Here is a 230,686-nt window from a genome sequence, read left to right on the forward strand (position 1 = left end):
TAACACATATGAGCCTCCGGTCTGTCAATGACAAAAGAACACCTATTGCTCATTTTTTTATGAGCAATCTAATTCCTTTCATCAGTTTTGTTTACTTCGTCTGTCATGGTCGATGTTGAGCATATTGCTCACGTCAAACACATATAGAGGCTCTTAATGTTGCACTTTTCAGTTCCTTCTGATGGTCAACGGCACTAGACATTCATCGGTTAACCTTCATCTGTCCTATTCAAAGCTGAGTGGCTTAGTAGAACCAGTTAGTGGCGGGCTCAGCGAAGGTGTAAGCAAAGTCTGATAAAAGTTTATGTTGCGCAACAGTGGCATGTCTAATCAAAGCGAATTGGTTAAGGTCAGTTGGTATAGTTATCGATGCTGCTAGGGCAGATTGATGTGCGATAACAAGATACTCGCCATTTTCCCAGTTATACGATGAAGCTCATGCCACTGCGCGACTTACCCGTTTAAAAACTTATCTTCATTAAATACCTGTTGGTTCTTGAGCATGAAATAAACACAGCGGCCTATTTTATGTGCCAAAGCTGATAGCGCTTTAGCTTTGCTCATGCGTTTCTGAAGCGTTTCAAGGTATCGCTTAGCTTTGTCATTGCCTTTTAAGTACAGAACGGCGGCTTCGCTGAATGCCCATTTCAAATGCGCATTACCTATTTTATTGCCCTGAGTGCCATAGGACTTTCCTGCAGATTCGGCTTTGCATTTTACGAGTCGTGCGTATGACGCAAATTGTTGGACACGAGGAAAGCGCTGTATATCACCCACTTCATATAAGATGGTTAGGGCGAGAATCTTACCAATACCAGGAAAGGATCTTAGAATATGGAAGTCACTTCCCTTGTTGATCTGCGCTTTGAGCTTGACGTAATGCTCGATTTTATAGATTTCGTGCACCATGGTATCGATAATGTTGAGATTTAAGTCCATGCTTTTTTGCACAGCCTCATCAGGAAAGAAGTGGTGCATATGTTGTCTGGCGGGTGAGTTTTGTAGGTTTAATCGTGTTTCAGGCGCAGGTAAATTATATTGGCCAACAGTGCTGGACACATGAGCCTTGAGTTGAGCACTCATACGCATAATATGTGTGCGTCTTCTCAATGCATCCCTGATAGAGCGATGCTCTTTGGGGTAAGCATGGGCAAGCGGGAAATTTCCTCCTCGCATGAGTTTAGCGATCTTCAATGCATCGATTCTATCATTTTTAGTTTTACCTGCATGAATCGCTTTCATGTAGAGCGCATGGCCAAGAATAAAGTCAATGTTGTGCTGTTCGCAAAAATCCGATACCCAGTACCAACAGTGCATACACTCGACGCCGACTACTACACTACCGAGATAAGGTGTCAATAACTGAATAAGTTGCTCTGGCGAATCAGAAATTTTTTCATGGACGAGAACGTTATTTTCATTATCAATAATGCAGACATAAAGTAGGCGGGTGTGTAAATCAATTCCACAATAGTAAGGATGTGTATTAGTATAGAAATTCATTGAGTTTTCTCCGTTGGTTTTGTCGCCTGTTAGGATAAACTCTGTTTATGCTAATTAGGAGGAGACTCAATGAGTATCAAAGCGCTAAACTCGTTCCCTTCGGTCACTGGGACAATAATAATGCGTGCCTTCGGCATTACCGCGCAATATTATTGCCCGTTAGCTTAGTGTTAGTTGCCACAGGAAGACTTATGCCTATATGGACTTATTTTTACTTAGGGTGTCTTGTAGCTGCTAGTATTTATCTAATGGTAACTGTAAGGCCTCTATCCATCTGGCGAGCAGCAGGGGAGTTGTTCTCTGTATTTTCGTATGTAGCGATCTTTACCATTTCCTACGAACGAATTCATTTAGTTTATCCAGTAATGACTGCGACAATTTTGCTTTGTTACACACTTTTATGGGGTGTATTTGGCTATAAAGAACATTATTCATTTTATTGGATGCCTGCCGTCGACTTCGCAAAAACATTAGAGCTAGGTAAAGATGAATCGTTTGAAGATGCGGCTCTATCAATAAAAATAATTAAATCAGTATCAATTGTCTTGATTGTGCTATTGGTTTCACCACTATTTTATGTATATTCTAGGATGTTTTAAGATGGCAACTAACAAAAACATAAACCGGATTTTGGCAAGAGCAGCTAAAACCGGTTATGTAAAGTGTCTATCCATTGAGATTTTCGGCGTAGTCCATTCTTTTGTGTAGTATTCGAACTATCAGAATGGTATTACGATCTATGCGTTTGAAAAAAATTATATGACTGCCGTGTGGAAATTTATAATAGCCTTTCAAAACTTCATCACAGAGTTTACCTAAATGTGACTTATTGGCTAAAAATGCGAACGAACTGTCTATTTGCTGCAAGTATAAGTTTCGCTGCTCTCTTCCCCAACGAGATTCAGTAAATATCGCGATATCTTTTAAGTCTTGCTTAGCTTTTACTGATAAGTTAAATCGCTTCACTTATCAACTTCATCATCTATTTCAGATATAAAGGAATCTAGGCTATATTCAGCGACGCCACTTTGTTCTCCTTCATGTAATAGTTGACGAAGCGAATTTAATTTGGTTTCCTGAGACTCTAGTAGTCTGAGAGCCGTTCGGATGACCTCACTGGCTGAGCCATAACGCCCAGTCTGGACTTGATTTGAAATAAAACCGTCAAAATGGTCACCGAGAGTGATACTTGTGTTTTTAGGCATAATTAATCCTCAATACCGATATATACCTAATTATGGTATTTTAAAGGTGTAAGTCAATAGTATGGATAACAAAACGATGAAGACGATTTTTACAAAGAGCGCGTAAAAACCGCTTATCGAAAGTGTAGGTGCATGAGAGTAATGGTAAGACTTTTTCTTTTTTTGAGTGTTCTCCTATTTTCGATTTCCGGCTTTGGTTCGCATCCTACAAAGGTTTCCACTTATGCAAAATACGTTGATGCAAACCATGTATCCATTAAAGGTAAACTTTTTACAATCAATGAATTGCTAGAGCATTTAGGCAAAGAGTATTCTAACGGTAGGATTGTAGAACTTTCGATATCTGGGAATCCTTCGGAACAGAAGGCAATACTAACACTGGCGGGCATAATTGAGAAAAGTCCAAATTATAAGGCTGATGGTGTGGCCGTTTTCATAGTGTCGTGGTAGTTGTAGCGTCAGTACCTAACAAAATTTAGGCGTTTTTGAGGTCCCCCCGCTTTCGTGGGTGTAATGTGTCACTAGATTATGGGTGACTTTTTAATTATTTGTGAGGGATTGGCGCTGTGGCAGGGTTAGGTTTATCTCCCCAGAGTAAAGAAGGCACGTTGCCGCCTTAGAATGAAAAATGCACTAATAAAAAGCCCACTATCTGATCTCAGAAAGAGGGCTTTTTTGTGTTCAACGCTAGCAACGTTAAATGCCATAGCGCCGAGGTGATTATTTTACAAAAAACGGAAAATTCGCATGAGCGGCGTTGCCATTGCCATCGTAAACGAAAGCAAATAAACGGTAAGCGCCTTTTTCTTTGGGTGCGGTTAGCGTGATATTCTGGGCAGATGTATCGTCGATAACACCTTCCACAACTTCTGGAACGTATTCTAAGTCACCACCCACTTCTGTCGCGGTTGACTCTTTGCGAACCTCCCAATGAAACTTCAAGTTATCTTCGTCTGGGTCGACTGCATTTAGCGCGGCTTGATATTCATCGCCTGCAAACAAATAAACATTGTCAAACGCTACCTTTCCATCTAACCCGATAGGGCTGACACGCGGCGTACGGTTTTCAGGCCATTGCCCAGTCCAAATGTAATTCATTACATCAACCGGTTCTGTACGCTCACCAGAATCGAGAAACATGCCATACCAAGTGCTAGTGCGCTCTTGTTTTTGGCCCCATAGAAACACGTAATTGCCAATGACTTGTTTTGAATGGGGTTGAATAGCTTGTAGATAGCTTTTCGCATAATTACTGGCTTTCTCAGAGCTTGTTGTTTCAACCGGTGCTCCCCATTTCGTTTGAAACACTTCCCAATGCCCAACTGCGCCCCATTCGGTGATCATATAAGGGCCTGTGTAACCAAACGATTCAATGTATTTAGGTAGGTTAACTACGTCGGCATACAATTGAAAGCTTATAAAATCTAGGGCAGGGGCTCGCTCTACAACCGCTTCCATTGCTTTTTTGTCAAAGCCGGCAAGAGTTGTTGTTACTGGATGGTTAGGGTCTATTTTTTTAATCATCAATGCAACATCATTTACCGCGTCGTAAACAGCAGGATTGGTAAAATCAAAATTTAACTCATTACCAATAAACCACGTTAAAAGGGCAGGGTGGTCTTTATGCGCGAGTACGCTTTGTCGCGTGCGCTCAAGTTGCTCGGCTACTGCTTCTGGGTCGTTATAATCAAAGCCGTGTCTTTCCCTCGCAAAATCTAAACCTAAGGAAACAGTCATGCCAAGTTTATGTGCCTTATCAAGCAATTCAGCGGCAGGATAAACCCCACCATCGATAGACCAGGTTCTAAAGGAGTTTGCACCGTAGGAGGCTAGTTCTTCTAAGCTGGCGCCGTCAACACCAGCCCCTCTAATCACATATGGCTCTCCGCCACGCAGAAGTTGGTATCCACCATCTTCTGTTTGTACGATCTCAACTTTAATTGCTTGAGCAAAAGCAGATATTGAGAGTGCACAGCACAATAGTGAGAGTACGAAAAGTTTCATATGTTTCAATAATCGCATCAAGATGCTCCTTAGGCTTTTGCCGAATTAGGGTTTAACAATACTTCTATAGACTCCAGGCTGCGTCCTTTAGTTTCAGGTAACCATCGTATAACAATTACCAGTCCAATAATCGAAAAGGTGCCATAAATAGCAAATGTGAGGGCACTACCAAAGTTGGCTAATTCCCAGGGGAATACGAGCTGAACTAAAAAACTCACAGCTGAATTTACCAGACCCACGCATGAGATAGCAATGGCTCGTAGTCGGTTTGGAAATAACTCTGAAAAAAGCACCCACATTACCGGACCTATAGAAACTGCAAAACATGCAACAAATCCTAAAATGCCAATTAAAACCCAAGTGGCGTTGATATTAATCGCCGCTGCGAGTAATTCAGCTTCTAAGCTAAGAGCTTGCTCAGTGCCTAGGGTTATAGATAATGCTGTCTTAAATGCTATATCTGAGGCAAATACCTGCTCCTGAATACTTTGTAGTTGGCTAAGGACAACACCATCAAAGCCTTGTAAGTCTGTAGCAGATATAATGTATTGTGCATTAGAAAATTGATATGCCAGCATCATCATAAAGAACGCTATTCCACTGAGACCGAACACAAGAAGTGGTTTACGCCCCACTTTGTCGATAAAGGCAATCGCTAGTAAAGTAAATACTAAGTTTGTTAGCCCAACCAAAATGGCCTGAACAAACGAGGCATTTGTACCAATACCAGATTGTTCGAATATCATAGGGGCATAGAAGAAAATAGCGTTTATGCCGGTAATTTGCTGTGTAATGGCTAAAGTTAAGCCTAGAAAAAGAGCTAGCCGTAAAGGTTTCTGAAACAGTTCAAGTACTGGAGTTTTATGTTCAGGGCGTGCAAGATCTGTTTTTATATTGTTTATTTCAATGTGTGCTTTTTGTGTTCCAATGGATGCGTCGAGTACTTCGTTCGCCTCGGTATCTCTGCCTTTTAGCATCAGCCATCGCGGGCTCTCTGGCACGATATACAGCCCAATTAAGTATAAGATAGCTGGAAGTGCTTCGATGCCAAGCATCCAGCGCCATGCGTTTTGTAAGTCAATGCCAAACATCGCAGACTGAGCGAAAAGTAATATCGCGTAGTTAGTAAAAAACGCCGCTGAAATTCCAATTACAATGTTGAGTTGATTGAGTGAAACCCTCCGACCTCTGAGTTCGGGCGGTGATGATTCTGCAATGTACATCGGCGCTATAATTAAAGCTGCCCCCACGCCAAATCCGCCGAGCATGCGCGCTGCGACTAGCCAAAAATAGTTTGGTGCTAGTGCCGATAATATCGCTGATACTGCAAACAAGCATGCCGCTAGTTTGAGAATGGAGATTCGACCAAACCGTTGGCTCAATGGTCCGGCGATAAGCATAGCCAAAGAAGCCGTCAGCGTGAGTGAAGCAACCGCCCAACCAACTTGAAGCTTATCGAGCTGAAACTCTGATTCGATAAATGAAACAACACCCGATATAACGGATGCGTCAAAACCCATCAAAAAGCCACCCAATGCAACCACTAGGGCGTACGTAAATCCTTTATTGTTAGGCGGCTTTTGCATGTGTTTTTATCACCAATATTACAAATAAAAAAGGCACCTCGATTAAGAGGTGCCTTTTATGCTTTGCTTAGTAAGTGTAGCGAACGCGAACACCGAATGTTCTAGGACGCGTAAAGAAGCGTGTGTTATCAAACTGCGTAATGATGGTCGCTGCAGTGCGCACTTCATTAAACAAATTGTTGGCATAGGCTTCAAAACGTAATGCACCGTCACCGTGTGAGTAACCAATACCAGCATCAGCTGTCCAGTATGCATCTACGCTGTCGTCTAGGCGACGACGAGGATTGTCTGGATTCTGATAATCTACGCTGTTGAAAATGGTGAGGAACTGCTCGTCGCGCCAACCTGCAGAGACCACATAATCAATCGTACCTGAATCGATATCAAACACCTGACTCAAGGTCGCATTTAACTGGAAGCGCGGAGTGCGAGGTAAGCGATTTCCATCAATTGACTGGAATACTGCTTCGTCAGGCGCAACATCTGCTTGGAAACGAGAGTCTTGTATGTCTTGACTGTCTTCAATTTCTGCTTCTAACCAAAGCGCTGTCCATTTGAAGTTGATGTCATAGGGTAGTTCAAATTTTCCATCAAACTGCATGCCGTAAATGGCTGAGTCGGCAGCATTGAAGCTAAACGATACAACCAATGCGCCAGGTGTTGCATCTAGCGGATCTGCTGGTGCACCTGAGTTAAATTCTAATGCTTGTTCAACCGAGAGAAGATTGGTAAAAACCTGATCACGGTAGTCATTGTAAAAAGCAGAGAAGTTAAAGGTAGTAGGGATATCACCTAAATCAAACTCGTTTTTAGAGCCAAACTCAAACAACGTGACGCTCTCTTCACGATAGGTAGGTGCTAGCGTGATGCCTGTTGTAGGGTCGCTGAAAGTATCGTTGAAGCCACCGGCTTTATGACCTGTAGCAATCAAGCCATAAACTAATTGATCGTTGTTTATGTCATGTTCTAAACGGATACGCCAATCAACAAACGAATTGTCGATGCGACCGTCTTGTACCGTAATAGAATTATTTGGTGAGATTGGAACGGCAAATGAATGTGTTCCATCAGCATTACAAATCAGACTATCGGTAACGTCTGAATCAGTGCATGCTGGACGCACATCGGCGCCACCTGGGGTGATGCCATTTGCAAAAATGTCATCAAGGGTGTCGCGTTGACCAAACTGGGCAATACCATCAAAGTAGAATGCTAAGAATTCTTCATCTGAAACTGCGCCACTTCCGTCAAGATCGGGATCGTAAATAGTACGGTCAAAGCCCGCGAAGGCAAACCCTTCTGTGCCCACACGAGCACCCATACAACAACCGAAAGTGTTACCTGTGTTTACATCAAACCCGCCTAACGCAAACGCATAGCGAGCGTTTACGCCTTGTCGAGTTTTGGTATCTTTCGTATAGCGTAAGCCTAACGTTAAACGTGTGTCGGCGCTAAACTCGTATGTCGCATCGCCATAAATAGAGAACGAATCGGTATCGGTGTTAGGCTGATTAAACTCAGCACCTTGGAAGAAACCACCGCGGTCTCCCGCTGATGCTAAAAACGTTTGTTGACGCTCATCAAATAAGAAAATACCTGCGCTGTAGGTAAGGCGACTCATGTCGTCGTCAGATAGCAAACGTAACTCGTGAATGATTGATTCAGAATCTGTTAGGAACTGAAAACGAGAGAAGTCATCTAATGCTTGGTCAAGCGGTTGAAGCGCTTCGAATACGCCAGGGAAATCTGGCGATAGAGGCGTAGCTGCCTGATAATCATAAATCAGATCACGATAACTTCCGTTATATTCAAGAATCGCTTCGCCTAAGTCCCAAGATATCTCAACTTTAAAGCCATCATGTATCGTATCTTGAATTGGCGTAAAGCCACGACCAACAACGTCTCTAGGGTCTTCAATATCGTCAGGATCAATGCCTAAGCCTAAAGGAAGTGCATAGTTTGTACCGGTATAGCCGGTGCCTTGCTCGCGCGCAAAGTCATAAGAGAAATAGATACTTAAGTCGTCTGTTGCCTCATACAAAGCTTGAAAACGCAGGCCTAAATTATCGGCAGCCTCAGCAAGCTCTAAATCTAAGGGACCAACATCGTTATAATATGAATCATGGTCTACCTTAGTACCAGCAATACGAAATGCGAGACGCTCGTTAACCGGAATATTTAACGCGCCAGAAAAAGAACGCTGGTCGTAGTTACCAAGCTCTACTTCTGCACTTCCGTTCCATTGATCAATAGCTGGACGCCACGGAATAATATTAACAGAACCAGCAGTTGCGTTACGGCCTCGAAGTGTACCTTGAGGACCGACGTTTACTTCCACTCGTGCAATATCGAAGAACGCGGAACCAATCCCAGACGGGCGAGGGATATATACGCCATCTAAGTGAGTCGCTGCTGCCGGGTCGCCAAGCTCAGTATTGTTTGAACTACCAATACCACGTATCCATACTTCTACATTACCTTGGTTATTACCGATTTCTAGCCCCGGAATAGACTCAGCGATATCAGTGATGTCTTGAATACCTTGAGATTTCAAGTCCTCGCCTGAAAAGGCAAATGCAGTACCTGCTAAGTCTTGAATATCTTGGGAACGGCGTTCTACCGTGACCTGAATACGCTCAACCTCTGCTTCTTTCTTTTCTTGCGTTTCTTCTTCTTGTGCATGCAAGGCTGTGCTCGTGAAAGACGTCAACGCTGCGAGCGCTATCGCTGTGCATACTCTGTTTGTTTTCTTATAGTGTACGTTCATAAGACTTTGTCCCGATACGTTTACTTTGTTGTTGTGATGTTTCATTGGTAATTTCCTTATTCTGCCCGAGACATATCTACGTTGTCGTAGTAAATGCCGCTAGGGTTAAAGGCGGTAGCACTATTGGAAAAGCCAAATTGGAGTATATGGCCATCTAGATTTTCACCTAGCGCTAGTTCGAGCGAAAACCTTGCCCAATCGGTATTGCTGACATCAGTCATATCGAGCCTAACTTCGGCACTAATACCAAAACTGTTGTTAGGGTCGAGCGTGCGAATAAAGGCAAATGCCGTAGTCGGTGCTTCTATTCCACCGGTGGATGGCGCTTTTGCGTCAAAGGCGAAGGTATATGTACCAGCTGCAGATGCCGGGAAGGTACGTTCTTGGAAGGTAAGAGCCTCAATTAGAAAGCCATTGCCATGGTCAACATTCCCATAATCGCTAAACGCGTTTAGATATTGCGTACCTTGGTCAGGACCTTCTTCACCCGATGCAATTTGTGAAATGTTGCCTGTGCCGTTCGGCGATGGGAAAGGGCCGTAACCATAGGCAAAGTCGCCAGCGCTATTAAATACGGCAACAAAGCTATTCCATCCGTCACCAATTTCACCAGCTGAAGCATCGAGGCCTTCAAAGTTACCCGTATAACTAATGCCTCCAGTTGAAACATTGAAACCAACATTATCAAAGACAATACCAGAAGCCGCGAAGCCAGTGGTTCGGTTAGAGAAACCAAATTCTAACAATTGTCCAGCCATCGTCTCGCCGTTAATTGCGAAATCTACCGAGTACGTTTGCCATTCAGTGCTAGTAATCATCGAAAGATCAATTTCTACGCGGCCCGTGGTAGCAAAACCATTGGCAGGGTCAAGTGTCTGTACATAGGCCTTAGCAGTGGTTGGCGATTCAATCGCTCCAGCATCTGGCGCACGTGCGTCAAATCTAAAGGTATACACACCATTATCATTTGCAGTAAGCGTTACTTGCTGGAACGTTGCTGCTTCAATAAACAAGCCATTATTATGGTCTGCATTGTTGTAATCATTGAACAAAACAAGCTGTCTTTCACCTTGAGCATCGCCACCTTGGTCAGTAGTAATGTTCGCAAAAGCTACATCGCTCAATGGTGTCGCAAACGGAGCACCGTAGTTATATACAAAGTCTCCTGCAGCATTAAATACCGTACCAAAGCTTTGCCAGTTACCACCTAACGTTCCACCTTCAGGGTCAACCCCTTCAAAATCAGCAAAGAATTGAAGTGGAGGCGTCTCCATTTCTTCAATATCAGTTGTAGGCTCCCAACGCACATTGTCGATTGAAAATACCGCAGTGGCATTTACATCTGTTGTGGCAAGAACTAAGCCTGCGCTTACCGAAGCGGTGTTCAAACCACTTCCAATAAGCTGAGCCAGAGGGATTTCAATTTCAATCCACTCGCCTTCAGCAGGGCTGCCAAGGTCTTGTGGTCCGCTTGTACAAGGGAAGACACAGTCAATTTGCATTGTAATGGTATTGGTATCACTACCAATGTCTGTCACGAATAAATCGAACACAACCGCACCGTTGTTGTAGCTCGATAAATCAATAGGGTCGGTTGCAATAAACCATACGCCATTTTCGCCATCACCATTAAATGTGATTTCGATGACTTGGTCACGAGCTGCGTCAGCATCGGTAATGATTTCCCACTCGATTTTGTTTACACCGTCTGGGTTGGTGCCATCGGTGTAGGTTGCAAAGCCTGAGCCGCTGTCAACAGCACCAATTCCAAAGTCAAACAAAGGGTCTACGCTATCGATAAAGACGTTTTGAGGCACAGTAGTAACGCTAACGATTCCGCAAGGGCGAGACTGAGGAGCCCCACATAACCAGCGGATGTTATCAAACTGCATGCGAGCAGCACCGCCAACAGGCTCTAGTATGATTAGGTTGACTACTTCTTCAATATTAAGCGGGTTTCCACCGAATGCACCACGATTACCCTGGATAACGTCGCTTAACGCCAACGAAACTGTCGTCCACTGGTCTAATGCGATATCGGTTAACGGAACCTGGACGAATCCAACGTCAGGGAAGCCACTATCTACGCCAACCTGAAGGGCTGTAGCGGTTGTATTTGCGCTATCTACGAATACTTCAAACTTCAATTCACCACCGAAGAATTCATTGTCATTTGCGTTACCCACGCCAAATAGCTCAAATGTTCCGCCAGCTAAATCGTTAATTTGAATATTGCCGCCGCCGGTTGTTTCTATTTCAATAACCAACCCGCGATCTGCATCGCTCGATTCAACTTCTTCAACGGTTAATGCACCGCTGTTGTCGAATACACCTATGTTAAGCTGACGCTCACTATTGCTATCAGGGAAAAGTGCACCTGTGCCGTTGTTATAGAGGTTGAACTCGGTAATCACTACATCTTGAGGAGGAGGAGTGCCATCACCACCTTGGGTGATAATGAACGGGTCTACCTGGTCAATGCTGTTTTCACACCCTAGGCCGTCACTTACTGGGGCTAGAGGACATTGATATACTCGCACATAGTCAACTAGCATTTGGCCGGGGAATACGTCAGTATCGTTTGGGTTAGGAGTACCCGTTGGGTTACCCCCAACTGCAAGGTTTAGAATGATGTGCTGGTTTTCGTTAAATGGTGCGTCTTCTGCGCCAGATACAAAACCGTTTAACTGGTTCTCAAAATAATAGTTCCAATATGTTTCACGGCTCACCGTAAAATAATGTTCCCCGTTAACAAACCAACGAATACGCTGAGAGTCCCACTCTACCGCGTATTGATTGAAGCCTTCGCTCGGGTCAATGTCGAAGTTTTTACCTACCCGCTCATTTAACGGGAAGCGCTGGCCAAAATGCACGGTGCCTGCAATAAACGGTGTCGCTTGTCCAAACGACTCCATGATATCTATTTCGCCGCGTGCAGCCCAGACACCAAATGGAGATGGGTCGCTGCCTAAAGTCCAAAACGCTGGCCACATACCCAAACCTGCTGGCGTTTGAATGCTTGCTTCAATGCGTCCGTAGGTAAAGTCAAAAAGACCTTGTGTGCGCAAGCGCCCGGAGGTGAAATCAAAGTCCGGATCAGGAGAGTCGCCAGCGCGGGCTTCAATTACTAAAAGACCGTCCTCTACCGAGATATTATCGGCGGTGTAGTATTGGCGCTCGTTGTTGCCCCAACCGCCAGGTAGGCCAACGGACGAACCATCGCCCAATTGAATTTCCCACTTGGTGAGGTCAACCGCATTGCCATCAAATTCGTCTGCCCATACAAGTTCGTATGCAGCCGACGTTGGGGCAGGCGGGTTTTCGAGTGTGCCGCCGATGGCTTCATCATCGTTTTGACACCCGCTTAGGGTTAGGGTGGCGCCTGTAGCTATTGCTATCAACGCCCATTTGTTGTGTATGGTCATACGGCATTTCTCCCGGTTAACTTGATGTTCTCGTTATTTTTGTTAATTTAACGATAAGCACGTCCTGATGATTCGCCTTATCGATTTCCTAAATCATTCGCGAGCATTGTAAAAATACTTTGCCGCTTTTTGCTCTTGCATCAACCAGTCTTACCTAAGTTCACAATAAGACGAGACTCTTCCATTTGCATCCCGCACAAAGATTGCTTTTCATTCTGCAATCGTATTGCCACTGTTAGCAATATGTAAACAAAATGTAACCGGCTCAGTATTACATGTTGCGATAATAAATTAATGATAATAAAATGTAAACGCTTACATTTAGTATTTAATGTTTACTTGCTTGCGGTTAGAGGTTGCCCGCAACAAGCTAATGCACTGTAATAAATAAGGTTTTAGGTATTTACAGGTGATTATTAACGTTTTGTAAAAATACATGTACAACAATTTGTTAACTTATTTACCAATAAAGTGCAGGATTTAAACTGTTTGTCGGCGATTTTTTACTTTAACAGGGTTAACAGCAAAGCGACGTTCGGGATATTAGTGCAAATTGACGTTGTCCTGACAAAGGATATAAAACTTCAGTGTGTTGCTCCAAACATGTGTAATAATAATTACGCAACTGATGTAATAAGTTATTAAAGTAAAAGAGAGTTAATTGTTTTGAGTACTATCAAACAGGTGTCTGAAATGGCTGGCGTATCATCGGCAACTGTTTCTAGAGTGATAAATAGTCCAGAGTCAGTGAGAGAAGCAACGCGTAGCAAGGTTACTCATGCTATGAAGGCGCTACAATACAGACACAACGGCATCGCAGCATCGTTAGCTTCGAGTAAAAGCAATACCGTTGGGTATGTGGTCCCAGAACTACACGGCTTCTTTTTTGGTAGCATGATGTCTGGGACTGAAGCGGTTTTACGTAAAGCAAATAAGCACATGTATGTCGCGGCGGGCCACAGTAACGTGACTGAAGAGCAAGACGCTATCGATTATTTGCTTGCACGTCGATGCGACGCGCTTATCCTACACGTAGAGGCCGTTAGCGACGAATATCTTATTGCACTAGCAGCGCAAAATATTCCATTTGTTGTGGTAAACCGATTTATCAAAGAGATTGGAGAGCGATGCGTTGCGCTTGATAATGAGTTAGGCGGACTTTTGGCGACCCAAGCCCTTGTTCAAGCGGGCCATGAGCATATTGCTTATATTGCAGGTTCATTATGGAAAGCAGATGGTCAGGCGCGTCTGAATGGGCATAAACGCGCACTCGCTCAAGCTGGGCTTGCTTATGAACCTCTTCTCACTTATGAAGGTACCTTTCAAGCTAAAAGTGGTTTGCAAGGGGCTAAATCCCTCTTAGAAACGGGTTTGCCTTTCACGGCCGTTGCTTGTGGTAACGATGAAATGGCATCGGGGGCAATTGAAGCATTCAGGCAACTCAATTTAGATGTGCCGAACGATATCTCTGTAATTGGTTTTGATAACTTAGAGTTTTGTCATTATTTATCACCTCGCCTAAGTACGGTTAACTACCCAACCCAGAGGATTGGCGAGGTTGCTGCGCAGTGGATATTAAACGAGGTTTATCAGAAACGGCACATATCGTTTGAACATATTATTAGTCCAGAAGTTATTTTACGCGACAGTATTTCTCAACGGGTTTAGCGTTTACTGTCACTTAAACGATATTCACCGGCTCACTTCAACCACTATTTCATCGCTTAAAGCACAAGCAGGGGAACCCTATGTCACACAACACCTATTATGATAAGCATGCTTTGGCAAGGGCTAAGGACTTGTTAGCTGACATGACGCTCAGCGAAAAGCTAGGGCAACTGAATCAGTTCTCCGGCGAGGACGGCCATATAAGTGATCATCTTCGCGCTAACATTCAATCCGGTAACGTCAGTTCGGTAATCAACGAGGTCGATGCGTCGGTAGTCAACGAACTGCAGCGCATTGCGGTGGAGGAATCAAGACTCGGCATTCCGCTTTTGATTGGGCGAGACGTGATTCATGGGTTTACCACGGTCTTTCCGATTCCGTTGGGCCAAGCTGCCACGTGGTGCGAGCAAACCATTGAGCAGGGTGCTCGCATCGCCGCATGTGAGGCCGCGAGTCAAGGCGTAAATTGGACCTTCGCGCCAATGATCGATATCACCCGAGACCCTCGTTGGGGGCGTATCGCCGAAAGTTTGGGTGAAGACCCTTTCTTGTGCGCGCGTTTAGGCAGGGCAATGGTAACAGGTTTCCAGGGCACAGACTTACAAGACGCAACTTCGATAGCTGCTTGTGCAAAACACTTTGCCGGTTATGGATACAGCGAGAGTGGACGCGATTATCACTTTGCAAATATTAGTGAGAATGAACTTAGAAACACCGTATTTCCTCCGTTTAAAATGGCTGCTGATGCGGGAGTCGCGACATTTATGACGTCTTTTAGCGACCTAAATGGTGTGCCAGCGAGCGGTAACAAATGGTTGATGGATGATGTGCTTAGAAAAGAGTGGGGCTTTAAAGGTTTTATTGTCAGTGATTGGGCATCTATCGAAGACCTTAGCGTGCATGGATTGACTGAAAATAATGCCCAGTCGGCGCAATTAGCGGCAAACGCTGGGGTTGATATGGAGATGGTCAGTCGATGCTATGCACAGAATATACCGGCTTTGCTTGAAGCTGGAACAGTTAGGCATTCAGACATTGATGCAATGGTCACGCGCATACTCTATCTTAAATTTGCGTTAGGTTTATTTGAGAACCCGTATACCGATTCGAGTAAATTTCCCGAGCGCGCTAACCTCGAGCATCTAGAAGCTGCCAAACAAGCGGCGATAAAGAGTTGCGTGTTGCTAAAAAACGATGCTCATGTGCTACCCATTAATACCCGCTTAACCAATCACATTGCAGTCATTGGACCTTTGGCAGATGACAAATACGAGCAACTAGGTACATGGATATTTGATGGGGATGAGCGCTACAGCATTACATGTGCCGAAGCGATGAGAGCAAAAGTTGGCAATAATGGCCACATTCATTATGCAAAAGGGCTAGATACTTCTAGAACGTTTTCAAACGAGGGGTTTCAAGAAGCGATTGAAGCGGCGCAACAGTCTGAGGTAGTGATCATGGTGCTCGGTGAGGAATCCATCTTATCTGGTGAAGCGCACTGTCGGTCAAACATTGACCTGCCTGGTGCACAAAGTGATCTCTTGGATGAAATTGTCGCATTAGGCAAACCGGTTGTGTTAGTAGTGATGGCGGGACGGCCCCTCACTATCGGTGCGGAAACTGATAAGGTGGACGCCGTTCTCTATGCTTGGCATCCTGGCACCATGGGCGGGTCGGCCATTGCTGACTTATTATGTGGCGATGCAATGCCGTCTGGAAAATTGCCGGTTACCTTCCCTAGAGCCGTTGGACAAATTCCATTGTATTATTCACAGAAAATGTCGGGGCGTCCGGTAACACAAGAAAGTTTTGTGCATCAAAATGACATACCGATTAGAGCGGCACAGACATCTTTAGGTATGGCTTCTAATCATCTCGATGTGCATTTTAGTCCGCTGTATCCGTTTGGTTTTGGTCTTAGCTATGCGAACTTGCAGTACTCTGAGGTGATGCTTAGTAGCCAACAAATGTCAGCGCATGAACCTCTGAATGTTTCTGTGGATATTAGTAACGAAAGTGACTTTGATACCGATGAGATAGTTCAGTTATATATTCGTGATCTGGTTGCAAGTACCACCCGTCCTATCAAGGAATTGAAGGGGTTCAGACGAGTGCATGTAAAGGCAAAAAGCAAAGTGAATGTAAGCTTTGAAATCACCGAAGACTTACTGGGTTTTTATGGACAACACAATACGCGCATTACTGAGGCGGGTAAGTTTTATGTATGGATCGCAACTGATTCAGCCAGTGGTGAATACAAAGAATTTTCGCTAGTCAAATAAAAAGGACACGCAGGTGCGTGTCCTTATGTAAGCACGAACGTTTAAGCGCTAAACAATATCTTAGGACTCACCGTCACCACAACCTTTGTAATATTGCCACTGCGAGTGAATAGCTCGGTCGCCTGCTCTGCAGACAGTCCCATGTGAGTGTTATTTATCTGGCTACCGTCGCGCATGGTTAATGTCGTCTTTGAATCGCCCTCACGTAACTGATAAACAAAAGGTACTTGACACCAAGTAAATGCCAGCGTACCTCCGGATAAGTCCAAACACTGCCATTCATTTGAGGTGTCTAGGTACCAAAAATCGCGCGACTCAGTAATAAACTCCTGTTTGCGCAACAATGAAGGATTAATCGTTACTTCTCCATCGTGCAGCATAATGCCTAACTCGGTAAAGCGACTAATAAGCTCTTCTTTGACTTGCCCCGTCATGCCCGGTTGCTGTGCACCTGCATGTTTTGGTGTGTGAGAATAAGGGTCGGTTGGGAAGGCACCATATTCTCCCGGAGTCTTGTTAAATCCTATCCCCTCTCTGACTTTGTAATACAGCGTACCAAGGCGATGAACAATGGTAGCGCTTTCATTTTTGGTCAAGGCTTTTACATAATTTTCCGCTAATGCCAGCAATAGCTTAGATACCATGTGCCAATACACGCTTCCCAATCCTTCAAAACCAAACATACCACCAGAACGCCCGGTAAATGATTGATGGTCAAAGGTTTTTTCGTAAAGCGCTAATATTGCGTCTTTTTCACTTTCCAGTTTTGCGTATTGCTGAGTCATAGCCTCTAAACGCTCACGCAGTTCACTCTTATTAACGAGGGCGGCATTAAATCGCACCGCACCATTTATATCAGTCGCAATGAGCTTCTTGTCGCCATTTTCTAGCATGAGCTGTAGTGAAGAAATCGCAGAGATCTCGTGTTTGTCAACAAGGTTCTTGTGCATGAACTTTGTTTGTGGACGATCAGGGTAGAGTAAGAAGGTCTTTTGATCTGGCCGGTAAATGTCGCTGTTATAAAGCGCATCGGTAACCTTCACTACCTGCTGTGCATCAAGTAATCCTGAGCTTAATGCTGCGACTTGCCCCTCTAACATCGGATATAGCGTGTTTACCCTCGCCTTATGACCCTCTATTTCCAGTAGGTTGTATGCCTGATAAAGGCCGTCCTCGCCAATACTATTATTGATGGTGTGGTCGATGACGGTAAGTGAGTCTGCTAATAAGGCATGCACATCGCTAAGGTTGACGCTTGTCAAAGAGCTAAAACCCTCTTGCTCATAAACCTTCAATCGATAATCACTGGCAGCGCGCCCAAGTTTATCAAGCGCATCGTATCGCAGTTCAGGGGTGACGGGTGCACCCGACAGTAAGGGAACAACGCCTGCCAATGTCGCCTTTGTGTCGTGTAACCAGCGAGCGACTTGTGCTGATAAACTCATATCGTCGGTTTGCTGTTGCAATAATTTTTGCATAAACGAAACATAGCGACGCAGATAGTTAAGGGTAACCATCGATAGGCCTTGGCCTACTAACGCGTTATTTGCATCATTCCATTCTGGGCGCTGCGTATTGAGCCATAAGCCACCGTCAATGACCAAGTTTCCTAGTTTTGATAGTAGCGGAACTAAGAGCTTTTCTAGCAAGTTCACTAGATAGACTTGGCCGTTGGCATCAAGCAACAATTTGCCATCGGCACCCATAGTTTGAGTGCGCTTTTCAATTTTATGTGCCAGTGCTTCATCAAACACAACCGTATCTTTGGCGTCTTTGAGCAGTGCATCAAAGTCTTTAATGCGATAGGGGACATTCGCATAACAAAAAATACGTTTACCCAACATGTTTTGCAGACGGTTTGGATGAAAGTGCTGTGACATTTCGAGCATCTTCAACAAATAGATAATTTGATGATCACCCCAGTAGCCTATATAACTCCACGGATCATCTGGCTCCTCTACTTCCCAATCGATTCCTTCTTTGGTAATACGATAGGGATTGTAACCGTCAATGGTACTTGCGTTCACAAACTTGGTAATAATCCCTTCAATGTACTCTGGGTAGCTAAAAGAAAGAGCCTCCCAGTTTTGGAAGATATCACGCCAATTCCCCTCATAACCTAACAGTGGCTCGCCATCAGCGTCTTGAAGCTTGATCAAAAATTGATTCCAAGGACGGCTTGGGTCGCCATGTCTGCGGCCGAAATATATGGGCAGATATTCCATGGTGAGACGCTCTAGTTGCGTATCACCTTGGGTAAGCACTTGTGCGTGTAAATCAGATAACGATATAGAAGCAGGTAAAGATGCGAGGAACGCTTTGTGCTGTTGGTAGACCTCTTTATTGAACACTTCAATATTGCTAATAAAATCTTTGCTGACAATGCGATACTGGTCATTGAATATGCCACCACGCAATACGTTAAACAGCGTGTTTGCATAATGGTGTACACTAACGTTTTCTTCATTAGTCGCTTGAAATCCATCGGCCGCGGCCATGATGGACGATAGTTTTTTACTGCCTTGTGCAACAGACTGAGAAATACTATCAGCAAGTTGTTCAGTGTTCTTGCAGCTATTTTGTAGTTCAGCAATTTGGGTCTGAGCTTGCTCTATATTTGCGACAATCATCCACTCTTGCTTAGCGTTAGCAGGCAAGGTAAGCGTTTTGTTGACAAAATAAGCGCCGCGAATGCCGCGTTTATCCTGTTCTGTGGAAATAGCTTTGCCTTGCTTAAATAAGGCAAGTTGATTTGCGCTTAACAAGATGGTCGGGCTGTCTAAACCCATGGAAAATACCGTGGTGGCTTTGAGCGCTTCACAAGGTTCGGCGCGGTCGGTAATGCCCGAATAGAGGCTGTACAAAGCAATGGTAGAGGAGGGCAGTAGCTCTGACCATTTATATGCATCCACCAAATTACTCGACACGGTTTGGGTAAACTTTGGTGTTCCTGCTGGTAAGATGTTTTGAAGCCCATCGAGGACATCAATCTGCCTCTGGGCAGAACCTGCATTGACTAGCTCGCAACGCCTGACGAAGCCAAACTTATTACTTGTTTCCCAGTAATATCTGAATGTGATATCAAGGTCGTGATTAATTTCTTCAAAACACATTTTGTTGCCAAGTGTGCTCTTATACAAATTTTGTTGAGTCGAAAAAATGCCATCGTGCTCACGGTTAAACGGCTCCCACCTAACAATCTTACCGTTATGAGATACTCTTAAGATAGTCTTGCTACCAGTATTGAGATAATCGTCGTAAATTTTATCCACGCACTCATAAGGAAACAGGGCTGTCTCGGAGGACTCTCTACCTGCAGTCAACGCGCCGTTTGATGAAATAAACATCCAATGATCGTTGTCTGAAATCAGGCTAATAAAAAACGTAGGAATTTGGTCGACGTTTTCAATTAAATAATACCGCTCGTCGTTAACGGTTACAAAGGTGCCGTTCACTTCGCTTAAGTTTTGTGTGTCGCTAAGATTATGATTGTTCATTGCATTCCCATTTTTAAGCCGCTCACACCTCTACAGGGGCAGGCTTAAAGCTCTTGGTTTTTATTATTGTTTTATTTCTAATTGGCGTTTGAGGCATTTTTGGCCTGATAATTTATGTAAATTACCAGCATGCGCCTAGCTTCTCAAACACAGTTATATCTTTCTTCGTTATTTATACCTAAGGCTTAAAATTCACCACGTCGTTCAATTAATTTCTGTTTAATTTCGTGCGCTTTTTCTTCGCTAATATCATATTTCCACATGACCGCGATCGCCAGTGCTGCGGTGCTTGCAGGGATAATAATATCTGCAAGCCTCAACTGTGTCATCGTCTCTGCGGTTTGTGTGGCAACACCCGCATCAAAACCAACAAACTTTAACACTATGCCACTTAAAATAAGGGCTAGTGCTTGTCCTAACTTCACCATTAACCAATAAATTGCAGCAAAGGTGCCCTCTTTTCTTGGCATGCCGTTGTTTAACTCATCGAGGTCACACACATCTGCCGTCATGCTCAGCATGAGGGTAAACAATCCGCCGATCCCAAATGACATTAAAGGAATTGGCATGAATATTAACCATGGGTTTTCAGGGTTAAAGCCGTACCATTTTAATGCATAGCCAACGATTGATATAGCGGTGGAGATAATAAAAGCGTTTCGTTTGCCCCATTTAGTTGCCATCCAGCTCACAATGGGGATGACTAAAAAGGCTGTCATGAAAGCGCTTACAGTAGAAAACCAAGCAGGCCACGATCCGGTAGCACCGTAATCACCGTTAAACATATGAAAAACGATGATAAAATAGCTAAATGACGCGACTAATTGAAAACCGTTAAACACAAGAAACGTCGCTGAGCATAACTTTACAAAAGCGGTGTTGTTAAAGGCTTGTGCAATACTTTTAAATATCGCCAATACGTTGCTGACAATGTTGCTAAAAGAGATTTCTGCACGGTTTTCAATATTTTTACTGTCTATGCCTTTGCAAAAAAGCCCCGGAACAATACCTAAAACAATACATACACCGGCAACATAAATAGCTAGATGGCGAACCCCTTCAGCTTGGGTTTCAAATAAGTCTGGATCGGCAATCATGACCCAGAACCAAGGCACTATCATCCACGCAATTTGACCTAAAAACTGAGACATTGCCATAAGGCGGGTGCGTTCGTTGTAGTCAGAAGTCATCTCATACCCAAGGCCCACAAATGGTGTCGCAAACATGGTATTGCCGACAGTGAAGGCAAGAGAAAACAGTAAGATGTACCAAAACGTATAGTTTTGAGAGTTTTCTGGGTCAAGTTGCCAGAGTAACGCGAAGCAAGTACCACTTAGGATTGCACCAATCACAATATAAGGGCGCCGTCGTCCCCATCTAGATTTCGTATTATCAGTGATAAATCCCATAATCGGGTCGGTGATAGCATCAAACAAACGCGGAAGACCACCAAGCAAACCAGCGAGTACTGGGTCAACGCCAAATGCCGTTATCAAAAAGAATGCGAAGATACCCAAGGCGGCCGGAAGCAGGTTTAATACGAGCGTACCGGTCCCGTATGCGGCCTTTTCGCCAAACGGTATGCGGTCTTTAGCAGCTGTTTGATAATGTGACATGCACTTTTACGTCCATCTTTAAATTTCATACATAATATGACATTTGCTTTTAATGTTGTAGTAAGATTACGACAAATTTGTTAATTTTGACGTATTATTGCGTTAAATCGGACAATATACTGAAATTCTACGACGAAGCGGTTTAATAGTAGTACCGTTTAAAGAATCATAAGATACTTGGTTGCCAAGGGCTGAACGTAATTTCTGCACTCGGTATTACATCCCTCAATCAACTTTTATCCTGGATGAGTCAAAATGAAAGTACTTTTTGCAACGGCGCTATTGTTGGCAACTATTAGCTTTTCAACACAGGCAATTGAAATGACATCACAACCTAAAACACCCTCGCAAACGGATCGCGTTTTCGAACCTATGATCAATGACAAATGGATTGGATTAGGCATTGCCTATGGCTCATATCGTGATGGAGAGAGCCCAGATAAAAAAAGTGTTTCTTCTGAAGCGGATATTTTAGAAGACATGTTATTGCTGACCTCGGGCACAGGCATTTCATGGCACCTTATCCGCATGTATGCAGCAGACAGCGCGAGTGAGGCGGTATTGAAAACCATTCGTAAACATAATTTGCCTGTGCGCGTTATGCAGGGCGCTTGGTTGTCATCAACACAAACTGATGAAGAAAATGAGCGTCAAATTTCAGAAGTTATCAGGTTTGCAAACGAGTATGAGGACATAATCGTTAGCGTTAATCTTGGTAATGAGATATTTGTGGATTGGTCTGCACACAAACTTCAGGTTGATGAGATTCCGAAGTACATCGAATGGGTGAAAAAAGTACAAGCACAAACAAACGTGCCTGTGACCTTGGCAGACGACTATAACTTTTGGAACAAGCCTTGGAGTCAAGAGGTTGCACAAGCGCTCGATTTTATCGTGCTTCATGCATATGCAATGTGGAATTCTCAAACCCTAGAAGATGCAGTGCCGTGGACGGAAAAAACATTTAACGATATTCAAGCCCTGTTTCCGAACAAGCAAATTGTACTAGGCGAATCTGGTTGGGCAACAAGCTCTATTTCTAGTAACGGCGATGAACGGCTCATTATTGGTGAAGCAAGCGAAGATGCGCAAAAAATCTTCTTCGATGACTATACAACATGGTTAGCAGACAATCGCATTGTATCGTTTTATTTCGAAGCGTTTGACGAAAAATGGAAAGGCGGAGAAGACAAACCAGATGGTATTGCAGAAAAAAATTGGGGCGTGTTTCGCTCTGATCGCACGCCTAAGAAGGCAATAGAAGATAAGCTTTCACCCCAGTAACTCTCCTTGTGCATCGAGCATGTAGCAAATGTGTTTTGGTAATTTGCAAACGATACGTGTCATACTTTGAGTCAGATATGATAGCTGCCTTTATTTATCCAATTAAATAGAGGCAGTTCAAGGCGTGACATTTTAATGTTTTGCCAAAAACACGTTGTTTAACCCGTTTATATCCCGCTCACCTCAAAAAATACTCATCTCATCTGTTTTCTCGTTCAAGCCTCGCGCAACTCTGTAGTATGTAAACGTTATGAGGTGTTTATGTTAAATAATCGTTAGGAATAAAAAATGAGAACAAGCGCAAGGTACATGGTCTTTTTACTACTGTCGTTTATCATCTTGGGCTGTGGCAGCAGCGACAGCGATGATAGCGCTGCTGATACGGTACCACCGGTCATTTCATTGCTAGGCAGCACAAATGTTTCCTTGACGGTGGGTGATGCCTATCAAGAACCCGGTAGCACGGTTTCTGATAATGTTGATACCGGATTAACGGCCTCGGTATCGGGAAGTGTAGACACCAGTGTAGCGGGAACTTACACGCTAACTTATACTGCAATCGATTCGTCTGGCAACTCAAGCAGCGTTACCAGAACGGTTATTGTAGAAGATGCACCTGACACTTCGCCACCGTTGATTACCTTAATTGGCGAAGCGGTGATCACACTTAGTGTGGGTCAAACTTATACAGAGCAAGGTGCTAATGTTACCGACAATGTTGATACAGGATTAACTGCCATAATCACCGGTGACGTGGATACTAGCGTCGCTGGCTCTTATACAATTACCTATACCGCTACCGATAGCGCTAATAATGAAGCTAGTATCACTCGTATGGTAAATGTTGATGCTGCCCCACAAGCAGTAGACAATGCATTTATATTTCATTCTGAAAGTAACGATACGTTTTTTATGGAATTTTGGGGAGATACATGGTCTTCAGGTACTCAGTATACAGACCGGCCGGCAGATACTACTTATGCTAAAGCATTAGAAATTACTAAGAGCACCGGTTGGGGAACGGTGATTGCGTGGGGCAATCAGCCTCAAAACGCTGTTGATATTTCAAGTTTTACCCATGCGAGATTTAAAGTCCGCACCGGCACATTTACAGGTGTTGATGTGGTAGTACAAAGCGCTACACAGCAGCAATCTCAAGTTGTATACAACTTTTCATCTGGTACGGATTTGGGAAATGGCTGGATAGAAATGGAAGTGACCCTGCCAGGTTTTAGCGATATGACATGGTTTTCATTAAACTTTTTAGGCGATGCAGGCACCACTATATTGCTTGCTGATGTCTACTTCACAACACTAGAGCCTCAGCCGGTTACCGGTCCTCCTACAAGCGCACCAGCGCCTCCAAGTTTTGCAAATGATGAGGTGGTAGTGCTTTATAGTGACTCACTAGCACAAGATAGCTTTATTGGTGTTTGGAATGCGAACTACTTTAATGCGCCAGTCTATTCAACAGGTGACATAAATGGAAACAACTTTGCCAAGTATACAATTACTGCTGGCGGCACAAACGGTGGAGTTACGGGTCTCGAATTTGGATTTGAGAACGGTGAATTAGATGCATCCGAGCATACTACATGGAACATGGATATTTATATTGAGCCAGGTATAACTCAGGTTGAAGTGCAGCTAGTATCTAGAGATGGTGGAGCCAAGCAGACATTTATCAACCCAACTACTGGGTCTTGGATTAGTTTAGAACTGCCCTTTAATGAACTCGTGGACAACGACGGTGCCGGCTTTGACACGCTTAACAGCAGCATACTTCAGCTAATTGTTATACAACTCTGGGGAGAAGAGGGGAAATCTGTTTATGTCGATAATATTTACTTTTCAGGTGTTTCTGTATCTTATGATATGACCGTAAATGTCGTTAACGAATCGAATGCACCTATTGCAAATGCTGCTGTTAAAGTAGGGGATATAAGCGCTAATACTGACGTAAACGGCAATGCTGTTTTAACCTTGCCTGAAGCGCAGCACAAAGTAATTGTTGAGGCTAATGGCTTTGGGGCAGCGCAAGATAATCAAGTGATTGGCGGAGGTGACGCGAGTTTGACGATGACCTTATTGCCCTTGAACCCGGGGCCCTCGATAGCTGCGCCCATTCCAACAGCGACTAATGATGAAGCCTTTGTACTTTTCAGCAATGCGCTTAATTTAGATAAACCAATATCGTTTTGGAATGATGACTTTTTTAAAGCGCCACGCTTTTCTCTCATTAACATTGCTGGGGACAGCATAGCTAAATTCCAAATTATTCCTGGCGGTGAAAGCGGTGGTATTACTGGCATTCAGTATGGCATACAAGGTGGCCCCGTAGATGTATCAAACTACACAGGCTTGCGGTTTGATTTATATGTCACTTCGGGTATCACACAAACTCAATTCCAAGTGATACCATCTTACGGTAACGCGGGGTTCTCTTCGGTGCAAACATGGCCGACAGATCAATGGGTAACGGTAGAGTTACCCTTCTCTGCGCTCAGCAGCGATGTTGATACATCCAGCTTAATTATGTTTAGTGTGCAGTTGTGGGGCACGGCGAGCGACTCAGTATATCTAGACAATATTTACTTTTATCAGTAATAAGGTCATCGAATGTAAGGCCCTCTTTATGATAAAGAGGGCTTTTTATGTGTTGTAGAATGATGCATCTGATGGCTTGTATGTAAACATCTGTTATCTGTTATCTGTTATCTGTTATCTGTTATCTGTTTCTTATGTTAAGCGTCGAAAAACCCCTGATAACACTTCTCAATTTTTAAAGGTTGTGTAATGCGACTTTGATAAATACCTCAAGACTTTTCATCAAACACCACATTTTTATAAAATATAATCGTCAATTTGATTTTATAGCGTATCCTAACCGTCGCGATGGTATTGTTGAAGGGGAGGGTACATCGCTACATGTATATACGATGCAAACCAACTATTTTGTTGAACACTTGATGAATAAATAAATCATACTAAAAGTGATTTACGAGGTTTATCGAAACCGTTTTGATTTTTAACACTAACACTAACACTAACACTAACACTAACACTAACAATAAGAAGGATGAAAAAATGTCATATCCAAAATTAAAAATTGCACTTGTATTGTCTACTTTATTTCTAACTGCTGCGTGCACTGAGCAACAAGAAGAGTCCGTAGAAGAGGCACAGCAAGAAGCCAGCACCGAAATTGAAAACGCGATGGAAACGTCGTCTGAAGCGCTTGCAGAAGGTGCTGATGCCGCTGAACAAATGCTAGAAGAAGCAAAAGCTTCTGCTGACGAAGCAGTAGACGCTTCTAAAGAAAAAGCGGATGAATTAGCAGCCGAAGCAGAAAAGTTAAAAGCTGAAGCCGCAGATAAAATCAAACAAGCGTGTATTGAAGCGAAGAAAAAAATAGGTGCTGATCCAGCAAACTGTTAACTTCGGTGAGTTATGAGGTCACTTGAGTGCTCGCATATCCTAAACTGCGAAACACCAGAGCCTTTTATCTACTGGTATTATTGAAGCGTAATTATTTCGCAATATAAGCAAAAAAAGGGTTCACAATTAAACGTGAACCCTTTTTTAATTTTCAATCACTAACCCGTGTGAATAAACACGGCTGCATGGCTATTGAGCGGTAATCACCACGTTGTCAAAATAAGCGGTAACTTCACATCCCGCTACTGCGCCACATGCAGGTTGAAGCAATATTGCTACGCCCCACTCAGTATCGGAGCCAGCTGTTACATTAAAGCTGTAATTAGTCCAACCTTCGGTGGGTACGGTAGTAACCAAGTTATCGGTTTTACTCACACCAGATGGCGCCTCAGTAAACAATAATGCATTTACCACACCACCATCTGACGCTGCTCCCCTCATATCAAAAGAAACGGTCAAGGCTTGTCCTGGTGTAATAACGCCCTCACCAATGCGTGATTGTCGAATGAATGGGTTCTGTGCCTCTGGGGCGACAATTTTAACTAAACTAGTCCCCAAATCGTCAGCCTCCACAGCAATGTCAGCACCTTCTGCAAGCCAATTTTCTAAGGTGCCTGTTTCAAATCCTCCGTTAAGCACTAAACCTGTATCTCCAACATCAGCAATACCCGCCGTAGGGCCTGCTGGCTCGCTGCTTGTGCCAAATGAATTCCCATCTCTAAATATCTTGACGTTATCGAGTCTAAACACAATGCCATCCGCAGCAGGACTAAACGCTGGGAAAACCATAATCAAGTCGATACCTGATTGGTCTAAAAAGCCTGTTAGGTTGTCTAGGTCAAAAGTGTATGTCTGCCATACGCCCACTTCTGGTGCTGAGTGTGCTTCATTAGCATTGCTCAACGGTAACTCAATGAACTGAGCGCCATTAGCATTGCTTTCGATTTTCAGTGCCCAGGGTTGCGCTCCTTCAGGACCGTTTTGTACCAGTTTCAAATCAAACTGCAAAACGCCTGTAGCGGTGAAACCTGAAGCGTCAAACGGCGTGCCGTCTACCGCACCATCAGCTGCACGAGTCGTGAAGCCAGCAACGGTGCCACCGCCAGTATCGATTGTAAATTCCATTACATCCGCTTTGGTAACGTCTTCATCTACAACTACCTGACCGGTTGAAGTAGCGTTGCAACATAACCAAGACGCCCAATCGGCACGTTCAGCTGTTTCATACACAGTCAATGCAACATCTGTAGGTGCTGCAACTTCTTCAGGCGGTGGTGGCGCAGTAGCTCCGTCCTCTAAGATTCTTACATTGTCTAGTCTAAACACGATGCCATCTGCAGCAGCCGTAAATAATGGGAAAACCATGACTAAATCGATGCCTGATTGGTCTAAATTTCCAGATAAATCAGATAGATTAAATGTATAGGTTTGCCATACACCCACTTCTGGTGCTGAGTGCCCTTCGTTAGCTGCAGTCAAAGGTAGCTCAATGAATTCACCGCTTTGCGCATTACTTTCGATTTTCAGTGCCCAGGGTTGTGCACCTGCAGGCCCGTTTTGTACTAACTTAAGATCAAACTGTAATACACCCGTTGACGTAAATGCTGAAGCGTCAAATGGCATACCACCTACCGCACCGTCAACTTCACGTGTGGTAAAGCCAGCAACCGTGCCGCCAGTGGTATCAATTGTAAACTCCATGACTTGATCTTTTGTTGCATCATCATCTGTAACCACTTCACCTGTTGAGGTGGCATTGCAGCAAAGCCATGATGCCCAATCGGCACGTTCGATGGTTTCGAAGATACTTAATGCAACCGCTGCGGAGGCTTCTGCAACGACAATAGTAAAGCTTTGCGGTGTTGAGTCAGTGCCATCGCTAACAGACAATTCTACAGGGTAGTCTCCAGCGGCATCAGGCGTACCTGATAATATGCCAGTGCTGGTATCAAAATCTGCCCAGCTAGGTAGGGTTACCGAAGAGAAGCTCAGTGTATCGCCAGCATCTGCGTCTGTAGCGGTGAGCGTATAGCTGTAACTACTTCCAACGGTGCCCATGGTTAGGGCCGTGCTAGTAACCACTGGAGCAGAATTAGGCACAACCGCGGCTTCTACCGTTATAGTAAAACTTTGGTCAACACTTTCAGTACCGTCTGAAACGTTAAGCACAACTGCGTTTTCACCAACGGCTTCACTATCTGGCGTACCACTTAATACACCTGATGATGCCTCAAAAGTTAACCAGCTTGGAACGGTCGTCGCTGTAAATGTTAATGTATCACCTTCTGCGTCAGTAGCTGCAAGCGTATAAGTGTACGCTTCATTTTCGGTAGCGCTTGTTACTGCGGTCGATGTGATACTTGGTGCAGTATTAACAACAGGTGCAGCAGTTACAGTGATTGTAAAAGTTTGCGTCACAGTGTCTGTGCCGTCACTGACTGTTAAGGTTACTTCTGCGGCGCCGACATCAGTGCTTGCAGGTGTACCGCTTAGCACACCCGTTGCAACATCAAAACTTAGCCAGGCTGGTGCGCTTGTTGAAGCGAGTGTTAAGGTGTCGTTATCTGCATCACTTGCAGTAAGTGTATATGTATACTCTTGACCTTCTTCAGCGGTGGTGACTGCATTGCTGTCTACCGTTGGCGCATTGTTCGTCGGGGCCGGTGGTGGCGCAGGTGGCGGTGGCGGAGGTTGCGCTGGTTCATCATCGTCGCCGTCGAACAAGTCACAGGCACTCAGACTGAGAGCGAGACTCGAAATCAACAACACCCGTGTAAATTTATAAACAGTACTTGGTTTGTTCATGCTTTTTCCCTTTTATTTTTAGTCCACAACGCTTTTTAAGTGAAGATGCCATCGCGATTAAATGTCATATCGATATAGACTGAGATGCATGTCACTTTGACGTCGTGCAAACGTGATAAGTAAAATAGGTAGTGGTCAGCGCAAATATTCACTTCTCATACATATCTTATTAACATACTGACAATATAGATTTTACAAATGGCAACAAGGCAAATGCGTTGAAGTGAACTAAAAGAAGGTTGAATAGGTTTTCAGCGCAACGAACGTAGCAATTTAGTGGTTATTCGGTTTATCTAGCAGAGCCGCAACAGATTTGGCAAATAATTAATAAATACACGTTGGAGAATAAGGAAGCATTGATAGGAAAATGTGTAAATTGCGCTGAAAAAATAATCTCAATGTCGTTTGATAGGCATTCGTGACCGCTCTTTTGCGCTACAACTGTTTTTAAATACCCTATCAACAAGTGGTTTTAGACACGCCAACCTCAGAGACAATATGGGCTGACATGTACTTTCGATATTATTTTTGCCGCTAGTGCATATGCGCAGCTTGTTAGGTTTTGATGCCTTTTTGCATGACTAACTTAGGCTGGCGGTTTTCAAAAAATAATCCCCAGTGCTTTTCAGGTTCGTGGGGATCATCTGAACCCTTCCATGGTTCATCAAAGGCTTCAAATACAAAGGTTAAAATCTTTTCGTGTTCGGTCCATTCGAGCAGTTGCTGATAGTAAATGTCTTGCAGTTGCTCGGATGCGTTCCACTGTTCAATCCCGCATCCATTTGCTCGCGTGGTCCAACCGGCTTCCGTGATCACAATGGGCATGTTGGGATGATGCTCCTTTACTAAATAGTAGTTCTGCTTGGTATATTCGATTGCCGTTTCGATGCTTTGATACTCCCAAACGGGATAGGTATGTATTGAAATAAAATCGAGCTTCTCGGCAAGTGGGATAAGCTTATTCGTCCACGGAACATAGTTCTCGCAAAAAGTAATAGGCACATTAACATGCTCGCGGATGCGTTGCGTAAATTCAATTAAGCGCTCCACCGGCACCATGTGATCCGTCCATTCAACACTTGCTTCATTACCTATTGAGACCGAGCATACAAAATCTGGGTATTCTTTCACCAATGCAATTAACTGCCCAATATCACGATCATTCCTTTCCCGATTGCGTGCTAGTTCATCTTCACTGAACTGAGCCCCCCAAGGACAGTTTGGATTGCTCACCTCTGCTGCGATATCTACACCAAGCATTACCGAGAAGTCTAATTTTTCTTGGGAAATAACACGAAGCACGGTGCGAGCATGTTGACTACAATCATAAAGACGCAAAAACGACCAGTCATTTAACAACAACAAATCTTCTTTGATTTCGTCGTAACTAGGATAGATTTCTAGTCTAGGATTTTGTCCTTCACGATAGCCAGAATAACAAATGGCCTTTCCAAAACGGCGGCCAAGAAGGGTTTCGATACTATCTGCTTGCATAGGATTATTTTGCATATTTATGCTTTCCGTCTTTATCGAGTATTCCCCAATAGGCTCCTACATCACCCTCGTCAGCAACTTTCCAATCTTCATCAAACGAAGAGAAATAGAACAGGGGAATAGACTCTTGCTGCGTCCAATGATACGCCTCTATAAAGTATCGGATAGCGTTTTCATATGAGGGGATTGCTGCTCTATCTGGGGTGCCTTGGTCTGGCCAACCTGTCTCACTAATGACGACGGGCTTTCCGTTAGCCACCTTGGCGGCGCGATAATACATATTTTTCATGTATGCGAGGGCGTGTTCAGCCGGGTAACCTTCCCAGAATGGATAGCAGTTTGTGAAAATCACATCGCATGCGTCTGCCACGCTGGGATGGTTTTCAAATAAGAAGTAGGCATCTACATAGCCAACGGGTATGCCAGGCGCACTTTGTTTTGCTCGGCTGATATAATCGACAAGCTGTTGTTCGCTCATTTCTTCGCGAAGCATGACTTCATTGCCCACAGCAAGAAGGTCAACATGTCCTGCTTGCGCAAGGGTAATGGCATTTTGTAGCTCTTCCTCATTGTTGTCTAAGTCGTCGTCTAGCCAAACGCCTACCATGGTTTTAAGTCCATATTGTCGAGCTATTTGCGGGATTCGTTCATTTCCTTGGGTGCATGAAAATGTGCGTATCCATTTAATGTAGGGAGCAATGAGCTGCAAGCGCTCATGAATTTGTTGAGCTGATATTTCGGTACCAGGCCCTTGTCCGGCAACATACGGGCTAAACGATAAACCATGAATTTTGTTATCTAAGAGCCTCTTTGCCTCACGTTGCAGCGCATCAATAGACAAGCTTTCTTGATTTTCTAGACGATGGTAATAGTGTTTTCCAGACATAGTTTTCTCATCTCATGACGCCGCGCATGCGGACTGTGTGTTAACTTTGACGATTAATAACACTCAAATGTAAGCGCATACATTTTAACTGCAATAAATAAAGGCTCCGTTCGGGTGGTACTTAAAAAAAGGATTTCATTTATGCGAGTGCATTGACTGATTGGCTAGCATATTACCCCTCAAAAAAAACATACGCAAGGCTAGCTGTTAGTCTAGCCATCGCGCATTTTTACAATAAAAGAGATATTTATCATACCACAGTCGCCTCAACGTTCAGTGAGTACGACTTGGTTTTTACAACTCTGCTAGCAGTTGGTCGGTGAGTTTTATCGCATCACCAATGTATGACGCAGGGGTCATATCTTTGAGGGATTGCTTTGCACTATCTGGCATGTCGAGCGCATCGATAAACACGGCAATGCCTTCACTATCAACCTTTTTACCGCGCGTTAACTCTTTGAGTTTTTCGTAAGGTTTCTCTATGCCATAGCGGCGCATAACTGTTTGAATTGGCTCTGCCATTAGCTCCCAATTGGCATCTAGTTCCTTAGCTAAACTGGTTTCATTTACTTCCAGTTTGCTTATTCCCTTTAAGGTAGATTGATAAGCGATGACAGCATAACCAATACCCACGCCTAGGTTTCTTAGGACGGTTGAGTCAGTGAGATCTCGTTGCCAGCGGCTTACAGGAAGTTTGGCGCTCAAATGCTGTAAAATCGCATTTGCAATACCCAAGTTACCTTCAGAGTTTTCAAAATCAATGGGGTTAACTTTATGTGGCATGGTCGATGAGCCAATTTCGCCAGCAATGGTTTTTTGTTTAAAGTGGCCTAGTGCAATATAGCCCCAAATATCGCGGTCAAAGTCGATTAATATTGTATTGAAGCGTGTTATGGCATCGTAGAGCTCGGCTATATAATCATGGGGTTCAATCTGTGTGGTATAGGCGTTGTGCTCTAGTCCTAGGCTTTCTACAAATTGCTTTGAAAACTCCTGCCAATCAAGCAACGGGTATGCGCTTAAATGCGCGTTATAGTTGCCTACTGCGCCGTTTAGTTTACCTAAAATAGGCACTGCTTTTATTTGCTTAAGCTGACGAGCTAGCCGCGCCGCCACGTTGGCCATTTCTTTACCTAACGTTGTAGGGGAGGCCGGTTGACCATGGGTTCTTGCCATCATCGGTAAGTGTTTATTGTCTTTAGCCAACACCGCTAATGCATCTATAATTTGTTGAGCGTACGACAATACAACATCATCAAGACCTTGCTTGAGCATTAATCCGTGAGATAAGTTATTAATATCTTCAGAGGTGCAGGCGAAGTGAATGAACTCTGTTACTGCGTTGAGCTCTGGCACAGGCTTTGTTTTTTCTTTTAAGAAATATTCTACGGCCTTTACATCATGGTTGGTGACGCGCTCTATATCTTTAATTCGCTGCGCATCTTCAACACCAAACTCATCAATAATGCTATTTAGCAGGGCATTAGCACTATCACTAAAAGGGGCCACCTCAACAATCTCTGGATGTTGGCTTAGCGCTTGAAGCCATCTTACTTCTACTAGTACACGATTTTTAATAAGGCCAAATTCGGAAAAGCTTTGACGTAAGGCTTTCGTTTTGTCGCCGTAACGTCCGTCGACGGGCGATAGTGCAGTAAGCGCTGATAATTCCATGTTGTTTCCCATAAAGGTAGAGCTAAGTTAGTTAAGTGATCGAAGAGCCTGTTTGGCACTATCAAGAATTTTATTGCGCGAGAGCAGAATATGGCGTCGTTTGCCGCCTAACTGTCGCCAGAGTACAGCAGAGCGTATGCCCGCAAGCAACAAGGTTCTGACCTTTCGCTGATTGCTCTCGATACTCAAATGTTCAGGATTACCTGCGATCTGAATTTTAGGCGCAAGAGGGCTAACAACGTCAGAGTAGATGCTCGCCAATGAGGTAAGGATTTGGCTGTTTTCAAAGCCCACATGAGCACTTTGTCGCTGCACATGTGACACTCTATTGGCAAGCTCATTTAATGCTTGTCGATTGCTGTTAAGTTTGCGTTCAAGGCTTAGAATCGAAGCAATATAACGGGTTAATTCCGCATCTTTCATTTTGCTGCTATTGTCTATTTGTTCAATCAGTGTAGTAAACCCGATTTTTAAATTGTTAGACGAGCCATACACTTGTTGAGTACTGTCGGGATCGGTGACCAGTATGCTAGAGATACTCGCTTCCACGGCGTTTTCGTCTGCTTCTCCTGTTCTTGCGATGCTTTGCACGAGTTTGGCGGCTTGACACACGCCCGCTAAAGCCAGTTGTTGTTCGTATAATGGATTTTGCATTAGGAAGCTTCTGTCATAAGAGAATGTTGTGAATGTGAAACAAAGTAAGCATCGATGATGCCGCCACCTAGGCACACTTCGTCTAGATAAAATACGACCGATTGACCAGGCGTCACCGCTTTTTGCGGCGAATCGAACATGACCTTCACATCGCCGTTGTCGAATGTGTGAAGCGTACAAGGAATATCTGCCTGGCGATAACGCGTTTTTGCGGTAACACGAGTCAAATTGATGGGGGTATCTCTATTGACCCAGTGCAGTTGTTTTGCGATCAAGCCATCGGAGTAAAGTCTAGGATGGTCTGCACCCTGCGCAACAATTAACACGTTTCGGGCAACGTCTTTGTCAACAACATACCATGGCTCTTCGCCATGATTTTTGGTGCCGCCGATATACAGGCCCTTACGCTGGCCCAGGGTATGGTACATCAGCCCTTCATGCTGACCTATTTGCTCACCGTCTACGGTCTCAATGATACCGGGCTTGGCAGGTAAGTATTGGCCAAGGAAGTCTTTAAACTTTCGCTCGCCGATAAAACATATACCAGTGCTATCTTTTTTGTTGTGCGTTAAAAGACCATGATGCTCTGCTATTTTACGAACTTCAGGTTTTTCAATATGGCCGATGGGAAAAAGCGTTTTCGCTACATGCTCATGGCTCAAGGTATATAAAAAGTAACTTTGGTCTTTATTGTTGTCGATGCCGCGTAATAACTGCCACTTGCCGTCAACTTCTCTTCTTTGGCAGTAATGGCCTGTCGCGATGTAGTCGGCGCCTAGGTCCTCTGCGGCAAACTCCAAAAACGCTTTAAATTTGATTTCTTTGTTGCACATGATGTCGGGGTTAGGCGTGCGACCCGCTTTATATTCCTCAAGGAAATATTCAAATACATTGTCCCAGTATTCTGATGCAAAATTAATTTTGTGAAGTTTGATACCCAATTTATCGGCTACGGCTTGTGCGTCGGCTAGGTCTTCTGCCGCCGCGCAGTATTCATCGTCGTCATCTTCTTCCCAGTTTTTCATGAACAGGCCTTCTACCTGATACCCTTGCTGCTGCAGCAATAAAGCTGAGACTGAGGAATCAACTCCGCCCGACATACCTACAATCACTTTGATGTTGGCGTTGTTATGTGGTGTATCCATTGAATTTTCTGTCATATATAAAAAAGATTACGCTTAATGATTAAATTTGCTCGTAACGGTTGTGCCTGAGTGACAGGCCATGCTAAAAATTTCAGCATTGCATAAGTGCAAAATGGATTTGACGAACACGACTACTTTCTAAATAAGCGCAAAGTATAGCAAAAATTTAGTTTGTGGTGCACCTACATCAAAGCAAGAGGGTAAAGTATTTATCTATATCTTAGGCTCAAATCACATTTGTCTGCTCGATGAATGAATATGGAGCAGTAGGGGGGATAATAAATGGCTTAATCAAGCATCAACCATGTTCCGTTTTCAATGCCGTCGATGGTCCAACTGCCCACCCTATAACGCACTAAACGAAGTGTCGGTAGGCCAACATGCGCTGTCATCCTGCGTACTTGTCGGTTTCTTCCTTCACTTATGGTAATGCTTAGCCATTGCGTTGGAATATGCTTGCGCTGGCGAATGGGGGGATTTCTTTCCCACAGCTGTGGCGCGTCAATGATCTTGACTTGCGCCGGTTGTGTCATGCCATCTTTTAGCTCTACCCCATTGGTCAGTGCTTCGATCGCTTTAGGATGCGCTTCGCCTTCTACTTGTACCCAATAGGTTTTGCTGACCTTATGAATTGGATTGGCCAATTCGTGGGCGAGTTTGCCATCGTTGGTTAATACCAATAAGCCTTCACTGTCTTGATCGAGACGACCCGCAGCATAGACATCTGGAATATCAATAAAGTCTTTTAAAGTTCGCCGGCCTTGTGCATCAGTAAACTGTGACAGCACCATATGAGGCTTATTGAACAGGAGTATTTTTCGTTTGGATTTGTGCAAATGACGCTCGATATAAAAAAAGCGTCGAGTTAGATGACGCTACACATAAAAAAGCAGGCGTTAAACCTGCTTTTTTTGATACTTTACTTATCGTACAAACTATCGATTCGGCTCTTCATCCGCTAAATCGATGTTTTCTGCGTGTAGACCTTTGGGACCTTGTTCAATGTCAAACTTGACACTTTGACCAGCTTTCAAAGAGCGATATCCATCCATTTGAATTGTTGAATAATGAGCGAATATATCCTCACCGCCGTCTTCAGGAACAATAAAACCAAAGCCTTTCGCATTATTAAACCACTTCACTTTACCGACTGCCATTGCAAAACTTCCTATCCATAGTGCTTGAAAACTTTTACTACCATCTCCACTATGTATACTACGAAGTAATGCATAAACCAATCCTACCAGTGGCGATCGTTATGAAGTGTTTACGTAAATAATCACCTCATATTTATTAGATTAGGTTTTTTGCGTTGATTTTGTCAAGTTTTTAACCCATCTTTTAGACTTATAGTGTAGAAATCTCACTTGCGCTTTAACAAGGCCCTATTATAGTAAATATGAGTAGAGAAAATATTATGAACGTCGATGGTGAAAAGCTCATTGAGCTGCAAAAGCAGAAAACAGAGCCACCGCCGATGTATAAAGTGATGCTAAACAACGACGATTACACGCCCATGGATTTTGTCATCGAAGTATTGACGAAATTCTTTGGGATGGACTCAGAAAAAGCAAACCAACTAATGCTGACCGTGCATTATCGCGGAAAAGCAGTTTGTGGCATATATACTGCAGAGATAGCAGAAACTAAAGTCATGCAGGTTAACCAGTATTCTCGTAAACATCAGCACCCGTTGATGTGTACCATGGAACCAGCGCAATAAAGGGGCAATTATGCTAAATAAAGATTTAGAACAGACCTTGAATGAGGCCTTTGTGTATGCGCGTCAAAACCGTCACGAGTTTATGACGGTCGAACATCTGTTGTTGATGTTGCTCGATAATCCCGCCGCACAAGAAGCGCTAAAGGCTTGTGGCGCGAAAGTAGAGACGTTGCGAAGCGAACTCACCGAATTTGTCAATGAAACAACGCCGCTGATATCTGAAGAAGATAGCACCGAGCGTGAAACCCAACCAACGCTGGGCTTTCAGCGCGTTTTGCAGCGAGCGGTTTTCCATGTCCAGTCTTCTGGTAAAGGAGAGGTAACCGGTGCAAACGTACTCGTTGCTATCTTTAGCGAGCAAGAGTCGCAAGCGGTTTATATTCTGAAGAAGTCAGATGTTACTCGCCTAGACGTAGTGAATTTCATCTCCCATGGTGTCAGTAAAGCAGACGATGATGAAAGCAGTAGCGCAGAAGAAGTGAACGAAGAAGGCGCTGAGGGTGAAGAAAACCAATCAATGCTCTCTAAGTACGCAAGCAACCTAAATGTTGCCGCAAAAGAGGGCAAAATCGATCCGCTTATTGGCCGTGATAGCGAAGTTGAGCGTTCGATACAAATTTTATGTCGCCGTCGTAAAAACAACCCATTATTAGTAGGTGAAGCCGGTGTAGGTAAAACCGCTATCGCTGAAGGCTTAGCATATCGCATTGTGAATGAAGATGTGCCAGACGTGATTGCCGATAGCACTATATACTCTTTGGATTTGGGGGGCTTATTAGCCGGCACCAAATACCGTGGTGACTTTGAGAAACGTCTAAAAGGTATCTTAAAAGAGCTAACGAAAGACACCAAAGCCATTCTATTTATTGATGAAATCCACACTATTATCGGCGCCGGTGCTGCTTCGGGCGGCGTGATGGACGCATCTAATTTGCTCAAGCCTAAATTAAGCAGTGGTGAGTTGCGCTGCGTTGGCTCAACCACTTATCAAGAGTACCAAGGTATTTTTGAGAAGGACCGTGCACTCGCTCGCCGTTTCCAAAAGATTGACGTGTTGGAGCCCAGTGTAAGCGATACTACTAAAATTTTGATGGGCTTGAAGTCACGTTATGAAGAACATCACAGTGTGCGCTTTACAAACAAAGCACTACAAGCGGCTGCAGAGCTTTCAGCGAAGTATATCAACGAGCGTCATTTGCCCGATAAAGCCATTGACGTAATCGATGAAGCAGGGGCAAGCCAGCGTTTATTGCCAGCATCTAAACGTAAGAAAACGATTAATGTGGCTGATATTGAGCAAATCATTTCAAAGATTGCTCGTATCCCAGAGAAGTCGGTTTCTGCGTCGGATAAAGACGTGCTCAAAAACCTTGGCCGCAACCTTAAAATGGTGGTGTTTGGACAAGATGAGGCGATTGAAAAGCTGTCTGATGCAATTCAACTATCTCGCTCGGGCTTAGGCAATGAAACTAAACCAATTGGTAACTTCTTGTTTGCTGGCCCAACGGGTGTGGGTAAAACTGAGGTGACGCAACAACTGGCTAAAATCATGGGCGTTGAGCTAGTGCGCTTTGATATGTCTGAATATATGGAGCGTCACGCGGTCAGTCGATTGATAGGCGCACCTCCTGGCTATGTCGGTTTTGACCAAGGTGGATTGTTGACCGATGCGGTCATTAAACACCCGTATTCAGTCGTCTTGCTTGATGAAATAGAAAAAGCGCATAGCGATATCTACAATATCTTGTTGCAAGTAATGGATCACGGTACGTTGACCGACAATAACGGTCGCAAAGTAGACTTTAGAAACGTCGTGCTGGTGATGACCACAAACGCCGGAGTTCGCGATACTGTTAAGAAGTCTATTGGCTTTAAGCAACAGGATCACAGCCACGATGCGATGGGAGAAATCAATCGTACGTTTACGCCAGAGTTTAGAAACCGCCTTGATAGCATTGTATGGTTTAACCATCTTAGCCAAGAAGTTATTCTACAAGTGGTTGATAAGTTCATCATTGAACTTCAAGCACAGCTTGATGTGAAGGGTGTGTCATTAGAAGTTAGCGACAAAGCGCGTGAATGGTTGGCTACTCAAGGATATGATAAGAGCATGGGCGCACGCCCAATGTCTCGCTTGATTCAAGACCAGTTAAAACGTGAACTTGCATCAGAACTGCTATTTGGACAGTTAAGTAAAGGTGGAGAAGTGCGCGTTGGGCTTCGAAACGACAAGCTAACGTTCAAGTACAGCAGTATTGAGGCACAAAAAAGCGAAGCGTAGAAGTATTAGCTGAAGTATCAAAAAACCCGCTTAACAGCGGGTTTTTGTTATCTAGTGCCTTCGTTTTCCATTTTAATGAAGGATTAACGGGCTCTATAGATAATACGGCCTTTACTCAGGTCGTATGGAGTCATTTCAACAGTGACTTTGTCACCCGTTAAAATACGAATATAGTTTTTGCGCATCTTGCCAGAGATATGAGCCGTTACAACGTGGCCGTTTTCTAACTCAACTCGAAACATGGTGTTTGGAAGTGTGTCTAACACCGTACCTTCCATTTCAATACAATCTTCTTTTGCCATTTTGCAGAAGCTACCTCAAATAGGGTTGATAAATTTTTGCCGCGCGAACCTTAACTAAAATCATCATGATAGTAAAGGTTTTCCTGACAATTGGCTCAAGTTTTATAGGGTTTAAGGGTATTGTACCCAACGATTGTCAATTAATCGTTGATAAGGTTCAAAAGCAGTTTTGTAATTCATCTTACGGCACTCATCAATTTGGTAGCCAAGATACAAAAACGGTAATCCCATTGCGTCAGCTTGATAAATTTGTTGCATGATCATGAATTTACCCAACGAATGCTTTTCAAAATCAGGCGAATAGTAGGTATAAAGCGCGGACAATCCATCCTTCACTCTATCGGTTACTGCAACCGCAAGCAAGCTGCCATCATCTTGTCGCGCTTCAAGAAAGACGGGTTGTTGCCACTGACAAGCAATAAAATTGCGGTATTGAGTGTAACTTGGCGGATACATAGTGCCATCGGCATGAAAAGCGCTAATGTATCTTTCATAAAGGGGGTAGTGGTCATCCCTCTGATCGCTTGTCATTTTTACTTTTATATGTTTATTTTTCGCTAGGATGCGCTTTTGACTTTTGCTCGGACTGAACTCTCCGGTTAATACGCGCACAGAGTTACAGCGCCTGCAATCAGGGCAATGGGGGCGATATAATTGTTCACCGCTGCGTCTAAAGCCAGAGTGCATGAGCTGTGAATATAATTCATTCAGCTCGTTTGCGGGTGCCATACTCACCAGCAGCTGCTCTTCATATTCTGGCAAATAGTTGCATGTGAAGCGCTGCGTGATCCCAAACTTCATGTTACTCAAAACTAAGCGCCTGTGCTGCCCAGCATCCATCTGCATCTTTACGAGCGCATGCATCATGCCAGAGTGTCAAAAACTTTTCGCGAGGTATGTCGATACATCCAAGCGTTTCTAAGTGAGGGTTAACCATCTGACAATCAATGAATTGCAGTCCAAATTGGCGCATTTGCGTGACTAACGCCCAAAGGGCTGCTTTACTCGCATCGGTTTGTAAATGGAACATCGACTCCCCGCAAAACGCACCGTTTATGCCAATGCCATACAATCCACCAACAAGCGTATTGTCTTCGCCCCAGACTTCTACTGAGTGCGCAAACCCTTGCTCATGAAGCGTCTGGTAGGACAACACCATAGAGTTGGTTATCCAAGTAGTATTCGCGTGCTGGACATTATCAACATTGATGGGGTGGCGGGGGACCTTCGAACAGTGCTCTATTACCGCGTTAAACGCCATATTCATGGTAACGGTGAAGCCCTGTTTGCGAAGGCTTTTGCGAAGGCTTTTGCTTGGTTCAAAGTCGTCTAAAAATATCACACCACGAGGGTCAGGTGACCACCATAAGAGGGGCTCACCCTCGCTGAACCATGGGAAAATGCCCTCTCTATAGCCTTTCATAAGGCGCTCTGGCGACAAATCACCGCCAAAAGCGAGTAGGCCATTGGGCTCTTTTAGTGCAAGTGAAACGCTAGGGAAACTAAGTTCTTGATCGAGTTTGAACAGTTCTATCATGCTTAGTTCTCGCGCTTGTGGAGGTATTGATAAACGTGCTAACTTAAAGCGCGTCTAAATACTTCTCAGCGTCCAATGCAGCCATACAACCCGTGCCTGCTGAGGTGATAGCTTGTCTGTATACATGGTCGCTGACGTCACCAGCAGCAAATACGCCGGGCACGCTTGTTTGCGTTGCATTGCCATGAAGGCCACTGTTAACGACGATGTAACCGTCTTTCATTTCCAGCTCGCCTTCAAAAATGCTGGTGTTAGGACTATGGCCAATCGCAATAAATACGCCCATTGCATTAACATCGCTTAACTCGCCCGACTGGGTGTCTTTAATGCGAATGCCAGTCACGCCCATATCATCACCTAACACTTCTTCTAAGGTTTTGTTGAGATGCAATACAACATTTCCGTTTTTGGCTTTATCCATTAGACGATCCGCAAGAATTTTCTCACTTCTAAAGCTGTCTCTTCTATGAATGACGTGCACTTCGGAGGCAATGTTGGATAGATACAAGGCTTCTTCAACCGCAGTATTACCGCCACCCACAACCGCGACCTTTTGGTTACGATAGAAAAACCCGTCGCATGTTGCGCACGCACTTACGCCCTTGCCCATAAACGCAGTTTCACTTTCAAGGCCTAAGTATTTAGCAGACGCACCAGTGGCAATAATCAAAGCATCGCAGGTGTAAGTGCCTTGATCACCTTTAAGTGTAAACGGACGCTCTCGCAGATTCGTTTCATTAATGTGGTCAAAGATGATCTCTGTATCAAACTTTTCAGCATGTTTCTGCATTCTTACCATTAAGTCTGGGCCGGTTAAATCATCTGGATCACCTGGCCAGTTCTCAACTTCTGTGGTGGTGGTTAACTGGCCACCTTGCTGAATTCCGGTCAATAATACGGGGGTAAGGTTAGCGCGAGCGGCGTATACTGCTGCACTATATCCTGCTGGACCTGAGCCTAAAATTAACAGTGGCACGTGTCTGCTTGTTGCCATTTACTTCTCCAACTAAAATTACTGTGTGTTTGCTATATACGGGCAAGTTGATGGTTTTCAATTGTGTTTATAAAAGAGTTTGAAATATGCGTTTGCTAATAAGTACATCTTAAAGCCAATGCGTATATCATGTAATGAAAAGTTACCAAATGTGCCTAATTAAATTTGTTAGTAAGAGTAGCATCTATGCTATGCTTTGAGTAGTTTCGATGAAAAATTTGCGTGAGCAATATGTTACATCTTATACCTAAATACATTAAAGATGGCCGTGAGTACATGCGTATTTGGCCAATGGAAAAGCAGCTTTACTCGTTGTTTCCAGAGTGCCGCATTATTACTGCGACAAAGTTTGGTATGCAAGTCATGCCACCTATTGCTGTGCTTATGGTTGCACTTCAGCTGCACTATTTAGGTATTGAGCATTTGCCTCAAGCACTCACCATTGGCGTTTTCTTTTTCTCACTGCCTTTACAGGGCTTGTATTGGCTGGGTAATCGTTCAAACCAGCCTTTGCCACCAGCGATGTTAAATTGGTACAAAGATATTTACTTAAAGATGCAGCAACAAGGGTGTGCATTGGAAAGTATTAGCCCCAAACCGCGCTTTAAAGAGCTAGGTAAGCTATTGCGTACGGCTTTTAAAGAGCTAGATAGAGCATTTACCAAAAACTTATTTTAACGACAGCGGAGTCATTTTACGTGACATCCGCACTCGCGACTAATGCCTGCCTACATCTTCGGCAATGATATACCTGTTTTTTGGCGATGATTCGATTGTGTCGAGTTGCGCTTAGCAACATTGAACCGCATGCACAGTAATATTCATAGCTTTTGATGCCAATTGTCGTGACGTCGAGTTGGTGTTTGACTTGGGCCGGCACCGCAAACACATCTTGCATCACGTGTTGCCATTCCCGTCCATGTGGCCTGACTTTACCAAAATGATGAAACACCACTAAATGTGCCAATTCATGAGGGATAACGTCCGAAAGGAAGTAGTCGACGTTTTGTGCAAAGAGTTTAGGCTGCAGTCTGATAATATTGTTTTGTAAAACCGCTGCGCCTGCAATTCGGCCGCGTTGATTAAGATGTATCTCAGGTGTCGGTTGTGAATGATATTGTGTGCCCGCGAGTAAGCGCATTTTTGAGGCTAAGGTATCGTTTGCTAAGTTGAGTAGGTCAGTATTCATAAGGCATATTGTGTCACGAAAATTCAAACAAAAAAAGAGAGCGATAACGCTCTCTTTTTCATTTTAAATACATCTAAACGTGTATTAATGAACCTTACATTCTAGGCACAATACATAACTCGACATAGGGTCATTCATTTCGGTTAGCACTTGCAGTTCCTTTTCCACATCCTGAGCCATTAGCATCAAAGGGTGGGTAGGAATGCTGATGTTAGCACCTGAGAATACCGCTTGAGCATTTTGGAAGAAGTTCTGCCAGAACAGCTCTTTTGGTGATAATTTGCGAGTGACGTAGTTGGTAACGTAATCTTCTAAAGAGGCCAACTCAGCGGCTTTCTCAATCGCTAAATCTAACCCGCCTAGCTCATCAACTAAACCAAGTTCTAAGGCTTGCGTGCCAACCCAAACGCGGCCTTGAGCAATTTCGTCAACGGCTTCTGCGGTCATGCCTCGCTCACTAGCTACTAACGAAATGAAGCGCTCGTATCCACGCTCTATGTTCATTTGAATAAGCTTTTTGTAACCGTCGGCTAATTCACGGTCAATACCAATACCATTGAGTTCGGTAGTAGACACACCGTCGGAATACACACCAAGGTATGCCAATGAGTTTTCGAAGGTAGTAAACATACCAAAAATACCAATCGAACCGGTAATGGTGCTCGGCTCAGCGATAATATGGTCAGCGCTCGCTGAAATCCAATATCCACCAGAGGCTGCAACACTACTCATTGTTGCCACTACTGGCTTACCAGCTTGTTTTAGTAGTACCACTTCGTTACGGATAACTTCAGACGCAAAGGCGCTACCACCACCTGAATCAACCTGCAATACAACCGCTTTAACCTTGTCGTCTTCACGAGCCTGTCTAAGAAGTGCTGCAGTGCTATCGCCGCCAATGCTTCCAGGTTTTTGTACGCCATCCGTTATAGTTCCTTTCGCCACAACAATCGCTACCTGGTCTTTTTGAGACGGTACTTTTGGCAGTGGAGGGTTGACAATATCAAGGTAGTTATTAAATGTAATGTAGTTGTAAGGCTTATCGCCTTCGCCAGGACCAAGAAGCTCGGTCATTTCACTGCGAAAATCATGCTTAGTTCTTAGTCCATCTACCCAGCCATTGTCCAAGGCATATTGTGCGGTATCGCCATTTACGGCTTCAAATTTCGTTAGCAAGGAGTCGAAGGTTTCATCAAAGTTGGCCTCATCAAACGGACGTGCCGTTGCAATATCCTCTTTATACTGTGCCCAAAGTTCGTTAAGCCAAGCGACGTTCGCTTCTTTTGCTTCATCCGACATGTCATTGCGGGTGAAAGGTTCTACCGCAGATTTAAACTTACCCACTTTGAATACGTGCGTGCTGGCCTTGATGTTTTCTAAGCCGTCTTTGAAGTAATTACCGTATGAGGCATACCCTTCTAAAATCACACTACCCATTGGATGCAAGTAAATCGCATCTGCGTTAGCTGCCAAATAGTACTGATTGCGAGAGTATCCATTCCCCATTGCGTAAATCGGTTTACCACTTTCTTTAAATACCTGCATGGCCGCACTGACTTCGGCTAGTTTATCTAAGCCACCGCCGCCAAAGCCATCTAGAGATAGGACTAAAGCTTCAATGCGTTTGTCTTGTGCTGCATTCTCTATCACTTTGACCAAATCACGGACTAAAATTTCAGGATTTTCTTGTTGTCCGCCCAATGCTTCTTGGAAAAACTCTTCAGCAGGGTCTACAAATTGTTTCTCAATAACCAAATTACCTTTTAAATTCAGCACGAGTGCGCTGCTTTCAGATACGGTCATTTTGTCTGAGTCACCACTCATTGCAGCGACTAATATGCCTACAATAATGGCGATAAATATAATGTTAAATACCAGCCTGCGACTGAAATTCAGTGCGCTCCACAACCCGACAAAAATCGCTTTTGTCCAACTTCTCTTTTCAGTCATTCTTAGTGCCTTTCCTTAATGTGCTCTTGCACGTACTGCAATATATCTGCTTCTCGCTCACAGACGGCTTCTGCTACTATAGTACGATAATTTGCAACGTACTCTAAGTCCAAATTGTAATAGTTTGTAACTTAATGTTTTTAGGTTGTATTTACACGTAAGGATCAGCGTCGTGTCGTTTTTCAATAATATTGTGCGTAATGTTAAATGGCATCTTTCAATATGTTTCCATTTGAGGTTTACAAGTGCAACCAATGATATGCGACACGATGCGTGTTTTTACTTGCCTTATTCCAAGATGCAAATTACGCTTTGATCACACGCAATGCTAGTCGATACGCGTTCATTTTTTTAATAGGAAACAACATGCAAGCATTGGATTTATTGCTCACTAGAAGTTCACAACCACGTCTTCAAGCTCCTGCCCCAGAGGGTGAGGCCCTACAAAACATTTTGAAAAGTGCAATGCGTGCACCAGACCACCGCTCGCTATCGCCGTGGCGATTCATTGTGTGCACCGGGGATGGGCTACAAAAGTTGGGCGCTATTTTTGAAGAGGCGGCAATTTGTAATGGCGCTGATGCGTCTGTTGTCGATCGCGCCAGCCAGCTTCCTTTGCGCGCTCCAATGGTAATAGTGGCGATTTGCAATCATATTGAACATGATGGGGTGCCTTGGGTAGAGCAAGTGGCCTCTTCTGCATGCGCGGTTCAGGCAATGCAAATGGCAGCTGTGGCACAGGGCTTTCAAGGTATTTGGCGCACGGGCACCTATGCCCGAGATGAGAGCGTAAAAAAGGCGTTTAATTGTAAATCAGAGGACGAAATTTTGGGTTTCTTGTATCTAGGAACGAGCCCGTTAAAGGCGATGGCAAAACCCGCAAAATCGCTAGACGATTATTTTGAACATTGGCAGTAACAGGGGCTGAAAATCATTTCAACCCCACCGAGCAGATAAAATAGGGCAGGTGTTGTGGGGGCCTGCCTATCTATTGGCTTAAGATTCTAGCTTAAACGTCAAGCCAGCATGTTCTTGCAAACGAGCGATTAAGCGTTCACCAAATGCAGGTGCTGGGGTATAAAACCCGCCGCTTAACTCGTTTGTTTCATTTGCCAAGCATACCGCGCTCTGGGCAATCATTTTAGAAGTAGACCCATATCCGGGGTCTTTATCACCACTGACACTTGCCGCGTAAATATTGCCATTGGCATGCTCACCAATAAAGAGCACATCATAAAAACCGTTTTCACGCTCTTCTTTGCTTGGGCCTTCACCCGGTTTTGGGCCTTTATCCGAGCCTAATGATTTGTCATTAGCGACATGATTGGCCATCGCTTCACCCTTTTCACCGCCGCCGGTCAAGAGCATTTCATCGTATTGAAACGCTTCTGAATAGGCATATCCGCTGAGCATGTTGGAGCGGTGAATATTTTTTGTATTGATAGCGGCCATGATAAAAGGCGCTGCCCAAGACTTTAGTGCTTCGTCATAATACACCTTGTCTCCATTGGGTTGCTCGACCCCTACATTAGTATCAGCAAGTGAAAGCGGGTTTCTTAGCACGTTCATTACCTCAGGATCTGCAAACGCTGCTTTGAGGGTTGCTTTTAAACTCGCTGCCGTGCCACCTGAAAAGGTCCCCTGCATTTTTCTAACTCTTCCTTTAACATAGGTAAGCGCAGAGCCCGTTTCCTTTATTACATGTTGTTGCAAGAATAAAACGCCTAAGTCGAACGGTACCGAGTCAAATCCGCATGAGAATACGATTTTAGCCCCCGTTTTTTCTGCCTCGCTTTGGTACTTGTTGATCATCGCGTGCATCCAAGCCGGTTCGCCGCATAAGTCGACATAACCGGTACCATTTTCGACACAGGCTTTTAGCAAGGTTTCGCCATAGAGCTGATATGGCCCAACGGTAGTTAATACCACTTTACAAGACTGGCACAAATCATTAAGCGCTGCTGTATCGTCGGCATCTGCGCTCAATACGTCGATTTCACTACTAATATTGAGCTGCTGTTTTATATCTTCAAGTTTCTTAGCGTTACGTCCGGCGATTGCCCACTTTACATTGCTGCCTGCTGGGTATTGCTGCGCCATATATTCTGCGACCAATTGCCCGGTAAAGCCGCTAGCGCCATACACGACTACGTCATATTTTTTATTAGATTGTTGCATGTGCCCATCCTGATATCAGTTAAGGTTGTAATGTCCCTCTCGTACTAAGGGATGTATTAGATTTTGGTATGAAGTGTATTAAATATACGAAAATTAGCGTTGCAGTATCATTTATTTACTAAATAGACGCGCATAAAAAAGGCTCACAGTGGGTGAGCCTTAAAACGAGCAACACGGGAGGGTATTAAAATACGGTTACCACCTTGCATGCATTGGTTGCACCAATGGTTTCCATTTGGTCCCCATAGGTTAAGATAAACTGATCGCCAATTTCTAATACGCCATTGTCTTTAAGCGCATTCATCACATCTTTGGTCATTTCACCGGGGGCACTTTTTGTTGAATCAAAAAATATTGGCGTTACACCTCTATATAAAGCCATTGTGTTGAGCGTTTTAACATGGCGCGATAATCCATAAATAGGAAGAGATGATGTAATACGCGACATCAGTTTAGGATTAGTGCCACTTTCGGTTAAGCCAACAATTGCTTTAATACTCGATAGGTGGTTTGCTGCATAAACGGCGGCCATAGCTATTGTTTCGCCTATATCGCCAAAGTCTTCATCAACGCGATGTTTGGATATTTTGACACTTGGGTGCGTTTCTGCGCCTTCGCACACTCTGGCCATTGCCATGACCGTTTCAACGGGATATTCCCCGGCGGCTGTCTCTGCCGATAGCATCACCGCGTCCGTGCCGTCTAACACCGCATTTGCAACGTCCATAACCTCTGCGCGAGTGGGCATGGGACTTTCAATCATCGACTCCATCATTTGGGTTGCGGTAATGACCACTCTGTTTAGTTGACGGGAGCGCGCAATCAACTGCTTTTGTACACCCACAAGTTCCGCGTCACCAATCTCAACACCGAGGTCACCACGGGCGACCATAACCGCGTCTGAGGCAAGAATAATATCGTCAATAGCCTCGTCTGATGCGACGGTCTCGGCACGTTCGACTTTTGCACATATTTTGGCATAACAACCTGCCTCTACAGCAAGTTTTCTTGCGTAATGGAGGTCTTCTCCTGATCTTGGGAAGCTTACGGCCAGGTAATCGACTTCCATAGCCGCGGCAGTGACAATATCCTCTTTATCTTTTGCAGTAAGAGCTTCTGCAGAGAGACCGCCGCCCAAGCGATTAATGCCTTTATTATTGGAAAGCTTACCTGCTACGGTAACCTTCGTATGTACTTTACGTCCAGATACAGAAACGACCTTAAGTTGAATTCTGCCGTCATCGAGTAACAAAATATCATCGGGTCTAACATCATCAGGTAGTGCTTTGTAGTCGATGCCCACCTGAGTCTCATCACCGTCGAATTTTCCTAACTCAGCGTCGAGCACAAAATCTTGATCATGTTTGAGTATTACACTGTCGTTTTTAAATCGTGAAACACGTATCTTAGGACCCTGCAGATCGCCTAAAATGGCAACGTACTTATTCAGCTTTTTGGCTGCAGCACGCACTCGCTGTGCTCTGTCAATATGATCTTGAGCCTGCCCATGGGAAAAATTCATGCGTACAACGTTTGCGCCCGCCTTGATAATGGCTTCAATCATTTCGCTAGTATCAGTAGCTGGACCAAGCGTTGCGAGTATTTTTGTTCTGCGTGACATATAAAATGTACCTTAAGAGTTTTCTGGACGATTAAAACGAGAGCCGCGAAGCGTGTCTTTGACCCGTTTTAGATTTTCACGAAACTTGTTGCCGCGGCGCAGCGTAAAACCGGTCGCAAGTACATCAATTAACGTGAGCTGTGCGATTCGTGATGCCATCGGCATATATAAATCAGTATCTTCTGGTACCGATAGCGTCAAGACGTAGTTACATGCTTTGGATAATGGGCTATCTGGGCTAGTAATGCCTACTACTGTTGCGTCATTTTCGCGAGCAATATTTGCAACCTCCACTAAGCTTTTCGTGCGGCCTGTGTGAGATATGCAAATAACGACATCTCCTTCTGTGCTATTCATACAGCTCATTCTTTGCATCAGAATGTCTTCAAAATGTACTACTGGTACATTGAATCGAAAGAATTTATTCACTGCATCGTGAGCTACCGAAGCAGAGGCGCCTAAGCCGAAAAACGATATTTTGCGTGCTTGAGTTAATAAATCCACTACACGATTGACCATGGCGACATCTACTGACTGTCTGGCAACCTCAAGCGATGCCATCGTCGATTCGAAGATTTTGTTGGTGTATTCAGCCGGGCTATCAAACTCATCCACATGACGATTCACGTAGGGAGTGCCGTTGGCTAAACTTTGCGCTAAATGCAATTTGAAATCGGGGTAGCCTTTTGTATCTAAGCGCCGACAAAACCGATTGACCGTGGGTTCGCTGACATTAGACATCTTGGCCAAAGAGGCTATGCTTGAATGTATTGCAACTTGAGGATTCGCGAGGATAACCTCAGCGACTTTTTTTTCTGACTTGCTAAACTCAAGCATGTCCTGTGATATTTTTTCGAGAATATTCATAGGTATAGGCCACTTTATTATGTAGAACGCTTGGCAACTTGTAACAATATTACTACTAAAACTTTAAAATGTCATATTTGTTGTAACTTTTTGACAAAACTAATGCGATAGATAAATCTAAGCAGACCGTCTATTTGCTACTTTCGTTATTCATAATTATGCCAAGAGCGACTGAATTATATGCATTTTTATCAATTTTGAAGCGTTTTATATCATTGTGGTTTGTAGTGGATAAAAGAGTGCTCAGTTTTGTTTGCCTAAAATTTGCTATTTCGTTTGTAATTTTATTACATTTATTGTTTACTATGCACATTCTATCCATGTAATTTTAAGCGCATTCTGAGGCACACTATGGTATCTGAGTTAAAAAACGAACCGATTGACTTCGTTTTGTTTGGCACGAAAGGCGATTTGGCACGACGCAAATTGCTACCCTCGCTATATCAACTCGAAAAGGCGCAGTTACTTCATGAAGGCACGACGATTGTCGGTGTCGCTCGTCAAGCGCATACGCAACAAGAATACATCGAGGTAGTCAAAGAAAATATCATTGCCTTTTCTGGCGAAGAAGTCTGCGAGCAAACATGGGGTAAGTTTGTTGAGCGTTTAGATTATGTGCAAATTGATATCACCGATACGCAATCATATTCAGAGTTAAGCGAACACACTGATTCCTCGCGCACAATGGTCTGTTACTTCGCGACGGCTCCTTCGTTGTTTGGTGATATTTGTAAGGGCATGGCCAACGCGAAGATGATTGACGAAAGCGTGCGCGTGGTGCTTGAGAAGCCTATTGGACATGATTTAGCGACCTCTAAAGTTATCAACGACCAAGTTGCGCAATACTTCAAAGAGCGCCAAATTTATCGCATTGACCATTACCTGGGCAAAGAAACCGTGTTGAACCTGATCGCGCTGCGCTTTGCCAACAGTATATTTGCCACCAATTGGGACCACAACTGCATTGATCATGTGCAAATCAGTGTCGCTGAGTCGGTGGGAATAGAAGGGCGTTGGGGATATTTTGATACCGCAGGTCAAATGCGTGACATGGTGCAAAACCATCTTCTGCAAATTTTATCGTTGGTTGCCATGGAACCACCTACAACCTTAGACGCCGATAGCATTCGAGATGAAAAGCTCAAAGTCCTCAAAGCGCTTCGACCTATTAATGTCTCAAATATCAACGAAAAAACGGTACGCGGTCAATATGGAGCCGGGTTTGTATCTGGTAAAGAGGTCCCTGGGTATCTTGAAGAAGAAGACGCGAACCAGAAAAGCCGCACCGAAACCTTTGTTGCATTAAAAGTTGAAATTGACAACTGGCGATGGGCGGGTGTTCCTTTTTACCTAAGAACGGGGAAACGCTTACCCGCTAAAGTCAGTGAAATCGTTATATATTTTAAACGCCAACCACATAATCTATTTCAAGATAGCTTTATTCAACTGCCGCCAAATAAGCTAGTAATTAGATTGCAGCCTGAAGAAGGTGTTGAAGTAACGGTGATGAATAAAGTACCGGGGTTAACCAGCACTGGCGCGATGGATTTGCAAAAATCAAAGCTCGATTTGAGCTTTTCAGAAGAATTTGCCGACCAACGCATTGCTGACGCGTATGAAAAGCTATTGCTAGAGGTCATGGTAGGCAACCAAGCGCTTTTTGTCAGACGAGATGAAGTAGAGCAGGCATGGACATGGGTAGACTCAATTATTGAGGCTTGGGGCAAATGCAGTGAAGGACCTGAGCAATATCAAGCGGGTACATGGGGGCCTGTCTCCTCTATTGGCCTTTTAGCGAAAGAGAGCCGCGCTTGGTATGAAAGTAAAATTGTCAAAAAGAAGAAATAGTCATGAGCATTGTTTTAGATGAGTATGCAAACTCAGATGCGTTAGTCAGCGCATTTAGCCATAAACTTGCCAGCATTTTAAAGCAGAGCATCAGTCAAAAAGGCTCAGCAAGCATCGCGGTGAGCGGCGGCTCTACGCCAAAACCTTTGTTTCAGGCGCTTTCACAAATTAGCTTGCCGTGGAATAAGGTGTATATCACATTGGCGGATGACCGGTGGGTAGACGCGACTCACGAAGCGAGTAATGAAAAGTTAGTCAAAGAAAACCTCATGATAAACGAAGCGAGCGCAGCGAATTTCGTGTCACTTGTCACAGACGATGGTGATGCAAAAAATGCCGAGAGCACTATTGCCAAGCGCATACAAAGCATCGACTTTCCCCTTGATATCGTTATTTTGGGTATGGGCGAAGATGGTCACACAGCATCGCTTTTCCCTTGCAGTGAGCAAATTCAAGAGGGATTAAACTTACAAAGAAAGCTTCCAGTGATTGCAACGCAACCGACGAGTGCGCCTCATCAGCGAATGTCGTTGAGTTTAGCTTCAATTGTGGCGAGCCCACATATATTTTTGCATATCACGGGCGACAAAAAGCGTGCTGTATTAGAAACCGCACTTGCTAATCATTCAGCAATTGAAAAGCCAATCAAAGCGGTATGTGACAACAGCACCGTAAATTTAGTTTGGGCACCATAGGTAATAAATAAAATGAATTCAGTTATTCAAGAAGTCACCGAGCGCATTGTTGAGCGCAGTAAAGAAACCCGCGCACACTACTTAAATAAAATAGACAAGGCACGACGCCAAGGGCCGCATAGGGGCGCTTTATCTTGCGGGAACTTAGCACACGGTTTTGCGGCATGTGGTAAAGAAGATAAAGCTGATTTACGCAGTATGACTAAGGCAAACATTGCCATTGTTTCTTCCTATAACGATATGCTAAGTGCGCATCAACCTTATGAAACCTATCCACAAGCTTTGAAAAAGGCCATTAGCGAAGTGGGCAGCGTTGCGCAATTTGCAGGTGGTGTGCCGGCGATGTGTGACGGTGTAACCCAGGGTAATCCGGGTATGGAACTAAGCTTGATGAGCCGCGATAACATTGCGATGGGAGCGGCCATTGGTTTGTCCCATAACATGTTTGATGGCGCTTTAATGCTTGGGATTTGTGACAAAATTGTCCCAGGGTTGTTGTTAGGCAGCTTAAGCTTTGGCCATTTGCCTACCATTTTCGTGCCAGCGGGTCCAATGCCATCTGGCTTACCGAATAAAGAAAAGGCTCGTGTCAGACAAGCGTTCGCAGAGGGCAAAGCTGATCGTGAAGCCTTATTAGAGGCTGAATCACAATCTTATCACTCTGCAGGTACGTGCACCTTTTACGGCACCGCCAACAGTAACCAACTAGTGGTGGAAATGATGGGGCTGCATTTACCAGGTTCATCGTTTGTGAACCCTGGCACAGAATTACGCGATGCCCTGACCGCAGCGGCTGGAAGACAGGTCACGCGTTTAACTGATCTTGGGGATAATTACACGCCAATTGGTCATGTAGTCGATGCTAAGGCCATGGTAAACGGCCTAGTAGGCTTACTTGCCACCGGTGGCTCTACTAATCACACTATGCACCTTGTGGCAGTTGCCCGTGCTGCTGGCTTTATTGTGAACTGGGATGACTTCTCAGATATTTCGAGCGTTACGCCGCTTATCACGCGTATCTATCCCAATGGTTCTGCCGATATCAATCATTTTACTGCCGCTGGCGGCATGTCATTATTGTTTAAGCAATTATTAGACAAAGGCTTAATTCATAACGACGTGACAACGATTTGTGGCAAAGGTCTTGAGGCTTATACAAAAGAACCGAAGCTGAAAGACGGCGAGTTAGTGTGGGAAGATGGTGCAGCTGAGTCATTCGATAAAGCGGTATTTGCGGATATTAATGAGCCATTTAAACCTGATGGCGGCTTGTCGGTACTGCATGGCAATTTAGGGCGAGCGGTCATTAAAACCTCAGCTCTGCGAGAGCCAAAATGCCATATCAAGGCACCTGCAGTGGTATTTGAAGATCAATATGCGCTTGATGAAGCCTTTCAATCAGGTGAGCTCAATAAAGATTGTGTCGTAGTTGTGCGTTTTCAAGGGCCTTCCGCCATTGGTATGCCTGAACTGCATCGTCTTACGCCGCCTCTAGGTGTGTTACAAGACCGTGGTTATAAAGTTGCATTAGTCACCGACGGACGCATGTCAGGTGCCTCGGGCAAAGTACCGGCTGCTATTCATCTTACCCCTGAAGCGTACAAAGGCGGATTGATTGGGAAGGTTCAAACCGGCGACATCGTTGAGATTGACACGGAATCAAACGCAATTACGCTGCATGTGTCAAAAGATGAGCTAGCTTCAAGAGCGCAAGCAAACATTAACTTGAGCGAAAGTCACCATGGTATGGGGCGTGAGCTTTTTGCGGGTATGCGTTCAACGCTTACTGGCGCTGAAGAAGGGGCGTGCTCTTTGTTCGTTGAGCAAGCCTCAGAGATGCCAGCGTGAGTGTAGTGGGCAGTAAATTTGTTGCGGATGTTGGTGGTACTAACATCCGTCTTGCTTTGGTTGAAAACGGTCGTATTTCGTTAATCAAAAAATATCTATGCAACGATTTTGAGCATATTGATGATGCCATTTTGCAGTTTCAAACAGATATTGATCGCCATGATTTTACTGCAGGTTGCATCGGCATTGCCTGTCCGGTAAATGGTGATGCAGTGAAGATGACCAATCATACTTGGGAGTTTTCTACCGCTGAGCTTAAAAAGCATTTAGGCCTTGAGCATCTATATGTGATTAACGACTTTACCGCAGTCGCTCATTCTTTACCGACGTTAAATCATAACCAAGTAATACAAATAGGTGGGGGCAGTGCCCGTGAAAAAGGCAATATTGCCGTATTCGGACCAGGTACCGGGCTTGGTGTAGAGCATCTTACATGGACACCCGATGGCTGGCATACGCTCGATGGGGAGGGTGGTCATGTGGATTTTGCGCCGACTGAAGATGACGATTTGATTATCTGGCGATACCTAATAAAGCGCGACGGCAGAGCATCGGCAGAAGAGGTAATGTCTGGCCGCGGGATTGTGAATATGTACCGTGCCTTTTGTGAAGATAAAGGGATACAGGCAAAGCTGCTCAAGCCATCTGAAGTTACCACCGCAGGCATTAATAACACCGACCCAATTGCCCGTAAAACCATTGACCAATACTGTAAAATTATGGGGAGTTTTGCCAGTAATCTTGCTCTGAATTTGTGCACAACAGGTGGGATTTTTATTGGCGGAGGTGTTACCAGTAAACTCCAAGAGCATTTTTTACAGAGTAAGTTTAGAGAAAAATTCGAGGCCAAAGGGGAATTTTCCCATTATGTTAAACGCATACCCACCTACCTTATTAACGAACCAGATCACGGTTTGGTAGGCGCATTGGCTTATTTGTTACAACAAACACAGAGAATGCAAGATGATGAATAATTGGACACTAACGTCAGCGGACATTTTTAGCCAAGGTCCAGTAGTACCCGTACTTGTGATAGAGAAGGTTGAAGATGCGCTGCCCATTGCAGAGGCACTCATCAAAGGTGGCATCAATGTGCTAGAGGTCACCTTAAGAACTGCCGCAGCCATGGACGTGATTGCCACCATCGCAAAGCATCTTCCAGAAGCTTATATTGGCGCTGGAACAGTGACAAACCGCGAACAGCTGAAGGCTGTTACCGATGCAGGCGCTAAGTTTGCAATCAGCCCAGGTTTAACCGCTGATTTGTTAGATGCGGGAATGAAAGGCAGCATTCCTTTGATACCTGGCATTTCAAATATTTCTGATCTGATGAAGGCGAACGATGCTGGTTACGACCATCTTAAATTCTTTCCAGCTGAAGCTGCAGGAGGCGTGAAAGCACTTAAGTCTATTGGCGGCCCGTTCCCAAATACGGTATTTTGTCCAACGGGCGGTATTAGTCCTAGCAACTATTTAGAGTATTTAGCCTTACCTAATGTGAAATGTGTTGGTGGCTCTTGGCTTGCGCCTAATGACGTGATTGAAGAAAAACGTTGGAGTAGTATTACTGAGCTAGCGAGCAAAGCGGTAGCCCAAGCCGCGTTATAGCATTAGCGAAATCGCTGGGTTAACACTTGCTGTTGTCCAGCCTTCAATTCAATCTGGGGCTCAGTTACTGCCTCAATACACAGCATGTGCATATAATCCTCGTCGTCCATATCTTTTAACGCAGCTGTTTTATCAATCCATGGGTTCCATACAACGGTGCCATTATGTCCATGTTGCTCGATGTGCACCAAGGGCGCTTGGTCAGCCTCAAGTGAGATTATTTGCGGATCATTTGAGGGGTATTCGTGCACTCTATCGGTTTCGCTAGTAATGCAATAGGGCACTGGACTTAGATTATTTTGGCTGTCGTCTATCTTGTTAAAATAACTCGTATCCACGCCTTTAATTTGGACCTTGTGGATATCGCCTATGGCGAAATAAGTATGAATGGCTTGAGATAGATTAGCACTGTGCTCACCTTGATTTGTGGTGGTGAGGCGTAATTCACATGTTTCGCCTATGCTGATTTGTAATACAACATCTAGCGTCTCTGGCGTATTTAATAATCCCAGTTGCTTGGGACGAAAGCGACAAACGGTTTGTTTTACCGTATCGCGACTGACAATCTCATTTGCCTCAATCAGATCCCAAGTCTGCGTGCGCACAAAGCCGTGGGCCGGTAAGCGTTTATCTTGTTTGTTTGGCCCAAACCAAGGCCAACAAATAGGTGCGCCCCCGCGAATTGCCTTATTTTGGTCAAATACTGCCTGAGCACTTACCCATAGTCGTTCACGATTATCATGGCTAGGACAATATGATAGCAGTTGCGCGCCATGCAAAGAGATTAGAGCGCTAGCCGCAGCATTTTGAATAGCAATGCAGGGGCCTTTTTCTGCGCATACGTAGGTTGCACTCGCAGCATTTTCAAGTATGTTTTGGAAAGAAGCGGTTGGGCGGGGCACGTTTGGCTTCAAAATAGCTCACCTAATCAAGCGTCACCCGCCATGCTTTTAGTTTTTGTTGATGTGAGTGACTAAGTCTAAGACTCGGTTAGCATAACCCATTTCATTGTCATACCATGCTACTAATTTCACAAAAGTGTCGGTTAAGGCGATACCGGCGGTAGCGTCAAATACAGATGAGCGAGTATCGCTAACAAAGTCTTGTGACACGACCGCATCTTCTGTGTAACCTAGAATACCCGCCATGTCGCCCAGCGATGCTTGTTTAATGACTTCACATATTTGTGCATAAGTCGCTGGTTTCTCGAGGTTGACGGTTAAGTCGACCACAGAGACATCGGCTGTCGGTACTCGAAGGGCCATACCCGTTAGCTTACCGGCCAACTCAGGTATAACGCGCCCAACGGCTTTTGCTGCACCAGTAGACGATGGAATAATATTTTGCAGTGCTCCGCGGCCACCACGCCAGTCTTTGTGAGAAGGGCCGTCAACGGTTTTTTGCGTTGCCGTTGTCGCGTGCACCGTTGTCATGAGGCCGTCTTTAATACCAAAGTTGTCATTCAGTACTTTGGCAAGAGGAGCGAGGCAGTTCGTGGTGCAAGACGCGTTTGATACAATGGTTTGCCCAGCATACTCATTATGATTAACACCCATCACAAACATAGGTGTATGGTCTTTCGATGGTGCTGATAGTACGACCTTTTTTGCTCCAGCTTGAATGTGTTTTGCAGCGGTTTCTTCGGTTAAGAATAAGCCTGTTGACTCTACCACCACATCAGCCGAAACCGCGTCCCAAGCTAGGTTTTCAGGTGCTCGCTCGCTTGTGACTCTGATGGATTTTCCGTTTACTACCAGTTGTCCGTTAACCACTTCAACGGTTCCGTCAAAGATGCCGTGCGTTGAGTCATACTTAAACATATATGCAATGTAATCAACATCTAGCAAGTCGTTGATGGCGACTACATTTATATCAGAACGCTCTGCTGCCGCTCTTAATACTAAGCGGCCAATGCGCCCAAACCCGTTGATACCAAGATTAATTGCCATGTTTAAGACCTTTTAAATTGTATTAAGTGTAATTTACTTACGTAATTAGCAGTAATATAAACATATTTAGCCAATATAGTCCACTTTATGTTGTTAAATTACAAAATATTCAAAATGTTTAATGTTTACATTATTGAAGTCGCTAGCACTGACGGTAACCGTGCGTTGCGGTCAATTCTTAGCATGGCTTATTGATATGTTAGAAGAGGATTTTTCGTATGACTTTACAGCGTCTTATTAATGTTACGAATGATAGGTAGCGCCCTGTGAGCGATATCTTTTGTGATGTATAAGGTTTCGGGTGTGGTTTTTTGACGTTCATAACTTGTTTATCCTCGATTGGGAAATTGCGCGATGTCGTCTTTGAATTACTTGGGTTAAGTATTAGACTAAGTCTTATTCAAACACCTATGCGGAACAAAACATGAGTGACCCTTACAAAGACAAATTGAGCCGTGAAGAGTATCGCGTGACTCGTATGGCCGGCACCGAGCGACCCTTTACCGGGGAGTATTTAAATAATAAAGCGAGTGGAAATTACTTGTGTAAGTGCTGTGGTGCAAAGCTTTTTGAGTCGGGTGCAAAATACGACTCTGGTTGCGGGTGGCCTTCTTTTTATGAGCAAAGTGACGAAGCGAATGTGGTGTACAGAGAAGACAATAGCCTTGGCATGTCTCGTATTGAGATTCTCTGTAAGGCATGTGATGCTCACCTAGGACATGTATTTGACGATGGCCCTGATATTACGGGCAAGCGCTATTGCGTAAACTCGCTATCGTTATCGTTTGTTGACCGTGAAGGTTAATGCTGCACTATTGTGTTTGGTGCCTCAGACTTGTTAGTGCTGGTTTGAAAAAGAAATGCTCCTGTTTAATGGCATAAACAGTGTTTATGTGAAGTATGCAGTGAAAGTTTGTTTCATAAAGTCGTGTTGATTTTGTGAACATGGAGAAGTCACTGCCTTTTTCGTCGCAAAATCACCTACCAAGATACCTGTTTGATGTTTTTTTACGGATATTTGCACTGAATTATCGACTTACGTTTAAAAATTGAAAGTAATTACCAATTTGGCAATTTGCCTCCCTTTGCATAGAATGCGCGCTTCTAATTCGTCTTTTCCATTTTTTATTCAAGGTCTAGGTAAATGAATCAGCAGTTTGAACAAGAGTTACAAAGCAGTTTTCAGGAGCGCCAGGAATTCGCCGAGCGCATGTTGCCTATTATTGGTAGCCTGTATCGCAACCATTCGGTTGAAATTACCGTTTACGGTCGTACGTTGTTAAATGCAAGCACCATTGATGTGATTAAGGCGCACCGCACTGTTCGCTTGTTTGAAGGGGTAAAACTTCGCCTTCGCGAGAGTTGGCCAATCCTTGAAGCGATAAGCAAAATGCAGTTGCCTCCTTGTGAAATCGATATCGGCAAACTGGCTTTTAATTTTCATTTTGGTAAGGCGAAAGACGAAAGCGATTTAGATGCGTATCTTCAACAAGCGCTTGCTAGCGTGGTTAATCAAAAAGATGATCAGGCGCCTCGCGATGTTGTGTTATATGGTTTTGGTCGCATCGGTCGTTTATTAGCGCGTTTATTGATTGAGCGCCAAGGCAAAAATAACAAACTCCGATTGCGCGCGATTGTTGTGCGTGGCGGCAAAGATGGTGATCTTGAAAAGCGTGCCAGTTTACTCAGAAGGGATTCGGTGCACGGGCGTTTCAATGGCAGTATTACTGTGGACAATGAACGCAAAGCGATCAAAGCAAACGGTAGCTTTATTCAAGTCATTTATGCAAATCATCCAAGCGAAGTGGATTACACCTCTTACGGTATCAACGACGCTATTGTGGTCGATAATACTGGTATGTGGCGAGATGAAGAAGGTCTAGGTCAGCATCTCAAAGCCAAAGGCGCTGCGAAAGTGCTTTTAACCGCTCCAGGTAAAGGCAACATTAAGAATATCGTGCATGGTGTTAATCATGGGGATGTGCTTGATGAAGACACCATCTTGTCGGCAGCCAGCTGTACTACAAATGCTATCACTCCGGTCTTAAAGGCTTTGGATGAAGAGTATGGCATTGAAAATGGCCATGTGGAAACGGTACATTCATTTACCAACGATCAAAACTTAATTGATAACTACCACAAAGCAGACCGTCGTGGACGAGCCGCGTCACTTAACATGGTGATCACCGAAACAGGTGCGGCAAAAGCAGTTGCTAAGGCCTACCCGATACTTGAAGGCAAGCTGACGGGCAACGCAATACGCGTACCAACGCCAAACGTTTCGATGGCCATCCTCAACTTAAACATGAAAAAGAATCTAGACAAGACTTCTTTGAATGAGTTTTTGCAGCGAGCTTCATTGTTTTCTGATTTACAACACCAAATCGATTTTACTTCTTCAAAAGAGATAGTGTCTACCGACTTGGTTGGCGCAAGAGCCGCTGCGGTAGTCGATTCTCAGGCAACGATTGTGGCTGATAACCGCGCAACATTATATTTGTGGTATGACAATGAGTTTGGCTATAGCTGTCAGGTTATGCGAGTAGTTCGGGATATGGCTGGTGTATCTATCCCTAGTTTGCCGAACTAAATGGTAGAATAAATCACAAGTTACTCACAAACTGGGTTTATCAAAAAGAGCTAGCGTTATGCTGGCTTTTTTATTGGCTGTATATTGAGTGTGAGAACATCGAAAGTTGAATAAAAAGGCGCCAGCGAAGTGCTTGGCGCATATGTCAGTGGTTACGATTAATCTTCAGACTGAAAAATGTCTTCAATTTTCAGTTCAAATAACTTCGCAGCTTTAAATGCAAGCGTTAGGCTTGGATCGTATTTGCCTTTCTCAATGGCAATGATGGTCTGTCTTGAAACATTCAGAGCATCAGCTAAATCTGCTTGTGTCCAATCTCTTTCTGCTCGCAGCACTTTAAAACGATTTTTCATCCATACTTCCTTGTACCTAACACCATACCTATCATGTAAGTAATGCCCATCACAAACAAAATACTTGAGGGATTAGGGGTAATTGACACGAGTTTGATACTCTCGAGTAAGCCAAACATCGCGCCAGCAACCATGCTCACGCCAAGCGATAAGGCCATTGCTTCTAAGTGAATGCGTTGTTGTAGTTCATCCAAATCCTGCAAATGCTGTTTATTTGCCATGATCATTTTATAGCCCATCACTAAATTGGTGATCACCGTGCATATAGTAATAACGCTGTGATAGTCCCATAGAAACTTTGGACCAAAGGCAGCGGTCGCTAAACTCAGCATCCATAAGCCTGTCCATAATGCGAGGGATTTGGTGTTTCTGTTTTGTTTGGTTTTTATGCTCTGTTCGTTCGTATCGACTGTATTCATAATGTTACCTGCTGAGGCCATCTACGCTGATGGCGTTGGGAAATCGGCTTGTTAATATCACTTGTCATAAAGTTAAGCTTGCTTTACGTTTTGTTAGATTAGCTCTCACAATATGCAAAGTCAAGTAAGCTTTACATAAAGTTATTAAAACATAACATTTTTACAATTGGAGTATTGCATTGCTTTTTTGATGAGCCCAGCCTTAACAGGCCTAGCAGGCGTTTTGCTGTAATAAAACTGTCACGTAATTGTCATAAAAAGTTTCTCAGCCTGCACTTATATTTGCCGATACTTTTGTTATTAAAGATGAGAATGCACTGTTCTCGCCCAGATATAGTCTCGGAGAAATAATGATTGGATTACTATCTAAAAGTATTCGCCTGCAGGTGTTGGCGATTCTGATAGCCGGTGTGGGTGTCTTGATTACGGTGTTTGTGATTGGCATTCAGGGAAAAAACCAAATTATTGGCAGCTACCAATCGCTTTTAAATGATGAGTTGTCTACGTTAGAGACCATCAGCAATCTGAATATCGATTTTAAAACTCAGGTGCAAGAGTGGAAAAATACGTTGTTGCGCGGGCATGACCCAGAACAACTTGAAAAATACTGGCAGCGCTTTATCGAGCATTCCATAGACATACCGCAACGTGTTGATAATGTGTTGGCAGAGACCACAGACCCGGAGCTTACAGAGCTTCTAACGCGTTTCCAGTCGGTATATCCGGGCATGATTGCGTCGTACAAAGATGGTTATGAGTATTTTATTAGCAGTGGTTATGATCACAAGGCTGCAGATACCTCAGTTCGAGGTATTGATCGTGAGCCAAGTAAGCTTTTGGTTGAGGCTGTAGCGCTCGTCGATGCGAAAACCAAAAGTGCTGGTCAACAGCTATTGGATGAAAGTGTTGTTAAGTCGCTCGTTTCAGCGATCCTCATTGTGCTATCGTCGCTAGCGACCTTGTTGTTTATTACCATCATGTTTGAAAAACGCATCATTAAGCCTATTCATAAAATAAACACGCTATCAAAACACTTAGCGTCGGGTGATTTTACCCATCCCATGTCGATTGATCGTGAAGATCAAATAGGTCAACTGAGCCAAAATGTGGAGTTAATACGCACCGATTTAGGCAAGCTTATTAACGAAATTTTGGTCAATATGGAACAGTTAGGTCGGTTTATTGGTGACACCTTCACGCAACTGCATACGATCAGTTCAGAAGTTGATGAGTCTCACGTTCGCTCATTGGCTTTACAAAAGTTTATTCAGCAGGTTAATGACAGCTCTTCTACGTTGCTTACGTCGGGTAATGAAAATGAAAATTTTATTGAGCAAACCGCAGCAAGTATGCAAGAAGAAATCAAACAGTATATTGAGAGCAAACAGCTGGTATCTGATGTCAGCGAAGCAATGAAGTTAAGCCAAGATAGAATGGATGACCTTAAAACTGAATCTGATTCAATCTCAAATATGCTTAACACTATTTTGAATATCGCAGAACAAACGAATTTACTCGCGTTAAATGCTGCCATTGAAGCGGCGCGAGCCGGTGAGTCGGGTAGGGGGTTTGCAGTAGTCGCTGATGAAGTCAGGCAGTTGGCGCAAAAGACGCAAGCATCTGCCGCTGAAATCACAAAAACCATCAAAAGACTCAATCAGAACACACAAGACACATCTAATAGCATAAGCTCTAGCATTGCTCTGACGTCCCAAACTACCGACAAATACTCTCAAATGATCGAGTTTATGCAGTCGACCAATCAAGTGTTAACGACCTTGGTAAGCAAGCAAACAGGAATAAGTGAGATGATTAACGAGCAGTATCAGTCATCACAGCAGGTCGTTAATGAGGTTGAAGAGGCGGTGCAACTTTCCGAGCAAACCAAGCACTCTAATCAAAAAATCACTGAAACAACGCAAATGGTAGAAAGTGTGATTGATGATATAAAGAGTGTTGCTAGCCGATTTAAGGTAGATGGGAGTCTTCGTGGTGATAGCTCCCAAAAAAATGATGATGTGGTGATGTTTTAAAGACCTTTTTGTTCATCACTCGCATTAGTCTGCTGAACATATTGATGAATATCGTATGCAGATGCGCAGCAAAAGCTTAAATTTGTTTATTCGCTGATTATGCGGCTTCTCGGTTGGCTTATCGTTATGATACACTTTAAGCGCAATCGACCCGAGGCCTAATATAATGATAATAAATAGCCAGTTTGATAGCGGTAACATTCACGTTATTCGTGCAGACCAGCCAAACGATATCCAGCTTTCCATAAATAAAGACAATCAGTCTGACTTTTATCAGTGGTTTCATTTTAAACTTCACGCAACACCATTTGTTGAGCATGTGCTTTATATCAATGATTTAGCTAAATCAGCATATCCAGATGGATGGCGCGGCTATAAAGCCGTTGCTTCCTACGATCGAGAGCAGTGGTTTAGAGTAGATACCGAATTTGATGGGGATACATTAAGAATCGATTTTACGCCTGAGTACGACAGTGTGTACTTCGCGTATTTTGCGCCTTATAGCTACGAAAGGCATCTCAACCTCATTGCCGATGCGCAAATGTCATTTGATTGTAGGCATGAGCTGTTAGGCACTACCCTTGACGGGCGTGAGCTAAACTTATTGATGATTGGTGAAGATGCTGATCATAAAAATAAAATTTGGGTGACCGCACGTCAGCATCCCGGTGAGACAATGGCACAGTGGTTAATTGAGGGCTTTCTTACTCGTTTACTCGATGAGGATGATGGTACCGCTAGAGCCTTGCTAGAGAATAATCAATTTTATGTGGTGCCAAACATGAACCCTGACGGCAGCGCGCGGGGCCATTTGCGCACCAATGCTGCGGGTATGAACTTAAACAGAGAGTGGGCTGAGCCTAGCTTAGAGAAAAGCCCTGAAGTGTTTCATGTACTCAAAAAAATGGAGCAAACCGGTGTTGACTTATTTTTAGATGTGCACGGCGATGAGGCACTACCTTATAATTTTGTTGCCGGAACCGAGGGTAATCCAAACTATGGCGAGCGTATCGCCAACCTTGAAGAAGCGTTTAAACAAAGTCTAATGGCGTGTACGCCAGAGTTTCAGGATACTCATGGATACCCTAAAGATGCGCCTGGCCAAGCAAATCTTACCATTGCTTGTAACGCGGTCGGGCACAAGTTTGATTGTTTATCCTACACATTAGAAATGCCGTTTAAAGATAATGCAGACTTGCCAGATGAGAGTTTTGGTTGGTCGCCTGCGCGTTGTCATCAGCTAGGTGAAGATTTATTAGTTGCTATCCGAGCCGTAAGCGTTAATCTTAGATAAAATAATAACAAAGGAAATACACACGTGGATGCTTTACTCGATTTTTTCAATATGCTCGACGGTTATCTTGGGGGGGCTAAGTGGTTCCCATTTGTGCTGTTAGGTGTAGGTGCTTTTTTTACCATTTACTTAAAATTCCCGCAAATACGTTTTTTCAAACATGCTTGGAAAGTAGTGACAGGCAAGTTTGACAAGGGTGATGAGCCGGGCGATACCACTCACTTTCAAAGTTTAACAACGGCACTTTCCGGCACCGTGGGTACCGGTAATATCAGTGGCGTAGCATTCGCTATCTTTTTAGGTGGTCCTGCAGCACTGTTTTGGATGTGGGCAACCGCATTCCTAGGTATGACAACGAAGTTTGTGGAAGTCACGCTTTCGCATAAATACCGTGTCAAAACCGACGATGGCACCATGGCTGGCGGCCCTATGTATTACATGGACCGTGGTTTAAACATGAAATGGTTGGCGGTTGCGTTTGCAGTAGCTACCGTGATTAGCTCGTTTGGCACGGGTAACTTGCCTCAGAGTAATGGTATTGCGACGAGTATTGAGTCCACCTTTGGCTTTTCACCTGTTTATGTAGGTGGTGCGCTAGCCATTTTGCTAGGCCTAGTTATTATTGGCGGCATTAAGCGAATTGCCGCGGTGACCTCAAAAATAGTGCCGTTTATGGCCTTGGTTTATATGATTGGCGCATTTGCGGTAATCTTTGCAAACTTTTCTAATATTGGTCCTGCTTTTGCGTCTGTGATAAGCGATGCATTTACTGGGTCTGCAGCCGCAGGTGGTTTCTTAGGGGCATCTTTAGCTTATGCCTTTAACCGTGGTGTGAATCGTGGGTTGTTTTCAAACGAAGCGGGTCAGGGATCTGCCCCTATCGCGCACGCCGCAGCAAAAACCAAAGAGCCGGTGTCTGAAGGGATGGTGTCTATTCTAGAGCCGTTTATTGACACTATTATCATCTGTACCGTGACCGGTCTTGTTATCTTATCGTCAGGTGTGTGGAATCAAAAACATGAAAATATCTTCGACCGCTCTGATATGCAATTTTTCGCGGGTGAGTATTCTGAAGCGAAAGAACAAGACGTTCGAGCGCTCTATCAATACCTCAATGATTATGATAACGCGAGTGTAGAGAAGTTTACGGGCGAAATACAAGTGGTAAATGGTGTCGCAATATCTGGTGGCTATACGCTTATCAACGCGCGCTCATTTGCTGAAGATGTAACTTACTCTATTGGCTCAGTGGATGACCCGTTTACCGGCACATTGAAAGTAGAAGATGGCGAGATAAGTCGTGCGAATATTATTGTGTCGGGTAAGTCACTGGTGCATTCAGCTAGTCTTACCGCGATTGCATTTACCAAGGGCTTTTTTGGTGAATGGGGCAAATACATTGTATCGGTCGGACTGCTGTTGTTTGCGTTCTCTACCGCCATTGCTTGGTCATATTATGGGGATCGCGCCATGACATATTTACTAGGGCCAGCGTCAGTTATGCCATACCGCGTGATTTATGTCGCCGGTTTCTTTTGGGCTGCCATTTCCGATACTACCTTGGTTTGGGCGTTATCGGCAGTAGCGATTGTTGTGATGACCTTACCTAACTTGTTTGGGATCATGATGCTGCGTAAAGAAATGAAACAGTCGATGAATGAATACTGGGAAAAAGTGAACAAATAGCACACCATATTCATATAAAATACGGGGTTGCTAAGACAAGCAACTCCGCAAGGTTAACCTAACATGGTTAACCTTTTTTGATTTAGCGTTAACCGTTTTAATGATAGAGAGGATTAGATGGCGATAACAAGTTGTCCTGCATGTTCTAAACCCATTTCAGATAAGGTGAAAACCTGCCCCCACTGTAATTTAGCGTTTGGTGATTCAAGCGCTGAAGATATTCAACGTAAATTAAGCCACCAGCGGTATCAGAAACTTCACCAGCTTCAAAATCAGTCGATGCTAGCGATCTTGATCTTTATAGTGGGTGCTTATTTTGTGTTCATGGGTGATTATGAAAACAATGAGAAAGGTATTTTGATGTATAATATTGCCCTTGGGGTAACCACATTGGGCTTTATTTGGTACGCGATAAATCGCGTGCGCATTACTTTAGCAAAAAGGAAGTAGACACGTGCAAGTTGATCAGTTAGTGGCGGCGATGACCCCGCAAATTTTTGAGAACCTTCGACAAGCGGTAGAAACCGGCAAATGGCCAGACGGTCAGCGTTTAACTGATGAGCAAAAGGAAAGTGCACTGCAAGCTGTGATGTTGTATCAAGCCAAAGTGTCTCAGTCAGAAGAGCATATGACGGTAGGTAAAGACGGAGAGATTGTGCAGAAAAGTCGTGCAGAGCTGCAGCAGGAAATGAAGCAAAAAAGCTCTAATCAAGTTCCTTTAGCGCGGTTTAAAAGCGATGATATTTGACCGTTTATTTAAAAAGCCTTACGAGAGTTCGGACGCCAGTAAAAGACAGGCGTCTGTCGCTGCTTTACAGCCCTCTAAGGACGCTGACAAACGCGCCTTGCACGAACTGGCGTTTAATGACGAAGATGCCGATGTTAGTTTGGCTGCGTTAGCGCGCTTAAACTCGTTTCCACTGTGGTTAAAAGCCTACGATACCCACTATCATCAAAAGGTAAAGGCACAAGCAAAAGAGATGGTAATGACCTTGATTGAGGACGAGCAAGCGGTAAGTGATAGCTTGTTTGTCGATGTCATCACGAAAGGTAAGCATGTCCCCATCGTTAGGGAATTGATTTTTGCTAGTAAGCGCCTTCAGTACAACGCAGTATTGTGCGCAGAAGCGCTTTTAGAATATGGCCAAGAAAACGACATTAGACGGTTTTATCAAGAGCTCGCTACTGATGCACAGAAACGCTTGTTCATCGAACATACTGACGACGAGAAACAGTTAAAGCGTTTTAAAAAATATGACAATAGCGTTGATATACAAAGTGCGCTGACAGAAAAGTTAAACCTTATAGAACAAGCCGCTAGCATGCCCCCTAAAATTATAGCTGCAGGTAAGTTGATAAATGCAAAGCTACTTGCCCTTGTTGAGCGTTTTGACTATGCCTACATCAATCAGCAAAAGCAGAGCTTAGTAGAGGAATTCGAGGCACTTAAAGCACAGTTTCATTATTTATCTGAAGATGATGGGTCACTTATTACTCAAAAGTATCTAGCTGTAAAAGAGAAAGTGGATAAACGCTTAGCGCATCTTGAGCCAGATTATCTTAAGCAAGTGCATCTTGATGGTGTCTCAGACGTTATTGACGACATTGAGAAACGTGCACATAGCATGGCGCAACAGGTTGACCTGCTCGCTGATTCAGGGGACGACGCGCAGTTAAACAGTCAAATTGAATTGCTCGACAACGCCATTGGAGATTTAAACCTAGAAGTCACGGAAATAGATAGTGCTCATATCAGCCGTGCCCATCAAGTTCAAATTACGCACATTCAAAACAAGCTACACGAAAAGGCGGCACAGCTTAAAGCGCTCCCCACATTTATTGCCAACAATGCCCTTGCAGAGCAGATTATTGCTAAGGCTCAAGCGCTACTCATGCCGCAAGACGATAAAAACACTGCAGATGGCCAGCCAATAGATGATTTTTCCTCTCTCAAAAAAGCGTTTTCAACCCTACAAAAACAAGGTATTAGTGCTGGTCGAAGTCAACAGTTCAAAGCCTTAGAGACGCAGTTTACTCAGCAAAAAAAAGCGCTGATTGAGCAAGCGCGGCGACAAGAGAAAAGATGCTTAGCCAAATTGGCCGTGTGTCAAAAAATGATTGAACAAGGCAAATTTAAATCAGCCATTGGTGTGTTTCGAACCGCGCAAGATATGTTTAATGAGATAGATAAACCATCTATAAGTATCAACAAACGCATGTCTGATATCCGTGAAAAGGTCGCAGAACTGCAAGACTGGCAGTCGTATATTGCTGGGCCTCGTAAACCTGAGTTAATAGGTATGGCTGAGGCGTTGATTGCAAATACAAACATCGATATCGGACAGCGCGCTGCATTGGTAAAACAATATCGCCAACAGTATCTGTCATTAGGTAAATTGCACACCGAAGAAGACGATGCATACAATACGCAGTTCGACGAAGCAATTGAGAAAGCGTTTGCGCCGTGTCGTGAGTTTTTTGCTCAGCAAGACAAAGTAAGAGACGAAAACTTGCGAAAAGGCCAGCAAGTGGTGGATGCACTAAAGGCGTTGGATAACCTAGACGACCCCATTGTCCTTAATAAGCAAATTCAATCCTTAAGCACCCAATATCGCTCGCTTAAAGCGTTTGACCGAGATGCAAAAAATAAGCTACATAAAGCCTATCTGTCAGCGCTAAAACCGCTGCAACAAAAGGTGGACGCCTTTTATGAAGACAATGCTCGCCAGAAACAAAATTTGGTCAAACGAGCAACTGCACTCCTAGATAATGAAAATTCGGTAGAGGCAAGTGAGCAAGCAAAAATGTTGCAACAAAGCTGGAAACAAATTGGTTTTGCTGGCAAGAAACAAGATAGCGTATTGTGGCAAGCATTTAGAGAAGCAAATGACAAAGTGTTTGCGCGGTTAAATGCCCAGCGAGACGCACAAAAGCAAGCCTCACACGAGCAAGTTCAACACTTAGAAAGTGCAATTAAAAGCATATTAACTAAGGTCAGTGATGCTCAGAATATGGGTGAAATGGCAGCCCTTGATGGTGACTTCGACACAGTGAAAAACGCTATGCAGGCGGTGGATAAGGCGTCTCAACGAGCGCTAACAAAACGTTTTTCGTCGGCACAAGCCATTTACGACAAAAAGCTTAAACACTTCGAACAAGCAAAAGAGCAGAGTAAATATGAAGACGTGTTTAACGTGCTAGGTGAATACCAGCAAACTATACCTCACGAGTCGGTAGAAGCATTGTCGGCGCCTTTTAAACAAGCGTTTCAACAAGCGTATAGAAGTCATCCGGTGTTGCAGTCTTTTACGAGAGAGCAAACCGCGTTAGCCGCCGACGTTTTATTTGCACAGAATGCTCTATTTGCTGAGTCAGCGCTCAAAAAAGAAGTTCAACTTGCCCTTATGGCCGCTAAACTTGAAGGGCAGAGCATGCCTAGTAAAGATGACATGCTCGCACACTGGATTGCGCAAGGTAGCTTGAGTGATGACGATGTGAAACAACTTGCTATCTTTAAAACGCTGTATATGAAGGGGTAAACGCTTGGCAGAAGCGACAAAGAAAAAGCATATCTATATCGCTTATACAGGCGGCACGATTGGTATGCAGACGTCAGATAAAGGGTTTGTGCCGGTGGCAGGCTATCTGACCAAGACCTTGGAAAACTTACCTGAGTTTCATCGTCCAGAAATGCCGCTGTTCACGGTGCATGAGTACGATACGCTTATTGATTCAAGTGATATGGTGCCGGCAGATTGGCAAACTATTGCTAAAGATATTCAAGATAATTACGCCGCATACGATGGTTTTATTATCCTTCACGGGACCGATACCATGGCATATACGGCATCTGCCCTATCGTTTATGTTCGAAAATTTGGCCAAGCCTGTGATTGTGACAGGCTCCCAAATACCATTGGCACAGCTTCGTTCAGATGGACAAGCAAACTTACTAAATGCGTTGTATATCGCCGCCAACTTTCCCATTCCAGAAGTTAGTTTGTTTTTCAACAATAGCTTATTTAGAGGGAATCGAGCCCGAAAGGTCAATGCCGATGGTTTTCAGGCCTTTGATTCACCAAACTTTCCTCGCTTATTAGACGCGGGAATCAACATTAAATCCCACGTCACCATTAGCAAGCTTCAAGATAATGTTGAGCCCCTTGTTGTGGCCACTATTCAAAGCCAAGCCGTAGGCATGTTGACGCTCTATCCAGGCATGCACACTGGCTTACTTAAAAATGTCTTACAACAACCGGTTAAGGCGCTTATTTTGTTGACCTATGGAGTAGGTAATGCGCCATCTGATCCCGCTCTTTTAGCGCAGCTGAAGTATGCAGCCGAACAACAAATATTGGTGATTAACTGCACTCAGTGCATGCGCGGCAAAGTGAATATGAGCGGGTATGCAAACGGCAAATTAGTGGAGCAAACGCAAACGCTATCTGGGCAAGATATGACGCCCGAAGCAACGCTTGCTAAGTTACATTATGTGCTGAGTCAGCCGAATTTGAGTTTTTCTCAACAACAAGCGCTTATGACGCAAAACCTTCGCGGTGAAATGACTCTCTAATTATCTAAATTGCCTAGATGCTTGCGAACAAGGGTTTTAATCATCAATCGCTTGTCGTACTATCGTTAGCACCTGTAGTACTTGTGCCTTGATGGCGCAATCTTCACGAGACTGACACACCATGGACCCCAAAGCTGTGCTTGAGAGCATTAATATTCTTGCGGTTGATGACATGGATGCTATTTTGGGCGTAATCAAAGGTTGTTTAAAAAACCTTGGCGCCCAAAAGGTCGATTTAGCCAGCAATGGCGAGGCCGCATGGAAGATTTTACAACAAAAAAATATTCACCTAATTGTGTGTGACTGGGATATGCCAAAAATGACTGGCTATGAGTTGCTGCTAAAAGTACGAAACTCCCCTGAGCATGCGCACATTCCGTTTTTATTGCTAACGGCTACCAATGACAAACAAAAGGTTTTACATGCCATCAAAGCAGGCGTAAATGAGTATGTGGCAAAGCCTTTTCAACCAAAAGAACTCGAGTATCGAATTGTCAAATTATTAGGTAGGATAAAGCTCAGTTGATGGACGATGCATAACGTAAACCGTTTACGACGTTCTTTTCGCAATCAATAAAACACATTTGGTAACAGATTCTATAAAACAAAAGGTTCTTTTTTGTTTAAAAGGTTGCTAGGTTAGCCAGATATACCTGAATTGCTAAAAGGGAATCATGCATGCTTAAGATCAGTCAAGTTTCAAAAACCTATGCCAACGGCGTCCATGCGCTCAAAGATGTCGACTTAAATATTTCCAAAGGACTATTCGGTCTTTTAGGGCCAAACGGTGCGGGCAAATCTAGCTTAATGCGCACTATTGCGACGCTCCAGCAACCTGATACCGGAAGCATTATGTTTGACGGCGTAGACGCGGTAAACCAACCCAATGAATTACGTAAGCGACTTGGGTATTTGCCGCAGGATTTTGGCGTGTATCCGAGAATAAGCGCATATGAATTACTAGACCATTTAGCCATTTTAAAAGGTTTGGAAAACAAAGCAGAACGCCGAGAAACGGTGGATGGGCTACTAGCGCATACTAATCTTTTTCAATTTAGAAAGCGCGCGGTGAGCGGTTTTTCAGGGGGCATGAGACAACGTTTTGGTATTGCACAAGCGTTACTAGGTGATCCCGATTTACTCATCGTCGATGAACCTACTGCGGGCCTAGATCCTGAAGAGCGTAACCGGTTTCATAATTTATTGGTTAGCCTTGGGCGAGACAAAGTAATTATCCTATCTACGCACATTGTTGATGATGTATCAGAGTTATGTGAAGACATGGCAGTATTGGGGCAAGGTCAAATTTTGTTGCAAGGCAACCCCATTAGCGTCACAGAAAGTCTTCAGGGAAAAATTTGGCGTAAAACCGTTCAGGCACATGAAGTCGAAGAGATTTCTAGTGATTTAGATGTGTTATCGACACGCCTGTTTGCTGGTCGAACAGTACTGCATGTAATAGCAGATAGTCAGCCTGAAGGTTTTGAAAGTGCTCCTGCGAGTCTGGAAGATGTCTACTTCTCTACCTTAGCAGAAGCTCGTTCTGTTGAACAAAACAACGCTGCTTAGGAGGCCATCATGCTGTTAAATATGATGCGCTTTGAGTGGCGCTATTTTACAAAACAACCCTCGTTCATTGTGACGAGTCTGATTTTTTTCTTGTTACCCTTTTTGTCGGTGACCATTGAAAACGTACAAATTGGCTCCTCGTCTAATGTGGATATCAACAGCCCACATGCGATTGCACAGACACTTCTGATATTTGCTATTTTTGGCATGTTTTTAGTGGTTAATTTCGTGGCCAATACTGCAATGCGCAATGAAATTAGCAGTATGAATGAAATTGTTATTAGCAAACCTCTCTCTACATTTCAGTATCAGCTTGGCCGCTTCTTAGGCGCATATCTAGTATGTTTGACGGTTTTTGCCATGATTCCACTGGCGCTTTTTATTGGCTCGTTAATGCCATGGCTTGACCAAGAGCGCATTGGCCCGCAGGTGCTGAGCAACTATTTTGTGCCTTATTTGATATTTTCTGCAACGACGCTATTTGTGCTTTCCACTATTTTCTATGCGGCAGCGCTGCGCTTTAAAAATATGATGGCGGTGTACCTTATCGCCTTGGGCATATTTATGTTGTACGCCATTACCGGGCAAATATTCACAGACCCAGATCAGCGCGAATTACTTGCCCTGTTAGACCCTTTTGGTCTTAATGTGTATGGCGATGTAGTGCGTTATTGGACGCCGTTAGAGCGCAACACGCAAGTGGTTGGGTTGAGTGATACGGTATTGCTTAATCGCGCATTTTGGATAGGGTTAGGACTGGTGATGCTGTTCGGTTTAGGCCGTTTGTTTTCGCCTTTAAGCTTGGCTAAACCATCATCACAAAAGCGCGCACAAGGCAGTGTAGACCCAGCAATGCTCAATAACAAAATTGACACGCGTTATTCTAATGCCCGCCCATCGATGCAGTTTATGACGCGCGTGAAATTTGAGATGAAGCAGGTGTTTATGTCTCCGGCGTTTGGCATTTTGATGGTGTTCTGCGTCTTTTCATTAGTGTCTCAGCTCATTGAACCGCCTAGCATCTATGGTGCACCAAATTGGCCCTTAACACAGTATATGGTCGAAATGATTCAAGGCGCATTTGGCTTGGCCCTCATTATCATCATCACCTATTACACGGCAGAAGTAGTTTGGCGAGAACGTACGGTGGGCATGGGCGATATCATCGACAGCATGCCGGTAAGTAATTTTACGTTCTGGTTCTCTAAATTTATAGCAGTGAGCCTAGTGGTAATTGCTGTGCAGCTCGCGGGTATGTCGGCCACTGTACTCTATCAGTTAGGCACGGGGTTTTTGCAATTTAATATCCCTCAGTATTTGACGTCGCTCTTGTATTTTCAAGCACTACCTTGGATATTGCTAGTGGTATTGGCGTTTATGATCCAAGCGCTTAGTCCTGGTAAATATATCGGCATGTTAATCTTTGTTGGTTTCTTCTTTGTGTCACTGGCCTTTAATGAAATTGGTCTTGAGCATAATATGTTCAACTACGGTCAAGCACCTCTTATGCAGTATTCAGATATGAATGGCTACGGCTGGTTTTTAGTGACTCAGCATTACTATATGCTTTATTGGGGGGCGTTGGCGGTAGTATTTAGTGCGATCAGTTATGCATGCTGGCAGCGTGGTCCAGAGACCTCACTTAAATCTCGTTTATCTATGCTTAGTTATCATTTGGGTAGAGCAGGAAGAGCGCTTGTGATTGTGGGCACTATTGTGTTTATAGGAACAGGAACGATTATTCACTACAACACGACCGTGACCAATGAGTTTATTACGAGTGAACAGTGGATGGATATTAGCGCAGAATATGAAAAGCAATATGCGCAATACGAAGACAGCCCAGTCCCCATGATCACCGCAATGGATATAGACGTAGCCATTTTCCCTGAGCAGCGCAAGCTTGAGGTAATGGCATCGATGAGTTTACTGAACAATACAGACCAAGTTATTGAGCGTTTCTTAGTTAACCTTCCTCAATACTCGTCCAACATTGTAGTTAATGTCGGTGAGGGGGCACTGCAGGCGCTAGAGGGTGACTTCAATAGCGCATGGTACGTGTTTGACGAACCTTTACAGCCCGGTGAAAGCGTCGATGGCAACATCCAGCTGGTGCGCCAGCACTTTGGGTTTAAAGACCGGGGTGAAGATACCACTTTGGTGCGCAACGGTACGTTCATTAATAATTTTGAGTTGTTACCGTTCTTTGGCGTAAACACGTCGACATACCTAAGCGACAAACACGAGCGCCGTAAACGAGACCTCCCGCCACCAAGGCGTGCATATGATCTCGAAGATAGCAGTCGCTACAATGAAAGTTTCTTTGGTCCAAACGTTGGCTTAATTGACTTCGCGGCGACCCTATCGACCAGCGAAAACCAAATAGCCATTGCACCAGGGTATTTAGAAAGATATTGGACAGAAGGCGATCGCAACCATTTCCGCTATGAAATGGATGCACCGATGATTAACTTCTTCAATATCATGTCGGCTGACCTTGAGGTGAAAACTGAGATGCATGATGGGGTAGAGGTTGCAGTCTATTACCATCGAGATCACGCGTGGAATGTAGATCGCATGATTGAATCCACAAAAGATTCATTAGATTTGTTCAATGAAGCGTTTGGCCCTTATCAGCATAAACAGCTTCGTATTATTGAATTCCCTGGATATCGCACCTTTGCGCAAAGTTTCGCAAATACTGTTCCTTATTCAGAGCGCATTGGTTTTATCAGTGATTTGCGCGACAAAAATGAGATTGACCCGGTCTACTACATCACCGCCCATGAGGTGGCCCACCAGTGGTTTGGTCATCAGCTAAATGCGGCGAACGTGCAAGGCAGTGCAATTATTTCTGAAGCATTGTCGCAATATGCTTCGTTGTTGGTGATGCAAGCGAAGTATGGGGAAGACAAAATTCGTAAGTTCTTGACCTATGAACTTGATAGATATCTGCGTGGACGTACACAAGAGAGCATTGGTGAAATGCCGTTTATGCGTTCAGAAAACCAGCAGTATATTCATTATCGAAAAGGCTCTGTGGTGATGATGGCGATAGCAGACAGGATTGGGATTGATGCACTCAATACAGCGTTAGCGGAGTTAATTGCGCAGTTTAAGTTCTCAACCACCATTCAGGCTACCACGCTAGACTTGTTAGCGGCCATTAAAAAGCATGCTGATGAAAGCCATCACGCTTTTATTGACCAACAGTTTACGCAAATAACGCTCTACGATATCCGTTTAGAGGATGCCCAGATAGCCGCCGCTGAGCAAGGGTTTGAAGTTACCTTAAACATTGAAACAGCGCAATTTTCTGCAAGCGGTGAAGGTGAAGAAACCCCGCAGGAGTTTTCTGACTATGTGGATGTAGTGCTCTTTGCGCAAGACCCAGACGACTTTGCTCAAGACAATGAAATCATCTATCGACAAAAACATTTGTTGGCGCAAGGCAGTAATGAACTGACCATAAGTGTTGCTACTGAGCCTAAGTATGCTGCGGTAGACCCTTTTGTGAGATTCATCGATCGCGAGAGCAGAGATAATATCCGTGCATTGAAAAACTAGCCTAATTGCAATAGCGCAAATTTGAATGGATACCTTGTGATGAGGTATCCATTTTTTATATATGCACATGGCAAAGGCTGGCGCGCTAACATGAAATTTATCTTGCTCGAGTGGTAAAAACGCAAAAACCCGCCTATTGGTTTCATAGCCTGTTGTATCGCAACACTTTAAAAGCGTTTTTATGCAAGACACTAGCACCCAAGCAATGACCGAGCTTGCCCTTGGCTTATCTATGGCGTTTTTTTCGCTATTGATTTTAGCACTGTTGTCTATCGGCTTACCGGGGCATGCGAGCTATGCAACTCAAAAATCCGAAGAGCTGTCGACGCTAACGTCAGAGCAAAGCGATATGCAACTGAATGACACGTTAAGGCTAAGCCAGCAAGTGCCTGACAGTGAAAACACCACTTCATCGAGCGCCACTAAAAGTACCATTATCTTTTATTACTTAGGTGCGTATTTCGACCAAAACTTAGCATCAGTTGATGTTTATTCCATGGCCGATACACAAGACCTGATTATTGCCGTTTCAAAAGATTTGTCATTTTCACAAGTGATGCAGGTTCATCAAGACTTTGCGAGTAAGGAGGTGCAAATTACCGCGATGAATGAGCAATGGGAAAACGCGCTTAGCAGCGCAAATACGAGTGTTCAATGACGACAAGTACGCACAAAATGCACGCATCCAATGGGCAAAGACTCAAAAAGCAGCGAAGCTATATCGCAACATTGGTATTTTTAGGCGCAGCCTTTGCGATTCTCGCTGTTATTACCATTTTCACTCATTCCGAGCAGTCTTTCCTAGCGCAAAAATCCAATACGCAAAAAGAAGCGAACACCTCGCCAATTCCTATGACGGGTGACTACAAAAGCGAAAAGCTAGCATTGCTCAGCGATTTGAAAATGCATAATGCCTTGCGTTTTGTTGGCGCACATCGACACCCGGTAACAGACAGTCACGTTACGCAAGGCGCTGCCAATCTCTCAGAAGCCGACGCTGCAAATAGCAACCTTGATAAAGACGCACAAGCAGATCTTAGGCGTATTGAAAACACTATTAGACGCTGGGAGTCTGCTTTTCTTAATCCACAGACTGCAAACGCATCAAATTAAAGGTGTGAACGGCGTGCTACTTGCATTAAATTAGCGTTATTGGCTTTATCTACACGAGTATCGCGCTAAATTGACGCAAAGTAAGACATATATTGACCTAAATGCACTTGGCCTCGAGCTAAATAGTGTGCTCAGCGATACGCTTGGCCATGCGGTTTACCGTGTTTGTGATACTGTAAATCAGCAAGAGTTTGCGCTTAAAGTCGCGAAAACACCCCTCGCAGAGCTGAGCCTATGTCATGAAATAAGTGTTTTAGAGCACATGCAGGACATTAGATGTTGCATGAGGGTTGTGAAAAGCGATCAAAGCGAAAGCCACGTTTATTATCTTATGCCCTACTTAGGTAACCCTCTATCTCACACTATTGTTGAGAACCCTTATGGTAAACGCATAGGTGACATCGCCACTAACATGGCAAAGCTATCGCGATGCGTGGTTGATATCCATAATGCCAAGTGTATACACGGTGATATTCATCCTGACAATATTTATACGACGGAGCAAAATGACTACGTTTTTGGCGACTTTTCTTACGCGGTATGTGCGCAGTCCCCAGCAATAAAACTGGGAGCAATTGAACGCCAACGAAGTGGACCTGCAGGATTTATTAGCCCGCAACTGTTGCTAGGCAACGAACCCGATGTAAGTGATGATGTATTTAGCTTAACCGCTGTTTTTACCGCAATGCTTAGCGCAACAAGCGATGTTGAAAAAATGCAAAAGTGGCAGCAAGACAACCGAAGCGATGCTTTCTCGGAGATATTCCAGATCCTCGATAAGGGAATGCATACTGACCCTCAAAAACGGTTTGTGAATGCCCAAGCGCTTGCGGATGCATTTGACGCATTGGCACAATCATCATGCGCCTCACTTCAGATCCCATCAACGGATATTGCCGATGATCAAGTACATCCTCCAATTGAGACCGAGCCTGAGCTAGGCAAAATTAAGCTCAATCAAAGTACCCAAGCGCTTTATCAAACCCTAGAAGAGGCCCTTAGACTTGACGGTTACCTCAGCGATGAACAGGCGCAATTATGTCAATCCAAATATTTAAACGATTTAACGACCCAAGACGCCGAAAAAGTATATCGCTCCTTGCTCGAACAAGTGAAAGGTGAGCTCATTTTACAAGGGTTAGCAGCATGGTTTGATTGGACATTGCGAATGCTAACGATACTCAAGCATTGCGATTACCAAGTGAGTGATGCTGAGGCAAAAAGGCTTGTGACAGAAGGTGTGGATAGCGGAGCAGGTGATGCTTTTTCGCTGTCTCAATGGATGACCCGTCAACGCCGCAAGGGAGCTTCGCGCACACGTTCTGCGCGCTGGTTAAGTATACCGGTAGTAATCGTGTTAGCCGTTGTTGTTTATTTATTTCAATCAGAGTCAGACAACACATCTACCCAAGGCGTTACCGATTTATCGCTAGATAAAACGCCTGTGGATACTTCACCGCCCCAGCGCTCGTTTGAAACCCTTGGCATATTGCCTGAGCAAGCAAAGACGTTAGCGCAGCCAAATGTTCAATCGGAGCTAACACAACCCCAAGCTACTATAACAACGTCAGAACCATCATCTGTGCAAACGCGTTATGAAATAGTCGATGATACCAACAATGATATACATCGTTTTGATATGGTCGAAGTAAACGCGGGTGATGCGACATTTTTTGTCATGAGCCAAGAGGTCACCCAAGGGCTTTGGCAAAGCTGTGTCAATGCCTCAAAGTGCCGCAGTGCACGCATTATCACCACCGACCCACACCGCAAACGCCTAAACGATGCGCAACATCCGGTGGTGAACATCAGTTGGTATGATATTACCGAAGATTTTATTCCCTACATAAACGCTAAAACATCAGAAACGTTCAGTTTACCGACAATGGCGCAATGGATAAGCTTTGGTTTTACTGTGGACGGAGAGCCTAACATTCCAAAGATACTGCACTGCGCAGATTGTCAAAGTCCTCTGCAACAAACGTATTCGCGCATTTCAGCTCCCGTTGATAGCTTAATGGCCAATGCCAACGGTCTATATCATGTATATGGTAATGCGCAAGAATGGTTGCAAGACTGCTGGCAAGACGTCAAACTTCAACTACAGCGATGTGACCAGGCACCTGCTGTGGGTGGTTCTTTTTTAGATGATAGAGCACTGATAGAATCGAGGCCTCTAAACAGGCTGCTTAGAACTGCGCGTTCGACGACGACAGGATTTAGACTGATAAAACGTGAAGACATTCAACCTTAGACACTTATGCTTATTGAGCATGCTATTGCTGTGCAGCACAAATATGCCTGCCAAAGAGTGGCAGCTTATGCTCGTGCCACAGCAAACATCGTCACAACAAAATGCACAGCTACAAAGTCAGTACGCTAAAGTGATTGAGCAGGCGCTTGCCTACCAATTAACCCAAAGTTCATCCACGGTGTTACATGCGCAAAGCGTGTTTGGCCAATGCACAGAGGCTCTGTGCGGAGCTGAATCATTAAGCGATGCGATGCAGTTAATTGCTAACAAGGCAGAGCATGTTGAACTGGTGTTGTTGTACGGCATTAGCGATACCACGCCCGCTATGCTCAGTGTCGAAATGATCGACCCAGTCAGTTTAGAGTTTTACGACGCGTTCAACTTGCCCTTATTAAACAGCGATACCCAGCGCATCAGCCTTGCCCAAATTAGAAGTTTGTCGGGGGACTTAGGCACAGTAGTCGCAAATCGTCTGCGAGAAATTGTGAAGAAAAAAAGTTTTAAGCTGGTTTTACAAGGGTTTACCCTTGACGAGGTTGCTCCGTTTTCTATTTATTTTATGTCACAAACAAACCAATCTGAGTTACGCCTGACGAAAAGCGAAAAAGTAGACAGCTGGATGTCAAAATATTTCCCCATCGTTGAAACACATTTTATGGCAAGCACAGCCGCCACCGAAACGCAGTTTAACCAATTGCTCGACCGCTTTTTCAAAGAGTCAGATATTGAAGCATTGATAGAATTTGATTCAGCTACACAGCAGTTTTTAGTATCTCGCATAGGTAACCCATATGCGCCATCTCTGTTCAGTCGCTTTTTGATGTTATTGGCACTTGGTGCCTTGCTTGTATTGATTGTTAAGCGACAGATTTATCACTTTCAACTCGAGCGTTACGCAGATAAAAAGTCGGCAGACCAATGGTTAGATGTTTACGCAAAAGCAAAGTCCCCTTGGTTTGTGTTGCGTTCTAAATGGGGAAACCAGTTCAGTTATTGGCAGCGTTTACAGCGCGAGTCGCAAGAGCTTGAAAAGCAAGCGCAGTTATTTTTTGATGCAGGTGACGTTATCAGTGCAAAACTGTTTGTCAGTAAAGCCTTAAATTTGAATGCTGATGCACAAATGGCCAGCGCGCTGATAACCAAAATTAATCATCAAGAGTCTAGCCAAAAGGCGTTAAGCGACAAAGAGCAATGGGTGCGAAACAAAGTGGCTAAAGCCATGAATAACTATCGTGGAAATCAACCTATTAAGGCGCTTCGACAAGCATATCAGGCGCTCGCTTCAATAAAAGGCGAAAAGCAACTCAAGCGACAATACAAGGCGATTAAGCGTCTCATTCAAAAAGTAAATAATGATTTTTCGGAAACCTATGACCACATTGAGTTAACCGATTTAGATAACGGCGATACCTGTGTGTTAACGACCGCAGCGCAAGTGGATATCGGTAGATTCTCCTCAAAAGATATGCGACTTTCGTTAGCCACTGGAACCTTGCCATTGTATATCAATCATAAGGCGCTTTCGCGAGCAGGTAAGCACTTAACCATTCAAAAACACGCTAACGGTTTTTACATGATGGACCAAGGCAGTACAAATGGTAGCTTTGTAAGTGATGAGACCCTATCGTCACAAGAGCCTCGGTTAGTGGTCAATGGTGATAATATTAAGTTAGGCGCAGATTCAGAGCTCACCGCAGTGAAATTGCTTGCGCAAGTGGACGATGATCACAGTGTGTTGCGCTTGCGCGTAAGCAACCAGCTCACACAGACTTTAGATATTGCCGATTTGGCAAGAGTCTGGCCAGACTATATGCACGCTATGCGCACATCCTTGCTCATGACTGCCTCTGAGGCCGTCCTTGCCCACGAGCGCAGCTCCGGTGAAATACGCTTGATCAGTCGTTCGCAGCTGAAACAAAGTGATGATTATATTGAAGTGCTTAGTTTGACCCTTGGTAAAGGCGCAAAGGTTAAACCCCTTAGTGAAGAGCCGATGGGAGAGACACTGTACCTCAATGATGAACTGTTATTGGGGATGGTGCCTTTAATTTTGCCATGTGAAATAAAGTGGGGTAAGCATCATGTCTATCTTGATGACTATGCGGATTTTAATGGGCTAGAAGAACGCCAGCAAGAAGCACGCTTCTTTTTGCGCGCGAGCGACGCTGACGATACTGTCAGCCCATCATGACAGGCGCAGCCCCATTGCAGTCAGTTAGCGCACAAACAGCCTCAGACAGAGTCTTTGTAGTGCCAGTGAGTGCGCAGTTACAAGCCGATTTTGACTTGTTACGGCAAGCTCAACTGTATGATCAACAAGGTGGACAACGCGATAAATTCACCGCTCATACCATTGATAAACTTGCTCAGCATATTGTGTGTAGGCACTACAGCGGCTTGTGTTACGAACTGGCTCACTTATCTTGGGCGGTAGTAAACACAGGCTCAAAAGATGCGCTACTCGATTATTTTTACATACAAGAAAACGTTTATGCATCTGGCTTTACACAATATTTTCAAAAAATTGGTCCATGCAAATTACCTGAAGCGCAAGTGTGCTTCCATTCGCGCGAATCAGATGCCACTGCGCACAACGCAATCGAGATTACGATTCATCAACATCGGTTTTCGATAACCGCGAGTCGCATCAATATTCTTGCAGCGATGTTGGAGTGGTTACTAAATTTTGTGCCTAATCTGCTAGTGCAAATAGATGAGGCGTTAAACGGTAAGTCTCACAATGCAATTCAATCTTTAGCTTCGCAATTGCAAAAAGAAATATACGAATACCTAAACAAGCACCTTGTACAAGCGAAGGCGCAGGCTAAATTTCACTATATGAGTGCATGGTTGCAGGAGCGTGAGGTAAGTCAATTTACTGATCAATCATTACTCGAACTGTGGATAGATGCAAAAAATCGTGACGGCATGAGTCGTTTTACTACCGTGGTAAAAGATGTGTTTCAGTTTCAAGAAGCGATCACAAAGACGCATACTGAAAAAGCATTGATGCAAGCACAAGATATTAGTGAACAGGACCAGGCCGAGTGGCTATTTGAAACATTAGATACCATCACCGAACCTCAGATTTCCCTCGCACAACTGACAAATACTCCTAAGCTGCTGAGTAAACAACAAGCGGAAAAACTGCAGCTGTTGTCAGATTATTCAGCAATGTGTCAACGTTTCCCTATGACATGGTTACGATACGATGTGTTTGGGCAATATCAGGCGAACTGCATTCAGGCGCAGCGCAATCAGAACATCAGTGCAGAAGCTTTTACCTTGCCCAATGAAAATCTCTATGGGCAATTACTTAAGCACTTTCAAGCGCAGTTAAAGCTTAATGAACACACCTGTTTGGCAGTTATCCATATATTGCTGCAAGATAACTACGAAGGTGTGCAGACACTTTTAAGTCTCGATACATTTAACATGTCAGGTGATGATACTGAGACCCTCAAACGGCGTTGCCAGCAGGCATTTTTGCGCAATAATCGGCAGGGGTTTACCGATAAAACAATCGTTGAAGACAAAGCCATTTATGTGGACAATACCTTAGCGTTGTTATTGCTTTCTAACGCAATTACACAATTATTTTCACGAAATAAGGCACTTTTTAACACCTTGACCAAAGATGACGAAAAATATCGCTCTGATGGTTGCATATTCAAAGATGAATTAATGCAAAGGATGATAAAATGAATCAACGCGATAATGGTATGGATGAACAAGTGTTTGCGGCTCTGCAGGCATATGAGCTACTCAAGGCCGACAGTCTAGCCATCAATAAAGGGCAAACTAACCAAGCGTTATCGTTTACTAATATTATGCATTGTGCGCGTTCGCCACACACTGAAACGGCCATAAGCACCTTGGACATTATTAATCAGGTGCTGGATTATCGACGCAAATACCGCTTTATTTTAAATCATCTGGCTCAGTTACAAAGTCCTAAACAGGCCGCTGCGTCGAATACTGCAGCTCAGTTGATGCGCAAAAGTGAACAATACGAAATTACGATCGATGTTAATCAAGCCAACAAGGTCATCGTAAGTGTGAAGTTTAACCCTGCGCTTGTCAGCGAGGGGCCAAAACGTGTTCATCTGCATTGTGAGTATGATGACACTTTTTATCATCTTGGTTTGTCAGAAGATGCCAAGTATCACTACGCGAATCAAATAGAGCAGGGCGGTACTATGTTTGCCGCCTTGACTCACCCTTCAAGCCATATGTACGTTGTTTATGAATAAATGTTAGATAAAGTCCACGTTTTTATTGCAACCACAGAAGGTTTAGTACCCATTGTTCAGGTTAAGCCTCGAGTGGGTCAAACAGCCGTGTCACTCGCTACTATTGGCGGCACGTCAAAGGTCGCGTCGATTATTAGTGGCTACAGAGATTTTGTCAGTAAAGTGAGCAGCCCCTTGCCAGGTTATTTCCCTGAGCGTGCTTACCATCTCGTGTTAGGAAAAAACATCGACCAAGGAGAGAGTTGGCAGCTGGGCGTGGCAATTGCGCATTTGTTGCAACAGCAATCCCGCTTAGGCAATGGAGAAGTAGCCTATGCTGATCAAGTGATCATTGCCACCGGTGAGATTGATTTTGTATCCACAGAAATAAAAATGATCAGTCATTTAGCGCAAAAGTGCATGAGTGCTAGACGCACCGTAACTGAAATGCAGCAAATGAATTGTCGTGTTGAGTTTATCGTGCCAAGCGACAACTATCGCCAACCTTTGCCAGATATACAATGGCCTTTGAGCCCGGTAGATAGTATGGCTGATCTTGAACGGCTTTTAATTAACAAAGGTGTTATTCCTGCGACGAATGAGATCACTCAGGCTGCGGGGCCAAGTGATCGTCAAATTGCTATCGGGCAAAACATGTCTAGGGCTATCAACTCATTCAACCAAGGCCTCGGAGCCACTTATACGTTGGCCCGAAGTTTGATGGGCAAGCATGCTCGCCAAGTAAGCTTTGGCATGGGCATGGCGCTGCTACTTGCTTTTATGTATTGGGTGTTCCCGCTCCAGCCCGATACAATTACGCTCACATACACGCACAAAAGCCTCGGTCAATGTGCGCTAGCTGAACCGACACAAATAGCGTTTGACGCGACTGCTATTGCCGTTTTGCCCGAATTGGAACTATCGCAACTGTGTAGTATCGATATTACCTTGCCAAATGACGTTAATACCGTGTGGCTAGTCGCAGACTCTTACGCGTTGATACCTTTAACGCCCAACCCAGAAAATGCGTTGACATGGCAAGTGCCAATTCCCAGTTGGCAACAAGCAGACCGAAATTATACGCTTATGACCTTTACAGAATCCCTCGATGAGAGCGACCTACAAAGTTTGTCTGCGTATTTACTTTCCCTACATGAAGAAAATCAACTAGTGAGCTTGGAATCGCTATCGTTATGGGCCAGCAAGCAAGAAATTTCGAGTCAATTTATTCAACAAACACTGCTTTTTGAAGATACTTTTTAACTTTTTATTCTCTATTTGTAAAAAATCTCTCTAATCGTTTCATATCCATAAATAAGCACCTTTTGGGGAATTATTATGTGGAAGCAAATGTATCAATCAATGTTGACTAAGTTACAGCAAAAGCGCCTGATAAACGCACTCGCTGTGGTAAGCAGTATTTTCATATTAAGTGGCTGCGGCGCAACCCTTGCCAATATGCCAGCGCCGGTTGAAAATATCTCACCACAGATTACGCGTATCGATAACGCTTGTTTATCGCAGGTGACCGAGCGTGAAAATGCTATTCGTGATAGTCACAGCCCTGCACAGTTCATTGCATTGGCAAACCAGTCTATGCGCTGTTTACAAGGCGTGCGTTTTTATCCAAACCATCCAGACAATCAACAAGGTATGCAGTTGCATGCGCTTGCTGTGGTCAATTACGTGAAAGGCGGTGATGTAGAAACGGCACAAAAACAGCTTGATGCCTTCAAAGTAAGATTCGTGCAACAAGATTTAGTATTTGATGATTACACCTCGTTTATTGACACCGCGACGGCACTGCTAGACCCCAACTTATCTGCCCGTCAGCTAGCCATGCTGAATATCAATCCAAACCTCAAAAGTGAACTGTCGCGCGTGCGTCAATGGTCATTGTAATGGAGAAGACGATGCAATTAGTAAAAACGTTTAGACCTCATATGCTGGCACTCACCCTAGCGACTTTGAGTGTAGGTGCCTTTGCCAATACGGGTGAATGGGAGCCAGTATCGGCTGAATCGTTAATTGAGTTACCTGCTAATTTGATTGAGAAGCGTATTCAACAAGACTTTAATATGTCTCCCTGGGCCAACGAATTACTGACACTGGAGCAATCTATTGCGCAGCAAAGCAGCAAAATTAAAGCGCTACAGTCTTTACTAGTCGATGCTGCAGACGACGCAATGATTGATGAAAAAGTCAGTCTAGTGCAGCTCAAATCTGGCTTTTTAGACGATATGCAGCAGGGCCATGAGCTTCGCCAACAAGCGCTTAATAAGAAGATAGACGTGTATCAAAGCGTGCTCACTAAAATGTATGAGGCGGCAAACCGCGAAACGCATCAAGCCAAGTTTGTATTGAAACAACAACAGGAAGCTGCTCGCAAGCGCATGGAAAGCGTAATGGCGCAAGTGGACGATACATTGGCTACGCAAGGCTATACCGAAAAAAGTCCATATGCAGATGAGTTTGCTCAAAACCTATCGAAAATTGAACAGCTGAAAACAGCCATCAGCGAACATCAAGCGACAATGGCAGCAAAAATCGATGGGATTGAAGTGACTACCGACGAATACGTTCGCCAATTGTTGATTCAGGCGTCAAGCGAGCAATCACTTTTAGATCAAGAAGGATTAATGCTCAGCTATATGTCTAAGCTCGTCGCGCTCGATGCACAAGCATTAGAATATGCCATTAGCAACAATCAAGACAGTGATGATGTGCTTGCGCAACCCATGACTAGCCCAGCCACATCCATTGATATCTTTTTGTAAGAGGGACGCAAATATGAAATCCATTTTTATTGCAGCAATCACGACCTTAGTATTTAGTTCATCGGTGATGGCGAAAGAGACACCTCTTAGTCTGAGTAATTTAGAAAGAGAGCGTGCGGCCTTAATCAATGACCTATTAAACCCGTCACTGGATTATGAAGACAGGCTTGCGCTTATCGAGCGTAGAGAGCGCCAACTCACTGACATGGAGCGCATGGTCATTAGAGACGAACGCTTATTGAATGCCAATTCCTTTGCAGTAAATAAGGCATTTGAACAGTATGAGCTGACCTTTTTGGTACATGCTGGCGCAGAACAAAAGCACAGTGCAAGCTCACAATGGCTTAAGCAAGTGAAGTTTAGCTCGCAAAGTGTGCTAAGCGCAAAAGCGGGATATAGATAATGCGAGCCTGGCACAAGCTGCCATTTATGCAAATGAGCCTAGAGTTTGGCTATTGGGTAGGCGGCAGTTTGATCATTTTACTTGCGGCGTTTAGCTTTTTTACGCAGATGAGTTTAATGGACATTTTAGGCTATGTTGAGCAGCTATTTGGTCTCACCTTTACGCTACTATTTTCAAGCCTCGTTATGCTCTCAGCCTGGGCAATTTTAAAAATATATCAAGATAAGCAAGTTGAAGTGTGGACGGAAGTAGGCCTGCAAGCAGCAAATGGTATTTCTACGCTGGCCCTAACCTTTACGTTACTAGGGATTAGCTTAGGGATTGGCAGTCTATCGAATCAAACTCTCACACCAGAATCCGTGCAAGGTATTATTAGTCAGTTAACGTCGCAGTTTTCGATGGCATTTATGACAACGGTAATCGGCTTGCCCACAGCGACATTTTTCAGAGCTTGGATAGGTATTTTGAGTGTAAAACGACAAAACAATGAGCAAACATCATGAAAAAACTTTTCTTCTTAGTGAGCGCGCTAGGCGCAATGTATCTGTTTTATCAAGCGATTGGCGCAAATGTATTTTCGTTCGGTCCCCAAGACACGGTTGTTGGAACATCTGAACAGAGTAATGAAATACAAACAGAGCTCGAAGTGTTAACCAATGAGCTAAGTGCTCTTAAAAATCGCAATGTACAGCTCAGTCAAGACTTAGCGCGCAGTGAGCAAGACAATAAAGCGCTGCGCGAAACACTTTTAGCAAAGCGTGAAGATGAAGCAATACAGCCCGTACAAGCTCAAACTAATGAATTGCTTGGGCCTGAGCGAAATGTTGAGCAAATGCTGGCAAAAGCGAGTCAACCTATTGCACCGGTAGCATTACCTGATACGACTACTCCTGGTGCATTTGCAGTGCTCGATGAGCCCGCATCAAACCTGGAGTCTGAACAACAGAAGCGTCTTAGACAACAGGCTCAGCTGCGCGATATAGCCCAGCGCATGCAGTTAGCTGCAATAGATGCGTTGCAGAGCAAATAAGCGGTTTCATCTTGCATAGATATGCGCGATTGCGCCCACAAAAAGACACCATTTTTTGGGCCTTCGCGACCTGCCTGGTCATATTCTTGGTCATGTACTTAAAGGCTCAAATGAATAGCCAGCAGGATGAAGCTATTGTTTCTCCAACCCAACAAAGCGAACCTCAATTGCAAGAGGATGCATTGTCTTTAGTGTCGGTGACGTTGCCACCGCCGCCACAACCTCAATTAACCAACGAGCTGGTTGCGCCGCAAACGCCTAACGGGCAATTCAAAAAAGCACTGAATGAGCCCAAAGAGCAATTGCGTCAAGCATCACAGGTTCACGCGCCCGAAAACGCCACAGACGTTTTTGACACAAGTGAGGCTCTATTAGATGAACTTAATACCGCCAATATGCGCATTTCCATGCCATCGTCTTACCGAGAACAACAGCAACTTTTCAGGTTTTTGTATCAGTGTGTCGGTATTGGCTTAGGTGCCATTGATGAGCGACGAGACAGCGTTACTTTGATGCCACTGCTAGCGCTACCAAACCAGCCAAGTAAGTTACTACGAGGCATATCTGGGCAAATGAGCGAGCAGGAAAGAGCCATGGGTTTAGCATATGCTCCCATGCAAAAATTAGTAAGAGTGTATCCAGCCTCTTTCGATGTGGTGCTTGCTCAGCACATTGGCGCGCATCTCAATGACAAGGGCTTGCAGTCATTTTTGGCACATTATAAGCTACGCCACAATCAACTATTTCTGACGAATATTGTGATTAACGATCGCAATATCGAACAAACATGGATGTTATTTGATGGCTATGAACATCGTTGCCGATTATACTCTTAGGCATGACGTACAATTTCCTCAGCACAATCTAATCGTGAAAACACCTAGCATTACGCGCCTTAGATGGCTTTCTATTTTATTAATGATGTTTTTCTCATCAACCGCTCAGGCGAGTGACTATACCCTTGTGTTTGATAATTTTACGCCCAGACAAGTCAATCAAATCATGGTTTATGCGACTCGCTTCAGTGAATTTGAGCAATATGAAATATTACACCAGCGTTCGTCCGATACTAGCATGCATTATCAAAGTGAAATTGCCAGTCAGCTATTAAGTTATAATTTTGGTCAAACATTTGATGAAGTGCAGTGGGAAGTCATCACCCAACAACAAGGTAACGAATTTCAATTTACCTTTGTCAGAAAAAAGCCACAGGAAATACCGTTTTCTGTCTGGTAGATAGACTCCAATTACGGGTTTACAAAAAAAGACTCACCAAGTACATACCACCAAGAATTAGTGGCTGATGAAGCAAATAAATACTCAAGCTATGCTGGCCTGGCCATATCAATAGCGTTTGACTAGGTAAGCCTTGCAGCTGCTTTAACGGGTCTGCGATAAACCATTTAGAGTGACCTAAGAAAATCCCTAAAAATACGAGACCCAGCCACGGAAAAATCGCCACATAATCGTTTGTATAGGCGGGGAGTTTGCCGGTAAACAAGGCGTCGAAAGGCCATCGTGATTCAACCGCGCCACTGATACCAATGGCTATTATCAATAAGCCAAGGGCAAGACTCAGTTTTGCAAAGCGCACAAAGGGGATACAAATGAGGCTTGCAAGTGCAAGAAAGTGTAGCACGCCAAAAAATATCCAGTTTTCAGGGATGGCGATATAGGTGGCGATAGAAATCGCCAAACCGCCTGCTGCTATTTGACTGAAGCGGATTAAAAATTTTCGTGAACGAAAACTGTGGCGATGAGCAAACGTTAATGAAACACCAAGGCATACAAAAAACAAACTGATGATTAACCAGCGAAAATGACGCCATCCGTCACCGTCAGGTAAGTCCCAGTCTAACCACCCAAAGAAGGTTAGATCATAGATAAAGTGAAATATGACCATAAGCGCTATGGCAATTGTGCGGGTAACATCAAGTGTATAGTTTCGGTTCATTACATGGGTATTATTTGTTAACTGAATCAAAAAAGCCCTAGACATTATCGTCTAGGGCTTTCACAGTTTACTTTGTTTTCTAGCAAAAATGCTAGCGTATAAACATTTATGGAACCATTACTGCAGCGGCAGGAGCTAAAAAGTCATCAGCAAGAATCAACTGAGGAGCGTCGCCTTCAGCGTTTCCGTCTACCGCTAACGCAGTATATATACCGCCAGCAGCTAGGCTTAGCACGCCAGTTTCGATGGCTTCTGTTTTCGTGCCAGTCGGCGTCACAGTGACTACGTAGTCGCCAGCAGCAAGTTGTACATAACCGGTTTCAGCTAGCGTACCTTCGCTGAACTCTACGCCAACAAACGCTGGCTCAACTTCTGCAATTTCACCATCTGCAGTCACATAAATGTCAACGGCTGGTGTTGATGGAGATGCGTGGAAGATACGAACTTGAGCAGCGGTGGCTAAGCGACGGCCGTCGTCTACTACCGCGTCTAAATCAATGTTAGCTAGCGTGTTGTTTGCAATCGCGCTGTAACGTACACCCGCCATAACAGATAGTGGTGCATCATCAATTGGTACAATTGAGTTGTCTGCATCAGCAGCGACGTCGATCACGTAATCACCAGCGGCAACTTCAATGTAATCTGTTACGCCTAAGAACGGTGCGCCATCAAATAATACGATGTCTGCCGCTTCTTCAACAACGGCGATAACGTCCACGGCAGGTGCGTCTGCAACTGCATGAATTGCACGTACTTCAGCAGGCGTGTTGGCATCGATAATAACCGAAGAACCAGCACCATCAGCTACTAATAAAGCGACAGGTGAAGCACCAGGGCCTACATTTTCAGTAGCGGTAATCAATAAATCAGAACCAGATGCTAAGTCTAAAGCACCTGAATCAAATACTACGGTAGTAGAACCAGCCGGTGTAATACGGATTTGATATTCGCCAGCAGGCACTTCAACTTGACCGGTAAATTCGGTGAAGGCAAGCGTTGCTAGTGGCTGTTCAGTTGTGATATCTGTGTCAAACGCAGTCACATATACATCAACCGTTGGTGCTTCTGGCGCTGCATGTACAACTTGAGCGCGGATGTTGCCAACCGTTACCGCTGACTCAGTGTTTACCACTAAAAGAGTGTCTAAATCTGCTACGTCACCGATTGCAATTACATTCACTTGAGCGTTGTCAGTTAATGTTGCTGGGATCGTTAACACGTCAGCCGCGGTTCCGCCCGGTAATTCGGCCGACACGGTGAATGTCGTGGTTGTTGGTTCAAAGCGCGCTAAACGAGATGCTGTTTGATAGTCTAGATTTTGGAAGCTTCTCAGGCCTTGTAACGAATCATCCGTTGCAGTAACGTCAACAATAGGCGCATCTGGAGATGCATGAATGACGCGCACTTCAGCGCTTCCTGGGGGAGTTAGCGGTGTATTATCTACTACTACCGGATCGTTATCGCTATCTCCGCATGCTGCTAGTGCGCTAGCTGCCGCTACGGCAACCGCTATTTTCATTATTTTTTTCATATCTTCCTCGATAATTTTAAAAATTTCCCAAAATGGGTGACAGACATCGTTAACAAAATACTCGCAAGTTCACGACATGGATTAACAAAAGTTGTCAAATTTTTATTAAATAAAGTTAATAACTTTTTTCTGCTACGCGTTTATAGTCGTCGCCTATACGCAGTAGCTTTGTTATGTTCGCTGCCAATGATTTATAAACGCTTACTCAAAGGTACATATGGATAGTAAAACGCCTGGCGCACGTGATTTTTGGTTTTTGCCTCTCGGCGGCACCGGTGAGATTGGTATGAACATGAACTTATATGGTCATAGCCAAAGTTGGTTAATGGTCGACTGTGGTGCAACATTTCAGTCACCGTTAGAGCAGCGCTTAGATAAAGACCCTCATGCAAAGGTCTACGATGTTGTAGCCGCTGATCCCGCTTTTATCGAGGCACGTCGAGACCAACTATGTGCCATTGTGTTAACCCATGCGCATGAAGATCATATTGGCGCGGTGACTGAGATATGGCCGTCACTTGGTTGCCCGATATATGCAACGCCTTTTACCGCAGAGGTGTTGCGGCGTAAGTTCTATCAAAAACAACGCTTTGAAAACTTACCCATTATTGAAGTGCAGACGAATCAAACGTTAGACATTGGGCCATTTACGGTTACTTGGCTAGCCATCACGCACTCTTTGCCAGAACCTCAAGCGCTAAAAATTACCACCGCAGTGGGGAGTGTATTTCATACCGCTGATTGGAAAATTGACAAGCAACCTGTGGTGGGGAAACCATTCGACCCATCTACCTTCATAGCCATGCAAAAGCAAAAAATACTGGCAATGGTATGTGATTCGACAAATGCACTAAAACCAGGGTTTTCAACTTCAGAAAAGGCTTGTGAGAAAGGCCTCGGTTCAATAATAAGTCGGGCTAAGGGAAGGGTGGTCGTCAGTTGTTTTGCGAGCAACTTGGCGCGTTTGATCACGCTCGTGAAAATTGCTAAAGCAAATGGTCGATACGTCGCATTGTTTGGGCGCTCATTAGAGAATATGGTGAGCGTTGCGCGGCGTTGCGGCTACTGGCCTGATGATTTGAGCATCACGCATTCCAGACATATTGGCTACTTACCACCACACGAAGTATTGATTATTGCAACGGGTAGTCAGGGCGAGCCTAGAACGGGCCTTAATAAATTAGCCACCAATATGCATCGCGACTGCGAGCTAGAGAGCGGTGATACCGTGATATTTAGTAGCATTGTGATCCCCGGTAATGAAAAGCCCATTGAAAAACTGGTTAACGCGCTACGCAATAGAGAAATAGAGGTTTATCAATCACACGCTTGTGAAGAAGTGATACATGCTACGGGGCATCCCAATCAGGGCGATCTCGCTACTATGTACGATTACGTTAAACCAAACATTGCCATCCCCACTCATGGTGAGGCACAGCACATGCAAGCGAATGCGAATATCGCTCAGAAACAAGGTGTGCCAAAACAACTTCTTGGTAGTAATGGTGACCTCTTTGTCATGGCGCCGCAGGTGCAAATGAAGCGTAAGTTTGTCGCAACAAGTCGCATAGCAATTTCAAAAGATAAAGACCGGTAAATCAAGATAATTATTAAGGGTTAAAACTCAGACACAAAAAACCTTCGTTATTATCATGAAAATTCGCTGTAAATTCTGACCAAACTTAACGTATGATACGTATGTGAATTTAATGTAAAAATCTTTTGAGAAAATTTTGGAATGCAAATGCCACTAGATAATGTAAATGCAGTCGTTGAAAGTGCTGTGATTTCTCCACTTACAATGCTCTATAAAAGAGAAACCGAAACACCTAATCAAAATTATATGACACAGCCGATAAGTGACACTGAAAGTCGCACTTATACATGGGCTGAGACCATGTCAGAAGCGCGCAAAGTTGCGACACGCTTGAAAAGTTATAATTATGCGAAGGGCACCAAGATTGCCATCCTTGCCAAAAATAGCGCGGAATGGATTATTACCGACATTGGCATTATGTTAGCCGGTTACGTATCGGTGCCAATTTTTGCAACCGCTGGCAAAGATACCATTGCATATGTATTGTCTCATGCTGAATGCCCAATGATGTTTATTGGCAAGCTCGATAGCGTTGATGCGGTAAATGAGGTGCTAGGCGAAACAGACATCGTCAGCGTTGCCTTTGATTACGAAGGGACACCTGGTGCCACGCAATGGAAAGACTTTGTGGACGTTGAGCCTCTCAAAGAGAGTCCTGTTCCCGACCTTAACGATATCATTACTATTATTTATACCTCTGGCAGCACGGGGCAGCCTAAAGGTGTGGTTCATACCTATCAAACTTTGTGCTGGGCAGCTCAAAACTCGCTGACGCAGCTTGAGGTGACAGACGCTGATCGTGGCATGAGTTATCTTCCTTTAGCCCATATCACCGAACGTGTATTGATTGAGTTTGCGAGTTTTTACTCTGGCATGAGAATACATTTTGTGGAGTCACTGGACTCGTTTACCCGCGATGTGAAGAACTTCGCCCCCACTTTGTTTATCTCTGTACCGCGTTTGTGGACAAAGTTTCAAATGGGCGTGCTAGCTAAGATCCCGCAAAAGAAACTTAATTTATTGCTGAGCATTCCATTTGTCGGTAAAAAGATTGCCGCCAAAATTCGCGGTGAGCTTGGCTTGGGCAGTGCACGTCTTTGGGCGTCGGGCTCAGCACCCCTTGCCCCCGCTACGATTGAATGGTTCCATAAAATCGGTGTGAATATATCCGAAGGTTGGGGAATGACTGAAAACTGTGCGTATGGCACCAGTAGCGTACCTTTCAGAACAGACAAAATTGGTTCAATTGGTAAAGCATATGACGGCGTGACTATTCGCATCGCAGAAGATGGCGAAATACAGGTGAAGTCGCCTTGCAACATGATTGGTTACTATAAGGACCAAGAGAAGACCAGCGGCGTATTTACCAACGATGGTTACCTTCGTACCGGAGATAAAGGTGAGATAGACGCCGAGGGCTATGTTCGCATAACAGGTAGATTAAAAGACATTTTTAAAACCGAAAAAGGCAAGTACGTTACACCAGCGCCTATCGAAGCGAAAATTATGGAAAACGCCATTGTTGAGCAGGTGTGTGTAACAGGGACTAACCTTCCTCAGCCCATTGCTCTGTTAGTGCTTTCACAAGACGCACTTAAGCAGCATAGAGATGTGGTAGCGGATGCTTTAACTGAGACTTTAACACACGTCAATAAGAACTTAGAAAGTCATCAAAGGCTTGATCGTATTGTTGTGTTTTCTGAGGAATGGTCCATTGAAAACGATTTGTTGACGCCTACCTTGAAAGTCAAACGCCATGTGATTGAAGAGCGTTTTAAACCGGTTATTCTTGGTGATTATTCCGAAAAAATCGTTTGGCACGAAACAGTTTAACAAGCAAGGCTGCCGTCGGCAGTCGCATTTTTAAATTGTATTGAAAGCCGCAGCGCCCCAAAACGCTGCGGCTTTTTTATGTCATTTAGCCACATGTTTTGGTGCAATACACCGAAGCATTGCACCACTATGGTGTGATTATTTAAAGTTTTTACGTCGTGAAAATTATAACGCTATGATTTTATTAGGTTTTCAAAATTGGCAGTTAAATTGCTTAGGTTAAAGTGTTGTGTGTGCTTTGATATAGCCTTGCAAGGAATGCAGGTGTTGTATTAAAGATGTAGGCTACGCGTCTGTTATGTGTCCAGCAGGCGTGTAGCTTTTTTATTGCGTGAAAGAAAGTCGAAGGTTGTTTATGACAACGCTGTAACATTGTCGTTTAGGGCTGAAAATCGTATGACTTGTTTAGTTTTGTTCATACTGTTATCCACCTCATGTAAAATAATGGGTTTTGAAAGTACCAATTGATTTTGTTCAGTGTGAAAATAGTTTGCGGCCTCTAGGTAGTGCTTATTTTCCGTTAAGCACGCAAATTTGGTCACATCTACATAGTTCAACCAACCAAGAATAAGACCAGCGTGCAATACAGTGCCGATGAAAGAGTCGATATCATCTCTTATTGTGACGGTAGTGCCAAAAACAGGCTTGTCGGCCATAGCCACATCGGTTTCTTCGTCCAACACTAATGTGAGTAACTTGGCGTTTTTATCTGGATATCTCAGCACATTGTTACGTTTCGACGCATTGCTCATTTGATTTCGTGACCCCAAGAGGATGGTATAAAGTTGTTTATGCCATTCAGCTTAGTCTAATATAAGACCAACGGTGTATGAATGTGATGATTCAGATCAAGTGATGGTTTAAAAAGGAGAGAATTTTGAGATTATTTATCGGTACAAAAGCTTTGTTAGCTTCAGCTTTGTTGCTATTGAGTATCGTATCAAGCGTGGCGAGTGAGGGTGAGGCCCACGTTGGATTTGTCGATGTTATTTATCATCCTGGTGAGGATAGCATTCATTTGCGATTAGATAAGTCGCAAATTGGTCAGCACATGATCTTTCAAAGCAGCTTGCCCAGAGGGATTGGTTCAAATGATATCGGTTTAGATCGCGGCCAGCTTTCTGACACCAGACTGGTGAAATTTGAACGCTTTGGTAACAAAATACTGCTACAGCAGTTAAATACCAAATTTCGGGCATCGTCAGACAATGCTGCAGAGCGCAGTAGTATCGATGAAGCCTTTGCCGATTCTGTTATTGCTGGCTTTTTGATAAGCGAAGAGACCGATACTCAAATCAGTTTTAACTACACCGACTTTTTACTTTCTGACATTCACGGCATTAGCGATCGTTTAAATAGAAGTGGTCAAGGTGCATATTCTGTAGACAAAAGTCGCAGTGGCATATACTTAGAACGGACCAAAGCGTTTGCACTAAATACCGAACTTGAGGCGCTAGTGACGTTTGCTGGCTCACCTAAAGGTCAATACATACAGGATGTCACACCTGATGCGAAAAGTGTCACCGTACATTTGCATCATTCTTTTGTGGCGCTACCAGATGACGGCTATACGCCAAGAAAGTTCCATCCATTCTCAGGCTTTTGGAAGGCTAGTCACTACGACTATAGCGCACCTATCGACGAGTCGATGGAGGTCAGCTATATACCTCGTCATCGCCTAGAAAAGAAAAATCCTCAAGCAGAAATAAGCGAGGCGGTCGAGCCCATAGTGTTTTACTTAGACCCAGGTATTCCAGAACCTGTTATGACTGCACTAAGAGAGGGCGCAATGTGGTGGGATCAAGCTTTTGCTGCCGCCGGTTATAAAAATGCCTTTCAAGTGAAAGTATTACCAGACGGTGCTGATCCAATGGATGTCAGATACAACGTCATTCAATGGGTGCATAGAGCGACTCGAGGCTGGTCATATGGCTCGTCGGTAGTTGACCCTCGAACAGGCGAGATTATTAAAGGGCATGTAACGCTAGGTTCGTTGCGCGTCCGTCAAGACTTTCTCATCGCGTCAGGCTTTACCAGTCCGTTTGATGTTGAAAACGCCGATACTTCAGAGCAACTTGAACTGGCTCTAAACCGCATACGTCAACTTTCGGCGCATGAGGTAGGTCATACCATTGGCATTGCACATAATTTTGCCGCTAGCGAAAATCAGCGCGCGTCGGTAATGGATTACCCACATCCTCTAATTACCTTAGAAAACGGCAAAGTGAACCTGAAAGATGCATACGATTTAGGGATTGGCGCATGGGACAATTATGTGATTGCCTATGGATATCAAGACTTTGCAGATGATAAAGATGAGCAAGCTGAACTATTGGCCTTAGTTAACGAAGCGAAAGCGAATGGCTTTTTGTATAAGTCCGATCCTGACGCGCGTATACCCCGTCGAGCTTCATCAGATGGTCATTTATGGGACAATGGCAGTGACCCTATTGCTGAATTTGAACGAGTCAGTGAACTGCGTGCGCATGCGCTTGCAAATTTTGGCGCAAATAGTCAGCCTTTCGATGAGCCGTTTTCAGCCCTAGAAGAACGTTTAGTTCCTATCTATTACTCTCATCGTTTTCAACTTGATGCTTTGGTCAAGCAAATCTCTGGCATAAACTATGAGTATGGTCTGAAAACGCTAGCTCAACCGTCTACCACGGTAACGCCTGTTGCGCCAGAAAGGCAGCGAAGCGCACTTAACCTGATGGTGCAAAGCGCCAGCCCCGCATTTTTGGATTTGTCACCTGAATTAACCAGCATGATCCCGCCTAAGGCTTATGGGAGCGCTCGCACTCGAGAGAGTATGGGAAGTAGAATGGGAATTGCGTTTGACCCCGTAACCGCAGCAGAATCTGCGTCTGCTTATTCGTTAACTATATTGCTTGCGCCAGAGCGATTGAATCGTTTGTCGTATCAACATGCCCAAAACGAAGAAATACCGTCGGTAAACGATGTCATGCAAAGTGTGTTCGGGCAGTTAATCAAGCCCGAAAATGAATCGGCACTGGCCGATAGAATCCGCTACGTTGCTCTTAGCGTGTTTTTTGATACTCTCACGAGCGATACCCTCGCACCTGAGGTACAAATTGAGATGCATAGCGCACTAATGGATTATCAAAACTACCTAGAAAAGCAGCGCCGAAGTGCAAGTGCTAAGGTATTACTCAAGCATATTGCTCATTTCTGGGAGCATGGCGCTTGGCCCCTTAGCTTTAAATTAGTGCCGCTTCCGCCAGGTTCACCAATTTAAGCGACGCAAACATAATAAAGCCCACATTAACGTGGGCTTTGTTTTGGACTAAATGACGCGAGAATAGCGCATTTGATGTAAAGGTTTATCTAGGTACTGATCAAAGCTCATGCATATATTGCGTACGATAAGGCGACCGCGCTCGTGAATAATAATGTCCTCAGCCGTATTGGTAACCAGTTTATCCTCTATAAATGGACTTAAGCTAGCTAAGCTTTTCGCAAAATAGGCGTCAAAATCAATATTGTAGTGTTTGGCAAAGCGTTGCTTATTTACATGGAGATTACACATTAGGGCGTGTATGAGGGCACGTCTGATGTTGTCATCTTCAGTTAACTTAACACCTTTACTCGTGGCATGTCCTTGCTCGTCAATAGCGCTATAATAGTCTTTCAATTTTTTGTGGTTTTGCACATACACATTATCAATACTGCTAATTGATGACACGCCTAAACCGAGCGTGGCATGTGCCCCAGACGTCGTGTAACCTTGGAAATTGCGAAACAAGCGCTGCTCTGTTTTCGCTTTACTTAGTTCATCAGTAGGTTTGGCAAAATGGTCCATGCCAATAAAGACGTAACCTTGGTTGGTTAGTTCACTGATGGCTTGTCGAAATAGTGCAAACTTATTTTGTGCATCTGGTAACCACTGATCTTTTATTTTGCGCTGTGCGGCAAACAATTGGGGCATATGGGCATAACTAAACAAAGAGATGCGATCGGGGTCCATAATGCGCATTTCATCAAGGGTACTTTGAAAACTATCTTGGGTTTGATGGGGCAGACCGTAAATAAGGTCAACGTTGACGGAGTGAAAACCCACTTGGCGCGCACGTGCAATTAAATTGCGAATAAATGATGTGCTTTGCACGCGATTGATGCTTTGCTGCACTTTCTCATCAATATCTTGTACACCAATGCTCAAACGGTTAAACCCAAGTGCTGCGAGTTCATCCACATAGCTTAGTTCGATTTCGCGAGGGTCCACTTCAATGCTCATTTCTAAGTCAGGGTTGAAGGTAAATGCAGCGCGCGTGGCGGTAATCAAACGAGCGATTTGAGACGGGCTCAAAAAGCTCGGTGTGCCGCCCCCTAAATGCAGGCTATCGACCGAGCAGTTGCTTGCGTGTTTTGCTTGGCTCTGTATTTCTTTAATGAGGTAGTCTAAGTAGACGTCCGCCTTGTCTGCATGACGCGTGACAATTTTATTGCAACCACAGTAGTAACAAAGGCTATGGCAAAACGGTATATGCATATACAAAGACAATTTTTTTGCATCGCTTGATTGCGAGAGTGTCGATAGTGCACTGGTTAACAACTGGCCATCGTCGATGGCTTCAAACGCTACTGCTGTGGGATATGATGTATATCTAGGCCCTGCGGTATTGTATTTTTGCATGACCTTTTGGTCAAAGTAATGATTGATATCGTCGCTCACGTACTGTTCTCGTTATTTCACTTATGCAAGGTATGATAAACAACTTAACGCAAAGCGACTTTGATCTCGATTAAGCTTTTAACGCATTTGTGCGATGAATACGTCAATATCAACACAATCAATTACACTTATGCAGATAAAAGACTTACTCTAAAATCAAGTCTTTATACTAGTATGGGTCCTATGGCTGAACTATATTTGGTGCGTCATGCGCAAGCCTCATTTGGTAGCGAAAACTACGATAAGTTAAGCGAGCTCGGTCATCGTCAAAGCCAGCTTCTCGGCGATTATTTTCGCGCCAGCAATATTCATTTCGATAAAGTTGTTACCGGCGATATGGTCCGCCATAAAGAAACCGCAGCAGGCATTGTGGGAGATTTAAGCGACGCTGTGATTGACAATGGATGGGATGAGTTTGATTTTAATGCTGTAGTGCGCGCTTATCTTACGATGCACCCTGAACATGCCCCTGTTAAAGATGCGCCTCGCAGTGATTGGTACAGGGTTCTCAAATCCGCCATGATTGCGTGGTCTCAACAAAAACTTAACCATTTGGACGAAGATTGGCTGAGCTTTGAGTCTCGCGTGCGCACTGCCGCAAAAGCGATTTTTGAGGGTGAGCACAAAAAAGTGTTGGTTGTGAGTTCTGGTGGTGCCATTGCTGTTTGTTTGATGCAGATGCTTGGCTTAAACATACAAAAAGCCATCGACTTTAATCTTCAAATAAGAAATACCAGCGTCCACCATATCTATTTCAACCGTGCGAGTACCCAATTGCACGCCTTTAATGGAGTTCCGCATTTAGATAATGCGCAGCACTCTAGCCTTATTACCTACAGTTAAAATGGGTCAAACATCATGAATTTTGATTACAGTGAAAAAACACAAGATTTACTCGCTAAATTAACCGCGTTTATGGACGAACATGTCTACCCAATTGAAAGTGAATACCACGATTTGGTAATGAACAATCCTCATAAGTGGCGTACACCTGCGCTAATGGAAGAGTTAAAAGCAAAAGCACGAGCGGCAGGTTTGTGGAACTTGTTTTTACCTGCAGAGTATCTGCCACTTGGTGCAGGTCTCACCAATTTAGAATATGCACCGCTTTGCGAAGAAATGGGCAAGGTAATGTTCAGTGGCGAGATTTTCAATTGTAGCGCACCTGACACAGGCAATATGGAAGTATTGTCAAAATATGGAAGTGAAGCGCAAAAACAGCAGTGGCTTATGCCGCTACTTGCCGGTGAAATCCGCTCTGGCTTTGCAATGACCGAGCCTGAAGTGGCCTCATCTGATGCAACGAACATTGAAACATCGATTAAAAGAGATGGCGATGAATATGTCATCAACGGTCGCAAATGGTATACAAGCGGTGCCATGAACGAGAATTGCAAAATTTTGATCGTAATGGGTAAGACCGACCCAAGCGCTGCTCGACATGAGCAACAATCACAAATTTTGGTGCCAATTGATACTAAAGGCGTTACCGTGGTGCGTGCAGTATCTGCAATGGGCTACCTTGATGAACCTATCGGTCATGCAGAAGTGTTGTTTGAGGACGTGCGTGTGCCAGCTGAAAACCTAATTTTAGGTGAAGGCCGCGGTTTTGAGATTGCGCAAGGGCGCTTAGGGCCTGGACGCATACATCACTGCATGCGCCTAATTGGTTGTGCTCAAAGAGCTTTGGATATGGCATGTGAGCGCGTTCAGCAGAGAGTTGCGTTTGGTCAGCCTTTAGCGAAACAGCAGTCAGTTCGTGAGAGCATTGCACAAATGTATTGCAAGATTGAGCAAGCCCGTTTGTTAACGTTAAAGGCCGCTGATCATATGGACAAATATGGGAATAAAGTAGCGAAAAACATCATCGCGTCTATCAAAATCGTGGCACCCAAAATGGCCTGCGAAGTGATCGATGAAGCCATTCAAATGCATGGCGCCGCTGGCACTTCGCAAGACACTATTTTATCGGCAACCCTAGCATATGCTCGCACCATTCGCCTTGCTGATGGTCCTGATCAAGTGCATATGATGCAACTGGGCCGTAATCTAATTCAAGAACGTCAAGCATAAGAGGAATAAAAATGAAGGCTATCGTTTGTCATAATTTTGCCCCTGTTAGTGAATTACGGTACGAGGAAATCGCTGACCCAATTGCCAAAGCTGGTGAAGTGGTCGTGGATGTCGCTGCAGTAGGCGTAAATTTCCCTGACAGTTTGCTTGTTCAAGGCATGTATCAGTTAAAACCCGAACTGCCGTTTATTCCCGGTAGCGAAGTAGCCGGTGTGATAAGTTCTGTAGGTGCTGGCGTAGAGCATCTGAAAGTCGGGATGAAGGTATTGGGTATTTGCCAACTTGGTGGTTACGCTGAGAAGGTTGCGATTAGTGCCAATCAAGTAATGCCTGTTCCCGATGTTATCCCATTAGACGAAGCATCAGCCTTAGTCACCGCGCATGCAACAGCGCATCATGCTTTAAAGCAGCGCGCGCAAATTAGCGAAGGCGAGACATTGTTAGTGACCGGTGCTGCCGGTGGGACCGGTTTGGCCGCGGTGCAAATTGGTAAGGAAATGGGGGCTAAGGTTATTGCTGCGTGTTCTAGCGATGAAAAATGCGAAATCGCTAAGCAAAATGGTGCTGAATTGACCATAAACTACAGCACTGAAAACCTCAAAGATGCCGTTAAGCGCCTGACTAATAACAAGGGAGTAGATGTCGTTTATGAGTGTGTTGGTGGTGAGATATTCGACGCATGCACACGCGCAATGGCTTGGAATGGACGTCTTTTGGTAATAGGCTTTGCTGGTGGGCAAATTCCTAAATTCCCTGTGAATTTAGCCTTGGTAAAAGGTTACTCTGTGGTAGGTGTTTTTTGGGGCTCATTTATTGCTCATCAACCTAAAGACTTTATCGCGAATATGCAGGAGTTGATGACATGGTATGCACAAGGCAAAGTAAAGGTGCATATTGACGAGAGCTTTGCGCTAAGTGACGCGGTTTCGGCCCTTAACAAAGTTACCAGTCGCCAAGTAAAAGGCAAAGTTGTATTAGTGCCATAGCTAACAGTTTACATAAAAAAATGGCCCCGGGGAGGGGCCATTCAAATGGCAAAGTTGCCTTTGCCTACCATGTTGAAAAGGTTATCAACATTTGATAAAGCGTTTAAATTCGGTCAAGTAATTCTACCGCTACTGGGTTGTCGCCAACGCCTTGCTCGTCAATCCATGCTTGTAGGGTCTTGCCGTCCTGTTCCGGCTCCGCTAAAAGCTTTTTTGGCATCTTTTTCACCAACAGCGTTCCAGCTTCTACCGAATTATTCATGATAGCGAGTTTGATCAAACTGGTTCCATTACAAGTGATACCACTATAGTAGTCATGTAGTTGTAAATTAAAGTTTGAACGAACACTCTTCATTTTTTTGCGCAATTCGCCTTTATCATCTGTTTTAACGATGTCACAGATGTTGGCTAATGCAGTTTCAATTTCATTACTGCTCGCGGTTGCAGACATCATTAGTGGTGCGGCAACAAACAACGGCATAAGTATCTTTTTCAACATGATTTTCACTCCGTCTTTAAAGTTCGTAAGTAGTCTAGCTAAATGATGACATTGTTACAGTTACCGCTACGATACTTGGGTATACCCTGATATAACTCTAAGCAGTTATTAAAGCGATGACCCGCGAGAGAAAATCAGTTGGGCTAGGTTCAGGAAGGGAGCATGAAAGGATGCATGGCCAATAGGGCGGCGCTAGACTCTTTTTACCCGCGCCGCCATGGGGTTATTCGATTTTAATGCCATTGCTTACCAAGCCGTTACACCGCCGTCTACTGCTATACTTTGGCCATTCATATAAGTATTGCGAGGTGAAAGCATTAATACCATCACGGTGACTATTTCATCAATTTCACTGATACGCTTTATGGGGCTGCCCATGCCTAACTTTTTCTTATCTTCGGGCGTGCTAAGTCCGTCAATTTTCATAATATCGGTTGGGCTAAAAAACGGGCATATGGCATTCACTCTGACGTTATAACGCCCATATTCCACGGCTGCTGTTCGGGTTAACCCAATAACTGCGTGCTTTGCTGCGCTATATGCACCGCCTTTTGGCGCGCCGCCAAGCCCGGCTAATGAACTTACATTTAAGATGTGACCACTTCCTTGTTTTAACATGGCTAGTGCTTGATGTTTGATGCCAAATCCCACGCCCTTCACATTTACCGCAAATTGCTGATCATACATTTGTTCGGTGAGTTCATGTATCGCCGCTTGTGGGTGAGCGATCCCCGCATTGTTCACGGCAAAATCCAATTTACCAAACTGTTTAATCGCCATATCAACAGACTCTTGTGCGCTTGACTCGAGGCTAACATCGTTTGTTAAGGTGTGAACAAGTTCTGCTTGCTTCACTAAGGTTCGAGTTTGCTCGAGTGACGCGGAATCAATATCGGTTAAGACAAGCTTTGCGCCCCGTTCGTTTAACGCAATAGCCAATGCACGGCCAAAGCCTGAGCCCGCGCCGGTAATTAAACCTACAGAATCTGAAAAATCTAACAATTTATCCATTTAATTTACCCTATTAAAAAATGCTATTGCTTCACCAATAAGGGTTTCGCCAGCATCTTCTTGTAAAAAATGTCCACCGTTTTTAATGGTGGTATGCGCTTGACCTTGGCAACCAGGAATGATCTTTTGGAAGATTTTGTCGCCCCCAGCAGTGACAGGATCTGAATCACTAAATGCTGTCATAAAGGGTTTTGTGAATTGACTCAATGCACGCCACGCTAGCCGATTGTTTTGTGACTCAGGATCATCTGGTGTCGTGGGGACTAATAATGGAAACTTTCGCACCCCCGCCTTGTGGGTTTCAGTAGGAAAGGGCGCATCGTAGGCGGCAAGTACTTCATCAATGACTTCGTTGACCGTAGCGTTTTGAATCACTTGTGAGACTGGAAATAGTTCAACGCTTTGAGAAAATGCTTGCCACTTTAAGAATGCCTCTGGTGGAGTATGGTCTCCAGTTGGAAGCATTGTGTTGGCAGCAACCACTGCTGAGAAACGTTCTGGGTATTTAGCGACGAGTCGCAGACCTAACAAACCTCCCCAGTCTTGACAGATTAACCGGACATCGTTCAGCGCTAGCTTGTTGAAAAAAGTATCCAACCAACTTAGGTGTGATGCATATGTGTAAGCATCTTGGGTATCAAATTTATCTGATTTACCAAAGCCAATTAAGTCGGGTGCGATTACTCGATACCCAGCCGCCTCAGCATCATTGATCATGTTTCGATATAAGTAACTCCAACTTGGTTCGCCATGCAGCATCAATATGACAGGGGCGCTGCGGTCACCATAATCTACATAATGCATCATGAGAGGCGTATCATTGCTTGTTACATCGATATAATTCTCTTGAAAACTGTAGCCGGGCAAGTTGTCAAAACATGTTTTTGGCGTTTTTATTATCTTCATGTTCACTTTCTGTTTACATTTTATTTACAGTATATCGTTGGGGACAGCAAAGTTACAATCAATAAGAATAAGTGCGGACTATTCATTATGTATATCGAATCTACCTCATCGCTTATTCGCCAACCTTATTCATTATTATTAAATCAATAAATTGGGCTGATATTAGGGTTTCCGTTAATCTGTCATCCTTGAAACGAGATCCTAGTTGAATTAAGGGCAAGCGACGATGAAGATTAATAGTGAATGCGTATCCATTACACAATCAGAGAATTTAGCGGTTGTAACGCTAAAGAACCCACCGGTTAATGCACTTTCAAAGGCTGTTAGAGTTGGTTTATTAGAAGCGCTTGATGCAGCTTTAGCCAACAATGATGTAGATGCTATTGTCATCACCAGTGCGCTACCGCTATTTAGTGCAGGCGCTGATATCAGTGAATTTGCAGGGGGCAACCTTTCTCCTATGCTTCCTGAAGTGTTAAACCGCATTGAGAGTTCGCCTAAGCCTGTTATTGCTGCTGTTAGCGGTAACGCGTTTGGTGGCGGCCTTGAGTTGGCCTTGTCTTGCCATTACAGAGCGAGCTTCAAGGGTAATAAAGTGGGCTTACCGGAAGTACATCTAGGTATTTTGCCCGGCGCAGGTGGCACGCAGCGATTACCCAGGCTGGTAGACGCAAAGACTGCGCTAGATATGATCGTATCGGGAGCCCCAACGCCTGTTGTTAAGCTCGGCGGTGTGTTCGATGTGATTGTTGATTCGGTCGATGAACTCCTCGCTGGCGCTACCACTCTTGCAGCTGATGCGGTGCAAAAAGGACCAAGACCGGTAAGTGATATTGAATTGTCAAGCACTCCTGAGACTGCGGCGTTGCTCGATGGCTATGCTCAGCAAGTTGCGGCAAAAACCAGAGGCTTCTTTGCGCCCCTTAAATGTGTTGAAGCCGTCAAAGCGGCTTACGACTTGCGCTTTAGTGAAGGCCTAAATAAAGAAGCAGAACTGTTCATGCAGTGCATGCAAACTGAACAAGCGCGTGCACAGCAACATTTCTTTTTCGCAGAGCGCGCTGCAGGTCAGGTCCCTGGCTTGTCAAAAGAAGCAGGTGTCAGAGATATTAAGAACGTCGCGATTATTGGCGCAGGCACAATGGGTGGCGGCATTGCAATGAACTTTGCGAATGCGGGCATCCCTGTCAAAATGTTGGAGCTAAAAGCCGAAGCCCTTGATAAAGGGCTAAGCGTAATTAGACGTAATTACGAAAACTCTGCAAAAAAAGGCAAGTTAACCCAAGAGCAAGTAGAACAGCGCATGTCGCTTTTAACGGGTACAACTCAATACGATGATTTGTCTGATGCTGATCTGGTCATCGAAGCAGTGTTTGAGAAGATGTCGGTTAAAAAAGAAGTGTTCACGCAACTTGATGCGGTGTGCAAACCAGGCGCGATTTTAGCGTCCAATACATCAACTTTAGATATTAATGAAATTGCCGCATGCACATCTCGACCTGAAGATGTCATTGGTTTGCATTTCTTTTCGCCAGCAAACGTAATGAAGCTGCTTGAGATTGTGCGTGCTGATAAAACCTCAGATGAAGTCATCAAAACCTCAATGAAACTTGCCAAAACGATTCGTAAAGTTGGCGTTTTAGTGGGCGTATGCTTCGGGTTTGTTGGCAACAGAATGATTGAAGTATATGGCCGTGAAGCCAACCGTCTTATGCTAGAGGGTGCAACGCCTGAGCAAGTCGACAAGGTCATCATGCAATTAGGTATGCCAATGGGGCCGTTCACTATGGGCGACATGGCAGGGCTCGACATTGGTTATTTTGTGCGTCAATCGCGTAAAGCCTTCATTGAGCATGACCCTAGTTATTGTGTTGTAGCAGATGAGCTAGTTGAAGCGGGTCGCGCGGGACTCAAGGTCGGTAAAGGCGTGTATTTGTACGAGCCTGGCAACCGTAAGCCTATTCCAGATCCAGAGGTCATGGAAATTGCTGCGCGTAAAGCGAAAGAGCTAGGAATTGAGCAGCGTGAAATAAGTGACCAAGAAATCTTAGAGCGTTGCATTTATCCATTAATAAACGAAGGCGCAAACATCCTAAAAGAAGGGATAGCAATGCGCGCCAGCGATATTGATGTGATTTATGTATATGGCTATGGCTTCCCAGTGTTCAGAGGGGGCCCTATGCAGTATGCCGACGAGATTGGTTTGGACAATGTATTGGCCCGCATGAAGTATTATCAAGAGAATTTAGGTGAATACGGCAAGCATTGGTTTGAGCCGTCTGAGCTGCTTCAAGAATTAGTTGAGAGTAAACAAACGTTTGCTTCGTTAAACAAATAAATAAAGAGATATCATAATGCAAAATTATAAAGCTACAGAACGCGACACCCTTTTTGTGATGCAGGAATTGTTCGATATGGAAGCTCATTATCAACAGCTTGGGTTTGAAGACGCGACCGAAGATTTAATGAAAGCCATATACAGCGAAGCTGCAAAATTTGCAGAAAACGTGCTCGCGCCAATCAATGCGATTGGTGATGAAGAAGGCTGTAAGTTTGACGATGGTGTGGTGACAACACCAACTGGCTTTAAAGAAGCATATCATCAATATGTAGAGGGCGGTTGGCCTTCAATGGCTCAGCCTGTTGAGTTTGGTGGCCAAGGCCTTCCGTACTCGTTAGCAACTTCGATGGCAGAATGGTTCTCAGGTGCGAATCACTCGTGGGCAATGTATCCGGGTTTGAGCCAAGGCTGCATGGAAACATTAAAAGCGCACGGCACTAAAGAGCAACAAGACATTTATCTGTCAAAACTCATTGAAGGTTCGTGGACCGGTACAATGTGCTTAACAGAGCCTCATTGTGGTTCTGACTTGGGCATGCTCAAGTGTAAGGCAGAGCCAAACGATGATGGTAGCTACAGCTTAACCGGCACAAAGATTTTCATCTCTGCGGGTGAACATGATATGTCAGATAACATTGTACATATCGTCATAGCGCGTTTGCCAGATGCGCCAGCCGGCACAAAAGGTATCTCTTTGTTTGTTGTGCCGAAGTTTAATGTAGACGCGCAGGGCAATATCGTTGATAGAAATAACGTCAAATGCGGTTCAATCGAGCACAAAATGGGAATCAAAGGTAGCGCAACGTGCGTGATGAACTTTGATGGTGCGAAAGGTTTCATGGTGGGTCAACCAAACCGCGGGTTAGCATGCATGTTCACGTTTATGAACATTGCGCGTATTGGCACCGGTATGGAAGGCTTGTCGGCGACAGAAGCTGCTTATCAAGGTGCACTTGCATATGCGAAAGACCGTTTACAGTTTCGTTCACTAACCGGAAAGAAAAACCCTGAAGGACCAGCAGATCCTATTATCGTTCATCCAGATGTGCGCCGCATGTTGCTGACTCAAAAGTCGCTTGCTGAAGGCAAAAGAGCCCTTGCCGTTTACTGTATGAAGATGGTTGATACAACCCTATATTCGTCAGACGATGCCGCAAAGCAGTTGGCGGAATCAAAACTTGCGCTATTGACGCCTATCGTTAAAGCGTTTTTAACCGAAACTGCTCAAGAAGCGACTAGCTACGGTATGCAGGTATACGGTGGTCATGGTTACATTAAAGAGTGGGGCATGGAGCAACTAGCACGCGACACGCGTATATGTACCATGTACGAGGGAACAACCGGTATTCAAGCTATCGACTTGCTAGCTCGAAAAGTGATGGGTTCTAACGGAGAGCTATTACGAGTATTTGTGACCGAAATTAAAGAGTATTGTGCGAATATCCGCGGTAAATCTCAGTTTAACGCATGGGCCAACGCAATCGACTCGCATGTCGATGAGTGGGTGCAAATCACAAACGACATCGGTGTTGCTGCGCAAAGCAATCCTGAAGAGCTTGGCGCTGCAGCGGTAGACTACCTGATGTACTCGGGTTATGTGAGCGTGGGGTATTTCTGGTTGCAAATGGCTGTTAATGCTCAGCAAAAACTAGACGCTGGCACGACGGAAGTTGATTTTTATCAAGCAAAACTGATGACTGCTAAGTTTTATTTTGACCGCATGCTTTCTCGCACACGCTCATTAGTTTCGGCCATTCACTCAGGCTCTGATAACCTAATGCAGATGGATGAGGCGTTGTTTTCGGCAGGGAAATAACGCGACACGCACTATCTCTCATAAACTTTGATAAAGTAGCCGGTGTATTGTACTAAACAATACACCGGTTTTTTATGCACGGTACAACATTAAAAGGCAAGGTATGATTTACTCGTTTAATAAGCAACTTAGCAATACGAATATTCAGTATCTCAGTGCTGAGGAAGATGGAAAAGCTTCGAGCAAACCTATTATGATCATGCTGCATGGTTTTCCAGAAAACAGCTGGAGCTGGGAGCACTACATTGAGGCAATGTCTGGGCATTATTCTATTTTTGCGCCCGATTTACCGGGTTATAACAGCTCTACTGGCTTTAAAGAGACCCAGCAGTACAATATTGCTAACTTAGTGGAAACGATGGCTGAGTTTATTCGTGACATAGCCGGTATTCAAAAGGTGCATTTAGTGGCCCATGATTGGGGGGGCGTTATTGCTTGGCCTTTGGTTGCATTTCATGAATCTCTTTTTAAAAAGCTGACCATTTTAAATGCAGCGCACCCAGCAACCTTTACTCGCGAAATGGCGAATAACCCCAAACAGCAGGCAAATAGCGATTACATTACCGACCTTATCAGTGAAACTGCCTACACAAAGACCAGCAACAATGAGCACTATATGTTAAAGCGTTTATACGGTGGTTGGTTTAAAAAACTAACTCAGGTGCAACAGTCGGCATTGGTTAAGCAATGGGACAATCAACACGCGATGGAACAGTCATTTGCATACTATAAAAATATGCCGCAATTGGTGACGAAACGCTTGAGTTTGAATACTGAGGTGAAAATTCCGAATATACGAATCAAGGTGCCCACGCAAGTGTTATGGGGCATGCGCGATACAGCGTTTGTGCCAGAAGTCTTAGATGGCATGGAGCAATGGGTAGAAGACTTAGTTGTATATAGATTTGATGATGCAGACCATTGGCTGCACCACCAAAAACTAGAAAGCGTGCAACAACGCCTAACCGATTTTCATCAGTAGGCGTTCGAGTGCTTACATACGTTCTTGAACAACGCCGGCAATAGGAGATGATTCAAGGCCATTGCTGGCAATCCAATCTGTTAAAGCAACGCCGTCACTGTCAGGCTGATTTAATCGTGATTTTGGCATTTTTTTCACTAAAAGCGTACCCGCTTCAACAGCGTCACTAAGCAAAGCCGTTCGGATTAGACTGTTTCCGTTGCACGAGATGCCGTCGTAATAATCAGCAAGCTTCAATGAATAATTTGCACGTACATCTTTCATTTTCTTGCGCAGTTCAGACTTGTCGTCGCTTTGAACAATATTGCATATGTTGGCCAAAGCAGCTTCGATGCTCGCGTTAGCGTTGAAGCTAACAAGTCCAGCTGTGCAGATAGCGATTACAGATAACGATTTTAACTTCTTCATGGTATTTTCTCTTCAAGGTTAGGTTTGACGAGCGCGATTTTACTTCGCAGCACCTAAGTAGCAATCACATCGTCTATAATCAGGTTTAAAAATAAATACCTATTGATAAAAAGTAAAATGGTCTTACCATTTCCTTGCGTCAGTGTGATGGATTGTAAGCTTTTGCTACTTCTGAAATTTGTTCGCGCATCCACCTATGAGCACTGTCATTATCGGCGCTCACATGCCAATACAAGTAATACTCAATGGGGTGAATATCGAAGGGTATTTCATACATAGCAAGGTCATAATGTTTCGCTAGATGGTATGGGATACAGGCAATCATATCGGTTTTAACAATGGCGCTGGGCACCGTTAAAAAGTGTTGACTGCGCATAACCACTTTTCTTTTTACGCCAAGCTTATCAAGGGCTACATCAATTGTGCCAGCGCCAGATCGTCGATGGGACACGTTAATGTGCCCAAGCTTTAAAAATGTCTCTAGCGATAGCCCTTGTTGTAAGAGAGGGTGGTTTTTGCGCGCTAAAACAACGAATCGGTCTTTTGCTATGCGTTGCTTTTTCAAGTGAGGGTCGGTGAATGTTGAGGCGTCAGCAAAAAAGTCTAGATTTCCACTGGCCATTGCCGACACCACATTGCTGCGAGCCACCTCATAATTAGTCAGAGTAATGTCTGGTGCGACGTTCTGTAGGCGCGCCATTAGTCGCGGCATAATGCTCACTTCTAACAAATCACGGCTAGAAAAATGAAACGCTTTATTAGAGCTTTCAGGCTCAAAAATATGACTTTGCTGCACACTCTTGCGCAGAAGTCCGAGTGCCTCCCTGGCAGGCACAATAATGTTTTGTGCTACGGGAGTAGGGGTCATTGAATGCCCAGTGCGCACAAATAAAGGGTCATTTAACATTTCACGTAGCCGTGCCAGTGAATTACTCACCGCAGGCTGGGTTATACAAAGCACATCTGCTGCTTTTGTTAGGCTACCGGCGGTGTATATCGCATCAAATACGGCAAACAGATTTAAATCAATTCGGTGCAAATTCATATCAGTCTCCAGTTTTCCCAATTCACTGAGTCAATAAAAGGGTATTCACAATTATCAATTGAATTATCACTATAGTTGATAGTATAAGTGCTTTTTAATCAAATATGTTAATAAATTAGGAGAGTTATGAATATTTCGTTATTAAGTGTTAATGATGCCTTGGCTTGCGAGGGCTGGTATCAAGTCACTCAAGAGAAAGTAGATGCTTTTGCGAAAGTGACAGAAGACTTCCAGTGGATTCATATTGACCAAGCGCGATGCGAGAAAGAAAGCCCGTTTAAAACCACAATTGCTCATGGATTTTTGACAGCGGCGTTGATGCCAAAGATGTTTGCACAATGCGTCAGCGTTGATCCACAGAAAAACACAATGCTCAATTACGGCATAGATAAACTGAGATATTTAGAACCCGTTAGAGTAAACGATGAGATTAAATTTAGCTTTGTGTTAAGCAGTATTGAACGCAAGCCCATGGGCAGCTTATACCGCTTTTCTACCCAAGTGGATATCAAGGGAAGAGACAAGCCTGCGCTAGTGGGTGAATTTTTGATGCTGTTGCTTTAACCATGTTTAGTTGCATAGATAATAGTTATTATTACAAATAAATAACAAAATAGTTACATTTTGCTGATCATAATTTACACTTCAACGTAGAATAAGTAATCGAAAAGTATCATTCGGTTAGTTATCAATGGCCTGATTGCTTCAGAGTTTGAATCTAAAGCGTAAAAGCCAGGCGCAACTAATGACAAAAAAGCCATAATAAAATGGCGCACACAAGTTGGGGAAGTTTATGAAGTTTACTGCTAAAAAGACAGCGATAGCAGCGGTCGTCGCCGCGAATATGTTTGCTTTACCAAACATCGCTTTGGCTCAGCAAGACGATGCAAACGAGGCAGAAGCCAAAGACGTAGAACTAATACTGGTCACAGGTAGTTTTGTAAGACGTAGCGAAAATTTTGAGTCACCGTCACCATTGGCGGTCGTAGACAGTGTCTCTATCGATGCTATTGGTGCGAAAAACATAGCGGATATTACTCAGACGCTAACCATCAACACTGGTGCTGAGAATAACCCCGATGCGTTTACACAAAACGCGACAGCGGGTACTTCTAACATTAACCTCAGAGGGTTAGGTGTTGCATCTACATTGGTACTGCTAAACAGCCGTCGTCAAGTTGTTAACGCTCAACAGACCAACGAAGGCCTTAACTTCGTTGATACCAGTTCTTTAGTGCCGATGATTGCGATTGACCGCGTTGAGATTATTAAAGACGGTGCGTCGGCACTTTACGGTTCAGACGCGGTTGCCGGTGTAGTGAACTTCATTACAAAACGTAATTATGACGGCGTTAAAATCACAGCCGATTATCAAGACGGTGCCCATGGCGACAATTCGGAATATATTCTACAAGGTTTGTGGGGAGCAAGTTCTGATAGAGGCAATGTGATGGCGGCAATCAGTTATACTGATCGCTCACCTTTATTTTTGTCAGACCGCCGCCTATCTCGCCCGCAAGACGATAGCAGTAACCTAGGTAACCCAGGTTCATATTTTGGCGTCCCAGGGATTCCTGCAGGGGTACCCGTTATTGACCCAACCGGTTGTGCTGAGTTTGGTGGTAACGCAAACATTGCTGCGACCGTACCATATCCTGGCTTTGGTTCGCTTGATTTAGGAACCTGCCAATTTGATTTCGGTCCTGGCTATTCATACGTGCCGGAAGAAAGCCGAATTAATGCCTATGTAAAATCAAATTATGAACTTACCGACACCATCACGTGGGTAACAGAGTTTGGATTAGCTCGTAACCGCGCAGAGCGAGGCGGTGCACCTAGTTTTCCTAACCTTCGCGGCCCAATTGTTCCCGCCACGCATCCTGATAACCCATTCGGCACCGCCGTTCAGTTTTTAGGAAGAGCAGAGGGTAATGGCTTTGAAGCAGACCCTGCTAATACCGAATCAGAGACTTTCCGTTTCAATACTGCACTTACAGGAGAGATGGATAATGGTTTCTGGGAAATAAGCTATACCAACGCTAAAAATGAGTTCTTGTTTAGGGTTGAAGACGTACTTAACACAGAGTTTAACCTTGCATTGTCAGGTTTTGGCGGCGCAAACTGTGATCCAAGTAGTCCAGCGGCAGTTGCTGGTCAGGGACCGTGCGAGTACTTCAATCCATTTGCGACATCATTTACCACCTCACCTAACTCGCAATACGTGATTGACTCGTTTTCTGCTGATCAAGTGATTGATTCTGAGGCTAAACTTCAAGTGCTAGAAGGTTTCGCTTCTTTTGATGTGTTTGAAATGGACGGCGGCTTTGCAGGCTTAGCGGTTGGTTTGCAGTACCGTGAAGAAGAGCTAAGTCAAGACTATGATCAATTGTCTAACCAAGATAGCTTCTCATTTGTTATTGGTAACCCTGACTTTAGTGATAGCCTAGATGTTTGGGCCGCTTTCGCCGAAATGGCGTTACCTGTAAACGATCAGTTAGATATTCAATTGGCCTTACGCTATGAAAATTACGGTGGCTCTATTGGCGATACTGTTGATCCAAAATTGGCTTTCAATTATCGCTTTACCGATGATTTCTCACTGAGAGGGTCTATCTCTACCTCGTTTAGAGCGCCGTCAATCTTTATGCGAAATGGTGGAGCAACAAGTTTGCAACAGCTCACTGACCCAGTAGTAGGTGGAAACGCCTTCGCTGCAGTGCGTACCGCGGGTAACACCGAATTAACGCCTGAAGAGTCAACTGCATATAACTTCGGTTTCTCATTTGAACCGATTGATGACTTGTCGGTTGAAATTGATTATTGGAACTTTGAATTTGAAGACCTGATTATTCAAGAAAGTGCGCAAGCCTTGTTGAATTCTAACCCAACCGACACATCCCGTATTGTGCGCGCAGGGGATCCACTAACAGGGCCTGTCTTACAGGTTAACAATACATATGTTAACGCAAGTTCGCTGGAAACCAATGGTCTTGATATCGTGTCGAGCTACAAGATTGAGACAGAGGTAGGTACATTCACGCCAAACTTGTCAGCTACATATATATTGGCTTATGACCTCAACGATCCACAAGCGGGTCAGATTGATGGCGCTGGACGTAGAAACTTCACTAACATTGGTGTGTCTTCACCTGAGTTACGCGCTAACTTAGGCTTAACATGGACCAATGACATATACAGTGCCAACTTATTTGCGCGTTATGTGAGCAGCTATGACGATGATCAAAACTGTTCAGATGGTACGATTAGGACAGGTAGTTGTGGTAATCTTGGGTTAAAAGAAATTGATAGTCACGTCACTTATGATGCTCAGTTTAATGTTGACCTCGGTGCATTGCTTAATACCGAAACCAATTACCTATTAACGGTTGGTGGCATTAACTTGACGGACGAAAATCCACCTCAGGTATTTACCAACAGTGGCTTTGACTCTAAAGTGCATGACCCTAGAGGTCGTCAACTTTACGTAAGACTGGCGGTTGAATTTTAATTCATTAGCACAATCTTTTAAATTAGTCGTATAAAGCCCCGTAACAGGGGCTTTATTTTTTTAACACAAGTGAGAGAGATAATGGTGAAAAGATTAGAAGAATCCGAAATTTCAGTTGCCTTAGAAGAGCTAAACGGCATGTCTGGGGATGTACCGTGGGTCATTGAAGGCGGCAAACTTAGTAAAACATTTAAGTTCAAAAGCTTTATACGTGCCTTTGGCTGGATGAGTCAGATGGCAATATGGGCGGAAAAGCTCAAGCACCACCCAGAATGGTTCAATGTGTACAATAAAGTAGAAGTTAAGCTTGTTACTCACGATGTTGATGGCATCAGTGAATTAGATTTTGAGCTAGCCAAAAAGATGGAGTTGTTTAAATAATCTTCCGGCAAAGCTTGAAAAGTAAGCGATCAGTCATTATTTACATATTATAAGAAAATCTGGCTTGCAACGCGCATGGTGCTATGTATAATACGCACCTCTTCAGCAAGCAAGCTGATTACCAGTTCAGACGCGGGATGGAGCAGTCTGGTAGCTCGTCGGGCTCATAACCCGAAGGTCGTAGGTTCAAATCCTGCTCCCGCAACCACTTTAGAAAACCCAGCACATTGTTGGGTTTTTTATTATTTGACGTAAAATTTTAATTTGCGTCATCATAGCTTACTCGTTATACTTTGCGCCGTTGGTATTTTCGCTTACATGGTTTGAGCCGATACGAACGCGAGCGGCATTTTTCCGTTGTAGTAATGGACGATGTCCACCATGAGCAATTATGGTGATAAGAATTCCGAAAAAAGGCTCCGCTTGTACGGGGCTTTTTTGTTTTTTACTCTCACGAAGTAAGAAACTGAGAATGGGCAATATGCCCTTTTTTTATATGTGTAAACCACGGAGATTAGATTGTCTCAGTTAGAACAAAAATTGACTGAAATGCTGGCATCGCCAGTTGAGGCCTTGGGCTTTGAACTTGTCGGTATTGAATTTGTACGGGCAGGCAAACACTCAACGCTGCGAGTCTATATAGATAATGAAAACGGCATCGATGTTGACGACTGCGCTGATGTAAGTCATCAGGTAAGTGCGGTACTAGATGTCGAAGATCCAATTTCAACCGAATATAACCTGGAAGTTTCGTCACCAGGTATGGATAGACCGCTGTTTAAAGCTGCCCATTACGCGAAAGCAATAGGGGAAGAGGCGTCTATTAAATTGAATTTTCCGCAAGATGGACGTCGGAACTTCAAAGGAATTATTAAGCAGTCTACCGATACGCATGTGCAGGTTGAAGTAGATGGAACTGTCTTTGAGTTGCCATTAGGCAATATTGCAAAGGCTAACATAGTGCCAAATTTTGATTAATACGGGGATGCTTGCTGGCAGGTAGGCAATAACAAGAATATGAGCAAAGAAATTTTATTAGTAGCAGAAGCAGTATCTAACGAAAAGCAAGTGCCGAGAGAGAAGATATTCGAAGCACTGGAATTCGCTATCGCGAGTGCCACCAAAAAGAAAAATGTGGGCGAAATAGAAGTCCGTATTGCTATCGACAGAGAAACCGGAGATTTTGATACGTTTCGCAGGTGGTTGGTAATTGAAGATGACCAAGAACAAGAGAACCCATACGCAGAAATGACAATATCTGCCGCTCAAATCGATGAGCCGGATATTCAAATTGGTGATTACGTTGAAGAGCAAATAGAGTCTATCGCGTTTGACCGTATTACGACGCAAACCGCCAAACAAGTCATTGTCCAGAAAGTGCGTGAAGCGGAACGTGCACAAATGATTGCCGAATATGAAGATAAAGTCGGTGAATTGGTGACAGGTACGGTTAAAAAAGTAAACAGAGATAACATCATTGTTGATTTAGGCAACAATGCAGAGGGCGTAATTTTCCGCGATGACATGCTCCCGCGTGAAACCTTTAGACCGGGCGATAGAGTCCGTGGTTTGTTATATGTGATTCGTCCAGAAGCACGTGGCGCGCAATTATTTATAAGCCGTACTCACCCTGATATGCTAATTGAGTTGTTCCGCTTAGAAGTACCGGAAATTGCGGAAGAGACTTTAGAGATAAGAGCTGCGGCTCGTGACCCAGGTGCGCGTGCAAAAATTGCGGTAAAAACCAATGACAAGCGTTTAGACCCAGTCGGAGCATGTGTAGGTATGCGTGGTTCGAGAGTGCAAGCGGTATCGAGTGAACTAGGCGGTGAGCGAGTCGACATCGTATTGTGGGATGAAAATCCAGCGCAATATGTGATTAATGCGATGGCTCCTGCTGAGGTTGCCTCAATCATTGTTGATGAAGATACGCGAACTATGGATGTTGCCGTTGAAAGCGACAACCTTGCGCAAGCGATTGGCCGAAATGGTCAGAACGTGCGCCTTGCAAGTCAATTAACGGAGTGGGAGCTTAATGTCATGACCATTGAGGACATGAACAACAAGCACCAAGCAGAAAATGAAAAGGTATTGGCATTGTTCACTCAATATCTTGATATCGACGAAGACTTCGCTCTAGTGTTAGTAGAAGAAGGTTTTACCACATTAGAAGAAGTGGCATACGTGCCGGCTGCCGAGATGCTAGAAATCGAAGGCTTAGATGAAGATATCGTAGAAGAGCTTCGCGGCCGTGCAAAAGCGGCACTAACAACGCAAGCATTAGCAAACGAAGAGAGTTTAGAAGCGTCAGAGCCTAAGCAAGAGCTATTAGACCTTGAGGGTATGGATAAGCACGTTGCTTATCTGTTGGCGAGTCGCGGCATCACAGATCTTGAAGGTCTTGCCGAGCAAGGCACTGATGAAATTAGCGACATCGAAGGGTTGACCGAAGAGCAAGCTGGCACTTTAATTATGGCTGCGCGCAACATCGTTTGGTTTAACGAAGAATAAGGTCAAGGGGAGATAGTAATACCATGGCAGAAGTAACCATAGAAAAGTTAGCGAGTGACATTAGCACCTCCGTTGACCGTTTAGTTCAGCAGTTTAAAGAGTCTGGCGTTGAGAAAAAAGCCGGTGATAGTGTGACAGAAGTTGAAAAACAAACGCTATTAGATTATCTGAACAAGCAACACGGCGGCGCAGGCGCGCAAGCACCTAAAAAGATGACGCTTCAACGCAAAACCACCAGCACGATTAGCTTAGGTAAGTCGCGTGCGGTGAAAGTAGAAGTGAGAAAAAAACGCACTTATGTAAAACGCAGTGATATTGAAGAAAAGCGTTTAGCAGAAGAAGAAGCAGCGCGCAAAGCCGAAGAAGCAAGAATTAAACGCGAAGCGGAAGAAAAAGCGCAGGAAGCAGCTAAACTCGCAGCGCAAGAAAAAGCGAAGAAAGCTGAAGAGGCTAGAAAAGCGCAAGAAGCAGAGCGTCAAGCCCGCGCTGAAAAAGCGAAGAAAGAAGCTGAAGAACGCAAAGCTTCTGAATCAAAACTGACTGACGAAGAGAAAAAAGCGCTTGCAGAAAGTCGCGCCGAAGAAGAGCGTTTGAAGAAGCAGCAAGAAGAAGAAGTGCAGCGTAAACTTGAAGAAGACGCGAAAAAAGCGGCGGAAGAAGCGCGTAAGCTTGCTCAAGAGAACGAAAGGCGTTGGAAAGAAGAAGAAGAGCGTCGTAAGAAAGAAGAAGCTGAAGAAGTGCATTTGCATTCGAATCGTTATGCTCAAGAAGCTGAAGATGAAGAAGACATGCAAGTTGAACGCAGCAGTCGTCGTCGTAAAAAGTCGAAGAAAAATGCTGGAGAGCATCTCAAGCAAGGATTTACTATGCCTGTGGCACCTGCAATAAAAGTCGTTAAAGTTGGTGAGAGCATCAACGTTGGCGAATTGGCTAGTCGTATGTCGGTGAAAGGTACCGAAGTGATTAAAACCATGATGAAAATGGGTGAAATGGCCACGATTAATCAGGTCCTTGATCAAGAAACTGCAGTGCTTGTCATTGAAGAAATGGGTCACACCTACGAGTTAGTCAACGATAACGCGTTAGAAGACGAATTAATCGCAGTCTCTGACGAAGGTGAGCAAGTCACTCGTGCTCCTGTTGTGACTATTATGGGGCACGTTGACCATGGTAAAACATCCTTACTCGATTACATTCGTCGCGCTAAAGTCGCAGATGGTGAAGCGGGTGGTATTACCCAGCACATTGGTGCATACAGCGTAGAAACCGACAACGGGCGCATTGCATTTTTAGATACTCCTGGACACGCCGCGTTTACCGCGATGCGAGCCCGTGGTGCAACCGCAACTGATATTGTTATCCTAGTTGTTGCCGCAGATGATGGCGTAATGCCACAAACGAAAGAAGCGGTTCAGCATGCGAAAGCGGCAAACGTGCCGTTAATTGTTGCTGTAAACAAAATGGATAAAGAATCTGCAGACCCTGACAGAGTAAAAACCGAGTTATCACAAATCGAAGTTATTTCTGAAGAATGGGGCGGTGATTATCAGTTCGTAAACGTGTCGGCCAAGACCGGTCTAGGTATTGACGAATTATTAGAAGCCATTAGCTTACAGGCTGAAGTACTTGACCTTAAAGCGGTAGAAACAGGCCCTGCTAGAGGGATAGTCATCGAGTCTCGTCTGGATAAAGGCAGAGGACCAGTTGCCTCTGTTCTGGTGCAGTCTGGTTTGCTTAAACCTGGTGATATTTTATTGTGTGGTGAAGAATACGGTCGCATCCGCGCTATGCGAGACGAGCATGGCGCAGATATTAAAGCCGCTGGCCCATCAACACCGGTTGAAGTGCTTGGTTTATCGGGCGTTCCCATTGCAGGTGAAGATGCATTAGTGGTAGCTGATGAGCGTAAAGCGCGTGAAGTTGCTGCGAAACGTCATACTAAACAGCGTGAACTGAAACTGGCTAAGCAACAAAAAGCGAAACTTGAAAACATGTTTGCGAACATGGAAAGTGGTGATGTATCTGAACTCAACGTCGTATTAAAAGCAGATGTTCAAGGTTCAATTGAAGCCATCTCTGAAAGCTTAGTAAAACTTTCTACCGATGAAGTGAAGGTAAACATCATCGGCAGTGGTGTTGGTGGTATTACCGAAACAGATGCGTCGTTGGCATCTGCGTCAAATGCAATCATTATTGGCTTCAACGTGCGTGCTGATGCAACCGCTCGCCGCACCATTGAAGCAGATGAAATTGACTTGCGTTATTACAGCATCATTTATGAACTAATTGATGAAGTCAAACAAGCGATGACGGGCATGTTAGCGCCAGAGTTTAAACAACAAATTATCGGGCTTGCAGAAGTACGTGACGTGTTTAAGTCTCCTAAAATTGGTGCAATTGCCGGTTCAATGGTAACCGAAGGTGTGATTAAGCGTAGTAATCCAATACGCGTGTTGCGTGATAACGTGGTTATCTATGAAGGTGAGCTTGAATCCTTGCGTCGCTTTAAAGACGATGTACAAGAAGTGAAGAAAGGGATTGAATGTGGTATCGGTGTTAAGAACTACAACGATGTTAAAGTTGGCGACCAAATCGAAGTATTTGAAGTGGTTGAAGTGCAACGCGAACTGTAAGCAAGCACCCCAAAGATAAAGACGAAACGGAGGCCACGCGCCTCCGTTTTTGTCGACAGGTAAGAGAGGAAAACATGGCTAGAGAATTTTCGCGAACAGATCGCGTTGCCCAGCAGATTCATAAAGAAGTTGCGAGCATATTACAACAAGAATACAAACATAGAGAGCCTACGGTAGGCATGATCACAGTGTCTGGTGCAGAGGTTTCAAGAGACCTGAGTCACGCTAAGATCTTTATTACTTTTTATGGAAACGATGAAGATAAAATAAAAGAAGACTTAGCTAAGCTTCAAGACGCAAAAAGCTTTGTCAGAGGCTTATTAGGAAGACGAGTTAGAATGCGCAATGTACCGGCTCTTCATTTTGTAAGAGACACCTCCATTGTAGAGGGCGCTCGCATTTCTGCTTTAGTGAACGATGCGATTGCCGCTGATAAAGCTAAACATAAGGATGATGAGAAGTAGTGGCGAGACGACGCAAAGGCAGGTTGGTTAATGGCATTTTGCTGATTGATAAGCATACGGGTGAATCGTCTAACGCAATTGTTCAGCAAATAAAGCGTTTGTATGGGGCCGCAAAGGCTGGCCATACTGGCGCATTGGATCCTCTTGCCACTGGCATGCTGCCAGTCTGTTTAGGCGAGGCGACGAAGTTTTCACAGTTTTTATTGGATGCCGATAAAACATACGAAGTAGAAGCGCAACTCGGTGTTCGCACCGATACCTCTGATGCTGACGGCGAGGTGGTAGCAACTTCACCGGTATCGGTTACCCAAGAGCAGCTTGAAGAGGCGTTAGTGCAATTTCGTGGGAAAATCCAGCAAGTACCATCGATGTTTTCAGCGCTAAAGCACAATGGCCATCCGCTTTACTATTATGCCCGCCAGGGCATAAACATACCCAGAGAGCCGCGCGACATTGAAGTTTATAAGAACGAATTGCTGGCCTTTTCACACGACAGTGTGAGTTTGCGTATACGCTGTTCTAAAGGGACTTACATTAGAACGATCATTGATGATTTGGGGCAGGTTCTAGGGTGTGGTGCTCATGTAAGAGAGTTGCGCCGCACACAAGTGGCGCAATTTCCTTTGCAAATGGAGTCGGTAGAACATTATCAGCAACTGGTGTCAGGCCAACAAGCGCCTGCTTTATATGACACCTTAGATGCCGAGCTCTTACCTATGGATACTCCGGTGCTAGATTTGCCATCCAATACCCTAGATTCGTCATCTACGAAGTTGTTTCAACATGGACAACAAGTACCGCTAGGCTCTGAGTGTTCTCAACAGATAGAAATAGGGCAAGCAGTGCGAGTATATGGGCCCAATGCGCTATTTTTAGGGGTCGCTACCATCGATGACAATCATAAACTGCAGCCAAAACGTTTGGTCGTTTATGCACAGCCCACTGAAGCGGGATAGTCTTTATTGGTAAAACATATTTGTTGCTTGCGGTTTCAATGCAACTCAGTATAATACGCGCTCGCTTAATGGTGCTGAATTAGTGATCGGCCCATTTTTATTCACGTTTCATCGGAGAAATATATGTCACTAACTACACAAGAAACAGCAGATCTCATTTCAGAATATGGTCTTAAAGAAGGAGACACTGGTTCTCCTGAAGTACAAGTTGCTTTGTTGACGCACAACATCAATAAGCTTCAAGGTCACTTTAAGTCACATAAAAAAGACCACCATTCACGTCGTGGTTTGTTACGCATGGTATCACAGCGTCGTAAGTTGCTAGATTACCTTAAAGGCAAAAACGTAGAAAGATATCAAGATCTTATCAAGCGTTTAGGTCTACGTCGATAGAACCGAACATCAAAAAAGCCACTCTGTAGAGTGGCTTTTTTTTGGCTTTTCCCATCCTCAAATACGTTGCCATAAAGAAGACTTATTTATAAAAACATCAGTGGGTTAGTTCCTAGACGGTTTTCACCGCCAGCTCTTTGACCTGAGTTTCTATGCCATTAAGCTTTTGTAAAAGAGAAGTGTTGCGCTTTTCTAGTAACAATACCTTTTCCATCAGTTGGCGTAATTCTTCACTTTGCGCCGCGTTTGTCGCGCCTATACCTTCGTTTTCGACTTTCACACCGAGTAGATTGTTTGCTTGTTCGGTAATCTTCCCATTAAGATCGTTGATACGGGTCATCAGCTGTTGCGTGCCGCTTTGAGATGAGTTTACTTTACTCTCAATGCTGCCGAGCATTTGCGTTGTTTCGCGCTTTAAACTCACCAGTTGTGAATTAAGCTCTTTGATTTCCGCTTGATTGCGTCTCCATGCAGAAGCCCAAAGTCTATCCATTTGCTCCCATAATTCTTCGGTACGCTCGCTTAATTCGGTCACTTTTACCTGCAAGGCTACCGTGGAGTTGTCCATTTCTTCACCCGTGGCAGATAATCTATTCTCGAGGAGATCTAGGCGGTTTTGATTTTCCACGATGATTTGCTTGCTAGCTTGCAGTTGCGTAAACAAATATATACTGGCTCCTGCTGCACCTAATGCCGCAATTAAAACGACACTGAATAAGCCCTTGCTCACGCCACCGCTAGTTTGCGGGGCTTTAGGACTCGGTGAAGGCTTTTTTGCGCCGGCCGGAATACGATCGCTTGCGTCAAGATTAATTGGCGCAAATTCGGTATCTTTGGAACTAGAGGTCATACGGGCTCTCTTATATTTTTAATGCGATACATGGTTTTCTAACACTTATGATACAATAACTTACATTATCTGCTAATTAAATTCACCCATGTTGCCGATTATACCTTTCTAGAGGTGGTTTATTGGAAAATACTGTAAACACAACTATCATATATATAACTACAGAGACTATCGAGACGTATGAAGCTAAATAGCAAGCTGTCGGTCGTATTAGGATTTAGGAGCCTTGCGCTTCTGGTTTTTCTCGGCTTTTTTATGGCGTTTGTACAAACCGTGTTTGATTTTAGAGAGCGTCAAGACGAAGTCACTCGTACAATCGACTCTATCGTTACGTCTGCGCAAGGGTCGGCGAGTAATGCGGTATATTTGTTAGATAACGGTATTGCTCAACATGTCATAGACGGCCTCTCATATTTTGATTTTTTTAGCTACGTCGCAATCACAGATGACAAAGGCTCAGTTATGGCGGAGTTTTCCCGCCAAAAAATGGACGATAATGTAGCCTTAAATACATCGTACAATCCTGTCCTGTCTCTAGTGGTAGATAATTTTTCACGGGAATCAGTCTTACTTACCGGGCAAACGCTCGCTGACGGTACGCCGCAAGTTTACGGTAAAATGGAATGGGTAGTAGATAATCATATCGCGCTATCTGGTGTTTATTTCCGTGCGGTCAGGGCTTTTGGCATTGCATTAGCGGGCTATATTTTACTGACCCTCGCGTTAAGTATTTTGTATCACTACACGCTGGCGGCTCCTTTAACACGTTTATCTTCACGATTTCAGCGGGTAAATATTAAATCTATTGCAACACAAAAAATCAGCCACCTTCGCGGTCACGAGCAAAATGAGTTCAGCTTGATTGTAAATGCAGCTAACGACATGTTATCGCGCATATCCTCGGGCCAAGAACTACTCACTGAACGGTCTCAGCGTTTTCGCTTAATTTTAGATACCGCCCCAGCACTGATTTACTCTATAGACAACAAACTCGACTTTGTGTTTGCAAACAAAGCTACCGCTTCATTTTACGGCTACTCAATTTACGAGCTAAAAGGTCGAGGTGCTGAAGAAGTGATCGCTCCTATAGATAATCATCTTTTGGATTTCATAAAAGGTTTTATCGGCTCGACCAAGCGCCAAGTCAACAAAATTATGCCCATGAAAAACGCGACTGGCGTGCAATGTCATATGGAAATGACGTTAGTAAAATTCAAAACCCCAGAGGGGCACAGCATCTTGGCAACATGCTCAGATGTCACCAAAAGAGTTCAAGCCGAAGAGAAAATTGAGTCACTTGCTTACTTTGACCCTTTAACGTCATTGCCAAATAGAAACAAAGTGTATGATACTTTAAACCGTTCTTCTGAGGGCGAGAAGGGCATGTATGGCATTGCTGCAATTGCCGATTTAGATCAATTCAAGCGTATTAACGACACCCTTAGTCACAGCGTTGGCGATCAACTGATTGTGAAGTTAGCAGGGCGTCTTCAAAAAGAGTTTTCATTTTCTGACCTAATCGCACGCCTCGGTGCCGATGAATTCTTATGTATTGAAGAAAACGTTTCAGAGAGTCTTAAAACGGCAGTAAATGGTGCGGAAGTGCTCGGTGAACGTCTTAGAGCGTGTATTAACAAAGAAATTGAGATTGGCCTTCACAGCTATGCATTGACCGCAAGTATTGGTGTGGTCGTGTTTAAAAAAGGAAGTTCGAATGCCGATGAAATTCTACAGTATGCTGATACTGCAATGTATGAGTCAAAACGTGCAGGCCGTAACCGCGTAACACTGTTTAAAAATGAGATGGCTACCCAAGCTGCACAATTGCTAGAGCTTGAGCGCGACATCATGAAAGCCATGTTTCGCGATGAGTTCTATTTTGTGCTGCAACCTATTGTGGACTCAGAGAACCATCATGTAATGGGGGCCGAAGCCCTTATGCGCTGGAAAAAAGATGGCAAAACAATTTCACCTGCTGAATTTATCCCCTTCTTAGAAGAAAGTGCGCTCATTGTTGAAGTCGGTGAGCGTATTCTTAGCGGCGTTTGCAGATATATCGCTGAATTAAAGCAAAGAAAAGTGCTTCCGAAAGGCTTTAAGGTAGCCGTCAATATTAGTGCTAAACAATTAGCTCGCCACGACTTCATTGAGACCGTGTCGCGGGTATTATTAAAGCACAATGTAAAAGGCGAAATGCTGGAGTTCGAAATCACTGAAAGTGTGGCCTTGAACAATATGGCTGACACCATCAATAAAATAGTCAGCATCAAAAAAATGGGTGTGAGTTTCTCTTTGGATGACTTCGGTACTGGTTATAGCTCGTTAAGTCACCTTAAAGACTTGCCGGTAGATAAGTTGAAGATTGACCGTTCATTTATCAACGATATCACCGTCGATAAACAAGATGAAAACCTCGTTCGCTCAATTATTCAGCTTTCCAAAAACCTCGGCTTGGTTACCGTAGCAGAGGGCGTAGAAACCCAAGAGCAGGTAGAATGGCTGATGTTACAAGGCACGCTCTTGCTACAGGGTTACTATTTCAGTAAACCGCTTGATATCGAAGATTTTGAAGCGACATACTTACCACAAGACCTGCCTAATAAATAAAGTATCAATATCATACAAAGCGCTTCTTTTCGTACATGTCAGCTATGCATAGCGCACAGGCATTGCGAAAACGAAGCGCTTTTGTTGTGTGTAACACCTATTCGCCAATATCAGTATTCAGTTTTTAAGAGACGACCTAGCCATAATCAATGTTGCGCGGGTCATTAATTGCGAACACATTCTGTTACAACATTGTAAAAATTTAATGAACATAATGTTGCAAGCGGCCGGCCAATGTCATTTACTAGTGGAGGTAAAAAAGCACTTCACACATAACAAAAACGACAGAGGCTCATTTTTATGAATACAGTTCAAACGCGTAAACGCAAATTACCGCTACTGATAGGGGCTTTATTAGCAACTAGCATGATTTTAGGCGGTTGCTTAGGCGATGATAAACCTAGGCCAATTCCACCGCCTGCAGCACCAGCGCCAACACCACCACCGCCGCCACCGCCTGAGTTTTCAGCCGAGATTCAGCGCACTGAGTTTGGTATTCCGCATATTATGGCCGAAGATTATAAAGGTTTAGGCTACGGCCTTGGTTATGCATTTGCTAGCGATAACATTTGCTCGTTAGCGAGAGAGATTGTGGTTGCCAGCGGCACAAGTGCATTAAACTTTGAACCGAGCGCGCGCAACATCACCTCTGACGTATTTTACACGTGGTACAACGAGCCAAGCAGACGAATGGCATTGCTTGACGTGCAAGAGCAAGAAGTTCGCGACGCTATTCAAGGTTACGCCGCCGGCTATAGCCGTTATCTGCGCGACACTGGCGTAGATAATATTGACCCAGCTTGCGCAGGAGAGCCTTGGGTGACCGAAATTACTGAGATGGATCTCGCTGCCGTATACGGTAAAGGCAACTTAAGAGGCGGGCTTTCTAACTTTGTGACGCCAATTGTCTTGGCACAGCCACCGTCAGCAAGTGCGGTTGCGCCAGCAGTAGGTGAAGATATCCCCGCATTTGATTTAACACGAATCAACGTACTTGAGGGGGGCAGTAACGCTTATGCCTTAGGTTCAGAATCGACAGAAAACGGCAGTGGCATGTTGTATGGCAACCCCCATGAACCTTGGTATGGTGTACAAAGGTTCTATCAATTCCATTTGACCATTCCAGGTGAAATAGATGTGATGGGCGCGGGTCAACAAGGGCAGCCCTTTGTGAACATTGGTTTTAACAAAGACGTTGCTTGGAGTCATACGGTATCAACCGCTAAGCGCTTTACTTTGTATCAACTGCAGTTAGTGCCGGGTGATGACTTAAAGTACCGATATACCAATGCTGATGGAGAGGTGGAAGAACGCGATATCACCCGTGAAGAAATCACCATCGATTTACCTGGTGGTGCAACGCATACAGGCGCCATTTATAACTCCCATTTTGGCCCAATGTTGGCAGCGCAGTTTATTAACGGGGCGTTACCAAGTTGGGGTACCTTTAACCTTGCATTTGCTATTCGTGATGCAGCTTCAGAGAATCCACGCGGCGTGAATCAGTGGTATTCCATGAACAAAGCCACGAGTTCTGAAGACCTGTTAGATCGCATGAAAACCGTACTCGGTCTGCCGTTTGTAAATACGATTGCCGCTGATCGTGATGGCAACGCACTGTATGCAGATATGTCGACGGTCCCACATGTGACCAGCGCGCAATTTGCCGCTTGTGTAGGTGCCAACCCTGCACTTCAGGCACTCGCCGCAGCGGGTATTCCTGGGCTTGATGGCAGCACAGCAGCGTGTGAATGGGGAAGTGATGAAGATTCTCCACAAGAAGGTATTTTTGGTGGGTCTAACTTGCCAGCGTTGTTAAATACCACTTATTCAACTAACTCAAATGACAGTTACTGGATGAGTAATCCTGATGAGCCTTTAAACCAAGAGTTCTCGCCTCTATTGAGACGAAACTTAGTGGCTCGTCCAGGGGTTTCTGTTGCAGCGGCTGCTCCGCGCTTACTTCGCACGCGTATGGGGGTTGTGCAAGTGCAAGAGCGCCTCTCGGGTGAAGACGGTCTTGGTGGAAACAAATTCAGCCTGCGTAAGCTACAAGAAGTGGGTTACAGCAACCGTAATTATGCTGCTGAACTCGTTTTAGATGACGTACTGGCTGATTGTGAAGCCAATGCTTTAATGCCAGTGACAGGTGGCGGGACTATTGACGCTACCGAAGCGTGTGAAGTTCTAGGCAACTGGGATAGAGCAAATAACGTAGGTAGCCGCGGTGCGCACGTGTTTAGAGAGTTCTCTAGAAATGTGAACTATGAAGGGAATATCGAAACCGCATTTAGCGTGCCTTTTGACGAAGCTGACCCGGTAAACACTCCAAGAGGCTTCATTGTTAATGAGAGTACACGTCGCGCTTTGGGTGACGCTATCCAATTGTTTGTAGATCGCGGCGTTGCATTAGATGAGCAATTAGGTAACTTGCAGTTTGAAACCGTTGCTGGAACAGGCGAGCGTATTCCTATGCATGGTGGTAGAGGTCAAGAGGGCGTATTTAACGTGATCTTTGTTCCTGGCGCTGACGCAGACGGTAACTACACACCTGTCACTGGCGGGCCAACGTACATGCAGACCGTAACTTGGGATGCCGACGGCCCAGTAGCCGAAGCGTTGTTAGGTCAATCGCAATCAGCTGATGCTACCAACCCATTTAGCCGTGACCAAACCAGACGTTATTCAGAGAAAAACTGGATACCTATGCCGTTTAGTCAAGCTGAAATTGCAGCCAGCGCAATTGGCGAGAAGGTCGTAATAACTGAGTAAGGGGTAAAACAGTCGCTAAGCCTATAATGCATGGCTTGGCGATACCTCATGTGATTGAGAAGACGATGTCTTCTCCTATAAAAAAAGACGCTACAAGGCGTCTTTTTTTGAAGGTGGTGGAGCTGGCGGGATTTGAACCCGCGTCCAGAAAGCGTCAACCTTTGGTACTACATGCTTAGTTTGTCTTTTATTTAACCCTATGAACTCCGGCAAACAGGATTTCTTCGGGCTGGCCTAATACTATTTCGCGGTTCAACCTTAGACAAGTTTCCCTCGCTAGTTCATTAGTATGACCTTCCAAACCTTCACGAATGAACAACGGCTGAAGTGGAAGGGCCTATACAGGTTATTAAGCTGCTAGTGCGTAGTTTTCGTCGTTTGCGACTATTTTTTTGCGGCTTTTTAAAGAGGCAAACCGCACCTCTGCATGCACCTCCGGCATCATTGAATCCTGTCGAATCCAGAGCAGCCCCGAAGCAAAGTGCATTATAACACATACAGAACTTAATACAGAACAAGATTTTATATCTGTTATGGATTGCGCCATTAAACTTTTAAACAATCAATTGTCGATGTTATGCTACGCGCTTTTTACAGAGAGCCGTATATATGTTGTTTGAGCCAATCACGCTTCCATGTGGACAAACCCTAAAAAATCGTGCCGTAAAAGCAGCCATGGAAGAGAATATGGCAGATGCTTCACACTATCCTTCTGTTGGTTTAAAAAAGCTCTATAGTGCTTGGGCGCATGGTGGTGTTGGTTTGATCATTTCAGGCAACGTCATGATTGATAAAATGGCCATGACGGGCCCCGGTGGTGTGGTGCTAGAAAAACACACGCCGCTTGATGCATTTACCGACTGGGCAACGCAAGCCAAGCAAAATCAATGCAAAGCCATTATGCAAATTAACCACCCTGGGCGTCAGGTAATGAAGAATATGGGCGGTAAAAATCTCTCTGCGTCAGATATAGCAGTGGATATCGGTAAGCATTCTAATTTGCTAGCTCAGCCGCGAGCGATGACAAATGATGAGATTCTAGACGTCATTCAACGCTTTGTTGATACCGCACTTAAAGCTAAAGATGCCGGTTTTGATGGCGTTCAAATTCATGCGGCGCATGGTTATCTTCTCTCACAATTTCTATCTCCGCTCACTAACAAACGCAACGATGAATGGGGTGGGGACCTGCACAATCGCGCTCGCATCTTGTATGAGGTAATACAGCGTGTGCGCGAAGCAGTGGGGACAACGTTTATCGTTGCGGTAAAGATAAACTCTGCTGATTTTCAGCGCGGCGGCTTTGATGTTGAGGACGCTATTTCTGTAGTAACAACCCTCAATACGTTGAGCTTGGATTTTGTTGAACTATCGGGCGGCTCTTATGAAGCGCCAGCGATGCAAGGAAAGTCAGGAGATGAAAGAACTTTGGCAAGAGAAGCTTACTTCTTGGAGTTTGCAACGCAGATTGCTGAGCACGCCAAGATGCCCATTATGGTCACCGGCGGCATCAAGCGACGTCATATAGCTGAAAAGGTCTTAAGTAAAAACGTTGACTTGATTGGCATGGCCAGTGCCCTCGCATTTTCACCTGATTTAGTGAAAAAGTGGCAAAAAGGCAATGAAATCGATGGCTTTGTACCTAATGTTCAGTGGAAAGACAAAGCGATGACGGGGCTTGCAAATATGGCCTTAGTAAAGCGTCAACTGCAAAGAATGGGCAAGGGAAAAACACCAAGGACCAATCATAGCCCGTTGCTTTCACTTATTTTAGATAGAGTGCGTATTGCGCGTTTAACCAAGGCTTACAGACGCTGGATAGCCGTAGATTAGCTAAAGCGAGCTACATGAGCGATGCTCAGTAAACGAATGCCCCCTATCTTTCACGCTAAAGCTGAGTGTAAAAAAGCACGCTTTCTATGTGGGGATTTTGTGTTATGGTTATAAAACAACCTACTGCATAAAAGGATTTTCCCCATGATGATTCGCATTTCTGCATTTGTCATTTTATTCATTATGGTGCTGTTTAACAGCACTCCCGCACATTCAACCATGCTTCAATCACCTGAAGAGCCTCAACAAAGCGAGCAAGAAAGCGAGTCGCAAGAGGATAAAAGTGAGAATGAAGACGAGGATAAAGAAGACACTTTAGAAGAAATGGTCGAGGGTATGGAGGCCAAGCCAGGCATCTTTACACTTTATCAAGATTCAGAGTCCGGTAAGTTGCACATGCAGATTAAAGCATCGCAACTGAATCAGGAGTTCTTGTATTTTGCTTTTGTTCAAAACGGCGTTTTAGAAGCGTTCACCCGAAGAGGGGCTCAAATTGCTCAAGATGTGATCGAGCTGCGCCGCTATTACGATCGCATAGAGTTTGTAAAGAAGAACACCAGTTTTCAAATTGACCCAGAGAGCCCTTTGGCAAATGGCGGAATGGCAAACATTACCAATGCGGTTTTAGCGAGCGCTGAAATTACCGCGACCTCAGAGGACGGTAGCAGCTTTTTGATAGATGCTGATCCGCTCTTTCAAACCGAGACACTTGCGCAACTAACGTACAATCTTAATCCACAGGCAAAGCCATATGAGCAGTTTTCGCTTGGTAAGCTAGCCGAAGACAAGGTGAAGTATGCATATGTAGGCGTTTACCCTGAAAACATGAATATACGCACCGACTACGTGTTTCAAAACTCAAAGCCTTGGGTTGGCGGAAGTGAGCGCGTTGCTGATGCCCGTTCAACTACGATAACGGTTCAACATAGTTTTTTAACCATACCCGATAATGATTATGTGCCGCGCTACGACGACCAGCGTGTAGGCTATTTTGGCGCTCAAATAACCGACCTGAACAGTTTTGATTTCTTGCCTTATCGCGACCTAATTTCCCGCTGGCACTTGGTTAAAAAAGACCCTGACGCTGCTCTATCAGAGCCCGTAGAGCCTATAGTTTGGTGGATTGAAAATACAACACCTTTAGAGTATCGCGAAATTATGCGTCAAGGCGTATTGGCGTGGAATAGTGCTTTTGAGAAGGCCGGATTTAAAAATGCCATTGTGGTAAATATTCAGCCTGATGATGCAACCTGGAGCGCCGAAGATGTGCGTTATAACGTCGTGCGATGGTCAAACACCCCTGGTGCGGGTTCTGCGTTTGGTCCAAGCTATATCAATCCTCGCACGGGTCAAATCATGGGCGGCGATGTAATGTTTGAACATTCGTTTTTAAGCAGCTACGGCTTTAGAGGCGATGTGCTTGGCAATCCTGATGCATTTTTGAGTGATTTAGTAAATGGTCCAGAAGAACATCATCATCATGACATAAACGCGTCTACTATGCGCTGCTCTAAAGGGTACGAAATGCGTGAAATGACCAACTTTGGTCATTTAGCACTCTCTGCGATGAATGCTTCGGTCAGTGATAAGCGCAAGATTATTGAACAGATGCTAATGGAGCTAATGCTGCACGAGGTAGGTCATGCCCTTGGCTTAAGCCACAACATGAAAGCCTCAAATTACCGCTCGATAGAAGAAGCGCTTGATGACTCAGTTACGCAAGGGGTTACCACCGCTTCTGTGATGGATTACACAGCGCTAGTAGTGGCAAAACCAGGTAAAGAGCAGGGCGACTTTTTCGCCTCCAAGCCCGGTCCATATGATGATTGGGCGATTCAGTTTGGCTATGACCCTTCAGTAGAAGGCGATGCAAGAGAGGCATTGTTAGCACGTTCAACTGAGCCAGCTTTAATGTTTGGCAACGATGCAGATGATATGCGTTCACCGGGGCGGGGTATAGACCCACGTGTGAATATCTGGGATATGTCGAGCGATAGTATTGGTTTTGCCCAATATCAGTTTGAATTAGTTAATGAAATTACACCGGTGCTCAAAAGCAAACTTGCTTCAGACGGTGAGAGCTTTGCTAAAATCCGCACAGCTGCGGCGACCATGATCACGTACAACGGTCGGCCCGCAGCCGCCGTTGCTAGCTATATTGGTGGTGTTGAGGTATCTCGCTTTGTACAAGGGCAAGCTGGGGCAACACAACCTTACAAGCCGGTAGATGCTGCTACGCAGCGCCGAGCAATGGCAGTGCTTGAAGAGTTTATCTTAGCGCCCGATGCATTTGAGTTACCACAGGAGCTTATTACCCACTCAGCAATGCAGCGTCGAGGCTTTAGCTTGTGGGGACAAACCGAAGATCCAAAACTGCACAGCGCGATCATTGGCGTTCAACAAGCGGTATTTTCACGCTTGCTTAATCCAACCGTCATGTTGCGTATTAGCGATACTCAAATGTATGGCAATGAGTATTCAGTTGATTTGATGATGAATGATCTGACGGACGCGATATTTTTAGCGGACTTAAAAGAGTCAGTAAATAGTCGTCGTCAGGTGCTACAGCATGAATATGTGACTCGTCTGATTGCAATGCTACAAAGCAGTGAATACGACCCATTAGCAAAAGCGGCTACCTTTGCGCAATTGCAGCGCATTGAGGGTTGGGTTGAACGGGGCCGTGGCAAAGACAATGCGACCAAGGTTCACCGCAATTACTTAGCGCATTTGATTAAAATGGCAATGGAGCCACAATAGTATAGGCAAACGCGGCATGGACGCCGTTGTTTTTATTTATCAAGAGTAAGCACTAAGAGGATTAACCAAGATGCATCGATGTATCGTTTTACTGCTAAGCTTGCTAGCGATTAGCACCCATTCATTAAGTCAGAGCAATGAGTATGATGAAGCACTAGCCAACAAGTTAGGTGCTGACGAATATGGTATGAAGAGCTATGTTATGGTTATCTTAACTACCGGCTCGGTTGAAATTGAAGATAAACAAACTCGTGATAAGGTGTTTGCGGGTCATTTTGAAAACATGAGTAAACTCGCAACACAGCAGTTGCTTGCGGTGGCTGGGCCGTTTAGCAATGCAGCGCCAAAACGCGGGCTATTTATTTTGAATGTGGATAACATTGAAGAGGCTGAAAAGCTCGTTAACACCGACCCTGCGGTTCAAGCGGGAGTATTTGATTACGAACTCAGCTTGTTATATAGCTCTGCCGCATTAATGCTGGTCAACGAAAACCATAAATCATTACAAAAAACACAAATGTGATTACGCGTTAAAGCATAGCTAGCTCATTAGCTATGCTTCATCATCCGCTCTTTCTGACGCGCCCAATCTCTATCTTTTATAGCGTCGCGTTTATCGTGTTCTTGTTTACCTTTGGCTAGCCACATTTCGAGCTTTACCCAACTTGCCTTCCAGTACATGGCGGTGGCCACTATGGTAAGGCCTTGACGGTCTAGTCCGCCCATTAGGTGGTCTATTTCGCGTTGATGGAGCAACAGTTTTCTTGTGCGCGTAGGATCACAAACCACGTGGCTTGAGGCTTGGTTGAGCGGCGTGATGCTAATATTCGTGCAATAAGCTTCGCCGTCTTTAATGAATACGTAAGCGTCAGTAAGATTTACTTTACCTGCTCGGATGGACTTTACTTCCCAACCTTGCAGCATTATCCCTGCCTCAAATTTATCAAGCAAAGTATACTCATGACGCGCCTTTTTATTTAAGGCAATAGTGTTATTATTAGGTTTATTCTTTTTCATGACGCGTATTATACCTATGTTGTAAGAATTGTCTTTATTAGCTTGATATTCTTATGCATTCAGCAAACAATTAGGAAAATCGCATAGCCGTAAATTAGGTGAAATGCCCAGTATTAACAAAAGCGCGTTAGTCGCTTACAGTGCACAGCAAATGTTTAACTTAGTCAATGATGTAGATGCTTACGACAAATTCCTCCCAGGATGCCGCCGAAGCGAAATCCTTGAGCAAAGTGAACATCACATGTTAGCCAAAATGCTGCTTAACAAAGCGGGTGTGGAACAGATGTTGGTGACAAAAAATACCCTGACACCTGGCAGGCGAATCGATATGCAACTTGCCGATGGTCCTTTCAAATCATTGAGTGGCGGTTGGGTGTTTACGCCACTGTCAGAAGAAGCATGCAAGATAGAGCTAAAGTTAGAGTTTACGTTTAGCAGTAAACTTGTTGAGTTTGCATTTGGAAAAGTATTTAAGGCGCTGACCAGTAACATGGTAAAAGCGTTTACAGAACGCGCGAAAAAGGTTTATGGATAATGAGTGACCAAATTTCAATTGAAGTAGTCTATGGGCTGCCTGATAGGCAATCGCTTATATCGCTTGTAGTCGCGCCAGAAACTACGGTTGAAAAAGCCATCGTACAATCAGGCGTTTTAAACATGTATCAAGAGATAAACCTACAAGAGAACAAAGTAGGTATTTGGAATCGTACGTGTAAGCTCACTGACGTGTTACAGCCAGGCGACCGCGTTGAAATTTATCGGCCTCTCATTGCTGATCCAAAAGAAGTCAGGAAGTTACGAGCTCAAAAAGCCAAAGACGAAGGCCGCGCGAACAAAATTACTGGCGCAAAAGTCGACGACGCTAAGGGTAAGGAGGCTACTTAATTGAATTAGCGTAATTATCAAGGGATAATGTCGGTGTAATTGCCGAGCGACTTTGTCGTAATGACGATACCAAGTAGTGTTCGACAAAAACAACGGCTTCATTCCAAATCATTGCGGTGGAAAACTTGTTCTCCATTTGATTAAAAAACATTGAAAAATAAAACATACATTCGTGAAATGAATGAATCTGACTTGCAATTCAAATAATACTACTGATTGTTGAATCAGCAGAGATTTAAATTTTACCATCTTCACGCACGCCATCTGATAAACATACAGCAAACGACTGCAACATATGAACAAACAAATTTAGTCGAAAATAAAGCTGCCACAAAGAGTAGTTTTTGGTCGACTTGTACTCATAACTGTATTTGGTGTATTGACGGTCAAAGTTCGTCAGACAAAGCTTTATTGAATAGGCAGCTAAGAGTGTTCAGTCATTCAATTGGACTGCTCTTTATTATTATGCCAACTAAAGAACAACAAGGAAATCTTTCTATAAAGCAGTTAGAGCGGTTGCATACAAATGGCTAAAGATAGTGTCAAAGTGTTGAAGGATTAGAATACCTTGCGACGAGCCAAAATTACTTGAAAGTGCTAAAAGAGAGAAACCCTTCCGCTTTTAGCGTCATAAAAAGCTAGCTGAATGACTAAGGGCTTGAAGCGGCTGGCATTGTGCCTTAGGCGACAGGCAAACAGACTTGCAACGATAAAGGAAAACGCCGGGAATATGCCAGCGTTGCCCTGCCATTTTACTCTGTTCTTAATTAGCGCACTCTGCCGTACAACGAGTAATCGTTTCTGAGCCTCTGTCGATTAACGCACACGTCCAGGTTACAATACAGGATCCACCACCTAATATGCCATTAGACACGTTTGCATCAACCCCGGTTATAGAATTTAGGTATGCTCCTATTGCTGCCACATTTCCTTGGTCTGAGCCATACTCTCTTTCTCCTGCTCCAGCGGCTTGAAAGGGATCAGTTGGAATTCTCGAACCATCTGCAAAAAATGCAATTTTCGTTGCTTTAAATGTCAATTCACCCAAAACTCCACCAGTACCAACAGTTCCTGTCACCTCATATCTTTGAGTAGTTCCGTCTGGATATCTAAACGTTACTTGAATTGGTTTTGATTTAAATTTTGCTGAAGCTTCTATTTGCGAATCTTTTAATTTCTTAGAACGAGTTCGAGATATTGACCCACTAAATTCAATGCCGTCCGCTGCTTGGTTAATCTTAACTAACCAGTTAGCTATGCTATTATCTTGTGATGCTACAGTTTGCATTGCCGCCGCGGCATCAGCCGGAAATCTTAAGGCATCAGTGGCAGACCTATAACCAACATCCGCAGGCACATCGATGACAAAGATAGACTCTAAGGCAAATCTTAGTTTTTCACCATAAAAATAAATGTCTGCAAGGTTTTGCTCTACAAATGTCTGATTGGAAAGTAGCGGTATTTGAGTAGCGATAACAGTAGTATCAAATCCACCAAATTCGTCTATTCCCAAACCACCACCTTGTTGAATATTGATATTGTATTCTCTGAATCTACCACTAGGAGAGTCAATTAAAATCACGCTAGCACCATTGGCTTGTTGGTTTTGAGCGCCGTAAGCTTGAGCTTTGAGTAAAAATTCAGTGTCGTTACATCCCAAACATTCAATGACATCTTGTGATAGTGCCGTTTTAGTAAAAAATAATATCGTAATGAAGACTGTCGGAATAAAAATATAACGAATTAGGGGTACTGTGCTGTTAAACATAAAAATATCCTTTTTTTAATAACAATGTTGATTATATATCAGCGTTTGTTGCCAAACATGTTGAAGCATAATTGTGGGGGGGGGGGGGAAGTCAAGATAAAGTAAGCCTAATATTGAACTGTCAAGCATAACGTATTGACGTTTGTTAGAAAGCCGCAAACTTCGGCATCTACCGCAGACCTAACTAGGAATGGCGAAAACTACTTCAAACATCGATGGACTGCTTCTTTAGGCTAATGCAGGCTTCTATGTTCGAAATTTAACACGACTATAAATGAGCCCTTACTGCCTGCTGAAGTGCAAAGCTGTTTAACACGACGGCAGATTAGCATATGTTTCCTAGTAGCTTAAAATACGCCAACCCTAATACTTTCTTCGTTTTAGTCCTGTTTTAGCTAAAATCTTTGCTGAAATTTCTTCTACCGAGTATTTTGTGCTGTTCAAAAACGGGATTTTTTCTTTTCGATAAAGGTTCTCGACTTCTCTTAATTCCATTCTGCATTGCTGCATAGACGCATATTTACTGTTAGCTCTGCGCTCTGAGCGAATTGCGTGGAGTCTATCGGCGCTGATGGTAAGACCAAACAGCTTCTGTTTAAAGCGGCGTAAAATAGGGGGTAACTTTAGAATATCGCCCATATCCTCTTCGGTGAATGGGTAGTTTGCTGCTTTAATGCCGTATTGCAATGCTAAATATAGGCTTGTAGGCGTTTTACCTGAGCGTGAAACGCCTACTAATATAATGTCGGCCTCTTCGTAATCTTTCAAGTTAGAGCCATCATCGTTTGCGAGCGCATAATTGACTGCCTCAATACGAATATCGTAGGTTTTTTCATGCATGCTGTGGGTGCGATGCTTAACGGGTTTTGAAGGCACGCCAACGACTTTTTCAAGGGGGGCGACAAATTGGTCTAAGAAGTTGTAATTGATGCCTATAGACTGACCAATAATCTTACCAATCTCTGCATTCACCATTGTGTAAAACACTAGCGGACGTTCACCAGACTCTTTAAAAGCCCGTTCGATTTGCGCGAGTACTTGTTTAGCATGTTGTTCGGTTTCAACAAATGGGACCGTGTTGTGATCAAACTCAACGGGGAATAATGACAACAACGCATGACCAAAAACCTCAGCAGTTATAGCGGTACCATCAGATATATAAAAAGCAGCGCGCAAAACATCTCCTTAACAATGTTGTAATTTTATTACGAAAAAAATTAAATTTTACTTTGCTATGAAAGCCCATTTAAAATCACGCAGTGTTGTAAGCTAACACGTTTTATTCATTTGTAATAGAAGCAGTCATTTGACCGCAGTACTCACACATTTATGTAGTTTTAGGGAGGCCACTATAGTGCAGGAATATGTTCTTTGGTATCAAGAATTGGGAATGGGCGATGTTAACCGTGTAGGCGGTAAAAACGCGTCTTTGGGCGAAATGATATCAAACTTATCAAATGCCGGCGTGCAAGTTCCAGGCGGTTTTGCAACCACCGCTTATGCATTTAATGAATTTCTTGTGCAAAGTGGTGTTGAAGCAAAAATCCACGAAATCCTCGACAACTTAGATGTTGATGACGTCAATGCGCTGGCAAAAGCGGGTGAACAAATACGCCAATGGATATTAGATACTCCTTTCCAAAGTGAGCTTGAGAGTGAGATCAAAAGCGCCTTCGAAACCCTCTGCAACGAAGCCGGAGATGAAGCCTCTTTTGCTGTTCGCTCTTCTGCAACGGCAGAAGATATGCCTGATGCATCATTTGCTGGGCAGCAAGAAACTTTCCTAAACGTAAAAGGTTATGACTCTGTGCTGGTGGCGATTAAACACGTATTTGCGTCTTTGTTTAATGATCGTGCTATTTCTTACCGTGTACACCAAGGCTATGACCATAAAGGCGTGGCACTGTCTGCTGGTATTCAGCGCATGGTGCGAAGTGATATGGCGGCATCGGGTGTTATGTTCTCTATCGATACCGAATCTGGTTTTGAAGACGTAGTGTTTATCACCAGCTCTTACGGCCTAGGTGAAATGGTGGTACAAGGTGCGGTAAACCCAGACGAATTCTATGTGCACAAACCTACCTTAGAAGCTGGTAAGCCGGCAGTACTGCGCCGAAACATCGGTAGCAAGTTAACCAAAATGATCTATTCAACGGATTTAGAGCACGGCAAGCAAGTGTCTATCGTTGATATAGAGACCAGTGACTCCAAGCAGTTCTCAATCAATGATGATGAAGTTGCTGAGCTTGCGAAACAGGCATTGATTATTGAAAAGCATTACCAACGTCCTATGGATATTGAATGGGCGAAAGATGGTCTTGATGGCAAACTTTACATTGTACAAGCCCGTCCTGAAACGGTTCGCAGTCGCGAAGACATGCAGGTCATTGAGCGTTTTCAACTAAAAGATACCGCACAGCTAGTGTGCGAGGGCCGTGCGATTGGGCACAAAATAGGTGCCGGTAAAGCAAAAGTCCTCGGCTCTATTGCAGAGATGGACAAAATTGAACAAGGTGACGTGCTAGTCACCGACATGACCGACCCCGATTGGGAGCCGATTATGAAAAAGGCCAGCGCAATTGTGACCAATCGTGGTGGACGCACGTGTCATGCTGCGATCATTGCAAGAGAAATGGGTATTCCTGCGGTGGTGGGTTGTGGTAACGCAACAGACTCTATTGCAACAGGTGATGAAGTTACCGTTTCTTGTGCAGAAGGGGACACGGGCTATATCTATAACAAAGTGTTAGACTTTGACGTGACCACTTCGCGCATTGACGCGATGCCTGACTTACCGTTAAAAGTCATGATGAACGTGGGTAACCCTGATCGAGCTTTTGATTTTGCGCGCCTCCCTCACGAAGGTGTAGGCCTTGCGAGACTTGAATTTATTATCAACAGAATGATTGGTGTTCACCCCAAAGCGCTGTTGAATTTTGATGATCAAGATGCAGAGTTACAAGAAGAAATTAACGATATCATTTCTGGTTATGCATCACCGGTTGAATTCTATATCGAGAAATTGGTAGAAGGTATTGCCAGTATAGGTGCTGCATTCTCGCCGAAAAAAGTGATTGTGCGTATGTCTGACTTTAAGTCTAACGAATACTACAATTTGGTGGGTGGTTATCAATACGAGCCTGACGAAGAAAACCCAATGCTAGGATTTAGAGGTGCAAGCCGCTATGTCTCTGAAGATTTTAGAGATTGCTTTGCTCTAGAATGTGAAGCAATCAAGCGCGTGCGCAATAAAATGGGTTTAACCAACGTTGAGGTTATGATCCCGTTTGTACGCACCCCAGAGGAAGGCAGGCAGGTTATTGAGCTATTGCGTGAGCAAGGCTTAGTGCAGGGAGAGAACGGTTTACGCGTGATCATGATGTGTGAGCTTCCTTCTAACGCCTTACTTGCTGATGAATTCTTAGATATCTTTGATGGCTTCTCTATTGGCTCTAATGACCTTACTCAGCTTACCCTCGGACTAGACAGAGACTCTGGCTTGATTGCGCATTTATTTGACGAGCGTAATGATGCGGTCAAAGCGTTGCTTTCTATGGCAATAAAGGCGGCAAAAGCACGTGGAAAGTACGTCGGCATTTGTGGTCAAGGCCCGTCGGATCATGAAGACTTTGCTGCATGGCTTGTGGAGCAGGGCATCGATAGTGTTTCGTTAAACCCCGATACTGTGGTTGAAACATGGTTATATTTGGCTGAAAAACACTAAGTCTGGTCAATTTACTAATAAGGCGCTTACATGTATGTGTGAGCGCCTTTTTTTTATCTAAAACAACAAATCAGCAAAGCCGAGCATCAGGTTTAACCAATCAAAGTAGCCAGTGGCAGTAAAAGTGTGCGCTTGAAGTAGACTTTTGTCGTCTGAGTCCAGAAAATCGCTTTAGCCTGATACTTGATTTGCGTATACTTTCTGGCAACCACTAGGAGGGTACATTGACCGCACTACCGCAACTTTCCCCAAAAGATACTTTAAGCGACCGCACTAAAGCCTATGTGGACGCGTTAAGTCGCACTCCATTTAAAGGGGAGGTTGAAATAAGCTACGCCAGCAGAATGGCGGTGGCGACGGATAACTCAATATATCAGCGCATTCCACAAGCGGTACTTTTCCCCACATCTTTAGAAGATCTTGCGTTAATTGCAAAAACCGGCAATGAATTTGAAGACGTCACTTTTAGTGCGCGTGGCGGTGGCACTGGCACAAACGGTCAATCACTGACGCCCGGCATTGTAATTGACACGTCACGGCACATGCGAGAGATCATTGAGCTTAATTTAGAACAAGAGTGGGTCAAAGTGCAGTGTGGCGTGATTAAAGACGCTCTAAATGACTATTTGCGACCACATGGTTACTTTTTTTCGCCCGATTTATCGACCAGTAACCGGGCTACTATTGGCGGTATGATTAACACCGATGCTTCAGGCCAAGGTTCATTGGTATATGGCAAAACGAGCGATCACGTGCTTGAACTAACCTCAGTGTCAGCAAGCGGCGAAATCATTCATTCAAAGCCTATATCGGTGGATGAGGCAACTAAGCTTTCGACAACAGACACTGACTATGGTCGAATTTTAAAGCAGGTGCTTGATACCTGCATTTCTAAGCGTCAGGCCATCTTGGATAAGTTTCCAAGGCTTAATCGATTTTTAACCGGGTATGATTTAGAACACGCTTACGACGAGCAACACGACAATATCGATGTCAGTCGACTATTAGCCGGCTCAGAAGGCTCTTTGGCTTTTATTGCCGACGCTAAGCTAAATATCACAAAAATTCCTAAGCACACCGCTTTGGTGAATGTGAAATATAATGACTTTGAATCCGCTTTACGCCATGCCCCATCAATGATTGCAGCAAATGCCACTTCAGTGGAAACAGTCGATAGTCGCGTGTTGAACCTTGCAAGAGGTGATATCGTTTGGCATAGCGTTTCTAATTTAATACAAGACGTTCCTGATAAAGTCATGGACGGCTTAAACATGGTGGAATACAACAACGATGATGAAGCTGCCATAAAAGAAAAGATCGCAACGCTTAGTAAGCGCTTGGACGAAGAAATTGCCTCGGCGTCATCGGGCGTTATTGGCTATCAAATAACCTACGACACTGCTGAAATTAAAAAAATCTATGCGATGCGCAAAAAAGCGGTAGGGCTGTTGGGTAAAACAAAAGGCAGTAAAAAGCCCATAGCCTTTGCAGAAGACACCGCCGTGCCGCCAGAAAAGCTAGCGGACTTTATTATGGAGTTTAGGGCCTTACTGGATAGTCACAAACTCGAGTACGGTATGTTTGGTCACGTCGATGCGGGTGTGCTGCACGTTAGGCCAGCACTGGACTTATATGATGAAGCTCAAGAGAAGTTGGTCAAAACTATTTCTGATCAAGTCGTAAAGCTCGTCGCTAAATATGGTGGGCTGATGTGGGGTGAGCATGGGAAAGGTTACCGCAGTGAATACGCACCGGCTTTTTTTGGTGAGCAATTGTATGACGAGATTTGTAAAATAAAGGCTGCGTTTGATCCGCTCAATAAAATGAACCCCGGTAAAATTTGCACGCCTTACGCTTCTTCAGCTTCGCTCGTAAAAGTCGACGATGTGAAACGAGCGAGCTTCGATAGGCAAATACCTGTGCAATTTAGAGACGAGTTTGCACCAGCGATGAGCTGCAACGGCAACGGGTTATGTTTTAATTATGACACTACATCCCCTATGTGCCCTTCGAGCAAGATTACAAAAGACCGCAGACACAGCCCAAAAGGTCGAGCAGGACTTATTAGAGAGTGGTTGTTACAGTTACATCAGCACGGCGTAACAACAGACTCTTTAAGCTATAAGAGCTTTTCAGATAGCCCAGTAAAGAAATGGTTTGCTGGCGCAAATAAGCAAGACGACTTTTCCCATGAAGTATTTGAGGCGATGAATGGATGCCTAGCATGCAAGTCGTGCACGAATCAGTGCCCAGTTAATGTAGATGTGCCTGATTTTCGCTCAAAGTTCCTAGCGATTTATTACACTAGGTATCGTCGTCCACTCAAAGATTATTTTGTTGCAAACGTTGAGCGATTAGCGCCATTATTAGCAAAGATTCCGCGATTATCTAATGCAGTATTGGACACAAAACTGACGAAGTATGTTTTATCTAAGTGGATTGGATACGTAGATGCGCCTCAGTTGTCCTACCCGCCGTTAAGTGCGCGAGTGAGTGCACTACAAAGTGAATATGATTATACGCGCTTAACCCAGCTCCCTGAAGCGCAAAAAGCTAAGCATGTACTTATTGTACAAGACCCATTTACCAGCTTTTATGATGCAGATTCGGTAGACGCAACGTTAAAGTTTATTCGGGCCCTAGGTCTGATACCCGTACTTTTGCCGTTTTCACCAAACGGTAAGCCGCAACATGTGAAAGGCTTTTTGGCGGCATTTGAGAAGACAGCACAAACAACCGCTACGTTCTTAAGCAAAGTTAGCCAACTGGATATGCCAATGGTAGGCATAGATGCCTCACTAGTGCTGTGTTATCGAGATGAATATCAGAAAATACTTGGCTCGTCGCGTGGTGATTTCAATGTGAGCACCCTGACCGAATGGTTAAACGACATCAGTGTGCCAACAAAGTTGTCACACATCACCGAAGCCGACGAACCGTATTATTTGTTTGCCCATTGTAGTGAAAAAACCGCGTTACCCACCAGCGAGAAAGATTGGCAACAAGCGTTTCATAAATTTGGGCTTAGTTTAGAGGTAATCCCTGTAGGGTGCTGCGGCATGGCTGGTACCTATGGGCACGAGACCGAACACCTCGAAAACTCGATTGGCATATATGATTTGAGTTGGCGTCAAAACGTTGCTCAGCTTCAGCAAGAACGTGTGTTGGCAACAGGTTACTCTTGTCGCAGTCAGGTAAAAAGGTTAGCAGACTTTAGGCCACAACATCCGATTGAGGTATTAGCCAGTCGTTTAGTACAAGGTGTGGGTTAGTTTTTTTGTTAAGATGGGCGTATGAGTATGTTGGCAAAAAAATGGCAAAATCTAGCGGAACTTGAGTGCTTCACGCGTTCTAAGATTTTGCCATGATTAGCTTACTCATCACCTACGTCAGCAGATGCAATAGTCTCGATAAGGCGGTTATTTCTGCGCTTACTTTGGTTTGCAAGAACTGTAATATTAGTTGGCAAAGCTGGCATTGATATTACAATTGGCTCAACGTTGATGTTTAACTTTGTTTCAATATCTAAAATTGCAGTGATGTCAGATTTTGATAAGTTAGCACTTAGTACTTGCTTTGTATTAATTTCAGTTGCCTGTACTGAGCTAATAAGCGCTGCAGCAGCTAGCAGGGTAAAGATGGTTTTCATGTTTTCTCCAAATTAAATTAATGTCATGTTTGTGACGGTTTTCTACGTTAATTTCACAAGTGATTTACATTTGTAACGTTATGAAATAAAAGCAATTAACTTTGCATTTCGTGCAGTATATTACGACCAATCATGAAAAAAGATGAACGATAAAATTTGCTAATATGCATTAGATAAACTAATGTATATTTCAGAATTAAAAAGGATGAAATTTCATGCCTAAGCGCCTCCCTCCTTTGAATGCATTAAAAGCCTTCGAATCAGCGGCCCGTCATCTTAGCTTCACAAAAGCAGCTGACGAATTGTTTGTGACGCAAGCCGCTGTGAGTCATCAAATTAAATCACTCGAGAGCTATCTTTCGACTAAATTATTTCATCGTAAAAATCGTTCGCTGTTATTGACCGAGGAAGGTCAGGGATACTTTCAAGATTTACGAGATATATTTTCTCAAGTGCAAGAAGCAACAGACCGTTTATTGGCAATGGGGGCAAAGGGAGCTATCACCGTTGCAACACCGCCTAGCTTTGCTAGCCAATGGTTAGTGCCTAAGCTACATGAGTTTTCAGTGCTACACAGCGATATAGACGTCAGAATAAAAGCCATTGATCTCGATGATGGCTTTTTGGATGACTCTATTGATGTGGGGGTTTATTACGGGCGTGGGTCATGGTCGGGTTTGCACTCTACTAAGTTGCTCGGAGAGTATCTCACTCCTATGTGCTCGCCGTTACTTTTACAACGGGGTAAACCTTTAAATTCTCTGGATGACCTAAAACATCACACACTTCTTCATGACAGTACCCGCAATGCTTGGAAAAATTGGCTTCAAGCGTTTAACGTAAAAAACGTCAATGTGAATCAGGGGCCGATATTTAGTCATACTATGTTGATTCTGCAAGCGGCCTCGATTGGCCAAGGCATTGCTTTATCGGATACGGTATTGGCAAAACCTGATATCGACAGCGGCCGCTTAATTTGTCCGTTTGCACAAAAAATAGAGAGTAGAAATAGCTACTATTTGGTATGCCAAGAATCCCAAGCAGACAAAAGTAAGATTAAGGTATTCATAGACTGGATGCTGTCGCAAGTGGAGGCGGTTGATGAACAAGCAGACTAAGTGGTTAGTGTTGGCAGGGGCACTCTTTGCCATGTTAAGCGTTGCGATTGGTGCTTTTGCGGCGCATGGCTTAAAAAGCCATCTCGATGAATATGGATTGTCTATTATTGAAACTGGCGCACGCTATCAAATGTATCATGCCTTGGCGTTACTTGTGCTTGCTGCGCTGAGCATAAAGCTTTCGTCCATTGCGGTGAACGTGGCGGGTATATGCTTTGTTGCTGGTATTATATGCTTCAGTGGAAGCTTGTATGTTTTAGCCTTAACAACAGTCAAATGGGTAGTGTTTGTCACACCATTAGGTGGGCTGCTATTTATCGTTGCATGGGCAACACTGATGTATGCCACTATCACCAAAAAAGATGTGTAGCTGGTCATGACAGAATATCTTTTTTACTGCCGCAGTGGGTATGAACCTGATTTACTCGCTGAGCTTGACGATAAACTTGCGCTTAGAGGGCACTGCGGGTTTGCCAACTTCCAAAAGGACAGCGCCGTATTGCGTTACCAGTTGGTTAGCGAGTCGTCGAACACTATACGCCAACGCAACAGTATGATTGCTCTATCAGACTTGGTTTTTGCTCGCCAAAAGTGCTTGGTATTGCTCGATGTTAGCTTTAGTGATCTTACCGACAGGGTGTTTGAAATACTCAGCGCCCTTAGCACAATTGATTTGCAGCAAATTGTGTTTGGCGATATCAGAGTGGAGCATGCCGATACCGAATCGGGTAAAGAAATGGCGAAGTTTTGTAAAAAGTTTACCGTTCCACTGCGTAACGCTTTGCGTGCCAAGAATTTGCTGTTTAAACAGCCTGATAAGCGCGCCCCTTATTTACACTTATTCTTTGAGTCTGGAGAAAAGTGCCTGTTGGCGATATCGTTTGCAAAAGACCGCAGCGAAGATTTACTTGGCGTAAAGCGTCTCAAGTTTCCCCAAGATGCTCCCTCACGCTCCACCCTTAAGCTTGAAGAGGCCATACAATCGTTTTGTACACGCGCTCAGCAAAGCATGCTCTTTGTTAATGGTATGAGCGCCGTTGACCTTGGTGCATGTCCAGGAGGGTGGACCTATCAGTTAGTGAGTCGCGGTATTAGGACTGAGGCAATAGATAATGGCGCGATGGACGAGAAGCTAATGCAAACCGGCTTGGTGGATTATCACAGTGTTGATGGATTTAGCTATAGACCTCAACAAGGGCATGTAGACTGGTTAGTGTGCGATATGATTGAAAAGCCAGATCGTGTCGCATTGCTGATGCAAACATGGTTACAAAACGCTTGGGCAAGCGCCGCCATATTTAATTTAAAGCTGCCAATGAAGAAACGTTACAAAACCCTTGCACCGCTTATGGAGCAATTTCACCAACTTCACCAGAAAGAATCGCCAGCATACATTACTGCAAAACACCTTTATCATAATCGTGATGAGGTGACGGTTATGATTATTAAAAACAGCCAAATGTTACGGGAGTTTAGCAATTAGCCCTCGTTTTTTGCCTTAAATCCCGATTACGACGGACATTTTAAAAAATAAGCATGAAAGTGGTGTAATTTCTGCTCAATAATCTATATAATCCGCCGGAAATTTTTTACGAACCTATGAAGTGGAAACATGTCAGATTTAGCACATTACAGAAATATAGGTATTTTTGCTCACGTTGACGCGGGCAAAACGACCACGACAGAACGAATTTTGAAGCTTACCGGTAAAATCCATAAAACCGGTGAAGTACATGACGGCGAATCAACTACCGACTTCATGGAACAAGAAGCCGAGCGCGGAATTACTATTCAGTCTGCAGCGGTAACCTGTTTTTGGAAAGGGCATCGTTTCAACGTTATCGATACTCCAGGACACGTTGACTTTACAGTTGAAGTATATCGCTCACTTAAAGTACTAGACGGCGGTGTAGGTGTTTTCTGTGGCTCTGGTGGTGTTGAGCCTCAGTCAGAAACAAACTGGCGCTACGCGAACGATTCAGAAGTATCTCGCATCATCTTCGTCAACAAGCTTGACCGTATGGGTGCAGATTTCTACCGAGTTGTGAAGCAAGTTAAGACCGTATTGGGTGCTAACCCACTTGTTATGGTTTTGCCTATCGGTATCGAAGACGAATTCTGTGGTGTTGTTGATTTGCTTGAGCAAAAAGCATACATCTGGGATGACACTGGCCTTCCAGAAAACTATGAAGTGACTGATATTCCTGCTGATATGGTAGAAAAAGCGGCTGAATATCGCGAAATGCTTATCGAAACTGCTGTTGAGCAAGACGACGACCTTATGATGGCTTACATGGATGGTGAAGAGCCGTCTATTGAAGACCTCAAGCGTTGTATTCGTGAAGGTACTCGTAAGCTAGACTTCTTCCCAACTTACTGTGGTTCTGCATTTAAGAACAAAGGCGTTCAAAACGTGCTTGACGCAGTCGTTGACTACTTGCCAAGCCCAACAGAAGTTGAGCCACAAGACTTATGCGATCCTGAAACAGGTGAGCCTACAGGCGAGAAAGCGATTGTTACCGTTGACGAACCTTTCCGCGCTTTAGCGTTTAAAATCATGGATGACCGTTTTGGTGCACTAACCTTTATTCGTATTTACTCAGGTAAATTGAACAAAGGTGACACTATCTTAAACTCTGCTACAGGCAAAACCGAACGTGTTGGCCGCATGGTTGAGATGAACGCAGACGACCGCACAGAATTAAGTTCTGCACAAGCGGGCGACATTCTTGCTATCGTGGGCATGAAAAACGTTAAGACCGGTCACACGCTGTGCGATCCTAAGCACGAGTGTACGCTTGAGCCAATGATTTTCCCTGAGCCTGTGATCTCAATTGCGGTTGCACCAAAAGATAAAGGTTCAACTGAGAAAATGGGTATCGCTATCGGTAAAATGGTTGCAGAAGACCCGACTTTCCAAGTTGAAACTGACGAAGATTCTGGCGAAACCATCCTTAAAGGAATGGGTGAGCTTCACTTAGATATTAAAGTAGACATCTTGAAGCGTACTTACGGCGTTGAATTACAGGTGGGTCAGCCTCAGGTTGCTTACCGTGAAACAATCACGCTGCCGGTTGAAGATTCATATACGCACAAGAAACAGTCTGGTGGTTCAGGTCAGTTTGGTAAAATTGATTATAGAATTCGTCCTGGAGAGCCAAACTCTGGCTTTACCTTTAAGTCTGTGGTTGTGGGCGGAAACGTTCCAAAAGAATTCTTCCCAGCCATTGAAAAAGGCTTTAAAGGCATGATGGAAGAAGGCGTATTAGCTGGCTTCCCAGTGTTAGACGTTGAAGTTGAGCTATACGACGGTGGATTCCACGCAGTTGACTCATCAGCGATTGCGTTTGAAATTGCGGCTAAAGGTGCTTTCCGTCAGTCTATTCCAAAAGCTGGCCCTCAGTTAATTGAGCCAATCATGAAAGTTGACGTATTTACGCCAGACGACCATGTTGGTGATGTTATCGGTGACTTAAACCGTCGTCGTGGCATGATCAAAGACCAAGAAGCGGGTGCAACGGGTGTTCGCGTTAAAGCAGACGTTCCACTATCTGAAATGTTTGGTTATATCGGTTCACTACGTACTATGACATCTGGTCGCGGTCAGTTCTCGATGGAGTTCTCACACTATACGCCTTGCCCTGCAAACGTATCTGAGAAAGTCATTGAAGAAGTTAGAGCGCGTAAAGCTGAGAAGAAGTAAGCTTTAGCAAATACTTAAAAACCGGTGCATATGAAGATATGCACCGGTTTTTTTATGCCTGTAACAAAGCTTATTTGAAACTTCGTTTAATCTTGCGCAACATTTCTTGGAGTTTTTCTTGTGAAATTTCACGCTCATTATACTGGTGCATATAACATTGCTCTACGTATACATGCAGGTAAGAGCGTTGTGTTTGATTGAGCTTTGGAGCGAGCCGCGCAACAAAATCTTTGAGAGTTTCGTGGGTGTGCTTTTGCCAACCTTTTTGGCTTAAAAACTTAAGCAATTGCGCGCCGGGCGAGTATGGCTGACGGCTGAACCAAGTTTTATAGGGTAAAAACACCAAGGCCAGACAAAACACTATTAATCCTAAACTGATTAGCATAAAGCTAGTCATGTTTTTTGCGTTAAAATCACCAAACCATTTCTTAATCAGGTCGCGTTGACTGTCTTGATCATATTGCAAAACGGTTTGTGACCACTGATGATCTATCATGACGAGGAAGTCTCGAATCTGACCGATAATCGGATTGTCGTTAAATTCTGATAGGTTGAAAGGGCGCTCAATAAGGTCGCTTTCAGTTTCATCGATACTTGAAAACAAACCATCTAACAAACGGTTTGGTGCAACAATGGCGGTAGGATCAATCCTCATCCAGCCGCTGCCATCGACCCAATATTCTACCCACGCGTGTGCGTCGTATTGTCGCACGGTTAAAATATTGCCGTTTTGTAATTCTCCGCCTTGGTATCCTGCCACTAATCGCGCAGGAATCCCGGCAAGGCGCAGCATAAAGGCTAAAGAAGAGGCATAGTGAGAGCAAAAGCCACGTCTATGGGTGAACAAGAACTCATCCACTGGGTCGGTTTGCATGAGCGGAGGCTGCAAGGTGTAGCTAAACTGATTGCTAAAGTACATGTCCATTATGGCTCTTAAGCGCTGCTGCGTGCTCATGTCTTGAGAAATCGCCTCATTTACCCACTGACGAGTGCGTTGATTGCCGTCATCGGGAACTTGAAGGTTTTTATTGCGTTCATATGATGTCAAAAAATGATTCAGTGGCGATGACAAATAGGAACTGACAATATACAAACTGGCTTGCTTGTTTACCTCTTGCGAAAACAACTGATAACTCTGATTACGATAAATTGTGCGGCTGCTCATTACTTGGTCAACCACTGGAATGTCCAAAGAATACTTCCATCGAGTATTATTGGGCTCTGCTATAACTAAATACTGCGTTGCTTCACCTTCAACGGCTATTTGTGAGGTACGCTCTAATACAAATGTTTCGTCATCCATTGACCACGTCGCACCGTCAAAGTTATCGAGTACGATGCTACGCCAGTAACGTTCTTGTGGCTCGGGTACATCAGTAATAAATTCTGCTCTAAACGCTAGGTCCCCAGATTGGGCTAGATTTGCGATGTCGCCGGGTGTGATGCTCTCAGACAATCCTGTAGAACTGGATTTTTGCGCCGCTGATTCCCATAACGGAGGCAGGCGCGGCACCATAACAAACAGCAGGGCCATAATCGGTAGCGCCTGAAGAATGAGCTTTGCGCTGTGCTTTGCACTTGTTGAGTAAGCAAGTTTTCCTTTATTGAGCAAAAACGCGGTAAACAGCGTGGTGAACAAAATCGCGCCGTAGAACAGTGTCAGCAATAGCTGCTGATGATAAATAAAGCCGCAGGCAATCAAAAATACCAATACGACGATGATCAAATGAAAGTCGGCTGCTGTTCTTAAGGTGATGAGCTTTAAGCAACCGGCGACAACGAGAAGGTTGATCATCGTTGATAATAGTCCAAATTGACCAGAAAACAGCAGTAGCAGCAGCATGCAAAAAATTGCGAGCAGATTAAGCGTTGTATTGTTTACCGGTTTAAGTTTCTTTAATACTTTTGCCCAAACAATGCCCACAGAGCATAGAAATAAGATCCAGACCCAGCCCATGATGCTTGCGTACATGGGCAATACCGATAGTGCAAAACACAAGCTCAGTAGTGCGCCTGGTATTTTTAATTGATCGAGGGTCAACTCACGCATTCAGTTTACTCTTCTCAAATGTTGGTGGCTCGCCATAGGTGGCTAATCTAAATAGACACTTTTGAAGATGATCAAACCCTGTTTGAGGTAATATTTTGGTAACGCCCAGGTCAATGCCAAACTCGGCATTCTCTTTGTATAACTGCTGAACCTGATAGCTTAGAATACGAAGTGCGTTCTCAATATCGCCATTTTGATAATCACTCAAACGCACCCAGCCGCTAACGCCGGCATTTTGTGCAAAATCTTTGGTTAACAGACCCTGTCCTTTTGCGACATGTTTCCAAGAAACATGATGTAGGGGGTCTGTTTCAACAAAATTACGTATTCCCTGCAAATTATCAGAGGCCACTTTGTTGTTCACGTTATCGTGTTCACTGTCATCTTCATCGAGATGCCGATGAAGTTTTATAGGCGCCTTTTGAATGCCAGGATACACAAGGAGTTGGTGCTTTGGTTTAAGGTAGCTCCAACATCTGAACAAACCAAAAGCATAGAGCGTCTCAAACTTTATGCGCTCGCAGTCGTGCAGGCCTCTTGGTAAGTTGATTAGAGGAAGGCTGCATGTTTGACTGTTTTTCATCAAATCGGTGGCAAAGCGCTGGGTTTGCCCGTAGGCACTTATTAATATTTCGCCACCGGTGTATTTTTGAGTGCTGCTAATGATGCAGTTTAAGCGTAGCTCTCTGTTCTCAAATTCAGGCTCAAATGGCAGAAATTGCACGCTGTGTTGCGTGAAGTAGACGTAGCTGTGAAATAGCGACAATAGTCCAAGGGCAATAAAAAAGTAGCTCATGCCCAACACGATATTGTTTTGGTAATTGGTGCCTAAAATAAACAGAAATACCACGATCGCAATCATTGCCCAACCGAAGCTTGACGGAAGGATAAAGGTATTTCCGAGGTCTAAATCAAAGCTGTTTTCAGCCGGTATGCGTTTGCTCAGCCATTGGTTTCTGCGTTTAATGTAAACACTTTTTAATCGGCTGAGGGCGGGTTTCATTAGGCTACCAGAGGGTCAACCTGTTTCAATAGAAACTCACTGAAGCTTGATGCTGTTTGGGTCACTAACTGACCTTTAAGACGGTGCTCACACACTGCGCTGAGTACAAACTGCACGTCTTCTGGCGTGACGAAGTTTCGACCATTAACGTACGCGGCGGCCTTGGAGGTGTTAAAAAGGGCTTTTGCAGCACGTGGCGATAGCGCGTTTGGAAATTCGCTGGACTCACGTGTCAAGTTTACTAAGTTGAGAATATAGTTGACTACCGACTCTGATACTTTCACGTCATCTACCGCGTTTTGCATCTGTTGCAAGGTATCAATGTCAATGATGGTAGCTACATTCTTTGCTTCGTTATCATTCAACAGCATCGCCTTTTCTGACGCGTAGTCTGGGTAGCCTAACGACAATTGCATGTTAAAGCGGTCAAGTTGCGATTCTGGTAGGGGGTGTGTGCCCGACTGATGAAGCGGGTTTTGTGTGGCAATCACGAAAAACGGATAGGGAAGGTCGCGTGTGGTGCCGTCAGTGGTCACTTGACGCTCCGCCATTGCTTCAAGCAGTGCGCTTTGGGTTTTCGGGCTGGCGCGGTTAATTTCGTCGGCCAATACAACTTGGCTAAAGATTGGCCCAGGGTGAAAACTAAATTGCTGTGATGTTTGGTCATATATATTTATACCCAGCATGTCTGCAGGTAGCAAGTCTGAAGTAAATTGTACGCGGGAAAACTCTAAGCCAAACACTTGCGCAAACGACTGCGACAGAGTTGTTTTACCCATACCCGGCAGGTCTTCAAGTAATAAATGCCCACGCGCCAGTAAGCAAATAAGCGATAGCTCTATTTGCGTTTGCTTTCCCCGGATCACTTGGCTAATTTGTTCAATACAGTTCTTTATATCTGTTCGCATGGTAGTCGTCTTTCTCCAAGAACCTCCCATCATAATCATTTTACTGCTCGGTTCAATTATAGAATTAGATACGCGAGTATATTCATATCGGCCAAAATTCATTACACTTGGTGTATCCCCATCTTTATTAAAACGGTTTGTGACTCGCTTTACAGACGGATATTACAAGGAGTAAATATGGCAAACCACTCTCAGGCGGGTAAGCTGCCACTGGCTTCACAGCTCATAAATGTGGCAAAGTTAACGGCAGATTATTATAGTCTGACGCCTGATGTAACCGTTCCTGAACAAGCGGTAACCTTTGGCACTTCTGGCCATCGCGGCTCTTCAAGTACGCTGTCGTTCAACGACGCGCATATCGCTGGTATATGCCAAGCATTGAGTGAGTACCGCAAAATTAACAACATAGATGGCCCACTGTTTATTGGCAAAGACACTCACGCGCTCTCTGAGCCAGCATTAATCACCGCCATCGAAGTGTTGATTGCTAATGATGTAGAGGTAGTGATACAACAAAACAATGAATATACGCCAACCCCAGTCATTTCTCAGCGTATCGTCAGTTACAATCGTGGACGTAGTTCGGGTTTTGCAGATGGCGTTGTCATTACGCCTTCGCACAATCCGCCTAACGATGGTGGCTTTAAATATAATCAAACCCATGGCGGCCCTGCCGACGGCGCTGCAACAACATGGATTCAAGATAGGGCGAATGCCATTATTAGGGCCGGCTCTAGTGAGGTTAAGCGGATCGGTATTGCCGCTGCAAGAGCAAGTGACAACCTGACTGAGGTAGATTTTGCCATTCATTATATCGACTCTCTCAAAGACGTTTTGGATATGAAAGTCATTAGTGATGCGCAGTTAAAGCTAGGTACCGACCCTTTAGGCGGTTCAGGTTATGCGTATTGGGACAGGATTGCACAGCAATATTCTCTAGACATTACTGTGGTGAATCCACAAATCGACCAACGATTTGCTTTCATGCATTGTGATAAAGACGGCAAAATTCGTATGGACTGCTCATCAGCCTACGCCATGTCTGGTCTTATAAAACTTAAAAATGATTTTGATATTGCCTTTGGTAACGATCCAGATTTTGACCGTCACGGGATTGTTTGTGCTTCGTCTGGCTTGATGAATCCTAATCATTATCTAGCGGTAGCAATAGATTATCTTTATCAGCATCGTCCTCAATGGCAGGCGCATTTGGCGATTGGCAAGACCTTGGTTTCAAGTAGCATGATTGACCGAGTCGCCAAAAAGCTCGGGCGCTCGCTTCTTGAAATGCCCGTAGGCTTTAAGTGGTTTGTGCAGGGGTTATGCGATCAACATATTGCCTTTGCCGGTGAAGAGTCTGCCGGTGGCATCTTTTTACAACGTGATGGACAAACGTGGGCGACAGATAAAGATGGGTTTATTATGAGCCTATTGGCTGCTGAAATTACAGCGGTAACGGGCAAAGATCCTGGGGCACATTATCAAGATTTGACCACTCGTTTTGGTGAACCCCTCTACACGCGTATTGACGTAGGCGCATCACTGGTACAAAAACAAGCGTTATCCAGTTTAGAGGTATCTTCTATTACGGCTACTGAAATGGCTGGGGAGAGTATCACGAATGTGCAAACCCACGCTCCTGGAAATGGTGCTAGTATAGGCGGCGTGAAAGTCAGTACAGAAAATGGTTGGTTTGCTGCGCGCCCTTCAGGTACCGAAAATGTATACAAAATATATGCAGAGAGCTTCACAGACAAGTCGCATCTAGACAAGATTATACAAGACGCCGAAGCCCTGGTAGATGAGGTTTTAAAATAGGAACATTGTACGTTTTGAGCTAAACGAATAAAAAGTCAGCATTCGCTGGCTTTTTTGTAGGTTTGGCATAAAGAATTCTGCTAATGCAACGATACATAAAGTAGCGAACAGTTTGATCAAACAATAACGAGTTTGGTCAACATGGTAGTTTTAGGGCTCTTATCGACTTTATGACATTAGAACAGCATCTGCATTTAAATCAGATCCCAAATCGGTATCATTTTATTGAAATCGTAGAGGAGATCTCCAGAAACGAGAAGCGTTTTAGCTTAATGCTAATGGACGTGATGCGTTTTTCAGATGTGTCTGCTGCTTTTGATCATAAGTCAGGCGATGAGGTGCTTTTAAAAATAGCCAATCATATTTGTAAAATATTTCCAGATGCCGCGGCCATAGGGCGCTTAAGCGGTGATATCTTTGGCATTGTTTATACCAATGCTACCACCGCAAACGACCTGCGCGATAAAAATGCACGCTTAATTTCTCATTTTAAAGCACCACTGATGGTTAAAAATACAGCCTTCATCGCAGACTTTAATGTGGGGGCCGCTATTCGCAAGTCTTCCGATACTGACGCGAACACAGTGATATCACTTGCGGAAGCCGCGCTGAAAAAGTCTAAGTCAAATCGCCATGTAAATTTCACGCTTTTATCCGATGATAGCCAACAAGTGACGGGGAAGGGCTTAGCCTTAAAAGCAGATTTAACGAGAGCGTTAAATAACAACGAGTTGGAACTATATTTTCAACCAAAAGTAGACCTTAATACCTTCGAAATTATTGGTGGAGAGTGTTTATTACGTTGGAATCACCCTCTAGACGGTGTGGTGTTTCCTAGCACACTTCTAAAAGCCGCTGAATCATACAATATGATGAACGAATTAGGATACTGGACCCTTGAAAGCGCATTCTCGGCGATGGCGAGTATGAGTGCCGAAGGTTTTGACGTTCCTGTGTCTGTTAATCTTTCTCCTACTCAGCTATACGATCCTCAGTTATTGACTACTGTGCGCACCTTGGTGCAGAAATATGATGTACAAGCATCGATGATTGAAATAGAGCTTACTGAAGATGTTGCATTGACCAATTCTCTGTTGGTGAAGCGGCAGTTAGATGAAATGCGTAAAATGGGTATTGCCATTTCTATGGACGATTTTGGTAAAGGATATTCCAACCTCAGCTTTATTCGAGACTTAGAGCTCTCGGCCATAAAGATTGATAAGGCCTTTGTGCTTGAACTTAGTGACTCACCGGTTAATAGCGCGATTGTGCAAGCTACAAAAATCATCTGCGATGCTAAAGGTTGTGAGACCTATGCCGAAGGCATCGAGAATATGGAGCAACTTAACTTGCTGCGCAATATGGGCATAACCAAAGGGCAAGGCTTTTTCTTTTCTCAAGCGGTGCCCTACAGTGAATTTATATCCTTGATGAACAGTCGCGAATTTGTGAAGCTGTTAGAGCCTAGCTCTCGAAATACCGGCTAGGGATTGCTATTATACCTGCACTGCAAAATTTAAGGATATTGCGTGCAAGCTTCGTTACAAAACTTTCTTCAATACAGCTTAGACCATCAATGTGACTGGTCACCTCAAACATTTATCATTGACCAGCACACTCAAGTGGAGATGCCCATCTTTGGTGTGGTCATATTTACCCCCACCAATGTGTCAGAGCACCCAAAGCATGTCGTGTATTCTAGTGGCGTGCATGGCAATGAAACTGCGCCCATTGAAATTTGCAATGAGCTAATACATGGCATAGGTTCAGGCGCTTTAAAAGTTGTCCATCGCGTGATGTTTATCTTAGGCAACTTACCTGCGATTGCACAACAAACTCGCTTCATTGAAGACAATCTAAACCGCTTGTTTACGCCAGAGCTACAAGGCGAAGGCCTCGAGATAGATAGGGCTAAAGCGATCATGTTGGAAATGGCCCGTTTTTATGAAGGAGTGCAGGGTGAGCGTATTCATTATGACCTGCATACCGCTATTCGCGCGTCAAAAAACGAGAAATTTGCGGTCTATCCTTTTTTGCATGGCAAGCCTCATAAAAAGCATCAGTTACAATTTATGTCTGACTGCGGTGTAAACACAGTATTGTTGTCACAATCGGTCACCACAACCTTTAGCTACTATTCGTCGCGCTTTCATCAGGCAGACTCTTTTACGGTAGAGCTTGGTCAGGTGCGCCCATTCGGCGAAAATGACATGCAAAAATTCGCGGCCGCAAAACAAATGTTACAAAACTTGATTACCCAAACTGAACTCGAGCTTACGCCTTATGCGCAATGCCCTTTAGAGCTGTTTACGGTTAATCAGGTGATCAACAAGCATCACAACGACTTTACGCTGCACTTTGCAGACGATTTGGCAAATTTCAGCGATTTTAAGAAAGGCGACTTGCTCGCCACTGAGTCTGGCAAGGAGTACAGGGCTCTACAGGACGCTGAGGCGATTGTGTTTCCCAATGCAAACGTTGCCATCGGCCAGCGCGCAATGTTGACGGTGGTGCCATATGAGCTCACCTGATCACGGTTTTGTGCTGCACCCGTGCTTAGAGGCAGACAGTGTTTTTGTTTGCCGCCTCGCATTATGCCAAGTGCGCCTTAGTTTAGACGCAAATTATCCGTGGTTGTTGTTAATTCCTGAGCTTAGTAATCTCAAAGAGCTTCATCATATGTCACATAAGCAGCAACAACTGCTTACAAAAGAAAGCCAAATCTTGGCGACGGCTATAGAAAATTGTTTTGAGCCTGATAAGCTAAACATTGCGAGTTTAGGTAACGTTGTACCGCAACTGCATGTGCATCACATCGCAAGGTATACCTCTGATTTGGCATGGCCAGCACCCGTTTGGGGACATAGTCCTGCAGGTGTATACAATGAGGAAGTGCTAGAAAAGCGTATTGAGCATATTAATCAACATATTTTAGAAACAAGGAAAGGCTTATGATCATTACTACTACAAATTCAATCGAAGGTAAGGCTATTACGCAATATTGCGGTGTGGTCATTGGCGAGGCGATTATGGGAGCAAATGTGTTTAAAGATTTGTTTGCGTCCATCAGAGACATTGTAGGGGGCCGTTCTGGCGCATATGAGGCGGAGCTTACCAAAGCGCGACAAATTGCATTTGAAGAAATCGAAAGAGAAGCACACATGCTCGGTGCAGATGCCGTTGTCGGGGTAGATTTAGATTATGAAGTAGTGGGTCAAAACGGCAGCATGTTGATGGTAAGCATCAGCGGAACGGCTGTAAAAATCGGTTAAGCTACCATTTATCTTCGTCTTCTTTATCATAGTCTGAGTCGGGGCGTTTTTTAAAGTCTTTGGGAATATCAAAGCGCGTTGTGTATTTAAGCAACATGATATTCCCAACAATTACGCCAAATACCAGCGCTATAATAATAATGATCCACATTGTGCTCATGCTTTGACTCCTTCGTTATAGGTATAACGCCTAATTAACTCTGGTAAGCAAGATAGCACGCTTTGTTTACCAAGCATCTCACTTTTTGCAAGCTGCTCGGCAAGGGTATCTGCGCTAAAGTGGGATTGGATTTGCTGCGCTATCGCCCTATGGCTAAGGTGCCAAGGCTCGCGGGCCACGCCGCCAGTGTAATGATGATAGGGCAGGTAAAAGCCATACGAGTCACAATGTGTATGCACCCAGCGCGCGAGCTCAGCGCAAGGCCCCTCATTTTCATATTCTTGAGGAATAAGCTCAAATACATGACCTAGCTTCTCGACATTGCGTTTGTCATAAAAGTCAAAGTCTGTACCCCAATGATGCCGACTGGCACCTGGCAGGGCTGACCACGTTAAAATAGCGTGTATTTTCTCTTCATCAGCTAAGGTATTTGCATCGAGGATTTCCCCATCAATGGTGTATAGGGCAAGCTCACCTCGCCATTTCCTATTCCAAATCGAAAGCTGTTTATCAAAACTGCGAAAGCTACTACAAATCTGTAAGTCTAGACCTTCGATAGCCGCATCGGCCTGCATTTGGCAAAATGCGTCCTTTACCTCGCCGTGGAGGCTATGATGTTCATTTACCGCGACAATGTGTGAAGAATCAATCCCCATGATTTGCAGGCTGCTGATCATGTCAAAACGCCTTTTAGAACGCGGTAATACACTTCTACGAGATGCTTCAAATTTTCTGCACTGACACACTCGTTGATTTGATGAATGGTACTATTTTCGGGCCCAAGCTCTACTACTTGTGCACCGGTAGGAGCGATAAAACGACCGTCTGAGGTGCCACCGGCTGTCGATAGTTCCGTTGAGAAGCCCATGTATTGTTCGATTGCATTGACGCAAGCATCTACTAAGGTGCCAGATTCAGTGATAAAGGCTTGCCCGTTCACAATCCAGTTGAGATCAAAATCTAACCCGTGTTTATCTAAAATAGCAATCACCCGCGCTTGTAGTTGTGTGTGGGTGACTTCAGTTGAAAATCTAAAATTAAAATTTGCATGTAGCTCGCCTGGCACCACATTGGTTGCACCTGTGCCAGCATTGAGATTCGATACCTGAAAACTGGTTGGTGGAAAAAACGCGTTGCCATTATCCCATTTGGTGTGTGCTAGTTCATCGAGCGCTTTGGCAAACGCATGTATGGGGTTGTGAACTAGATGAGGATAGGCCACATGACCTTGCTTGCCTTTAATAGTGAGTTCGCCCGTCAGAGACCCTCGGCGACCATTCTTGATAATGTCACCGGTAACTTTAGTGCTAGAAGGCTCGCCTACAATACAGTAATCAATTTTCTCTTGTCGTGCTTCAAGCGTGTCAATGACGCGTGTAGTGCCATTAATGAAGGGGCCTTCTTCATCACTAGTAATTAAATAAGCGATAGAGCCTTTGTGATCCGGAAAGTCTTGTACAAAACGTTCGGTTGCCACCAGCATGGCAGCCAAACTGCCTTTCATGTCTGCCGTTCCGCGGCCATACAAAAAACCATTTTGTTCTACGCACTCAAACGGGGGATGCGTCCATTTATCCACAGGTCCAGTTGGCACAACATCAGTATGCCCAGCGAAGCAAAACACAGGGCCGTCAGTGCCGCGACGCGACCATAAATTAGTGGTATCTTCAAATACCATCGTCTCGCCAATAAAGCCAAGTTCCCCCAATATGCCTTGCATTACATGCTGACAACCTTCGTCTTTTGGGGTGACAGAAGGGCGGCGTACTAAATTTTTGGTGAGCGCAATGACGTCATGCAAGATTAAATATCTCCGCGTAATCATCGGCTTTAAAGCCGATATGTGAGCCGCCTTGGTGTACAAGGATTGGACGCTTAATCATTGAGGGGTTGTCTATTAGCAGAGGCACTGCGCTGTCTTGCGTCATACTTTCCTTTTGTTCATCGGTCAGTTTGCGAAAGGTTGTGCCACGTTTATTGACCACCGTATCTACGCCGTGTTGTTTGATCATATCCTCGAGAAAGGCGGCGTCTACGGACGATTTTTTGTAATCGTGAAACTGATATTCAATTTGATGTTGCTCTAACCATTTTTTAGCTTTTTTGATGGTGTCGCAGTTACTGATGCCGTACATCGTTATCATTGTGTTGCTCTCATTCAATTATTTTATAACCGGCTTTAATAAGCGCGGAGATTGCGCCTTGAAGCTTTTCTTGTTTGACCATGAAGTAGTCGGTTTCGAAGGTGGATACCACAAATATACTGATTTTTGCCTTTGCGAGTACCCCCCCAATCTCTGCCATAATACCCACCATGCTCAGATTTAGTGGGCCTAGCACCTCTAATACTCGCCAGTCACGGTCACTTTCAGGTGCCTCAATATCTAGACTTTGCGGCACTACGAGCGATAATTCATCATGGGTTTTGCCAATGAAGTAGACATCGCAAGTGAGCACTGCTTGAGGAATACTATTTTCTGGCTCTAAGCTATGGATTGCGAAAGTGTCAGCTAACACTTGTAGAGTTTGTTTGGGCACGCGACGTTTCCTTAAGATTAGCTTATCCACTGTTTCTGTGGATAAGTATGTGCAGTACACAGGTATTACTGATTAAGGTAATGAAAACTATAGCAAAAAGATTACGCTCATAATACACACAAGTGAGCTTATTGTGCATAATACACAATAATTATTTCACATTGATAACGCAAATACGGATAATCAAATTAAAAAGGATGTGCAATGCAGTCACTGAGGATTTACGCAGGCCCTAAAGCCATGCGATCCATACAAGAGCAAGGTGTTACACCACAAATGTTCAGCGCCATGTTAGGCGCATCAGGTGGACCTAAATGGTTTGTATTATATGGTTTAGATAAAGTGATATTCAGTGAGTTCCTAGATAAATCTACTCAGCCTTTAGACGTGATTGGCTCATCGATTGGTGCATTTCGCAGCGCATGTTTCGCCCACCATGACACCACCGCAGCGATAGAGCGTTTGGCAGATAGGTACAGCAATACGGTATATTCTGAAAAACCCACTGTACAAGAAATCACCCAAAAGGGTATTGCTCTACTAGACAATATGATTGGTCAAGATGGCGTGCAAGAAGTCCTTAATCACAGCAAAAGACGCCTGCACATTGTGGTGGCTAAAAGTCACGGCCTTGCGGCAAAAGAAATTCGCTGGCAGCAAGGCGCAGCGCTTGGTTTAGCCGCTACGCGTAACGCGATTGGTCGCGCAAAATTACAAAAAAGCTTTACCCGAGTCATCTTTTCTAACACCGACGAGTTGCTGTCTTTTAACGAGCAAGTCCCTATCAAAACCAAGCACGTAAAGCTACGCCCCGATAACTTGCATATGGCGTTAATGGCCAGTGGTTCGATTCCTATGGTGATTCAAGGTGTGCCAGATATTCCCGGCGCTGGGCAGGGTATGTATCGAGACGGCGGCATTGTGGATTATCACTTTGATATGCAGATCAACACACCGGGCTTAGTGTTATATCCCCATTTTGCAAAGACCCCCATTCCTGGATGGTTCGATAAGGCGCTAAAGGCACGTCAATGCCATCCATCAAGCTACGACAATGTCGTGATGGTGGTGCCAAGTGATGAGTTTGTAAATGCCTTACCCTATTCAAAAATTCCCGATAGAAAAGACTTTGAAACGATGGGGGCACAGGAGAGAATCGCTTACTGGCATAAAGTGATGAGCGAGTCGCATAGGCTAGGGGATGAGTTTTTAGAGTGGACCAATAGCCCAAACCCATCAAAATTTGTACAGCCGATACAGTTGCGCCGCTAAACCGTTAAAAACCACTTGCGTTAAGCGACTGCCATGGATATTATACGCGCCGCTGTCTAACAAGTCCTTTCGCAGGGTTTAAACGATATGCAGATTTTTGCGCCTATAGCTCAGTTGGTTAGAGCGCTACCTTGACATGGTAGAGGTCCCCTGTTCGAGTCAGGGTAGGCGCACCACTCTTTGTTTGACTAATCTTTTATGTCTTCTGCTGACGCATTTGGCGCTTGTTGCATACGTGCGCGCTCAATCAGCGCTTGGTTTTTTGTGCGTTCTAGGAGTTTAACACGGTGATGCATAGCTACTTTGGCAAGAATATGCGCGGTTACCGGCGCCGTAATGACCAAAAACAAGGTGATCAGCAACTCATTAATGCTGATAGTGCCTTGAGAAGCAAATACATATAGCATAGAGCCAATCAATACACCGCCAAGACCTAGCGTTGTCGCTTTGGTAGGGGCATGTAAGCGCACATATAAATCTTGCAGACGCAATAGACCAATTGACCCTACCAGTACAAAGATACCGCCTAAAATCAGCAGGGCAGATATTACCAATTCCATTATAAAGCTCATATCACGCTCCTATTCAATGATGTCGCCGCGAAGCAGGTATTTACCAAAGGCAACGCTGCTTACAAAACCAAGCATGGCAATCAGCAATGCTGCTTCAAAATACAAGGGGGTTTTATTGTATATTCCGTATATCAGAATCAGTGCAATGCTATTTATATACATGGTATCTAGCGCTAGTATGCGGTCGACAACGTGCGGACCAATAATTAAGCGCCACAGATTCAGTACCAGCGCAATACACAGCATTACCGCTACAATGATGACAGTCGTTTCTAACATCCGAATATCTCCTTTACACGTGCTTCATAGCGCTGTTTAATCAAATCAATCACTTCCTGCTCGTCTTTGGGCATGTTTAAAACATGTATGTAAAGCCACTTTTGATCTGTCGATATATCTGCACTCACTGTGCCCGGTGTCATGGTCACCGTGCTTGCAAGTACGGTAATAGGCAATGTACCCGTGAGATCCAGTGGGACAGCAATAAAGCCAGGCTGAATTTTATGCATGGGGCCAACGACCAATAGCGCGACCTCTATATTCGCGACAATAATGTCTTTTAACACGACAAATACATAGCTGACGGCCTTAAGCGGCTTTTTGATAGTCGCTTGCTTGACCCTTAAAGGCTCGCATAACAAAGGTATTAAAAAGCCCAATACGCAGCCTAAAATGATGTGGCCAAGGCTTAGGGTGTTGTTTAACATCAGCCACACGACTAACAGCAATGCACTATGGAAAGGCATTGGGAATAAACGAGACGATAGAGTACTCATTGTGTACCTCCCTCTAGGTTCATCGCTTCAATAAGGTAAGGGATATCGTGCAGTTGCTGAGCGGCGCTATTGGTATACTCGACGATAGTGTTACCAAATAAAGCAATTGCCGGCGAAGCAATTAATAACAACAGCGCGCCGCTGAGCTGCCATTTTGAAACATTGTTTTCATCTGATGCATCGTTTGTGCTGGCATAACGCCAAAACAAGCTTGTTCCGGCGCGAGAAAGCGCAACGATAGTTACCAGACTCGAAACCAGAATCATTGACCAAACCCATATGACATGGTCAGAGCCAGTGGCTGATTGTAGTATAACAAGTTTACCTAAAAAGCCAGAAAACGGGGGTAAACCGGCAACGGTCATTGCGGCAATTAAAAACATAATTCCCAACAAAGTGTGTTGTTTTATTTTGCGTGCTACCACAAAAAAGTCTAAGGCGCGGCCGCGTTGTTGACCAAGCATATCGGCGATTAAGAAGAGCGCAGCTGTAATCAGGGTACTGTGGACAAGATATAGCATGCCGGCGGCAGTCGCTTCTGGCGTTCTAAGTGCAAAAGCAATTAATAGGGTACCGACCGATACAATAACAAGGTTACCTGCCAGCATCCGCAAATTCGTGCTTGCTAGCGCGCCGATAGTGCCAATAGCGATGCTCACAATCGCCAGTGGCCAAATCCAAGGCTCTATCATATTGGCTAAACCGCCAGCTTGCTCGCCATAGATGACCGTATAGACGCGGAAGATGCAGTACACACCCACTTTTGTCATGATTGCAAAAAGGGCGGCAACAGGCGCGGTTGCGGCTGCATAGGTTTTTGGTAGCCAGAAGTGCAGTGGCAACATCGCTGACTTTAAGCCAAATACGATAAGCAAGAGCGAACCACCTGCTTGGGCAATCAGTTGGTTACTTTCAGACAAATGCGGGATTCTAAGCGCCATGTCAGCAATATTGAGCGTACCGGTAATGCCATAAAGCGTGCCTAGCGCAAATAAAAATAAACTAGACCCAATGAGATTTAATATCACATAGTGAACGCTTGCCGCTGTGCGCTGTTTGCCGCCTGCATGCACCAATAGGGCATACGAAGCAATCAACAGGACTTCAAAGAAAACGAACAGGTTGAATAGGTCATTAGTTAAAAAGGCACCGTAAATGCCCAATAATTGAAATTGAATTAATGGGTGGAAGTACTTGCCTTGCACGTCAGTGCCGGCGCAGGCATATAGTGTTACGCACAGCCCCAAAAAGCTGGTCAACAAAATCAGCATTGCCGCAATTTGGTCTGCATATAAAATGATGCCAAAGGGAGGCTGCCAATCACCCACAGCATACATGATGCCGCCATCAGAGAGCACAGTCATGACTAGGTATATTGCGCAAACAACTTGTGCAACACATAAGGCAATAGCGGCTGCACGTCTTGATTTAAATCGCCTAGGCCCTGCAAATGGAGGCAACAATAACAACAAGCCTCCAATCATAGGGATTAAGATAGGAAGAATAGGCAAATGAATCATCATGCTTTCCCTCTATTAGGCTTAACCAGTTTATCGGAGTCGGGGGGATCGCGACCGTCTACAAAATCATTGCCCAAATCAGCGCGTGCTCGAATCGCTAATATGACCACAAATGCAATCATGGCGAAGCCAATAACAATAGCGGTGAGTGTGAGGGCTTGTGGAAGCGGATCAGCATATTCTTCGGCCATGCCAAGAATCGCGGCACCATCAAGACTTAATCGTCCACTTGAAAATAAAAACAGGTTAACGGCATAAGACAGCATGGTTAGCCCTACGACTACGGAGAATGTGCGTCCACGCAAACATAAAAATACGCCGCAGAACGTCATTACACCTACACAAATTACGTATAAAGTTTCCATTATTCCTCCGCAATAGGGCGATGAACAGAGGTAAGCTTACCTAGGTTCGCTAATATCAGTAGGGTTGCGCCTACCACTGTCAAGTACACGCCTAAATCGAAGACCAGCGCACTGGCTAGCTCAATTTCACCAATAAATGGGATATCAAAATAGTCAAACCAGGTTGTCATGAACGGTCTGCCGAAGAACCAACTGCCAATGCCTGTTAGTGTGGCGATGAGCACGCCTAGCGCAATCAAGGTCTGATAATCGACTTTAATACGGGGTTTCACCCAGTCTACGCCATGGGCGATGTATTGTTGAATCAAAGCAACAGAGGTAATCAAACCTGCAATAAACCCGCCCCCTGGCATGTTGTGCCCGCGCAGGAATATATAAAAAGACACTAGCAGTGCGAGCGGAAGCAAGCTTTGTGAAATCATCGCTAGAATGGGCGGGTGTCTATCTTGTGACCAAGCTAGACCATTTTCATTTGCTGATGGGATAGCCAAGCGCACTCGGGCCAACAGTTTGAAGATACCAAGTGCCGCGACTCCGAGCACTAGAATCTCGCCTAAGGTGTCTAAGCCCCTAAAATCGACCAAGATAACATTCACCGCATTGGTTCCACCGCCACCGGTTTTACTGTTGGCTAGGAAGAACTCAGCGATACTGTCTACAGGCTGGGTAATAAACGCATAGTTTATAGTCGCGACGATGCCACCGATTGCAGCGGCAATGCCCACATCTCTCACCACGCGAGAGGGCGAGGATTCAGCCGGTGTCTTTTGTGGTAAGAAAAACAGTGCAAGCATCAACAAAATAACCGTAACCACTTCAACTGCTAATTGGGTTAAGGCAAGATCAGGCGCAGAAAAACGCGCGAAGGCGACGGATACGATAAGACCCACTACCGACAAGGTAATCAACGCCACCATCCGTTTACGATGATAAATCACCGTTGCAATGGCACTGAGACATAAAATAATGGCTGCGGTAATCTCTATGCCGCTAACAGCCTGGTCTGGGCGGAATGTTGTTTCAGTCGCCAAGTTAATTAAAGGTACCGCTGTAATGATAATAGTAAATATCAACAGTGCGCTCACATAGCGCTGCAACGAGCCATTGCTTAAGCCGTCATGGGCTTTGGTCGCCCAACCAACAACGGTTTGCACCACGCCTTCAAAAATTAACTTTTCGTCGGCCTCTCTGAATTGCGCTTGGAAGCGATATAAGTGGTTGCGATACGCATAAACGATCAAGCCACCGCTAATTGCTATGGCACTCATCAGCAGCGGTAGGTTAAAACCATGCCAAATAGCTAGACTGTAGTATGGTAATTCCTCGGTACCCAAGACAGAGCTGGCCGCTGCGGCGAGTAAATCACCGACCATAATGTTGGGAAAAATGCCGACTAACAAACACAGCGCAACCAATATCTCGATGGGTACTTTCATGTACCGTGGCGGCTCATGTGGCGTTTTAGGCAGGTCAATTGGGTCGCCATTGAAGAAGACGTCGTGAATAAAGCGCATAGAATAAGCTACAGCAAAAATACCGGCCAAGGTAGCGAGGACTGGAATGATCCAAGACACATAGCCGAGCGCTGATGAGTGAATCGTTTCAGCTAAGAACATCTCTTTTGATAAGAAGCCATTAAACAGCGGGACACCGGCCATAGATGCTGCAGCCACCATAGCAAGCGTGGCGGTATATGGCATAAAGCGCCATAAGCCATTGAGCTTTCGCATGTCACGGGTGCCTGACTCATGGTCAATAATGCCGGCAGCCATAAACAGCGACGCTTTGAACACTGCGTGATTCATAATATGGAACAACGCAGCAACGGCGGCAAGTTTAGTGTCGAGACCCAGTAGCAGCGTAATTAGACCCAGATGACTCACGGTTGAATAGGCAAGTAAGCCTTTAAGGTCATGTTTGAATAATGCTACATATGCGCCCAATAAAAGTGTGATTAAGCCTGTCATACTGACAATCAAGAACCACATCTCGGTGCCGGACAACACAGGATACATACGTGCAAGTAAGAAAATACCCGCTTTTACCATGGTTGCAGAATGCAGATATGCACTGACAGGTGTCGGCGCTGCCATTGCATGGGGTAACCAAAAATGGAATGGGAACTGCGCTGACTTTGTAAAAGCGCCAAGTAAGACTAAAATAAGCGCTACCGGATAAAGTGCATGCTGAGTAATTAAATCACCGCTTGCTAGAATTACGCTTAATTCGTAGCTGCCAACAATATCAGCAATCAGTAAGAGACCGGCGAGCAAGGCTAGTCCACCGGCGCCGGTGACTGTAAGCGCCATGCGTGCGCCTTTGCGCGATTCTGACTTAGATGACCAAAAACTAATCAGCAAGAAGGAGCTAATGCTTGTTACTTCCCACGCCATCCACATTTGTAAGACATTGTTTGATAACACAATTGACAGCATTGCTGTCATAAATAAGATGAGGTAAGCAAAAAATCGACCGCTGGCTTCCTTTGCAGATAAATAATATCGTGCATACAGAATAATCAATAAGCCTATGCCCAAAATCAGTAACGCAAACATCAGCGCCAGCCCATCTAGGTGCATTGACAAGGTTAAGCCCATAGAAGGTATCCATTCTAGATACTCAACAATTACCTCTCCGGCGAGCACCGCGGGTACTAGCGATATAATGTAAGCGAGGGCAATTGCGGGGGCCAGCATGGTGAACAGAGTATTCACGGTACGTCCGAATCTTTCGGTGACTACCGGTACTAACACACCAATCAACAAGATTGCTGTTATCCAAAATAAGCTCATACTTTTACTGTGCTCCGATTTTTATTTTACGCATATTCAGCACTTAAATTATATACTTAATTTACGAAGAATTGGCGCATAAGATCTAGTATTTATTACACTTTTTATCATTTTGAGTGACAAAAAAAGACATCATTTTTACAAGCCTGTATGTCTTTATCGCCCGATTTAAAAAACAATCCAGTAAACATTCGCTTACACAATTGGCGCAAAGTATAGTGCACAAATTGCGTTTTGACGCGGTTGTTTTCTTTAGGATGATTATCAATATTTTTCGATGAGTAATAACTTTGAAAAAACCAAATCCTGCGAAGCTGGGTATTTAACTCACAATTTCGTCCTTTTATTGATAGAGCCTCTCAAATAATGCGTAACACCATCACCGAAACAGTCACAAAAGTGCATCACTGGAATGACACCTTATTCAGCTTTAAAACGACCAGAGCAAGCAGCTTTACCTTCGAAAATGGTCAGTTTGTGATGATTGGCCTAGAGGTAGATGGTCGACCCCTTTTAAGAGCTTACAGCATTGCAAGTGCAAACTATGAAGAAGAGCTAGAGTTTTTCAGCATCAAAGTGCCAGACGGGGCGCTCACGTCGCGTTTACAAAAGATTCAGCCAGGTGATGCACTCACCTTGACAGTTAAAGCAACAGGTACCCTCGTGCCTGGCTATTTAAAGCCCGGCAAACATCTCTATTTGCTTGCCTCAGGCACCGGCCTAGCGCCATTTATGAGCATTATTAAAGACCCTTTTATTTATGACGCCTACGAAAAGGTAGTGTTGGTTCATAGTGTGAGATATGTGTCAGAGCTTGCCTACAAAGACGAAATAGAAAAGATCCTGCCCAATAATGAGTACTTTGGCGACCAAGTGCGCGATAAACTTGTTTACTACCCAACGGTCACCAGAGAAGCGTTTGAGTATCAAAGTGCTAGCGAAGCGGCGAATGATAAGAGCCATCATACACGTATAACCGAGTTGCTAGCGCAAGGGCAATTGAGTCAAGACGTTGGTTTACCCGACATAAACATCGAAGATGACCGCTTTATGATTTGTGGCAATAACGACATGCTCCAAGATTTGATGGACATACTCAACGAAAGAGGCTTTTCTAAAGCTAATTCTCGAAGCTTAGGAGAGTATGTGATTGAGCAAGCGTTTATCGAAAAGTAAAACTCGGTCGTTTTTCTAGTGATTGCCCATGGCCTGAAAGCTTACCCCATATGCATTTATCTGCCATACTTAGTAGCATTGACCCACAAGGTGGTGTTTAAGTGGTGCTAGACAGTCTGCGTCATGTCAAATTGGTTACCACAAAGGGCTAACGTTTATAAAGAGGAAGCATGAGCAAACATATTATTATTACTGGAGGCAGCTCGGGTATTGGCCTTGCTATTGTTAAGCGTTTGCTTAATCAGGGGCACGTAGTTTTTAATTTAGATGTTCAGCAAAGCGCGTTTGGTCAATATATTCCCTGCGATATGACCGACCATGATGCTGTGATTAGCAAAATCAACAGTATTGGCAACGAGCATGGCATAGACGCACTGATATGTAACGCTGGCAAACATTTATCAGCCAATATTGAGCAAACGGATGAAGCCGCTTTTTTAGGCTTGTTTAACCTTAACGTAAAGGGCGCCTTTTCAGCCACACAAGCTTGCTTACCTTTTTTAAAAACGGCAGGGGGAAGTATTGTTTATGTGGCTTCTGACCAAGCCATCATTGGTAAACGAAACTCCTTTGCGTACAACCTTAGCAAGCATGCTTTAGCCTCCATGGCAAAAACCACCGCGCTCGATTATGCAAGCTACAATATTCGCGCTAATGCGCTATGTCCGGGTACGATCGATACGCCGCTCTATCACAATGCCATTGAACGTTACTGTCGTGAATCAGGAGAAGAGGCAAGTGTGGTGCATGAGCAAGAGGCTGCGTCTCAACCTTTAGGGCGAATTGGACAGCCGGACGAGGTGGCGTCTTTTGTGCAATACCTAATAAGTGATGAAGCAAGTTTTATCACCGGTTCTTTGCAGCTAATTGACGGTGGTTATTGCGCACAATGAAAATAGCCAATGGGCGCATTTCTATCGTTGACCCCCACGTGCATTTTATTGACCTGAATGCCGGCGATTATCAGTGGGTTCGTAACGAGCCCGAACATATGCGCGCTCTATTCAGTAACAATGCCTCCCTTGCGCACTTGCAACTAATACCGCCGCTTTACTTAGAGGCTGTTGTGCATATTGAGGCTGGGTTTGACAATCTTCATCCAGCGAATGAGCTTGCCTACATTGAGCAGTGCTATGGCGATGAGGTGCTTAATATTGCCGGCATAAACCTTTTGCTTAATGGGCAAGCATTTGCAGATCATTTAGCGAAGATAATGGCTTACAAAACGGCTGTAGGGCTTAGACATATTATCAATGAAGATATATTGTCGCTTTTAGGCAATGCTACGGTTAAACAGAATTTTATACAGTTGGACCATTACCAAAAGGTCTTCGAGCTACAAGTCAAATTCTCTTTTCACAATCAACGGTGCTTGCAAGATGAGTTAGATGCCATCGTCGCGCTCGTCAAGGCATCGACTTCCACCACCTTTGTGTTAAACCATGCCGGATTTATGCCCTTTAAGGCGGCCGAAGAGACGCAGCAGTGGAAAATGGCGATGCAAACGCTCGGCAAGCTACCAAACATCTATGTTAAATGCTCAGGTTGGGAAATGCTCTCAACAAATTATACGCGTGAACACATCACTACATGCCTTCGCTTTTTACTTGAATGCTTTAACACTCGCGTCATGCTTGCCAGCAACTTTCCTTTGCAACGGTTAGCGATGTCATATAACGATTATTGGCAGATGCTTTATGATATTTCAACGGCGTCAGACTTTGATTTTACAAAGCTGGCAAGTGATACCGCAAAGCACGTGTATGGTTTGAATGAGCGTTAGACGTGTATAGTGATAAAACGCCATTGTGGACACCTTTAGCATGAGCGCATCTAGTAAAGCAAGGCGTATCGACAAGTACCACTTTGCACAGCAATTAGCGCATTATATGCAGCATGGATATGTGGTTTTTCGACAGCTGATGAGTGCCAACGAAATTGCTGCGATTGATAAGCACGTGGAGCGTATCTACAGTGATTGGTATCAACAAAACGAAGCGGATATTTTTACCTACAAAATGGTAAATATGCATTCGTTGACACTCCCTGAGTATTTTGAAGAATGCGTTTCTCAGCGCGTTACGTTTTTTGACCTACTGGCCGGTGACAAATTAGTCCGAGTATTAGATACCCTATTTGGAGAGGGCCTTTACTTCCATAACACCCAACTGTTTTTTAACCCTACCAACCCAGAGCGTCTGCCATATTGGCATCGCGATATGCAATACAGCGACTTAGATGATGCGCAGCTCGCTGCAGAACAAAACAATATGTTGAGTCTACATGTGCGCATTCCTTTGACCGATGAAACCGGAGTTGAACTTATTGGCGGCTCGCACAAGCGGTGGGATACCGAGCTTGAGCGCAATGTAAGATTGCAATTAAATGGCCACACAGACAATGAACCTCTGCCTAATAGTAAACTCATTTCACTGGCGACAGGCGACGTATTGATTTTCAATGCGCAAATGATACATCGAGGTAATTATTCTCAAAACGCATCACGCAAAGCCCTAGATTTGTGTATAGGTAAATACCATCGGCTGACAGCCGGAGCACTAGATAAGCGTGTCTTGCCATCTGAAGAAGAGATGTTGAAGCTAAAGCATAGGTCTTGGTTCCGTTTAGCAGCAAACATAGGTAACACACCGAGCACGTAAATAGGGCATTTTTAAGTTGGTAGTAGAACAATAACCGAGCGTTTATTCAAACACGCTTAAAACCTTATCCACCTCATTATACGAATTGATTATTCCAAACGATAAGCGCACCACGTTCTTTCTAAAGTCGTGTTTTATTTTATGTTGCTGAAAAGCAGATTCGATAGTCGATTTTGCATTGCTTTCCAGTGGTAAGCAAAGTGATCCTGTAAACTCATCTTGTTGGTAGTGAGAAGGAATTATGCCTTGGTAGTTCGCTACAAAACGCTGCATTAACGATACGTTGTGGGCTCTGATGACTTGAGTTCCAACGCTTAGATGCACATTTATTGCCGCCGCTGCCATGCAAAACGGCGCAATGTCGGGTGTGCCGCCCCAAAACTTCAGTGCATTGTTCGCGGCTTTAAAGTGGCGAATGTCGAATTCAAAGGGATTTTCATGACTAAACCACGCCACGTGATCTGGGGCGAGGTCTTCAACTTTATTGCTTGGTACATACAAAAATCCCGCGCCAGGGCCGCCGCTTAGCCACTTAACGCACGAGCCCACGACACAATCGACGGACCATGTTTGTATATCAATGGGAATGATCCCCACTGATTGCGCAATATCAACGGCACATAACACATTATTACGCTGTGCAATTTTGCTGATGTCTTTTACGTTTGAAAGCACACCAGTATTAGAGTGCGCATGGGTAATCAGTGCAGCAAATACCGAGTTTTCGCGTAAAGCTTGCTCCCATGCATCGAGATCATTTGGAGCAAACGACACCAGTTCTAGGGTGAGGGAATAAGTGTCGCATAGTCCCTTTACAGCAAAGCCTAAAGAGGCAAATGCTTCTTCATGCATAATCACGGTGCGGCGTTTACCATCTTTACGGTTTTTTGCGCTAGCGGCTAACCATTGTGAAAATCCAAGCGATACCGAAGGCTGGGGGCATAACTCGCTTTGATTTACGTTTAACAGAACGCTCAATGCCTGAGTAAACGCCTCTATTTGAGAAAGCCACTGTGGCCAGGCATCTCCTGCGCAATGTTGCCAAGGATTGAGATAATGTGCTTTAAGTGCTATCTCAGCGTCTTTGCATAACGGACCCACCGAGTGGGAAAGGGCATAGATACCCTCTGGGCGATGATAATGTTGGGCAAGCGTGCTTATCGTCATGATGTAATCAGTCTCAACTCAGTGTGTTATCAAGATTTACCGCTAATAGAAGGTCGCACTTTACCATACGCGCTACCCCAACGATTTGTCATTTCACTGCGAATTTCCCACAATTCGGGGAAGAAGCGTTTGCTCGCGCCTGATTGCAACAGGTCAACAGGGCGACCTTTGAGTGAGTCTGAGCCTAAGCCTATAGAGCGATGAATCAAGAATAGGTGGCGCCAACGAAACAGTTGAAAAAGCTCATCGTATTCAATTAACGCTTCGGCGATAGCATATTTGTCATCATGACAATATTCCTCATCATATATCGACGAGATTGAAATTTTGCCGTTGTCCAAATAGTGCTCATTAAACCCATCCCATAAATCCTTTGGCATTTTTAATAAGGTTCTAAAACCTGGCGACTCTTGCCCGCTGCCATTCCCTAGTTGCAAACGTATTTGCTGATACTCTTTTGGCGACATGGTTTCAAGCACGCTTAGTTGCTCTATCATCATGCGTTGCAGACGATGAACACGATTAAACAGCGTTACCACGCGATGACTCTGTTTTTGCGCCATGTAATCCATGATTTCAGCTAAGGTAAATGCCATAAGCTTCATCCAAAGCTCTTCAGTTTGATGCACAATTTGAAACTGTAGCTCGTCACTCGTGGCTAAGTCATTGAGCGGCTTTTGACAGCTTAATAGCTTATCGCACTGCAAATACACACCATAGTCGAGCATTTCAGGTGACTCAATCATTTTATAATAGGCTTGTTTCTTCGACATTTAAGAATTCCGTTAGCAACACTGGCAACAGAATATCTATTTTTATTCGAAACATTGTTGGCTTTATTTTACGTATTTGGACATAATTCAGAACAACGTTCATATAAAGCATTAAAATACAAAACAAAGGTCTCAACTGCCGTGGATAAAGTCGCACTGAGTAAGCAAGATAAAGCTATTTTAACCCTCATCGAACAAGATGGTCGCATGTCGTTTTCAGCGCTCGCTGAGCGAGTAGGTTTGAGTAAGACACCATGTTGGAATCGCGTGAAAGCCCTGGAGAATAGCGGGCTGATTCATGCTTACAAGGCGCAACTTAATGCAAGCGCATTGGGGCTCGAAATTCGTGCGTTTGTGCACGTGGTGGTGAATTTTGAGCAATCAGAAGCATTTGAGCAAGCGGTGCTAGCGCATAGTCACATTCTCAGATGCGAAGCGGTGACAGGTGATTTTGATTATTTATTAGAAATTGCCGCACAAAACATGCCGCGACTAGACGTACTGCTACGAAAGGAACTATCGAAATTACCAGGTATCGCGCGCTTTAGCACTTCTATCTCAACACGAGAAGTGAAAAATGAACCACACTTTATGCCCTTACTTGAGTAGCGCTTGGCACTAAAGCGTGTACAAAAATAGTCAATTCGACACATTTCGACACACTTTTTTACCGCGTATTACATATCTTTGCTTATATTACGAAGCATGCTGGCCTCAGGGCTAGTATACTAGTGTGTTATAAGGTTACCTACAACATCAGGAACTCCATGAGCAGTAAAGTGAAAACCATTGGCATACCTCTTAGCATTTTGGTGATAGCGATTGCGCTTGCGATCGTGATGGTAAGCATGCGACCGGCGCCCGAAAAGAAAGAAGTCGAAGTTCCTAAGTTTTTAGTGGATGCTGCGCCAATAGAGTTTAATAACGTAGAGTTTCTAGTATATGCACAAGGGGCCGTTCAGCCAAAAAATCAAACCATGCTGAGCACGCAGGTCAGCGGCAGAGTGATGAAAGTGGCTGATAACTTCGTTGAAGGTGGCTTTTTTAAAAAAGGCGATGTGCTCGTTGAGCTAGAGCGGGTCGATTATGAGACCGACTTGCTTCTCGCTGAGGCGGAACTTGCTCGGGCTCTAGCGGCGCTTGAAGAAGAAGAAGCGCGAGGTAGAGTTGCACAAAAAGAGTGGAGTTCAATTAAATCTGGCACAGCGCCTGAGTTAGGGCTGCGAAAGCCACAGCTGGCGCGTGAGCAAGCGAACCTTAAAGGTGCTCAAGCCAACCTAGAAAGAGCAAAGCGTAACCTAGCGCGCACGCAAATCAAAGCCCCTTACGATGGTTTAGTCAGAAGCCGCAGCGTTGATATCGGTCAGTTTCTTCCTTTAGGTTCACAGGTCGGTGAGGTGTTTTCGACAGACGTAGCAGAGGTTCGTCTACCGCTTACAGATGATGATGTGATGTTTATTGGGGATATCCGCGAAACGCAACCGTTGGTGACGTTGTCGGCAGATGTAGCTGGAAAACGTCAGTTTTGGCAGGGCCGTTTAGTCAGAGACGAGGCTGTTCTCGATGAAGCCCGCCGCGTTATTTATGGCGTGGTTGAAGTCATCGATCCATACGGTTTAAGCGAGAACAATCGTAACTTTACTCCGCTTAAGTTTGGGCGCTTTGTGAGTGCTGAAATCGCTGGGGTGCAAGCCGACAATATTATAAAATTGCCGCGTTTTGTATTGCGCTTAGACGGCACGATTTTAACGGTCAACCCAAATTCTACAATTTCTATCAATGATGTCGAGGTGGTTCGTACCGATGAGGACTTTGTTTACATCGGTGGTGGGCTCGCGCCTGATCATAAAGTTGTGCTTAGCGCGGTATCGTCTCCATACGAGGGAATGCCGGTAAGAATGATTGAAAACCCTCCTAAGGTTGATGATAAGCAAAGTGAGGTTTCGCTATGAGTGAAGAGCATATAGACACTCAATCAGGGATTATTGCTTGGTTTGCACGCAACAGTGTGGCCGCAAACTTACTGATGTTTTCGATTATATTCGGCGGTATTTTTGGTATCTATCAGGTACAAAAGCAGGTGTTCCCTCAGTTTGTCATAAACCAAATTGTGGTTTCTGTTCCATATTTAGGGGCTGCGCCTCAAGAAGTGGAAGAGGGTGTGGTTGTTAAAATCGAGGAGGCAGTTAAAAACCTCGAAGGTATCAAGAAAATGACGTCTACCTCCCGCGAAGGGGCTGGTACGGTCAGGATTGAAGTGGAAGATGGTTACGATGTGCAAGAGCTTCTTGATGAAGTTAACGCCCAAGTAGATGCTATCCCAACGTTTCCTGCAAATACAGAAAAGCCGTTGGTAAGGCGTGTCAAGTTTCCACAAGATGTGCTGTGGGTATCGGTGTATGGTGATGTTAGTGAACGTGCACTTAAAGACATTACACGCTCCATGCGAGATGAAATGGCGAATCTGCCTGGGGTATCTGATGTAACCATGGTGGGCGTTCGCGACTATGAAGTCTCGATTGAAATATCTGAAACTGATTTGCAAGCATATAATTTAACCTTCGATGAAGTTGTCGGTGCAATCCGCGCCAGTAGTATCGATATTCCCGGTGGCTCTATCAAGAGTGAAAACGGCGACATTTTATTAAGAGCAAAAGGACAGGCGTATACTGCTTGGGATTATGCAAGTATTCCGCTAATTAACCAAAGAGATGGCACACGCCTGTTATTAGGCGATATTGCATCCATAAACGATGGTTTTGTAGAAGACAATCAGTTCTCCAAGTTCGATGGAAAAACCGCGATGACCATTCGTGTGCGCGCAATAGGTGACCAAAACGCACTAGAGATTTCTGAACAAATAAATACATATTTGGATGAAAAACGTGCCCAATTGCCACCCAGCGTGAACGCAGATTCTTGGGGCGACAGATCGTTTTATCTTGCCGACCGTTTGAGCATGATGATTGAAAATATGTTGTTTGGTTCTTTCCTGGTATTTTTGGTGCTCTCGCTATTTTTGAAAATCAAACTGGCGTTTTGGGTAATGGTAGGCTTGCCAGTATGCTTCTTAGGCACACTGATGTTGATGCCACTAGAATATTTTGATGTATCCATTAACCTCTTATCGTTGTTTGGTTTCATCTTGGTGCTAGGGATAGTAGTCGACGATGCCATTATTATGGGCGAGTCGGCCTATTCTGAAATGGATAAACACGGGCACAGCGTCGACAACATTATTCGAGGCGTAAAGCGAGTCGCAATGCCCGCTACCTTCGGGGTGTTAACGACAATTGCAGCCTTCTCCCCGCTGTTGATGGTCTCAGGCACTTTCGGAGTGATTTGGAAAACCATTGGTATGGTAGTGATACTTTGCCTCGTGTTCTCGTTAATTGAATCAAAACTGATCCTGCCGGCGCATTTAGCCCACATGAAAGTGAAGCCATACGATCCGAATACCGCAAATTGGTTTCAACAAAAGCGTGAAGCATTTAATCATTTATTAAAGCGCTTTGTGGCAAATAAGTACGTGCCATTTCTAGTCAAGGCTGTGAAATATCGTTACACCACGCTTGTGACGTTTATCGCTATGCTGATCTTAACCATTGGGTTGTTTGCCGGCGGCATCGTTCGCTTTGAGTTCTTTCCTGATGTGCCGTCGGACTTTTTGTCAGCAAACATAGAGATGGAAGCGGGGAGTTCATTAACCCAGCGTGATCAGGTCATCAGGAACATCATGAACGCTGCTATGGAAATGGATGATGAAGTCGCACAGGAAACTGGCGAAGATGCCATTAAGCATATGTTAGCGTTTGATAACGGTACGCTAGCGGGGCAAATTCTGATTGAGTTAACCAAAGGCGAAACTCGCGAACTAACCGACGTTCAGATTCAAGATATTTGGCGGGCTAAACTTCCAGAAATGGCAGGTATTCGTTCGTTGACAATTGGTGGAATGGGCGGTCCTGGCGGAGGCGGCGCAGATTTAGATTTTGAATTTTCATCAAACGATTTACAGGCTTTGCAAAATGTTACTGCCGAGCTTAAGAGCTACCTGCAAGCCTATGATGGGGTGAGTGAGATTAACGATACCTTCAGCGGTGGCAGCGACGAAATTCAACTAGAGGTAAAACCTCAGGCTGAGGCGATTGGAATTTCTTTGGCGCAATTAGCACAACAAGTGCGCTATGGCTTCTTTGGTGCTGAAGCGCAGCGAATTCAGCGCTTTGATGAAGAAGTCAAAGTCATGGTGAGGTACCCACAAGAGCAGCGCAACTCTATTGGTAATCTTGAAAACATGCGTGTTCGTGCTCCAAATGGGGACGATGTGCCGTTTAATCAGGTCGCCAGAATTGAGCTTGCTGAGGGCTATGCCAGTATTATTCGCGTAGATGGGGCTCGTTCAATTACCGTAACGGGTAAAGTCAACAGTGACATGCTTGACACGGGTGTGGTGGTTAGAGAAATAACCACAGACGTGATACCTGAAATCTTATCTCGTTATCCAAATGTTGAGTTTAAGGTGCAAGGGAATACGAGAGAACAGGACGAGGCAACCCTCTCGTTACTGCAAGGCTTTTTGTTTGCGATGCTGGCGATATTTGCGCTTATGGCGATTCCGTTAAAGTCATACTCGCAGCCATTAATTATTATGTCGGTTATTCCATTTGGCATGGTAGGGGCGATTGTTGGACATTTACTGCTTGGTCAAGCGGTAAGCGTGCTGTCGATTTGCGGCATCATTGCCTTGTCGGGAGTGGTCGTGAACGATTCGTTGATCATGGTCGATTTCGTTAACAGGGCGAGAAGAGAAGGGCGCTCACTGATTGACTCAGTCATAAATGCCGGCAGCCAGCGTTTCAGAGCGATAATTTTGACGTCGTTAACGACGTTTATGGGTTTAATGCCAATCGTCTTTGAAAAGAGCCTACAGGCGCAAATTGTAATACCTATGGCAATATCCTTAGCATTCGGTATTCTTTTTGCCACGATAATTACGCTATTACTTGTGCCAGCGCTTTATCTTATCTTAAATGATATTAAAGGCATGTTCACAGGCAAACGCGACGAACTTGGCATAGACAATTACATGCTAGATAAGATTTAAGACGGCTCTATATGCATCCACTTGCTCAAAAATCGGTTCGCCTTGCCCATGGCAATTGCGTTTCCGATGAGCACTAGTATCACGCCTATAACCGCATATATGCTCCACATATATGATTCAAAAAACGTCGAAATAATCAGTGCCACAATAGGGTATACAAGTACGACGTAAGCCGATTTATCAGAGCCTATTTGTTTCAATAACTTCATATATGAGCCAAACGCAAGTACTGAGCCAAACACCGCTAAATATACTAGTGCGTAATAGTAGGATGGGGTTGAGGGCAAGGTAAAGCTCGCACCGCTGAGCCATGCAATGCTCAGCGTACAAATTACGCCGTATGTCATACACCAAAAATTCATTGGGACGACTTCGGTCTTTTTATCTAAAATTAACTCTGAAATGATGTTGCCGATTGACGCTGACAAAAACGAAGCGGTTGCCAGTAATAAGCCTACCGTAATGCCTGCTTTAACCGACATCTGCTCAAATTCAGGCGCAAATATCAAGCCTATCCCAAGTAGCCCCAAAGTTGCGCCGATGACCACTTCTAGCCTAATGGGCTTACCTAAAAATAAACGCCTGAGTACCACGTTAAAGTAAATCACGCTGGAACTAAGTAAGGCTAACAGAGCGCTTATCATGTGCTGTTGAGCGGCGTACAAAAACGAATAATCTAGGGTGTAAAAGAAGATCCCCGCAGCAAGTAAATACTTGTGCAGTGATAGTGGAAGGATTAAAGAAATCCCTTTTACTTTGCACCATAGCGCCAGTAATGCCGCTGCAATCGCAAAACGCAGCCCTACCGATACCATGACCGAGGTTTCACCGGTCTGAAAGGTAATGGCAATCCAAGTAGAACCCCAAATAAGTACGCAGGCACTGAATAAGAACACATTTGAATGAAGCATTTACGGCATCTATCTCGCTAGAGAAAAAGTAAAAAGGCCAGTCATCGACCGGCCTTACCAGATTACTAAAACAGGGTGCTTAGTAGAACGAGATCTTCGCTTCAATACCAATAATACGGGGTTCGTTTACAATCCCCGTTAGGTTATTGAAGTCAATTGCGCCTTTTACGTTATCTTCGTTGGTGATGTTGCGTCCAAACAGTGCAATAGAGTAGCCATCTGCGAAGTTTTCATAACCTATACGCAATCCGCCTTCAAAGTTACTGTCGGTCTGAAACTCTACAGATTCATACAAGAACAAGTTGGTGTCACCTTGGAATGCCCAATCGGTGAAGGCAAACAGTTCACCGTCATCACCTACTGGAATTGAGTAGCGAGCGGTAAAGTTAAAGATAGTTTCTGGCGCTTGAGGGAAGGGATTACCATTCACCGCGGCTAGGCCATTCACAATCGGGTCTAGTACTGTACAGTTCGCGCCACAAGGAGCAACCAATAAGTCAGCGTCTTCAAGCTCGGTATCGTTATAACTGAAGCCTGCTGTGAGTACGAAGTTATCTGAGACCAAGTATTGCGCGTCAATTTCAAACCCCATTGCACTGCCTTTGTCAGCATTGAGCAAAGAGTTGCCATTGTTTGCACCACCAATTGCAGACAGCTGGATATCATCTACTTCGTAGGCAAAAATCGCAGCATTTAAGCGTAATGAGTTGTCGAGTAAGTCAGCTTTGAAACCGGCTTCGATAGAGTTGATGGTTTCTGCATCAGCCACTGAAGGAGCGCCTTCAAACGCAACATCTCTTGCTTGAATAGACTGTGCTCTAAAGCCGTTAGAATAGCGCGCGAATAATGAGACATCATCATTGAGTTTATAGTTAGCGCTTAATTCAAAACTTGCTTGACCGTCATCTACATTAACGGGTGCATAGTCTTGAATAGACGCAGCGCCAATCACTACTGCAAAGCCATTCACATTTTGGTCACCTACAACGAGCGACTTCTCATCGTCGGTGTAGCGAAGACCACCGGTTACAGTCAGCTTATCTGATACTTCATAGGTTGCTTGACCAAACACCGCCCACGTGGTGTTTTCATGAAATACGGTAGTAGCACCAAAGAAACCGTCTGTGCTTGTGATGTCAAACGACGAATCAAAGTAGAATGCTCCTAGCTGCCAAGACAACGCTTCGTCTGTGTCGCTGGCAAAACGAATTTCTTGGGTGAATTGCTCGAGGTTATCTAAGTTATCTTGCGTCACCGCGTCAAAAGGAATGATGCCTGGGCGTGGGTCTGGCGTAAAATCAGCCAAGCTGCCAAATCCACCATCGATGTCGCCTAAGCTAAAGCCTTCTGCTTCTTCATATGCAGTGATAGAAGTGACGGTGACGTCGCCCATGTCGTAATCGACTTTAAACGAGCCGCCAAACCCTTCGTATTCTTGTGGGTTGTTGTCAAAACCGTTGCCGTTTAAGTTGCCGTCGTAAATAACTTCATCGCGTACATAGCTTGCATTTAAATCATTTGAGCCGCGTGTAAATACATTCGCTCTAAATACGGATGCTGTACCGTCTAAATCTCTGCCGTGTAATTTTGCAAGAATAGAGAGGTCATCTGTAGGGGTATAAAGTAACTGACCACGCCACGCAAGCTCTTCAAAACCGCCAATGGCATCGCCTTCTGGTGAGGCAGTATTGTCGATGTAGTCATCGCGATTTTGAGAGAGCACTGAAAAACGACCAGCTAAATCTTCGCCGATACTTCCGCCAACGGCAGCTTCTATGTTGAAGGTGTTGAAGGTTCCGTAAGATGATTTTACGTAAGCATCGAAATCTTCAGAAGGCTTAACTGAGTCAAATTTAATAATACCAGCGGTAGTATTTCGGCCAAACAATGTGCCTTGTGGACCGCGAATGACTTCTACTTGTTGAATGTCAAACAATGGAAAGCTCTTAAGCACAACGTTTTCCATAACCACGTCATCCATGATCACCGATACTGGCTGTGAGGCCGCAAGGTCAAAGTCAGTATTGCCTAGCCCACGAATATAAAAACGCGGTGCAACGCGCCCATTTGAAGTTTCTGCATATAGGCCTGGTACGCGTACAGCTAGCTCTAAGATATCACCACCGCCAGAAAATAAGTTTTCAAACTGCTCGCCGCTAAGCGTGGCAATAGAAATAGGTACTTCCTGAATGCTCTGAGAACGTTTTTGCGCTGTTACTACAATACGTTCTAAACCGCTTTCTTGAGCGGCTTCGGTATTTTCACTAGATGCGTCTTGCGCATGCGCAGACATTGCGCAAGCCAAAGAGACGGCTAGCGCAAGGGAGGTTTGCTTAAAGCTTTTCATGTGTTGTATTTTCCAAGGTTGGTGAATGTGTTTTTACGCGCGCAGAGTATAGCAAACAAGGTAATCAAAATCTGCTAAAAATCGAAATCTCGGTGAAACTTTGTACGATATTGCACCGGCGTTAGTCCCGTTTGTTTTTTAAACAGTTTGGCAAACGAAGCGCTGTCTTCGTAACCGACTTCGTTGGCCAGTTGTTGAATGGGGATTTGTCGACTTTCAAGAATACGTTTTGCTTGTTCCACCCTAACAGACTGTATGTATTGTATGGGTTTCATGTTGACACTTTGTTGAAATTGGCGATTAAGGGTGCGCGCTGTAGTATTAGCCATGCGCGCTAATTCATTGACCTGAAGAGAATCACGGTAGTTGTCTTCAATATATTCTTGGATTTTTATAATTTGCGGCTGTTGATGCTGCTTTAACAAGCGAAGGTTTGCGTACGCACTTTGATGATTACGGTGCACATCGATCACATGGGCTTTTGCCACTTGATTGGCAGTATCTCGCCCGCAGTATCGCTCAATCAGCATTAAGCATAAGTTATGAAAGGCCATGCCGCCGCCCGCGCAATACACATTGTCACTGTGAGTAATTAACTGGTTAATACGAAGCTCTACTTCAGGAAACATTTTGCCAAACAAATCAGCATAACCCCAATGGGTGGTTGCCACTCGGCCATCCAGCAAGCCAGCTTTGGCTAATAAAAACGCGCCCGAACAGTTGCTAGCAATGTCACAACCAGTTTGGCTTAAACGCACCAAATGTGGGATTAACATAAGGTTACCTTGCAAGGTTTTTTCAACAGAGCCACCGATGGTGGGAATGAGTAAGATATCAGTGGCACTTACATCTTCAAGTGCTTCATTGGCCTGCAGTTGCAAGCGGTTGGTGCATTCAAAGCTACGCTGCTGATACGAAGCAATGGATACTGAAAAGCGCTGTTCAGGTGGTTGTTGGTTAAATCGTTGCCAAGACACTCCAGCAAAGGAAAACATGTCTAACGCTCCGGTGATAGCAGAGGCGAGTGCGCCGTCGAAGCCCACGATGGTTACCTTATATTTTTTAAAATATGGCATGTGCTCTCATCATTCAAAGGCCCCTGTGCGTTAACAGTGAGAAACATCTATTCAGCGCATTAATAGATGTCTTATTTCACCATAAAAGTGGCATAAATGACACTCAAATTTGTTGTGTTAGTTCGTTAACATATACTTCACATTAGGCGTTTTACTTTTCAATGCTGGAGACTTTTATGGCCGCAGATACCCTTATCCATGATATGGAACTACCTTTTCAACTATACGATGTGCTTGATACTGAGTCATTGTGCGAGCATGAGACCTTTGCCGAGCACTCGCGTGAAACCTTTGACGCGGTGATAGAAACAGCAAATAAGATGGCTACTAATCTATTTTTGCCTCACAACCATATTGCCGACAAGCAAGAGCCTACCTTCGATGGTAAAAAAGTCAGCATGATTGACGACGTTAAGGTGGCTTTCGACGCTTTTCGTGAAGCGGGCTTTATTGCAGGGCGCTACAAATTTGAAGACGGTGGTATGCAGCTACCAGAAACGGTCATGACGGCTGTGTCGGGATATTTTATGGCGGCTAACCCGTCTAGTACCGCTTATCCGTTTTTAACTGCCGCGGCGATTAATGTTATCAGCCATTTTGCAAGCGATGAGCTTAAAGCGCAGTTTATGCCCAAAATGCTAACCGGTGACTTTACCGGCACGATGGCATTAACAGAACCACACGCAGGTAGCTCGCTAGCAGACATTAAAACTACAGCTGTAAAACAAGCGGATGGAACGTACCGCGTTAAGGGTTCAAAGATTTATATCTCAGGCGGTGAGCATGAGCTGTCTGATAATATTGTGCATTTGGTGTTGGCTAAGGTGCCGGGTGGTCCTGCTGGCGTAAAAGGAATATCACTATTTGTGGTGCCCAAGTATCGCTTAGACGTTCAGGGTAACCCTGCAGATCGTAACGACGTTCAGCTCGCTGGGCTACTGCACAAATTAGGTTACAGAGGCACAACATCAACCGCGCTCACCTTCGGTGAAAATGACGACTGTCATGGCTATTTAGTGGGTGAAGAGCATTTTGGTCTGCGCTATATGTTTATGATGATGAACGAAGCACGCATTGGCGTTGGCTTTGGTGCCGCCATGATTGGTTATCGTGGGTATCAGTATTCATTAGATTTTGCGAAAGACCGCACCCAAGGCAGAGTTGCTCCGCATACTAAACCAGAAGACCCCGCTGCGCCTATCATTCAACACGGCGACGTCAAACGCATGTTGCTCGCACAAAAAGCCTACACTGAGGGCGGCATTGCACTTTGTTTGTATGGTTCAAACCTCATCGACCGCATTAACACTTGTGGCGATGTCAAAACCAAAGAAGGTTTACAAGAGCTCCTTGATTTACTCACACCGGTGCTCAAAGCATGGCCATCTGAGTATGGCCCAAAAGCCAATGATCTTGGCATACAGGTGCTAGGCGGCTCTGGCTATACCCGTGAATATTACTCTGAGCAGTTCTGGCGCGATAATCGTCTTAACCCCATACATGAGGGCACTAATGGTATTCAGGCATTGGATTTAAGTTTCAGAAAGCTATGGCAAAAAAATGGTTTAGGCCTAACTATCTTGCAGCAAGAAATACAGCGGGATATGGCCAAGATCACAACCCCTGAAGCCGCGGCTTTGGCGAAAAAGCTAGGTGTGTATTTAGCTAAACTGCATGAGCTCTTAACGCATGTTGCCTCAGCCTTACAAAGCGATAAGCAAATGACCCTTTCAGCAAATGCACAGGCATTGATGAATGCATTTGCCACCATTGTTGTGAGTTGGATTTGGATTCGTCAGGCAAGTGTTGCAGAGCCAAAAATTGCCACAAGTGACAGCGATTCAGCAGCAAACTTTTATCGCGGTAAGGTGCAGGCGGCAAAATACTTTATCGATTGGGAATTGCCCAGCATAGAGCGCGATTTACAAGTTCTACATAGCAATAACGATGTATGCGCAAGCATGCAAACAGACTGGTTTTAAGAGGCACAACACATGAACAAACAATGGAAATTAAAAGCACGCCCAGTAGGCGAGCCAACGCGTGAAAATTGGGAATTTGAGGAAAACGATATTCCTACGATTAAAGCCGGCGAAATGTTGGTAAAAGTATTGTACGTATCGTTAGATCCCGCCATGCGTGGTTGGTTAAACGATGCGAAATCTTACATTGAACCAGTGCAAATTGGCGCGGTGATGCGCGCAGGCACTGTTGGGCAAGTTATCGACAGTCAGCTTGACGGCTTTAGCAAAGGGGACTTTGTGGTGGGCTATGATGGTGTGCAGCAATACAGCGTGAGCAATGGCAAGGGTGTTCATAAAGTTGACCCTAAGCTTGCACCTTTATCTTACTACCTCGGTGTGCTGGGCATGCCAGGTATGACCGGCTATTTTGGATTGATTAAATCTGGCGAGCCCAAAAGCGGTGAAACAGTCGTGATTTCTGGCGCCGCTGGGGCAGTGGGTGGCTTAGTCGGCCAAATTGCGAAAATCAAAGGTTGTCGAGTAGTTGGGATTGCTGGCGGAAAAGATAAGTGCCAGTTTCTTATTGACGAATTAGGTTTTGACGCGGCTATCGACTACAAAAATGAAAATGTAAAACAAGCGCTTAAACAGGCCTGCCCAGATGGTGTAGACGTGTTTTTTGATAACGTGGGCGGAGAAATCTTGGATGATGTGCTGACCCGCATTAATTTTAAAGCGCGTATCGTGATTTGTGGCGCCATTAGCCAATACAACAACACAACGCCAGTAAAAGGCCCTTCAAACTACCTGTCTTTGCTCGTTAATCGCGCAAGAATGGAAGGGATTGTTGTGTTTGACAACATAAAAGAATATCCCACTGCTATGCAAGAGATTGGCGGTTGGATTCAAAGTGGTCAGATGAAAGTCAAAGAGCATGTGGTTGACGGTATTGAAACCTTCCCTGAGACACTGATGATGCTGTTTAAGGGTGAAAATTTTGGCAAACTTATTCTTAAAGTAGGAGACGCAGAATGACATATCCGGCAGCAAATGTAGAAGGCAAAGCCATTTTAATTACCGGTGGCGCATCGGGTATTGGTGCCGCTAGTGCACAACTATTAGCTAAACGCGGTGCAAACGTCGTTATTGCTGATTTAGCAGTAGAGGCAGGCGAAAAAATCGCTCAACAAGCCGCCGATGAGGGCTTGAGCATTACCTTTCATAAAGTAGACGTGGCCGACAAAGCATCGGTAGAGGCGTTGTTTGCGTTTACCATGAAGCATTTAGGTAAGCTAGATGTTGCTATTAACAATGCCGGTATTGATCATAAACCCGCGCCATTACACGAGCTAAGCGATGACGATTTTGATCGCAACATCGCCGTCAACCTAAAAGGAGTGTGGCACTGCATGCGCGCTTCTATTCCTTGCATGTTTGCCAACGGTGGACACGTGATTAATGTTGCCTCAGTGGCGGGTTTGCGCTCTACACCGCTTATTTCTGCATACGGTGCATCCAAGCATGGCGTAATTGGTTTAACCAAATCAGCAGCGTTAGAATATGCAAAAGCCAACATACGTTTTAACGCTGTTTGTCCAAGTTTTATCGACACGCCCATGGTGCAAAACACCCTTGCACACATGAATGAGCGTCAACAACAAAGCATTATTAAAGCGAGCCCAATGAAGCGCCTAGGCCGTGTTGAAGAGATTTCTGGGGCTATTGCGTGGTTATGCAGCGACGAAAGTAGCTTTATGAACGGGCACTCGCTGACCTTAGACGGCGGCATGTTAGCTTAAGAGATTGATAAAAGGACAATAACGATGAAAGATTTATTTGATTTAACAGGCAAAATTGCCTTAGTCACTGGCGCTAGCCGTGGTATCGGAGAGTCTATTGCAAGGTTACTTGCGGCAAAAGGCGCGCATGTTGTGGTATCGAGCCGCAAAATAGAAGCATGTGAAGCAGTGGCACAAAGCATCCGTGATAGCGGTGGTAAGGCTTCTGCATTTCCTTGTCATGTTGGCGAGATGGAGCAAATTACCGCCATCTTTGAACATATCAAAAAAGAGTTTGGACGCATTGATATTTTGGTCAATAACGCGGCGGCAAACCCATATTTTGGGCATATCCTCGATACTGATTTAGCCGCGTATGCGAAAACAGTAGATGTAAACGTGCGCGGTTACTTCTTCATGTCGGTTGAGGCTGGCAAAATGATGCGTGAGCAAGGCAGCGGTGTAATTCTCAATACCGCATCGGTAAACGGTGTCACGCCAGGTGATATGCAGGGAATTTATAGCATCACTAAAGCTGCGGTTATCAGCATGACTAAGGCATTTGCCAAAGAGTGTGGTCGCCACAACATTCGTGTCAATGCCTTGCTACCAGGCTTGACCGATACAAAATTTGCTTCAGCGCTTACCACCAATGACACCATCCTAAAAATGGCATTAAAGCAAATACCATTAGGACGCGTAGCTGACCCAGACGAAATGGCGGGCACAGTATTGTACTTAGTGTCGGATGCTTCTAGCTACACCACGGGTGCGTGCGTGGTTGTTGATGGCGGCATGATAGCTTAAAAAAATCAGCGCATGTGGGTGGGTTATCCACATGCGCTGATAACATTGCTAATGGCTTGTTTGTTTTAATTGCTTAAAACTGGTATTGCACCGACAAACCTACATTTCTGCCTGCCCCAGGTATTTTCGCGCCTCTAGGTACTTCGGTTTGTGCAATACGATTAATCCCTGTCAAGTGGTCCTCATAGAATTTATCTAATAAGTTTTCAGCCATCAAGGTTACTGTAAGTTGGTCATTCACTTGATAATCTACCCCAGTGTTAAATACCGTATAACCTGCGGTAGGCGTCTCATTTTGTTGCTCAGCCACCTTGTTTTGCGCTCCTAAACTACGAGCGCTTGCATGCCAGCCCCATTGATTGCGCTGATAATCAAGGCGCACATTAAGGTTCAGAGGCGCAAGTCTATACAAGTCTTGATCAATCGGTGAGGTCTGTTTGCCTCGAACGTATTCGAACGTGCCTTGAACCGACCAGTACTCATTAAGCTGACCAACAAGTCGCCCCTCAATTCCTGCGAGTGTTGCATCAGTATTATTCCATTGAAGTGGTGCTTGGATATTGTTCATCATGGCAATATTGTTTGCTGCCTGACTGGTAGATGGCGTCCCGAGAATATAATCGTCGATGTCGCTGTAAAAGAGGCTGCCGGCCACCACAAGACCATTAGCTTGATACACCAAACCAAGGTCAAGCTTACGCGCGGTTTCTTTATCTAAATCAAGATTGCCGATGTAGTTTCGACCGTCAGCTAATCCTGCTGAAACACCTAACGGAAACCAGCTATATAGCTCACTATAAATGGGAGCTCTTTCTTTGATGGCACCAGAGCCTTGCATAGATAAGTTGTCAGACAAAGGAATGTTGACTTTAAATACCAAATCTAACAAGTTGAACGATTTAGACCGGTCGGCGTTATTAAAGGTGTTTTGTAACGCAGCGACATTTGGGTTCATCATAGCCATGTTAGTGCCAACATCATCAGCACTGCTGCTCACTTGAGAGACCCTGACGCCTGTTTGCCAATCCCAGTTTTGGTATTTGCTCGAATACTGCAAATAAGCTGAGACCCTATCCCTGTTTACATTATTGAAGTTATTGATAAAAAACATTGCGTTACGAGGGTTAGTAATAAACGACTCATGTTTGCGTTTGTATAGCTCAGCGCCTATTTCAAACGTATTATCTGCGACTTCATGTACAAGCTTTGATGTGATCCCCGATGCTTCACTCGATACACTATTTAGCCTAAACATCGCCGGCATTGGTGGAGTTCTAAGTGAATTGTTATCCATGTCATGTTCATTTTGATTACCGAACACTTGAGTGTGTACTTGCCAGTTTTCATTTGCGATAAAACGATGAGAGAGTCGATACCACAGCGCGTCCACAAAATTGATGTCCATCGCTAATGCAGGCGTGCCTGACTCATTAGTGTCCCTTTTGGCAACGGAGACATCTGCGCGGTGTTTGGTATTTTCAAACCCAGCCCTTAGTTTAAGTGCGCCGCGCTCATAAAATGTTGAGGGTACTGTTACACCATTCCCAGCTTCATAGTTGTCGCCTTCTTGAATGTCAGCGCTTGCGCTAAAGTAACGACCATTTGCGGTAGTGAAAACTAAAGCACTGGCAGCTTTATGGTTATTGTTGGTCCACAGAGCATTCACACCGCCTTGGGTTTGCCAAACATCGGACTGGTTTATATCAAATGCGTATTCGTCGATTTCAACTGCTCCACCAAGGGTTTCTGCGCCCACAGATACTGGGGCAATACCTTGGTGCAAGGTTACAGTTTGAAAAACACTACTAATCACGTGAGATAACGGACTATCCATGGCATTAGGGCCTGCACCAGCAATTTCGTTGCCGTCAATATTAATGCGCACGCGATCACCAAAAAGCCCTCGATATTGTAAAACGCCAGAAACGGTTCCGTTTCCATTCACGTTTAGGCCCGGTAATGTTTGTAGCTGAGCACGCATATCTGGCGAACTTGCTTGGTTAAGTTTAATTTCTGAGTTTGAAACAAAAGTATTTATCCTGCCGACAACTTCTATGGATTCGATGTCGGCGTTTTCAGTTGCTATTGCAGTATGAGCCAAGGCTAAGGCGCACGCACTTAAGGCGAAGTGTTGTATTTTTTTCATTATGGTGTCCACAAGACCCTATAAGGGTTAGTTAAAAATATGATGTAGAATGTTTATTAACTATTGAGGACTTGCGGAGGCGCTCTGGTACTTGCGAGAAGGTAGAAAGGTTGTGGTAAAAGGCGAGAATATAAAGCTTGAAAGCGGTCTTCACTGCTACTTTGCCATGCTAACAGTAGCCAAGTAGACATATGACTACCTAGTTTGTTTTCAAAAGCATGAGCATTTGCGCATGCGAGTGATAAGCGGCTTTCGTCGGCGTCTGCGGGGGCCTGTATTTCAACAATTTTGCCAAAATCAAAATATTGCTGTGCAGAAATCCATTTAGTCTCATTACCAGTGCAAATGACCAACACATCTGCGTCGCTTTGCGCATTAAGCGTGCGCAAATTATGCCCCGAGACGATGTTAGAAAACATGCCTTGTAGGACAAACAGCAAACAGCAGAATTTAATCAGTGAGGCATGCATGTGCGTAAAAATAATGATCTAAAACGGTAAATGAATGGTGTTATTAAAGGCTAATGCGGCATTAAAAGCAAGCGCTTAGATCGAGTCCCAATCAAAATTTTGCATATATTCAAAGGCTTGCTCAGCAGGCACGGGCCTACTAAAGTAATAGCCTTGTAGCACATCACAACTGTTTTCTTGTAGAAAGCTAGCCTGCCATTTTGTTTCAACGCCCTCGGCCACAAAGCGAAGACCTAAATCATGGGTTAAAGAAATGGATGCTTTACAAATCTTCAGACTATCTTGGTCATTTTCTAAATTATCAATAAACGACTTATCGAGTTTTAAAGTTTGAATAGGTAGCATTTTTAAATACGACAGTGATGAATAACCTGTACCAAAGTCATCAATAGCAAGCTCAAATCCCAATTCGCGCAATTTGTTGAGGGTTTTAATGGAATGATCAGGATTTTCCATGGCTATGGATTCTGTGATCTCAAGCTCAATCATCGAGGGGTCAATATCATAAATGAGCAACGCACCTTTTATATCGCTAATAAACTGTTTATTTTCTATTTGCTTGGCAGATAGATTTATCGCTAACTTTACTGGCACATCTACCAAAGACTTCCATTTCTTTTGTTGAGCAAATGCGGTTTTGATGACCCATGATCCCACTTCATAAATCAGTCCGCGCTCCTCGGCAATTGGAATAAATTTGTCGGGCGAAATAAAGCCCATGGTAGGGTGATTCCATCTAAGCAGCGCTTCTACCCCAAACACTCTCTCTTGTGATAAATATACTTGCGGCTGATAGAACAGCTGCAGGTTGTCTTGCGCAAGCGCGATGCGTAATTCTTGCTCAATTTTGTTCTTTTCATCAACAATTTGATTAAGCTCTTTGGTAAAGTAGCTGTATCTTCTGCGACCATTCTGTTTAACGTGATACATCGCCGCGTCGGCATTGCTAATGAGTTCACTGGTGGTCGTTCCGTCATTTGGGTAAAGTGAAATGCCGATACTAGGAGTTGATTTAAGCTCTTGGCCTTCAATTAAATACGGTAAGCTAAGCACTTCAATAATGCTCTCGGCGGTCAAACTACTAAATGTCGAGTCTTTCGTATCAGTCAGTACCACTAAAAACTCATCCCCGCCAATACGCGCGAGATAATCGCTTTTGCGTCTGCAAATGCCCTGTAAGCGATGGGCGACTTGCTGTAAGAGCGCATCGCCAAACTTGTGGCCATGATCGTCATTAATACGCTTAAAACGGTCCATGTCCACAAATAGAACAGATACTTGGGTCTTGTTGCGCTGAGCGGTGCTAATAGCTTGCTCTAAAATAGCATCAATACTGTAGCGATTCGCGAGCCCTGTTAGTGAGTCGTGGTGTGCGAGCTCGTATATTTTTTGTTCATTTTGTTTTTGTTTGGTGATGTCTTGGCAGTTGTATAGTAAGTGAGCGACTTTGTTATCATTGTCTAAGACTGGAGAAATACTAATGGACAATTGGTATTCGAATCCATCTGGGGCAATGCCAGTAATTTGGCTTTTCCATGTGAGTTTCTCGTTGATGACAAGACGCACTCCCTCTTTTACTTCGCCCTTGATATTCAAGCCTAAACTCGGAATGCTTTGCCCAATGACGTCTGCTTTCTTCAAGCCACTGATGTCAATAAATGCTTGGTTAACGTATTCTAAAACCCCAGCCACATCTGAAATCAAGACGATAATAGGGCTTTGCTCAACGGCTAAGGTCAGAATTTCAAGGTCGCGTATCGCCTTAAGGAGCTTTTGATTAGCATGATAGAGCTCATGACTTTTTTCTTCTAAGATAAACTCAGAGGCTCGCCGCGCGGATTTTTCGCGTTCGACTCTGCGCTCTAAAAAGGCAATTTTTTTTGCGTCGTCTTCAGTCATAATCGACCTAGTTATTGAGCAAGCAAATGAAATCGCACGTGCTCTTTACCGACAACATGCTCTACATTTATCGTGATGTTTTCTTGATAATGTCTGATAACACCGGTCATCAATCCATGGGCCAAATCAGATAGGCCTCTACTAGAGCGATACTCCATGATTAAACAACTAGCATCGCTATCATCAAAACTAAACGAGGGAAGGTCTGCATCGGGATACAGCTTTTTCACCTCAACGTGAATATGATTATCGAGGGTTTTCATAAAGTCGAAGGTGTTGTTAGTCGCGTCAAAGAACGAGGTAAACAAAACTGAAAATCGAACGGCAAGATGCTCGCCAAAAGCAAACACTAATTGCTCCACCGGTGTGTTGGTTTTATCTGAAAGCGCTTGTGCCATCTGTATCAGTTCGCCATGATCATAGGTGCCTACTGCAGTGTAAGCGCCGCCAGATGTTAAGTCACACTCTGTGATGATTTCGTCGAGCATTTCTGGAGAAAAGCGAGTTTCCACCATTTCATTAAACTCAGTAAATACGATACCTTTCATGACAACCTTTAAAGTATTTTGGCTACAAATTTGTTTAGTTTGCGAGCCTCGTTAAATGACTCACGTTATACCGTGGTGGAGGATAACGTATTTTCAAGTGAATAAAGTCGTTTGACGTTGCCCATACGTATACATTATGACGGATACGTATTTATATCTATTCACCCTTTAACGTTGTTATCGACACATTGACGAAAAAGAAGATCGTAGTTATGCCAAACAAGGTTAATCCTAAAAAGTTGCTTCACAGTAAATGGACAGCGGTAAGGCCCATTAATAAACAAAAGCATTTTGTTATTGTATCGGTTGAGTACGACGAAGAGCAGGTAGTGGTAGATTGCCAAATTCAAGCCATCATGAGCAAAGAGGAACGGTTTTTAGATTGGCATGATTTAAAGGACGACAGCGTGTGGCGACAAGGGTGGCATTAAAATAATCGTCAAAGGAAAAATGAGCGGCCTTGCGTGTTGCAATCAAAGCACGCAAGAGCAGAGCAGTGAGGGCAGCGTTTGGCTGGGTTGCCAAACATTTGCCCTCTACACATATCAAAACATCTTACTTTTTGAGCGTGTCGGCAATCGCTTTTGCCAGAACTTCAACGTTGGTTTTATTGATACCCGCAATATTGATGCGGCTTGAGTCAACAAAATAGACGCTATGCTCACTTCTAAGGCGCTGCACAATTTCAGGCGCAATGCACAAAAATGAAAACATACCTTTTTGTTGGTTTATAAAGCTGAAATCTTTATGCACACCTTGTTTGTGAAGGTTCGTCACAAGCAGTTCACGTAAGGTGATCATGCGCTCACGCATATCTGATACTTCACCACGCCATGTGTGAGTAAGTGAAGGGTTGCTCAAAATAATATCAACTAAGGCACCACCGTAAGATGGCGGCATGGAGTATATGCCTCTAGCAACAGATTGTATTTGCGATTGAGTGATTTTGCTCACTGTCGCATTTTGACTCACAATCGCCGCGAGACCAACGCGCTCACGATATAGGCCAAAGTTCTTACTGCATGACGCCGCTATGACCATTTCATCAACGCTATTTGCAAGCAACCGCAGCCCATAAGCGTCTTCTTCGATACCGTCACCAAAGCCTTGATAGGCGACATCAACAAACGGTAAAAAGCCGGTGTTTACGGCTAGTTCAGCAACCGCTTGCCACTGTTCTTTGCTTAAATCAGCTCCGGTTGGGTTGTGGCAACAACCGTGTAATAACACGACATCGCCTTTTTTTACTTTTGCCAAGCAGTCCATCATTTCGTCGAATTTGATACTGGCGGTGTCTTTATCGAAATACGGATAGGTTTTTAGTGTTAATCCTGCATCGCCCAATAAGGGAATATGATTTGCCCAAGTAGGGTCGCTCACCCATACCACTGTGTCTTCATTACAGCGCATGAGTAGCTCAGCTAATATACGCAGCGCGCCACATCCGCCGGGTGCTTGCACCGCGGCTACGCGAGTATCGCCTAATACTTGGCTATGTTCACCAAACATAAGAGAGAGCATGCCGTCTATGAAACCCTGATGCCCTTGCGGCGTGATATAAACTTTAGAAGTCTCGCGCTCTTGCAATAACACTTGTGCTTGGCTAACGGCCTTTAAAATCGGCGTATTACCATACTCATCTTTATAAACACCAACACCTAGGTCAATTTTTTTTGGGTTACTATCTTCTTTATACGCAGCAGATAAGCCTAGAATTGGGTCGGGGGGAAGGGCAGGTAGCGTTTCAAACACAGATGATATTCCTCTAATTTTTTGACAAGTAGTGTGCAATGTTTACGGCGCGAATAGCGCCGAATGCATGAGTTCGTATTATGCCCTATTTGTGTGAAATATCGAATAAATTTCACCATAAACGAACGCCATACGTCTATTGTCTTAGGTCTTAATCAAGACTAAAGTGATAGCTTTGCTGGCCAACGACGACTGCGTTTTTATCAAAGCTTCTTTCTTGCCAAAAAATTTGACGGTACTTGTCGAGCAACAATACGGTGCTAGAGCGGGTTCCGTAGTCATCTGACTGTATAAATATAGAAGAAAGCCTGCGTTCCCACTCGATGGGTACGCCTGTTTGCGGCAAGACTTCATCGTTTGCTTGGGTATCGTTACCTAACAGATTAAACAAATGCTCTATATTGAATACACCACCTTGCTGACAATACTTTGCGAGTTCACTTCGCCCTAAATCTAGTTTTGGCCATGGACTGTTTAAACTCGCATTTGAGAGCCCATACACGCCATCGGTTAGGTTGTAAGTAGAGTCTTCATAATTATTATATACCTGTAACGAATCTAAATTTCCAAACAGCAGGTTGTAGCCATTATAGTTGTTTGCATGCTTAGATAAGTGGCGCAGGTAGTCTTGTTGGGTGTAGTCTTGGCTCAAATAGTTTATGACTAATTCGCCGCGACTGATGGCGTTACTACGCTCTTTTTCTGGTGCGCGAATATTGGTTAATGCAGATAATTTGCCTGATTGCGAGATGCCCATCCAGCTACCGCCTGCGACGAGATCTTTTCCCGCTAATATGTCTGGATGTGATGGCCAAAAATGTGAGTGCTGAGTTGCACGAGCATGAAACTCGTCACGATTGGCGGCAACAATAAGCGGATAATTGGGATGTTGATTAACGGCGATAAATAGAATGCACATCGAGAAATACGGTAAATAAACCAATAATTTAAAAGCTGGCTATACAATAGAGCTTAGTTTCGCTAACATCAATTAAATTCTGTGATTGTCCGCAGTAAGCGCATTTCCATCTCAAATACAAAAAGTAAACATAACCGTGAAAAAATCCACTAGCAACACGCAACTGGTTCATGCTGACCGACTGCTTAACCGTCCACAACATGGCGCGGTGCACGAAGCGACCAACAATTCTGTTTTGTTTGAGTTTGAAGACGTTGCCCAATTAGAGTCTGTTTTTCAGGGTAAAGAAGCAGGGCATGTGTACTCGCGCAGCTCATCAGGCTCAGCTGTTGCTTTGCAAAATATGCTCTGTGCGTTAGAAGATGGAGTAGGTGCAGTAGCCTTTGCTACAGGCATGGCAGGCATTAGTGGTGTGCTTTTTTCGCTACTCAAAGCTGGCGATCACATCATTGTTAGTCAGTTTTTATTTGGCAATACCAGAAGCTTTATGGAAACCTTGCAGCAGTTTGGGATTCAAATTTCTTTCGTTGACGTAAGCTACGCGCAATGCGTACAAGACGCCATAAACGAAAACACCACCCTAGTATTCTGTGAGTCTATTGCCAACCCTGGTACGCAAGTCAGTGATATCGAAGGTATCGTTAAGTTATGTACGGAACATGATTTACTATTTATCTTAGATAACACGATGACACCCGCGACGATGCTTAATGCAAAAGCGCTTAATGTATCGATGATAGTTACCTCATTAACCAAATACATCGGTGGTCATGGCAACGTATTAGGTGGGGCAGCTGTAGATTTAGGAAATTATAACTGGGAAAATTTCAGTAATATCTCTGATAAGTATAAAGTGGCAGATACCTCTCAATGGGGGTTGACGCAAATTCGCAAGCGCGGGTTACGAGATATGGGTGCGACATTGGCTCCTGCCTCGGCGCACCAAATTTCAGTAGGCCTTGAAACCCTTAATTTACGCTTAGATAAAACCTGTATAAACGCCATGGCAATCGCTAAATTCCTAGACACGCATGCGAGTGTGGCGAAAGTGTTTTATCCAGGCATGCCTGAGCATCCGCAACATGCTCGAGCGAAGGCCTTATTTAATGGTCAATTTGGTGGCATCCTCAGTTTTGAACTGAACAATAATATAGATATGCGTAAGTTTTTAAACGCACTTCAATTAGTGATTTGTGCAACCCACCTAGGCGATACTCGCACGCTTGCTCTTCCGGTTGCGACTACTATCTTCTATGAAAATGGCCCTGAGCAACGGGAGGTAATGGGAATTGGAGATAGTATGATTCGTATGAGTATCGGAATAGAAGATGCGCAAGACGTGATTGACGATATCGCTCAAGCCTTAGCGGTGTGTTCTGAGCGCTAAGCAAATAAAACCTTTCTAAAAAATCGTAAATATTTTGCATATTATTGCAATATACATCGACTTTGTTGATGTTTACTCTGTGTTACTACATTACTACCACCACAGAGATACATTTATGAAACAAGTATTAGTTGTTAATAGCAGTCTTCAAGGTAAAGCCGGAAATAGTCACAAAGCGAGCGACGCGTACCTTGCGGCATTGTCCAATAAACAAGAGATTGAAGTCACCAATATTGACCTAAATGAACTGCTATTGCCGCACTTAAGTGGCGCTGAAATGGCTGCGTGGGGCATCCCTAGCGAGCAGCGCACCGAAGAGCAAGCACAATTAGCAAGTTGGTCAGAAACCTTTATTGCACAAATACAGCGTGCGGATGAAATTATCTTCGCCGTTCCCATGTATAACTTTGGTATGCCTTCAGCACTTAAAGCTTTTTTTGACCGAGTGGTTAGAGCAGGCGTGACCTTTCGATACACTGAAAATGGTCCAGAAGGTTTATTAAAAGGAAAGCAGGCTACTGTTATTGCTGCGAGGGGCGGAAAGTATGTTGGTACGGATATGGATACTCAAACGCCGTACATTAAAAATTTGTTAGGATTCATAGGGCTGGTTGATGCAAAATTCTTTTATTTAGAAGGACTTGCGATGGGTGAGGCGTCTGCGAATGAGGCGTGGAAAAATTTTGAAGAAAATATTGTGAACCATTTACAGTAGTTGAACACTAATAAGTAACAATAGTTAGTAAGCTCATTACTGATTATTAGTGTGTTCCTAGTTGAGTGTGTTGATAGCCCCGCGAAAGCGGGGCTTTTTTTGCTTAACGCAAACGCAGTAATACGTTAGTTACCGGCAATGGCCTTGTTAATATCCGCTAAGAAGTCTTCATCATCAGGACGAGTACGCGATCCGTAATGCGCGATGTTACCGTTCTTATCCATCAAATATTTATTGAAATTCCACTTTGGCGACTTACCCGTTTCTTCAGCCAGCTTTGCGTAAAGTGGGTCAGCACTGTCGCCTCTCACCGAAATAGGCTCGAACATTGGGAAGTTAACCCCGTAGGTTAGTTCACATACTTCTGCTGTTTTACTTTCGTCTGCGTATTCTTGTGCAAAATCATTGGAAGGAAAGCCTAATATTACAAAGCCTTCGTCTTTGTGTTCTGTGTAAAGTGCCTCTAGGCCCTCAAATTGCGGTGTAAAACCACACTTACTGGCGGTGTTTACAAATAATACGGCTTTACCAGAGTAAGCTTCACACAAATTCACGACTTCTTGTGAATTAAGCTTACGTTTCATGTGTTTAAGTACATCTGGGCACTCATTGGCACTGACGAGTGTTGAGCTTAGCAGCAGTGCTGCCCCTGTTAATAACGTTTTCATGGGTATCCTTTTACAACAAATGATGAAATTACCCTCATTTGTATTGATGATGATTTTATTTAGATCACAACCGTGTAAACTATGCGGTGTAATCATTTATAGCAAGTTATTTACCTTTACATAACAAAAAATAAGACTCTATATGAATAAAACTAAACTCAGTATGACTTTAATTGCGGCTGCCTTTGTGAGCGGTTGTGTTGCAACAGCAGCAGATAGTAATACCGTTAGTGCGAGCCCTTCGTCCAACTTCAATACTACCACCATGACGCAACAAACTGCGAATGCAGCTCCTCAGCAGGCGCAAAGCGTTGAGCTAACTATGGAACAGATCATGTCTGATCCTGATTGGTTGGGCCGTCAGCCACAGGACGCGTTTTTCTCGCCAGACGGTAAATCGATGATGTATTACCGCAAGCGTGAGGGCTCTGTTATCCGAGACCTTTATGCAACAGGTATTGGGCAGGGTAATGGTGATAAAGTTCCACTAGCTAGCTTACATGAAATGTCGTTTGACGAAAAAATTGACGACAAAGATCATGATTTCATTGCATGGATTTATGAGGGCGACGTATTTGCGAAAATGCGTGGTGCTGGCGCTACGATTCAACTCACACGTGATGCTGCCATAGCACGAAACTTAAGCTACTTTCAAGAAACCGGCATATCATATCAAGTTGGCAACGCATTTTATGCCATAGACGTAAAAACTGGGCGTTATCAACAGCTACTATCGTGGGCCTTTGCAGATAAACCCCAAGCGGTAAAACCACCTAAAGACTATATCGCACAAGAACAGCTTAAACTTATTCAGTATGAAAATGTGCAGCGCAAAAATCGCCAAGACACAGAAGATATGCGCAACGCGATAAAAAGTGCCAACGCTGCGGTCATGTCATCGGAGTTTTATTTAGATAAAAATTATCAAAATGTATTGGCAAGCATTTCCCCGTCGGGCAATCATGCCATTGTGGTGACTCGCGATAATGTAGAAACGCGTTCAGACACCGACATCATGCCTGATTATATTGAAGAAGATGGTCGTATTGCGGCAAAACCAGTTCGTCAGCGTGTAGCCGATGCAAAACCTGTGAATCACTATGTTTATTTACTGGACTTGCAAAACGGCACTCAGCGTAAAATCAGCTACGTAAACCTGCCGGGATACAACGAAGACGTCTTAGAAGATGTAAAACGTGAAAATGCTGAAAGACGCGGTGAGACCTACACGGCAAACCGTTTACCCCGTGATATTGGCTTACTATTTGATTGGTACAACACTGGCATGCCAATACGCTGGCACGACAACGGCACAGATGTCGCGTTAATGCTTGAAGCGTGGGATAACAAAGACCGCTGGCTTGTGACCCTTGATGTCGCTGAGGATACTTCTTTTACCACGCAGCACAGATTGCACGACGATGCTTGGATTAACTATCGCTTCAATCAGTTTGGATGGTTAGAAGACAGCGAAACTCTCTATTATCTGTCTGAAGAGTCAGGTTACGCTCACCTGTATGTAAAACCTTTAGAAGGCGAAGCCCGTCAAATCACATCGGGAACCTACCTTGTTGATAACGTGCGTATCTCAGGAGATGATAATCACGCTTATTATAAAGCTAACAAAAAGCACCCTGGTATTTACGAGATTTATCGTACCAATTTAACCACCGGTGAAAGTGTTGCCTTGACCAACTTAAATGGTATGACCGATTTTGTAGTGAGTCCTAATGAAGATGCACTGCTGTTAACGCACAGCAAACTCACGATGCCACCAGAGCTTTATACACTGGAACTTACCGCAGATGCGCAAGCGCAAAAGCTGAGCAGTACGGTAAGTGATGCTTACTTGTCTATTGACTGGCAGGCACCGTCGATTGTTGCGATACCCTCTAGTCACACCGAGCAACCGATTTACTCTCGCGTATATCTACCTACCGACAACAGCACTGAAAAACGCAGAGCCGTTGTGTTTAACCATGGTGCGGGCTATTTGCAAAACGCACATATGGGATGGTCAGGTTACTTCCGCGAGTATATGTACCATAACCTGCTTGTGTCTCAAGGTTATGTAGTACTTGATATGGATTTTAGAGCCTCTGCGGGTTACGGGCGCGATTGGCGTACCGCCATTTATCGTCAAATGGGCACGCCAGAAATACAAGACTTAAAAGACGGGGTGGATTGGATTGTTGAAAATGCTAACGTTGACCGTGGACGCATTGGCACCTATGGCGGCTCCTACGGAGGGTTCTTAACCTTTATGGCATTGTTTAACGAGCCAGAGCTGTTCCAAGCAGGCGCTGCGCTTCGTCCAGTATCTGATTGGGCACACTACAACACGCCTTACACATCAAACATTTTGAACACGCCCGATGTCGACCCTATTGCCTACGAGCGCAGTTCACCCATTTACTTTGCAGAAGGTTTAAATAAGCCGCTGCTTATGAATGCACCTATGGTAGATGATAATGTGTTTTTTGTGGATGTTGTGCGCCTCGTACAGCGCCTCATTGAGCTTGAAAAAGAGGATTTTGAAACCGCAATTTATCCAGTGGAGCCTCACGGCTTTGTGCAGCCAAGCTCTTGGTTGGATGAATATAGACGGATTCATAAGCTTTTTGAGACGCATCTATAAAAGTAAGCGTTTGATTGAGTATTCGTGATTGAAAAGGCCTGTTTTGACAGCAAGTCGGTTACTTAATTTGTGCTAAGGCGAGTTTTTGAACTCGCCTTATTTTTTGTGCGCTAATCAGGTAGTTGATTTAGACAATCATCATCATCAAAATCACACAATATACCCAAAGTTGTAATTTCACTCTTTAACACTGGCCTCTCAAGTAAATCAGATACGAAGTCAGTCATCAAATCCTGACTTAATAGGGCAACCATTTCCAAATGATTTAACTCTCCGTAAATATTTACATCAACATTATCATTTGGAATAGCGTTAAAAGCGGAATACTCAACAACCCTATCTTCATAAGATGCATAGATAAATGTGGGTGAAGTTACCCTATTCAGTTTTGCTATTAAATCAGTATCTTTTGATGTTGTTCCTGACTCCTCATAAACAATTTGAATTGCATCCTCAAGCGTATCTTGGGAGATAAACGTCGCGTATATTTTATCTCTATACAGAATGTCGTAAATCGCTTTAGCTGAATAGTCAAAGTCGGTCATTGGCGCGACTAAATAGAGTTTGGCATTGTCAATTTGTTTCTCAACCTCAATCGCTGCTAATGCGCCCATTGAAAATCCAATAAGGTGCACCTTTGCAGGGTTTAATCTTTGAATTTCAGCAACGATAGGAGGGGCGTAATCTAGACCAAATTTAAACGTCTCTGTGTTTTCAGCACTAGGTAGAACGATGACTTCTGCGCCCGTCATGCGTTGTAACCATAATTGATGTATATATAAGACTTCAGTGGGTTGGCTATATCCAGTAAAGAGCAATATCAAATGGTTCGCAAGTGGTTTGGCGGTTTCTACGCCGTCACTTTTGGTTTCGTAGCGCCAGATTTTATGATTATCATTGATATGAAACCTAAATTTTAGACTATAATCACCTTCGGCAGACTCACCTAAACCTATTGCTTTAACACAGTAATTGTTTGTATCACACAATTGTTGCACAATAGCCCAGTCTGAGATATTGCCCTCTACGTTAGATTTTTTGGGACTTGTCATTTGATTGGCGATAAATGAAGCGCAACCGCTCAAGCTAATGAATAACAGCCCTATAGTAAATCCTTTTACAATCATTATTACTTTTCCTCTAAAACTCTCGATGCAATACAATATCATGGATTTCTTATTATTAACCAGTGAGTTGCAATGTCTTAAATCACTTTTCAAAATATACAATACTCTCTAATCTGATTGGTCTCTTTGCCAAACCAAGTCTCATAGCTGCTGTTGTCCCATCTTTTGCCTTTAAACAATAATTGTAAAAGAGCCGCACAATCTCCATGACCTTCAAATATGAATAAGGGTCATAGGCACTGTACCCATGCCATTTGCGGCGCTCGCTTGATGCTACAGACTTACTCCGCTCAAGAAGACTTACTCGGCGTCTAACGAACATGAAAAACCTATCTATTGCGGCAAGAGAAGAAGGTTTATATAGCTCAGATTGCTCTTGAATGGATAGGTGCGTTATCGGTGTTAACGCGGCCACTAATTTCTCTGGTTCAGGCATTGTAAAATGGGGATGTCTAAGCCACATTTGCTTACTAAAGGGGATAAGTTTTGCCTGAGGTATATTTTGTCGAAGCATGCTAATAATTGTATTGTATCTTTCCGTACCAGTAGCTGATCTGAATGATTTGCCAGCGATGACTCTAAATGCTTTATAAAAATCTTTTACGATTTCTTTTTTTTCATCAACGGTCAATCCTGTCCTGTTTTTGACATAAAATGCATGAGCTGAACCATTTGACACACGCTCTTTATTGGCAAGCATAAATGCATTTCTTATTCCGGCTTCTCTATCAAGCGAGTAATGCACTTGTTTCACATTTCCCAAAAGCCTTGCTACTAATAAGAAGTGCGCATACATGGTGTACTCACTGTGAACCAAAGCACCTTTATCGGGGAGTTTTGTAGTACCGTCTAATATCTCGGCTTGTTCAAATGAACTATTTTCAAGCTTAGATAGGCCTTTTATATGCTCGTGAGTCGACATGCTAAGCTCTTCATTATGATAACGTTGTAACCATAGACGTGCATGAGGTTGAAGGTGTGGCGGCGTAATTTTAGGGTTTACTGCGCTGGCATCAATTTCAGCTGCCGTTCTATCTATTAATGGATCGTAATTAAAGTGGACGCCAAAAACATACCCACTGATATTGTCGGCGCTGCCTATCGCCCATAATTCAATGTTTCTTTTATCTTTACGAACACTCCAAGAGCTAATATGTACCTGCCTATCAGTACAAATATCGACTTTTTGAGCATAGGAAGTTTTTAATAATCGAATTTCTCGCTCTCTAGCGAATGCTAAACTTTGCTCATAAAGCCAGTTTAACTTATCAAAGTAGGTTTTTGACGAAATGTCCAATATCTCGCAAAACTGACATAAGGTGATTATTACATTCGGTATTTGGGCAAGTGTATAAGGGTTCATGCAAATATGAGGATATACGGGACTCCTCCTCTAGAATACCTACATTAGATTTGATAGGAGTGATCTCGCGACACACTCTGCATTGGAGATTAGGTTCATTTCTGCCTGAACCCGATATTTTATAAAATGGGTTAGATCCTTTTCTTAAGCTGTATTCTACTGGATTGTAATCATGCGGATCGATACAGAAGTTTGCACAAGCAGGATTCTTGCATCCGTTTACCTGTAGGCCCTTTAACGCCTTTGGTATCGTCTCCGAAATCCTTGCGTAAGATTTTTTTTGTAATTCCAAAATAAAGCCCCGCACTGTAATTATATACAGTATGGGGCTTCCAATAAATTAACTCAAGCTATGAGCACAAATTAAGTAACCGGCTTGGTTTTGACAGGCCTTTTTTTTGTTATTATGTTTTCCAACATCACTGAGCGGCATTTGGCTTAGTCTCGGGGACATAATGATCTAGGCAATTCGTTCCTTTATATTGGAATCACAATATGCCTGTTACTTTTAGCCAGTTTATGGATTTTTTATTTTATGGAGAAACAAGTGGAAGACAGGTCGAAAACCCACCATGGAAGCGGCGCATTTATACTATCAGGTGTTTCATTCATCCCCTTAATCGGTGTTATTCCTGGCATCATATGTATCATCAATGCCCTTGTGAGCCGCAAAGAAAACTCAAAGAAGCTTGGCTTAATAGGTTTCTCTGGGGTGATGCTGACAGTCGTTTTGTATGGAATTGTTTTACCTGCGGTGTTCAACAGTAAAAGCATTGGTAAAAGCTTTGAGCCTCACGCAATCAGTGCAATGACGTCGTTGGTCAGGCATATTGAATACTTTAAACTTCAAAACGATGCTTACCCTAAGAGCATTGCAGAGTTAAGAAGCAATCTAAAACAGGGAGAATTGGTCTTCACACACGACGTTTCAGGCCCATTAGTGCTCGGTGAACAGCACAGAGAGTTTTATTACGAAGTCGTAAACGACGGCAACAATTATCTGTTATTTGGTATCGGTCAGGATGCCGTCGCATTTACCGCTGATGATATCTATCCACTTATAGATGAGGAAAAAGATAAGAATGTTGGTTGGGTGAAACCGAACAATGACGGATGAGCTTGTATTCCCATCGATTTATTAAAGGTGGCAATTTTGAAAGAACATAAAAGAGAAGCGTCTTTGTGCCAAGTGCAATTGAGCTTGATAACAGGTTTGGCGTTGTCTCTATTATTGCTGGTAACCCCAGCTTTTAGTGAGGTGGTGTCTGAACAGTCAGAGCCGCTCGGTTTTGATTTTAGAGAATTAACGCAGTCTAAACGAATGCCTCCAGAACACTTTGAAGCTATTGGTCACTTCACATATCTGTATTTTAAAAATATTCGAATTAGTCAAACGAGTGACTATGTAATATCGTCAACCGGCCAGTTTGTTGTGTATTCTGATGGAGAAACGGGGCACGTAAAGGTTTTTTATCCGTCTACCAAAATCTCAATGATATTAGAAGCGTATGTCGATGGTAACCAAGCACCTTATTTATATGAAGAAATAGGGTTAGGAAGAATTAAAGCAACTTACCCTAATAATGTGCAAAAGGTGTTTGATGTTGCGTTGGTGCCACCTCAAGAAACGGCATTGTAGTTTTCGTATTAGCAATTGCTGATCTTAGGAACAGCAACTTGAATAAAAACTTAAATGAACATGTCTAAATAAGTACACAAGGGAGTTTTATGTTTACTCAAATATTCATAGCCTTAATCGCTATATTCCTTATTTACATTGGCATTGTAGAGTCATCGGTCCTAAACATTCTGCTTGGTTGTGGAATGCTGCTTTTATCTGCGAGTATTTTTTATGCAGCGATAACTGGTCGTTCCCTTGAAGAAAGGTACGTTACATGGCGCGACAAACGCATGAAAAAAGGCTGCGAAGAGTAGCTTCTAAGGCTGCTATGTATTCATTTTTAAGTTACGTATGTTCAATAAAATCACATACTGCTTTCGCGTCATCATACTTCATTACTTGTGGTTGGAAACAGCAAGCTAATACAGCCGCATATAATACCCAAAATTGCTCCCCACAAATGCGCATCAATGGCGACAGATACGCCAATGAGTGCTTCTGTGGCATCGGTTGAACCTCCAAGCTGCTCATACGCTAACTTACCAATAGCGGCTGCAATGAGCACAAAAGTCGTTGGTCGAGGATGTTTGAGTTCACGCACTAATGCATAGGCAAACAAGCCATGCAGTGTTCCAGACAGCCCAACGTAGTTATTAATGTCGGTTATTAGCACCAAAGTTATAGACAGTCCGACGGTGCAAACCATCAATGTGGCAATCAGCGCGGATGGTTCAAACTCCTCAGAAAATAGAAACCATGTTAAATATAGCCCAGTGATGTTAAACACCAGATGCCAAACATTACTGTGTACAAAATGAGCGGTGAGTAGCTGCCATATATGTTTGTTCGCAATCCCATCTCGGCTCAATACAAGCAGGCTTTGCAGATTGTCGGGTAAAAACATCACTAAAATAGAGGCGAGCGCCAGCATGTGGAAAACCAACTTACATCGAGAATATGCTGCTCCCTTTGCCAGTTTCATTGTTGTCTCCTAACCCATGTATTTGCGAATTTTTAGTGATCAATGACGCTTTATAAATCAACCACTTGATTGTAGACTAGCGCTCAGTATTTCTAAAGTGATTAAGTGGCAATGATAAACGTTGAAGTGAGAGACTCGGTACTGCACTTACAAATCAATCGTCCTGAAAAGAAGAATGCATTACTGCCTAGTATGTATTTAGCGCTAGCTATTGCTATTGAAGACGCGACTGCTTCAAACGCTAAAGTAGTGCTGATAGAAGGTAGCGAAGGGTGTTTCACTGCGGGTAACGACGTGTCTGAATTTATGAACTCAGACGAAAGTGAAGAGATAAACGAAACCTATCGTTTTATGCAGGCGCTGTTAAACTGCCCGCTACCGGTTGTGGCAAAGGTAGAGGGACTTGCAATAGGCATTGGTACTACGCTCCTTTTGCACTGTGACTTTGTGCTTGCCCATGCCAATACCAAGTTTGCGATGCCGTTCATTAACCTAGGCTTGGTGCCTGAATACGCATCGAGCTATATCATTCCTCGGATATGTGGTCATTTGGTGGCATCAGAGTTGCTAATGCTAGGTGAGGTGTTTACTGCCGGCAAAGCCCTCAGTGCAGGTTTAATCAACAGCGCCCATAACGACGATTTAGACAGCGCTACCAATGCACTTCTTCAAAAGCTTACGAATAAGCCTGCAAGCGCGTTGCAGCAAACTAAAATGTTGTTAAAAAATGATAAAACACATATCAAAGCGCATATTGATGAAGAGCTAAAATGGTTTGTAAAAGCGATGCACAGTGAGGCCGCAAAGGAAGCATTTTCAGCGTTTATTGAAAAGCGCCCCGTCGATACGAATAAGTTTAAATAAGGCTACTATTATGAATTCAATTACGCACACCCTGGCTAAGCTCGCCTTATCATGCAGCTTCTTTGTGATAACGCAGGGCGCTATTGCTCAGCAAACACCATGGGAAGACCGAGAGCCAGAGGCAGCAACCGGTTGGTATAATCAACAGGCCGTTACTGGCACTGAGTTTATGGTATCGGCGGCTAACAAGCATGCCTCTGAGGCTGGTAAGCGCATTATTGAGCAAGGTGGCTCAGCCATAGACGCCGCGATTGCCATACAGGCAATGTTAACGCTGGTTGAACCTCAATCTTCGGGCATTGGTGGCGGCGCGTTCATTTTATATTGGGATAATGAAAACAAGCAGCTAAGCACTTACGATGGTAGAGAAACCGCGCCAGCAAACGCAAGCAGCGAGGTGTTTTTTAAAGACGGTAAGGCCATGTCTTGGCGTGATGCCGTGTTAGGTGGTAAATCGGTAGGTGTACCGGGTGTATTGAAGGCGCTAGAGTTGGCCCATAGCAAGCATGGAAAATTGCCATGGAATGCACTATTTAACGAGACTATTGCGTTAGCAAACGACGGATTTGAAGTATCGCCACGTTTGTCAGGTTTAATTGCCAGAGATATTCACCCAGCATTAAATACCTTCGATGCCGCACAAAACTATTTTAAACCTAACGGTCAGGGCCTGCAAACTGGGGATATTCTTAAAAACCCAGAGCTGGCCGCTAGCTTGACTAAAATTGCTGAGCAGGGCACAGATTATTTCTACAAAGGGGTGTTGGCAGAACAAATCGCCGAAGCAGTAAGGCTAGCGCCCGCGAATCCTGGAAGAATGAGTACGAGCGATCTACGCAACTATCAAGCCATCGAAAGACAGCCTATGTGCGGTCAATATCGCTCATATAAAATTTGCGGCATGGCGCCACCGAGTTCAGGTGGGGTGAGCGTGTTTCAAATTTTAAATGGACTAGAACAATTTAAGCTAAGCGACTGGAGCCCTCAAGGTACCGAGTTAGTGCATGCGTTTAGTCAAGCTAGTTCGTTAGCCTTTGCCGATAGGGCGGTATATTTAGCTGATTTAGACTTTATGGGGCTTTCTGCCCAGCCACTGTTAGCTAACGATTATTTGCGTGAGCGTCGTAAGTTAATTAATGTCACTGGCCAGTATCAAAAGGCAACTGAAGGTCAGCCGTACCCCACATATAGCTTTGCCCAAGATGATGCTTATGAGTTAAATAGCACAAGCCATATTTCTATCATTGATAAAGATGGCAATGCGATATCGATGACCACCAGTATTGAGTTTATGTTTGGCTCTGGCGTGATGGTTGGTGGCTTTCTGCTCAATAATCAACTTACTGACTTTTCATTATCGCCCGAGCGCGATGGTAAACTTGTGCTAAACAGGGTGGAACCAGGTAAGCGCCCCCGCAGCTCTATGTCCCCAACGATGATTTTTGATGAGCAGGGTGATTTATATGTGGTTGTAGGCTCGCCTGGTGGCAGTCGCATAATCAACTATACCGCTCAAGCGATTATTAACGTGCTCGATTTTGGTATGGACATACAGCAAGCGATTAGTGCTCCCCGTTTTACCAATAGAAACGATTATACGGCTTTAGAAAAAGGTTCAGTATTGACTGAACTCGAAGGCTCGCTAGAGGCTTTAGGCCATGATGTGCGAATAATAGACTTAAACAGTGGTTTACATGGCATTCAAGTAAAAGATGGCAAACTTATTGGAGCTGCAGACCCTCGTCGAGAAGGCCTAGCGGTAGGCAAATAAGTTTTTGAGCAAGCTTACGGAATCGTGTTTTTTACGTCGATGACTTTCCATTGCCCAGACTCTCTGATCATGGAAATCGTTTTAAGATCAACGATTTGCTCATAATCAAAGGTGCCGACAATTTTGACTTCAATATCGGCATCGACTTGTTTTTCCGAATACAGTAGCGTGCCGCCAGAGACTGGGTCCACACTGATGTCGTCTAGTCTCAGATTAAGGACATGTCGTTGCACATTGCGGTTTGTATGCTGATTGAGCAGTAAACGGCCAAAGCGCTCGTCACTAAGTTCGACCGCTTTATCTAACGTTTCTTCGTTGTAAATCGCGCGTATAAACATTACAGCAGTGTGCTGCGGAGTGTCAGTGCTCATCATGCCGTAGCGACCGGCAGAAACCTCTTCTTCAGCCTTTTGGCTGCATCCGAAAAGAAAAACGATTGCGCTGAGAACTGCTAAAAATACTTTCATGAAATATGTCTCCTCTAATTATTTTATCGGCAGTCACTTCGCTATCATTAACAAAAAAGAGAGCCGAAGCTCTCTTTTTTACAGGGTTATAAATTGAAGCTTATTGAACTTCTTCTAAATCCGAAAATTCACCGGCAAACAAGGGGCTGCTGAGATAACGCTCGGTGCCACTTGCAAGTAGAACAACAATGATTTTATCTTTGTTTTCTGGGCGTTGTGCATAGCGAGCAGCAGCGACAGCAGCAGCACCTGAAGAGATACCTGCTAAAATCCCTTCTTCTTTCATTAAGCGTCGGCACATGTCAAAGCACTCTTCGTTACTTACGCGCTCTACCTCATCGATAATGCTTAGGTCTAAGTTACCTGGTATAAAGCCTGCGCCAATCCCTTGAATTTTATGAGGGGCAGGGGTCAACTCCTCACCTGCTAATGCCTGAGTGATCACAGGTGAATCTTCAGGTTCAACTGCAACCGTTGTAATAGCTTTGCCTTGCGTATACTTTAAATAACGAGACGTACCTGTGATGGTACCGCCAGTGCCCACGCCTGCAATAAACGCATCGACTTTACCGTCAGTTGCTTCCCAAATTTCGGGACCCGTGGTTTGCTCATGAATTTCAGGGTTTGCTGGGTTATCAAATTGATGCATAGGCACATATTTACCTGGGTTTGCGTCCATCAGCTCCTGTACTTTTGCAACAGCGCCTTTCATACCCTTAGGCGGTTCTGTTAATACAAGTGTTGCACCCAGTGCTTTAAGAAGCTTTCTGCGCTCTAATGACATGCTGCTTGGCATAGTAAGGGTGATTTTGTATCCGCGCGATGCTGCTACAAACGCCAGTGCGATGCCGGTGTTACCGCTGGTTGCTTCAATGATTTCTTTTTCAGGTGTGAGGATGCCTTTTTTCTCTGCATCCCAAATCATGTTCGCGCCAATGCGACACTTTACGCTGAAACTAGGGTTACGACTTTCAATTTTGGCGTAAACATTGCCAGAAACAACGCGATTAAGTTTAACCAATGGCGTTTTGCCAATTGCCAGTGAGCTGTCGTCAAATACATTCATGTTGATGAGATCCTTTGTTTAAAAACCACAAAACCTTTACGGTATATTTGTGCTTTATTTTGTTGTGTTAGTTACGTGTATCACACACTCTAGCTTATGCGTAATTTAGAAAAAGCGAAGTGCTTTTTTGATATAAGTTATTAGCACTTGTTAGTCTAGCAACTGATAACGCATAAGACCGCAATATTGGCTTAATAATTCCAGTCATGCTGCCTATTTACTCATCAACAAAACACCCACAAAGATTTTAAAGCGTAATGACGAGTAAAAAAATCAACCCAATCGGCATTTATCAGGTATGTATATTACTGATGTTTAGTCAATACAATAAGCACTCTAAAGTTACTAAGTGCACAGTTGAATGTTAGGGTTTACGCATACACATTTACGTTTGATGCATAACGTCATGCATCTTAGTGCTTGTTACTGGTCACTTGTTGTGACTCAACACGAAATAAAATCATCAAAAGAGGGTTGTAAATGGGCTTTATTGGCACCGAAAACTATATTGCGAGCAAGGAATTGCAACTTGCGGTTAACGCGGCAATTACTTTAGAAAAGCCGCTGTTGATCAAAGGAGAGCCGGGGACCGGTAAGACGATGTTGGCTGAAGAGCTAGCAAGCGCACTGAATACCAACCTGCTTCAATGGCATATAAAATCAACCACGAAAGCTCAGCAAGGATTGTATGAATATGATGCCGTGTCTCGCTTACGCGATTCGCAACTCGGTGACGCGCGTGTAAAAGACATACGTAATTACATTGTAAAAGGAAAGCTTTGGGAGGCGTTTAGCGCTGAGCAGCGCCCAGTATTATTGATTGATGAAATAGATAAAGCGGACATTGAGTTTCCAAACGACCTTTTGCTTGAATTGGATAAGATGGAATTTTTTGTATATGAAACCCAAGAAAGGGTGGTTGCAAAACAGCGTCCCATTGTGATTATTACGTCAAATAATGAGAAAGAGCTGCCAGATGCCTTCTTGCGCCGCTGTTTCTTTCATTATATTCAATTTCCAAGCGACGATGAAATGCGTCAAATCGTGCAGGTTCACTTTCCAGAATTGAAAAAGGGTTTGCTTGATAATGCGCTTAAATCGTTTTTCCAGTTGAGAAACGTCAATGGTCTGAAGAAAAAGCCTTCAACCTCAGAGCTCATTGATTGGTTAAAGCTGCTGGTGGCAGACGATATCCCACCTGAAGCAATTGCCGATAAAGATGCAAAAAATGCCTTGCCACCGCTATATGGTGCATTATTGAAAAACGAACAAGACATTCATTTGTTTGAAAAACTGATGTTCATGGCTCGACGCAATGCTGATTAATTTTTTCTTTACCCTAAGAAAACATAAAGTAAAAACCAGTATTACTGAGTATTTGGACCTTATGCGGGCGCTCAAAAATGAAGTGGTCTATAGCGATATGGATGCATTTTATTATTTGGCCCGCACGGTCATGATAAAGGACGAGAGTCAGTACGATAAATTCGACCGAGCGTTTGCAGAATATTTTAAGGGTGTTCAGCAAATCGACTTGTTTGACCAAGAAATCCCTCAAGAATGGTTGCGTAAACAGTTAGAGAAGGTGCTGACTGAAGAAGAAAAACAGCAAATCAAATCCTTAGACGGGCTTGATGAGCTGATGAAAACCCTCGAAGAGCGTCTCAAGGATCAAGAAAAACGTCACGAAGGCGGTAATAAATGGATTGGCACGGGCGGCACATCTCCCTTTGGGGCTCATGGCTACAATCCAGAAGGCGTTCGCATTGGCCAAGATAAGAACCGTAATTTTTCGGCTGCAAAAGTATGGGATAAACGCACCTTTAAGAATCTCTCAAGCGACGTGGAACTCGGGACGCGTAACATTAAAATTGCCCTTAGACGTTTACGCAAGTTTGCCCGCACAGGGGCAAGTGACCAGCTGGATGTAAGTGATACCATCGCCTCTACTGCTAAAAATGCTGGCTACTTAGACATAAAGATGGCGCCAGAACGTCGAAATGCCGTTAAACTCTTGCTGTTTTTTGACGTGGGCGGTTCGATGGATGCGCATATCCAGCTATGTGAAGAATTGTTTTCTGCAGCCCACACAGAGTTTAAACATATTGAGTTCTTTTATTTCCACAATTGCTTATATGACGGGGTGTGGCAAGACAACGCGCGCCGCGGTCAAGGCGATATCGATACTTATCAGATCTTGCATAAATACGGCAGTGACTATAAAGTCATCTTCGTAGGCGATGCCACAATGGGCCCATATGAAATAACCTATCCAGGCGGCAGTGTTGAGCATTGGAACGAAGAGCCCGGTAGTGTATGGATGCAGCGCATGCTCAACCATTTCGAATATTGTGTTTGGCTGAATCCTCAGCCTAAAGCGTATTGGCACTATCATGCATCGATACAAATCATGCTTGAGATCATGAACCAGAAAATGTACCCCCTGACCCTTGAAGGGATTGGGGAGGCCATCAAAGCCTTATTGAAAAAATAAATGCTTGTTTTAGGCATTTAACCTTCAGGACATGCAGTGAAAAGACTGAATAAATATATCAGCGATACCGGATTTTGCTCCCGTCGCGAGGCCGACAAGCTTATTGAGCAAGGGCGCGTTAAGGTGAACGGTGAAAAACCAGAGCTAGGCACCAAAATTGGTGACGCTGATAAGGTAAGCGTAGATGGCAAAGTGATTAGTGCAGTGCCTGAAAATAAAAGCGATCGAGTCTATTTGGCCTATCACAAACCGGTGGGTATTACCTGCACGACTGAGCGCAAGATCAAGGGCAATATCATCGATGCGATTGGTTATCATCAACGTATTTTCCCTATCGGACGCTTAGATAAACCTTCCGAAGGGCTGATTTTATTGACCAATGATGGCGACATCGTTAACAAAATCTTGCGCGCTGAAAATGCACATGAAAAGCGTTACCGGGTCAATGTAAACAAACCCATTACGCCTGCGTTTTTGAAAAAAATGAGCGAAGGCGTACCCATCCTTAACACGGTAACACTGCCGTGCGAGGTTAAACAAGTCGGCAAAATGAGCTTTGATATTGTATTGACGCAAGGACTCAATCGCCAGATCAGGCGCATGTGCGAGTATTTGGGCTATGATGTTACGCGGCTGATTCGCAACAGCATTATGCACATCCGCTTGGGTAATCTCAAAGTCGGTCAATATCGCAAACTGCGTGATGATGAATTGCAACAGCTTAACGCACAGGTCCAACATTCTGTGAAAACTTCATCACGAAACGCCTCTGTATGAATGACTTTAAACGCGAGTTTGGCTTACTTACAAAAATAGCGTGGCCTTTACTGCTAGCGCAACTCATGCAAACCCTTATGGGGGTATCTGACACCATCATGGCAGGCCGCTACGATTCGGTAGACATGGCATCTGTGGCCATTGGTCACTCAGTTATCATGCCCATTCTTATCTTCTTGCAAGGGATATGTTTAGCCTTATCACCGATCATTGCCCGATTCCACGGCGGTCATCAAGCGCATCAGGTCGCCCATCCGGTATGGCAAACCTTTTATTTGTCGATGACCATTGCGGTGATGATCATGTTCTCTATTTTGCTGATGCCAAACCTTTTGGGATTGCTAGAGATGGATGAGCGTATGCGCAATGAAACGCTAGAGTACGTAGGTTACGTGCTAATGAGTGCGCCTGCGTTTGCGATTTATCAAACTCTGCGTAATTACTGCGAAGGCTTATCTAAAACTCGCCCCACAATGGTGATCATGTTTACTGGATTGTTGGTCAACATTCCGGCCAACTACATCTTTATTAATGGTTTGTTTGGTTTTGAAGAGATGGGCGGTGCCGGTTGCGGCTTTGCAACGATGTTGGTGTTCTACGTTATGGCTTTTGCAACGTGGATTTATACGGTATTTGCTCAATGGCTGAAAGAATATAAGTTGTACCAGTCGTGGATCAACCCCGATTTTGCCATGATGTTTGCGGTTGCCAAGCAGGGCGTACCTATTGCGCTGACGTTTTTAGCCGAAGTCAGTTTATTTGCGGTTGTCGCCATTATGTTAGCACCTTCGGGGGCGCTCACCGTTGCCTCTCATCAGGTGGCGCTGAACTTCTCCTCATTGATTTTTATGATCCCCCTTAGTATTGGCTTGGCAGTGGCAATCCGTATAGGCCATATCATTGGTGAGCAGCGCACGCCAGTTGCAAAAACTGCGTATCTATCAGCGCTTGTTTTGGCGGTAAGCACTGTCACGATCACAGCGACGGGCACCATTTTAGGCAATGAGATGATTGCTAGCATGTATTCTAATGAGACTGAGGTCATAGAATATGCAGCATCATTACTCTTATTTGCCGCTGTGTTTCAGTTCTCAGATGCGATACAAGTGGTATCTGCAAATGCGCTTAGAGGATACAAAGACACCCGCGCGATGCTCGTTATTAGCGTGTTTTGTTATTGGGGAATAGGGTTTCCAACAGGTATTATCCTCGGTTTAACCGATATACTCGTGCCTGCGATGTCGGCCAAAGGCTTTTGGATTGGCTTTATCACCGGTCTTAGTGCAGCTGCAATACTCATGACTTGGCGGGTAACGGTTGTTCAGCGAAGGCTGATGCGTTTGCCCGTTTAGGGGCTGACGTTTTTTATAAACATAAAATGAGCTCGTTTTTATACTGAGCAAAATTGATATTGATATTGATAATGAGTCAGAGCCTGATTATTCGTCAGGCCTGTCTTCTTTTGGTGCCGGATTTAATACTAAGCTTATGATTTTTATCCCACTTTTTGGTGAAAATGTATCTTCTGATGTAAATACACCAATCTTGCCCTTGTCTAAATAAAACAAAGGAAGTAGCTCATTATTATACTCTTGAAGATAGTCCTCATAGGAGAACGCATCAGTGATCGTAGTCGTTTTGACGACCGCACCTTTGTTCACCGCATTTGCCAGGTAGCTATAAGTAGCATTGCTGTTGAAAAGCGTTAGCTTTTTCGCATATGCCTCAGAGATTTGGTGACTTGTCATGCCTTCACTTTCTTTAGTATGAAGGCCAAGAACCCTCGCATCTTTACCTAATAAATCTTCAAAATGCATAAGAACCAGAGGATTGAGCTGACGATAGGGGGAAATAACCAGCACAGACTGGATCATACTCAGGTTAAGGTGACGCTGAGCGTGCTCTGACATCGGGTTACCAAAGTAAGTATCAATATTTTTCATCCGCGCTTCACGCACCAAATCCCAATTTGTATCAGCAACGATACAGGGGATATTTTGATTTTGAAGTTCACTTGCGATCAGCCTGGCAAACTGATTGGCGCCAAATAGGAATAAGCCATTGGGCTCTGGAGACTGTAAGCCAAGAGCGCTGGCTATCTTGGCTGACGTTAGGCTTTGTAAAACAACCGTTGAGATGATCAGCAAAAACACCATAGGAACCAGAATTTCGGCTTGCGGGTAGTTGTCTGCCTCAAGCTTTAATGCAAACAGAGCACTCACGGCAGCTGCGACTATGCCTCTTGGCGCAATCCAGCTCAGGAGTAATTTGTCTTTCATGCTTAGGTCGATATTAATACCAGACACAAATACTGAGAGAGGGCGGGCAACAAACATGGTTGCGAGGATAACGATAATAGCGCCTGTTCCCACGCCTAAAATGGCATCAAAGTCCATGCGTGTTGCCAATAAGATAAACAACCCAGAAATAAGCAAGACGCTAAGCGTTTCTTTAAACTCTAAGATATCTGAAATATCAACATTTTTCATATTCGCTAAGATCATGCCCGCTACCGTTACGGTGAGTAACCCCGATTCATGGGCGAGCGCGTTAGAAAATGCAAACGCGGCCAACACAATCGTCAGCGTTGCAGCATTCTGTAGATAATGCGGAATAATATGCTTGCGCAATGCTAAACCAAGAAGATATCCAGTTACAATTCCCAATACTAATCCTGAGAGAACGGTTTGCCCAAATGCCAGTACAGTGTGACTAAAGGCATCTTGCTGGGCCGATATATATTCAAACACCAGAACAGCAAGCAGTGCGCCGATGGGGTCAATTATCACGCCCTCCCAGCGCAGGATATTACCCAACTTTGCGGATGGTCTAACAGCACGAAGCATTGGCACAATGACAGTTGGTCCTGTAACTGTGACGATTGCACCAAGTAGGGCCGCTAGACCCAAAGGAATATCTAGAAAATAATAAGCGAAAGGTGTGACTACCAACCATGTTATCAATACACCTATCGTACAAAGGTTACGAACCATTTTGCCGTGGCCGCTAATATCTGAAATCTTGAGGGTTAGCGCACCTTCAAACAAAATGATCGCCACTGACAGCGACACAACAGGGAACAATAAGTCACCGAATAATTCATCGGCTGTGAACGTTTGGCTCACTGGGCCAAGTACAATCCCTGTAAGCAGAAGAAATAAAATTGCGGGAAGCTTAACTTTATGTGCAACAAACTGACAGCCAATGGATAACAGTCCCACCAGCACAAGCAATATGGTTATATCCAAATTTTATCGTCCGATTCATTCGGTAAACTTTCATATTAACGCTGTTGCGCAACAAATGACAATCAGAGTTACACGGGTCTATCGATGTTGTTTAGTAAGGTGAGGGCGATTATTCGCGTCCTTACGTGTTATGGTAAAGGCTTTAATTGCTCAAGATGTCATAAATAACATTGAAAAACCTAGTAAGAGTCGCCTAAACTGAGACATGGAAATCATGGTTTGTTAAGAGGATGAGTATGTCGAACAAACTAAATGCGCTGGATCTTGCCTTTTTATCCTTAGAAAAGCCAAGCACGCCTATCAATGTCGCCAGCCTCACCATCCTTGAGATCCCAAAGCACTATAAAGGAAATTATCCTCTTGATTTGATGGTAAAGCTGCAGAGCCAGCCGGCAAATCCTCCCTTTAATCAGAAGTTAAGTTCGGTACACACTACGGCATTACCTTCATGGATTACAGATCAACGCTTTGATATCAACTACCACGTGCGACACGTTGCACTGCCAAAGCCAGGCAAGTTAGAAGACTTACTCGAGTTAACATCGCGTCTGCACAGCCAACTATTAGACCGTACTCGCCCGCTTTGGGAGTTTTATCTCATTGAGGGATTGGAGGATCAGCAGTTTGCTATGTACCTCAAGATGCACCACGCTGCTATAGATGGCATGGGTGGGATGGAGTTAATGAAAAATTGGTTTAATTTATGCGCGGGCGATGAGGTAAAAGCACCTTGGGCGTGTATGCCCGATCATCACGATAAACCCTCACATGTCTCTTCAGGTATGTTTGACGCCCCGGCAAAACTCTTTGATGAGATGTTTAGCAATTCTAAGATGGTGCAAGATCTTTCAAAAATGTTGTTTGGACAGTATTTAAAAACGATCGGTTTTGATAAAAATACCTCGCCGGTTCCATTTAGCGCACCACACTCAATGTTTAACGTGCCTATCAACAGCACCCGAAGCTTTGTAGTCAAGTCTGTGTGTCTTAAAGAAGTTGAAGCACTAGGTAAGCAGGCAAAAGCCACCGTTAACGATATCGTCCTCACGCTGTGCTCAAGTGCTTTACGCAAATATATGATGTATAAACAGGAGTTACCCAAGCGCTCGCTGATTGCGTCTGTGCCGGTGTCGGTCAGGCACGAAAGTGGGCCAGGTAATCAAATCACCTACGTGATGGCAAATTTAGCAACCGATGAGCCTGATACGATGACACGTATTGATACCATCAGTAAATCCACTAAGGATGCTAAAAAGGAACTTGTTGATGTCTCAGCCTCCGCAGCCACTAATTTTGCTTTCTTGGCTCAAGGATTGGTGGCGGTGCTAAATCAATTGAATATTTCTCGCATGATGCCACCTGCGGCAAACCTTGTTATATCCAATGTGCCAGGGCCACGTAAGCCACTGTATTTTGGTCAAGCGAAGCTCAAAGCCACTTACCCTTTGTCTGTGTTAATCGATGGGCAGGCACTGAATATCACAGTTGTAAGTTATGGGGACAGCATCAACTTTGGATTACTGGCTTGTAGAGATACCATCCCCGACCTCAATATCCTTGCTGATCATATTGAATCTGCAATAGACGATATTAAAGGCGCTTTATTCTTGAAAGATTCAATGAAGGAAGCTAAAAAGCTGAAGTAAACGCCGCTATTTCTTTGCCGCTTCGGTTTTTGACGTTGCTTTACTTACCTTAGATGTAGCTTTCACCGCTGTATTTCTCGTCTTTGTCGCCGATGTTGCCTTAGTGGCAGCTTTGGTAACGGTTTTTGATGCCGCTCTAGGTTTCGCTTTGCTAGCTTCTTTTGGTGCGGCTTTATTCGCTGCGCTCTTGGCTTTTTTCTCCTCAAGTAGTTTATCAACAAGTACCGTTAACTGTTCTACTTTAGCGTCTAAGGTCGCCAGCTTTTCTTTTTGTGAATGTTTACCTTCCATCCCAAAGAGTTGTTTGCTTCTCGCTTCCATATCGTTCGTTGCTTTACTGATTTTCCCTTGAATTTCTTCGCCACGCGTTAAGAATTCACTGTAAAGATGATTTGATTTTTCCTGTGCCGCATCAATTGACTTACTCAGCACTTCTATACTGCTTTCAATAGAGCCTAAGCCAGCCAACCACGTATTGCGCGCGATTTTTTCAAGCGTCTGTTTAGTCGACATATTTGTTTCCTCTGTAGAATCTTGTGTTACACCATGTTTATCTGGATGCGTGTTAAGACATTAAATGGTCTATGAAGACAGCTTACTAACAGCGACGGTCAAGGCATCTACTTTCTTTGATAGTTCATTGATTTTGTTATCTATGTCGGAGTTATCAAGACCAAAGTCCTTGCGCAGGCCATCAACACGTTTTTCTACAGTTGCTTGCTCTTTTTTAAGCTTGTCTTTCGTGTCGGCCTCAAGCTTTTCGCCTTTGTTCACCAACTCCTCAAAAAACTTACTCGTCCCATCGTTAAGTTTTTCGTATTGGGTCTGTATTTCTTCAAAACTTTTACCATATGCACCTAAACCTGCTAGCCATATTTTGCGTGCTACTTCTTCAGCTGTTTCAATCGTTTTGTTTGTATTTTTGACCTTAGTCATAAGTTTCTCCAATAATATTACGTTGACTGCTAATCTTCTTGACCACTAAACGATAACCAATATTATTAGAAAGCGCATACTAAAATTGAAAAGCATTCGACATGCTCAATGGTAAGCTCGCAGACTGGAGAGTATTAGCTTGAAAACCGCAGAAAGAATATTATTGATCAGTCTCGATTTGTTTAATCAGCAGGGTGAGCGCAACATAAGTAGCGTTGATATTGCTAATGAATTGGATATAAGCCCTGGGAATCTTTACTATCACTACCGTGGTAAAGATGAGATTGTTGAAGCCTTAGTTGATCAATATATTGCAAAGATGAACGCAATACCGCGCCCCTCTGAAGATCACGAATACTTCTATAAGTATCTATTTCAGTGCTTAGCAACCATGCATGTATTTAGGTTTGTGTTCCAAAATATTGCTGAACTTTCGATTCATTACCCGAGCATAAATAAAAAATTACAAAAATTGGCAACGTTTCAACGTCAATATTTAAGAGAGTCTCTATCGTTGCAACAAAAGCAGGGGATTATCTCGGGGACAAGCGCTGATATTGACCTGTTGCTCGAAATTATCAGTTTAATTCTGTTTCAAAGCTTAAACTATTATCAAATGCAGGGAGACCCTTTAGGCTACCCCGACATTGAATATCGAACATTGATGACGATATTTTTTAGTTTACAACCTTATTGCAAAAACAATGATGAAATCGAAGCGATCAAACAGCAGATATTAGACAAGACCTTGATTTAATATACCTCGCAGTATGCAGCTTAGTAAGCTAATGGGGTAAGGGGTTTTCTTCTGAGCTATTGGCGCTAAATAAGGCATGCATAAGCGCTCTTTCGCGCTCGATAATGGGATCAATAAAATCGTGCACATCACCGAGCTTTTTAAAGGAATGGAAGCCGCGCTCCAAAATCTCGTGCAAATTCTTTACCCCCGCCATTTGTGCTGGCTTTCGAGATAGCATTAAAATGGTCGAAATCCCTGTTATCTTAACGACTTGTGCTAAGCTTAAGCCAAGGTTTTCTACTAACTGAATTTGTTCTTCACGTAATAACTGATTGTCGCATTGGCGATATACATCAAAATAGTTGTCGCGATTAACTTGCTTATTCCCTAGTTTTTTTACGACGGTAATATCTAGCTCTAAAGACAAGCTATTTAGGCGCAATGCATTTTGCAGGGATTCGACGCCTTTTTCGGGTAAAACCTTGGCTATTTTTGACACCACGCCGGCAATTTCGGTATCTCGTTGGCTAAAGTCCTTTGGCCCATAGATCTCATCAATGAAAAATTGCATCGCTGGTTTAAATCGTTTCGTCTGCCACAAGTCATCATGAGTCTGTAATAATCGATTGGTTTGCCAAGTTTGCAAAGCTCTAATGTCAGCAGTTAAATTATCCAGCGAAATCAACTCATGCATGTGCTGTGTGTGTTGCAGATCTTCAAATATTTCTTCTAGTATCTTAGACATGGCGCGTGTATAAGCTTTCTTATGATTAAGGTCAGTTGATGCTTGTTGTGTTGCAATGATAAAGGTACGCATTAATGACCAGTCTAACAAGCGCTTTTGGCTTTTTGTTCACTGCGGCGCTGAGTAATACCGGCAATTTTTGGCAATGACGGTCGTACACCATTTAAAATTACGCGTATTTATGCCAAATCATTTAAATTGAAAATTCTTACGGGCTGCTCTACTTCCAATAAATGAGTACAAAAGACACCAAATTTTAAAAAAAGCAAACTCTGAATTTCAATGGACATTTATAACAGGAAGCGCTAGCTTGCTGTTATTCCTCATCATATCAATTAGTTTAATTACAAAATAAGCGGTACTTAATGTTCAGATTCTTTAGAAAGTTAAGAAAAAAGTTACTAAGTGAAGGTAAATTCAGCCGCTATCTAGCTTACGCTTTTGGTGAAGTGTTTTTGGTTGTTGTGGGTATCTTGATAGCGCTTTGGATTAATAATGCTAACCAAGAACGAGAGCAGCAAGTAAAAATTGATGCCATTCTGGTTAAAATTCAAAATGATTTCTTACAAGACCTTCAGTATGGTCAGGACCTGGTTGAAAACTATATGCGAAAGGATGCGATGAGAGATTGGTTAAGGCAAGATAGCCTAACACCAGAGGACCTAAGAGCGATGCCAACTGAAGGTTCTCGAAGCGTCGAGTTTGTTACGATATGGTGGTTATCCTTCAAGCCTAAAGAAAATGGGTATAATCAGCTCATGTCAATGTTAGATAAATTACCACCTCGGTATGATGAACTCGTTAAGCAGTTAAATACAAATCATCGATATAGTTTTGAAAGTTTTTCCAAAAATTCACAAGATATTTCGAGACGATACCAATACTATTTAGCCGATAATCACAGTTGGTATGTTGATTATAAGTTCCAACCTAGATTAAGTGATGCCCATGTTGACTATATTCTCAACAATCCAAGATTCAAATCTCAAATGCAGTTATTGGTGGGGTCGGCGAGGACATTATTTTGGGAGTACACGGCTTATCGGCAACAATTGATGCAGAATTATATACTGATTAATGAGTTACTTGGCGATAAGGCGACGCCAGTGCCTAAGCACATTAGAACCACCAGTTTGGCTGATGAAAAAGATGCTAAGCGTTTCGTTGGAACATATCGATTAACCTCGGGCCCTGAAGATCGCATTGGAACGCAACTTGAGGTTTTTAATCGAGGTACAGACCTCTATTTTAAAAAAGCAGACGGCGAAGAGACTGGACCCTTGCTGTTTTTGGATGCGGAGCAACTTTTGTTTTCTGCAAGATTTACTGTGTTCATTATAGAGTTTGAATCGAGTGGAGAAAACTCCATGAGAATTATGTTTCACGATCGGGATGATTCTCATTGGTCGAGAGAAAAGTGAATTGACCTACTTTCATAAAATACTAGAGACGGACCTTCCCCTAAATTTATAGACGTATTTTTATGCTTTGATTTCTGGAGTATCCGCTTTTTATGATTATACTAACTAGCGATGCTTTAATTATGTGCAAGGATATTTTCTATGTTGTCGATACCTTCCAATCTCAGCCTGTATCGATTGGAACAAAAGATGCTGCGAGCTACGTCTTATTCCGAATGGAAGCAGGCAGCACTTGAACATGACAGCATTTCTGGTCTTGAGGCGTGGAAACATAAAGAGGAGTCGAATAGTTACGATTATGTCAATATTCGCGCAAGAATAGATGCCATCAGGGAGCTAAGAAAAGCAAAGGATGATATTGGATTGCTCTTTGCTTTAAACGAGGGGATTCATGGCAATCAGGGCGGCATGGGCAAACCGCAGCTTTACAAATTGGCGAAGTTTGGCACTAAACGCTTAATCGAAGAGTATGTTGCCGAAATAGTCGATGCACTGGAGCATATTTCGAACCTGCCCGAAAGTGCTGCAATTACCTATCCCGATAAACTGGACTTTTTTGACCGCGCTAAGCACTGTTTTGGTAGCTCAGCCTTAATGCTCAGCGGCGCTGGGTCAGTGGGATATTTTCACCTTGGCGTAATCAAGACTTTGTTTGAGCATCAGGCGCTACCGAGCGTAATTTCAGGCTCAAGTGCTGGCGCTATTTTTGCCGCGGTAGTTGGGACGCACGATGATGAAGAATTAAAGGTGCTACTCAATAGTGAGGAGCTACTAGAACCCCTGCAGTTCGACGCAGATGGCGAGACAAAGCGCCGAGGCCGAAAAAAGTTGGATCCTGACTCATTGAGATTGACGCTAGAGAGCGTCATTCCTGATATGACATTTCAGGAGGCTTATGAAAAAACAGGTAGGATGATAAGTGTGACCATCGCACCGGTTGAAGAGCACCAAACGTCCAGATTGATGAATGCCATTACCTCACCTAATGTGTATGTGCGAAGCGCTGTTATGGCCTCTTGCGCGGTACCCAGTATTTTTCCGCCGGTCATGCTAATGGCAAAAAATGTGTATGGTGAGAGCCAGCCGTATTTGCCGAATCGACGCTGGATAGACGGTGCGGTTACCGATGATTTGCCTGCAAAGCGCTTAGCCAGGCTTTATGGTGTCAACCACTATATCGTCAGCCAGGCAAACCCCCTAGCGCTGGCTATGCTCAAAGGCGAGGAGAAGATGCCCATTCCGCAAAGTGCGAAGAATATAATACGTCTTTCCTCACATGAACTGTTAAAGAGCAGTGAGCAGTTAAGTAGGCGTTATCTGCGAGGACTTCCAGATGTTGGGCGGGTGATCAAAATGTTTTACTCGGTGTTGGCCCAAGACTACAAAGGCGATATTAACATTTTGCCTAGCTTTACTTTTGTGAGCCCAGACAAACTGCTAGGGCAACTTAACTCAGACGAAATCAAAGAACTAGTGCTAGAAGGGGAGCGTGCCACTTGGCCTCAATTAGAGCAGATTAAAACCTGCTCCAGTATTGGTAAAAAATTGGAAGAGCTCATGGATCATCATACAGACCATGATATTAAACGTTTGTATAAAACCAAAAAACGTAAAACAGCGCGCTCAAAATCAACTAATCGCGCGTCTAAAACTCATGGAAACGCAAACTAAACACTTTTATGTGGATTTACCTTAGTTAGGTGTTTGCGTTTATTTATTAGCTGAACTCTCAGTATTGTAGGGCGTTAGTTGCGGCCAAGCTCTTCATGAGAGGTTACCCAATCTAACGATGAAATCGCCGATGCTAAGGATATTTCGCCCGCTAGCACCACAGAAGCCACAATTTCGGCAAACTTCAACGCTTTACCGAGTCCAAAACAATCTAACATTTCTAAACATTCTTTTTGTGTACCTAACCCCGTGCCACCGCCACAAGTTGCAATGATTAAAGATGGGATGGTTAATGAGAGGTACAAATCGCCATCGTCGGTGACTTCCGCATACAGAATACCAGCTGATGATTCGGCAACGTTCGCGACATCTTGACCGGTCGCAATAAACATTGCGGTAATGCCATTTGCAGAGTGAAGCCCAGTATTGTTAGCGCCTGCCAAAAACGCACCAACAGAGGCAACTCTTTGATGTTGTGCGACCTGTTTAGGCTCTACACGCATGACTTCAAGCAGGTCTTCACGCTTGATTGTCGCTTCGGCAATGACCTTTTTCCCTCGTGTGTTTAAAATATTGATGAAGGATGACTTTTTATCAGTAGCCATATTGGATTCAAGGAAGAAGTTTTTGATACCAGGATATTGTTCAATGATCCAGCCACAGGCAAAGTAAGTGGCGCGTCCAACCATATTCTGTCCGCCAGCATCACCGGTGGTAAAGTTAAACCGCAAAAAGGTGAACTTATTGGAATTATAAACTTCAATATTTCGTAATTTTACAAAAGGGTCGGTGGCTTGTGCAGTCGTTCTTATGTCATCAATATTGTCTTTTACCCATTGACCGAAGTCCCTGGCTTGTCTTGCGTCTTCAAAGACAAAAACAGGGGCACGCTGCATTACATCGTCTACTACCGTTGCTTTGACCCCACCGGATTTATTCAGTAACTTCATGCCTCTATTGTATGAGGCGACCAATGTACCTTCAGTGGTGGCTAAAGGAATGAGAAACTCGCCTTGTGCATGCTCGCCGTTTACATTAATCGGTCCTGCGATACCTACAGGAACTTGGGCCATGCCGCAAAAGTGTTCGATATTTCCCTGAAGAGAAGGTAAGTCAGCCTCTACCTTAAATAGTTTTTCTGGTGTTACACCACAAGTATCAGAAATGTATTTTTGGCGGGCCTCAATGGCATCAGGGTGGAAATCATTTTCTTTATCGCGTGGAATTTCTTCTACAGCCGCGCTATGCAACGATACCTTATCTTCCAGCGACAATTTAATATTACCAAATGGTTTTGCGGCAATACCTATTTCAATATTGACGCTTTGTGGCGATATATCAAAATCGCCATCAATAAAGACATTTAAGACTGCCCCTAGTGGAAATTCAAATCCTTTTGCTTGTTCTAATTCACTTAACCTAGCGGGTGCTCCTCTATTGAGCGCTACCTTAATATTGGATTTATCAATTGCTTGCTGATTAATACTTAAATGCAAAATTTCATTGAAATGGGCGCTACTGAGCCTATTTTTCAGGGAAAAGCTTAATCCGGTTTTTGCATGCTTTAAGCTGCCAAGGGTATAAAGCTGTTTCAACATTGATTCTGGAATAAACATAAGATGTGTGTCCAAGAGGAGACTGAATCTAATTATCTATTTTTTTCAACTTTCTATATTGATGAGGATCAATAAAAAAATTTCTTTTCAGTTCAAGATGATTTTAAACGAGAGACACTTAGGGTGCGCCGTCGCGTTTGTTAGCTAATTGAACGTTATTACCGTGTTATTTAAGGAGCTAAAATGACTATCAAAGTGAATATTGATTTAGAAAGAGCCTTTACGGTTGACGCCGATATAGACACGGTGTTTTTGTTATTGTCTGATGTGCCAGCCTCCGCCGCCTATTTTCCAAACGTACACAAACTCACGCCTCTGACAGAGAATGCCTATCGATGGGATATCGAAAAAGTAGCAGTAGGGCTTCACTCTATTCAAACAAGTTATGCATGTGAATATCACAGCGACCTAGCGACAAAAACCATCGTGTGGGAGCCGATAAAAGATGAAGGCAACGCCTTAGTCGCCGGCAAATGGGAACTAACAGAGCTCGATAAGGGCACCTCTATTGTATTTTCAACATCAGCGGTGTTGAGGTTAGCAATGCCAGGATTCCTCAGCATGGGGATTGCCCCTTTGGTGAAATTTGAGTTTACAGGCATGGTAGATACCTATCTGCAAAACTTAAAAGACGCTTGGGAACAGTAGCCAAAGAGGGGTTCTTGCAACTACCAAGCACTACTATCAAATGTTATCTAACTTGCCTTTTGGCTCTCTCTTTTGAAGAGTGAAATCTAGTTGAACCATCTGTTTCTCGGCGGTAACGGGTTTGCCATCGACAAACTTAGGAGCGTACCGCCATTTCTCCAATGCATTTAAGGCCTCTCTTTTAAACCCTGCGCCACCTTCATATTCTACAACAACTACATTCTCAACAAAGCCAAATGGGCTAATATCGAATTGCATTGTGACAGAACCATCTTTGCCCCTGCGCGCTTCATAGCTCGGATACTCAGGGTTCATTCGGTAAAGTGGAACAGGATCTAGTTCATCGTTCCAAGGCTTCATGCGCCCAATTGCTAAGCAATGTTCAGTGGCTGCCTCTGATTCACCTATCGACTCATAAAGGTCAACTAATTGTGCGTGGGAGGCCAACTCAAAAGGGTGGGTGTAGTTGAGGCTATTGTCAGTGACATTGACCACTTTTTCAAAATATTCAATGGCATCTTCTTCACGTTTGGTGGCTTTGAGTACTTGAGCATGAATAAATTGGGCTTCAATAAGCGTGTAGTTAGTAGCCGGCAATTCTGACTCGGCTCTTTCAATAATTTGAGATGACAACCTACCAAGCTTTCTTCCCGAATTGTTAAAAGCGCCGTTTTTTGCGATAGAAATTAATGTTCTTAAAGACGTCACTATAGACTCGATTGAATCAGCATTATCAAAATAGTGTTCTAGTAAGGGGAGTAAATCTGAAGATATTTTTTCTCTGTCTATAAAAATAAACAATTGGCGATTAGACAGCATATCAGTGAGCAAGAGCATATAGTCTTCGGTGTCCTTTTGCCCGGTTTTATCGTAAAGACCAATTGCTTTATCGTACCATTTCGAAGCTTCATCAAATTGTTTAGCGTTACGAAAATGATTGGCAGTAGATACAATAAGATTAATCGTATTTTGATGTTGTTCACCAAACGTCGTAGCGCTTAGATCAACGAGATCTTGTGCCATTAACGCAAGTTCTGACTCGTCAAGGTCTGATTGCACCGCAGCAACGTATGAGTGATATGCGGGGGTGAAGTTATCAGTATTGGCGTTGATTGAAAGCGAAAACAGAGCCAAGGAAGCAGCGAAAGTAACTATCAAGGCGTACGGTTTGATCATCATAGTCAGTTCCTTTGATAAACAATAACAATGCTAACAGGGTAAACTGGATGTTTTACTCACGCAATACTTCTGACTTATTTGCTCAATTCATTTAGACCATTAGAGAGCGTTACATTTGATTGCGCAATTACGCTCGATAGCGAGCTTTCTTGCGCCATAATGCGGTAAGCGCAATGAGTAATAAATACCCTACAGGCATACTGCCACCGCCACCTGAATCGCTTGCCACTGGTGCGGGTGTTAAATTCACGGTGACTGTTTGCGTGACGCTGTTGATACCGTCTGAAACAACCACCGTATAGGTAACAGATGTGCCTACGCTTGGTGTTCTTATTGTGCGGTTGCTGCCAGCTACCCCATCAATAGTGATGGTGAGTGGATCATTCTCAGCATCAGATGCACGCACTGAAATCGTGACATTTTGTCCTGCCGTAACGCTTGTTGGGGCCGTAACGCTCTCGATAACGGGTGGCTCATTATTAAGCACGTTTACAGAAAATACCGCAGAGGTAACATTGCCTCGCCCATCGCTCACCTGTACTTCATATGTCAAAGTGGTTGTCTCATCTACGGCAGGGGCTGTGAGTGTGCTCACACCATTACTTACCACTATTGGGCTTGCGGGCCCTTCGGTTTGGGTGTAGGTAAGTGCAAGCGTATCGTTATTTGGATCGGTTGCAGTAAGCGGGATTGTAATGCTTTGCGTTTCAAATACATTGAGCGTCGTTGTATCTTGGCCATTGAAAGATAAAGAGGGTGCACCTTCTACCTGAACGTTGGTAAAAGGAGGGGCAACTTGAATTTCACTATTATCAAGATTAACCACTTCGCTTTGCATATTAATAACAATAGGGCCTGGTGCACTGATTTGGTCAATCAGCATATTAAATCTAAGTGTATCTGTTATCGCGTCACCGGCATTTTTAGTAACTTGATAGCGAATGACGTTAGCGTCACTTTGCGCTGAAACGCCTGCGCTTTGATTTGAAAGTGTAGTGCCAGTGGGAGCTTGCACTTCAATTTCATAATCTCGGTTTTGGTTAGTTGGATTAGGCGCTACGATGACTTCGAGCGTTACGTTATCGCCAGAGGCGACTCGTGACGCAGGTCCGGCGAGCCTTACATCGTCGGTAGTACGCACAATATCTACCACAATCATGCCGAGATTGTTGACATCCCCAGAGCCAGTTCCCATGTCGATGGCACCGTAAAAATCATCGCTAAGTTGAGCATCATCTAGCTTGTAGAATATACGCAAATCAAAAGGGGTATCGGCCGATAGGCTAGTGGGGGCATCAACTGACAAAGAATCATCTTGATTGTCGGTGACGACCGCATAACGTAACTCAAAATTATCAGCACCTTGGGCGCTTGCAGAGAAACTTTGTACGATAATAAAGTAGTTACCAGCATCAGGGTTATTAATCGCAATTTCTTCGGTAGCGTCAAATGAAATGCTTTGCGCTAATTCCTCAAAGCCAGAAATAAAGCCATCACCATTTTCGTCATATACTAAAAACAAATCTAAATCGAAGGCGCTCGATGAGACAATTTCAGCCACTAAACGCTTAGCGTTTGCTGGCACTGTAACAGGGGTGACGACAACACCATCGCTCAAGTCATCCAAATAGTCTGTGGTATTTGAGTCTTGGGAAATGGTATCCGTCACCGTGGTCGCTTTTACAAGCGCATATGGCGTTAAGTTAAAACTGTTTAGCGTTATGGCGTCTATGTCATCTATTAGCAGGCTGTCTGCATCGCGTGTTGCACTTGTCTGTATCTGTGTGGGGATGTTGCCTAGCGATGAAAAAACACTAACAGGCAGCTTTAAGTCAGGTGAATTAGAAGCTTCAAGCACTACTTGACCGAAAACAAATTGGTTTTTAATGGCGTTGGTGCTGTCAATCGTTACTTCTACAGCTTGCGTTTGACCGGCTAAAATAGAAAAGCTTTGTGGACTAACAGATATGTCCAAACCGCTTGCAAAACCTTCACCTCTAACATCCCATACACCGTCTTTTGTTGCCGTAAATTCGCGGGTCCATGTGCAAACCGAAACGCACGCATTGTCGGTGATACTCGGTAAGTTTATGTCTCTTGGGTCTCCGCCTAGCGCTGGGTTAGCGGCCAAATAGTCGGCAACAGTTTCATCCATCACCAGTCCTGCTTGTGCGGCTTGGTCAACTTGAATGCGGCCTGAGCCCATATCAAAATAGTCTGCAGGTGTCGTCGCATCTTCTCTTAAAACATCTGTCGTGGCTGTTAATGCTAAAGCTGAACGAATGTTGTCTGGTGTCCAAGAAGGGTTCAGGGCCTTGAGCAGGGCACCTGCGCCTGCAACGTGTGGGCTAGACATGGAGGTGCCAGACAGATACGTGAAATCACCCGCTGAGGCAACGTGGCCATCATGTCCATATCGCTCATCGGCGTACGCAGAGTAAATCTCTACACCAGGAGCGGTTATAGTTGGGGTTAAGGTGCTGATTGTGGTGTTAGGGCCGCGCGAAGAGAAACTGCCTAATACATCAACACGGGCAATATCGATGTTTTGTGAGGCTTCACCTGCGGTAATTGTGCCACGATGGTTTGAGCCAGTCGCCAACCACTGCTTTAAGTTGTCGCCATCATCGGCGTTGATATGAATGCCTGGGATGACGTAAACGTCGTTAGCTAAAAATGTTTCCCCGCCTTGAATATTAGCCAGTATGTAGCCGCCAGCGCCGCCCGCTTGCACATTTATTGCTTTGTCGACGCGGGCGATTTCACCTCGGTCACATACTACAATTTGTCCGCTGAAGGTGTTTGCGGGAAAGGGTTGAAGGCATTGCGCTGAATCGTTTGTTGGGTCGTTTGGATTAGTAAAATCGCCTGCGTACACAATTGAAGCGGTTATTGCTCCGCTATCGCTCTGTCCGGTAATGGGGGAAGGTGGCGAGATGCCGCCACTTAAACCGGTAATTTGTTTTACGAACGCATTTTGTCGTCCGTGTTCGCTAGCACCTACCGCAGTATACCAAGGCGTGTGCTTGCTCGACGTCGAAGGGTTTGGACCGCTATTGCCTGCTGATGTTGCGACAAAAATACCCGCTTCAAGCGCAGATAAAAAGGCACGCTCGGTAATGTTATTCCAAGGGTTACCACCACCACTGATAGAAAAGTTAATAATGTCGACACCATCACGTATGGCGTCTTCAATACCTAAAATAATGGCAGAGCTGGGGCAATCAGCATAAGTTGCGTTGCGATCAGAGGTGCCAGGGAAACAGACTTGATAAGAAATGAGGTTTGCACGAGGTGCGACACCTGAAATTTGAGGAAAAGAAAACCCCGTTGGCGTGCCATCAGAGACAATTTCGCCGTCTGTCGGAAGGGTTTCGGTAACGTCAAGCAACACGTTTCCTACTGCAATTGCGGCCACATGAGTACCGTGTCCGCCGTAGTCTTCTCCATTTTGCGGCAGGTTAGGCGGAAAGACCTCGGTATCGGTATAGTTACTAGTAATAACCGAATAGCTGCGTATACCAATCAATTTATTGTTACACAGTTCTGGGAAGGCGTTTGCGCAATCGCCAATAAAATTGCCATCACCTAATGGATTGGTGTGTGTATAACCATCACCGCTAAGCTCGGCAAAAGAGGGGTGGTCTGTATTTACCCCCGAGTCGATTATGCCAACCACCACACCTTCTCCTTGAGTTTGCGAAATATTGCCAAGGCGGGCTTGCC

The 230,686-nt window shown here is 44.2% G+C and carries 189 protein-coding genes, 2 tRNA genes, 1 other RNA gene and 1 pseudogene (1 of these 193 cut by a window edge); 109 read left to right on the forward strand and 84 right to left on the reverse strand.

Annotation, left to right across the window (positions count from 1 at the left end; genetic code table 11):
- Positions 1-453: 453 nt before the first annotated feature.
- Complete coding sequence (locus KJ365_RS00500; protein WP_214449666.1) at positions 454-1,503, reverse strand: IS110 family RNA-guided transposase; 1,050 nt, start codon at positions 1,501-1,503, stop codon at positions 454-456.
- A 191-nt stretch (positions 1,504-1,694) separates the two neighbouring features.
- Here KJ365_RS00500 and KJ365_RS00505 point away from each other — a divergent pair, with 191 nt between their 5' ends.
- Positions 1,695-2,102, forward strand: a complete 408-nt coding sequence (locus tag KJ365_RS00505; protein ID WP_214449667.1) for a hypothetical protein — start codon at positions 1,695-1,697, stop codon at positions 2,100-2,102.
- A 67-nt stretch (positions 2,103-2,169) separates the two neighbouring features.
- Here KJ365_RS00505 and KJ365_RS00510 read toward each other — a convergent pair whose 3' ends face one another.
- From KJ365_RS00510 to KJ365_RS00535, 6 genes are all read right to left on the reverse strand, one after another.
- Entirely contained in the window at positions 2,170-2,469 is a 300-nt protein-coding gene (locus tag KJ365_RS00510) for a type II toxin-antitoxin system RelE/ParE family toxin (RefSeq protein ID WP_214449668.1), read from the reverse strand.
- Positions 2,466-2,708, reverse strand: a complete 243-nt coding sequence (locus KJ365_RS00515) for a type II toxin-antitoxin system ParD family antitoxin (RefSeq protein WP_214449669.1) — start codon at positions 2,706-2,708, stop codon at positions 2,466-2,468. The genes KJ365_RS00510 and KJ365_RS00515 overlap by 4 nt, the downstream gene beginning before the upstream one ends.
- Positions 2,709-3,428: 720 nt before the next feature.
- Positions 3,429-4,712 carry a glycoside hydrolase family 2 TIM barrel-domain containing protein gene (locus KJ365_RS00520; protein WP_250883958.1) on the reverse strand — a complete coding sequence of 428 codons (1,284 nt, stop codon included), beginning with the start codon at positions 4,710-4,712 and terminating at the stop codon, positions 3,429-3,431.
- Positions 4,713-4,741: 29 nt separating this feature from the next.
- Positions 4,742-6,298, reverse strand: a complete 1,557-nt coding sequence (locus tag KJ365_RS00525; RefSeq protein WP_214449671.1) for a sugar porter family MFS transporter — start codon at positions 6,296-6,298, stop codon at positions 4,742-4,744.
- 67 nt (positions 6,299-6,365) lie between these two features.
- A complete protein-coding gene (locus KJ365_RS00530; protein ID WP_214449672.1) occupies positions 6,366-9,110 on the reverse strand; it encodes a TonB-dependent receptor in 2,745 nt (914 codons plus the stop codon).
- 11 nt (positions 9,111-9,121) lie between these two features.
- The gene (locus tag KJ365_RS00535) at positions 9,122-12,490 is read right to left on the reverse strand and encodes a glycoside hydrolase family 16 protein (RefSeq protein ID WP_214449673.1); all 3,369 of its coding nucleotides are present in this window, start codon (positions 12,488-12,490) and stop codon (positions 9,122-9,124) included.
- A gap of 666 nt (positions 12,491-13,156) precedes the next feature.
- Between KJ365_RS00535 and KJ365_RS00540 the strand changes: the two genes are divergently transcribed.
- Together KJ365_RS00540 and bglX are read left to right on the forward strand one after the other, a co-directional pair.
- Entirely contained in the window at positions 13,157-14,158 is a 1,002-nt protein-coding gene (locus tag KJ365_RS00540) for a LacI family DNA-binding transcriptional regulator (protein WP_214449674.1), read from the forward strand.
- Positions 14,159-14,238: 80 nt separating this feature from the next.
- On the forward strand, positions 14,239-16,443 hold the full coding sequence (gene bglX / locus KJ365_RS00545) for a beta-glucosidase BglX (RefSeq protein WP_214449675.1): 2,205 nt from the start codon (positions 14,239-14,241) through the stop codon (positions 16,441-16,443).
- Between the two features lie 41 nt (positions 16,444-16,484).
- Here the strand turns inward: bglX and KJ365_RS00550 are convergent, their stop codons facing one another.
- Complete coding sequence (locus tag KJ365_RS00550) at positions 16,485-19,940, reverse strand: 1,3-beta-D-glucan phosphorylase, GH149 family (RefSeq protein WP_214449676.1); 3,456 nt, start codon at positions 19,938-19,940, stop codon at positions 16,485-16,487.
- 185 nt (positions 19,941-20,125) lie between these two features.
- Positions 20,126-21,556: an MFS transporter gene (locus KJ365_RS00555; RefSeq protein WP_214449677.1), complete on the reverse strand. Its 1,431-nt coding sequence runs from the start codon at positions 21,554-21,556 to the stop codon at positions 20,126-20,128.
- A 255-nt stretch (positions 21,557-21,811) separates the two neighbouring features.
- On the opposite strand from KJ365_RS00555, the gene KJ365_RS00560 reads away from it, so the two are divergent.
- From KJ365_RS00560 to KJ365_RS00570, 3 genes are all read left to right on the forward strand, one after another.
- A complete protein-coding gene (locus tag KJ365_RS00560) occupies positions 21,812-22,840 on the forward strand; it encodes a glycoside hydrolase family 17 protein (protein WP_250883959.1) in 1,029 nt (342 codons plus the stop codon).
- A gap of 288 nt (positions 22,841-23,128) precedes the next feature.
- Entirely contained in the window at positions 23,129-25,447 is a 2,319-nt protein-coding gene (locus KJ365_RS00565) for an immunoglobulin-like domain-containing protein (RefSeq protein WP_214449678.1), read from the forward strand.
- Positions 25,448-25,927: 480 nt separating this feature from the next.
- Positions 25,928-26,278, forward strand: a complete 351-nt coding sequence (locus KJ365_RS00570) for a hypothetical protein (protein WP_214449679.1) — start codon at positions 25,928-25,930, stop codon at positions 26,276-26,278.
- 189 nt (positions 26,279-26,467) lie between these two features.
- Here the strand turns inward: KJ365_RS00570 and KJ365_RS00575 are convergent, their stop codons facing one another.
- The 8 genes from KJ365_RS00575 to cspD all read right to left on the reverse strand — a co-directional run bounded on the left by KJ365_RS00575 (position 26,468) and on the right by cspD (position 36,093).
- The gene (locus KJ365_RS00575; RefSeq protein ID WP_214449680.1) at positions 26,468-29,083 is read right to left on the reverse strand and encodes a putative Ig domain-containing protein; all 2,616 of its coding nucleotides are present in this window, start codon (positions 29,081-29,083) and stop codon (positions 26,468-26,470) included.
- A 555-nt stretch (positions 29,084-29,638) separates the two neighbouring features.
- On the reverse strand, positions 29,639-30,592 hold the full coding sequence (locus tag KJ365_RS00580; protein WP_214449681.1) for a glycosyl hydrolase family 17 protein: 954 nt from the start codon (positions 30,590-30,592) through the stop codon (positions 29,639-29,641).
- Complete coding sequence (locus tag KJ365_RS00585; RefSeq protein WP_214449682.1) at positions 30,582-31,463, reverse strand: glycoside hydrolase family 17 protein; 882 nt, start codon at positions 31,461-31,463, stop codon at positions 30,582-30,584. The genes KJ365_RS00580 and KJ365_RS00585 overlap by 11 nt, the downstream gene beginning before the upstream one ends.
- Positions 31,464-31,757: 294 nt before the next feature.
- Positions 31,758-33,137, reverse strand: a complete 1,380-nt coding sequence (gene purB / locus KJ365_RS00590) for an adenylosuccinate lyase (RefSeq protein WP_214449683.1) — start codon at positions 33,135-33,137, stop codon at positions 31,758-31,760.
- A 27-nt stretch (positions 33,138-33,164) separates the two neighbouring features.
- Positions 33,165-33,791, reverse strand: coding sequence for a high frequency lysogenization protein HflD (gene hflD, locus KJ365_RS00595; protein WP_214449684.1), 627 nt, complete (start codon positions 33,789-33,791; stop codon positions 33,165-33,167).
- Positions 33,791-34,936, reverse strand: a complete 1,146-nt coding sequence (gene mnmA / locus KJ365_RS00600; protein ID WP_250883960.1) for a tRNA 2-thiouridine(34) synthase MnmA — start codon at positions 34,934-34,936, stop codon at positions 33,791-33,793. The genes hflD and mnmA overlap by 1 nt, the downstream gene beginning before the upstream one ends.
- Before the next feature lie 287 nt (positions 34,937-35,223).
- Positions 35,224-35,772, reverse strand: coding sequence for a pseudouridine synthase (locus tag KJ365_RS00605; protein WP_284731240.1), 549 nt, complete (start codon positions 35,770-35,772; stop codon positions 35,224-35,226).
- A gap of 99 nt (positions 35,773-35,871) precedes the next feature.
- Positions 35,872-36,093, reverse strand: a complete 222-nt coding sequence (gene cspD, locus KJ365_RS00610) for a cold shock domain-containing protein CspD (RefSeq protein WP_214449686.1) — start codon at positions 36,091-36,093, stop codon at positions 35,872-35,874.
- Between the two features lie 242 nt (positions 36,094-36,335).
- On the opposite strand from cspD, the gene clpS reads away from it, so the two are divergent.
- Together clpS and clpA are read left to right on the forward strand one after the other, a co-directional pair.
- Positions 36,336-36,659, forward strand: coding sequence for an ATP-dependent Clp protease adapter ClpS (clpS, locus tag KJ365_RS00615; RefSeq protein ID WP_214449687.1), 324 nt, complete (start codon positions 36,336-36,338; stop codon positions 36,657-36,659).
- 10 nt (positions 36,660-36,669) lie between these two features.
- Entirely contained in the window at positions 36,670-38,940 is a 2,271-nt protein-coding gene (clpA, locus tag KJ365_RS00620; protein ID WP_214449688.1) for an ATP-dependent Clp protease ATP-binding subunit ClpA, read from the forward strand.
- Between the two features lie 83 nt (positions 38,941-39,023).
- On the opposite strand, the gene infA is transcribed toward clpA, so the two are convergent.
- The 4 genes from infA to trxB all read right to left on the reverse strand — a co-directional run bounded on the left by infA (position 39,024) and on the right by trxB (position 41,773).
- Positions 39,024-39,242: a translation initiation factor IF-1 gene (infA, locus tag KJ365_RS00625; RefSeq protein WP_006010397.1), complete on the reverse strand. Its 219-nt coding sequence runs from the start codon at positions 39,240-39,242 to the stop codon at positions 39,024-39,026.
- Positions 39,243-39,353: 111 nt separating this feature from the next.
- Positions 39,354-40,043, reverse strand: a complete 690-nt coding sequence (locus KJ365_RS00630; RefSeq protein ID WP_214450078.1) for an arginyltransferase — start codon at positions 40,041-40,043, stop codon at positions 39,354-39,356.
- Position 40,044: 1 nt separating this feature from the next.
- Positions 40,045-40,779 carry a leucyl/phenylalanyl-tRNA--protein transferase gene (gene aat / locus KJ365_RS00635; protein WP_214449689.1) on the reverse strand — a complete coding sequence of 245 codons (735 nt, stop codon included), beginning with the start codon at positions 40,777-40,779 and terminating at the stop codon, positions 40,045-40,047.
- Between the two features lie 43 nt (positions 40,780-40,822).
- Positions 40,823-41,773: a thioredoxin-disulfide reductase gene (trxB, locus tag KJ365_RS00640; RefSeq protein ID WP_214449690.1), complete on the reverse strand. Its 951-nt coding sequence runs from the start codon at positions 41,771-41,773 to the stop codon at positions 40,823-40,825.
- Positions 41,774-42,004: 231 nt separating this feature from the next.
- Here trxB and yfbV point away from each other — a divergent pair, with 231 nt between their 5' ends.
- Complete coding sequence (yfbV, locus tag KJ365_RS00645) at positions 42,005-42,451, forward strand: terminus macrodomain insulation protein YfbV (protein ID WP_214450079.1); 447 nt, start codon at positions 42,005-42,007, stop codon at positions 42,449-42,451.
- A gap of 16 nt (positions 42,452-42,467) precedes the next feature.
- On the opposite strand, the gene KJ365_RS00650 is transcribed toward yfbV, so the two are convergent.
- The gene (locus KJ365_RS00650; RefSeq protein WP_214449691.1) at positions 42,468-42,962 is read right to left on the reverse strand and encodes a SprT family zinc-dependent metalloprotease; all 495 of its coding nucleotides are present in this window, start codon (positions 42,960-42,962) and stop codon (positions 42,468-42,470) included.
- An 84-nt stretch (positions 42,963-43,046) separates the two neighbouring features.
- The gene (gene sppA, locus KJ365_RS00655) at positions 43,047-44,912 is read right to left on the reverse strand and encodes a signal peptide peptidase SppA (protein WP_214449692.1); all 1,866 of its coding nucleotides are present in this window, start codon (positions 44,910-44,912) and stop codon (positions 43,047-43,049) included.
- A 366-nt stretch (positions 44,913-45,278) separates the two neighbouring features.
- Between sppA and KJ365_RS00660 the strand changes: the two genes are divergently transcribed.
- A complete protein-coding gene (locus tag KJ365_RS00660; protein ID WP_214449693.1) occupies positions 45,279-45,830 on the forward strand; it encodes an NAD(P)H nitroreductase in 552 nt (183 codons plus the stop codon).
- 78 nt (positions 45,831-45,908) lie between these two features.
- Here KJ365_RS00660 and KJ365_RS00665 read toward each other — a convergent pair whose 3' ends face one another.
- From KJ365_RS00665 to KJ365_RS00675, 3 genes are all read right to left on the reverse strand, one after another.
- Entirely contained in the window at positions 45,909-47,090 is a 1,182-nt protein-coding gene (locus tag KJ365_RS00665; RefSeq protein WP_214449694.1) for a saccharopine dehydrogenase family protein, read from the reverse strand.
- 184 nt (positions 47,091-47,274) lie between these two features.
- Complete coding sequence (gene pyk, locus KJ365_RS00670; protein WP_214449695.1) at positions 47,275-48,711, reverse strand: pyruvate kinase; 1,437 nt, start codon at positions 48,709-48,711, stop codon at positions 47,275-47,277.
- Positions 48,712-48,723: 12 nt separating this feature from the next.
- A complete protein-coding gene (locus KJ365_RS00675; RefSeq protein ID WP_214449696.1) occupies positions 48,724-49,578 on the reverse strand; it encodes a MurR/RpiR family transcriptional regulator in 855 nt (284 codons plus the stop codon).
- 351 nt (positions 49,579-49,929) lie between these two features.
- On the opposite strand from KJ365_RS00675, the gene zwf reads away from it, so the two are divergent.
- Genes zwf through KJ365_RS00700 form a run of 5 tightly spaced genes read left to right on the forward strand, consistent with a single transcriptional unit; the run spans position 49,930 to position 55,577 of the window.
- Positions 49,930-51,426, forward strand: a complete 1,497-nt coding sequence (gene zwf, locus KJ365_RS00680) for a glucose-6-phosphate dehydrogenase (protein ID WP_214449697.1) — start codon at positions 49,930-49,932, stop codon at positions 51,424-51,426.
- A 2-nt stretch (positions 51,427-51,428) separates the two neighbouring features.
- Complete coding sequence (gene pgl, locus KJ365_RS00685) at positions 51,429-52,121, forward strand: 6-phosphogluconolactonase (RefSeq protein WP_214449698.1); 693 nt, start codon at positions 51,429-51,431, stop codon at positions 52,119-52,121.
- Between the two features lie 12 nt (positions 52,122-52,133).
- Positions 52,134-53,969, forward strand: a complete 1,836-nt coding sequence (gene edd, locus KJ365_RS00690; protein WP_214449699.1) for a phosphogluconate dehydratase — start codon at positions 52,134-52,136, stop codon at positions 53,967-53,969.
- 5 nt (positions 53,970-53,974) lie between these two features.
- On the forward strand, positions 53,975-54,943 hold the full coding sequence (glk, locus tag KJ365_RS00695) for a glucokinase (RefSeq protein WP_214450080.1): 969 nt from the start codon (positions 53,975-53,977) through the stop codon (positions 54,941-54,943).
- Positions 54,933-55,577: a bifunctional 4-hydroxy-2-oxoglutarate aldolase/2-dehydro-3-deoxy-phosphogluconate aldolase gene (locus tag KJ365_RS00700; protein WP_284731241.1), complete on the forward strand. Its 645-nt coding sequence runs from the start codon at positions 54,933-54,935 to the stop codon at positions 55,575-55,577. The genes glk and KJ365_RS00700 overlap by 11 nt, the downstream gene beginning before the upstream one ends.
- 2 nt (positions 55,578-55,579) lie before the next feature.
- Here KJ365_RS00700 and KJ365_RS00705 read toward each other — a convergent pair whose 3' ends face one another.
- Both KJ365_RS00705 and gap read right to left on the reverse strand, forming a co-directional pair.
- Positions 55,580-56,491 carry a D-hexose-6-phosphate mutarotase gene (locus KJ365_RS00705; protein ID WP_214449700.1) on the reverse strand — a complete coding sequence of 304 codons (912 nt, stop codon included), beginning with the start codon at positions 56,489-56,491 and terminating at the stop codon, positions 55,580-55,582.
- 36 nt (positions 56,492-56,527) lie between these two features.
- Positions 56,528-57,526 (reverse strand): type I glyceraldehyde-3-phosphate dehydrogenase, encoded by a 999-nt coding sequence (gene gap, locus KJ365_RS00710; RefSeq protein WP_214449701.1) that lies wholly within the window; start codon positions 57,524-57,526, stop codon positions 56,528-56,530.
- A 424-nt stretch (positions 57,527-57,950) separates the two neighbouring features.
- Between gap and msrB the strand changes: the two genes are divergently transcribed.
- Both msrB and KJ365_RS00720 read left to right on the forward strand, forming a co-directional pair.
- A complete protein-coding gene (msrB, locus tag KJ365_RS00715) occupies positions 57,951-58,331 on the forward strand; it encodes a peptide-methionine (R)-S-oxide reductase MsrB (protein ID WP_214449702.1) in 381 nt (126 codons plus the stop codon).
- 339 nt (positions 58,332-58,670) lie between these two features.
- The gene (locus KJ365_RS00720; protein ID WP_214449703.1) at positions 58,671-60,116 is read left to right on the forward strand and encodes a glyceraldehyde-3-phosphate dehydrogenase; all 1,446 of its coding nucleotides are present in this window, start codon (positions 58,671-58,673) and stop codon (positions 60,114-60,116) included.
- Positions 60,117-60,274: 158 nt separating this feature from the next.
- Here the strand turns inward: KJ365_RS00720 and KJ365_RS00725 are convergent, their stop codons facing one another.
- Together KJ365_RS00725 and KJ365_RS00730 are read right to left on the reverse strand one after the other, a co-directional pair.
- Entirely contained in the window at positions 60,275-60,469 is a 195-nt protein-coding gene (locus KJ365_RS00725; RefSeq protein ID WP_214449704.1) for a helix-turn-helix transcriptional regulator, read from the reverse strand.
- Positions 60,466-60,888 carry a hypothetical protein gene (locus tag KJ365_RS00730; RefSeq protein WP_214449705.1) on the reverse strand — a complete coding sequence of 141 codons (423 nt, stop codon included), beginning with the start codon at positions 60,886-60,888 and terminating at the stop codon, positions 60,466-60,468. Before KJ365_RS00730 ends, KJ365_RS00725 begins: the two co-directional genes overlap by 4 nt.
- A gap of 350 nt (positions 60,889-61,238) precedes the next feature.
- Between KJ365_RS00730 and KJ365_RS00735 the strand changes: the two genes are divergently transcribed.
- From KJ365_RS00735 to KJ365_RS00850, 24 genes are all read left to right on the forward strand, one after another.
- Entirely contained in the window at positions 61,239-62,921 is a 1,683-nt protein-coding gene (locus KJ365_RS00735; protein ID WP_214449706.1) for a methyl-accepting chemotaxis protein, read from the forward strand.
- Positions 62,922-63,087: 166 nt separating this feature from the next.
- Positions 63,088-64,215, forward strand: coding sequence for a M14 family metallopeptidase (locus KJ365_RS00740; protein ID WP_214449707.1), 1,128 nt, complete (start codon positions 63,088-63,090; stop codon positions 64,213-64,215).
- A 51-nt stretch (positions 64,216-64,266) separates the two neighbouring features.
- Positions 64,267-65,901: an alanine/glycine:cation symporter family protein gene (locus tag KJ365_RS00745; RefSeq protein ID WP_214450082.1), complete on the forward strand. Its 1,635-nt coding sequence runs from the start codon at positions 64,267-64,269 to the stop codon at positions 65,899-65,901.
- A 117-nt stretch (positions 65,902-66,018) separates the two neighbouring features.
- Positions 66,019-66,351: a zinc ribbon domain-containing protein gene (locus tag KJ365_RS00750; protein ID WP_214449708.1), complete on the forward strand. Its 333-nt coding sequence runs from the start codon at positions 66,019-66,021 to the stop codon at positions 66,349-66,351.
- 4 nt (positions 66,352-66,355) lie between these two features.
- The gene (locus tag KJ365_RS00755) at positions 66,356-66,649 is read left to right on the forward strand and encodes a YeaC family protein (protein WP_214449709.1); all 294 of its coding nucleotides are present in this window, start codon (positions 66,356-66,358) and stop codon (positions 66,647-66,649) included.
- Positions 66,639-69,440 carry a DUF349 domain-containing protein gene (locus KJ365_RS00760; protein WP_214449710.1) on the forward strand — a complete coding sequence of 934 codons (2,802 nt, stop codon included), beginning with the start codon at positions 66,639-66,641 and terminating at the stop codon, positions 69,438-69,440. Before KJ365_RS00755 ends, KJ365_RS00760 begins: the two co-directional genes overlap by 11 nt.
- 64 nt (positions 69,441-69,504) lie before the next feature.
- Positions 69,505-70,473, forward strand: a complete 969-nt coding sequence (gene ansA / locus KJ365_RS00765; protein ID WP_214450083.1) for an asparaginase — start codon at positions 69,505-69,507, stop codon at positions 70,471-70,473.
- A gap of 121 nt (positions 70,474-70,594) precedes the next feature.
- Entirely contained in the window at positions 70,595-70,999 is a 405-nt protein-coding gene (locus KJ365_RS00770; RefSeq protein ID WP_214449711.1) for a response regulator, read from the forward strand.
- A gap of 152 nt (positions 71,000-71,151) precedes the next feature.
- Positions 71,152-72,042, forward strand: a complete 891-nt coding sequence (locus KJ365_RS00775; RefSeq protein ID WP_214449712.1) for an ABC transporter ATP-binding protein — start codon at positions 71,152-71,154, stop codon at positions 72,040-72,042.
- Between the two features lie 9 nt (positions 72,043-72,051).
- Positions 72,052-75,609 (forward strand): ABC transporter permease/M1 family aminopeptidase, encoded by a 3,558-nt coding sequence (locus KJ365_RS00780; protein WP_214449713.1) that lies wholly within the window; start codon positions 72,052-72,054, stop codon positions 75,607-75,609.
- Between the two features lie 181 nt (positions 75,610-75,790).
- On the forward strand, positions 75,791-76,267 hold the full coding sequence (locus KJ365_RS00785) for a hypothetical protein (protein ID WP_214449714.1): 477 nt from the start codon (positions 75,791-75,793) through the stop codon (positions 76,265-76,267).
- Complete coding sequence (locus tag KJ365_RS00790; RefSeq protein WP_214449715.1) at positions 76,264-76,722, forward strand: hypothetical protein; 459 nt, start codon at positions 76,264-76,266, stop codon at positions 76,720-76,722. The genes KJ365_RS00785 and KJ365_RS00790 overlap by 4 nt, the downstream gene beginning before the upstream one ends.
- 70 nt (positions 76,723-76,792) lie before the next feature.
- Positions 76,793-78,976, forward strand: a complete 2,184-nt coding sequence (locus KJ365_RS00795; RefSeq protein WP_214449716.1) for an SUMF1/EgtB/PvdO family nonheme iron enzyme — start codon at positions 76,793-76,795, stop codon at positions 78,974-78,976.
- A 43-nt stretch (positions 78,977-79,019) separates the two neighbouring features.
- Positions 79,020-81,167 (forward strand): FHA domain-containing protein, encoded by a 2,148-nt coding sequence (locus KJ365_RS00800; protein ID WP_214449717.1) that lies wholly within the window; start codon positions 79,020-79,022, stop codon positions 81,165-81,167.
- 14 nt (positions 81,168-81,181) lie between these two features.
- The gene (locus KJ365_RS00805) at positions 81,182-82,681 is read left to right on the forward strand and encodes a hypothetical protein (RefSeq protein ID WP_214449718.1); all 1,500 of its coding nucleotides are present in this window, start codon (positions 81,182-81,184) and stop codon (positions 82,679-82,681) included.
- The gene (locus KJ365_RS00810; protein WP_214449719.1) at positions 82,678-83,229 is read left to right on the forward strand and encodes a hypothetical protein; all 552 of its coding nucleotides are present in this window, start codon (positions 82,678-82,680) and stop codon (positions 83,227-83,229) included. Before KJ365_RS00805 ends, KJ365_RS00810 begins: the two co-directional genes overlap by 4 nt.
- The gene (locus KJ365_RS00815) at positions 83,230-84,471 is read left to right on the forward strand and encodes a hypothetical protein (RefSeq protein ID WP_214449720.1); all 1,242 of its coding nucleotides are present in this window, start codon (positions 83,230-83,232) and stop codon (positions 84,469-84,471) included. It abuts the gene before it with no gap.
- A 99-nt stretch (positions 84,472-84,570) separates the two neighbouring features.
- Entirely contained in the window at positions 84,571-85,110 is a 540-nt protein-coding gene (locus KJ365_RS00820; RefSeq protein ID WP_214449721.1) for a hypothetical protein, read from the forward strand.
- An 11-nt stretch (positions 85,111-85,121) separates the two neighbouring features.
- The gene (locus KJ365_RS00825; RefSeq protein ID WP_250883961.1) at positions 85,122-85,985 is read left to right on the forward strand and encodes a hypothetical protein; all 864 of its coding nucleotides are present in this window, start codon (positions 85,122-85,124) and stop codon (positions 85,983-85,985) included.
- A 13-nt stretch (positions 85,986-85,998) separates the two neighbouring features.
- On the forward strand, positions 85,999-86,388 hold the full coding sequence (locus KJ365_RS00830; protein ID WP_214449722.1) for a hypothetical protein: 390 nt from the start codon (positions 85,999-86,001) through the stop codon (positions 86,386-86,388).
- A 26-nt stretch (positions 86,389-86,414) separates the two neighbouring features.
- On the forward strand, positions 86,415-86,891 hold the full coding sequence (locus KJ365_RS00835) for a hypothetical protein (protein ID WP_214449723.1): 477 nt from the start codon (positions 86,415-86,417) through the stop codon (positions 86,889-86,891).
- Entirely contained in the window at positions 86,888-87,418 is a 531-nt protein-coding gene (locus KJ365_RS00840) for an MreC domain-containing protein (protein ID WP_214449724.1), read from the forward strand. Before KJ365_RS00835 ends, KJ365_RS00840 begins: the two co-directional genes overlap by 4 nt.
- A 110-nt stretch (positions 87,419-87,528) precedes the next feature.
- On the forward strand, positions 87,529-88,254 hold the full coding sequence (locus KJ365_RS00845; protein ID WP_214449725.1) for a hypothetical protein: 726 nt from the start codon (positions 87,529-87,531) through the stop codon (positions 88,252-88,254).
- A gap of 34 nt (positions 88,255-88,288) precedes the next feature.
- On the forward strand, positions 88,289-88,654 hold the full coding sequence (locus KJ365_RS00850) for a hypothetical protein (RefSeq protein ID WP_214449726.1): 366 nt from the start codon (positions 88,289-88,291) through the stop codon (positions 88,652-88,654).
- A 19-nt stretch (positions 88,655-88,673) separates the two neighbouring features.
- Here KJ365_RS00850 and KJ365_RS00855 read toward each other — a convergent pair whose 3' ends face one another.
- Both KJ365_RS00855 and KJ365_RS00860 read right to left on the reverse strand, forming a co-directional pair.
- Positions 88,674-89,402, reverse strand: coding sequence for a heparan-alpha-glucosaminide N-acetyltransferase (locus KJ365_RS00855; RefSeq protein ID WP_250883962.1), 729 nt, complete (start codon positions 89,400-89,402; stop codon positions 88,674-88,676).
- Positions 89,403-89,478: 76 nt separating this feature from the next.
- Positions 89,479-90,903, reverse strand: coding sequence for a DUF4397 domain-containing protein (locus KJ365_RS00860; protein WP_250883963.1), 1,425 nt, complete (start codon positions 90,901-90,903; stop codon positions 89,479-89,481).
- Between the two features lie 292 nt (positions 90,904-91,195).
- Between KJ365_RS00860 and KJ365_RS00865 the strand changes: the two genes are divergently transcribed.
- A complete protein-coding gene (locus KJ365_RS00865; protein WP_214450087.1) occupies positions 91,196-92,500 on the forward strand; it encodes a ribonuclease J in 1,305 nt (434 codons plus the stop codon).
- Positions 92,501-92,647: 147 nt separating this feature from the next.
- Positions 92,648-94,333 (forward strand): AMP-binding protein, encoded by a 1,686-nt coding sequence (locus KJ365_RS00870; RefSeq protein WP_214449727.1) that lies wholly within the window; start codon positions 92,648-92,650, stop codon positions 94,331-94,333.
- Positions 94,334-94,686: 353 nt separating this feature from the next.
- Here KJ365_RS00870 and KJ365_RS00875 read toward each other — a convergent pair whose 3' ends face one another.
- Positions 94,687-95,085: a hypothetical protein gene (locus KJ365_RS00875; protein WP_214449728.1), complete on the reverse strand. Its 399-nt coding sequence runs from the start codon at positions 95,083-95,085 to the stop codon at positions 94,687-94,689.
- A gap of 125 nt (positions 95,086-95,210) precedes the next feature.
- On the opposite strand from KJ365_RS00875, the gene KJ365_RS00880 reads away from it, so the two are divergent.
- Complete coding sequence (locus KJ365_RS00880; RefSeq protein WP_250883964.1) at positions 95,211-97,589, forward strand: zinc-dependent metalloprotease; 2,379 nt, start codon at positions 95,211-95,213, stop codon at positions 97,587-97,589.
- A 48-nt stretch (positions 97,590-97,637) separates the two neighbouring features.
- Here KJ365_RS00880 and hemN read toward each other — a convergent pair whose 3' ends face one another.
- Entirely contained in the window at positions 97,638-99,026 is a 1,389-nt protein-coding gene (gene hemN / locus KJ365_RS00885; protein ID WP_352109287.1) for an oxygen-independent coproporphyrinogen III oxidase, read from the reverse strand.
- Between the two features lie 183 nt (positions 99,027-99,209).
- On the opposite strand from hemN, the gene KJ365_RS00890 reads away from it, so the two are divergent.
- From KJ365_RS00890 to KJ365_RS00900, 3 genes are read left to right on the forward strand one after another with little or no spacing between them, the layout of a single operon-like run.
- Complete coding sequence (locus tag KJ365_RS00890; RefSeq protein ID WP_214449729.1) at positions 99,210-99,869, forward strand: histidine phosphatase family protein; 660 nt, start codon at positions 99,210-99,212, stop codon at positions 99,867-99,869.
- Between the two features lie 15 nt (positions 99,870-99,884).
- Positions 99,885-101,099 (forward strand): acyl-CoA dehydrogenase family protein, encoded by a 1,215-nt coding sequence (locus KJ365_RS00895; RefSeq protein WP_214449730.1) that lies wholly within the window; start codon positions 99,885-99,887, stop codon positions 101,097-101,099.
- An 11-nt stretch (positions 101,100-101,110) separates the two neighbouring features.
- Complete coding sequence (locus tag KJ365_RS00900; protein ID WP_214449731.1) at positions 101,111-102,085, forward strand: NADPH:quinone oxidoreductase family protein; 975 nt, start codon at positions 101,111-101,113, stop codon at positions 102,083-102,085.
- A gap of 103 nt (positions 102,086-102,188) precedes the next feature.
- On the opposite strand, the gene KJ365_RS00905 is transcribed toward KJ365_RS00900, so the two are convergent.
- The 3 genes from KJ365_RS00905 to KJ365_RS00915 form a co-directional block, all read right to left on the reverse strand.
- Positions 102,189-102,584, reverse strand: a complete 396-nt coding sequence (locus KJ365_RS00905) for a DUF3718 domain-containing protein (RefSeq protein WP_214449732.1) — start codon at positions 102,582-102,584, stop codon at positions 102,189-102,191.
- 246 nt (positions 102,585-102,830) lie between these two features.
- Positions 102,831-103,595 (reverse strand): SDR family NAD(P)-dependent oxidoreductase, encoded by a 765-nt coding sequence (locus KJ365_RS00910; RefSeq protein WP_214449733.1) that lies wholly within the window; start codon positions 103,593-103,595, stop codon positions 102,831-102,833.
- Positions 103,596-104,501 carry a haloalkane dehalogenase gene (locus KJ365_RS00915; RefSeq protein WP_214449734.1) on the reverse strand — a complete coding sequence of 302 codons (906 nt, stop codon included), beginning with the start codon at positions 104,499-104,501 and terminating at the stop codon, positions 103,596-103,598.
- Between the two features lie 226 nt (positions 104,502-104,727).
- Between KJ365_RS00915 and KJ365_RS00920 the strand changes: the two genes are divergently transcribed.
- From KJ365_RS00920 to KJ365_RS00930, 3 genes are all read left to right on the forward strand, one after another.
- A complete protein-coding gene (locus KJ365_RS00920; RefSeq protein ID WP_214449735.1) occupies positions 104,728-106,839 on the forward strand; it encodes a 3-hydroxyacyl-CoA dehydrogenase NAD-binding domain-containing protein in 2,112 nt (703 codons plus the stop codon).
- Between the two features lie 16 nt (positions 106,840-106,855).
- Complete coding sequence (locus KJ365_RS00925) at positions 106,856-108,658, forward strand: acyl-CoA dehydrogenase C-terminal domain-containing protein (protein WP_214449736.1); 1,803 nt, start codon at positions 106,856-106,858, stop codon at positions 108,656-108,658.
- A gap of 103 nt (positions 108,659-108,761) precedes the next feature.
- Positions 108,762-109,640, forward strand: coding sequence for an alpha/beta fold hydrolase (locus KJ365_RS00930; protein WP_214449737.1), 879 nt, complete (start codon positions 108,762-108,764; stop codon positions 109,638-109,640).
- Between the two features lie 12 nt (positions 109,641-109,652).
- Here the strand turns inward: KJ365_RS00930 and KJ365_RS00935 are convergent, their stop codons facing one another.
- Positions 109,653-110,048, reverse strand: a complete 396-nt coding sequence (locus tag KJ365_RS00935) for a DUF3718 domain-containing protein (RefSeq protein ID WP_214449738.1) — start codon at positions 110,046-110,048, stop codon at positions 109,653-109,655.
- A gap of 139 nt (positions 110,049-110,187) precedes the next feature.
- Positions 110,188-111,093, reverse strand: a complete 906-nt coding sequence (locus tag KJ365_RS00940; protein WP_214449739.1) for a LysR family transcriptional regulator — start codon at positions 111,091-111,093, stop codon at positions 110,188-110,190.
- A gap of 126 nt (positions 111,094-111,219) precedes the next feature.
- Between KJ365_RS00940 and KJ365_RS00945 the strand changes: the two genes are divergently transcribed.
- From KJ365_RS00945 to rpsO, 10 genes are all read left to right on the forward strand, one after another.
- On the forward strand, positions 111,220-111,657 hold the full coding sequence (locus tag KJ365_RS00945; protein ID WP_214449740.1) for a MaoC/PaaZ C-terminal domain-containing protein: 438 nt from the start codon (positions 111,220-111,222) through the stop codon (positions 111,655-111,657).
- Positions 111,658-111,886: 229 nt separating this feature from the next.
- Positions 111,887-114,601, forward strand: a complete 2,715-nt coding sequence (locus KJ365_RS00950) for a TonB-dependent receptor plug domain-containing protein (protein WP_214449741.1) — start codon at positions 111,887-111,889, stop codon at positions 114,599-114,601.
- Positions 114,602-114,682: 81 nt separating this feature from the next.
- The gene (locus KJ365_RS00955) at positions 114,683-114,982 is read left to right on the forward strand and encodes a 4a-hydroxytetrahydrobiopterin dehydratase (protein WP_214449742.1); all 300 of its coding nucleotides are present in this window, start codon (positions 114,683-114,685) and stop codon (positions 114,980-114,982) included.
- Positions 114,983-115,113: 131 nt separating this feature from the next.
- Positions 115,114-115,190, forward strand: a tRNA-Met gene (locus KJ365_RS00960).
- A gap of 311 nt (positions 115,191-115,501) precedes the next feature.
- Complete coding sequence (rimP, locus tag KJ365_RS00965; RefSeq protein ID WP_214449743.1) at positions 115,502-115,960, forward strand: ribosome maturation factor RimP; 459 nt, start codon at positions 115,502-115,504, stop codon at positions 115,958-115,960.
- A 39-nt stretch (positions 115,961-115,999) separates the two neighbouring features.
- Positions 116,000-117,493, forward strand: a complete 1,494-nt coding sequence (nusA, locus tag KJ365_RS00970) for a transcription termination factor NusA (protein WP_214449744.1) — start codon at positions 116,000-116,002, stop codon at positions 117,491-117,493.
- Positions 117,494-117,516: 23 nt separating this feature from the next.
- Positions 117,517-120,126 (forward strand): translation initiation factor IF-2, encoded by a 2,610-nt coding sequence (infB, locus tag KJ365_RS00975; RefSeq protein ID WP_214449745.1) that lies wholly within the window; start codon positions 117,517-117,519, stop codon positions 120,124-120,126.
- A 74-nt stretch (positions 120,127-120,200) separates the two neighbouring features.
- Positions 120,201-120,590: a 30S ribosome-binding factor RbfA gene (gene rbfA, locus KJ365_RS00980; RefSeq protein ID WP_214449746.1), complete on the forward strand. Its 390-nt coding sequence runs from the start codon at positions 120,201-120,203 to the stop codon at positions 120,588-120,590.
- Entirely contained in the window at positions 120,590-121,546 is a 957-nt protein-coding gene (truB, locus tag KJ365_RS00985) for a tRNA pseudouridine(55) synthase TruB (protein WP_214449747.1), read from the forward strand. The genes rbfA and truB overlap by 1 nt, the downstream gene beginning before the upstream one ends.
- Positions 121,547-121,669: 123 nt before the next feature.
- Entirely contained in the window at positions 121,670-121,939 is a 270-nt protein-coding gene (gene rpsO, locus KJ365_RS00990) for a 30S ribosomal protein S15 (protein WP_214449748.1), read from the forward strand.
- Positions 121,940-122,051: 112 nt separating this feature from the next.
- Here the strand turns inward: rpsO and KJ365_RS00995 are convergent, their stop codons facing one another.
- Positions 122,052-122,789, reverse strand: coding sequence for a GumC domain-containing protein (locus tag KJ365_RS00995; protein ID WP_214449749.1), 738 nt, complete (start codon positions 122,787-122,789; stop codon positions 122,052-122,054).
- A 180-nt stretch (positions 122,790-122,969) separates the two neighbouring features.
- Between KJ365_RS00995 and KJ365_RS01000 the strand changes: the two genes are divergently transcribed.
- Positions 122,970-125,396, forward strand: coding sequence for a putative bifunctional diguanylate cyclase/phosphodiesterase (locus tag KJ365_RS01000; RefSeq protein ID WP_214449750.1), 2,427 nt, complete (start codon positions 122,970-122,972; stop codon positions 125,394-125,396).
- Between the two features lie 300 nt (positions 125,397-125,696).
- Complete coding sequence (locus tag KJ365_RS01005; RefSeq protein WP_214449751.1) at positions 125,697-128,168, forward strand: penicillin acylase family protein; 2,472 nt, start codon at positions 125,697-125,699, stop codon at positions 128,166-128,168.
- Between the two features lie 114 nt (positions 128,169-128,282).
- Here KJ365_RS01005 and ssrA read toward each other — a convergent pair.
- Positions 128,283-128,641: a transfer-messenger RNA gene (gene ssrA / locus KJ365_RS01010) on the reverse strand.
- A gap of 136 nt (positions 128,642-128,777) precedes the next feature.
- Between ssrA and KJ365_RS01015 the strand changes: the two genes are divergently transcribed.
- From KJ365_RS01015 to KJ365_RS01025, 3 genes are all read left to right on the forward strand, one after another.
- Positions 128,778-130,001, forward strand: coding sequence for an NADH:flavin oxidoreductase/NADH oxidase family protein (locus KJ365_RS01015; RefSeq protein WP_214449752.1), 1,224 nt, complete (start codon positions 128,778-128,780; stop codon positions 129,999-130,001).
- Positions 130,002-130,145: 144 nt separating this feature from the next.
- Entirely contained in the window at positions 130,146-132,761 is a 2,616-nt protein-coding gene (locus tag KJ365_RS01020; RefSeq protein ID WP_214449753.1) for a zinc-dependent metalloprotease, read from the forward strand.
- A gap of 70 nt (positions 132,762-132,831) precedes the next feature.
- Positions 132,832-133,284, forward strand: a complete 453-nt coding sequence (locus tag KJ365_RS01025; RefSeq protein ID WP_214449754.1) for a YciI family protein — start codon at positions 132,832-132,834, stop codon at positions 133,282-133,284.
- Positions 133,285-133,310: 26 nt separating this feature from the next.
- Here the strand turns inward: KJ365_RS01025 and smpB are convergent, their stop codons facing one another.
- A complete protein-coding gene (gene smpB / locus KJ365_RS01030) occupies positions 133,311-133,778 on the reverse strand; it encodes an SsrA-binding protein SmpB (protein WP_214449755.1) in 468 nt (155 codons plus the stop codon).
- A gap of 103 nt (positions 133,779-133,881) precedes the next feature.
- Here smpB and KJ365_RS01035 point away from each other — a divergent pair, with 103 nt between their 5' ends.
- Together KJ365_RS01035 and KJ365_RS01040 are read left to right on the forward strand one after the other, a co-directional pair.
- Positions 133,882-134,313, forward strand: a complete 432-nt coding sequence (locus KJ365_RS01035; protein ID WP_214449756.1) for a type II toxin-antitoxin system RatA family toxin — start codon at positions 133,882-133,884, stop codon at positions 134,311-134,313.
- Positions 134,313-134,663, forward strand: coding sequence for an RnfH family protein (locus tag KJ365_RS01040; RefSeq protein WP_214449757.1), 351 nt, complete (start codon positions 134,313-134,315; stop codon positions 134,661-134,663). The genes KJ365_RS01035 and KJ365_RS01040 overlap by 1 nt, the downstream gene beginning before the upstream one ends.
- Positions 134,664-135,426: 763 nt before the next feature.
- On the opposite strand, the gene KJ365_RS01045 is transcribed toward KJ365_RS01040, so the two are convergent.
- Positions 135,427-136,431: a hypothetical protein gene (locus KJ365_RS01045; RefSeq protein ID WP_214449758.1), complete on the reverse strand. Its 1,005-nt coding sequence runs from the start codon at positions 136,429-136,431 to the stop codon at positions 135,427-135,429.
- 363 nt (positions 136,432-136,794) lie between these two features.
- Positions 136,795-137,607 carry a posphoenolpyruvate synthetase regulatory kinase/phosphorylase PpsR gene (gene ppsR, locus KJ365_RS01050; protein WP_214449759.1) on the reverse strand — a complete coding sequence of 271 codons (813 nt, stop codon included), beginning with the start codon at positions 137,605-137,607 and terminating at the stop codon, positions 136,795-136,797.
- 178 nt (positions 137,608-137,785) lie between these two features.
- Between ppsR and ppsA the strand changes: the two genes are divergently transcribed.
- Together ppsA and ydiJ are read left to right on the forward strand one after the other, a co-directional pair.
- Positions 137,786-140,155 carry a phosphoenolpyruvate synthase gene (ppsA, locus tag KJ365_RS01055; RefSeq protein WP_214449760.1) on the forward strand — a complete coding sequence of 790 codons (2,370 nt, stop codon included), beginning with the start codon at positions 137,786-137,788 and terminating at the stop codon, positions 140,153-140,155.
- 224 nt (positions 140,156-140,379) lie between these two features.
- The gene (gene ydiJ, locus KJ365_RS01060) at positions 140,380-143,427 is read left to right on the forward strand and encodes a D-2-hydroxyglutarate dehydrogenase YdiJ (RefSeq protein WP_250883965.1); all 3,048 of its coding nucleotides are present in this window, start codon (positions 140,380-140,382) and stop codon (positions 143,425-143,427) included.
- Positions 143,428-143,528: 101 nt separating this feature from the next.
- On the opposite strand, the gene KJ365_RS01065 is transcribed toward ydiJ, so the two are convergent.
- Positions 143,529-143,804, reverse strand: a complete 276-nt coding sequence (locus tag KJ365_RS01065; RefSeq protein ID WP_214449761.1) for a hypothetical protein — start codon at positions 143,802-143,804, stop codon at positions 143,529-143,531.
- Positions 143,805-144,019: 215 nt separating this feature from the next.
- Here KJ365_RS01065 and KJ365_RS01070 point away from each other — a divergent pair, with 215 nt between their 5' ends.
- The 4 genes from KJ365_RS01070 to fusA all read left to right on the forward strand — a co-directional run bounded on the left by KJ365_RS01070 (position 144,020) and on the right by fusA (position 148,625).
- On the forward strand, positions 144,020-144,922 hold the full coding sequence (locus KJ365_RS01070; RefSeq protein WP_214449762.1) for a transcriptional regulator GcvA: 903 nt from the start codon (positions 144,020-144,022) through the stop codon (positions 144,920-144,922).
- Positions 144,906-145,292, forward strand: coding sequence for a DUF423 domain-containing protein (locus KJ365_RS01075; RefSeq protein WP_214449763.1), 387 nt, complete (start codon positions 144,906-144,908; stop codon positions 145,290-145,292). The genes KJ365_RS01070 and KJ365_RS01075 overlap by 17 nt, the downstream gene beginning before the upstream one ends.
- Positions 145,293-145,298: 6 nt before the next feature.
- Positions 145,299-146,405: a 23S rRNA (cytidine(2498)-2'-O)-methyltransferase RlmM gene (gene rlmM / locus KJ365_RS01080; RefSeq protein ID WP_214449764.1), complete on the forward strand. Its 1,107-nt coding sequence runs from the start codon at positions 145,299-145,301 to the stop codon at positions 146,403-146,405.
- Between the two features lie 129 nt (positions 146,406-146,534).
- Complete coding sequence (gene fusA, locus KJ365_RS01085; RefSeq protein ID WP_214449765.1) at positions 146,535-148,625, forward strand: elongation factor G; 2,091 nt, start codon at positions 146,535-146,537, stop codon at positions 148,623-148,625.
- Positions 148,626-148,695: 70 nt separating this feature from the next.
- Here fusA and KJ365_RS01090 read toward each other — a convergent pair whose 3' ends face one another.
- Genes KJ365_RS01090 through KJ365_RS01100 form a run of 3 tightly spaced genes read right to left on the reverse strand, consistent with a single transcriptional unit; the run spans position 148,696 to position 152,586 of the window.
- Positions 148,696-150,675 (reverse strand): transglutaminase TgpA family protein, encoded by a 1,980-nt coding sequence (locus KJ365_RS01090; RefSeq protein ID WP_214449766.1) that lies wholly within the window; start codon positions 150,673-150,675, stop codon positions 148,696-148,698.
- Positions 150,668-151,678: a DUF58 domain-containing protein gene (locus KJ365_RS01095; RefSeq protein ID WP_214449767.1), complete on the reverse strand. Its 1,011-nt coding sequence runs from the start codon at positions 151,676-151,678 to the stop codon at positions 150,668-150,670. Before KJ365_RS01095 ends, KJ365_RS01090 begins: the two co-directional genes overlap by 8 nt.
- A complete protein-coding gene (locus tag KJ365_RS01100; RefSeq protein WP_214449768.1) occupies positions 151,678-152,586 on the reverse strand; it encodes an AAA family ATPase in 909 nt (302 codons plus the stop codon). Before KJ365_RS01100 ends, KJ365_RS01095 begins: the two co-directional genes overlap by 1 nt.
- Before the next feature lie 177 nt (positions 152,587-152,763).
- Between KJ365_RS01100 and pgm the strand changes: the two genes are divergently transcribed.
- From pgm to KJ365_RS01125, 5 genes are all read left to right on the forward strand, one after another.
- A complete protein-coding gene (gene pgm, locus KJ365_RS01105) occupies positions 152,764-154,404 on the forward strand; it encodes a phosphoglucomutase (alpha-D-glucose-1,6-bisphosphate-dependent) (protein WP_214449769.1) in 1,641 nt (546 codons plus the stop codon).
- A gap of 170 nt (positions 154,405-154,574) precedes the next feature.
- Entirely contained in the window at positions 154,575-155,891 is a 1,317-nt protein-coding gene (locus KJ365_RS01110) for a putative bifunctional diguanylate cyclase/phosphodiesterase (protein ID WP_214449770.1), read from the forward strand.
- Positions 155,892-155,933: 42 nt separating this feature from the next.
- Positions 155,934-156,935 carry a succinylglutamate desuccinylase gene (astE, locus tag KJ365_RS01115; RefSeq protein ID WP_214449771.1) on the forward strand — a complete coding sequence of 334 codons (1,002 nt, stop codon included), beginning with the start codon at positions 155,934-155,936 and terminating at the stop codon, positions 156,933-156,935.
- On the forward strand, positions 156,922-157,359 hold the full coding sequence (locus tag KJ365_RS01120; RefSeq protein WP_214449772.1) for an HIT domain-containing protein: 438 nt from the start codon (positions 156,922-156,924) through the stop codon (positions 157,357-157,359). Before astE ends, KJ365_RS01120 begins: the two co-directional genes overlap by 14 nt.
- Positions 157,356-157,676: a heavy metal-binding domain-containing protein gene (locus KJ365_RS01125; protein ID WP_214449773.1), complete on the forward strand. Its 321-nt coding sequence runs from the start codon at positions 157,356-157,358 to the stop codon at positions 157,674-157,676. The genes KJ365_RS01120 and KJ365_RS01125 overlap by 4 nt, the downstream gene beginning before the upstream one ends.
- Position 157,677: 1 nt before the next feature.
- Here KJ365_RS01125 and KJ365_RS01130 read toward each other — a convergent pair whose 3' ends face one another.
- From KJ365_RS01130 to KJ365_RS01150, 5 genes are read right to left on the reverse strand one after another with little or no spacing between them, the layout of a single operon-like run.
- Positions 157,678-157,836: a DUF2897 family protein gene (locus KJ365_RS01130; protein WP_214449774.1), complete on the reverse strand. Its 159-nt coding sequence runs from the start codon at positions 157,834-157,836 to the stop codon at positions 157,678-157,680.
- Positions 157,833-158,513 carry a M15 family metallopeptidase gene (locus tag KJ365_RS01135; protein ID WP_214449775.1) on the reverse strand — a complete coding sequence of 227 codons (681 nt, stop codon included), beginning with the start codon at positions 158,511-158,513 and terminating at the stop codon, positions 157,833-157,835. Before KJ365_RS01135 ends, KJ365_RS01130 begins: the two co-directional genes overlap by 4 nt.
- Complete coding sequence (gene dapE, locus KJ365_RS01140; protein ID WP_214450091.1) at positions 158,510-159,640, reverse strand: succinyl-diaminopimelate desuccinylase; 1,131 nt, start codon at positions 159,638-159,640, stop codon at positions 158,510-158,512. The genes KJ365_RS01135 and dapE overlap by 4 nt, the downstream gene beginning before the upstream one ends.
- Positions 159,630-159,980, reverse strand: a complete 351-nt coding sequence (locus tag KJ365_RS01145; RefSeq protein WP_214449776.1) for an ArsC family reductase — start codon at positions 159,978-159,980, stop codon at positions 159,630-159,632. Before KJ365_RS01145 ends, dapE begins: the two co-directional genes overlap by 11 nt.
- 10 nt (positions 159,981-159,990) lie before the next feature.
- Entirely contained in the window at positions 159,991-160,374 is a 384-nt protein-coding gene (locus KJ365_RS01150) for an ACT domain-containing protein (protein WP_214449777.1), read from the reverse strand.
- 204 nt (positions 160,375-160,578) lie between these two features.
- Between KJ365_RS01150 and KJ365_RS01155 the strand changes: the two genes are divergently transcribed.
- Together KJ365_RS01155 and KJ365_RS01160 are read left to right on the forward strand one after the other, a co-directional pair.
- Complete coding sequence (locus KJ365_RS01155) at positions 160,579-161,646, forward strand: patatin-like phospholipase family protein (RefSeq protein ID WP_214449778.1); 1,068 nt, start codon at positions 160,579-160,581, stop codon at positions 161,644-161,646.
- A gap of 99 nt (positions 161,647-161,745) precedes the next feature.
- A tRNA-Val gene (locus KJ365_RS01160) sits at positions 161,746-161,822 on the forward strand.
- A gap of 12 nt (positions 161,823-161,834) precedes the next feature.
- Here KJ365_RS01160 and KJ365_RS01165 read toward each other — a convergent pair.
- The 6 genes from KJ365_RS01165 to KJ365_RS01190 are packed head-to-tail and all read right to left on the reverse strand — an operon-like array spanning position 161,835 to position 167,671.
- Positions 161,835-162,218 carry a Na+/H+ antiporter subunit G gene (locus KJ365_RS01165; RefSeq protein WP_214449779.1) on the reverse strand — a complete coding sequence of 128 codons (384 nt, stop codon included), beginning with the start codon at positions 162,216-162,218 and terminating at the stop codon, positions 161,835-161,837.
- A gap of 9 nt (positions 162,219-162,227) precedes the next feature.
- Entirely contained in the window at positions 162,228-162,497 is a 270-nt protein-coding gene (locus tag KJ365_RS01170) for a K+/H+ antiporter subunit F (protein ID WP_214449780.1), read from the reverse strand.
- Positions 162,491-162,994 (reverse strand): Na+/H+ antiporter subunit E, encoded by a 504-nt coding sequence (locus KJ365_RS01175; protein WP_214449781.1) that lies wholly within the window; start codon positions 162,992-162,994, stop codon positions 162,491-162,493. The genes KJ365_RS01170 and KJ365_RS01175 overlap by 7 nt, the downstream gene beginning before the upstream one ends.
- Positions 162,991-164,517 (reverse strand): monovalent cation/H+ antiporter subunit D, encoded by a 1,527-nt coding sequence (locus tag KJ365_RS01180; protein ID WP_214449782.1) that lies wholly within the window; start codon positions 164,515-164,517, stop codon positions 162,991-162,993. The genes KJ365_RS01175 and KJ365_RS01180 overlap by 4 nt, the downstream gene beginning before the upstream one ends.
- Complete coding sequence (locus tag KJ365_RS01185) at positions 164,514-164,879, reverse strand: Na+/H+ antiporter subunit C (RefSeq protein WP_214449783.1); 366 nt, start codon at positions 164,877-164,879, stop codon at positions 164,514-164,516. The genes KJ365_RS01180 and KJ365_RS01185 overlap by 4 nt, the downstream gene beginning before the upstream one ends.
- Positions 164,879-167,671 (reverse strand): monovalent cation/H+ antiporter subunit A, encoded by a 2,793-nt coding sequence (locus KJ365_RS01190; RefSeq protein WP_214449784.1) that lies wholly within the window; start codon positions 167,669-167,671, stop codon positions 164,879-164,881. Before KJ365_RS01190 ends, KJ365_RS01185 begins: the two co-directional genes overlap by 1 nt.
- A gap of 366 nt (positions 167,672-168,037) precedes the next feature.
- On the opposite strand from KJ365_RS01190, the gene KJ365_RS01195 reads away from it, so the two are divergent.
- The 4 genes from KJ365_RS01195 (at position 168,038) to KJ365_RS01210 (ending at position 171,507) form a co-directional block, all read left to right on the forward strand.
- On the forward strand, positions 168,038-168,847 hold the full coding sequence (locus tag KJ365_RS01195; RefSeq protein WP_214449785.1) for a ferredoxin--NADP reductase: 810 nt from the start codon (positions 168,038-168,040) through the stop codon (positions 168,845-168,847).
- A gap of 170 nt (positions 168,848-169,017) precedes the next feature.
- Entirely contained in the window at positions 169,018-169,740 is a 723-nt protein-coding gene (locus KJ365_RS01200; RefSeq protein WP_214449786.1) for an SDR family NAD(P)-dependent oxidoreductase, read from the forward strand.
- Positions 169,737-170,630 (forward strand): amidohydrolase family protein, encoded by an 894-nt coding sequence (locus KJ365_RS01205; RefSeq protein WP_214449787.1) that lies wholly within the window; start codon positions 169,737-169,739, stop codon positions 170,628-170,630. Before KJ365_RS01200 ends, KJ365_RS01205 begins: the two co-directional genes overlap by 4 nt.
- A gap of 40 nt (positions 170,631-170,670) precedes the next feature.
- Complete coding sequence (locus KJ365_RS01210; RefSeq protein ID WP_214449788.1) at positions 170,671-171,507, forward strand: phytanoyl-CoA dioxygenase family protein; 837 nt, start codon at positions 170,671-170,673, stop codon at positions 171,505-171,507.
- A gap of 42 nt (positions 171,508-171,549) precedes the next feature.
- Here KJ365_RS01210 and KJ365_RS01215 read toward each other — a convergent pair whose 3' ends face one another.
- Both KJ365_RS01215 and KJ365_RS01220 read right to left on the reverse strand, forming a co-directional pair.
- Positions 171,550-172,674 carry an aminotransferase class V-fold PLP-dependent enzyme gene (locus tag KJ365_RS01215; RefSeq protein WP_214449789.1) on the reverse strand — a complete coding sequence of 375 codons (1,125 nt, stop codon included), beginning with the start codon at positions 172,672-172,674 and terminating at the stop codon, positions 171,550-171,552.
- A 29-nt stretch (positions 172,675-172,703) separates the two neighbouring features.
- A complete protein-coding gene (locus KJ365_RS01220) occupies positions 172,704-173,447 on the reverse strand; it encodes a tryptophan 2,3-dioxygenase family protein (RefSeq protein ID WP_250883967.1) in 744 nt (247 codons plus the stop codon).
- A gap of 141 nt (positions 173,448-173,588) precedes the next feature.
- On the opposite strand from KJ365_RS01220, the gene KJ365_RS01225 reads away from it, so the two are divergent.
- The 3 genes from KJ365_RS01225 to KJ365_RS01235 all read left to right on the forward strand — a co-directional run bounded on the left by KJ365_RS01225 (position 173,589) and on the right by KJ365_RS01235 (position 178,554).
- Positions 173,589-174,056 carry an Lrp/AsnC family transcriptional regulator gene (locus tag KJ365_RS01225; RefSeq protein ID WP_352109289.1) on the forward strand — a complete coding sequence of 156 codons (468 nt, stop codon included), beginning with the start codon at positions 173,589-173,591 and terminating at the stop codon, positions 174,054-174,056.
- Positions 174,057-174,214: 158 nt separating this feature from the next.
- Positions 174,215-175,399, forward strand: coding sequence for an efflux RND transporter periplasmic adaptor subunit (locus tag KJ365_RS01230; protein WP_214449790.1), 1,185 nt, complete (start codon positions 174,215-174,217; stop codon positions 175,397-175,399).
- Positions 175,396-178,554 carry an efflux RND transporter permease subunit gene (locus KJ365_RS01235; RefSeq protein ID WP_214449791.1) on the forward strand — a complete coding sequence of 1,053 codons (3,159 nt, stop codon included), beginning with the start codon at positions 175,396-175,398 and terminating at the stop codon, positions 178,552-178,554. The genes KJ365_RS01230 and KJ365_RS01235 overlap by 4 nt, the downstream gene beginning before the upstream one ends.
- Here the strand turns inward: KJ365_RS01235 and KJ365_RS01240 are convergent.
- The 3 genes from KJ365_RS01240 to KJ365_RS01250 all read right to left on the reverse strand — a co-directional run bounded on the left by KJ365_RS01240 (position 178,551) and on the right by KJ365_RS01250 (position 182,888).
- Positions 178,551-179,465, reverse strand: coding sequence for a DMT family transporter (locus KJ365_RS01240; protein ID WP_214449792.1), 915 nt, complete (start codon positions 179,463-179,465; stop codon positions 178,551-178,553). The two genes, KJ365_RS01235 and KJ365_RS01240, sit on opposite strands and share 4 nt — an antisense overlap.
- 79 nt (positions 179,466-179,544) lie before the next feature.
- On the reverse strand, positions 179,545-181,812 hold the full coding sequence (locus KJ365_RS01245; RefSeq protein ID WP_214449793.1) for a TonB-dependent receptor: 2,268 nt from the start codon (positions 181,810-181,812) through the stop codon (positions 179,545-179,547).
- 74 nt (positions 181,813-181,886) lie between these two features.
- A complete protein-coding gene (locus KJ365_RS01250; RefSeq protein ID WP_214449795.1) occupies positions 181,887-182,888 on the reverse strand; it encodes a GlxA family transcriptional regulator in 1,002 nt (333 codons plus the stop codon).
- A gap of 176 nt (positions 182,889-183,064) precedes the next feature.
- Between KJ365_RS01250 and KJ365_RS01255 the strand changes: the two genes are divergently transcribed.
- Genes KJ365_RS01255 through KJ365_RS01270 form a run of 4 tightly spaced genes read left to right on the forward strand, consistent with a single transcriptional unit; the run spans position 183,065 to position 187,437 of the window.
- Entirely contained in the window at positions 183,065-184,870 is a 1,806-nt protein-coding gene (locus KJ365_RS01255) for an acyl-CoA dehydrogenase (protein WP_214449796.1), read from the forward strand.
- 12 nt (positions 184,871-184,882) lie between these two features.
- Positions 184,883-185,887 (forward strand): NADP-dependent oxidoreductase, encoded by a 1,005-nt coding sequence (locus tag KJ365_RS01260; protein ID WP_214449797.1) that lies wholly within the window; start codon positions 184,883-184,885, stop codon positions 185,885-185,887.
- The gene (locus KJ365_RS01265) at positions 185,884-186,651 is read left to right on the forward strand and encodes an SDR family NAD(P)-dependent oxidoreductase (protein WP_214449798.1); all 768 of its coding nucleotides are present in this window, start codon (positions 185,884-185,886) and stop codon (positions 186,649-186,651) included. The genes KJ365_RS01260 and KJ365_RS01265 overlap by 4 nt, the downstream gene beginning before the upstream one ends.
- A 24-nt stretch (positions 186,652-186,675) precedes the next feature.
- Entirely contained in the window at positions 186,676-187,437 is a 762-nt protein-coding gene (locus tag KJ365_RS01270) for an SDR family oxidoreductase (protein ID WP_214449799.1), read from the forward strand.
- A 73-nt stretch (positions 187,438-187,510) separates the two neighbouring features.
- Here KJ365_RS01270 and KJ365_RS01275 read toward each other — a convergent pair whose 3' ends face one another.
- The 4 genes from KJ365_RS01275 to KJ365_RS01290 all read right to left on the reverse strand — a co-directional run bounded on the left by KJ365_RS01275 (position 187,511) and on the right by KJ365_RS01290 (position 192,500).
- The gene (locus KJ365_RS01275; RefSeq protein WP_214449800.1) at positions 187,511-189,583 is read right to left on the reverse strand and encodes a TonB-dependent receptor; all 2,073 of its coding nucleotides are present in this window, start codon (positions 189,581-189,583) and stop codon (positions 187,511-187,513) included.
- A 56-nt stretch (positions 189,584-189,639) separates the two neighbouring features.
- The gene (locus tag KJ365_RS01280) at positions 189,640-190,002 is read right to left on the reverse strand and encodes a hypothetical protein (protein ID WP_214449801.1); all 363 of its coding nucleotides are present in this window, start codon (positions 190,000-190,002) and stop codon (positions 189,640-189,642) included.
- 126 nt (positions 190,003-190,128) lie between these two features.
- The gene (locus KJ365_RS01285) at positions 190,129-191,952 is read right to left on the reverse strand and encodes a putative bifunctional diguanylate cyclase/phosphodiesterase (protein WP_214449802.1); all 1,824 of its coding nucleotides are present in this window, start codon (positions 191,950-191,952) and stop codon (positions 190,129-190,131) included.
- An 11-nt stretch (positions 191,953-191,963) separates the two neighbouring features.
- Complete coding sequence (locus KJ365_RS01290; RefSeq protein WP_214449803.1) at positions 191,964-192,500, reverse strand: heme NO-binding domain-containing protein; 537 nt, start codon at positions 192,498-192,500, stop codon at positions 191,964-191,966.
- 212 nt (positions 192,501-192,712) lie between these two features.
- Between KJ365_RS01290 and KJ365_RS01295 the strand changes: the two genes are divergently transcribed.
- The gene (locus KJ365_RS01295; protein ID WP_214449804.1) at positions 192,713-192,931 is read left to right on the forward strand and encodes a TIGR02450 family Trp-rich protein; all 219 of its coding nucleotides are present in this window, start codon (positions 192,713-192,715) and stop codon (positions 192,929-192,931) included.
- A gap of 124 nt (positions 192,932-193,055) precedes the next feature.
- On the opposite strand, the gene KJ365_RS01300 is transcribed toward KJ365_RS01295, so the two are convergent.
- A complete protein-coding gene (locus tag KJ365_RS01300; RefSeq protein WP_214449805.1) occupies positions 193,056-194,252 on the reverse strand; it encodes an amino acid aminotransferase in 1,197 nt (398 codons plus the stop codon).
- Between the two features lie 151 nt (positions 194,253-194,403).
- Complete coding sequence (locus tag KJ365_RS01305; RefSeq protein WP_214449806.1) at positions 194,404-195,171, reverse strand: NRDE family protein; 768 nt, start codon at positions 195,169-195,171, stop codon at positions 194,404-194,406.
- A gap of 136 nt (positions 195,172-195,307) precedes the next feature.
- On the opposite strand from KJ365_RS01305, the gene KJ365_RS01310 reads away from it, so the two are divergent.
- Both KJ365_RS01310 and KJ365_RS01315 read left to right on the forward strand, forming a co-directional pair.
- The gene (locus tag KJ365_RS01310) at positions 195,308-196,558 is read left to right on the forward strand and encodes a cystathionine gamma-synthase family protein (protein ID WP_214449807.1); all 1,251 of its coding nucleotides are present in this window, start codon (positions 195,308-195,310) and stop codon (positions 196,556-196,558) included.
- Between the two features lie 115 nt (positions 196,559-196,673).
- Positions 196,674-197,273: an FMN-dependent NADH-azoreductase gene (locus tag KJ365_RS01315; protein ID WP_214449808.1), complete on the forward strand. Its 600-nt coding sequence runs from the start codon at positions 196,674-196,676 to the stop codon at positions 197,271-197,273.
- Positions 197,274-197,398: 125 nt separating this feature from the next.
- Here the strand turns inward: KJ365_RS01315 and KJ365_RS01320 are convergent, their stop codons facing one another.
- Positions 197,399-197,941: a glutathione peroxidase gene (locus tag KJ365_RS01320; protein WP_214449809.1), complete on the reverse strand. Its 543-nt coding sequence runs from the start codon at positions 197,939-197,941 to the stop codon at positions 197,399-197,401.
- Positions 197,942-198,083: 142 nt separating this feature from the next.
- Between KJ365_RS01320 and KJ365_RS01325 the strand changes: the two genes are divergently transcribed.
- Positions 198,084-200,579, forward strand: a complete 2,496-nt coding sequence (locus KJ365_RS01325; protein ID WP_250883968.1) for a S9 family peptidase — start codon at positions 198,084-198,086, stop codon at positions 200,577-200,579.
- A 110-nt stretch (positions 200,580-200,689) separates the two neighbouring features.
- Here the strand turns inward: KJ365_RS01325 and KJ365_RS01330 are convergent, their stop codons facing one another.
- Complete coding sequence (locus KJ365_RS01330) at positions 200,690-201,706, reverse strand: hypothetical protein (protein ID WP_214449810.1); 1,017 nt, start codon at positions 201,704-201,706, stop codon at positions 200,690-200,692.
- Between the two features lie 82 nt (positions 201,707-201,788).
- On the reverse strand, positions 201,789-203,003 hold the full coding sequence (locus tag KJ365_RS01335; protein ID WP_214449811.1) for a hypothetical protein: 1,215 nt from the start codon (positions 203,001-203,003) through the stop codon (positions 201,789-201,791).
- A 613-nt stretch (positions 203,004-203,616) separates the two neighbouring features.
- Between KJ365_RS01335 and KJ365_RS01340 the strand changes: the two genes are divergently transcribed.
- From KJ365_RS01340 to KJ365_RS01350, 3 genes are all read left to right on the forward strand, one after another.
- Positions 203,617-204,186: a hypothetical protein gene (locus KJ365_RS01340; protein WP_214449812.1), complete on the forward strand. Its 570-nt coding sequence runs from the start codon at positions 203,617-203,619 to the stop codon at positions 204,184-204,186.
- Positions 204,187-204,222: 36 nt separating this feature from the next.
- The gene (locus KJ365_RS01345; RefSeq protein ID WP_214449813.1) at positions 204,223-204,708 is read left to right on the forward strand and encodes a hypothetical protein; all 486 of its coding nucleotides are present in this window, start codon (positions 204,223-204,225) and stop codon (positions 204,706-204,708) included.
- Between the two features lie 89 nt (positions 204,709-204,797).
- Entirely contained in the window at positions 204,798-205,004 is a 207-nt protein-coding gene (locus KJ365_RS01350) for a hypothetical protein (protein WP_214449814.1), read from the forward strand.
- Between the two features lie 71 nt (positions 205,005-205,075).
- On the opposite strand, the gene rrtA is transcribed toward KJ365_RS01350, so the two are convergent.
- Entirely contained in the window at positions 205,076-205,672 is a 597-nt protein-coding gene (rrtA, locus tag KJ365_RS01355; RefSeq protein ID WP_214449815.1) for a rhombosortase, read from the reverse strand.
- A gap of 111 nt (positions 205,673-205,783) precedes the next feature.
- On the opposite strand from rrtA, the gene KJ365_RS01360 reads away from it, so the two are divergent.
- Both KJ365_RS01360 and ggt read left to right on the forward strand, forming a co-directional pair.
- Positions 205,784-206,536, forward strand: a complete 753-nt coding sequence (locus tag KJ365_RS01360) for an enoyl-CoA hydratase-related protein (protein WP_214450095.1) — start codon at positions 205,784-205,786, stop codon at positions 206,534-206,536.
- 10 nt (positions 206,537-206,546) lie between these two features.
- Positions 206,547-208,307, forward strand: coding sequence for a gamma-glutamyltransferase (gene ggt / locus KJ365_RS01365; protein WP_214449816.1), 1,761 nt, complete (start codon positions 206,547-206,549; stop codon positions 208,305-208,307).
- A 14-nt stretch (positions 208,308-208,321) separates the two neighbouring features.
- On the opposite strand, the gene KJ365_RS01370 is transcribed toward ggt, so the two are convergent.
- Both KJ365_RS01370 and cysK read right to left on the reverse strand, forming a co-directional pair.
- The gene (locus KJ365_RS01370) at positions 208,322-208,774 is read right to left on the reverse strand and encodes a hypothetical protein (protein WP_214449817.1); all 453 of its coding nucleotides are present in this window, start codon (positions 208,772-208,774) and stop codon (positions 208,322-208,324) included.
- 100 nt (positions 208,775-208,874) lie between these two features.
- Complete coding sequence (cysK, locus tag KJ365_RS01375; RefSeq protein WP_214449818.1) at positions 208,875-209,840, reverse strand: cysteine synthase A; 966 nt, start codon at positions 209,838-209,840, stop codon at positions 208,875-208,877.
- 480 nt (positions 209,841-210,320) lie between these two features.
- Between cysK and KJ365_RS01380 the strand changes: the two genes are divergently transcribed.
- The 4 genes from KJ365_RS01380 to KJ365_RS01395 are packed head-to-tail and all read left to right on the forward strand — an operon-like array spanning position 210,321 to position 214,463.
- A complete protein-coding gene (locus tag KJ365_RS01380) occupies positions 210,321-211,166 on the forward strand; it encodes an AAA family ATPase (RefSeq protein WP_214449819.1) in 846 nt (281 codons plus the stop codon).
- The gene (locus KJ365_RS01385; protein ID WP_214449820.1) at positions 211,156-212,334 is read left to right on the forward strand and encodes a vWA domain-containing protein; all 1,179 of its coding nucleotides are present in this window, start codon (positions 211,156-211,158) and stop codon (positions 212,332-212,334) included. Before KJ365_RS01380 ends, KJ365_RS01385 begins: the two co-directional genes overlap by 11 nt.
- Positions 212,335-212,370: 36 nt before the next feature.
- On the forward strand, positions 212,371-213,111 hold the full coding sequence (locus KJ365_RS01390) for a pseudouridine synthase (protein ID WP_214449821.1): 741 nt from the start codon (positions 212,371-212,373) through the stop codon (positions 213,109-213,111).
- A complete protein-coding gene (locus tag KJ365_RS01395) occupies positions 213,108-214,463 on the forward strand; it encodes an MATE family efflux transporter (RefSeq protein ID WP_214449822.1) in 1,356 nt (451 codons plus the stop codon). The genes KJ365_RS01390 and KJ365_RS01395 overlap by 4 nt, the downstream gene beginning before the upstream one ends.
- 87 nt (positions 214,464-214,550) lie before the next feature.
- Here KJ365_RS01395 and KJ365_RS01400 read toward each other — a convergent pair whose 3' ends face one another.
- Entirely contained in the window at positions 214,551-216,359 is a 1,809-nt protein-coding gene (locus KJ365_RS01400; RefSeq protein ID WP_250883969.1) for a cation:proton antiporter, read from the reverse strand.
- Between the two features lie 236 nt (positions 216,360-216,595).
- Here KJ365_RS01400 and KJ365_RS01405 point away from each other — a divergent pair, with 236 nt between their 5' ends.
- Positions 216,596-218,005 carry a WS/DGAT/MGAT family O-acyltransferase gene (locus KJ365_RS01405; protein WP_214449823.1) on the forward strand — a complete coding sequence of 470 codons (1,410 nt, stop codon included), beginning with the start codon at positions 216,596-216,598 and terminating at the stop codon, positions 218,003-218,005.
- A 6-nt stretch (positions 218,006-218,011) separates the two neighbouring features.
- Here KJ365_RS01405 and KJ365_RS01410 read toward each other — a convergent pair whose 3' ends face one another.
- Together KJ365_RS01410 and KJ365_RS01415 are read right to left on the reverse strand one after the other, a co-directional pair.
- On the reverse strand, positions 218,012-218,518 hold the full coding sequence (locus KJ365_RS01410; protein WP_214449824.1) for a hypothetical protein: 507 nt from the start codon (positions 218,516-218,518) through the stop codon (positions 218,012-218,014).
- Between the two features lie 69 nt (positions 218,519-218,587).
- Positions 218,588-218,941, reverse strand: coding sequence for a phasin-related domain-containing protein (locus KJ365_RS01415; protein ID WP_214449825.1), 354 nt, complete (start codon positions 218,939-218,941; stop codon positions 218,588-218,590).
- 139 nt (positions 218,942-219,080) lie between these two features.
- Here KJ365_RS01415 and KJ365_RS01420 point away from each other — a divergent pair, with 139 nt between their 5' ends.
- Positions 219,081-219,698: a TetR/AcrR family transcriptional regulator gene (locus tag KJ365_RS01420; RefSeq protein ID WP_214449826.1), complete on the forward strand. Its 618-nt coding sequence runs from the start codon at positions 219,081-219,083 to the stop codon at positions 219,696-219,698.
- 28 nt (positions 219,699-219,726) lie between these two features.
- Here the strand turns inward: KJ365_RS01420 and KJ365_RS01425 are convergent, their stop codons facing one another.
- Complete coding sequence (locus KJ365_RS01425; protein ID WP_250883970.1) at positions 219,727-220,497, reverse strand: FFLEELY motif protein; 771 nt, start codon at positions 220,495-220,497, stop codon at positions 219,727-219,729.
- A gap of 293 nt (positions 220,498-220,790) precedes the next feature.
- Here KJ365_RS01425 and KJ365_RS01430 point away from each other — a divergent pair, with 293 nt between their 5' ends.
- On the forward strand, positions 220,791-221,846 hold the full coding sequence (locus tag KJ365_RS01430) for a hypothetical protein (protein WP_214449827.1): 1,056 nt from the start codon (positions 220,791-220,793) through the stop codon (positions 221,844-221,846).
- 141 nt (positions 221,847-221,987) lie between these two features.
- The gene (locus KJ365_RS01435) at positions 221,988-223,517 is read left to right on the forward strand and encodes a DUF3336 domain-containing protein (protein ID WP_214449828.1); all 1,530 of its coding nucleotides are present in this window, start codon (positions 221,988-221,990) and stop codon (positions 223,515-223,517) included.
- Positions 223,518-223,591: 74 nt separating this feature from the next.
- Here the strand turns inward: KJ365_RS01435 and KJ365_RS01440 are convergent, their stop codons facing one another.
- A complete protein-coding gene (locus tag KJ365_RS01440; protein WP_502793477.1) occupies positions 223,592-224,767 on the reverse strand; it encodes a hydroxymethylglutaryl-CoA reductase in 1,176 nt (391 codons plus the stop codon).
- 12 nt (positions 224,768-224,779) lie between these two features.
- A pseudogene (locus KJ365_RS17080) lies at positions 224,780-225,133 on the reverse strand (hydroxymethylglutaryl-CoA reductase); the annotation flags it as partial.
- Positions 225,134-225,316: 183 nt separating this feature from the next.
- Between KJ365_RS17080 and KJ365_RS01445 the strand changes: the two are divergent.
- Positions 225,317-225,781: an SRPBCC family protein gene (locus KJ365_RS01445; protein WP_214449830.1), complete on the forward strand. Its 465-nt coding sequence runs from the start codon at positions 225,317-225,319 to the stop codon at positions 225,779-225,781.
- A gap of 36 nt (positions 225,782-225,817) precedes the next feature.
- On the opposite strand, the gene KJ365_RS01450 is transcribed toward KJ365_RS01445, so the two are convergent.
- A complete protein-coding gene (locus KJ365_RS01450) occupies positions 225,818-226,960 on the reverse strand; it encodes a TonB family protein (protein ID WP_214449831.1) in 1,143 nt (380 codons plus the stop codon).
- Positions 226,961-227,087: 127 nt separating this feature from the next.
- Positions 227,088-230,686, reverse strand: partial view of a S8 family serine peptidase gene (locus tag KJ365_RS01455; RefSeq protein ID WP_214449832.1) — the 3' portion only. 574 nt of this gene lie beyond the right edge of the window; only the last 3,599 of its 4,173 coding nucleotides appear in the window; the start codon falls outside the window, past its right edge; it ends in the stop codon at positions 227,088-227,090.

The sequence above is a fragment of the Glaciecola sp. XM2 genome (genome assembly GCF_018595715.1).
Classification (GTDB): domain Bacteria; phylum Pseudomonadota; class Gammaproteobacteria; order Enterobacterales; family Alteromonadaceae; genus Glaciecola.

Bases quoted from the DNA above. Each gene is read 5' to 3' on its own strand.
- KJ365_RS01380 (WP_214449819.1), top strand. From the start codon at position 210,321: ATGGGCTTTATTGGCACCGAAAACTATATTGCGAGCAAGGAATTGCAA.
- KJ365_RS00785 (WP_214449714.1), top strand. From the start codon at position 75,791: ATGCAAGACACTAGCACCCAAGCAATGACCGAGCTTGCCCTTGGCTTA.
- KJ365_RS00815 (WP_214449720.1), top strand. From the start codon at position 83,230: ATGTTAGATAAAGTCCACGTTTTTATTGCAACCACAGAAGGTTTAGTA.
- infB (WP_214449745.1), top strand. From the start codon at position 117,517: ATGGCAGAAGTAACCATAGAAAAGTTAGCGAGTGACATTAGCACCTCC.
- KJ365_RS00945 (WP_214449740.1), top strand. From the start codon at position 111,220: ATGAATATTTCGTTATTAAGTGTTAATGATGCCTTGGCTTGCGAGGGC.
- KJ365_RS01260 (WP_214449797.1), top strand. From the start codon at position 184,883: ATGAACAAACAATGGAAATTAAAAGCACGCCCAGTAGGCGAGCCAACG.
- KJ365_RS01445 (WP_214449830.1), top strand. From the start codon at position 225,317: ATGACTATCAAAGTGAATATTGATTTAGAAAGAGCCTTTACGGTTGAC.
- KJ365_RS01175 (WP_214449781.1), bottom strand. From the start codon at position 162,994: ATGAGTACTCTATCGTCTCGTTTATTCCCAATGCCTTTCCATAGTGCA.
- KJ365_RS01195 (WP_214449785.1), top strand. From the start codon at position 168,038: ATGCGTAACACCATCACCGAAACAGTCACAAAAGTGCATCACTGGAAT.
- KJ365_RS01040 (WP_214449757.1), top strand. From the start codon at position 134,313: ATGAGTGACCAAATTTCAATTGAAGTAGTCTATGGGCTGCCTGATAGG.
- msrB (WP_214449702.1), top strand. From the start codon at position 57,951: ATGAGTGACCCTTACAAAGACAAATTGAGCCGTGAAGAGTATCGCGTG.
- rlmM (WP_214449764.1), top strand. From the start codon at position 145,299: ATGACAGAATATCTTTTTTACTGCCGCAGTGGGTATGAACCTGATTTA.
- KJ365_RS01280 (WP_214449801.1), bottom strand. From the start codon at position 190,002: ATGTTTTCTAACATCGTCTCGGGGCATAATTTGCGCACGCTTAATGCG.
- KJ365_RS00740 (WP_214449707.1), top strand. From the start codon at position 63,088: ATGATAATAAATAGCCAGTTTGATAGCGGTAACATTCACGTTATTCGT.
- KJ365_RS01235 (WP_214449791.1), top strand. From the start codon at position 175,396: ATGAGTGAAGAGCATATAGACACTCAATCAGGGATTATTGCTTGGTTT.
- KJ365_RS01020 (WP_214449753.1), top strand. From the start codon at position 130,146: ATGATGATTCGCATTTCTGCATTTGTCATTTTATTCATTATGGTGCTG.
- pyk (WP_214449695.1), bottom strand. From the start codon at position 48,711: ATGTCACGCAGAACAAAAATACTCGCAACGCTTGGTCCAGCTACTGAT.
- KJ365_RS00570 (WP_214449679.1), top strand. From the start codon at position 25,928: ATGTCATATCCAAAATTAAAAATTGCACTTGTATTGTCTACTTTATTT.
- edd (WP_214449699.1), top strand. From the start codon at position 52,134: ATGAATTCAGTTATTCAAGAAGTCACCGAGCGCATTGTTGAGCGCAGT.
- KJ365_RS00760 (WP_214449710.1), top strand. From the start codon at position 66,639: ATGATATTTGACCGTTTATTTAAAAAGCCTTACGAGAGTTCGGACGCC.
- KJ365_RS01415 (WP_214449825.1), bottom strand. From the start codon at position 218,941: ATGACTAAGGTCAAAAATACAAACAAAACGATTGAAACAGCTGAAGAA.
- KJ365_RS01425 (WP_250883970.1), bottom strand. From the start codon at position 220,497: ATGCGTACCTTTATCATTGCAACACAACAAGCATCAACTGACCTTAAT.
- KJ365_RS00730 (WP_214449705.1), bottom strand. From the start codon at position 60,888: ATGAATACAGTCGATACGAACGAACAGAGCATAAAAACCAAACAAAAC.
- KJ365_RS00650 (WP_214449691.1), bottom strand. From the start codon at position 42,962: ATGAATACTGACCTACTCAACTTAGCAAACGATACCTTAGCCTCAAAA.
- KJ365_RS00505 (WP_214449667.1), top strand. From the start codon at position 1,695: ATGCCTATATGGACTTATTTTTACTTAGGGTGTCTTGTAGCTGCTAGT.
- ansA (WP_214450083.1), top strand. From the start codon at position 69,505: ATGCAGACGTCAGATAAAGGGTTTGTGCCGGTGGCAGGCTATCTGACC.
- KJ365_RS00725 (WP_214449704.1), bottom strand. From the start codon at position 60,469: ATGAAAAATCGTTTTAAAGTGCTGCGAGCAGAAAGAGATTGGACACAA.
- KJ365_RS01325 (WP_250883968.1), top strand. From the start codon at position 198,084: ATGAATAAAACTAAACTCAGTATGACTTTAATTGCGGCTGCCTTTGTG.
- KJ365_RS01405 (WP_214449823.1), top strand. From the start codon at position 216,596: ATGTCGAACAAACTAAATGCGCTGGATCTTGCCTTTTTATCCTTAGAA.
- KJ365_RS01410 (WP_214449824.1), bottom strand. From the start codon at position 218,518: ATGTCGACTAAACAGACGCTTGAAAAAATCGCGCGCAATACGTGGTTG.
- KJ365_RS00865 (WP_214450087.1), top strand. From the start codon at position 91,196: ATGAACTTATATGGTCATAGCCAAAGTTGGTTAATGGTCGACTGTGGT.
- KJ365_RS01065 (WP_214449761.1), bottom strand. From the start codon at position 143,804: ATGAAAACCATCTTTACCCTGCTAGCTGCTGCAGCGCTTATTAGCTCA.
- KJ365_RS00675 (WP_214449696.1), bottom strand. From the start codon at position 49,578: ATGAATATTCTCGAAAAAATATCACAGGACATGCTTGAGTTTAGCAAG.
- KJ365_RS00745 (WP_214450082.1), top strand. From the start codon at position 64,267: ATGCTCGACGGTTATCTTGGGGGGGCTAAGTGGTTCCCATTTGTGCTG.
- aat (WP_214449689.1), bottom strand. From the start codon at position 40,779: ATGATAGAACTGTTCAAACTCGATCAAGAACTTAGTTTCCCTAGCGTT.
- KJ365_RS00535 (WP_214449673.1), bottom strand. From the start codon at position 12,490: ATGACCATACACAACAAATGGGCGTTGATAGCAATAGCTACAGGCGCC.
- KJ365_RS01205 (WP_214449787.1), top strand. From the start codon at position 169,737: ATGAAAATAGCCAATGGGCGCATTTCTATCGTTGACCCCCACGTGCAT.
- cspD (WP_214449686.1), bottom strand. From the start codon at position 36,093: ATGGCAGTCGGTAAAGTGAAGTGGTTTAATAATGCGAAAGGCTTTGGT.
- KJ365_RS00520 (WP_250883958.1), bottom strand. From the start codon at position 4,712: ATGAAACTTTTCGTACTCTCACTATTGTGCTGTGCACTCTCAATATCT.
- KJ365_RS01155 (WP_214449778.1), top strand. From the start codon at position 160,579: ATGCAGTCACTGAGGATTTACGCAGGCCCTAAAGCCATGCGATCCATA.
- KJ365_RS00700 (WP_284731241.1), top strand. From the start codon at position 54,933: ATGATGAATAATTGGACACTAACGTCAGCGGACATTTTTAGCCAAGGT.
- KJ365_RS01025 (WP_214449754.1), top strand. From the start codon at position 132,832: ATGCATCGATGTATCGTTTTACTGCTAAGCTTGCTAGCGATTAGCACC.
- KJ365_RS00840 (WP_214449724.1), top strand. From the start codon at position 86,888: ATGAAAAAACTTTTCTTCTTAGTGAGCGCGCTAGGCGCAATGTATCTG.
- KJ365_RS01430 (WP_214449827.1), top strand. From the start codon at position 220,791: ATGTTCAGATTCTTTAGAAAGTTAAGAAAAAAGTTACTAAGTGAAGGT.
- mnmA (WP_250883960.1), bottom strand. From the start codon at position 34,936: ATGGATACACCACATAACAACGCCAACATCAAAGTGATTGTAGGTATG.
- KJ365_RS01035 (WP_214449756.1), top strand. From the start codon at position 133,882: ATGCCCAGTATTAACAAAAGCGCGTTAGTCGCTTACAGTGCACAGCAA.
- KJ365_RS01255 (WP_214449796.1), top strand. From the start codon at position 183,065: ATGGCCGCAGATACCCTTATCCATGATATGGAACTACCTTTTCAACTA.
- KJ365_RS01135 (WP_214449775.1), bottom strand. From the start codon at position 158,513: ATGATCAGCAGCCTGCAAATCATGGGGATTGATTCTTCACACATTGTC.
- KJ365_RS01370 (WP_214449817.1), bottom strand. From the start codon at position 208,774: ATGAAAGTATTTTTAGCAGTTCTCAGCGCAATCGTTTTTCTTTTCGGA.
- pgl (WP_214449698.1), top strand. From the start codon at position 51,429: ATGAGCATTGTTTTAGATGAGTATGCAAACTCAGATGCGTTAGTCAGC.
- KJ365_RS01200 (WP_214449786.1), top strand. From the start codon at position 169,018: ATGAGCAAACATATTATTATTACTGGAGGCAGCTCGGGTATTGGCCTT.
- KJ365_RS00830 (WP_214449722.1), top strand. From the start codon at position 85,999: ATGAAATCCATTTTTATTGCAGCAATCACGACCTTAGTATTTAGTTCA.
- sppA (WP_214449692.1), bottom strand. From the start codon at position 44,912: ATGACTGAAAAGAGAAGTTGGACAAAAGCGATTTTTGTCGGGTTGTGG.
- KJ365_RS00860 (WP_250883963.1), bottom strand. From the start codon at position 90,903: ATGAAAAAAATAATGAAAATAGCGGTTGCCGTAGCGGCAGCTAGCGCA.
- KJ365_RS01245 (WP_214449793.1), bottom strand. From the start codon at position 181,812: ATGAAAAGCTTTAAGCAAACCTCCCTTGCGCTAGCCGTCTCTTTGGCT.
- KJ365_RS01450 (WP_214449831.1), bottom strand. From the start codon at position 226,960: ATGATGATCAAACCGTACGCCTTGATAGTTACTTTCGCTGCTTCCTTG.
- KJ365_RS01185 (WP_214449783.1), bottom strand. From the start codon at position 164,879: ATGGAAACTTTATACGTAATTTGTGTAGGTGTAATGACGTTCTGCGGC.
- KJ365_RS01075 (WP_214449763.1), top strand. From the start codon at position 144,906: ATGAACAAGCAGACTAAGTGGTTAGTGTTGGCAGGGGCACTCTTTGCC.
- KJ365_RS01295 (WP_214449804.1), top strand. From the start codon at position 192,713: ATGCCAAACAAGGTTAATCCTAAAAAGTTGCTTCACAGTAAATGGACA.
- KJ365_RS00810 (WP_214449719.1), top strand. From the start codon at position 82,678: ATGAATCAACGCGATAATGGTATGGATGAACAAGTGTTTGCGGCTCTG.
- bglX (WP_214449675.1), top strand. From the start codon at position 14,239: ATGTCACACAACACCTATTATGATAAGCATGCTTTGGCAAGGGCTAAG.
- KJ365_RS00585 (WP_214449682.1), bottom strand. From the start codon at position 31,463: ATGTCTGGAAAACACTATTACCATCGTCTAGAAAATCAAGAAAGCTTG.
- smpB (WP_214449755.1), bottom strand. From the start codon at position 133,778: ATGAAAAAGAATAAACCTAATAATAACACTATTGCCTTAAATAAAAAG.
- KJ365_RS00920 (WP_214449735.1), top strand. From the start codon at position 104,728: ATGAAGATTAATAGTGAATGCGTATCCATTACACAATCAGAGAATTTA.
- KJ365_RS01110 (WP_214449770.1), top strand. From the start codon at position 154,575: ATGACATTAGAACAGCATCTGCATTTAAATCAGATCCCAAATCGGTAT.
- KJ365_RS00910 (WP_214449733.1), bottom strand. From the start codon at position 103,595: ATGGATAAATTGTTAGATTTTTCAGATTCTGTAGGTTTAATTACCGGC.
- rrtA (WP_214449815.1), bottom strand. From the start codon at position 205,672: ATGAAACTGGCAAAGGGAGCAGCATATTCTCGATGTAAGTTGGTTTTC.
- KJ365_RS01070 (WP_214449762.1), top strand. From the start codon at position 144,020: ATGCCTAAGCGCCTCCCTCCTTTGAATGCATTAAAAGCCTTCGAATCA.
- KJ365_RS00800 (WP_214449717.1), top strand. From the start codon at position 79,020: ATGCCTGCCAAAGAGTGGCAGCTTATGCTCGTGCCACAGCAAACATCG.
- KJ365_RS01230 (WP_214449790.1), top strand. From the start codon at position 174,215: ATGAGCAGTAAAGTGAAAACCATTGGCATACCTCTTAGCATTTTGGTG.
- KJ365_RS01130 (WP_214449774.1), bottom strand. From the start codon at position 157,836: ATGAGCACAATGTGGATCATTATTATTATAGCGCTGGTATTTGGCGTA.
- KJ365_RS00790 (WP_214449715.1), top strand. From the start codon at position 76,264: ATGACGACAAGTACGCACAAAATGCACGCATCCAATGGGCAAAGACTC.
- clpA (WP_214449688.1), top strand. From the start codon at position 36,670: ATGCTAAATAAAGATTTAGAACAGACCTTGAATGAGGCCTTTGTGTAT.
- KJ365_RS01435 (WP_214449828.1), top strand. From the start codon at position 221,988: ATGTTGTCGATACCTTCCAATCTCAGCCTGTATCGATTGGAACAAAAG.
- KJ365_RS00930 (WP_214449737.1), top strand. From the start codon at position 108,762: ATGATTTACTCGTTTAATAAGCAACTTAGCAATACGAATATTCAGTAT.
- KJ365_RS00950 (WP_214449741.1), top strand. From the start codon at position 111,887: ATGAAGTTTACTGCTAAAAAGACAGCGATAGCAGCGGTCGTCGCCGCG.
- KJ365_RS01180 (WP_214449782.1), bottom strand. From the start codon at position 164,517: ATGATGATTCATTTGCCTATTCTTCCTATCTTAATCCCTATGATTGGA.
- KJ365_RS01270 (WP_214449799.1), top strand. From the start codon at position 186,676: ATGAAAGATTTATTTGATTTAACAGGCAAAATTGCCTTAGTCACTGGC.
- cysK (WP_214449818.1), bottom strand. From the start codon at position 209,840: ATGAATGTATTTGACGACAGCTCACTGGCAATTGGCAAAACGCCATTG.
- KJ365_RS00530 (WP_214449672.1), bottom strand. From the start codon at position 9,110: ATGAAACATCACAACAACAAAGTAAACGTATCGGGACAAAGTCTTATG.
- KJ365_RS00500 (WP_214449666.1), bottom strand. From the start codon at position 1,503: ATGAATTTCTATACTAATACACATCCTTACTATTGTGGAATTGATTTA.
- KJ365_RS01000 (WP_214449750.1), top strand. From the start codon at position 122,970: ATGAAGCTAAATAGCAAGCTGTCGGTCGTATTAGGATTTAGGAGCCTT.
- KJ365_RS01125 (WP_214449773.1), top strand. From the start codon at position 157,356: ATGATCATTACTACTACAAATTCAATCGAAGGTAAGGCTATTACGCAA.
- KJ365_RS01275 (WP_214449800.1), bottom strand. From the start codon at position 189,583: ATGAAAAAAATACAACACTTCGCCTTAAGTGCGTGCGCCTTAGCCTTG.
- KJ365_RS00550 (WP_214449676.1), bottom strand. From the start codon at position 19,940: ATGAACAATCATAATCTTAGCGACACACAAAACTTAAGCGAAGTGAAC.
- KJ365_RS01315 (WP_214449808.1), top strand. From the start codon at position 196,674: ATGAAACAAGTATTAGTTGTTAATAGCAGTCTTCAAGGTAAAGCCGGA.
- KJ365_RS00780 (WP_214449713.1), top strand. From the start codon at position 72,052: ATGCTGTTAAATATGATGCGCTTTGAGTGGCGCTATTTTACAAAACAA.
- KJ365_RS01220 (WP_250883967.1), bottom strand. From the start codon at position 173,447: ATGTCGAAGAAACAAGCCTATTATAAAATGATTGAGTCACCTGAAATG.
- fusA (WP_214449765.1), top strand. From the start codon at position 146,535: ATGTCAGATTTAGCACATTACAGAAATATAGGTATTTTTGCTCACGTT.
- KJ365_RS00875 (WP_214449728.1), bottom strand. From the start codon at position 95,085: ATGAGCAATGCGTCGAAACGTAACAATGTGCTGAGATATCCAGATAAA.
- KJ365_RS01100 (WP_214449768.1), bottom strand. From the start codon at position 152,586: ATGCGAACAGATATAAAGAACTGTATTGAACAAATTAGCCAAGTGATC.
- KJ365_RS00995 (WP_214449749.1), bottom strand. From the start codon at position 122,789: ATGACCTCTAGTTCCAAAGATACCGAATTTGCGCCAATTAATCTTGAC.
- KJ365_RS00935 (WP_214449738.1), bottom strand. From the start codon at position 110,048: ATGAAGAAGTTAAAATCGTTATCTGTAATCGCTATCTGCACAGCTGGA.
- KJ365_RS00925 (WP_214449736.1), top strand. From the start codon at position 106,856: ATGCAAAATTATAAAGCTACAGAACGCGACACCCTTTTTGTGATGCAG.
- KJ365_RS00820 (WP_214449721.1), top strand. From the start codon at position 84,571: ATGTTGACTAAGTTACAGCAAAAGCGCCTGATAAACGCACTCGCTGTG.
- zwf (WP_214449697.1), top strand. From the start codon at position 49,930: ATGGTATCTGAGTTAAAAAACGAACCGATTGACTTCGTTTTGTTTGGC.
- KJ365_RS00905 (WP_214449732.1), bottom strand. From the start codon at position 102,584: ATGTTGAAAAAGATACTTATGCCGTTGTTTGTTGCCGCACCACTAATG.
- KJ365_RS01240 (WP_214449792.1), bottom strand. From the start codon at position 179,465: ATGCTTCATTCAAATGTGTTCTTATTCAGTGCCTGCGTACTTATTTGG.
- KJ365_RS01215 (WP_214449789.1), bottom strand. From the start codon at position 172,674: ATGACGATAAGCACGCTTGCCCAACATTATCATCGCCCAGAGGGTATC.
- KJ365_RS01360 (WP_214450095.1), top strand. From the start codon at position 205,784: ATGATAAACGTTGAAGTGAGAGACTCGGTACTGCACTTACAAATCAAT.
- rbfA (WP_214449746.1), top strand. From the start codon at position 120,201: ATGGCTAGAGAATTTTCGCGAACAGATCGCGTTGCCCAGCAGATTCAT.
- KJ365_RS00735 (WP_214449706.1), top strand. From the start codon at position 61,239: ATGATTGGATTACTATCTAAAAGTATTCGCCTGCAGGTGTTGGCGATT.
- nusA (WP_214449744.1), top strand. From the start codon at position 116,000: ATGAGCAAAGAAATTTTATTAGTAGCAGAAGCAGTATCTAACGAAAAG.
- KJ365_RS01385 (WP_214449820.1), top strand. From the start codon at position 211,156: ATGCTGATTAATTTTTTCTTTACCCTAAGAAAACATAAAGTAAAAACC.
- gap (WP_214449701.1), bottom strand. From the start codon at position 57,526: ATGGCAATTAATCTTGGTATCAACGGGTTTGGGCGCATTGGCCGCTTA.
- KJ365_RS00775 (WP_214449712.1), top strand. From the start codon at position 71,152: ATGCTTAAGATCAGTCAAGTTTCAAAAACCTATGCCAACGGCGTCCAT.
- hflD (WP_214449684.1), bottom strand. From the start codon at position 33,791: ATGCAAAATCCATTATACGAACAACAACTGGCTTTAGCGGGCGTGTGT.
- KJ365_RS01095 (WP_214449767.1), bottom strand. From the start codon at position 151,678: ATGAAACCCGCCCTCAGCCGATTAAAAAGTGTTTACATTAAACGCAGA.
- KJ365_RS00845 (WP_214449725.1), top strand. From the start codon at position 87,529: ATGAATAGCCAGCAGGATGAAGCTATTGTTTCTCCAACCCAACAAAGC.
- KJ365_RS00555 (WP_214449677.1), bottom strand. From the start codon at position 21,556: ATGTCACATTATCAAACAGCTGCTAAAGACCGCATACCGTTTGGCGAA.
- KJ365_RS01145 (WP_214449776.1), bottom strand. From the start codon at position 159,980: ATGATAACGATGTACGGCATCAGTAACTGCGACACCATCAAAAAAGCT.
- KJ365_RS00720 (WP_214449703.1), top strand. From the start codon at position 58,671: ATGAATCAGCAGTTTGAACAAGAGTTACAAAGCAGTTTTCAGGAGCGC.
- KJ365_RS00770 (WP_214449711.1), top strand. From the start codon at position 70,595: ATGGACCCCAAAGCTGTGCTTGAGAGCATTAATATTCTTGCGGTTGAT.
- KJ365_RS00665 (WP_214449694.1), bottom strand. From the start codon at position 47,090: ATGCAACAATCTAATAAAAAATATGACGTAGTCGTGTATGGCGCTAGC.
- KJ365_RS01190 (WP_214449784.1), bottom strand. From the start codon at position 167,671: ATGAGCTTATTTTGGATAACAGCAATCTTGTTGATTGGTGTGTTAGTA.
- KJ365_RS01350 (WP_214449814.1), top strand. From the start codon at position 204,798: ATGTTTACTCAAATATTCATAGCCTTAATCGCTATATTCCTTATTTAC.
- KJ365_RS01045 (WP_214449758.1), bottom strand. From the start codon at position 136,431: ATGTTTAACAGCACAGTACCCCTAATTCGTTATATTTTTATTCCGACA.
- rpsO (WP_214449748.1), top strand. From the start codon at position 121,670: ATGTCACTAACTACACAAGAAACAGCAGATCTCATTTCAGAATATGGT.
- infA (WP_006010397.1), bottom strand. From the start codon at position 39,242: ATGGCAAAAGAAGATTGTATTGAAATGGAAGGTACGGTGTTAGACACA.
- KJ365_RS00870 (WP_214449727.1), top strand. From the start codon at position 92,648: ATGCCACTAGATAATGTAAATGCAGTCGTTGAAAGTGCTGTGATTTCT.
- KJ365_RS00560 (WP_250883959.1), top strand. From the start codon at position 21,812: ATGAAAGTACTTTTTGCAACGGCGCTATTGTTGGCAACTATTAGCTTT.
- KJ365_RS01170 (WP_214449780.1), bottom strand. From the start codon at position 162,497: ATGTTAGAAACGACTGTCATCATTGTAGCGGTAATGCTGTGTATTGCG.
- KJ365_RS01250 (WP_214449795.1), bottom strand. From the start codon at position 182,888: ATGCCATATTTTAAAAAATATAAGGTAACCATCGTGGGCTTCGACGGC.
- trxB (WP_214449690.1), bottom strand. From the start codon at position 41,773: ATGGCAACAAGCAGACACGTGCCACTGTTAATTTTAGGCTCAGGTCCA.
- yfbV (WP_214450079.1), top strand. From the start codon at position 42,005: ATGTTACATCTTATACCTAAATACATTAAAGATGGCCGTGAGTACATG.
- purB (WP_214449683.1), bottom strand. From the start codon at position 33,137: ATGGAATTATCAGCGCTTACTGCACTATCGCCCGTCGACGGACGTTAC.
- KJ365_RS01165 (WP_214449779.1), bottom strand. From the start codon at position 162,218: ATGAGCTTTATAATGGAATTGGTAATATCTGCCCTGCTGATTTTAGGC.
- KJ365_RS00630 (WP_214450078.1), bottom strand. From the start codon at position 40,043: ATGAAGTTTGGGATCACGCAGCGCTTCACATGCAACTATTTGCCAGAA.
- KJ365_RS01285 (WP_214449802.1), bottom strand. From the start codon at position 191,952: ATGACTGAAGACGACGCAAAAAAAATTGCCTTTTTAGAGCGCAGAGTC.
- clpS (WP_214449687.1), top strand. From the start codon at position 36,336: ATGAGTAGAGAAAATATTATGAACGTCGATGGTGAAAAGCTCATTGAG.
- KJ365_RS01320 (WP_214449809.1), bottom strand. From the start codon at position 197,941: ATGAAAACGTTATTAACAGGGGCAGCACTGCTGCTAAGCTCAACACTC.
- KJ365_RS01395 (WP_214449822.1), top strand. From the start codon at position 213,108: ATGAATGACTTTAAACGCGAGTTTGGCTTACTTACAAAAATAGCGTGG.
- ggt (WP_214449816.1), top strand. From the start codon at position 206,547: ATGAATTCAATTACGCACACCCTGGCTAAGCTCGCCTTATCATGCAGC.
- KJ365_RS00750 (WP_214449708.1), top strand. From the start codon at position 66,019: ATGGCGATAACAAGTTGTCCTGCATGTTCTAAACCCATTTCAGATAAG.
- KJ365_RS00835 (WP_214449723.1), top strand. From the start codon at position 86,415: ATGCAAATGAGCCTAGAGTTTGGCTATTGGGTAGGCGGCAGTTTGATC.
- KJ365_RS00825 (WP_250883961.1), top strand. From the start codon at position 85,122: ATGCAATTAGTAAAAACGTTTAGACCTCATATGCTGGCACTCACCCTA.
- KJ365_RS00525 (WP_214449671.1), bottom strand. From the start codon at position 6,298: ATGCAAAAGCCGCCTAACAATAAAGGATTTACGTACGCCCTAGTGGTT.
- KJ365_RS00890 (WP_214449729.1), top strand. From the start codon at position 99,210: ATGGCTGAACTATATTTGGTGCGTCATGCGCAAGCCTCATTTGGTAGC.
- KJ365_RS00915 (WP_214449734.1), bottom strand. From the start codon at position 104,501: ATGAAGATAATAAAAACGCCAAAAACATGTTTTGACAACTTGCCCGGC.
- KJ365_RS01005 (WP_214449751.1), top strand. From the start codon at position 125,697: ATGAATACAGTTCAAACGCGTAAACGCAAATTACCGCTACTGATAGGG.
- KJ365_RS01015 (WP_214449752.1), top strand. From the start codon at position 128,778: ATGTTGTTTGAGCCAATCACGCTTCCATGTGGACAAACCCTAAAAAAT.
- KJ365_RS00900 (WP_214449731.1), top strand. From the start codon at position 101,111: ATGAAGGCTATCGTTTGTCATAATTTTGCCCCTGTTAGTGAATTACGG.
- KJ365_RS00955 (WP_214449742.1), top strand. From the start codon at position 114,683: ATGGTGAAAAGATTAGAAGAATCCGAAATTTCAGTTGCCTTAGAAGAG.
- KJ365_RS01330 (WP_214449810.1), bottom strand. From the start codon at position 201,706: ATGATTGTAAAAGGATTTACTATAGGGCTGTTATTCATTAGCTTGAGC.
- KJ365_RS00895 (WP_214449730.1), top strand. From the start codon at position 99,885: ATGAATTTTGATTACAGTGAAAAAACACAAGATTTACTCGCTAAATTA.
- KJ365_RS00580 (WP_214449681.1), bottom strand. From the start codon at position 30,592: ATGCAAAATAATCCTATGCAAGCAGATAGTATCGAAACCCTTCTTGGC.
- KJ365_RS01290 (WP_214449803.1), bottom strand. From the start codon at position 192,500: ATGAAAGGTATCGTATTTACTGAGTTTAATGAAATGGTGGAAACTCGC.
- KJ365_RS00940 (WP_214449739.1), bottom strand. From the start codon at position 111,093: ATGAATTTGCACCGAATTGATTTAAATCTGTTTGCCGTATTTGATGCG.
- KJ365_RS00660 (WP_214449693.1), top strand. From the start codon at position 45,279: ATGCAAGCATTGGATTTATTGCTCACTAGAAGTTCACAACCACGTCTT.
- KJ365_RS01265 (WP_214449798.1), top strand. From the start codon at position 185,884: ATGACATATCCGGCAGCAAATGTAGAAGGCAAAGCCATTTTAATTACC.
- KJ365_RS01090 (WP_214449766.1), bottom strand. From the start codon at position 150,675: ATGCGTGAGTTGACCCTCGATCAATTAAAAATACCAGGCGCACTACTG.
- KJ365_RS00575 (WP_214449680.1), bottom strand. From the start codon at position 29,083: ATGAACAAACCAAGTACTGTTTATAAATTTACACGGGTGTTGTTGATT.
- KJ365_RS01305 (WP_214449806.1), bottom strand. From the start codon at position 195,171: ATGTGCATTCTATTTATCGCCGTTAATCAACATCCCAATTATCCGCTT.
- KJ365_RS00515 (WP_214449669.1), bottom strand. From the start codon at position 2,708: ATGCCTAAAAACACAAGTATCACTCTCGGTGACCATTTTGACGGTTTT.
- pgm (WP_214449769.1), top strand. From the start codon at position 152,764: ATGGCAAACCACTCTCAGGCGGGTAAGCTGCCACTGGCTTCACAGCTC.
- KJ365_RS00565 (WP_214449678.1), top strand. From the start codon at position 23,129: ATGAGAACAAGCGCAAGGTACATGGTCTTTTTACTACTGTCGTTTATC.
- KJ365_RS01120 (WP_214449772.1), top strand. From the start codon at position 156,922: ATGAGCTCACCTGATCACGGTTTTGTGCTGCACCCGTGCTTAGAGGCA.
- KJ365_RS01210 (WP_214449788.1), top strand. From the start codon at position 170,671: ATGAGCGCATCTAGTAAAGCAAGGCGTATCGACAAGTACCACTTTGCA.